Origin of the sequence: Brucella intermedia LMG 3301, from assembly GCF_000182645.1 — a bacterium.
GTDB lineage: Bacteria > Pseudomonadota > Alphaproteobacteria > Rhizobiales > Rhizobiaceae > Brucella > Brucella intermedia.
The window spans coordinates 229,416-460,101 of the sequence record NZ_ACQA01000001.1; the positions used below are offsets into that span (position 1 = coordinate 229,416).

The window sequence follows — 230,686 nt, forward strand, 5'->3', positions numbered from 1 at the left end:
ATTGAAGCGGCGCTCGACGCAGCGCATGCCGCCAAGGATGCCTGGGGCAAGACGAGCGCGGCTGAACGCGCGCTCATCCTCAATCGCATCGCCGACCGGATTGAGGAAAACCTGCCCGCGCTGGCGGCTGCCGAAACGTGGGACAACGGCAAGCCGATCCGTGAAACCACCAATGCCGACCTGCCGCTGGCTATCGACCATTTCCGCTATTTCGCAGGCGTCATTCGCGCCCAGGAAGGCGGCATTTCGGAAATCGATCACGACACGGTCGCCTATCATTTTCATGAACCGCTCGGCGTCGTCGGCCAGATCATTCCCTGGAACTTCCCGATCCTCATGGCGACGTGGAAACTTGCGCCCGCCCTTGCGGCAGGCAACTGCGTCGTTCTGAAACCGGCCGAGCAGACCCCGGCATCGATCCTGGTGCTTATGGAGCTGATCGGCGATCTGTTGCCGCCCGGTGTCGTCAATGTCGTCAACGGCTTCGGCCTTGAGGCAGGCAAGCCGCTCGCATCGAGCCCGCGCATCGCCAAGATCGCCTTCACCGGCGAAACGACGACCGGACGCCTGATCATGCAATATGCCAGCCAGAACCTCATTCCGGTTACGCTGGAACTGGGCGGCAAGTCGCCGAATATCTTCTTCAAGGATGTTGCCGCGGAAGATGACGATTTCCTCGACAAGGCCATCGAAGGCTTCGTGATGTTCGCGCTCAATCAGGGCGAAGTCTGCACCTGTCCGAGCCGCGCGCTTGTTCATGAATCGATCTACGACAGGTTCATGGAAAAAGCGCTGAAGCGCGTGGAGGCCATCGTGCAGGGCGACCCGCTCGATCCGGCCACGATGATCGGTGCGCAGGCATCCAGCGAGCAGCTGGAAAAAATCCTGAGCTATCTCGATATCGGCCGTCAGGAAGGCGCCGAAGTGCTGACCGGCGGCGAGCGCAATATTCTGCCGGGCGATCTCGCCGGTGGCTATTACGTCAAGCCTACGGTGTTCAAGGGCAACAACAAGATGCGCATCTTCCAGGAGGAAATCTTCGGTCCGGTCGTGTCCGTCGCTACCTTCAAGGACGATGCCGAAGCGCTATCGATTGCCAACGATACGCTTTACGGCCTCGGCGCCGGCATATGGACCCGCGACGGGACCCGCGCCTATCGCTTCGGACGGGCCATTCAGGCTGGCCGTGTGTGGACCAACTGCTACCATGCCTATCCGGCCCATGCGGCATTCGGCGGTTACAAGCAGTCGGGTATCGGTCGCGAAAACCATCTGAAGATGCTCGATCATTATCAGAACACCAAGAACATGCTTGTGAGCTACAGCCCGAAGAAGCTGGGCTTCTTCTAGAACTCCCGGCAGACGCAATGCGGAGAAATCGTCTTCGCATTGCGTTCAATCAAGGGTCGGGATCGCTCTTCATGCCAGTATTGCGTCGACTTTAACGATTCCCAATACCCTCCCAAGGGGCCTGGGCGGAAACGCCCGGGCGACCTTTTGTCCATGACTGCGAATTTTCACATTTCTTCCGTCCCCCAGGAAGCCAGCTCAGTTCGACAACGAAGGAGAAACTTCATGGCAAAGACAATGAAAGCCGCCGTGGTGCGCGCATTCGGAAAGCCCCTGACGATTGAAGAAGTGCCGGTACCCGAACCCGGCCCCGGCCAGATACAGGTGGCCATTCAGGCGTCGGGGGTTTGCCATACCGATCTGCACGCAGCCGAGGGTGATTGGCCGGTCAAGCCCAATCCCCCGTTCATTCCGGGCCATGAGGGCGTCGGTTACGTCTCTGCCGTGGGTAGCGGCGTCAAACATGTGAAGGAAGGTGACCGGGTCGGCGTTCCCTGGCTCTACACCGCATGCGGGCATTGCCGCCATTGCCTGGGCGGCTGGGAAACGCTCTGCGAAGCACAGGAGAATACGGGCTATTCGGTCAATGGCGGCTTTGCCGAATATGTGATTGCCGATCCCAATTTCGTCGGCCATTTGCCGAAGAGTATCGATTTCAACGAAATCGCGCCGGTCCTGTGTGCGGGCGTAACGGTCTACAAGGGCCTCAAGGTTACAGATACGAAGCCCGGCGACTGGGTTGTCATCTCCGGCGTTGGCGGACTGGGCCATATGGCGGTGCAATATGCCAAGGCCATGGGGCTCAATGTTGCTGCTGTCGATATCGACGACAAAAAGCTCGATCTTGCGCGCAGGCTCGGCGCAACTGTAACCGTCAACGCCAAGACGCATAACGATCCGGCGGCCTATATCAAGAAGGAAACCGATGGCGGCGCGCAGGGCGTGCTGGTTACGGCGGTTTCGCCGATCGCCTTCGAACAGGCGCTGGGCATGGTGTCGCGCGGCGGCACGGTCTCGCTGAACGGCCTGCCGCCCGGCGACTTCCCGCTTTCCATCTTCAATATGGTGCTGAACGGCGTTACAGTGCGCGGATCGATTGTCGGCACCCGGCTCGATCTGCAGGAGTCGCTCGATTTTGCCGGTGATGGCAAGGTGCGAGCCACCATCCGCACCGAAAAGCTGGAGGATATCAACTCCATCTTTGACGATATGCGGCAGGGCAATATCGAAGGCCGCGTGGTCATGGACCTCACGCAATAATGCCCCGTGCCGCATCGAAGATGCGGTAGAATGCACATCCGGGCGGGCATTGCACAAGTGCCCGCTCGTCTTCCCGGGAGGAGGATATGGCGGAGAAACACCCCGATACGGACCACGGACAGGTGAGCGCCACACCGGCCGCACTTGATCTCATCTGGCAATTGCAGGCCGAATATGGGCCGATCATGTTTCACCAGTCGGGTGGTTGTTGCGATGGGTCATCGCCGATGTGCTATCCACAAGGCGAATTCATCGTGGGCGACACGGACGTGAAACTCGGAGAAATCGGTGGTGCCCCGGTCTATATCAGCGGTCCGCAATATGAGGCCTGGAAACATACCGAACTCATCATCGATGTCGTTCCCGGACGCGGAGGCATGTTTTCCCTCGACAATGGCCGCGAGGTTCGCTTTCTGACGCGATCGCGGGTCTGCTCAATTCCCTGATTTCTCTTTTCGTTTTGCGGCGAAGCGGTTAGAGCATTTCCAGCAAAAGTGCGAAGCGGTTTTGCGTCGGATAATGCGTGAAAACAGAAGGATAGATCGGAGAGGGAGGGAGACGATCCGATATGGCCGCAGCAGGAAAACGAGCAACCATTCATGATGTGGCACGCCTTGCCGGCGTGTCGATCAAGACAGTTTCACGCGTCTATAATGACGAACCGAATGTGCGCGAGGCCATCCGCGAAAAGGTCCGGCAGGCGGGAAGCGAGTTGCGATACCGCCCCAATGCCGCCGCCCGCAACCTTGTCGAACGCCGGTCTCACCTGATCGGTCTTTTCTTCGAAAATCCCAGCGCCAGCTACGTCACCGAATTGCAGATGGGTGCGCTGGAGCGGCTGCGCGACACACGATACCGCCTGCTGATCTTTCCCGTCGAAAATCGGGATGATATTCGCGGCGCGCTGATCGAAACGGCGCATGCCTCCGGCCTCGACGGCATCATCGTGACGCCGCCCATGTCGGACGATCCTGAAATCCTGGCCGAGCTGACGGCATCGGCGATGCCGTTTGCGCGGGTCGCGGGCGATGTGAATGTCCATCCGACCGACAGCGTCACGATTGATGACGGGGCTGCCGCCTTCGATCTCATGGAATATCTTCTGAAACTCGGCCATCGCCGGATCGCCATCGTCATTGGCGATCCAACCCATCGTTCGGCTGAACTGCGCCTGGCGGGCTATCGGCGCGCGCTGGAGCAAGCGGGGATCGAGCGTAACCCGGATTACGAGGTGCAGGGCGGTTTCAGTTTCGCAAGCGGCCTTGCTGCCGGAGAGAAACTGCTTTCGCTCGATGAGCCGCCGACGGCGGTGTTTGCGTCAAACGACGATATGGCGGCTGCCGTCATGCAGATCGCCTATGACCATAATGTTGCGATACCCGACCAGCTGACGGTGGTCGGCTTCGATGACAGCGCTATCGCCAGCATGGTCTCGCCGCAGATCACCACTGTCCGCCAGCCGATTTTCGAGATGACGCGCGACGCGGCGGACATGCTCTTGAAACAGATCGAAACCGGCCATTTGTCGGCTTCGCGACAGATTGATTATAAACTCGTCATCCGCCAGTCGTCCGGCAAGGCGCCGGTATAGACCAGTCTAACTCTGTTCGGGATGCGAGGGGAAGAAGCGCTCGCGGGCAAAATTGCTGCCGAAGATCATGTCATATTGCAGCATCTGATAATCGCGCAGCAGCGGCGGGAAGGGCGGCCGTTGTTGCCAGCCCTCTTCGGCATTCTCCGACCGGTCAAACACTGCATGATTGTCAACGACCCGGTAGCGCTCGTGCAACTGGCGCAGGAAGCCGGTGTAATAGGGGTGCTGCATCCCGGCCATGTCCAGAATGTGCAGCGGCAGGAAGGCGGGGCTGATCGTGCCCGATCCCCGTTCGGCCCCACGCTTGTTTGACCAGAGAACCAGCGGGGTTTCGTGCTGCAGCATCATGTCTTCGGCAGATGCGGTGCGGCTTGCAACCCGGTTTGCCATGAAGCCGGTCTCGACATAGACGGGGCCGAGTGGCGGCAGATGGTCGCCGAAGAAGACGAGAATGGTTTCGCGGTCACGCTTGGATGCCCACTCCATCAGCCTTGCAAGGCTTGCATCGGCATCCATCGCCCCTTGCGAATAGGAACGGATCGACTGGCGGGTATGCTCGCTGGCGTCGGTCTGCACCTCGAGTTTGGAATCCGGATAGCGGTTGGCCTCATATGGGCCATGTCCCTGAAGAGAAACGGCGAAGAAGAAGAACGGCGCATTCATGGAATCGGCTTCGCGGATGATTTCCTCGGTCAAGGCAGCGTCGGACGCCAGCGCACCGCGCTTTTCCAGCGGCGGCATGTTTTCCTCTGACATGAACCGGTCGAAGCCCATGCTTTCATAGACGGGACCACGGTTCCAGAACCATTGGCGATAGGGATGGATGGCCCGCGTGGCGTAACCCTGATCCTTGAAAAAGCTTGCAAGCGAGGGAAGCGGGCGACGGATATATTGCTGGTACGGAATGCTGCCCGAAGGCAGGAACGCCTTGGAAAAGCCGGTCAGAGCCTCGAACTCGACATTGGCGGTCATCCCGCCGAATTCCGGCGAGAAGACATGGCCGGACTGTTCCGCACGCACTGTCGGGATCGGATCGGCGCTGAAGGCCACGCCGGGAAGGCGCGTCGGATCCCAGAAGGATTCGCTCATTACCATGATGACATCCGGCTTGCTGCTGTCGAATGCGGCAGGGATGAGCTGCGCGGGCGGTTCGATGGCGGCAATCGCCTCCGGGGAATAGCCCTCCGGCGCGAAGACGGTTGCCATCGGCACATTCAGGATGAAAGCCATGGTGAAGCCGTTATGCGCGTAATTTTCCTTCTGGTCCCACATGATGGGCAGAATGCGCAGACGGTCACGGGCCAGCGAAAAACTCGCATAATCAGAAATGACCGCGAACCAGGCGAGCAGCGGCAGCGCGAAGGCAAGACGCAGCATCCGCCCCTTCCACGGAATCGGATCGAAACGCCGCCACCAGAACAGCGTCACGGTGAACATCAAGGCTGCCGAGGCGATGAGCAGCAGGGCTATGCCCACCGCGCTCCATGGCCGGTCGCGCACCAGCAGCGGCAGAAGATCCACGATCTGACGGGCATAGAGAAAATCGCTCGGATAGAGCGGATCGCCGAGATAAAGGCTTTTTTCACGGGCGGTCGTGGCGGCAATCAGCGCCAGCGGCCCGACGACGATGAAGCCATAATGGATGCGCCCGAAAATGGCGTCGCTTGCGGTGAGCACGACGACGAAAAGCGCCACGGTCGTCCATGCGGGCTTGTGCGGTGTGCGGAAGAACTGCATCGTATCGGCGAACGAGCCGCGCACGATCCATTCGATGGCGAAAACCAGCAGGGTCGAAAGCACCATGGAAGCAAGCGCAATGGCGGCCAGGCGCAGCGGCCAGGCAATACGGGCAGGCCCGAAAATCGCGGCATCGCTCCAGCGACGCGCTGCGGTATTTTCCATCACACCCGGCATGTTTTTACTCACCAACTCCCAGACTTCACAAAAATCCTGTCACATTTCTGTCATGGAAATGTCAACTCACGTTTGGGGCACGCTTGGGCCGCGAGTGATACGCACCGTGATCTGAACGGATGATGAATGGCGCATGTCTCCCGAAAGCGGAAAACGGTTTCGGGTCGAAGACATGTGAAAAAACAAACAGATAGGGAATATGAAATGAAGACAGGGGCCGGAATCATCCGGCCCTGTCGGTGGCGACATGGGAGACTGGATTACGAAAAGACGTCTTCCAGCCCCTTGGTCAGTTCCAGCGCCTGACGCTCGAACAGGCGGCGGTAGATGCCGTCCGGCTTGCGGATAAGCGCATCATGGTCGCCTTCTTCGAGGATATTGCCCTTGTCGAAGACCAGCAGCCGGTCAAGCGCCCGCACCGTCGAAAGCCGGTGTGCGATGACAAGCGTCGTGCGGCCCACCATCAGCCGTTCCATCGCCTGCTGGATCAGCACCTCCGATTCCGAATCGAGGCTCGACGTTGCCTCGTCCAGAATGAGGATCGGTGCATTTGCCAGAAACGCACGGGCAATGGCGACACGCTGGCGCTCACCGCCCGAAAGCTTCACACCGCGTTCACCGACAAGCGTTGCATAGCCTTTCGGCAGGCGGCTGATGAAGTCGTGCGCGCTCGCAAGCTTCGCAGCTTCCTCGATCTCGGCCTGCGTCGCACCGGGGCGGGCATAGGCGATGTTCTCGGCCAGCGTCCGGTGAAACAGGATCGGCTCCTGCTGCACGATGGCGATCTGCGATCGGAGCGATGCCTGTGTGACATCGGCGATGTTCTGCCCGTCAATGCGGATAGCGCCGCCGCTGACATCGTAAAGCCGCTGGATCAGCTTGACGAAAGTCGTCTTGCCCGAACCCGAATGACCGACCAGACCGACGCGCTCGCCAGCCTCGATCTTGACCGAGAAGTCGCGATAGAGGGCAGATTCGTGATTGCCATAATGGAAGGTGACGTGATTGAAAGTGATCTCGCCATTTCCAATTTTGATGGCCGGAGCACCCGGCTTGTCGGCAATACCGTAAGGCTGCGCCTCGATATCGACCAGTTCCTCCATGTCGTTGACCGAACGCTGCAGGTTGCGGATATGCATGCCCACATCGCGCAGATAGCCCTGCAACATGAAGAAGGCGGTCAGGACGAAGGTGATATCGCCCGCCGTTGCCTTGCCCTGGCTCCACAGATAGAGCGCAAAGGCAATGACGACGCCGCGCATCACCAGCAGGTTCGCACCCTGTATGAAGCCGTTCAGCGTACCGATCAGCCATGTGCGGCGTGTGCGGCCGCGCCACTTGGTGACGACCTTGGCAAGACGCATATCTTCGCGGCTTTCCGCACCGAACGCCTTCACAACCGCATTGCACGAAATGGCATCGGCCAAAGCGCCGCCCATGCGCGTGTCCCAGCTATTGGCAAGCGTTGCCGCAGGGGCGACGAAGCCGAGCGAGATCACGATGGTGCAGACGATGAACAGCACCGAACCGATGGCGACCAGCAGGCCCATCAGCGGCCAGTACCACGATAGAAGTGCGACCGAGCCGAGCAGCATCAGGACCGATGGCAACAGGGCCACGATCAGCGTATCGTTGAGCAGGTCGAGCGCCCACATGGCCCGCGAGACCTTGCGCACGGTCGATCCGGCAAAGGCATTGGCATGCCAGTCGGTCGAGAACCGCTGCAGCCTGCGGAACGAGCTGGCTGCCATGTCGCTCATGATCTTCAAGGTGAAGTCTGTGATGACATAGAAGGTCAGCTGGCGCGTGATCAGCGCCAATGCACCCAGCGCAAGCAGGACGATCAGCGCATGAATGGCCGCATCCCATGCGCCGTCATTGCCCAATGAAAGCGCGTCGACCAGCCGCCCGGAATAGAGCGGGGTCAGAACATCTGCGGCTGTTGCGAGCAGCATGCCGATTATCATCAGCGTCAGCCGCACGGGCTGACTTCGCCAGTGGCTGAAAGTGTAGCCGAGGACGTTGCGAAATGCAGGTCCCCGGAAATTGATGCGAAACCGAGTCATATCTACAATACCAGGCCGCGTTCGGGCGGATTCTGGTTCCTTTAAAAGCATTTTCAGCAAAAGTTCGAAGCGGTTCGGCGTCGGACGATGCGTGAAAACAAAGACAAAACAAGCAGCCGGTGACGGCTGCGGCAAATCTGGAAGTTTTGGAATGTGCCCTTTTAGGGAGGGCGTTCAGGCCTCAGCCTGCATCGCGGGCCAAGGACTTAAAGCTTGGAAGCGCCCGCGCGAACACTGGGCACCATCGGGAATGGGTAATAGACACGCATCTCATACCTCTTGCCAGTGTTGCGGATAGGTGCACAATAAATGAGCAAAAATATTTGCCAAGGCGGAAAATGACAATTTTTCCAACTGGTCATTGACTGTGACAAATTTGCAAGGCGGGCCTTTCAAGGCCCTGGCCCGGGGTTTATTTTCACTTTTTGCGTTACAGGACGGCTCCGGTCTTGCAATTCCGCCGCTCATGAGTGAAGGGTCGTTCTGAGATATATCAGAGCCGTGCGGCGCACAGGGAGAGTTCATGACGGTACATCAAAATCTGATCGCGGGCGAATGGGTCGGCGGCGACGGGATCGCCAACATCAATCCTTCGGACACCAATGATGTCGTTGGAACCTACGCGCGCGCAACGGCTGAAGACACCAAGGCGGCCATTGCCGCCGCGAAAGCCGCTTTCCCGGCATGGTCGCGCTCCGGCATTCTGGAGCGCCATGCGATCCTGCGCAAAACCGCAGACGAGATCCTGGCGCGCAAGGACGAGCTTGGCCGTCTCCTGTCGCGTGAGGAAGGCAAGACGCTGGCCGAGGGCATCGGCGAAACCATCCGCGCCAGCCAGATTTTCGATTTCTTCGCGGGCGAAGCCCTGCGTCTGGCAGGCGAAGTTCTGCCTTCTGCGCGGCCGGGCATCGGCGTCGAAATCACCCGCGAACCTGTCGGCGTCGTCGGCATCATCACGCCGTGGAATTTCCCGATCGCCATTCCGGCATGGAAGATTGCGCCGGCGCTCTGCTATGGCAACACGATCGTCTTCAAGCCGGCTGATCTCGTGCCGGGCTGCTCCTGGGCGATTGTCGATATCCTGCATCGCGCCGGTCTTCCAAAGGGCGTGCTCAATCTCGTCATGGGCAAGGGTTCCGTGGTCGGCCAGACTATTCTGGACAGCGCTGACGTCAATGCCGTCACCTTCACCGGTTCCACCGGCACGGGCAAGCGCGTTGCGGCTGCATCCATCGAGCACAATCGTCGCTTCCAGCTCGAAATGGGCGGCAAGAACCCGGTCGTGGTTCTCGATGACGCCGATCTGAATGTGGCTGTGGAATCGGTCGTGAATTCCGCCTTCTTCTCTACCGGCCAGCGCTGCACGGCTTCCTCGCGCATCATCGTGACGGAAGGCATCCACGACAAGTTCGTTGCCGCCGCCATTGAAAAGCTGAAGACCGTCGTGGTCGACAATGCGCTGAAGCAGGGCACCCATATCGGCCCGGTGGTCGATGAAAGCCAGCTCAAGCAGGACATGGACTATATCGAGATCGGCCGCAAGGAAGGCGCGAAGCTTGCCTTTGGCGGCGAGCGCCTCAACCGCGAAACGCCGGGCTTCTATCTCCAGCCCGCGCTGTTCACGGAAGCCACCAACCAGATGCGCATCAGCCGCGAGGAAATCTTCGGCCCGGTCGCTTCCGTCATCCGCGTCAAGGATTATGAAGAAGCGCTTGCCACTGCCAACGATACGAATTTCGGCCTGTCGTCGGGCATCTGCACGACGAGCCTGAAGCACGCCACGCATTTCAAGCGCAATTCGGAAGCGGGCATGGTGATGGTCAATCTGCCGACCGCGGGCGTCGATTTCCATGTGCCGTTCGGGGGGCGCAAGGGTTCGAGCTACGGTCCGCGCGAGCAGGGCCGCTATGCCGCCGAGTTCTACACGACGGTGAAGACGGCCTACACGCTGGCCTGATGGCAGTTTGAACAAAAATGAAAACCGGCGGTTCCCCGCCGGTTTTTTTATGCGGCTTTTCGCGGCCAGACGGCAAGCTTGCGGGCGAAATGCGACACCGTGCCGTGCAGCAGCATGGTGAAAGCCGCCAGAACGAACAGGCAGGCGAACATCAGGTCGACCTTGGCCCGTCCATTGGCGAGCAGCATCAGATAGCCGAGCCCCTTGGATGCCCCGACCCATTCGCCCACCACGGCGCCGATGGGGGCATAGACCGCAGCGAGGCTCAGGCCCGACGCCAGCGAAGGAAAGGCGGAGGGGATGCGGATGCGAAACAGGATTGCCATGCGCCCGGCCCCCAGGATTTCCGCCGCGTCGATCAGGCTGCTGTCAGTGCGTCGCATGCCGTCGAAGAAGGTCGAAACGACGGGGAAGAAGATCATCAGCACCGTGACAGCGATCTTCGACGCAGGGCCATAGCCGAGCCACAAGGTCAGAATGGGGGCGAGCGCGAAGATCGGGATCGCCTGGCTGAACACCATGGCGGGCATGACGAGGCGCTGCGCCAGCGGCGACATCATCAGGCAGATGGCGGTTGCAATGCCGACCGCACTGCCAAGGGCAAGACCGCCCAGCACTTCGCCGATGGTGGCGGCGGCGTTTTCTGCAATCAGCCCGGCATTGGCGATCAGCGCCTGCACCACATCCAGCGGACCCGGCAGGATGAAGCGCGGCATCTGGCCGATGCTCACCACCGCCTGCCAGATGGCGAGCGCCACCGCTGCCGACAGCAGACCATCGGCAGCGCGTTTCATTCGGCTTCGGTTCGAGAGCGCTTCGGTCACTATCCGGCCTTCAACCCCATCGACCAGAACTCCGCTTCGAGCCTGCTTGCGGTGGCAAATATCTGGCAGAGCCTTGGCCAGCGCGGGCTTTTCTCGAAGTCATCCCCGATGCGATCTCGTGCGGCCTGATCGAACAGCTTGCCGACCGTGTGGCACATGTCCTGATAATCAGGCCCCGCATAGGTATCGATCCACTCCTGATAGGGCGTGCCGGGGCGGGCCGTCACAGCGAGATTGAGACCGATCTCGCCATAGCCATGCGCGCAGGGCACAAGCGCGGTCAGCAGGTCGAGGAAATCGCCCGCCTGTCCGCAATCGAGCACATAGCGCGTATAGGCGAGGTTTTCCGGCTCTTCCTTCGTGGCGTAAAGCGCATCCTCACTGATGCCTTCGCGGCCGCAGATGCCGACATGCAGCGGCAGCTCCGTCACCGTCAGCCGATGCATGATCTGGGCGCAGAGCCGGGTTTCCTGCAATGTATTCGCCTTGACCACACCGAGCGCGAAGGCGCGGGCATAGTGATGCAGATAGACATAATCCTGACGCAGATAATGCAGGAAAGCCGCCTTGGGTAACGTGCCATCGCCCAAACCCCGCACGAATTCGTGCTCGATATAGGGCTTCCAGTCGCCAAGCGTCGCGGCGCGCAGGCGCGTGAACAGTTCGGATGAATAATGCGGCTGCGGCTGGCTCATGACTTGCTCCCTTCGGCATTGACGTCGATGGCGAATTTTTCGACCGGCAGGATGGAAGGCACCAGATTGTGCTCCTTGAGATAAGCCTCATAGCGGCGCCAGCGGCCGGTATCGAGGCTGGCAGGTGCGCGTGAAAAGCGCGCGACGGTGTCTTTCCAGGCGCGCTGGTTCAATTCGTCCTTGAGTTCGGTGCTGTAGGACGAGAACAGCTCGAAACCCTTGTCCGGGTGATTGACGATATATTGCGCGGCCTTCTCGGTGGCCGACAGGAAGCGGGAAATCTTGTCCTTTTCCGCCGCGTCGAGCCTGGTCGTGGCTGCGACATAAACCAGCTCGTCATAAACCGGCACGCCTTCTTCCTCGACGAAGAAGCATTTGCCCGGTACGCCTTCGACGGCCATCTGGTTCAGTTCGACATTGCGATAGGCACCCATCACCGCATCGACCTGCTTCGACATCAGCGACGGCGCAAGCGAGAAATTCACATTGATGAGCTCGACGTCGGAAAGCTTCACGCCATGCTGTCCGAGAATGGTGCCAAGGAGCGTTTCCTCCACGCCCGCGACCGAATAACCGATCTTCTTGCCCTTGAGATCGGCAATGGAATTCACCGAGCCGTCGTCGCGGGCCATCAGGCAGTTGAGCGGCGAGTCGATCAATGTGCCGACACGGACAAGCGGCAGACCCTCATGGACCTGAAGATGCACCTGCTGCTGATACGAGACGGCGAGATCGGCCTGTCCCGCCGCGACCATCTTGGTCGGTGTCGAGGCATCGGCAGGGGCGACGATTTCCACGTCCAGCCCCGCATCCTTGAAGTAGCCGAGCTTGTCGGCAACGATGATCGGGCCATGATCGGGGTTCACATACCAGTCGAGAATGAGCTTCAGCTTGTCGTCAGCGTGAGCCGAAGTGGCAGCGGTGAGGGCGAGGCCGAACAGGGCGGCAAAGGCAGTCTTTTTCATAGGGTTTGCTCCAGAGCATGGCCTGCATAAGCGCGCGTGGTTTCGATCCACTGGCGCAGGCGGCTTTCAGGGTCGGCATTGAGTGTGATGTCGGTGACGACGGAAACGATGTCGGCGCCTGCTTCGAAAACGCCCGGCGCGCGCTCCACGCTCATACCGCCGATGCCCACCAGCGGAATGTCGCCGATGCGCGCCTTCCATTGCCCGATACGAGGCAGTCCCTGCTCGTGCCATTTCATCTTTTTCAGGATGGTCGGATAGACGGGGCCGAGCGCGATATAGTCGGGCTTAACCGACAAGGCGCGGTCCAGCTCCGCCTCGTCATGACTTGAAACGCCGAGCTTCAGGCCACCGGCGCGAATGGCATCGAGATCGGCATCGTCGAGGTCTTCTTGGCCCAGATGGATGAAGTCGCAGCCTTCCTCCAGCGCCAGTTTCCAATAGTCGTTGACGACAAGCTGGCAGTCATGCGCAAGGCATATCTCCCGGGCGGCGCGGATTTCACCGCGCAGTTCCGGCTCGCTCTTGTCCTTGATGCGCAACTGCACCAGCCTGACGCCGAGCGGCACCATGCGCTCCAGCCAGCTCGCGCTGTCGAAGATCGGGTAGAACGGATCGAGGGCCATTACAAAAATGCCTTTCCGAGAAGAGGGGTGGATGGTGCGGCCATGTCGCGGGCTTCGATGGCATCCGCCTCGAAGGCGAGCCGACCGGCTTCGACGGCAAGCGCGAAACCGCGTGCCATGGCGACGGGATCGCCAGCCTTGGCGACGGCGGTGTTGATGAGCACGGCGTCGAAGCCCAGCTCCATCGCCGCCGCCGCATGGGATGGCACGCCGATGCCTGCGTCGACGACAAGCGGAATGTCGGGGAAATGCGCCCGCATGGTTTTGAGCGCATAAGGATTGTTCAGGCCACGACCCGAGCCGATGGGCGCGCCCCACGGCATCAGCACTTTGCAACCGGCTTCGAGAAGCTTTTCCGCGACGACCAGATCGTCATTCATATAGGGAAAGACCTCAAAGCCGTCGTCGCAGAGAATGCGCGCTGCTTCGACCAGACCGAACGGGTCCGGCTGCAATGTGTCGTGGTCGCCGATGACTTCCAGCTTGATCCAGTTGGTGCCGAAGATTTCCCGCGCCATCTTGGCAGTAGTCACCGCTTCGCGGGCCGTGTGACAGCCCGCCGTGTTCGGCAGAACAGCCACGCCCAGTTCGCGGATCAGCGCCCAGAAATCCTGTCCGGCGCGGGCCTCGCCGCTTTCGCGGCGCAGCGAGACGGTGACGATACCGCTTTGCGAGGCGCGCACCGCATCGGCCAATATGGCCGGTGACGGATATTGCGCCGTGCCGAGCAGCAGGCGGCTTTCAAACGTCCTGCCATAAAATTCCAGCATCTCAGCCTCCCTGCATCGGGGGCCAGAACTTCGATGCGGTCGCCAGCCGACAGGATCGCAGTTGCGCGTTCGTCACTGGCCACGAATTCGCCGTTGAGCGCCGTTGCGACAACCGCTTCATCCAGTTCGATTTCGATGAGCAGGGCCGCCAGATTGGCGGCTGTCGTGGTGACGACTTCACCGTTCAGCACGATTGTCATGCATAGTCCTCCACAAATTCGGGCCTGGTTTCGGGTGCGGTCGCAGCGGCGACCGCCATGCGCGCCATCGCCGGCGAGAGCAGGAAGCCGTGGCGGTAAAGCCCGTTGACATAGATGGTTTTGCCGCGCCGTCTGACGCGGGGCAGGTTGTCGGGAAAGGCCGGGCGCGCATCGACCCCGGTTTCGAGAATTTCCGCCTCGCCGAAGGCCGGATGCAGGGCGTAAGCCGCGCTCAGGAGTTCGAGCGTGGAGCGCACGCTGATCCCGGACCGCTCGCCGCTTTCGATCATGGTCGCGCCGATCATGTGCACGCCGTCGCCGCGCGGCACGATGTAAAGCGGAATGCGCGGGTGCAGGAGCCGCACGGGCCGCGAAAGATTGATGTCGCGGGATCGGACAACCAGCATTTCCCCCTTGACGCCGCGGAGGTCCGGCAGCGCATCCCGTGCGGCAAGACCCCGAGCATCGACCACGATATCCGCGTCGATTGTCCCTGCGTCCGCTTCCGTGCCGAGATGGAAGACCACGCCCTTTGCTTGCAGGTTTCCGGCCAGTTCGACCAGTGTCCTGCGCGGATCGAGATGGCCCTCGCGTGCGAAGAAAAGCCCCTGCCGGAAACGTCCGGCCAGATCGGGTTCCAGCGCATCGATGTGTGCTTGATCGATTGTGTCGAAGGCTTCCGTCCGGCGGGCGAAGCGACGCAACTCGCTGGTATCGCGCGTGTGCGACAGGACGAGCGTGCCTTCACGCTTGACGCCGGATACGTGCTTTTCCCACCAGCCAAGTGCTTCCTGCCCAAGCCGCACGACGGGTTCTTCGGCGCTTTCGCCCTCGCACCATGGCGCCAGCATGCCGCCCGCAAGCCACGAACAGCAATCGGCGCCGATCTGCGGGCTGCGGGCAATCACCGTGACGGCATGGCCCTGGTCGGTGAATTCGGCGGCGGTGGCAAGACCAGCCACACCCGCTCCGATAATGGTGACGCGCATCAGGCAATCTCCTCGGTCCGGGTTTTCCAGAGGCCGTGGAAGTGATGCACCGGCCCGTGGCCATGTCCGATCTTCAGGCTGTCGGCGGCGCGGATTGCGGCTTGCAGATAGGCATGCGCGCTCAGCACCGCCTTTTCCAGCGGCAGGTTCCGGGCCAGTTCTGCGGCAATGGCCGAAGAGAGCGTGCAGCCTGTGCCATGGGTATTGGCGGTCAGGATACGCAGTGCTTCGACACGGAGCGTCGGCTGGTCGCGGCGAACCAGCAGATCGACGCAGGTTTCGCCTTCCGCATGTCCGCCCTTCATCAAGACGGCCTTTGCGCCAAGTTCCAGCAGCGCGCGCCCCTGCACCTCAGCTTCGGCATCGTCGCGCGCCACACCGGCGTCGAGCAGGCAGGCTGCTTCGGGCCGGTTGGGTGTCAGCAGGGTGGCGAGCGGCACCAGCCTCTCGCGCAGCAATGCAATGGCGTTTTCACTCAGGAGCGCGGCGCCCGACTTTGCCACCATGACCGGATCGAGAACGATGGGGCCGGAAAAATGCGCGAGGCCGCGCGCGATGGCCTCGATGGTTTCGGGCACGGAGACCATGCCGATCTTCACCGCAGCCACGTCGAGATCGCTGAAAACGGCGTCGATCTGTCCGGCGACGATGGCAGGGGGGATGTCGTGCACGGCGCTGACCGTGCGGGTGTTCTGCACGGTCACGGCGGCGATGACGCTTGCGCCATAGACGCCAAGTGCGGAAAATGTCTTGAGGTCGGCCTGAATGCCAGCGCCGCCGCTGCTGTCGGAACCGGCGATCGTGACGCATATCGGCACGGATCGCGACGGGTCGCTCGTTGATTTGGTTCGGGAGAAACTGTGCTGTTGGTCCATCATGTCGTCTCTCATTCCGAACGGAAGATGAGACGTCATGAACCTGGTCGGAGCCGAGACTCCATTTGGGGTGTTACCCCGTCCGCGACGCGCCAAACTCCGTTCCCTACGCAGGTATTACCCGGATCAGGTTCAATGGGTTGGCGCGAGAACGCACCTCTCAGCCTTTTGTGTCGCAATACCGGACGGAAAACCGCTTGGCACTTTTCCTGATACTGCTTCGAAGGCACCCCAACGAATTTTGCGCCTATAGGCATAGGCCGGAAGTTGAAGACGGTCAAGCGATGGAAAAAGTCTGATTTTAAAGAAATTCCTTAAATCGACCCCCAATTTGTATATGGTTTATTAAAATTCTCGGCTTTAATCTATGCTCGGGGTGCATCTGAATCGGGTTGCTCATAGTGCTAACAAACGAGACGGTCCGCTCGTGGAGTGGAGCCGTATAATCCTGTAGGATCAGTAGGATGAGGGGAATGCGATGAGGAAGCGGGGGGGCGCTTCGGCTTCGGCGGAAGGTACGATGGCGCGCACGTCCGAACAGGACTTCCGCATCCTTTTTACGACGCATCCGACACCCATGTGGGTTTATGACCCGGAAACGCTGCGTTTCATCGTGATGAATGACGCCGCATACCGGCTTTATGGTTATACAGCCGACGAAATCCCGGCCATGACCGTGCTCGATATTCGCCCGCAAACCGAGCGGGACCGGATGCTTGCCGCCATTCGTGATCGCAGCGACCTTGAGCGCCCGGAGCGCTGGCAGCATCTGCGCGCCAATGGTGAAACCATCGATGTTCTGACTTACGGACGCCAGGTGCTGTTCGACGGCAAGGAAGCCATTCTCGCCATCGTTCAGGACAGGACGGAAGTGACGGAGGCCAATCGTCAGGCAAGTCACGCGCAGACCTTGCTGGACAGCCTCGTCAACAACTTGCCGCTTGGCGTGTTCGTCAAGGACATGCAGGATAATGGTCGTTACGTGCTCTTCAATCAGGCGGCATCCGTGGCGAGCGGACAGCCGATAGAAGAAGCCCTCGGCGCTACCGACCTCGATCTTTTCCCAAAGCGCGAGGCAGCCGTCATTCTCGAGCAGGACCGCATGGCGATGCGGCGCCGGGACGTGCTGAGCGTCGAACGCAAGGTGGAGCGCAAGGACGGAACCTCGCGCACGATGCGGATCATAAGATGCTCCATTCCGCCGGTCGAAGGCGATGAGCCCCGCTATTTGATCGGCCTTCTCGAGGATGTGACCGAGCGGCGCGAAATCGAGGAGCGCATGGCGCATATCGCCATGCATGACAGCCTGACCGGCCTGCCGAACCGGGCCTATTTCGCCCATCACGTCGAGAGCCTGCTGAAGAAGGGCGGCGATTCCGAGCCTTTCGCATTGTTCTATCTCGACATCGATCATTTCAAGAACATCAACGACAGTATCGGCCATCAGGCGGGCGACCAGCTTTTGCAGGAAGTCGCGCGTCGGCTGAAACAGATTACGACCCCGGACGAATTCATCGCGCGGCTGGGCGGCGATGAGTTTGCAATCGTCTATCGCAGCGGCACGCTGGGGCAGATCGCGATGTTTGCCGACCGCGTGCTTTCGGCTTTTCAGGACTCGTTCAAACTGGTCGGCAATTCGGAATTTGTGACGTGCAGCATGGGTATTTCCCAGGCACCGCTGCATGGCGATAATCCCGATGCGTTGATGCGCAACGCCGATCTGGCACTTTACGCGTCAAAATCCGGTGGACGCCGCACATTCCGTTTTTATCAGCATTCCCTGCGTCTGGCGGCCGAGAAGCGTCACGTCATGACCGGGGAGCTTCGGCAGGCATTGCTTGATGAACAGTTCGAGCTTCACTACCAGCCGATCTTCAACCTTGAAAGCGGCAGGATTTCCGGCTTCGAGGCGCTGATCCGCTGGCGTCATCCCGAGCGCGGCATGGTTTCTCCGGCCGAGTTCATTCCCCTGGCGGAAGAAACCGGGCTGATCGGGCCGATTGGCGACTGGGTTTTGAGGGCGGCCTGCCGGGAAGCTGTCCTCTGGCCGGAAGACATCAAGGTTTCCGTCAATCTCTCGCCGGTCCAGTTCAGCCAGACGACGCTCCTGCAATCGGTTACCGATGCGCTTGAAGCGGCGCGGCTTTCGCCAGACAGGCTCGAGCTTGAAATCACGGAATCGGTCTTCCTCTCGAACAGCAAGAACAATATCGAGCTGCTGTTCGAGCTTCGGCGGCTGGGTGTCCGTATTGCGATGGATGATTTCGGAACCGGCTATTCGTCGCTCAGCTATCTGCGTTCCTTCCCGTTCGACAAGATCAAGATCGACCGCAGTTTCGTTTCGGGCATAGAGGTCGATACGCGTGACCTCGCCATCATTCAGGCCGTGGCGACGCTTGGCGCCGGTTTCAATATTGTCACCACGGCAGAAGGCGTTGAAACCGCGCAGCAGCTTGAACGTTTGAAGTCGGAACGGTTTGGCGAGGTTCAGGGTTTCCTCACCGGTCGGCCAATGCCTGCGGGCGACGTGCATTCCTTTATCCAGAATCGCAGCAATGCCGGGCTGGGGCTGGTCGCGGCGCATAATACCTTGCCGATCTAGCACTGCAGTTGAAAACTCGTCAGGCCATGGCGAAAAGAGTGATTTTTGAGCACCGGAGCGGAGCGTACTTAAGGGTACGTGAGCACCGGAGCGCAAAAAAATGCTCTTTGCAGCCCGGCATCATGAGGAACGCAACTGTAGTGCTCGAGCCGTCTCCCGAAACGGCGGGGAGCCGCATTCGCGACAAACGCAATATCCAAATCGAACTTGTGTCGAAAAGGGCTTGACCTTCCAACGGTGGGAAGGCCTATTTAAGGAGCAACTCTCGAATTATGCCCTTCCCGGGCGGTGAAAGGGATTGCCATGAACAAGCCTGTAAATCACGAAACCATCAGCTTTCCTGTCCCTGTCGAAGGGATGAGTTGCGCTTCATGCGTGTCGTCCGTGGAAAAAGCTGTCGCCAAGGTTCCTGGCGTCGACAAGGTGTCCGTCAATCTCGCAACTGAACGCGCCGACGTGACTTTCAAGGGCGCGCCGGATTTGCCGTCGGTGATCGATGCCATTCGCAAGGCGGGCTATGAAGTGCCCGCCGCCAGCATCGATCTGGCCATCGAGGGCATGAGCTGCGCGTCCTGCGTGAGCAAGGTCGAAAAGGCTTTGAACGGCGTGCCGGGTGTGACCCGCGCCAGCGTCAACCTTGCAACGGAGCGGGCGCATGTCGATCTGGCCGGGCAGGTGTCGGTCGGTGAGCTTGTCAAGGCCGTTGAAGCTGCCGGCTATGAGGCGCGGTCGCTTGATGACGGGCAGGGCAGTGACAAACAGGAAACTCAGTCCGAAAAGCGGGATGCGGAAGCGGCAGAGCTGAAGAAAAGCGTCATCCTTGCCGCCCTTCTGACATTGCCCGTCTTCGTGCTGGAAATGGGGTCGCATCTCATCCCGGCGGTTCATATGTTCGTCATGGACCGCATCGGCATGCAGAACAGCTGGTATCTGCAACTCGTGCTCACGACGCTGGTCCTGTTTGGCCCCGGTTTGCGCTTTTTCAGGAAGGGCATCCCGACGCTCCTGCGCGGCACGCCGGACATGAATTCGCTCGTGGTGGTGGGTACGCTCGCAGCCTGGGGCTTCTCCGTCGTCGCGACCTTTTTCCCGGCGGTGCTGCCTGAAGGCACGGTAAACGTCTATTTTGAAGCCGCCGCCGTCATCGTCACGCTGATCCTGATCGGACGTTTTCTGGAAGCGCGCGCCAAGGGGCGCACCAGTGCGGCTATCAGCCGGCTAGTGGGCTTGCAGGCGAAGTCGGCGCGTGTCGTGCGTGATGGCGAAACGGTCGATGTGCCGCTCGAAGATGTTCGCGCAGGCGATGTCGTACAGGTTCGCCCCGGCGAGAAAGTGCCGGTCGATGGCGAAGTGATCGAAGGTTCGTCCTATGTCGATGAATCGATGATCACCGGCGAGCCCGTACCCGTCGCCAAGGAAAAAGGCGCGGAAGTGGTCGGCGGCACGATCAATAAGACCGGCGCCTTCACCTTCCGCGCCACCAAGGTTGGCCGCGACATGGTGATTTCGCAAATCATCCGCATGGTCGAGGACGCGCAGGCCGACAAGCTGCCCATTCAGGCCATGGTCGACAAGGTGACGGGCTGGTTCGTCCCCGCGGTTATGGCCGCCGCCGCCCTGACCTTCGCGCTGTGGCTGGCGATTGGCGGCACGGGCATGCTCGGTTACGCGCTGGTGAACGCCATTGCGGTTCTCATCATTGCCTGCCCGTGCGCCATGGGCCTTGCCACGCCGACATCGATCATGGTCGGCACCGGTCGTGCGGCTGAGTTCGGCGTCCTGTTCCGCCGTGGTGATGCATTGCAGACCTTGCGCGACGCTTCCGTAATCGCCGTCGACAAGACCGGCACGCTGACGCAAGGGAAACCCGCACTCGCGCATTTCGCAACGGTCGAGGGCTTCGACAGGGACGAGCTTCTGGCGCTTGTGGCAGCGGTGGAAGCCCGCTCCGAACACCCGATTGCCGATGCGATTGTGGAAGCAGCGAAGGCGAAGGGATTGAAGCTCGCGGACGTATCGGCTTTTGAAGCAGTCCCCGGTTTCGGCTTGAAGGCGCAGGTTTCCGGCCATGAGGTGGCGATTGGCGCCGACCGTTACATGGCGAAGCTTGGGGCTGATGTTGCTGCCTTTGCCGATGATGCGAAGCGCCTCGGCGATGAAGGGCAGTCTCCGCTCTATGCGGCCGTTGACGGCAAGCTGGCGGGCGATCCTCACCGTCGCCGACCCGATGAAGGAAACCACGCCAGCGGCGATTGCCGCCCTTCACGAGCAGGGACTGAAGGTCGCCATGATCACCGGCGACAATCGCCGCACGGCTGAGGCCATCGCCAAACGTCTGGGTATCGATGAAGTGGTTGCGGAAGTGCTGCCGGACGGCAAGGTCGAGGCGCTGAAACGCCTTTCGGCGGGCGGCAAGCGGATCGCCTTTGTCGGTGACGGCATCAACGACGCGCCCGCACTCGCCGCTGCCGATGTCGGTATTGCCATTGGCACCGGAACGGATATCGCGATTGAAAGTGCTGACGTGGTGCTGATGTCGGGGGATCTGCGCGGCGTGGTCAATGCCATCGCCATATCGAAGGCGACGATCCGCAATATCGGCGAGAACCTGTTCTGGGCCTTCGCCTATAACGTCGCCCTGATCCCCGTCGCGGCGGGTGTGCTCTATCCCTTCACCGGCACGCTGTTGTCGCCGGTTCTGGCGGCAGGCGCCATGGCTTTCTCGAGCATTTTTGTCCTGAGCAACGCCTTGCGGCTCAAGGCCTTCAAAAGCCCGATAGAGGCGTGAACAAGAAAGGCGCGGTGTTGACCGCGCCTTTCGATTTCAGTGGGTTCCTACGGCCTTGCCATAAGTCCGCACGACATTGCGGACGGCTTCCACCATCAGTGCATGCGGCGTTGCTTCCACCTGTCCCGAAGCGACAGCCGGATAGAGCGTGCCGAGATATTGGCTGATCAGCGTTTCCGGTATCTTGCGACCTTCCAGACGCTTCAAAAGCGCATCCACGGCAGCCGTCGCCACCGGATGCGGCCAGTAATAGCGGATGCGGTCGCTATAGGAAAAATGGCGTTGCAGCCGCAGTTCTTCCGCGTCCCCGTGGTAATATTTTTCCCAGTTCTTCGGCTCGGCCAGAAGCAGCGCTTCCATCTTGCCGCGCAGGGTTTCTTCTTCCGGCAGCTTGTCGAGGAAGGCCGCAATCTGGTCGAGGCCATAGAGCGCCTCGCGCAGCGCGAAAGTCAGGCCGGGACCGACTTTCAAAATGGCGAAACCATCGTGAACCAGATCGGAAAGCGCTTCCACCGGCTGATAATCGGTCGAGTGCGCTTCGAACACGAATTGCGGCATTTCGCCGAGAACGCCGCTCAGCGCCGTCGCCTTCTCGCTGTTGTAAAACACGACATTCTCGTTGCCGAACTCCACGCCGGGCTGCACCACGACGCCGATGGCGCGGGCAAAGGCATCGTCCAGTCCGAGTGCTGCGAAAGCCTTGCGGTGAATGGCGACGGTTTCGACCGCCGCGTCCGGCCTGGTCAGTTCCAGCTCTTCGATTTCTTCCATCGCGCCGCCGGGGATCGGCACTTCGGTGCCGATGATGTAGACCGGCAGATCGTAGCCGGCTTCACGGGCGGCAGTTTCCGAAACTTTTGCAAGACGCGCCGCGCGCTCGGCGGTCACGGCATCGGGCAGGGCGACCGGCTCGCCCGCGCAGCCCATCGACGTGTCGAGATGGATCTTGGTGAAGCCCGCGCGCACGAAAGCGTCGATCATCACGTCCGACTTCGCAAGGGCTTCCTCGGCGGGCAGGTGCTTCCACGGGTTGGGACCAAGATGGTCGCCGCCCAGAATAAGCCGCCTGGTGTCGAAGCCGACGCGGGCTGCGATTTCTTCCACAAAACGGCGGAAGTCGGCAGGCGTCATGCCGGTATAGCCGCCATCCTGATTGACCTGATTGCAGGTGGCCTCGATCAGCACATCCGTGCCGGTCGCCACGCCTTCGAGCAGGGCTGCTTCGATCACCAGAGGATGCGCAGAGCAGATCGACGTGATGCCGCCACGAACCCCGCTGGCGTAACGTGCGGGAAGTGCGCTAAGAACTTTCGTGCTGCTCATGCTGGAACTCCGTATTTCTGAAGGAAGGCATCGATTTCAGCCATGGTCGAGGTGCCCTCCATCGGCCCCTTGACGCCAACGGCGCGCGCGCCGGGTGGCATTGGCGATGACGAGAGCGTCCTTCGGTGCCATGTCGCGCAGCCAGCAGGTGACGAATGCCGCGCCAAAACTGTCGCCCGCGCCGGTCGGGTCGATTTCATCGACCTTGAAAGCGGGCGCGAAAACTTCGCCGGACCGGTCGAAATAGCTGGCGCCTTCCGCGCCGCGCTTGATGACGACGGCCTTGATGCCGCGCGCCAGCAGTTCTTCCACGGCGGCCTTTTCCTCGGTCGCCCTGGTGAAGAGGAAGATTTCCGGGCCGCTCGGCATGAACAGGTCGGTATTCTCCAGCGCATGGGCCAATGCCTGACGCATGCCCGGCAATTCCAGCATTTCCTTGCGGATATTCGGGTCGAAGGACACGGTGCCGCCCTTCGCCTTGATGCGGATCGTCGCCTCGTGGATCGCCGAGACAATGCCTTCGGAGAAGAGCGCCGAACCCATGATATGCAGGTGATCGGCGGTCTCGATCAGCCTTTCGGCTTCCGGTGTCAGGCCGATGGCGCTGCATGCGCTGTGCTTGATATTGAAGATGAAATCGCGATTGCCGTCCGGGCGATAGCGCACGAAGGCGCTGCCGGTCGCCGCTGTCGGATGCACGCCGATGGCCGAAACATCCACGCCGTCTCTTTGCAGGCGTTCGACATTGAGCGCGCCGAAATCGTCATTGCCGACCGCGCTGACCATGCCGCATGGCTGGCCCATCCGGGCGGCCTGATCGATGAAGATCGCGGGCGCGCCGGAAGCGAACGGGCCGATCAATGGGATGGCGGACTTGAAGCCGTTGCCGGTTTCCACGGCCATGATTTCGACGACGATCTCGCCGATGGTGATGATCTTCTTCATATGGGGCACCGCGATTACGTGCGCATGGATTTCGAGCGCACGTCGAGCCAGACGGCGACCAGAATGACCACGCCCTTGACGATGAGCTGATAGAAATAGGGCACGGACAGCATGTTCATGCCGTTGTTGATGACGCCGATGATGAGCGCGCCAAGAATGGTTCCGACCATGGTGCCGACGCCGCCGGCAAGCGAGGTGCCGCCAAGCACGACCGCGGCAATGGCGTCGAGTTCATAACCCATGCCCGCATTGGTCTGCGCCGAGGACAGGCGCGACGAAAGCAGGATGCCGCTGATCGCCGCCATGACGCCGGAAAGCATGAAGACGATGATCTTGATGCGGTCGACGCGGATACCGGAATAGATCGCCGCTTCCTTGTTGCCGCCCGACAGATAGATGCGGCGACCGAAGACCGTCTTCGACAGGAGGATATAGTTGAAGATGAACAGGACGCCGACGATCCAGATGATGATCGGCAGGCCGAGCCAGCTTTCCGAACCGATGGCAAGCCATGCATCATTGTCGATGATTTCGGGCGCGCCATTGGTCGGCAGGCTGACCATGCCGCGATAGATGCCCATGGTCGCGACCGTGACGATGAAGGATGGCAGCATCAGCTTTGCCGAAAGCACACCGTTCAGCCCGCCCATGATGGCGCCCGCCGCAAGGGTGAAAACGACCGTCGGCACGAAGCCGAAGCCCATGGCGAAGGCCTGTGCCGCCACCATGCCGGATACGGCGATGATCGAACCGATGGAAAGATCGATTTCACCGAGCAGGATCACATAGGTCATGCCATAGGCGGCGACGGCGATCACCGCCACCTGCTGCATGATGTTCATGAAGTTGTTGAAGGCGAGAAAGCGCGGATTGAGCACCGCGAAGACCACGCAGAGCACGGCCAGCGAGATGATGATGCCGCCATATTGGCGCACCAGCGGGGAGCTGAAAAGCGAACGGCGGACTTCGGCGTCCACGGCTTTCTTCTGAATATCTGCGTTGCTCATTGATGCATTCCTGCTGCGTAGCTCATGACGGTTTCCGGCGTAAGGCCATCGGCATCGACGATGGCGGCGACATGCTTGTTGTGCATGACGGCCACGCGGTCGCTGAGGCCCAGCACTTCCGGCAGTTCGGAGGAAACCATCAGGATCGCCGCGCCATTGGCGGCAAGTTCACGGATGATGCGGTAGATTTCGAATTTCGCGCCGACATCGACGCCGCGTGTCGGCTCATCGAGAATGAGAATGCGCGGCTTTGTCTGGAGCCATTTTGCCAGCACGATCTTCTGCTGGTTGCCGCCGCTGAGCGATCCGGCAACCGTATCCAGCGAAGCTGTCTTGATGGCAAGCCGCAGCACTTCCGCCCTGGCGGCAGAACGCTCCGCACTGGAACGCATGAGCCCGAACGGGCCTGCCAGCTGGCCGAGCCCGACCATGTTGATGTTGCGTTCCACGCTGTGCGGAAGAACGAGGCCTTCTTCCTTGCGGTTTTCGGTCACGAAAGCAATGCCGTTGCGAATGGCGTCGGACGGCGAGGAGAGGGCGACCGGCTTTCCGTCGAGGCGGATTTCACCCGTTGGCCGCAGCATCCCGAACAGCGCCTTCATGACGTCCGAACGGCCGGAGCCGACCAGTCCGAAAAGGCCCAGAACCTCACCGGGCTTCACACCGATGGAAACATCGTGAAACTTGCCCGCGACCGAAAGGTTCTTCGTTTCAAGGATTGGCGCCACGCTTGCCGATGGTCTTGGCGCGACGCGCGGCGGATAGATGTCGTTCATCTCACGGCCGACCATCAGGGCGATCAGCCGCTCGATGGTGGTCTCGCTCTTTTCGGTGGTCGTTACATATTCGCCGTCGCGCACGACAGTAATATCGTCGGAAAGCCGCATGATTTCTTCCATGCGGTGCGAGATGTAGATGACGGCGGTGCCGCGTGCTTTCAGGCGCTCGATGATCGAGAACAGGATTTCCGCTTCGCTGTCGGAAAGCGACGAGGTCGGCTCGTCCAGAATGACGACGTCTACGGGCTGGCTGAGGCCCTTGGCGATTTCAACGAGCTGGCGCTGGGCAATCGACAGGTCGCCGACCTTCGCGCGCGCATCCACCGGCAGGCCAAGCTCTTCGATCAGCTTTTCGGCGGCGGCGTTCAGCTCGCGCTCCCGGATGAAGCCGAAGCGGCTCGGCTCGTGATTGGCGAAGATGTTTTCGGCGACGCTGAGATTGCGCGACAGGCTCAGTTCCTGAAAGACGATGGCAATGCCGTTTGCGCGGGCATCGCGCGGGTCTTTCGGCGCATAGGATGCACCTTTGAGATGTATCGTTCCCGAAGTCGGCTTGAACACGCCGGCGAGGATCTTCATCAGCGTGGATTTGCCGGCGCCGTTCTCACCGAGCAACGTATGGACGCGGCCGCGACGCACGGTCAGGTTCATGCGCTTCAGCGCGACCACCGGGCCGAAGGATTTTGCCACATCGCGAATCTCGAGAACGGTGTCCGAAACGGCTTTTCGTTCGGATTTGGCGGCTGTCACAGTATCTGTCACTCTTGGGGCCTCCATTCTCCGTTGTCAGTCTATCGGCGGGACTTCGCTCGAACGAAATCCGCGATCAAAAGGGATGCGGCGGCGGCAGGCGCGTGGTGTTCGCCGGGCCGCCGCACGCAGAATGGAAACAGCGACTGGGAGGAGCGTCGCTGTTTCACGCGGTGTTACCTGGTTTCGCCGTCCTTGGTGACGACACCCGGAACGATCGGCTGCTTGGCCGGAACTTCCTCACCCTTGATGACCTTGGCAGCGGTTTCAACCGCAACCTTGCCCATCTGGTCGGGATACTGGGCAATGACGCCAACCATGACCGGGTCGTTCTTCACGGCGTTGCGGGCTTCTTCCATGCCGTCGAAGCCGATGACCTTGACCTGGCTTTCAAGCTTGGCCGACTTCACCGCCGAGGCAGCGGCCAGTGCGGCGTCGTCGCCGAAGCCGAAGATGCCGACGATATCCGGGTTGGCCTGCAGGATGTTCTGTGCAGCCGAAAGGGCTTCCGGACGGGTGATGCCCGGCTGGATCGCAACGATCTTGATGTCCGGATATTTGGCGATGCCCTTCTTGAAGCCTTCGATGCGATCGACGACCGACTGGACCGTCGGGTAATCGATAACGGCGACATTGCCCTTTTCACCGATGGACTTCGCCATCAGTTCGGCGGCCTTCTCGCCGCCTGCGAAATTGTCCGTGCCGACGAAGGAGGTCACATCGACATTGTTGGCCGGAACATCGACGGTAATGACCTTGATGCCTGCCTTCTGGGCCTTGTTGATGGCCGAGCGAACGCCCTTGCTGTCAACCGGCGAGATGACGATGACGTCGACGCCCTTGGTGATGAAATCTTCCACATCGGCGAGCTGCTTGCTCAGGTCCTGATTGGCGATGGCGATTTCCAGCGGCACATTCTCTGCCTGCGCTTCCTTCTTCATCGCGTCTGCGAGCGAGATGTAGAACGGATGCTGCTGGGTGAGAAGCGATGCGCCGATGCCTTCGGCAGATGCAGCGCCTGCCATCATGGCCAGGGCTACGCCGGAAAAGAGAATACGGCTGAGCGATTTGCGAAACATGATTTCCTCCGAATGACCGGCGCTCGCCGGGGCGTCCTTCTGTAGGGACATGAACAAGGGTTTTTCCTGCAGGTTCATCAGTCGTCGCCAACTTCAAACCTCCCGAAGGGCAGGGCCTCCAGCTCAAGAAGAGCTTCCCTAGACATGATAGAGCTTGTTCAACGTGTCAATATAAAATTTTTCACGTGTAAAAATTATAACGATTGAATTTGAACGTCATCAGCGCGGATGAGCCGCCGCCGGAACAGGAAAGCGTGGATCGCCGAAGGACCGCTCGCCGAAATTTGTTGCGTCTCAACGGAAAAAAATTTACGCATGGAAACAAATTGGATGGCGCCGTAAAATCGCTATGATACCCCGAGGGGAAAAGCAGGGCATGACCGAACAGAAGATCAGGACGATGGAAGAGTTCGCAGCCGCAAGCGGATTGTCCCGTCCCACGGTCTCGAAATATTTCGACAATCCCGAAAGCGTAAAGCCCTCGACGCGCCTTCGTATCGAAAAGGCGCTGAAGGATTACAACTATCAGCCCAACATCTTCGCGGTCAGCCTCAACCGCAAGAAGCCGAAGAACATCGGCGTCATCGTCCCCCATATTTCCGATCCGTTCTATGCGGAAATCATCCGCCAGATCGAAATGCGCTGCCTGGCGGAAGGCTACTGGCCGATCGTTCTGTCGTCGCATGGCGAGAGAAAACTCGAGGCGCGGGCGATGCGCACGCTCATGTCTCTCAAGATCGCGGGCGTTCTGATGGCTCCGCTCGGTTTCGAGACGGATGCGAAGCTGCTTTCCAGCCTGTCGGATTCGACGCCCGCGGTTTTTCTCGACAGCCGTATCGGCGACGATCAGCCCTTTGTCGGCACCGATAATCGCCAGAGCATCGGCAACATTACCGAATATCTCTATCGAACGGGCGAACATCCCTGCTTCCTCGAAATGCCGGCGGTAAACCAGAACGCGCTGGAACGGCGGTCGGCCTATATCGAAACCATGGAGAGGCTGGGCGTTGAGCCGATCGTGCTTCCCATCACGGCCAAGAACTGGAATTTCGAGGAACTGGGCTATCAGGAAGCAGGCCGGATTCTGGATCGCGGCGGGTTTCCGACGCGAACCGTTCTATGCGCCAATGACCGTCTGGCCTTCGGCGTCATTTCCGCAGCATTCGAACGGCGGCGGCATGTCGGGCGCGAAGAAGGCTGCGATCTTCGGGTCGCCGGTCACGACGACCATCCTCTCAGCCGCTTCACCTGTCCGCCGCTGACGACGGTCGCGCAGGACTACCGGCAAATCGCGCAACTGGGTCTCGACATGCTTTTCTCGCGGATCAATGCGCAGGAAAGCGGGGCGGCAGTCGAGAAGGAAATCCGTCGCCTGGACAGCCACCTCATCATGCGCGGCTCTGCCTGATATCTCGAAAAAGACGCCTAAAAGACACAGGTCGCACATTTTCGCCATTCCTTCGCCACAATTGCCGGGCGAAAAAATGCATGTTGTGTGCTGTTTTGCGCCTTTTGAGTGCGTAAACCCCCTTTGCCGCCACTTTGCCTTAATCACGGACGGCGCTCATTTGTCCTGATCGCGCCTCCTGATCGGACAATGGAAAGATACACCTGCCGCTCTGGATTTTTTCCATGTTCGCCTATGTGGATAGGCACGCAGTAGGGAGTTGTCCGGCAGACCGAATGCTGCGAGACTTGCAGCCATATCTGGCCATATCAGGAATGCCTCGAAATTGGTGAGCGGTTGGTCCGCACGGTTTTCCCGCATCGGCGACGGAACGCCGATTGTACTGGAAGGGGGTAATATCTTGCTTATCTGGTTAACTTCTCTCGTACTTCTTTTGATCGGGTTTTCGCTCGGAGCAGGCGGTATCTGGCTCGCCCTGCTGGGCGGCAGCTGGTATTACATACTTTCGGCGATCGGCTTTCTGCTGACCGCCGTTCTGCTTTCGCGGCGTAGCGGCGCCGCACTATGGGTTTACGCTCTCGTCATTCTCGGATCGCTTGGCTGGGCCGTTTATGAAGTCGGCTTCGACTGGTGGCAGCTCGGCGCACGCGGCGGCGTCATCGTGCTGCTGGGATTCTGGTTGCTGACGCCATGGATCAGGAGGCCCTTGAACAAGGGTGCAGGCGACAGCGGCCTGCCGCTGGCCGTGGCATCGGTGATCGCAATCCTGGTTGCCGGTTATGCGATAACGCAGGATACCTACAATATCGCAGGCGACCTGCCGACCGAAAAAGTGGCTGCGACGCCCGACCTCGGCGGCAACGTGCCCGATGGCGAATGGCATCAATACGGTCGAACGCCTTACGGCCAGCGCTATTCGCCGCTGACGCAGGTAACGCCGGAGAACGTCGCCAAACTCCAGGTTGCCTGGCAGTACCAGACCGGCGACGTCAAGCAGCCGCAGGACGTGGGCGAAACGACCTATCAGGTCACGCCGCTCAAGATTGGCGATTCGCTCTATCTGTGCACCCCGCATAACTGGGCTATTGCGCTGGATGCGGCGACGGGCAAGGAAAAGTGGAAGTTCGACCCGAAGGTCGGCTTCAATACGGACCGCCAGCACCAGACCTGCCGCGGCGTCAGCTACTGGAAGGATGCAACGGCAACGGCAGGCGCGAAATGCGCCGAGCGCGTCTATCTGCCGACGTCCGATGCAAGATTGATTGCGCTGGATACGGCAACCGGGGAAATCTGCACGGATTTCGCCAATGGCGGGACGCTCGATCTCAGCCATGGCATGAAATATAATCCGGCAGGCTATTATTACTCCACCTCGCCCCCGGTCGTTGTCGGGGACAAGATCATCGTCGGCGGCGCCGTCAATGACAATTACTCGACGCAGGAACAGTCGGGCGTCATTCGTGCCTTCGATATCCGCACCGGGCAACTGTTGTGGAACTGGGATTCCGGCAATCCGGATGTGACCACGCCGCTCCCCGAAGGCGAGCACTATACGACGAACTCTCCGAACAGCTGGTCCGTTTCGAGTGTGGATGAAAAGCTCGGACTGGTCTTTGTTCCGCTCGGCAACAAGGTGCCGGACCAGCTTGGCATGGACCGCAGCGAGAATGTGGAGAAGTATTCCTCCTCCATCGTTGCGCTCGACGTGAACACCGGACAGGTTCGCTGGGTGCGCCAGACGGTCCACCATGATCTGTGGGACATGGACGTTCCGGCCCAGCCGGTCCTGCTGGATATCAACGGGGTCCCGGCGCTGGTCGGCCCGACCAAGCAGGGCGATCTCTACGTTCTTGATCGGCGCACCGGCGAACCGATCATTCCGGTCAGGGAGATCCCGGCGCCGACAGGCGCTATACCGGAAGACCATACGGCTCCCACGCAGCCGATCTCCGATCTGACTTTCAGCCCGCCGCCCTTGCGCGAAAGCGACATGTGGGGCGTGACGATGTTCGATCAGCTCGCCTGCCGCATCAAGTTCCACCAGCTGTTTTATGAAGGCCGCTACACGCCGCCTTCCTTGCGGGGAACGATTGTCTATCCGGGCAATTTCGGTGTGTTCAATTGGGGTAGCGTGGCGGTCGATCCGGTCCGGCAGGTGATGTTCGGCATGCCGACCTATCTCGCCTTCACCTCGCGTCTGGTTCCGCGCGCCGATATTCCGCCGAAAGGACAGGATGAAAAGGGAAGCGAGCAGGGCCTGAACCGCAATGATGGCGCGCCCTATGGCGTGTTCATGGGGCCGTTCCTCGGTCCGCTCGGCATTCCCTGCCAGACCCCGCCATGGGGCTATGTGGCCGGGGTGGACCTGCGCACCGGCAAGATTGCCTACAAGCATCGCAACGGGACGATCCGCGACATGTCGCCGGTTCCGCTTCCGTTGAAGGTGGGCGTTCCGGGTATTGGCGGTCCGATGATCACCGCTGGCGGCGTCGTCTTCCTGGGCGCGGCAGTGGACGACTATCTGCGCGCCTATGACCTGACTTCCGGCAAGCAGCTCTGGGAGGCCCGGCTTCCGGCTGGCGGCCAGTCGACCCCGATGACCTATACGGTCGGCGACCAGCAGTTCGTCCTGATGGTGGCGGGCGGGCATGGTTCGGTCGGAACCAAACCGGGCGATTATGTAATCGCCTATACGCTGCCGAAGAGCTGAGGCAGCGATATGAATGAAAAACGCCGGGAGCAATCCCGGCGTTTTCATTTGATGATCTCAGATCTTGCCGTGCAGCAATTCGCCCTTGCGCGGGGCCGGACGTTTGCGGCCCTCGGCACTGTTTTCGGCAAGCTGGTGGATGATCGGGCAATCGGGACGGTTGTCGCCGTGGCAGTTCTTGGCGAGGTAGCGCAGCGTATCGGCCATTTCCTGCAACTGGCGCATCTTGGCTTCGAGCTCCTCGACATGGCCAAGCGCCACCTTCTTCACGTCAGCCGATGCGCGGTTGCGGTCACGCCAGAGCGCCAGCAGTTCCTTGATCTGCTCAACCTGAAAACCGAGATCGCGGCTGCGGCGGATGAAGCGCAGGGTTTCGACATCTTTCTGCGTATAGACGCGGTAACCCGAACCGGTCCGCTCGGCGGCTTCGATGAGCCCGATTGTTTCATAATGGCGGATCATCTTCGCCGATATGCCAGATGCTGCAGCTGCCTGCCCGATGTTCATCCCGTTCCTCGCTGGCTGGTTCCAGCCAAGGATATAGGAATGCAGAGGCATCTTTCAAAGAGCGGTTCCGGTTCGTCCGGTACGTTTCAGGAGATAATGCTCAATTGCCTGAAACCCATCGAAGATGAGTATGGCAAGTGCGGCCACGACGAGCCCGCCCTGCAAAACGAAGGCGAGATTGTTGGAAATAAGCCCGGCAATGATGACTTCGCCAAGGGTTCTGGCAGCGACCGTGGACCCGATGGTGGCAGTGGCAAGGCTGATCACGGCGGAAAGCCTGATGCCCGCCAGAATGACCGGCATGGCCAGCGGAACCTCGATTTTCACAAGCCTTTGGGCGCTGGTCATCCCCATGCCGCGCGCGGCTTCGACAACCGGCGATGGCAAGGTGGTCAGCCCTGTCAGCGTGTTTTCAAAGATCGGAAGCAGGCCATAGAGGAAGAGGGCGATCAGGGTCGGCTTGTCCCCGAAACCGAAGATGGGAACGGCCAGCGCCAGCACCGCGACCGGAGGAAAAGTCTGCCCTATGTTCACGAGGCTGCGTGAAAGCGGCAGAAACTCCGCGCCGTGCTTTCTGGTCACGAAGATCGCCATCGAGACGGCCACGAGAGCCGCGGCCAGTGTTGCGAGCGCCACGAGGCCCAGATGCTGCAAGGTCAATGTCACGAAGCTGGCGCGATCATAGATGGCTGGCACGCCTTCATCGACGAGCGGGCGAAACAGCGGCTCGAACAGCCGGGGCCGCGCCAGGAACAGGAGCAGGATGCCCAGAAGCACGAGGCGCGGGACAATGGACACGAGCAATCTCATGCCGGACGCTCTGCCTGATGCAGAAGCCTGTCGAGCGTGACCCGGCCGAGCGGGCGTCCTTCCGCGTCGAGAACGGGAAGCGCCTTGCGCCCGGACCACAGGAGTGCGGCAAGCGCATCGCGTTGCGATGCCGTTACCGGCAGGGTTTCACCGCTTGCATCACCCGGCTGTAGCACGGTTTTCAGGTCCATCAGCGAAAGGAGACGGAAGGGCCGTTCGCCCGTACCGACAAGACGCTCGACGAAATCGGTTGCCGGACGAGCAAGGATTTCCGCCGGTGGACCATATTGCAGCAGTTTTCCATCATCCATGACGGCGATCCGGTCGCCCAGCGAGATCGCTTCCTCCATGTCGTGCGTGACAAGGATTATGGTCGTGCCGAGCCGCTTCTGGATCGCCTTCAGGTCTTCCTGCGCCTTGGCCCGGATAACCGGATCGAGTGCCCCGAACGGCTCGTCCATGAGAAGGATGTTCGGCCCGGCGGCAAGCGCCCGCGCCACGCCGACGCGCTGCTGTTGCCCTCCGGAAAGTTCGTGCGGATAGCGGTCGCGATAGTCGGCAGCCTCCAGCTGGAAAAGGTCCAGCAATTCATCGACGCGCCTGTCGATGCGCTGTTTGTCCCATCCGAGCAGCAGCGGAACCGTTGCAATATTCTCCGCCACGGTGCGGTGCGGAAAAAGCCCGTTCTGCTGGATGACATAGCCGATCCGCCGCCGCAGGACATGGCCGGGTTCGTCCATGATGCTGCGGCCATCGATGCGGATTTCTCCATCGGTCGGCTCGACCAGACGATTGACCATCCGCAGCAAGGTGGTTTTGCCCGATCCCGACGTTCCGACAATGGCGGCGATGCTGTGCGGCTCGATGGTGAAGCTTACGGCGTCGACCGCTGCGCGCCCGTTATAGCGCTTCGTGATATGGTCGAACTCGATCATAGGGAGCTGCCTTTCTCCGTGATTTCTATCGCGGCATCGAGGATGACGGCGGCTGCAAAGGCGAGAAGAACGGTCGGCAGGGCGCCCAACAGGACGAGGTCCATCGCCGTCTGGCCGATCCCTTGAAAGACGAAAGTTCCGAAGCCGCCGCCGCCGATCAGCGCCGCGATGGTCGTCAGGCCGATATTCTGCACCATGACGATGCGTATGCCGGTGAGGATAACGGGAAATGCCAGCGGAAACTCGGTCTTGAAGAGGCGTTGCAGGCGAGTCATGCCCATGCCGCGCGCGGCATCCGTCACCGGCTCCGGCACCTGCGCCAGCCCTGCCACGGTGTTGGCCACGATTGGCAGCAGCGAATAGAGAAAAAGCGCGACGAATGCCGGTGCCGCGCCGATGCCACGGATGCCGAGGGCGCCGACCCATGGAAACTGGGTGGCGACCCAGCTCAGCGGCGCAATCAGGATGCCGAACAGCGCCATCGACGGAATGGTCTGCACGATATTGAGGCTGTTCAGCACGAAAGCGCGCAGTTTCGGCACACGATGGCAGACAAGTCCGAGCGGAATGCCGACGACCGTTGCTGCGAGGAGCGACCCCAATGCCAGCGCTATGTGCCGTTGTGCTTCATTCCAGAAGCTGTCCGCCCGGCCTTGATATTCCTTCATGAAGGAGATGCTGTCCCACAGGCCCGACGAAAGCAGAAGCGCCAGAAGCAGACCTGCAACGACCAGCAGTCCCACACGCAGGAACGGACCGGCCCGCAGCCGGACCAGCCCATCGGCGACATAAAGGGCGCTGGCAAAAAACAATAGCCAGAAGCCGGAAGCCGGAGAAACGCGTGCGTAATTGTTTCCTTCGGGCGAGAGATATGTCGCGGCAAGCCCGATCGCCGCCAGCACCGTCGCAAGGCAGAACAGAGCCGCCACGAGCCGCAGCCAGTTGTTGCTGCGAATCAGCCCGATCAGCAGCCCTCCCGCCACGATAGCGGCAAGCGCCAGCGCCAGTTCGGTCGGCAGGGCGTCGAAAACATGGCGCGGCTCGCCCTGAACGATGCGGTTTGCCCGAAAGTTCGCAAAAGGCAGGAGCAAACCCGACAAGCCGATGGCCGCAATGACCAGTCCGAGCTTGTCGATATGGGCAAGCAAGCCCTTCGTGCCATTTGCCCGGATCGTCTCATGTGCTGCACTCATGCCCGGCAAATACCCGCGCCTATTTCAGAAAGCCGTTGGTCTTGAGAAATTCCTCCGCGACCGCCTTTGCCGGTTCACCGCCGAGTTGCACGCGACCGTTGAGTTCCTGAAGGGTCGTGAGATCGAGCTTTGCGAAAACCGGCTTCAGCAGCTCCTCGATTTTCGGGTTTTTCTTCAAAACCTCTTCCCGGATGATCGGCGCGGGCTGATAGACCGGCTGCACATGCTTGTCGTCCTCGAGCACGACAAGCCCGGACGGCGCGATACCGCCATCGGTGCCATAGACCATGGCCGCATTGGCGCCGTTGGTCTGGTTGGCGGCGGCGGCGATGGTCGCGGCCGTGTCGCCGCCTGAAAGCGTGATCAGCTGGTCGGGTTTCAGGGTGAAGCTGTAGGCGGTCTGGAAGGCTGGCAGGGCGGCCGCCGAATTCACGAATTCAGACGATGCGGCCAGAATGACCTTTCCGCCGCCTGAAATGTATTTTCCGAATTCGCTCAGGTTCGTAAGCTTGTTTTCGTCGGCGACGTCCTTGCGCACCGCAATGCCCCAGGTGTTGTTTGCGGGCGAGGGGGCGAGCCAGACAATCTTGTTGGCGTCGTAATCTAGCTTCTTCGCAGTCTCGAACGCCTTGGCGGCATCTTTCCACAGCGGGTCGTCCGCCTTGTTGAAGAAAAAGGCCGCATTGCCCGTATATTCGGGATAAATGTCGATTTCGCCTGCGGTGATCGCCTTGCGCACCACGGGCGTGGCGCCAAGCTGGATGCGATCCGTGGTCTGGATGCCGTTTGCGTTGAGAACGGCCAGAATGATGTTGCCGAGAACGCCGCCTTCCGTGTCGATCTTGGAAGAGACGACCACTTGTGCATGCGCGACGCTGGAAAACTGGATTGCGCCCGCAAGGAGGGCAAGTGCGACGGCACTTCCCTTGAATAGATTTCCGTACGACATGCTTTTCATCCCATCGCGCTGGTTTTTCCTCGTGAAGGTAAACTATAGCGCGAGCGGGAAAAGGAAACCGTCGTTCGACACCCCTCCTGACAGCAGGCTGGCAGGAGGGGTGATGTCAGGGAGCTCGATCAGCCGATGAAATCGCTTTGCGTGCCATGCGCTTCGATGGCCTGTGCAAGGCGCTGCAGCGCGTGGACATAGGCTGCCGAGCGAACCGTCACATTGTGCTGTTTGGCATGGTTCCAGATGGCGCGGCCTTCGCGTTCCATGATGGTTTTCAGGCGCTCATGGATTTCTTCAAGCGTCCAGTAATAGCCCTGGCGGTTCTGCACCCATTCGAAATAGGAAACCGTCACGCCACCGGCATTGGCGAGAATATCCGGCAGAACGACGACGCCGTTTTCTCCCAGTATCCTGTCGGCTTCCGGCGTCACGGGGCCGTTGGCAAGCTCGACGATCAGCCTGGCCTTGATGGATGCCGCATTGTCCGCATGGATCATGTTTTCCATGGCGCTCGGCACCAGAACATCGCATTCGGCTGCAAGCAGCTCATCGGCGGAGATGGCTTCGTGGCCGTTCTTGCCAGCGGTGGAAACGACCGACTTGCCCTGTTCCTTGGCCTGCATCAGCAGGTCGAGATCAAGGCCGTCGGCGCAGTAGACGGCGCCGGACGAATCCGAAACGGCAACGATCTTGTGCCCGTCGCCTGCCATCAGCTTGGCGATGAACTGTCCGGCATTGCCGAAACCCTGAACGGTGACGCGAAGCTGCGAGGCAAGGCCCAGATCCTGCGCCAGGTGGCGCACGAGATAGAAGCCGCCGCGCGCCGTCGCATCGTTGCGGCCGAGCGAACCGCCGAGCGCCAGCGGCTTGCCGGTGATGACGGCGGGCGAAGACTGCCCGACGATCTGGGAATATTCGTCGGCCATCCAGCCCATGATCATGGAATTGGTGTAGACGTCGGGTGCCGGAATATCGCGGTCCGGGCCGATAATGCCGGAGAAAGCCTGGATATAGGCGCGCGAAAGACGCTCAAGCTCAGCCTTGGAAAGCTGGCGCGGATCAACCTGGATGGCGCCCTTGCCGCCGCCATAGGGAAGGTTCATGACCGCGCATTTGAACGTCATCCAGAAGGCCAGCGTCTCGACTTCTTCGGCGGTGGATTCCGGATGGTAGCGAATGCCGCCCTTGGTCGGTCCGCGCGTGTCGTCGTAGCGGCAGCGCCACGCAAGAAAGGATTTGCGCGAACCATCGTCCATGCGAATCATCAGTCGCACTTTCATGGTCTCACGTGCATATTTCAGCTTCTCGATGACATCCGCATCGATGTTGATGTGGCTTGCCGCCTCGTCCAGACGAACGAGTGCGCTTTCGAGTAGATTCTCCTTAGTCACGGAATCACCTTTCTTGCGTTTCTTTTATTTTGGACGCGATTTTACGAAAGAATGCGTAGACCTTTGCGCAACAAAAGAAAAGGAAAAAGGACAATAATGTTGTCCTATTTTACAGGGGCCATTTTTGAAACTGCTTTACCGTTCCGTTGCAGGCGCGGGCAGGCTCGCCGGCGTCGGACGGGATGTCGCGAAATGGTGGCCATGTCGTATTTGTGGCGTCTTTTGACGCAAGCCTGCTGTCGGGTTTGAAACGGAAACAATAGAAATATCATCAAAGGCTTCGCATGTGCCGGAAGGGCGCTTGCGGCCGCGAAACTGGTGGTTGTCTATGTCCCGTTTTTCTGCAGCTTCGATTATTAAAAATGCGCTGTCCGGCAACAAGAACTGGAAGCCGCAATGGCCCAATGCCGAACCCAAGGCCGAATATGACGTGATAATCGTCGGCGCGGGCGGGCATGGCCTGGGTGCCGCCTATTATCTGGCCAAGGAGCACGGCATCACCAATGTCGCCGTCATCGAAAAGGGCTGGCTCGGCGGCGGCAATACGGGCCGCAACACCACCATCATCCGCTCCAACTATCTCTATGACGAGAGCGCGCATCTTTACGAACATGCGATGAAGCTGTGGGAGGGTCTGAGCCAGGACCTCAACTACAACGTCATGTTCTCGCAGCGCGGCGTCATGATGCTGGCGCATACGGTGCATGACGTACAGAGCTTCAAGCGTCATATCCATGCCAACCGCCTCAACGGCATCGACAATGAATGGCTGACCAAGGAGCAGGCGAAGGAATATTGCCCGCCGCTCGATATTTCCCCCAATGCGCGTTATCCGGTTGTGGGCGCCACCTTGCAGCGGCGCGGCGGCGTGGCACGCCACGATGCGGTCGCCTGGGGCTATGCGCGCGGGGCGACCGAGCGCGGCGTCGATATCATCCAGAACTGCCCTGTCACGGCCATCCGCCGCGATGCTTCGGGCCGCGTCACCGGCGTCGATACGCCACGCGGCTTCATCAAGGCGAAGAAAGTGGCGGTATCGGCTGCGGGCAGCACGTCGATTGTCATGGATACGGCAGGCGTTCGCATGCCGCTTGAAAGCTTCCCGCTGCAGGCGCTGGTGTCCGAGCCGGTCAAGCCGATCTTCCCCTGCGTGGTCATGTCCAACACGGTCCATGCCTATATCAGCCAGTCCGACAAGGGCGAACTGGTGATCGGTTCCGGCACCGATCAGTATGTGTCCTACAGCCAGCGCGGCGGCCTGCCGCTGATCGAGCATACGCTTGCGGCCATCTGCGAAGTCTTCCCGATCTTCACCCGCATGCGGATGCTGCGCAAATGGGGCGGCATCGTCGATGTCACGCCGGATCGCTCCCCGATCATCGGCAAGACGCCGGTGCCGGGCCTTTATGTCAATTGCGGCTGGGGCACGGGCGGCTTCAAGGCGACGCCGGGTTCGGCGCATGTCTTCGCGCATACGATTGCCCGCGATGAGCCGCACTGGATCAACGCACCCTTCACGCTTGAACGCTTCACCACCGGTCGCCTGATCGACGAAGCGGCTGCTGCCGCCGTCGCGCACTAAGGGAGGTATGATATGCTTTTAATCCGTTGCCCTTATTGCGAGATGGAACGTCCGGAACTGGAATTTGCCTATGCAGGCGAAGCGCATATTGCGCGCCCTGCCGACCCATCGACGCTTTCCGACGACGAATGGCGCGATTTCCTGTTCACGCGCTCCAATCCCCGCGGCACCCATTTTGAACGCTGGCGGCATATCAATGGCTGCGGCCGCTTCTTCAATGCGGTGCGCGACACGGTGAGCGACAAGTTCGCGATGACCTACAAGGCCGGTGAACCCCGTCCTGCTTTGGCAGAAACTCCGGTTGCGGAGACGAAATAATGACCGATATGCGCATTCATAACAAAGGCCGCGTCAACAAGGCCAAGGCCGTCCGGTTCACCTTCAACGGCAAGTCCTATTCCGGCTTCGAGGGCGATACGCTGGCTTCCGCCATGCTTGCCAATGGCGAGCATCTGGCCGGTCGTTCGTTCAAATATCACCGCCCGCGCGGCATTCTTTCCGCCGGTTCCGAAGAGCCGAATGCGCTGATGGGCGTTTCACGCGGGCCGGGCCGCTTCGAGCCGAACACCCGCGCAACGGTGCTGGAACTCTATGACGGCCTCAAGGCCGAAACCCAGAACCACTGGCCGTCGCTGAAGCACGATGTGGGCGCGATCAACGACGCCTTCTACATGTTCTTCTCGGCAGGCTTTTACTACAAGACCTTCATGTGGCCGAAGAGTTTCTGGAACAAGGTCTATGAGCCATTCATCCGTGGCGCGGCCGGTCTTGGCAAATCGCCTTCCGAGCCCGATCCCGACACCTATGCCAGCCGCTATGCCTTCTGCGATGTGTTGATCGCCGGTGGCGGGCCTGCCGGTCTTGCTGCCGCGCTGGAGGCCGCGAAAAGCGGCGCCAAGGTAATCATCTGCGACGAGCAGGCGGAATTTGGCGGCTCGCTTCTGTCGGAACCGGAGCCTGTCATCAATGGCCGCGCAAGCTGGGACTGGCTCAGCGAAACCATTGCCGCGCTCAAGGGCAATCCGAATGTCACGCTTCTGCCGCGCACTACGGCCATCGGCTATTACCACCAGAACATGGTCGGCCTTTGCGAGCGCCTGACCGATCATCAGGCCAGACCCGCTTCCAACGCGCCGCGTGAACGCATGTGGCGGGTGCGCGCTAGCCAAGTCGTGCTGGCGCAGGGTTCCATCGAAAAACCGCTGGTCTTTGCCGGCAATGACCGCCCGGGTGTGATGCTGGCATCCGCCGCACGCACCTATCTCAACCGCTATGGCGTCAAGGTCGGCAATCAGGCCGTCGTCGTCACCTCGCATGACAGCGCCTGGCTTGCGGCCTTCGATCTCGCGGTCGCAGGCGTCAAGGTTCCGGCCATCATCGATGTGCGTTCAAGCGTTGCCGACAGCCTCGTCAACCGCGCGAAGATGCTCGGCATCGAGACGCTGACCGGCTGGACGGTGACGGATACCGGCGGACGCCACCGCGTGTCGTCCGTGCGCGTCAATCCGGTTTCCAATGGCTCTGTCGGCGCTGCGCGCACGATTGCCTGCGACGTGCTGCTGATGTCCGGCGGCTGGAATCCGAGCGTGCATCTGTTCTCGCACACGAAAGGCTCGCTGGTCTGGGACGACGCACGGCAGATCTATCTGCCGGGCAAGCCGACCGAGGAAAGCCGCTGTGCCGGTGCGGGCAATGGCAATTTCGATCTGGCTGCCGCATTGCGTGAGGGTGCGGAAGCGGGTGCCGCGGCAGCCAGCGATGCCGGGCACAAGGCCAAGCCATCAGACTATGCTGTGGCCGGTGATTTCATCTGCGACGGCGTAAGCTGTCGCGAACTGCCGACCGATCGCGATCCGGGCAAGGCCAAGGCTTTCATCGATTTCCAGAACGATGTGACCGCCAAGGATATTCGTCTGGCCGTGCGCGAGGGCTTCCACTCCATCGAGCACGTCAAGCGCTATACCACCAACGGCATGGCGACCGATCAGGGCAAGACGTCCAACATCAACGGTCTGGCCGTTGCAGCCGATGCGCTCAAGCGCCCGACGCCGCAGGTGGGTCTCACCACCTTCCGTCCGCCCTATACGCCGACGACCTTTGGCGCCTTCTGCGGTTATAATCGCGGCAAACTGTTCGACGTGACGCGCAAGACGCCAATCGATAGCTGGGCCGAACAGCATGGCGCGGCTTTCGAGCCGGTGTCGCTGTGGCGGCGCGCATGGTATTTCCCGAAAACCGGCGAAGACATGCATCAGGCCGTGGCGCGTGAATGCAGGGCGACCCGCCAGTCGCTCGGCATGTTCGATGCCTCCACGCTCGGCAAGATCGAAGTTGTCGGCCCGGATGCAGCCGAATTCATGAACCGCATGTACACCAATCCATGGACGAAGCTTGGTGTCGGGCGCTGCCGCTATGGCCTGCTGCTCGGCGAAGATGGCTTCATCCGCGATGATGGTGTCGTCGGTCGCCTGACGCAGGATCGCTTCCATGTGACCACCACGACCGGCGGTGCCGCGCGTGTTCTCAACATGATGGAAGATTATCTCCAGACCGAATGGCCGGAGCTGAAAGTCTCATTGACCTCGACCACCGAGCAATGGGCCGTGGTCGCGATCAATGGCCCCAATGCGCGCAAGCTCATCGAGCCGATGGTCGAAGGGCTGGATATTTCCGACGAAGCCTTCCCGCATATGTCGGTTGCGGAATGCAAATTCCTCGGCGTGCCTGCGCGTCTGTTCCGCATGAGCTTCACCGGCGAACTGGGTTACGAAATCAACGTTCCCGCGCGCTATGGCCTGTCACTGTGGAAGGCGCTTTATGAGGCCGGCCAGCAATATGACATCACGCCTTACGGCACCGAAACCATGCACGTCCTGCGCGCCGAAAAGGGCTATATCATTGTCGGTCAGGACACGGATGGCACGGTGACGCCGGATGATGCCAGCCTTGGCTGGGCGATTGGCAAGCAGAAGCCGGATTTCGTCGGCAAGCGTTCGCTCACCCGTCCGGACATGCTGAAATCGGATCGCAAGCATCTCGTGGGGCTGCTCACCAATGATCCGAAGCTGGTGCTGGAAGAAGGCGCGCAGATTGTCGCCGACCCAAAACAGCCGTTGCCGATGACCATGCTTGGCCATGTCACCTCGTCCTATTGGAGCGAGACGCTCGGGCGGTCCATCGCCATGGCGTTGGTGTCGGGCGGCAAGGCTCGCATGGGTGAAACGCTTTATATGCCGATGCCGGATGGCAGCGTGCATGAGGCCACTGTATCGGGCATGGTCTTCTATGACCCCGAAGGCACAAGGCTTAATGGATAAGGATTGAACCATGCTCGTTGAAACCAAACCTTATTCGAACCGCAAGGTCGTCATTCCCGGTCGTCTGGAAATCCACGCGGCGGACGATGCTGCCCGTTTCGTCCTGCGCATCGGCCCGGCAAAGCTGGCCCTGGCTGAAAAGGCGCTGGGCGCAGAAATCCCGGCGAAGATCGGCGATCTTGCCCGCACGGATGATATTGCCGTTGCCTGCATCGGACCGGATGAATGGTATATCTGGGCTGATGAAGCCAAGGGTGCTGCCATCACGCAGGCTTTCGCCGGGCTTTATGAAACAGAGCCGCACAGCCTGACGGAAGTGAGCCATCGCGAAACCGGCATCGACATTACCGGCCCGCAGGCTGAATGGCTCCTCAATGCCGCGTCTCCGCTCAATCTGGCTGAAATGCAGGCACCGGGCGCTGCGCGCACCATCTTCGACCGGGCCCAGATCATCCTGCTGAAATGGGATGCGGATCATTACCGCATCGAAGTGTGGAACTCATTCGCCGATCATGTGTGGACCTTGCTGGAACTGGCCAGCAACGAGGTCGAACTCGCAATCTGATCGAAAAGACGCCGCCCCACCGGGCGGCGTTTTTGCCTTGAGGGCTTGATGCGACATCTCCTTCCCTCATCCTGAGGAGCCGTTGAAAACGGCGTCTCGAAGGGCTGAGGGAAAATGCGCCGGTATCCGCCTCTGTCCTTTAAAGCTTCCAGAGACGGATTGCATTCCCGGACAACAGGCGCGTTTTTTCGTCGTTGCTGCATCCTTCAAGAAGCGCATGGGTTGTCGCCACCCATGTGGAAAGCCCGGCGTCGGCATTGGTTGCCAATGTGCAGACGGGCCAGTCGCTGCCCCACACCACACGGTCCCAGCCGAATGACCGGATGACATGTTCGACATAGGGCCGCACCGTATCGACGGTCCAGTTTTCCGGGTCCGCATAGGCCACCACGCCGGAAATCTTCGCCGTCACATTGTCGCGCTGCGAAATCTCGCTGATGCCCTTCTGCCAGCTTTCCAGTGCTCCCGACTTTATATCCGGCACGCCGCAGTGATCGAGCACGAATTGCACCCCGGGCGCGAGGTCGGCCAGTGCCAGCACCTTGTCGATCTGGTGGGGAAGGGTGCAAAGATCGAAGGTCAGGCCGGTGCCTTCGAGCCGCTTGATATTCTCGCGGAAAAGCGCGCCCTCGGAAACATCGTCCGGCACGACATGCAACACGCGGCGAAAGCCTTTGACGAAGGGATTGCTGCGCTGGCGTTCCAGATATTCGGCAAAGCCTGGCTCTTCCGGGCGGCAGGAGGCGATTGCGCCCTTGATGAAATCACCCGATCGTCTGGAAATCTCCTGAATATGATCCGTTTCAGCCTGAATGGCATCGGCTGCCACATCCACTTCCATATGCAGCGCCGCCTCGATGCCGCAGCGCTCTGCCTGCTTCCGATAGGTCTCGAACAGGAAGTCGCGATTGAGGGCCGGAACGCCGTCGAGCCATGGATAGTTCAGCGCGCTTTTGTCGATCAGATGCAGATGGGTATCGATAATCATGAAAACGTCCTCCTCCCGTATAGTTTCAAAAAAGAAGAGAGTTTTCAAATAAGAATTGACGGTCTCCCGCTTTCGGAATGCGTTCTACTCAGTGGCTCCGATATCGGAGCCCACCAGTTTCGACAGATCCTGAACAGTCTTTTGCAGCAGGCCGATGGTCTGTGTGATGTCGGGGGCTGAAGCCGAGTTGACGAGCGTCACATAGGGGCAGGTCAGCGAGGCTATGCAGGTGCCGTCCGGGCCGAGGATGGGCGCCGAGAGATTATAGACGCCTGCCACCTGGGCGCTCGGCATCATTTCATAACCGCGTTCGCGTATCTGGTCGAGCCGGTCGTAGAAGTCTTGATCGAGCTTTACACTTTCAACGTCCTTTGCATATTCGGCAATCATCATCTTGCGTTCTTCGGGAGAACGGAAGGCGAGAAGCACATGGCCGGACCCGGTGTCGAACAGGCTGATATGTGAGCCGACGCGGATCGAAATGCCCCAGTAATCCGGGGCTTCCTGCTGCGCTATGACAACGACCGACCCGCGGTCGAACACCGCAAGCTGGTTGGCCTGTCGCGAGCGGTCCGCGAGTTCACGCATGAAGGGCGTGGCAAAGGAAGCCAGTCTGCGCACCGGTGCATGAAGGTGTGCAAGACCGAACAGCTTGAGGGTCAGTGAATAGCGGTCGCCTTCAAGCTTGGTCACATAACCGCGCTTCACCAGCCGGTCCAGCATCCGGTAGAATTCATTGGGGCTGCGGTCGAGGTGTTTGGCAATCTCTGCCTGTGTCAGCCCACCATCCACGCTCGCAAGCAGTTCCAGAATATCCAGGCCCTTGTCCAGCGCCGGGGCGCGATAGCGATCCTCTGTTTCCAAGTGAACTCCCCTTGTGAATATCATTCTTCATATACGAAGGACCGCGGATTCGAAAGGTGCAAACAGGCAGAGAAAGCCTTGACCGGATTTGCATAATATGTTTGCATATAAATAAATGATTTACAATTGGGGGCGAGTTGAGGAGCGCCGCCGGGAGGCCAGGGTGCAAGGTGAGTTTCGAGGCGTGCTGCCGGGCGGGAGCCGTCCGGTTGGTGCGGAGCGTGGAATAGCGCGCTGCTACGGATCGCATCTGCGATCTTGCCCACGGCACCCCGATCCTTGCAAGCGGCGTCGGCGACACGGCGATGCTCATCAACCCGGTTGCTTTTTCCCATGGTTATGATCGTCTGCGGTTCATATCGGAAATACGCTTAATCAGCGGGACGACCACATCCTGCTTGTCGAACGGAAGGCTTGGAAATGACGATACGTTTTGATGGAAAGACCGCGCTGGTGACAGCCGCAGCGCAAGGGATCGGCCGTGCAAGCGCACTGGCCTTTGCGGAGGCGGGCGCGAAGGTCTACGCGACCGACATCAATACCGATGCTCTCAAGGAGATCGAAGGCGTCAGCGGCATCATCACCCGCAAGCTCAACGTGCTTGACGATGAGCAGGTCAAGGCGCTCGTCGCCGAAATCGGGCAGGTGGATATCCTGTTCAACTGCGCTGGTGTCGTCCATGGCGGCTCGATCCTCGAAATGAAGGACGAAGACCTCGATTTTGCGGTCAATCTCAACATCCGTTCGATGATCCGCACCATCCGCGCCGTGCTGCCGGGCATGCTGGAACGCAAGGACGGCGCCATCGTCAACATGGCCTCGGTCGCTTCCAGTGTGAAGGGCGTGCCGAACCGCTTTGCCTATGGCGTCACCAAGGCCGCAGTTATCGGCCTGACGAAGGCCGTCGCCGCCGATTATGTTGCCAGGGGCATCCGCTGCAACGCCATTTGCCCCGGTACGGTGGAAAGCCCGTCCCTGCAGGACCGCTTGCGCGCGCAGGGCGATTATGAGGAGCAGCGCGCAGCCTTCATCGCCCGCCAGCCGATCGGCCGCATTGGCCAGCCGGAAGAAATCGCCGATCTCGCCGTTTATCTCGCCGGTGCGACCTACACCACCGGCCAGGCCTACAACATTGACGGAGGCTGGACGATCTAGGGCGGTCGATATTCAAGCTCTGGCGGTCTGCAAATGGCGCAGCCAGAGCTCGACCACCCTGACGCCCTCTCTTTCATCCCCTCAAAGGAGTAAACTCATGAAATTTCTTCGTTACGGTGAAGCCGGTCAGGAAAAGCCGGGCATTCTCGATGCCGATGGCGCGATCCGCGATCTCTCCGCCCATGTAGGCGACCTCTCCGGCGCGGCGCTTGCCCCGGATACACTGGCAAAGCTCGGCGCGATCGACGTCAATTCGCTGCCGAAGGTCGAAGGCAATCCGCGCCTTGGTCCTTGTGTTGCAGGCACCGGCAAGTTCATCTGCATCGGCCTCAACTATTCCGATCACGCCGCCGAAACCGGCGCGGCGGTCCCGCCGGAACCGATCATCTTCATGAAGGCAACGTCCGCCATCGTCGGCCCGAATGACGATCTCGTCATCCCGCGCGGTTCGGAAAAGACCGACTGGGAAGTCGAACTTGGCATCGTCATCGGCAAGACCGCGAAATATGTCTCGGAAGAAGACGCCCTCGACTACGTGGCTGGCTATTGCACCATCCATGATGTGTCGGAACGCGCCTTCCAGATCAAGCGTCAGGGCCAGTGGACGAAGGGCAAGTCCTGCGACACGTTCGGCCCGACCGGCCCGTGGCTCGTGACGAAGGATGAGATCGAAGACCCGGAAAACCTCGGCATGTGGCTCAAGGTCAATGGCGAGACCATGCAGAACGGTTCGTCGAAGACGATGATCTACGGCATTCGCCACCTCGTTTCCTACCTGTCGCAGTTCATGTCCTTGCAGCCGGGCGATATCATCTCCACCGGCACGCCTCCCGGCGTCGGCATGGGCATGAAGCCGCCTCGCTATCTCAAGGCTGGCGACGTCGTGGAACTCGGCATCGAAGGCCTCGGCAGCCAGAAGCAGAACGTGCGCGCCGACACCTAGGCTTTGTTTGAGCATGGTCCCGAACCGGCTTTGCTGTTTCGGGACCACGCCCTGATCACGGATAAATCATGACCAAAATCACTGATCTGCGCGTCTTCGATCTGCGTTTCCCGACTTCCCAAAGTCTGGACGGTTCCGACGCGATGAACCCGGACCCGGATTACTCCGCGGCCTATGTCATTCTCGATACGGATGACGAGGCGCTGAAGGGACACGGCCTCACCTTCACCATCGGTCGCGGCAACGATATCTGCTGCCAGGCGATTCTCGCCATGCGGCATCTGGTGGTCGGCGCCTCGCTGGAGGATTTCCGGGCTGCGCCTGGAAAATTCTGGCGCTACCTGACCGGTGACAGCCAGTTGCGCTGGATCGGCCCGGACAAGGGCGCCATGCATCTTGCTACCGGCGCTGTCGTCAACGCCTTCTGGGATCTGGCTGCGAAGCAGTCGGGAAAGCCTGTATGGCGGCTTGTTGCCGACATGTCGCCGGAGGAAATCGCCGATATCGTCGATTACCGCTACCTCACCGATGCGCTGACGCGTGACGAGGCTGTCGAAATCCTGCGCAAGGCCGAAGCTGGCAAGGCCGGGCGCATCGCCACGCTCGAAGCGGAAGGCTATGCCTGTTACACGACCTCGGCTGGCTGGCTCGGCTATGACGACGACAAGCTGCGCCGTCTGTGTCAGGAAGCCATCGATGAGGGCTTCAACCACGTCAAGATGAAGGTCGGCCGCGATCTGGAGGACGATATTCGCCGCCTCACCATCGCGCGCGAAGTGATCGGCCCGGACCGTTACCTGATGATCGACGCCAATCAGGTGTGGGAAGTCGATCAGGCAATCGAGTGGGTGAACAAGCTGGCCTTCTCCAAGCCGTTCTTCATCGAGGAACCGACCAGCCCGGACGATGTTGCAGGCCACCGCAAGATTCGCGAAGCCATTGGCGACGTGAAGGTTGCGACTGGCGAAATGTGCCAGAACCGCATCATGTTCAAGCAGTTCATCGCGGAAGGCGCCATCGACATCGTCCAGATCGATTCGTGCCGCATGGGTGGCCTGAACGAAGTTCTGGCGGTGTTGCTGATTGCCGCCAAGTTTGGCAAGCCGGTCTGGCCGCATGCGGGCGGCGTCGGCTTGTGCGAATATGTGCAGCACCTGTCGATGATCGACTATGTGGCCGTTTCAGGCACCAAGGAAGGCCGCGTGATCGAATATGTCGATCATCTGCACGAACACTTCATCGATCCGTGCGTCATCAGGAACGCGGCCTATATGCCGCCGTCGCTGCCGGGCTTCTCCATCGAGATGAAGCCGCAGTCGATTGCGGACTATACGTTCAGGGGCTGAGATCGGTTTCTGCACCGGAAACAAAGGCCGCGCTGAAAAGCGCGGCCTTTCTGCTTATAGGAAGCGGATCATCAGCGCGCCGGTCAGCAGCAAAACGGCACCGGCGACGCGTCCGGCGGTGATTTCACGCACGGCAACGCCCATGAAGCCGATACGGTCGGCGGCAAGCCCGGCCATCAACTGTCCGGCGACCGCCAGACCCATCACGGCGGCAGCGCCGATGCGTGGCGTCAGCAGTACCGATGCGGTCACATAGATACAGCCAAGCGCACCGCCAGCCACGAACAGCCAGCCCGCAGGCACGTTGAAGGCCGGCATTGCGCCGGTCGCGCGCGCGGTAATCCCGGCAATGATCGCGAGGATCACAGCACCGGAAAGAAACGAAATCGCGGCAGCCGTTACCGGCGACCCCAGACCCCGAGCCAATGCTGCATTGATGGGGGCCTGAATAGCAATACAGGCACCTGAAAGGATGCCGAACAATGTCCAGAGCATGGAAATTTCCTTATATGGAGAACCGGCTGAAACTTGGCACTACAGTTGCATTCTTCGGGATGCAGGACTGCAAAGAGCAATTTGCATTCGCATAATCCTGAAAAGCCTGCAACTTTTCGGGACTATGCGAAGCTTCTGGTGTGCGAAAATCACACTTTTCGCCACGGCGTGACGACTTTGCAACCGTGGTGTCAAGCGGCGCGTTTATCCGTTGCTGTGACAGACAGGTGCAGGCCAAGGGCCTTCATGACGCCGAGCAAGGTCGATAGTTTTGGATCGCCGTTCTCGCTCAGGGAGCGGTAAAGGGCTTCACGGGTAATTCCGGCTTCTTTAGCGACAGTTGTCATGCCGATGGAACGGGCTACGTCACCAAGAGCATGCGCAATAAGGGAAGGGTCGCCATCTTCAAAGGCCGCTTCCAGATAGGCAACACGCTCTTCCGGCGTCTTGAGGTGATCAAGAACATCAAAACGGGTGGTTTCAAGGACCATTCTAAATCTCCTTCGCCATTTGTTTTGCCAGCGCGATATCCCGGCCCTGTGATGACTTGTCGCCGCCACACAGCAGAACAACAATAGTTGATCCCATGGATACGAAATAACCCGATAGCCGGGGCCGTATGTAATGCGCATTTCGCTCACGCCTTCGCCGACAGATTTCACATCGCCAATCGGGTCAATATAAACGTGATTTGTAGGTTACATGACGCACGGCAGCTATCGCCTGTCAACGTGTTGCACCGAATGTTGCATGGACAATGTTGCAACCCATATTCCGGGCAAATATGAGCCTTGATCCGGAATAGCTCTTTAAATTTATTTGATTTTGGAGTGGTGCCCGGAGGCGGATTCGAACCACCGACACGCGGATTTTCAATCCGCTGCTCTACCAACTGAGCTATCCGGGCATCCGTAACAAGCGATCTGCTTGTTCTGGGCGGTGTTGGTTCCCGCCGGAAGTGGGTGGGTTATAGCATTAAATTTCGCGCTGTCCAGCACCGTATCGCAATTTTTATCAGCTTTTCTCACATCTTTGTTAAATAACTGATTTTATTGGCGGAAGCTGATTTGAAAGAGGCTAGTTGCCTTCTTCTTCCTCTTCATCGATCGGCTTTCCCGGCAGCACATAGCTGCCGGACAGCCAGCGATTGAGGTCGATGCTTTTGCACCGGGGCGAACAGAAGGGATAGGATTCGCGCGTGGAAGGTTTTCCGCATTCCGGGCAGGGGCGCGTCGGACGCAATGGCGTCACGCGTGCGCCTGCTGCTGCCGATATGTCCTTCTTGTCACTCATGTCTGCTCTCAGACTTTCCCGCTGCCCCAGTTGGCGTAAACCGGATAATCGACATCGTTCAGCAGGCTTACGGTTTCCTGCAGCGGCAATCCCACCACGTTCGTATAGGACCCGACCAGCTTCACCACGAAGCTGCCTGCCAGTCCCTGGATGGCGTAGCCGCCCGCTTTCCCGCGCCATTCGCCGGATGAAAGATAGGCATCCATCTGCTGGCGGGAGAGCCGTTCGAAGCGAAGCCGCGTTTCCACCAGTGTGTGGCGCAGATTTCCGTTTGGCAAGACAAGGCTCACGCCGGTGAATACCTTGTGCGTGCGCCCGGAAAGCAGGCGCAGGCATTCTCTCGCCTCGTCGGCAATCTCGGTCTTGGGGAGAATGCGCCGGCCAACGGCCACGACCGTATCGGCGGCAAGAATGAAGGCATGTGCGAAATTCGCATCGTCCTTCAACAATTCCTGTGCCTTGCGCGCCTTTTCCCGCGACAGACGTCGCGCCAGCGAGCGCGGGTGTTCCGCGCGCTGCGGCGTTTCATCTATATCGGCCGGATAAATATGGTCCGGTTCGATGCCTGCCTGCCCCAGAAGCTCGATCCTGCGTGGAGAACCGGAGGCTAGAACCAGCTTGTGTTGCGCGCTCATCGACTAGACATTTCCTGGAACGGATTGCTTACTTGAAGCGGTAGGTGATGCGGCCCTTGGTCAGGTCGTAAGGGGTCATTTCAACCAGCACCTTGTCACCGGCCAGAACGCGGATGCGATTCTTGCGCATGCGGCCAGCCGTATGGGCGATGATTTCGTGTTCGTTCTCGAGCTTCACCCGGAACATAGCATTGGGCAGCAGTTCCGTAACAACACCCGGAAATTCTAGGACTTCTTCTTTCGCCATGCGATACCTGTTTCTTTCTTCGATAAAATGCGCTCTTGAGCGGGCTTTAGAACGCCGTGCGTCTCTGGGACGCACAAAGGACGCTCTGATTTATTGAATCTACGCATCGTGCTTTCCGAAATCGATTCCGATTTTCGGGCCGATGCGGTAGGTCGGAATTTGCGCGGAACCTATATGATTAGGCGGCATTTGTGAACAACGGAATTCGGCGAACTTATTGCTCGTCAAAACGGTGCATGATCTGGCGTTTCAGACGGTCACGCACATCGCGATAGGCCGCCATGATCTGGCTTCTGCTGCCCGTTACCAATGTCGGGTCCGGCGTCGGCCAATATTCCACATCGACCGAGAAACCGCGCATCCGTTCCAGCACGGTGTGGTGGGCAAGCGGCGTCAGCGTTACGATCAGATCGAAATAACCATCCGCCAGTTCTTCGAGGCCACGTGGCTGCCGATTGTCGAGCGACAGGCCTTCTTCCTGAAGGACTGCATCGACAAACGGATCGCGCTCGCCCCGCTTCACGCCTGCGGATGCTACATAAATATTGGGGGGAAGGGCCTGTCTTGCAAGTAATTCCGCGATGGGCGAGCGAATTGAATTCTTGCCGCAGACGAAAAGCAGAGACTTGGGCAGGCGTGGTTTATGATCTTCATTGCCGTCGACGCTGGATTTTCGGGGAGGGACATCAGTGATGACCATCAGTGATCAGCCCCTCCAGTGCAGGACGCAGACAAGGGTGAAAAGCCGCCGCGCCGTGTTGAAGTCAACCTCGATCTTGCCCTTCAGCCGCGCCTGGAGCGTTTGCGACCCCTCATTGTGCAGGCCGCGCCGCCCCATGTCGATTGCCTCGATCTTGCTTGGCGTCGCCGAGCGGATCGCCTGGTAATAGCTTTCGCAAATCATGAAATAGTCCCGCACCACGCGGCGCAAGGGCGTGAGCGAGAGAATATGGGTTGCGACGTCCTCGCCGGTTTCCCGTGCGATGGCGAAAATCAGCCGTGATTCCATCAGCGAGAGCTTCAGGCGGTAAGGTCCGCCCGTATCGTCCCCGATCGGGTGGAAGGAGTTTTCCTCGATGAGATCGAAGATGGCCACCGCGCGTTCATGCTCGACGTCAGGCGTCGAACGCCCGATGGATTCATCGAGCTCGACGTCAATAAGGCGGGCATTTGGAACACCGGCAGTCATGTCACCTCATAGGTTCAACCGGATGGCGACGGACTGTGCGTGGGCGTCGAGGCCTTCGGCGCGGGCAATTTCGATTGCCGCAGGCCCGAGTACACGCAGCTGATCGGGGCCGAGTTTGAGAAGCGACGTGCGTTTCATGTAATCGAGAACCGAAAGTCCGGACGAAAAACGCGCCGAGCGCGCCGTCGGCAGAACGTGGTTGCAGCCGCCGACATAATCGCCGATCACTTCCGGCGTATACCCGCCGATGAAGATCGATCCAGCATTGCGGATCTTTGGCAGCAAGGCTTCCGGGTCGGCGGTGGCGATTTCCAGATGCTCGGCTGCAATGCGATTGGCAAGCGGAATGGCCGCTTCAAAATCCTCGACCAGAATGACGGCCCCGAAATCGCGCCAGCTCGCGGCTGCGGTTTGCGCGCGCGGCAGGTTGCGGAGCTGGCGTTCGACAGCCTCCTCCACCGCTATCGCCAGCGCTTCATCATTGGTCATGAGGATCGACTGCGCGGCAGTATCGTGCTCTGCCTGGGCAAGCAGGTCAGCGGCGATCCAGTCGGGATTGTTGTCCTTGTCGGCAATGACCAGAACTTCCGATGGGCCTGCGATCATGTCGATGCCGACCGTGCCGAAGACGATGCGCTTGGCGGCAGCAACATAGGCGTTGCCGGGGCCGACGATCTTCGCCACCGGCTTGATTGTTTCGGTGCCATAGGCAAGGGCCGCGATAGCCTGCGCCCCGCCGACGCGGTAGATTTCGGAAACGCCAGCCAGACGTGCGGCCACCAGCACCAGTGGATTGAGAATGCCATCGGGCGCCGGGACGACCATGACGATGCGTTCCACACCCGCTACCTTGGCAGGAACGGCATTCATCAGGACGGAACTGGGATAGCTTGCCGTGCCGCCCGGAACATAAAGCCCCACGGCCTCGATGGCGGTCCAGCGCGAGCCAAGCTCGACGCCCAGCGCATCGGTGTAACGGTCATCCTTCGGCAATTGCCGCGCATGATGCTTCTCGATGCGTTCATGGGCAAGTTTCAGCGCCTCGATTGTCGAGGCGGGTGCGGTCTCGAAAGCCGCATCGACTTCGGCTTCGGTTACCGCAATGCCGATTTTATCAAGATCGATCCGGTCGAAACGGCGGGAATAATCGATGAGCGCGCTGTCGCCTTCGCGGCGCACGCGGTCGACGATTTCCCGTGCTGCCCGGTCCACATCTTCGGATGCTTCGCGCTTGCTTGCCAGAAATGTCGCGAAATTATTCTCGAAATCGGGATCGGTTTGTCTGAGCGTCTTGACCACGCTTCTGTTCCTTCAAATCTGCCAAATCTGCTTGCCAGCCAAATCTGCTCGCCAGACCGGCGTCCGGCTGACGAAAGACGGTCTCGTGTGACCTTCTTTCAGACGTTATGGCGAGGAAGCGATTCTGTTTCCCATGCCGCGCCAAGGTCCGTCATTTGCGCCTCAATGCATTCCACTTCAAGACGGATAGCCGCATTTGCCGAAAAAGTCAGTTCTATTGTTCCGGCAGGTGTTTCACCGGCGGTGAACTGAACGGCCATCAGGGAAAGCACCTCATCCGGCTTCTGGCGGTCTATCCCGGTTGCCCGGGCGGCAATCACCCGGTTGAAGTGCAGGGCGGCGCGGCGGCGCTGATATTGCGGCTTGCGCAGGAACCGCGGCTTGCTTTCTTCCCAGACGAAACGGTTCGCCGTCAGGATGAAGCGCTTTTCATTGGCGAGATATTGAAGGTCGGATACTTTCAAAACCGCGTCCTGAAGATGAGCCGACAGGACCTGCAAATCCTCCTCATCCAGCGCCACGAGCTTCAGCATATCCATACTCCAACACCACTTTCCCGTTATCGGTTAATAACTGTTCCCGGCGGCGGGGAAATCAACCACCCGCCTGATTGTTGATCAACCTGGCCCAATATCAGCCTGGCCAATTATCAACTTGGCATGCCGAAACAAAAAAATCGACAGGCTTTTCAAGCCTGTCGCTGTTCATTGGCTTCTTAAAGAGGAATCAGAAAAGAGCGGAGCAATGAAAGTCGCTCCGCTCGGCCCTATTAACCACTGATGCGTTCCACCAACGCGCCGCAGCGGGACAGTTTTTCTTCCAGCCGCTCGAAGCCGCGATCCAAGTGATAGACGCGGTTGACCATGGTTTCGCCCTCGGCGGCGAGGCCCGCGATCACCAGGGAAACCGATGCGCGCAGGTCCGTCGCCATCACCTGTGCGCCTTTCAGGCGCTCCACGCCTTCGACGGTTGCCGTCTGGCCGGACAGGGAGATCTTTGCGCCGAGACGCGCCAGTTCCTGCACGTGCATGAAGCGATTTTCAAAAATGGTTTCCGTGATGCGCGAAGTGCCCTTCGCCTTGGTCATCAGGCCCATGAACTGCGCCTGCAGGTCGGTCGGGAAACCGGGGAAGGGGTCGGTGGTGACGTCGACCGGCTGGATGCCATGGCCGTTGCGCACCACGCGCAGGCCGCTATTCGTCTCGGTGATCTCGGCACCCGCCTGACGCAGCGTGTCCAGAGCCGACGACAGCAGGCTTTCCTGCGCGCCTTCCAGAAGCACGTCGCCGCCGGTCATCGCAACGGCCATCGCATAGGTGCCGGTCTCGATACGGTCGGGAATGACGCGAACGCGCGCGCCCGAAAGGCTGGTCACGCCTTCCACCTGGATGGTGCTGGTGCCCGCACCGGTAATTTTTGCGCCCATTGCGTTGAGGCAGTCGGCAAGATTGACAACTTCCGGCTCGCGGGCCGCATTTTCGATGATGGTCTCTCCCTTGGCGAGGGCCGCTGCCATCAGCATGACATGGGTCGCGCCGACAGACACTTTCGGGAAGCTGTAGCGGGCGCCGACAAGGCCACCCTTCGGCGCGCGCGCCTTGGCGTATCCGTTTTCGATGTCGATTTGCGCTCCCAGTGCCTGAAGCGATTCCAGCAGCAGGTCCACGGGGCGGGTTCCGATGGCGCAACCGCCCGGCAGCGAGACGGTTGCCTCGCCGGTGCGCGCCAGAAGCGGCCCGATGACCCAGAAGCTGGCGCGCATCTTCGACACAAGCTCATAAGGCGCGGTCGTGTCGACGATATTGCGGGCGGTGAAGTGAATGGTGCGCGAATAGGCGCCGTTCTGGTGCTCGCGACGCCCATTCACCGAATAGTCCACGCCGTGGTTGCTCAGGATGCGTATCAACTGCTCGACATCGGCCAGATGCGGCACGTTTTCGAGCGTCAGCGTATCGTCGGTCAGAAGCGAGGCGATCATCAAGGGCAGGGCGGCGTTCTTGGCGCCGGAGATTGGAATGATGCCGTTGAGCTTGTTACCGCCGACGATTTTGATGCGATCCATGCTGTGTCACCTTCTGGGCCGATACCTTGCCCGATAAATTTGCACCAAATCCAGCGGCCATTACGGCGCGGAGGCGTTGCGTGATGAAATTACGAGTCTTGCGGCCAAATTACGTCAAATACGAATCACAAAAGGACGATATCGCTGCGAAGAACAGAAATGAGCTTTTACCGCAGAGCCTCCCTATCTTCAAGAAAGGCTTTGTCGTCGTGATTCTCAGTCGGTGTCGTCGCTGGCAGCGGTGATGCCGTCGTTTCGTTCATCGGCTTCGCCTGCGCGCCGGGATCTCAATTGCGCTTTGCGGCGCATGAGATTCGCGCGCAGTTCCTCGGCCCGGCGCTTTTTGCGCTGGTCGGATTGGATTTGTTTCTCTTTGTTGGTGGTCGTATCGCTCATGACGGTCTTCTACTACGGGAAAAAGGGCCGGAAAAGCGGGTTTCAGATGCGTGTTCGGCAGATTTCCACATTATGTGAAAAGAAATGCAATTGCTTGCTTGCGATTTGCGTAATGATGTGGCAGAAGTCCGCCGCACTCAAGAGATTGCTGCGGTAGCTCAGTGGTAGAGCACTCCCTTGGTAAGGGAGAGGTCGAGAGTTCAATCCTCTCTCGCAGCACCATTTCCTCCTGATATTCAACGCAAATTTGGCTTCACCCTTTGTTGGGCAGGAGAGCAGATGCGCATCGGTGTGCACCCATCCCGCATTGCATAGTCGGCTGGATCAGCTACGCAACCAGCACCGCCTGTTCACATTCTTTGCAAGGCGCTCCGCATTTGCAGCTTTTAATGAGGTCGGCCCAGTTCACGCCGACCCCGCTTCAGCGGGGCCCTCGTTCCGCGGCAGGCTTTTACGTGCCGCCTTCCTTGTTTTTCTTCTTCTTGCCCTCATCATAATGAAATTTGATGGCAAAGAACATGGCCACGCCCAACACGATGACCTTGAATGCCATCAAGCCTATAGGGATCCATTCCATTTAACCGCATTCCCGAGCTGCTATTTTCCGTGACTGGCACTAGCACATCGCGGTTCGATGAACAGATCATATTTGGTTGATCTCGCTGACGTTTGGAAAAGCGCTGTGTCGTGCAAATGGGATATTCGTTCAGGCGGACGCAGTCTTGCCATGCCGCCTTTCTTTCGCAGCCGCTCTTTTCGATGTATACTGCCTGCCTGATCGTCAGGCTTCACGCGGATTATCCGCTGATCATGTGAAAGCCGGAAATTGCGTGCAGGCCTGTCCTGACCGCCGCCCTTGCCGTCAGGACTGCCTAACCCGCAGGAGGAGCGTCATGGCACAGTTTCATGTAATTGCAGGTCGGGACCAGACTGCCTTTTATCCGGAAGTCAAGCGCATCCAGATGGCGGATGTATTCGATGCCCTGCGTTTGGGTTTCGACGACTTCTGGGCGAAGCCATCGCATTACGTTTTTCTTTGTCTCATATATCCGCTGGCCGGGTTGTTCATCACCTATTGGAGCACGAACGCAAATGCGCTGCCGCTCCTGTTCCCCCTCATGTCCGGCTTCGCTTTGATCGGGCCGGTTGCCGCCTTGCCGCTTTATGAAATGAGCAGGCGCCGCGAGGAGAAAATGGACACGAGCTGGAGGCGCGCTTTCGATGTCAGCCGCTCCCCGGCATTGCCGTCGATCGTGGCCGTCGGCTCCTTCCTTTTCGCCATCTTCATTGCGTGGCTGTTGGTGGCTCAAAATCTCTATGTTCATTATTTCGGCCCCATGCCGCCCGAGAGCTTCTCGATGTTGATCAATCAGGTGTCATCGACGGAAGAGGGACGCAGTCTTATTTTCGCCGGTTGTGGCATTGGTTTCCTTTTTGCAATCGTCGTCCTGTGCTTGACGATCGTCACCTTTCCAATGCTGCTCGATCAGGATTGCGGGGCTGCGGCGGCTATCGCGACATCATTGCGCGTCGTCTGGCGCAATCCCCTGGAAGCGCTGCTTTGGGCGGCAATTGTAACCGCTATGCTTGTCGTGGGCTTCGCCACCATGTTTGCCGGACTGGCCGTGGTGCTGCCCATCCTTGGACATGCGACCTGGCACCTCTATCGAAAGACGGTTGGGCAGCCGGCGTTGGCGCGCATGGGATGATCGGGACGGATCGGAGAGCCGACAACCAAAAGTAACCTGTCGTGGAACTCCGAAATACGATTGGGCTGGACAAACGGATATTTGCAGTGGCCAATATAAGAGACGGCATTGGTAACACTTCATAGTTCCCAATAGTGTTGTGCCGTTTTGGCGTCGCGCCCGTGGCGCCGCATTACTTCTTGTTTTGAGCTTGAGAGGCAAACAAATGTTTCGTGCCACTGCCATTATTCGTGCGGATGAGGTGATCGATGCTGTGCCTGCTGGCCACGCCGTTCTTGAACGCGATGAGCGCCATCTGCGGCGCAAAGCCATTGCTCTGGAAGGCGGCGAGAAGGTGCTTGTCGATTTCGCGGAGCCGGTTGTGCTGGGTCACGGAGACAGGCTTGTTCTGGATGACGGGCGCGAAATTGAAATCCGCGCTGCAAGCGAGGAACTCTACGAAATCCGCGGGCGCGACCCGCTTCACATAGCCGAACTCGCCTGGCATATCGGCAACCGGCATCTGGCGGCACAGATCGAGAATGATCGTATCTTCATTCTTCGCGACCATGTCATCAAGGCGATGCTCGAGGGGCTTGGCGCCAAGGTGACGGATGTAACGGCAATTTTCAGTCCGCTGCGCGGTGCATATGCGGGCGGCCATTCGCATCATGACCACGGACATCATCATGGCCATCACGACCATGACCATGACCACGAACATCATCACCATCACCACGACTGATATTTACTGGCATTAGCGACATCATGGCCATGAAACACGAACCCCAACATTCGAGGCTTTTTCGCACATGACTCAGAAAAACGGACCCTTGCGCATCGGCATTGGCGGGCCGGTGGGATCGGGAAAGACGACGCTGACCGAAAAGCTCTGCAAGGCGATGCGCGATAAATATTCGGTCGCCGTGATTACCAACGATATCTACACGCAGGAGGACGCCCTTATTCTGGCTCGTTCCCAGGCCTTGCCCGAGGAACGGATCATGGGCGTCGAGACGGGCGGATGCCCGCACACGGCGATCCGCGAGGACGCCTCCATCAATCTGCAGGCAATTGCCGAAATGAACCGGCGGATTCCGGATCTGGATATCGTCTTCATCGAATCTGGCGGCGACAATCTGGCGGCCACGTTCTCGCCCGATCTGGCGGACCTGACGCTTTATGTTATCTCGGTTTGCCAGGGCGAGGAAATTCCGCGCAAGGGCGGACCGGGCATCACGCGGTCGGATTTCCTGGTGATCAACAAGAGCGATCTTGCCCCGCATGTGCACGTTGATCTCGATGTCATGCAGGGGGATGCGGCGCGGATGCGCGGCGCGCGACCGTTCGGTTTCACCGATCTCCATCGCGGCAAGGGCGTCCCGGAGATTATCGACTTCATCGTCGAGAATGGCGGGCTGGAGCTGCGTTGAGCGCAGCTCGTTACGGGATCATGTCTTAAGCTGGCTTGCAGCATCGCGATCTCGGCATTGACTGCTGTGATCACGTCAACCCTGAGCCACATCGCTCACGGCTGGCCTGTAACCGAAATCGAAGGGCCTTATGCCTTGGAACTTCAAATCTAACGCCATCGGCTGACCGCTTACGAAGCACCGGAGATTTTACCACTTCACTCTGAATCCGAGTGTGCCTTTGTAGGAGTAACTGTCGCCGAAGTCGGCGAGGCTGGTATTGATAGCGCCCTCGCCATAGACCGAGTATTTGTCGCTGTTCCAGTTATAGCTACCACCAAGCCCGATACCGCCCCACAGCCGCTCGTTCTGATTGGCAAAAGTGGTTCCCGAAACATCCACTTTCGTTCCTTCGAGGAATTCATAATAGAGGTTTGCGATACCGTAGACCTGCGCTCTGTCGATCAGACCATTGGCATTATACCAGGAGTTTTGATGTTCAACGGCAAGGCCGAGACGGCCTTGGAGGCTTTCGCCACGGTCAAGACTGATACGGGCCCCGAAAACATCGTTGAAGCTGTCGAAATCAACTTTCGAATAGGTCAACTGTGCCTGTGGTGTGATCGACCAGTTTTGATCAAGCGTTACACGTTGGCCGGTTTCACCTGAGATCGCAAAACCAAAGCCATTATTGCTATCGGCCAGACTGAGGCCGTCCAGACCAGCCGTGAATTCGCTGTCATTGGCACTGAGATCGCTATCATACCAAGTCAGCTGTGCCTGACCGTCCACGTAAAAGCCGTTATCGCCATACCAGGTCAGCGTGCCGCCAAATCCATAACCATCTGTGGAGACTTCATCGTCCCCGAAGATTGAATAGGTCTTGGCCTTGCCGTGCGTATAGTGAACCGTAAACCCGCCGATCAGCTTTCCAGCGCCGTTTTCCAGCAGCATACCGTCCAGGCCCGCTTGCAGCTTGAATATGTTGTAGTCGTAGTTTTCTCCAGATGTTGAAAACTTGGGATCGATCTTGCTGTGCGCCCCTTCGATGCGTCCCCAGATGCCTCTGCCCTCAATCAGGTTGCCGGCTTCAGATGCAGGGGCATAGGGCGCGCCCGCTGGGTCTGCGCCTTCGGACAGCATCACATTGCCTGCGTTGCTCCAATAACGGTTGCCTGTCCGCTGTTGCAGCGTCGGCAGACTGTTCAAGCCGAGCAGAAACTGCGGATAGGTCTCATAGAGACTAACGCCCGGCTGATAAATCGGTTGATTGGGTTCATCCGGGTCGACTGGAATGTCTGGATCGACCGGGTCCGTCGGAATGCGGTTAGACCGCAAATACCAATTGCCATCACCCGGCTGTGAGGTGCTGCCTTGGAAGAGACGATAAGCATAGGCGCCGCCCACAACGGCCTGTTGGCCATTAAATACATAATCGCCCGCAAGAGAAAATGCATTTGGGTCTGATGTGCCGCCAACTGTAACGATTTGAATCCCTTCGATTGTATCGTCACCGTTCCCGTTAATGTTTTTGACTTTAACGGTCGTATTTCCTGATGTATCGCCAAGGATTGCTAGTTTATCGGTCAGCGAGCTGTCATTGCCGAGTACGGTATCGAGCGAAAGAATTCCGCCCTGTCCTGTATAATTACCGGCGATGGTCAAAGTACCGATAGAACTTGCGAGCCCCTGACTGCCCCCCGGCGTCTGTCCCGGAGCAACCGTGCCTGTATTAAGAGTCGAGCCAACAACCCCGGTGCCTTCCAGCGTGCCGCCGGCCAGAATATTGGCTGTTGCTGTCGATATGTCGCCATTTATCTGCAAGATACCCGTGTTAGGAAGCAAGGTGCCGGTGAAGCTCAGCTGGTTTTCGTTCAAAATGGTACGGCCAGCCGCAGCTTCAATGGTTCCATCGCCCACTATTGCCAGCGTCGACGGCCTTGACGGGCCATCAAGATACTGCGCGTCGAACTGATCGAAGATATAATTATCAGAGGTATGGTTGAACCGGATCAATCCGGTCCCCTCGCCAAACTCCACCGTCTGCGCCATCAAACGACCGGGGGCGACCGCAGCTCCTCCCACAGAGCCACCGATACTCAATGTACCATTTCCTGTCGTCTCGCCGCCCAATATCAGTGTACCGTTTGATACGTGGTCAACCAGACTATAGAGCTGCTTGTAAACCCCGCCGCTGTCATCCGTCTCCGCGAGGAAAGTCGCCGTGCCAATACGAACCTCGCCGTTGTCGGCAATAGTCAACTCACCGGTTCCGCTTTGCCCCACTCGCAACGCACCGGTATCAGTCGATGTAGTCGAATTATTCCAGGGCGAAAGATAGTCTTGTAATATGCCAGACTGGTACCATACCGAGTTCGTACCGGACACTGTAATGGAGCCTGTTCCTCCGTTGATGCCTACATTTGTGTCGAGAGCGGATCTGTCAACGTAATTCTGGTAGATGACGCCTATCTGATAGTCGGTATAACTGTGAACCTTGCCGCCAGAGAGGATGTTGACGCTACCAACGCTATTTTGACCATTGCCAATAACAAGGCCTTGCCCGAAGAACGCCATGGGCACATCATTGCGCGTTGCAGCCGCCGAGCCATCCAACGTGATTGCGCCTGTACCTCCGTCAAACCCTACGGTAGCCTTACCCTTGGTCAAGGTATTGATGTTACTACTGTTATAATTGACACCGGGGTCGCCTAACTTGCCCCCTGCGAGGATATTCACTGCGCCGTTGCTTCCAGCACCATCCCCAACGATAAATTCACCGCGATCATAGGTTGTGAAAGCCGCCCCGTCCAGATTCAATGTACCTGCGCCGCCATCGACGCCGATATATAGCCCTCCGAAAAGTGAAGAGCTAACAAAAACTGGTGCACAACCCTGGCAGGACGTGTCGAGCCACAACGGACCTTCCGGAGGAACGCCAGTATCTTTACCGGTGCCAACGAGATTGACTTCTCCGATGCTGCCCGTCCCTTTGCCAATACTAATCGCGTTTGCACCCAAGGTCGTGACTATAGGTCCTTCAAGAGAAAGGGTTAGTGTGCCACGTCCACCATTTGCACCAACCTCTAATTCATTGCCAGTATTGAGATAGGTACTGCTCGTTGGAGATTCAGCATTTGGAAGAACATTGATCGTCACAGATCCGGTTTGACCAGCAATCGTGCCGATACGATCAGCTAAATTCGAATTATAGCCCACCGGCGAACCGAGATCGATCGTCCCAACGGCATTACCATTATTCACTGTCGAACCAGAACCCTGTGGTCCGTTGTTGTCGTCCCAGTTAAAGGGGTCGAAAAAATCGTCGCTTACAGCGCCTGTCCAGTCGTTCGCCTGGACTATAGAGGGAGTGGCGATGCAAATGGCAGTCGCGGCTACAGACGCCATAAAGAAACGAGAAGATCGTTTCAGTTGGCCAATAAAATGGGTCTTCCCTACCGACAAAGTCCCCTCCCGGAATACGAATCGATGCAACGACATATTTTCTGCGGAGTAGACGCTGTTGATCGAAATCCGTTTGATTTCGATCAATGAATGCCAATAAAAAGTTGGTATATTATCGTATATAAGTTATATTGAAGATAACTGGAGTTGGTGGCAGTGTCTATACAAAAAAAATTGCCCTAGCGATCGTATCATGTCGAATTTGGAGCCTGAACGCACAGTGAGGTCGGGGGATTCGATAGTATTCAAAGCGCCGGTTGTTTTGTCTGCAGAGGCACACCGGACTTTTGGTTATGTGCCAGAATCAGGAAGCAATACTATCCAGTTACCTCTCTTCGTCCCTATTGCCTCGTTCGAATTCTTCAAAATTGCCAGTTGTTATCCGATCTTGTTTTTTAATGATGAAGACGTCTTTCCGGTTGCCATCACAGCTCCGATCAGCAAAGATGGTGCAATTTATGGCAAACACCCGACCGATGTTGCGCCTTACTTGCCCAGTATCTTGCAACTCTATCCGTTCATTCTGGAGAAACTTCCAGATCGCGATGCAGGGGTGCTCGTCTTCGACGAGAAGAGCGGACGGGTCGTCCCCTTGAGTGAAAACAGGAGTGCCGCGGCATTATTCGATGGTGCTGGCACGCCGACCGAAACATTGCATCGGATCGCCTCTTCTGCAGCACAGGTTTACGACGGTCGCAGGCGGGCAGCGTCTTTTGCCCTCGCGTTGAAAACAGCCGGCCTTCTGACACCGAGCGCACTGGAGTTCAACGAAATCAGACCCAAAGATTCCAAGCAACGCCGGTTCTATATGATCAATGAGCCAGCGTACAGAGCTTTACCGAAAGACACGGTCGATGCCTGGTTTGTAAGGGGTTGGCTGGATCTGGCCACCCTTGTTATTGCCACTCAACATAACTGGTTGAATTATCTCCATCGTCCTGTTTCACCCGCCGACACAACGGTGAGCTAAACATGGTTACGATCACTATTCCTCCCCAAGCAATTGTCATCCCGCTACCGAAGGAAGATGAGGTATTTCATAGTTCCAATTCTATCCGTCCAGAGATCTATATTGAGAGCGGAGATTATTACGTTCGTAGTCTTCGGGATTCAGATGTCACCGAAGATCTCGTCTCCTGGTTCAATCGCAGAGATATGCTGCGCGGACTGAACCTCAATGAACTTAATTTCACGCTAGCGAGCTTCAGAAATTTTATTGTCAGGTTTGATAATTTCCATAACTACATTCTGGGTATTTTCGACCACGACGACGATAACCTGGTGGGCTTTTACACCATCGACGTCAATCGCAACCACAAGATAGGTAGCCTGACCACCGGTATCGGCGATCAAAAACAACGTGGCAAGCAGACATTATGGGCCACAATCGACGATATTCTCGATCATTTTTATGCCGAACGAGACATAGAAAAATTCACTGCGCGTATTCTGGCGCGCAACTACGCAATGCTGTTTAATTTCAAAAACAACTCACGATTTGTACTAGAGGCTCACTTGAAGCAGGAATGTCTGGCGCCGAATGGTGAACGCCTGGACCTTCTGGTCTTTGCTTCATTCAAAAACGCACCATCGACACGCGCCTTCATTCCTCGGAAAACGAATGGGACATCAACAGTATGACCGGTCAAACGCAGCAGCTATCGCATGAAGATAACTTGGTCGTTGAGGCAAAGAACATTCTGGCTGGATGCTTGTTCATACCCGCTGAGACAATTCCCGATAGTGCGGATATCGGATCACTGGGCGAACTCGATAGTTTGACTTTCGAGCTAATTGTTCTCGAAATCGAAAAGCACATCGGTCGCCAAGTCGATCCTATAGCTCTGCTGGAGATGCAGTCTGTAGCTGATTTGGCCGAATTGCTACGCAAAGAAAAAGCATGAGCCTGTCCTCTCAGATATGCGGCTATCTCTATGAGCTGGCTCGTGAGCGGAACGGAGAGAATATCACCACCGAATTTAACGGCGTAAATGTCTTGATTGTTCAACGACTAGAGGATGCCGACCACATCTTGAGGCTAAACGCCAACAATTATCGCAAGAACATGGCGTGGTTTCGCCAGGCACTAGGCGCTTCGCGTTTTTCGGAAGATGGATACGCTTGGGAAATCCGTCGTCAACTGACACAGAGCTATTTCAACCGCTTCGATCGTGAAAACACCTTCAGGCTTTCAACCGACTATGCGGAAAAAGCAATTCAGGAACTGGTGGTCCACAGCCAGAATGAAGCTAGCATTGATGAGAGCGCCTTGCGACGGATGACCGCGAGTGTCCTCATCGATAATTTTTTCGGCATCAAGCTTGACGACACAGGCATCGATTTGGCGGTTCTGGCAGAACTGATGGCCATTGGTTCTGATTATTCCTTCGTACCAGAAGGCAAGACGAGCACGCTTTATCGAGACAGATTGGGGGGGCTGCCCGCTTTGCGCCGCGAGATATTGCGCCAGCTCGGCTATTTTCGGTCGTCTGACGTGCCTCGTGCACCCCTCTTGGAAGGTTTGCTTGAAGCGGATCGGCGCGGGAAGGACCGCGTGGTGCTCGAGCATGAGTTGATGACCTTTATGGCAGCTGGAGCAGAAACGTCTGCTGCGACTATGGGTTGGGCATGCTATTTACTTGCCCTATATCCCGAAGTTCAGGAGGCTCTCCGCGCAGCGGCGCGCGCTTTCTGGCACGGCGATCATACAGATTGGCAAACTCTCTCGAAATTGAAGCCCCTGTCGCGGTTCATTTCTGAAGCCTTGCGGCTTTATCCGCCGACCCCCATTGTTGCACGCTATGCCATTGATACCGATAAACTGGGAACGACGCACGTGAGTCCCGGACAGAACATCATGGTGTCGTTCATTGGCGTTCAACTGGACCGACGCTTTCGAGCGGATCCCTGGACCTTGGATATGGACGATCTTTCTGCCAAGAAAGTCACGGGCGAAACCATGGCTTTCAGCATCGGACCTCGTATTTGCGGGGGTAAACAATTTGCGTTGCTGGAGCTGATGACCTTCCTCAGCGTATTTTTGAACTGCGCTCGATTTGAACTCACTTCCAACAAGCCCCCAAGCTATTTCTGGAAATCGCAGATGCTGCGCGATGGCGGACAGCCAGTGCGTGTTGTGGAGCTGAATTGATGGTGGAGGGAACGATATTCAAAGGGCAGAGATGGCTGATCACTGGTGCGAGTAGCGGCATCGGGCTGGAGGTTACGAAGCTGCTGCTGCAACACGGTGCCAAAGTGGCGGCAATTGTCCGCAATCCACAAAAAATCAACGCATTACACCAGGAATATCCAAAAGCGCTGGCGCTCCTTCAGCTTGACCTCTCTGAGACATCTAAAGTCGCAGGGTGCGTCCAATCAGCGATCAACTCTATGGGTCGGATTGACACTGCCTTGAGCACTGCAGGCTACGCTCTAGTTGGTGCGGCTGAAGAACTCGGCGAACATGCCATCACAAAGCAGATCAACGTAAATCTCGTCGCACCTATTTTCTTAGCAAAAGCAATTCTGCCGCATTTTAGAGAGCTGAAGACGGGTCGCTTTCTTCAACTGTCCAGCGAAGGTGGTCAGATGGCCTATCCTGCCGCTGCTATCTACCACGCCAGCAAGTGGGGATTGGAAGGGTTCTTCGAAGCACTTTCAATGGAGGTGAAAGGCCTTGGCATTGCAGTGACACTCATTGAGCCTGGCCGTATCCAGACAGAGTTCGACAATAACGCTGTCGTTGTGGAACCCCAGAGCGAAGACTATCGAAGCAGTGCCGTAGGCACTTATTTCAAGCTGCTCTCCATGGGACGATTTCCCATGATCGGCGACCCAAGGAAAGTGGCAGAAGCTATTCTTGATCTTAGCCAGCAAGAGGACCCACCGTTACGACTTGTCCTTGGCAGCGACAGCTACAAAAACATAAACAGGGCCTTGAAAAAGCGGCTTTCAAAAGTGGAACAACAAAAAGACACGAGTTCCCAAACCGACCGATGAAAGCGGATTCTCGTTAGTTGAAGCACAAAAGATTGTAGAGGACTAGGCTGGCAGAGCGTTGAATTCGAAATGATCAGATGTGGTAACGTCCAGCTTGAATGCGATTAGAAGAACCGACACGGATGATAAGTTCACTGGTTTTTCATGCCAATAATTCCATCAAATCGAACGTTTCAAAAGCTTGCTGTTTATTGCGACGCGGTACAGAAATACACCCCGTAAATAAGGTGGAGCAAATTACAATATGCGGATTAGCACGTGAAGCTGACCTCTCTCCCTACCCAAAACCACCATCTATCGCAGCGTGTTGCAGAATTCTCCTCTATCACGCAAGCCTTGGATTATGCCGCAAGCGGCGAGACAGGTGTTTGCTTTTATGATCAACGCGGCGATCTTACCGCCACTCTGACATATCGCGATCTACGAGAGCGAGCAATCTCGACCGGGGCTAAGCTTCGATCGTCTGGCTTGAATAGAGGGGATGCAGTCGCAATTATCGGCGAGACTGCGGCAGAATTTTTATACCTGTTCTATGGTTGCCAATATGCGGGACTTGTCGCCTGCCCCTTGCCTTATGCAATCTATCCCGGCGGCAAGACAAGCTATGTCAACAAGCTGGCTGCGTTTATACGCGGGGGAAATGCAAAGCTGGTCTGTCTGCCCGATGCGTTGAAGGAGCTATCAACAGATCTCCTACAAATGACTGGCGTACAAACGGTCCATTACAGGCAATTGGATGCCGTTCAAGGAGACATACCGCCGGAGCCGCTTGGGCTGGATGAACCAGCCTATATCCAATTCTCATCTGGCTCAACAGCGGAGCCAAAAGGCATCCGCATTTCACAGGAAGCAGTGTGTCATAATGTTAAAGGGATATTGCGTGAGTGTATAGAAATCACTTCCGACGACCGGGCCTTCTCATGGCTCCCATTTTATCATGATATGGGTCTGGTCGGCTTTTCGATCGCGCCGTTATTTTCTCAAACGACCGTGGACTATATTGCGCCCACAACATTTGCCAGACGCCCAGTACTATGGTTGCAACTCGTGTCGCAAAATAGGTCCACAATCACCTACGCCCCGGTATTCGGCTACAAGCTTGCTGCAAAACGTCTCAAGTCGTCGGACTGCGATATCGACCTCTCTTCTCTTCGGATTTCAGGTGTCGGAGGAGATATGATTAATGTTCAGGAACTATACGATTTCGCCCACGCAACTGCGAGGTTTGGCTTCCAAGCGAAATCGTTCACGCCGAGTTACGGGCTTGCAGAATCCACGCTTCTCGTCAGTTTTCGTCACGGTCTGGGTGAAGTGACAGTCCATCGTAAAAGACTGGAGGAAAATCATGTTGTGTACAGTCAACTAGGAAAACCGGATGTTCGTTCGTTGGCTATATGCGGCAGGCCTTTGAACGGTCACCAGATTATAGTTTGCGATACCAACGGGTCCCCCGTGCCAGAGCATCGGATTGGTCACATTTGCATCCGGGGTCCCAGCCTTATGTCGGGCTATTGCGACGAGTCACTTCAGCCGATGAAAAGAATTGTAGATGCCAATTTTTTTGATACTGGCGATGCAGGATTCATTCGGGACGGTGAACTGGTTGTCACCGGTCGTTTCAAGGAAATGATCGTAGTCAACGGCCGCAACATCTGGCCGCAAGATGTTGAACGGGCCGTAAAAGCAGTTTCAGAACTGCAAAATGCGCATGCGGCCGCTTTTGCTGTGGATGAGGACAACTCAGAGGTCGTTGTCGTTTTAGTAGAGTGCGGGGAAATTCACCGTGAAGACACCGACGCGTTAAAACTGCGGACTGCCGCCGCGGTCAATTCCAGTATTGGCGTAACACCTCACGTAGAACTGGTCCGTGCTGGCAGCCTGCCTTTTACATCTTCCGGTAAACTGAGTCGATCCGGGGCTCGCAAGGCATATATCGCCCGATTACTTTCCTATGTATAAAGCAGGCATAGCGAATAACTTCGTAAGCGGTCGGCCGATGGCGTTAGTGAACCGCACCGGGTTTGCCGGAGGCTCCAACTCGCGAGAAAGTGGAGTCGATATGAGCAAGACGACTAACAAATTTTCACCTGAAGTCCGTGACCGGACCATCCATATGGTTTGGGAGCACGAGGCCGAGCATCCTCCGCCTGCCGAAGCCGAAGAACGTTACTATGCCATGCTGAACGCGCCAGCCATGGCCGCATAACTTCAACCAAACCGCCTCCGGCAAACCCGGCGCGGTTCAGCCGACATTCCGTTCCCGCCCCAAATCGTCATTTGGCGGAACAAGATGATCAGTAAGATTCGTGCGACGACGGAAGTACTCGGGTTAAACGAAAGGGCGAAGCTACATGCGCTTGGCGAAACTTTAGGACCCGGCTGCGAGCTCTGTTTGGGCCCCCAGTAGGAATCGAAAAGTCCGCACTCACATTATAAGGCAACTTTATTCAATATCGCTCGACACTTTGGACCGTTCTCTCACGAGATCAATTGGCTAATCTCTGTCCAAAAGGCTAAATCAAGTGTCAATTGACAACTAGGAAGAGAATGGCGCACCCGAAAGGATTCGAACCTCTGACCCCCAGATTCGTAGTCTGGTGCTCTATCCAGCTGAGCTACGGGTGCTTGCCTGTGTGCCGCTCGCTGCGGCGATGGGCGGTTGATAATCGGACAAATCGCTAAATGCAAGCGTCTTCTTAGAAAAAAATGTGGTTCTGTGAAGATTTCTTGTCAGGTCTCGCATTTCCGGGCTTTTCGGCCGGAGCCGGTGCAACGGCAGATTGTCTAGGCGTTCTCTTCGGTGCGCTGGTTGCTGCGGTCTTCGCGGCGCATCTGCAAATCAGGGATGCGAATCTCGAAATGCGCGCCAACCGGGCGGTCCTCGCGAAGCTCGATTGTGCCCCCATGCGCGCGAACCAGTTCCTGCGCAATGGCAAGCCCGAGGCCGGTGCCGTCGCTGCGCGTCGAGCCCCGGAAGGCCGTGAAAAGATTGTCGCGCGCCTTTTGCGGCAGGCCGGGGCCGGTGTCCTCGACGCCGATGATCGTCGTCGTCCCGATTCTCCCCGCCGAAATCGTTAGTCGCTTGACCGTCGCGACATCAGTCGTCTGGTCACGCTCCATGGCCTGAACGGAATTTCGGCAGAGATTGCTCAGGACCCGGAACAACTGCTCCGAATCGACATTCAGCTCAAAATCTTCCGGAACGAGATTCTCGAACTCGATGCTGCTTTCGGAGCTGGGACTCAAGGTTTCCTGCACGTCTGCGATGATGGTGTGCAGCAGGACGCGGCGCGGGCGTGGCGGCGCTTCCTGCGAGCGGCCATAGGCCATCACGCTTTCGGAATAGCTGATCGCACGGCTGAGCGTGCGAATGAGCTTGGGGGCGAACCGCTGCACCATCGGGTCTTCGGTATCGGCAAGCCGGTCCGACATCAGCTGCGCCGAAGCCAGGATATTGCGCATGTCGTGGTTGATCTTGGAAACGGCGAGGCCGAGATCGGCCAGGTGCTTCTGTTCCTTCAGCGTTCGCTGGAGGTCACTTTGAATATGGGATATCTGGCGCTGGGCGATGCCAAATTCGTCCTTGCGATTTTCCGGAACGAGAATGAGCGCGGGATTGTCGGGAGACGATGCGAAGTCGATCATGTTGCGATGCATGATGCGCACCGGCCGCAACAGCATTTCATGGATGATCAGGTAGATCAGGCTTGCCGCTATCACGGAAATGATGAGGGATATGAAAGTGACGTTGCGCGCATAGACGAGCATGGCGTGGCGAAGCGGCGCATCGGAGGTGACAATTTCGATGACACGGTCCGGCGAACCGGAGGATGAAACCGAGCCGAAAATTCGCAGCGTTCTCTCCCCGCCATTGAACAAGGTGCCGAATGCATCCCAAATGGCAGCCGCTTCGCTGATATTGTTCAGATCGATGACCTGATCGATCTTGCCGGGAACCTCCGACATGGCGAGCAGGCGCGACGCCCCGGCTTCACGCATGGCGATCGCCTTGGTGCCGGTGGCCAGAAGCACCTTGTCCTGGATTTCGCGCGGCACATCCATGTTGCCGCTGGCTGCCAGCACTTCGCTGACGGCGCCGACCGTATCGAGCCGGGAACTCATCCAGCGCACACGCATATTGGCCACGGACGGGACGAAGATCAGAACTTCGGTGATCAGCACTGCGAGCGCGGTCAGCAGCAGGAGCTTGCTTGAAAGCCGGTTGCGCCAGGGCAGTCTTGTAAACTGGGTTGGAGAGAGCCGCTCGACGGTCGCAGTCCGAGAGGCCGCTTCGGGGGAAAGCGCGCCCGTTTCCGTGGTCTTTTCAACAACCGCCATAGCCTGCTTCCAATTCAAGGCGAACCGGCCCAATTGCCGCGGTGCCTAAACCGGTCTGCCGTCGAAACGCAATTCATAAAGGTAGCCTCCTATATATGGAGCCGGCCGATAAATCCAACAGCCTTTGTTCAATCGGTTAAAAACGCCCCCGGTTCCGCGCTCTTCATGCGCAGCATTACCGAAATTTAACTCGACGGTGCGAGGCCTCTATGCAAAATCGTAGCCGGAAAAATCCGTATTTCTTCTGGTCCTGCCCGGGGAATGCGTGATTTGCGCAATGTGAAGGCAATCATCATTCTGATACTATTTGCTGGCATTTTCCGCGCCCGACATAATGGTTTCGAATACGAGGTCCGTCAGGGCGACGGTACACCTCGCCGGAGAGCTGAATGAAATCCTGGAAGCAGATTGCCTTGTGCCTGCTCATCGCCGCGGCCGCCGTCGGTGGCTGGTATGCATATAAGAACAAGTCCGATGTGGTGAAGGCCGCCGCAACGGGCGAAGCGCCCAGAAACGGGGGCGGACGGTCTGCGCCGCTGGTCGTCGTGGAAGCGGCGGGCGAAGAGACCATCAACAACCGGTTGACGGCTATCGGCTCGGCGCGGGCTCTCAGCACCGTTTCGATAACCCCATATTCCAGCGGCTACATGACGAAGCTTTACGTCAAGGCTGGCGACATGGTGAAGGAAGGCGATCCGGTCGCAGAACTTGATGCCGAGACGGAGAAGATCGCCGTCGCCAAGGCGGAAACCGCATTGAAGGATGCGCAGACGACCCGCCAGCGCATCGCAAAATTGCGGGCGACGAACACGGCAACGGAAGTTCAGGTGGTCGAAACGGAACTGGCGGTCGCCAATGCGCAGCTTGCCTTGCAGGACGCGCAGCTCGCCCTGAGCCGCCGCACGGTCCGTGCGCCGATTTCCGGCATCGTCGGCATCCTGCCCGTCAATGTGGGCAATTACATCACCGCACAGACGTCCATCGGCCGCATCGATGACCGGTCGAAAGTGCTGATCGATATCTGGGTGCCGGAACGGTTCGCACCGCAGATCAAGGTCGGCCAGCCCTTGACGGCGGAATCGACCGCTTTTCCCGGCGAGACCTATAGCGGTGAAATCAATGCCGTGGACAACATGCTGGATGAAGCCAGCCGCACGCTGCACGTCCGCGCAGAAGTCCCCAACACGCAGGATCGCTTGCGCGCCGGCATGTCGTTTTCCGTCACCATTCTTTTCCCGGGCGACCGCTATCCCTCGGTCGATCCGCTGGCCATCCAGTGGGGCGCCGACGGTTCCTATGTCTGGCGCGTCGAGGACGGCGTAGCCCGCAAGATCGACGCGCGTATCGTTCAGCGCAATTCAACAAATATCCTCATCGACGGTCCGGTGAAGCAGGGCGACCTGATCGTCACGCAGGGCGTCCAGACCGTGCGGGACGACGCGCCCGTACGCGTGAAGGACGAGCAGGGTACGGCACTGGCGGACCCGGCCTCGGCAAAGCGGACCGCAGGATGAGGACGACAACGTGACCGGTCACAATTCCTCATCCGACAAAGGCGGATCGACGGCGCTGTTCATCCGCCGTCCCGTCTTTGCATTCGTTATCAATGTTCTGATCGTTGTTGCGGGTCTGGCGGCTTTCACGGGCGTCGATATCCGCGAACTGCCGGACGTCGACCGGCCCGTCGTGACGATCAGCACGGATTTCAAGGGCGCGTCCGCTGAAACCATCGACCGCCAGTTGACGCAGGTCCTTGAAAACGCGGTGGCGCGCGTCTCCGGCGTGAAATCCATTTCCTCCACATCGTCTTTTGAGCGAAGCCGCGTCACGGTGGAGTTCAATGACGGCGTGGACCTCAATGTCGCCGCCGCCGACATGCGGGATGCGATCTCCCGCGTTGCCAATGACGTGCCGGAAGAGGCGGACCCGTCCCGCATCATCAAGGCGGACTCCAATGCCGATGCGGTGATGCGTCTGGCGGTTACGTCCGACACCATGTCCGTCGACGACATGACGGTGCTGGTCGAAGACCAGATACAGGATATCCTGTCCGCCGTTCCAGGCGTTGCCGACGTCCAGATCAACGGTGACCGCGACAAGATCTTCCGCATCGATATCAATCAGGCGCGCCTTGCAAGCTATGGCCTGACCATTGCCGATATAACCAAGGCGCTTTCCTCCATGGGGCTGGACGCCCCTGCCGGTTCGCTGCGCAGCGCCGATCAGTCCATTGTGGTTCGCGCCACGGCCAATCTGGAAAAGCCGGAAGATTTCGAAAACGTCTATATCAGCGGACGCACGCAGATTCGCGATGTCGCGACCGTCACGCTGGGACCCGATATCGAAAGTTCCGCCGTTCGCTCCAACGGCAAGACGGCAATCGGTCTCGGCATCGTCCGTCAGGCGCAGTCGAATACGCTCGACATTTCGGAAGGCATTCGCGCAGCGGTCGCCAATCTGCAGAAGACCTTGCCTGCGGGCGTCAATATTGCCGTCACCAGTGACGACGCGAACTTCATCAATGGCGCTATCCATGAGGTGGAAATCGCGCTGATCGCGTCGGTGATCATCGTCGTGGCAATTATCTTCATGTTCCTGTGGGATATACGCGCGACGCTCATTCCGGCGTTGTCCATGCCCGTCGCCCTCATAGGCACGATCGCGGCCATCTATCTGGCAGGGTTCTCCGTCAATATCCTCACCCTGCTGGCGCTGGTGCTGGCGACGGGTCTCGTGGTCGATGACGCCATCGTGGTGCTGGAAAATGTGGTCCGGCGGCGCAATCAGGGCATGGGGCCACGCGCCGCTGCCGTGCTCGGCACGCAGGAAGTCTTCTTTGCCGTCATCGCCACCACGCTCACGCTGGCGGCGGTCTTCGTGCCGATCTCATTCCTGCCGGGGCAGGCGGGCGGTCTGTTCCGCGAATTCGGCTTCGTTCTGGCGATTGCGGTGCTTCTGTCTTCCGTGGTGGCGCTGACGCTTTGCCCGATGCTCGCCTCCCGCTTTCTCAAAGAAGGCAATGGCGAGGATGGCGGTCATGGCCCGCTTTTCCTGCGCCGGATCGGTGGTGGACTTGCTGCGTTTTACAAGAAGACGCTGCATCTCTGCCTGTCGGCGCCGTTCGTGGTTGTGCTCGTCGCCCTGCTTTTCGCAGGTGCATCCTTTGTCGGCTATGGCCTGATCCGTCAGGAACTGACACCGTCGGAAGATCGTGCCGTCGCGTTGCTGCGCATCAACGGGCCGCAAGGCATCAGCGTGGAGTTCCTTCAGTCGCAACTCGACCGGATCGAGGAAGCGATCCAGCCGCTGCGCGACAGTGGTGAAATCACCACCACCTATGCCATTGCTGGTTCCGGCGGATCGGCCAATAACGGCTTCGTCGTCCTGACGCTGGCACCGTGGAAGGAACGCGCGCGCAGCCAGCAGGAGATCATGGCTGACATTACCCAGCGCATCAAAGGCATAACGGCGGTGCGCATATTCACCACCCAGCCCAACAGCCTTGGTATTCGCGGTGCGGGCAACGGCTTGCAGTTCGCCATTGTGGGCAGCGACTATGCCAAGCTGCAGCCTGCAGCGCAGGCGGTTGTCGCAGCGCTTGAAAAGGACCCGCGCTTCGTGCAGCCGCGCCTTTCCGTGGAACCGACCCAGCCGCAATTGTCCGTCGAGATCAATCGCGAGCGGGCCTCGGATCTGGGTATCGACATCACCGGGCTCGCCAATGCCGTGCAATCCGTGCTGGACGGCCGCAAGATAGGATCGGTCTATGTCGGGGATCGCAGTTTCGATGTGAAACTCGTCGCCACCACAAATCCGATCAACGATCCAACCGATCTTGAAAACATTTTCATGAAGACGACGGACGGCCGTTATGTGCCTATGTCGTCCATCGCTTCGGTTGTCGAGAAGGCGGTTCCACCGCAGCTTGATCGCGAGACGCGCCAGCGTTCGGTCTCGATCACGACAAACCTGCGCGACGATTTCGCCCTGGGCGACGCCTACAAGGCCGCGCAGGAGATCGCAGCGCCGCTGTTGCCGCCGGGCAGCCACATCATTCCGCTGGCCGAAGCTTCCACACTCAGCGAAACGTCGAGCGGGCTCGCCATGGTGTTCGGCTTTGCCATCATCATCATTCTTCTGGTGCTGGCGGCACAGTTTGAAAGCTTTGTCAGCGCCCTGATTGTGATGGCCACCGTTCCGCTGGGGCTGGGCTGCGCCGTTTTCGCTATGCTGCTTACCGGCACCAGCCTGAACGTCTATAGCCAGATCGGGCTTGTGCTTCTGGTCGGCATCATGGCCAAGAACGGTATCCTGATCGTCGAGTTTGCGGATCAGTTGCGTGACAAGGGCTTGAGCGTTCGCGAGGCAATCGAGGAAGCATCCAATATTCGTCTCCGTCCCGTCTGCATGACCATGATCTGCGCGGTTCTGGGCGGCGTGCCCCTGATTTTGGCGAGCGGTGCCGGGGCGGAAGCCCGCGTGGCTCTGGGCTGGGTCATTGTCGGCGGCCTTGGTCTTGCAACCATCGCGACGCTCTACGTGACGCCGGTCGCCTATCTGCTGCTTGGACGCTTCACGCAGCCCAAGGCAGAGGAAGAAGCGCGGCTTGAACGGGAACTCAACCAGGCGCTCAAGGGAAAGCCGCAAAGAGGCGGGGCGGCTGAACCGGCGGAATAGGCTTGAGCACGTCCCCAAAGGTGGAAGCCGGCGGGATCAGGTTGCGAAAACGCAAATCAAAAACAGAAAACCGGCCCTAAAGGCCGGTTTTCTTTTCTCATTTCAGAGCATGATCCAATCAGAATGAAAGGCGCTCCGAACGCGAGCGATCACTTCTTCATGGCGTCGGTGATCTTCGCGGTCCACGCGCCTTCCGGTTTCTTGGTGATGACCGGATCGGAACCGCCGCCGAGCAGGGTTTCCACGGTGCGGTCGGCAGCCGCTACGTCGAGAGTGCCATCGGAACCATCGACCAGCTTGCCGATTTCCTTGACCATACGCTCCTGGACTTTTTTGGTCTGCGCGCCGGAAGCATCATTGTCGAGCACGATATCGGCGGCTTCCCCCGGATTTTCGGAGGCATATTTCCAGCCCTTCATCGAGGCGCGGACAAAGCGGGCCAGCTTGTCGACCATCGCCGGATCGTCGAGGCTCTTTTCCAGCACGTAAAGCCCGTCTTCCAGTGTCGCGACACCCTGTTCTTCATAAGGGAAGACGACAAGCTGGTCGGCTGGAATGCCCGCATCGATCACCTGCCAGTATTCATTATAGGTCATGGTGGAAATGCAGTCGGCCTGCTTCTGGATCAGCGGGTCAACATTGAAGCCCTGCTTCAGCACCGTCACGCCGTCCTTGCCGCCCTCGGTCGGGATTTTCAGATGGCTCATCCATGACAGGAATGGATATTCATTCCCGCCAAACCAGACGCCAAGGGTGCGGCCCCGAAAATCTTCCGGCTTGGTGATGTTGGTGTCCTTGCGGCAGGTCAGCATCATGCCGGACTTCTTGAAGGGCTGGGCGATGTTGACGAGCGGGACGCCTTTTTCGCGGGTCGCAAGCGCCGAAGGCATCCAGTCGACCACGACATCTGCGCCGCCGCCGGCAATCACCTGCGGCGGAGCGACGTCCGGCCCGCCCGGCTTGATATCGACGTCGAGATTTTCTTCCTCGTAGAAGCCCTTGTCCTTGGCCACATAGTAGCCGGCGAACTGCCCCTGCGTCACCCATTTGAGCTGCAAGGTCAGCTTGTCGGCAGCCATTGCCGAACTGCTCATAAGAGCGAGCGCCAGCCCCGCAGTCCCAAGGCATAAAGAAATTGCCTTTTTCATTTCCGTTCTCCTCTGGTTCTTTTTATCAGGCGTATTCCGAAAACCGGTTTCCCCTTTTCTGAATGCGCTTTGGTCTGCCTTATGTTTGCAGATGCCAAATATTCGGGCTTAGGTCCTCCTGTATGAAGGGTGCCAGAATGTCAGTCTGCGCTCGATCAGCGCGATCAGCCCGTAAGAGAGCGACCCGGCAAGCGCGGCGACGAAGATTTCAGCCCAGACCATGTCCACATTCATGCGCCCGATTTCCGCCGAGATGCGGAAGCCCATGCCGACGATCGGGGTGCCGAAAAATTCCGCCACGATCGCGCCGATCAGCGCCAGGGTGGAATTGATCTTGAGAGCGTTGAATATGAAGGGCATGGCCGCGGGCAGGCGCAGCTTGAACAATGTCTGCCAGTAGCTCGAGCCGTAGGTTTCCATCATGTCCCGTTCCATCGCCCCGGCACTGGCAAGCCCCGCGACCGTGTTCACCAGCATCGGGAAGAAGGTCATGATGATGACGACCGCTGCCTTTGACTGCCAGTCGAAACCGAACCACATCACCATGATCGGCGCGACACCGACGATGGGAAGCGCTGCGGCCAGATTGCCGAGCGGAAGCAGCCCTTTGCGCAGGAACGGAATCCGGTCCGCGATGATGGCGGTGATGAAACCAAGGCCGCACCCGGCGACATAGCCGATGATGACGGCCTTGAGGAAAGTCTGCCTGAAATCCGCCCAGAGGATCGGTACGGACGCGGCGATGCGCGCCCAGATAGCCGAAGGTGCAGGCAGGAGAACCTGCGGGATGGCAAAGAGCCGGACCGTTACTTCCCAGAGCAGCAGCATCGCGATGCCGAACAGCGCTGGCACGGCGATATCCAGCATCTTCTGGCCTACGGGATTGCGGGTCTTCAGGCTTGCCACCCAACCCACGAGCAGCCAGGAACCGGCAATGAGCGCCATGACGGAAAGAATGCCTGTCATCATGCTGCTGCCCTTTCCGGCTTCGCGCCCATGCGCCGGTTCACGAGCTGCGCTGCGATGCCGATCAGCGCAACCAGCACGGCGGCCATCAGGGCAGCGGCAACGAGGGCAGCCCATATCTGCACGGTCTGGCCGTAATAAGAACCTGCAAGCAGCCGCGCACCCAGTCCCGCAACCGCGCCGGTCGGCAACTCACCCACGATGGCGCCGACGAGGCTGATGGCGACGGCGATCTGCATCGACGTGAAAAGAAACGGCATGGCCGCAGGCCAGCGCAGCTTCCAGAACACCTGCGATCTCGATGCATTATAGGTGCGCATAAGGTCGAGATGCATCACGTCGGGCGATCTCAGCCCCTTCACCATGCCGACAGCCACCGGGAAGAAGGAAAGATAGGTCGAGATGATGGCTTTGGGCAGCAGGCCGGATATGCCGACTGCATTCAGCACCACGATGATCATTGGCGCGATGGCGAGGATCGGGATCGTCTGTGAGGTGATGATCCACGGCATCAGGCTCTTGTCGAGCGTGCGGGAATGGACAATGCCGACAGCAAGGAGGACGCCTAGCGCCGACCCCAGCACGAAACCCAGCAAGGTGGAGGATAATGTCACCCATCCGTGATAGACGAGGCTGCGCTTGGAGCTGGGCTTGACCCCGAAGACGGTCTTCCAGATTTCCTCGGCCACCTGATGCGGCGCGGGCAGGACCGGTCGCTCCTGATGCATCGTATTGGCGACGAGCGTTGAGAAGGTGATTTCCGCCCCCGCGCGGGTAGCCTGATCCCGTTCGAACGGCGCATTGAGCACAATCGCCAGCCCATACCAGAGCGCAATGATCACGGCGAGTATGGTCGTCACCGGAATGAATCTGTCGCGCAGAAAACCTTTCATGGGCGATCTCCGGCACAATGCGGTTGAGGCGCGCGCTCACTCATGAATATGCCCCAGACGCAGACCTTCACGGACCCGGTGGGCAATTTTCAGGAATGCTTCCGATTCCCTGATTTCCAGCGGTCTGTCGGGGCCAAGGTCGCAATCGATGATTTCATGTATTCGGCCCGGGCGCGGGCTCATGACGACGATCTTGGTCGAGAGAAACACCGCTTCCGGAATCGAATGCGTGACGAAAATCACGGTCTTGCGCGTCGCGGCCCATAGCTTGAGAAGCTGTTCGTTGAGGTGATCGCGCACGATTTCGTCGAGCGCGCCGAAAGGCTCGTCCATCAGCAGCATGTCGGGATCGAAGGAGAGGGCGCGTGCGATCGATGCGCGCTGTTGCATGCCGCCGGAAAGCTGCCACGGATATTTCTTGCCGAAGCCTGAGAGATTGACGAGCGCGAGGTTCTTTTCGATCCTCTCGCGCCTTTCGGCCCTGGAGAAGCCCATGATCTCCAGCGGCAGGCTGATATTGTCTTCGATGGTGCGCCACGGAAACAGGGCTGCCGCCTGAAACACATAACCATAGGACCGGTCGAGGCGGGCCTGTTCCGGTGTTTTCCCGTTCACGGTCACGGACCCGGAGGTCGGCTGTTCGAGATCGGCGACGACACGCATCAACGTCGTCTTGCCGCATCCCGAAGGGCCGATGAAGGAAACGAACTCGCCGCGCCTGACGGCGAGATCGATATTCGACAGCGCATGGACCGGCCCGTCATTCGTCTCGAAGACGAGCGACAGGTCCTTGATGTCGATCACGGTCTGCGCATTTGCCTCGCCCCCCTTCGGGGCCATGCTGTCATTCAAACTCATGCGCGGTTCCCGAAGCTGGACGATGGCCATGTGTCAGACCCCTATCGGCATATGTTCGGCGCTGCGCTCCACCTTGCGCGGCGCAACGATTTCCTTCCATTGCGACAGCGCCCGATTGACGGCGCCATTCGGCTCGCGCTCGATGAAGCGTCCGTCGCCGGGTTCCGCCGTGACGTTACCCTTGTCGAAAGCAACCCGCCCGCGGGAAAGCGTCATCTTCGGCAGGCCCTTGAGTTCAAAGCCCTCGAACACGTTGTAATCGATGGAGGAGTGCTGGGTCTTTGCAGAAACCTTCCGGGTGGCCTCCGGGTCCCAGATGACAAGATCGGCATCCGCACCCGGCAGCACGGCGCCTTTCTGCGGATAGATGTTCAATATCTTGGCGATGTTGGTCGATGTGACGGCCACGAATTCGTTTGGCGTCAGGCGCCCGGTACGCACGCCGCGCGACCACAGCACCGGCATGCGTTCTTCCAGCCCACCCGTCCCGTTTGGAATCTTGGTGAAATTGCCGATGCCGTAGCGCTTCTGCTCGGTGGTGAAAGCGCAATGGTCAGTCGCAACGCATTGCAGGCTTCCTGCCGCAAGGCCAGCCCAAAGACTGTCCTGATTGACCTTGTCACGGAACGGCGGCGACATGACGCGGCGGGCCGCATAGTCCCAGTCCCGGTTGTGATATTCGCTTTCATCGAGCGTCAGATGCTGGATCAGGGGCTCGCCGAAAACGCGCATTCCCTTCTGGCGCGCACGGCGGATCGCCTCATGGCTTTGTTCGCAGGACACATGCACGACATAGAGCGGCACGCCTGCCTGATCGGCAATCATGATGGCGCGGTTGGTGGCTTCGCCTTCGACTTCCGGCGGGCGGGAATAGGCATGCGCCTCCGGCCCGTCATTGCCTTCGGCCATCAGCTTCGCCTGCAATTGCGCGACAATGTCGCCGTTTTCGGCATGAACGAGCGGCATGGCGCCAAGTTCCGCGCAGCGCTGGAAAGAAGCGAACATCTCGTCATCGTTCACCATCAGCGCGCCCTTGTAGGCCATGAAATGCTTGAAGGTGTTGATGCCGCGCTTCACCACTTCGGCCATTTCGTTGAAGGTTCGCTCGTTCCAGCCGGTGATGGCCATGTGGAACGAATAGTCGGTGCGCGCCTTGCCTGCTTTCTGGAACCATTCCTGCAACGCTTCCAGCAGATTGCCCTCCGAGCCGGGCAGGACGAAATCGACCACCATCGTGGTGCCGCCCGCAAGCGCGGCTGCGGTGCCGGTATCGAAATCGTCGGAGGAATAGGTGCCCATGAAAGGCATCTGCAAATGGGTGTGCGGGTCGATGCCGCCGGGCATGATATAGCAGCCGGATGCATCGATCACTTCATCGCCGGAGAGATTGTCGCCGACGGCAACGATCTTCTCGCCTTCGATGAGAACATCGGCTTTAAAGGTGCGGTCAGCCGTGATGACGGTTCCGCCTTTGATGACCTTTGCCATTGTTCGTCGTTCCCCTTTTGGTTTTGTTGCGAACAGTAGCAGTATCGGAGAGGCCCGAAATCAACTCACAATTTCAGCGGTCTCCAATACTGCATGCAGAAGCACGTCGGTTCCCGCCGACGCCCATTCTTTCGAAATGTCCTCGTCTTCGTTATGGCTGAGGCCATCGACGCAAGGGCACATGACCATGGCGGTCGGTGCCACGCGATTGACCCAGCAGGCATCATGGCCTGCGCCCGAAACGATATTGCGGTGGCTGTAGCCAAGCCGTTCCGCCGCATTGCGGATAGCCTCCACGCAGCCATTGTCGAATGTCACGGGATCGAAATGCCCCGCCACTTCGATCTCGATGCCGATGCCCAGTTCCGCCGCGATCTCCGGCGCTTCCTTTTCAAAACGCGCTTTCATGTCGTCCAGCACGGCCTGGTTGGGCGAGCGGAAATCGACGGTGAAAACGATCTGGCCGGGGAGCACATTGCGCGAATTGGGCGATACGTCGATATGGCCGACGCCCCCCACCGCGTCCGGCTGGTGCGACATGGCGATCTCGTTGACGAGCTGCAGCATGCGGCCAAGGCCGAGGCTTGCATTCTTGCGCATCTTCATCGGCGTGGAGCCGGTATGCGCTTCCTTGCCGGTCAATGTTACTTGCAGCCACCACAGCCCCTGGCCATGGGTGACGACGCCGATATCCTTGTGTTCGGCTTCGAGGATCGGCCCCTGTTCGATATGAAGCTCGAACATCGCATGGATCTTGCGGCTGCCGACCGGTTCATCGCCTTTCCAGCCGATGCGCTCCAGCTCATCGCCGAATTTCTTGCCCTTGGCGTCGGTGCGCTGGTAGGCCCAGTCCTGTTCGTGCACACCGGCAAAAACACCGGACGAGAGCATGGCGGGCGCAAAGCGCGTGCCTTCCTCATTCGTCCAGTTGACGACGACGATGGGCCGTTTCGTCTTGATGTTCATATCGTTGAGCGTGCGCATGACTTCGAGCCCGCCGAGCACGCCCAGCACGCCGTCGAACTTGCCGCCAGTCGGCTGTGTGTCCAGATGGCTGCCCATATAAACGGGATCGGCATCGGCATCTTCGCCGGGACGCAGGAAGAACATGTTCCCCATCGTGTCGACGCCCATCGAAAGCCCGGATTTTTCGCACCAGCTCTGAAACAGCTTTCGGCCTTCGCCATCTTCATCGGTCAGGGTCTGGCGATTGTTGCCACCGCGCACACCGGGACCGATCCGGGCCATGTCCATCAGACTGTCCCAAAGACGATCGCCATTGACTCTAAGATTGCTGGTGAGCACCATGCGCTCTGCCTCCGCATTATGTATGGGCGTTCAAATCCGGGCCATTATATTTCTGGCCCACATTCACCCGCCAATATATGTTCCCGTGACCCGGCTCTTTGGCCACAATATTCTTGCCTTGCGCAAAAACTTGACTAGTTGGTCAAATTGCAGGCTAGAAGAGCCTTTGAACATGGTCAAGCGCTTTTGAAAAATTCTATGCTGCTGAAAGGTGTCAAATGGCCACAGCTCCTTCAGACTCACGCACCGAGGCGGTCGAAAACGACAGGACGTCGAACGACAGGTCGGAAGGCGCGACGCGCATTCAGGGCATAAATCGCAGGCTTATCCTTGATGCAGCGCTGGAGGTTTTTTCTGCTTACGGCTTTCGTGGCTCGACGGTCGACCAGATCGCCGAGAAGGCGGGCATGTCGAAACCAAACCTGCTTTATTATTTCCCGCGCAAGCAGAATATTTATGTGACAGTGCTGGAAGACACGCTGGCGAGCTGGCTGGAGCCTTTCGAGCACATCGACCCGGACGGCGATCCGCTGGAGGAATTGCGGCGCTACATCCGGCTGAAGCTCGAAATGTCGGCGAAGAAACCGGAGGCTTCGCGCCTCTTTGCCAATGAGATATTGCACGGCGCACCGGCGATTTCCGATTTTCTGAAGGGGCATCTGAAGCAGCTGGTCGATGAAAAGGCGGCGGTCATCCATCGATGGATTGCGGAAAAGCGCCTGGCTCCGGTGGACCCGTACCATCTGATTTTCACCATATGGGCGGTAACGCAGCACTATTCGGATTTTTCCGTTCAGGTCGCAGCGGTTCTTGGCCGCCGTTCGGAAGAAGCCGGATTTTATGACGAAACGGCCCGGGCGGTGAGTGCCATCATTCTTGACGGCATTCGCCCGCGAGACGAAAGTCCGCCCTCATGAAGACGATTCGAATTTCAGCAGCCATCGTCCGCGATGAGGCGGGCCGTTTCCTTCTCGTGCGCAAGCGCGGCAGCGAGATTTTCTTCCAGCCCGGCGGCAAGATCGACGCAGGCGAGCAGCCTGAAATCGCGCTCATCCGCGAGATCGAGGAAGAGCTTGGCATTCTCATTGACGAGAGCCAGTTGCGTTATGCTGCAAAAATGGCAGCGCCTGCCGCCAATGAGGCCGATGCGACGGTCGAGGCGGAACTGTTTCACCTGACTTTGAAAGACGGTCAGGTTCCGGTTGCTTCCAGCGAGATCGAGGAGCTTCTGTGGAACCCCCCGGGCGACACGACGCGCCCAGTCGCCCTGTTGTCGCAGAGCATCCAGGCGCGCTTCGCCACGGATTACTGAACCGCTCGCGACTCCACCCGGTTTCCGTCGCCATCGAAAAGGTGGAGGTGCTGAGCCGGAAAGCTCACCTGAATTGAGCCCTGCATGTGCAGCGCATCGCGGTCCAGCGTGAAAATCTTGAACGGCAATCCATGCAGGCCGAGATGCAGGATGATGCCGAAACCGGTCGGCTCCACCAGATCGACATCGGCAGGAAGGCCCGCGGACTTCTCGATATGGACATGCTCGGGACGAATGCCAAGCGTCGCTTTGGCGCCGTCCCTGAGGTTCAAGGGCTGCGGCAATGCGATGAGCGTGCCGTCCTTGAGTTTCAGACGCGGACCGCCATCCTGTTCGAGATAGGTCACATCGAGAAAGTTCATGGCCGGTGAGCCGATGAAGCCCGCCACGAAGAGATTGGCCGGACGGTCGTAAAGCTCCAGCGGGGAGCCAACCTGCTGCACCACACCACCATGCATGGCGACGATGCGGTCGGCCAGTGTCATGGCTTCGATCTGGTCATGTGTCACATAGATGGACGTGGCTTTCAGTTCACCGTGCAGCTTCTTGATTTCAGCGCGCATCTGCTCGCGCAGTCGAGCATCGAGATTGGAGAGCGGTTCGTCGAAGAGGAAGGCCTTGGGCTGGCGCACGATGGCGCGGCCCATGGCGACACGCTGACGCTGGCCACCGGAAAGCGCCTTCGGACGGCGTTCCAGCAAAGGCTCAAGGCCAAGCTTGGCGGCGGTCGAGTGGATGGCGCTGGCGATCTTCTCCTTTGGCGTTTTGCGCAGCCGCATGCTGTAGCTCATATTGTCGGCCACACTCATATGCGGATAGAGCGCATAGGACTGGAACACCATCGCGATGTCGCGATCCTTTGGGGCCAGTTCATTGACGCGCTTCCCGCTGATCTGCACCTGACCCGAGGTGATGTCTTCAAGCCCGGCGATCATGCGCAGAAGCGTGGACTTGCCACAGCCTGACGGGCCGACCAGCACGATGAATTCGCCATCTTTGATCTCAAGGTCAACGCCGTGCAGAACAGCATGTTCGCCATAGCTTTTGCGGACAGACTGAATATCGATGGAAGCCATAGGGAAAAATCCTTTCAGCCTTTTACCGCGCCAGCCGTGAGGCCCTGCACGAGATATCGTTGAATGAGGAAGAAGAAGACGCAGGCCGGGATGAGCGCGAGCACGCCTGCTGCCATCATCTGTCCGAAATCGACCGAGAACTTTGAGACGAAGCTCAACAGCCCGACCGGGAACGTGGCGGAATCATTGCCGGAAATCAGCATCAGCGCGAACAGAAGCTCGCTCCACGCAGCGGTGAAGACAAAGCCGAGCGTCGCGGCAATGCCGGGCAGGGTCAGCGGCAGGATGATCTGGCGGAAGGCCATGAACTGCGTTGCGCCGTCGATCTTCGCGGCTTCTTCCAGATCCTTTGGAATGCCATCGAAAAACGACTGCATCAGGAAGGTGGCGAAGGGCACGTTGAAGGCCGAGTAGACGATGACGAGGCCGAGCAGGCTGTTGGTAAGGCCGAGCGGCGCCATGATCTTGTAGATTGGCGCAATCAGCATCACGAGCGGAAACATCTGCGTCAGCAGCATCAGCGCCACGATCCAGTATTTGGCGCGGAAGTTGAACCGCGACAGCGCATAGCCGGAAAGCGATGCCAGCAGCGTGACGATGATGGCGGTCGATCCGGACACGATCAGGCTGTTGCGGAAGAACAGCGGAAATGAACTGTTGTTCAATACATGGCTGAAGTGGTCGAACGTCATGCGCGATGGCCAGAGCCGCACGCCCTCGCTGTAAAGCAGATCATTGGGCGTGACGGATACCTTCACCAGCCAGAAGATCGGAAACAGTGCAAACAGGACGAACAGGAGAATGGCAATGCGATGCGCGCCGGCAAGGTAGATTTTACGGTTGGGCATGGCTCAATCCTTGTTCAGAAGCGTCTGGCGCAACAGCACGATGAGCATCGAATAGACCATCAGCAGGACAAGCAGGACCATCGCGATGGCCGAGGCGTAACCGAAATCGAGCCGCTTGAAGGCCTGCGTGAAGATGTAGCTTGCAACGATCTGCGTCCGGTCGGCAGGGCCGCCGCCTGTCATCACGACGATCAGGTCGGCGCTGTTGGCGATCCAGACAGTGCGCAGCAGAATGGTGATGGCCATGGTCGGCGCAAGGTAAGGAAGCGTGATCGACAGAAAACGCTGCACGGGGCCTGCGCCATCGATCGCCGCCGCTTCATAAAGATCGCGCGGAATGGCCTGCAAGGCGGCCAGCATGGTGATGGCGAAGAACGGAATGCCCCACCACACACCTGCGGTGATGATGCCCCACATGGCAAGATTGGGATCGGACAGGATATTGTTTGGCGCGCTCAGGATGCCGATTGCATGCAGCCAGTGCGGCAGCGGGCCGATAACCGGATTGAACAGCCAGGCCCAGTTGAGGCCGGTGAGAAATGTCGGGACCGCCCATGGCAGGAAGATCAGCGCCTGTGCCAGTCCACGCCCCGCAAATGGCTTGTCGAGCAGCAGGGCCAGAATAAGTCCGAACACGAATTGCAGCAGCACCGAGCAGCCGGTCCACCAGAGCGTGTTCTTCAGGGAACGATAGAAGGCCTGATCGGTCGCAAGTTCGCGGAAATGATCAAGCCCCACGAAGCCGCCCGAAAACGGGTTGAGCAACTGAATGTCGCGAAAGGCATAGGAGACGCCGAGGATCAGCGGAACCAGCATGATGGCGCCGATGAGAATGAGCGCAGGGGCGCTGTAGAGATAGGGTTCGGAGGCGTGCGCAAGCCGCTGCAAAAAGCTGCGCTGGTCCTGCCTTGGCACTTCGTTGCGCACCGGGGCCTTTATGGAAGCGGTGTCGGTCATCATTTTTCCCTTCGCGGGGATTGCATGAAGAGGATGGGCAGGCGCGAAAACTCCGCGCCTGCCAATCGTTCGTGGTGCTATTGCTTGGCGAGGTGCTTCTGCTGCGCCTTGGTCAGATATTCTGCCCACTGGTCGGCCAACTGGTCCGGGGTGATGTCGCCGAGTAGCGCTTCCTGCGAGGTCTTGATGACGAGCGAATCCTTGAAGAAGGCAAATTCTTCCAGATAGGTCGGCATCACGGTCGGAACGACGTTCTTGTCGGCCAGTTCATCGAACCAGCCTTTGAACTGCTCGCCGCTGTAGAACGGATCGTTCTGGGCCGATTTGAGAACCGGCAACGCGCCGGTCCGCTTGTTCCACTCGATGTTGCCTTCCGGCCCTTCGAGCATCGAGATCAGCTTCCAGGAAAGATCCTTGTTCTTGCTCGCGCTCATCATCGACCAGCCGGCAAAGCCGATGGTCGGGAAGGTCTTGCCGTCCGGGCCCTTCGGCATGATGGCGACGCCGAAATCTTCCGGCTTCATGCGTTCGGCAATGGCGATCAGCGCATCCGGGTCCTGATTGAGGAAGGCGCAGGTGCCGCTGTAGAAACCGGCCACGGTTTCATTGAAGCCCCAGTTGACGCTGTCCTTCGGTGCAAGGCCGTTCTTGTAGAGATCGACCATCCAGGCGATGCCCTTTTTCCAGCCTTCGCTGTTCATGGTCGAGGTGCCGTCTTCATTGAAGAACTTGTTGTTGCCCGCCATGGAAGCGGCAAAGATCACCCAGCCATTCAGCCCACCGGGACCACCGCGCATGCAATAGCCGGATTTGCCAGGAAGGGCTGCGATCTTCCTGGAGGCCTCGACAAATTCATCCAGCGTCTTCGGCGGTTCGGATACGCCTGCCTCGCTCAGCAGCTTCTTGTTGTAGAACATCGCGTTCAGATAGAAGCCGTAAGGCAGCGTATAGGCTGTGTTGTTGACGCTGCGGCCAAGCTCAAGCGCGCGCTCGGTCAGGTCGGATGTGGTTTCCCATTTTTCGAGATAAGGCTCGAGATTCTCCAGCATGCCGTTATTGCCATAGAGCGAGACCCAGGTGTCCGGCATTTCCATGACGTCGGGGATTTCGCCCGCCGAAACCATGGTGGCGAATTTCTGGAAGGATTCGCCCCATGGCAGCGAAATGATTTCCACCTTGGTGCCCGGATTGGCCGCCTCGAACTTGGCGACGATGGATTCAAGCGTCTTTGTGCGCTCGGGACTGGTGATGACTTCAACAAGCTTCAAGGTGGTATCGGCAAGCGCCGTACCGCTCAAAAGCATGGTTGCGAATGCGGCTGCTATTAGTTTTTTCATTGCAGTTCCCCTTATTGCTCCTCACTGTTTTATTCACACGGCCGATGCTGCGAGCGCTCCTTCAATATCCCGCCACAGCGCTTCCGTTCCTTCCAGTCCGACATGCAGGCGCACGGAGCGCGGATCGATGCCGAACGTATGCGCCGAATTGGGCTGCGCCTTCTGCTGCAGCACGACTTCACCCGGCACGATCAGGCTTTCATGTCCACCCCAGCTCACGCCGAGCTTGAACAGATCGAGATGATTGCAGAATTCGCGAATGTTCACGCCTTCGCGGAAGATGACCGAGAACAGACCGGACGTGCCAGTGAGGCCCGCAGGCAAGCGGTTGGCAAGGGCGGGATGGCACACGGTTTCAACCACATCCAGCGCCTGAAGCCGCTTTGCGATTTCCAGCGCCGATGCCTCATGCGCCTTCATGCGGGTCGGCAAGGTGCGCATGCCACGCACCAGAAGCCAGGCATCAAAGGGCGAAAGCTTGCCGCCGAGATATGGATAGGTTTCCGCGCGGATCGCGTTGATAAGCACTTTCGAGCCGGTCACGACGCCGGCCACGACATCGCTATGGCCGCCAAGATATTTCGATGCCGAATGCACGACGAGATCGACGCCCAGCGACAGCGGACGCTGGAAGATCGGGCTGGCCCAGCTGTTGTCGATGATGGTCAGAACGCCATGCTGCCGGGCGATCTGGGCGAGGGCCCCGACATCATGGGCTTCCATGATCCAGCTTGTCGGGCTCTCCATGTAGAAGAGCTTTGCGCCGGGCAGGGCCTTTGCAACCGCCTCTTCGTCGCGGCCATCGACATAGTCGACCTGCACCTGCATGCGTTTCAGGATAGTGCCGAAAAGCCGGAACGCATCCGGATAGACATGGCGCACGGCGACAATGCGGTCGCCTGGCTTGACGAAGGCCAGCACGCTTGAAGAGATCGCCGCCATACCGCTGGCAAAGCCGAGCGCATCTTCGCCGCCTTCAAGTTTTGCCAGCATTTCTTCAAATGCGCGCACGGTCGGGTTGAGGCCGCGCGTGTAGATGGGCCGAACCTTTTCGCCCCGATAGGAGGCGACCATGTCGTCATAGCTTGGGAAGGTGAAAAGCGAAGTCTGCACGATGGGCGGAACCACGGCGTCGAAAGCATTGCCTTCATCATGGGCGACTGTAAGCGCTGCGAAATCCAGCGGGTCCATCCCGTCAGTCATTTGGACATTTCCTTGATGTCTTCCTCGACAATGTCGAGGATTTTGAGTGTTTCCTGCCGCGCGGTTTCAGGGTCCTGAGCCACGATGGCGTTGAAGAGGGTGCGGTGGAACGGAAAGGTCCGCCGCGCGAAGTCTACCCGCTCGAACGGATGATCCCAGAAACGCAGGAAGGCTTCGCGCATCTGTTCGAGCAATTGCCTGAAAAGCGGGTTGTGGGTCGCGTCGTAAATGGCGAGATGGAACGCCAGATCCTCGGGTCCGGACGTGCCTTCCGCGATGTGAACGCGCTCCATCTCATCGAGATTGCGCTCGATGACCACGAGGTCCTCAGCCGTGCGTTTGCGGGCAGCGACCATGCTGGCCTCGGCTTCGATGCCACGGCGCACTTCAAGCGATTGCAGCAATGCATCGCGCAACTGCGCAGGATCGAATGAAAGCGGCATATGGATGGTTGCAGCCGAAATCGGCTTGAGCAGATAGGTGCCGCTACCCTTGCGGGCTTCGATCACCCCGAGGGCCTGAAAGTGGCGGATTGCTTCACGAATGGTGGAGCGGCCGACAGCGAGCGCCGTCATCAGTTCGCGTTCTGCGGGAAGGCGGTCTCCGGCCTGCAGCTGCGCGGTCGCAATGTAATTGGCGAGTGCGTCCGTCACCTGCCGGGCGCGATCCATCGGCGGTAGCGGCGCGATCTGCAACAGCCTGCGATCTTTCATTCTGCCTCCATTTTCCGGACTGCCCCAGACATTCGCAGCGCAATCCGTCCAGACCCGTTCCCTTATTGGTTTTAAAATTGGTCTGACATCATAGTAATATCGGCAGGAAATTTGCGGCTGTCAAGGATGGTTTATTCGCAAGTGAATAGACTGTTCGCATGCGCATGCTTTTCCGATTGCGCTTCGACAAGCTTGCTCCTATCAATCGCTGGAAGAGGCAGCGCATCCCAAAAAGTGCGAAGCGGTTTTTGGATAAGATGCGGTGAAAGAGGAAGCGCATCCCAAAAAGTGCGAAGCGGTTTTTGGATAAGATGCGGTGAAAGAGGAAGCGCATCCCAAAAAGTGCGAGCGGTTTTTGGATCACGAGGCGCTGAACAAGGAGTGCGGCGTTCGTCGCCGTTGTTGAGGAGATATCCATGCATTTGAAGGCATCCGAAAAGCGAACGCTTGGCCGTACCGGTTTGACTGTGACGGCGCTTGGTCTGGGAACTGCACCTCTGGGTGGGCTTTATGCGCCCGTTTCCCGCTCTGACGCCGACGCTTTGCTGGAAGCCGGTTGGAATAGCGGCATCCGTTATTATGACAGTGCGCCGATGTATGGCTATGGCCGCAGCGAGCACATTCTCGGCGATATGCTGCGTGAAAAGAGCGAGCGCGCCGTTGTTTCAACCAAGGTCGGGCGCCTAATGGCCAACGAGCGTGCGGGCCGCACATTGCCGCCTGCGCTGCCGAAAAATCCGTTCGATTCCGGCTGGCACAATGGCCTCAATTTTCGTGAGGTCTTTGATTACAGCTATGATGGCATCATGCGGAGCTTCGATGACAGCCAGCAGCGTCTCGGCTTTCCTGAAATCGATCTGCTCTATGTCCATGATATTGGCCGTGTGACCCACGGCGACCGGCAAGAAATCCACTGGAACGCGCTTACCAAGGGCGGCGGTTTCCGCGCGCTCACCGAATTGCGCGAGGCGGGAAATATCAAGGGCTTCGGTCTTGGTGTAAACGAATGGCAGATCATTCGCGATGCGCTTGAAGAGGCTGATCTCGACTGCTCGCTTTTGGCTGGCCGCTATTCGCTGCTCGATCAGGTGTCCGAAAAGGAATTCCTGCCATTGGCGCAGAAGCGGGGCATGGCTCTGGTGATTGCCGGTGTGTTCAATTCCGGTATTCTCGCGGCACCGCGTGGCGGCGAACAGAAGTTCGACTATGCCGATGCCCCTGCCGAAATCATCGCGCGCACCAATCGCCTGCACGATATTTGCGACGAGTATCATGTACCGCTCGCCGCCGCCGCCATGCAGTTCCCGATGAGACATGAGGCCGTCAGCTCCATTCTGATCGGTGTCCGCTCGCCGGAACAGATCAGGCAGAACGTGGTCTGGTTCGAGCAGTCGATCCCCGAGGAATTCTGGACGACGCTTCGCTCGGAAGGTCTCATTTCGTAATCATGACATCCAGAATTCTCTGTGTCGGTGCCCTTACCATGGACACCATCTTGCGCCTTGATGCGCTTCCTCATGCGGCAGGCAAATATCTGCCGCGCGAGGCCGTCGAAATAGCAGCCGGCATGGCTTCGAGCGCAGCCGCGGCGATTGCCCGGCTTGGCGGCGATGTGGCGCTCTGGGCTTCTGCGGGGATTGATCCCGTTGGGGATCGTGCCGTCGCGGAGCTTCAGGCCGAAGGCATCGACTGTGCCTATATCCGGCGGCTGGAAGACGCCCGCACCGCATTTTCGTCAATCCTCGTTGATGCGAGCGGCGAACGCATCATCGTGCCTTTCTATGATCGCAGGCTTGCAAGCCCGTCCGACGTGGTGCCGCCCATTGCAGCGGGAGCCTATGCCGCCGTGATGACCGATGTCCGCTGGCCATGGGCTGCTGAGACCGCGCTGCGTGCCGCGCGCGATGCCGGTATTCCGGCCATACTGGACGCGGATACCGCGCCCGTCGAATTGCTCGAAACGCTGCTGCCGCTTGCAACCCATATCGTTGCATCGGAACCCGCTGCAATCAGCGTCGCGGGCACGACGGATTTGCGTGAATGTGTCCGCATTTTAGCTAATCGCCATGATGTGTTCACAGCGGTCACCGCCGGAGCGGAAGGCTGCTATTGGAGCGAAGGCGCGGGCAAACCGGTTTCTCACGTGCCCGGTTTCAAGGTCGATGCAGTGGATACGCTGGCCGCAGGCGACGTGTTCCATGGCGCTTTTGCATGGGGTCTGGTGGAAGGCAAACCGATGACCGACATCATTCGCTTTGCCAATGCGGCTGCGGCGATCAAATGCGCGCGCTTCGGCGGGCGGGCCGGTTCGCCGCGCCCACAGGAAGTGCTTTCCTTCATCGAAACCGGGATTGTTCCAACCCGATAAGTTGACCGTCTTCAGACGTCGCCCCTCGTCTTCGAGACGCTGTTTTTCAACAGCTCCTCAGGATGAGGAAGGAGATGTCAGCGCGCTGAACTGGCTCGCGTTTCAGGTAATTTGCTTTCTCTCCCATCCTCCGAAAATCATGCAATTACGCACTGAACCCGAATTGACTCTTTACTAACATGTTAGTATGTGCCAGCTTAAAGTTCAAATTTGGGAGGAGCCAGTCTTGGCACATAATCATTCCGGGCAGGAGCGTTTCGGTCTCTCTGCAGCGCTCACCACGCCATTCGACGCAGATGGCAAGATCGATGTCAGCCGTGCGCTGAAGCATGCACGCGCGCGGCTCGATAATGGCTGCTCGAGCGTGACCCTGTTTGGCACCACCGGCGAAGGGGCGTCGATTGCCGATGCCGAGCGCGCCGCTCTTCTGGATGCATTTGTGGTAGGCGGTCTTCCGGCCTCCAGCATGGTCGTGGGCGTGATGGAAAATTCGGTTGCCGACGCTGTCCTCCAGGCTGGCGACGCGCTGCGCCGCGGCTGCAAGGCCATTCTCCTCGCACCGCCTTCCTATTTCAAGAACCTCTCCGATGAGGGCCTGTTCAACTGGTTCTCGTCCGTCGTCAAAGGTTTGGGTGAAGATGCGCGCGGCATCATTCTCTACAATATCCCGTCGGTTACAGCGGTCGAGCTTTCGGTCGATCTCATCAGCCGCCTGCGTGCAGCTTTTGGTGACATCATCATTGGCGTGAAGGATTCTTCCGGCAATTGGGCCTATACCGAAAAACTGCTAGCTGCGCATAAGGACATCGCGATCCTGATCGGCGACGAGCGCGACCTTGCAGCCGGTGTGCGCCTTGGCGGGCAGGGCGCGATTTCCGGCATGGCCAATCTGTTCCCCGACCGTCTTCTGCGCATGATCAATGACGGACAGGACGATGCCGAACTGGTGGCCGCAGTACAGCAATTGCTGAACTATCCGGTAACGCCAGCGGTCAAGGCCATGGTGGCGCGCCATACGGGTGACAAGGAATGGCGGCGTGTGCGTGCGCCCCTGATTTCACTCAATGATGCGGACTGCGATGCAATTGGTAGTGTATTCGACCGTTTGCATATGGCAAAAGCGGCCTGAAGGCGGCATAAGCCTGAAAGGATAGAGGGGGAACGGATTTGGCGGAAGATCACAACGAACCGGTAAAATTGCGGGACAAGGCTTATCAGAGCTTCACCCAGCATTTGCTGGCGCGTGATTTTCATCCGGGCCAGTTCGTTTCGCAGCGCCAGCTCGTCACCATGACGGGCTTGCCGCTGGGCGCTATCCGCGAGCTTATCCCGCGCCTTGAAGCGGAAGGCCTTATCAAGACCGTGCCGCAGCGCGGGCTTCAGATCGCGCATATCGATCTCAATCTGATCCGCGAAGCGTTCCAGTTCCGCCTCTTTATCGAGAAGGAGTCGGTAGCGATTTTCTGCCAATCAGCGTCCGACGAATTGCTGCGCGCATTGCGTGCGGAACATGAGGAAACTCTGGAACGCGCGATGGCGGAAGGTGAAACACCGGAACTGGAGGCGCGGGCGCAGACTATCGACTGGAGCCTGCACGATACGATTGTCGGCTCGCTCGATAATGAAATCATCTGGCGCGCCTATCAGACCAACACGATCAAGATGCGCCTGATCAATCAGGAACGTTTCCGCATCACCGGTCGCGTCATTCCGGTCATGCAGGAGCATCTGGCCGTCCTCGCTGCAATCGAAACACGCGATCCGCAGACAGCCATGGATGCCATTGCCGTTCACATCAACAATGCACGGAAACTGGCTTTGCAGATTTAACGACCAGAGCCCGGGCAAGAGGAGTTGCCGGGCCGACGGAAATTTGGGGAGGAGCATGCAATGAATCTATTACGTCCAACACGTCGCCAGTTCCTGGCGGGCTCGGCGGCAATCGCTGCATCGGGCATGACGGGCATCAGCCCGTCTTTCGCCCAGTCGAAAGTCGACTGGAAGAAGTTTGCCGGTACCACGCTGGAAGTGAACCTCATCAAGAGCCCGCGCGGTGAAATCCTTCAGAAATACCAGAAGGAATTCGAGGAGCTGACCGGCATCAAGGTGCATTCCGAACAGATGCCCGAACAGCAGCAGCGCCAGAAGGCGGTGATCGAGCTGACGTCCGGTCGCCCGAGCTTCGACGTCATCCATATCAGCTATCACGTCCAGAAGCGCCAGTTCGAAAAGGGCGGCTGGCTTGCCGACCTGAACCCGTTCCTGAAGGATCCGACGCTGACGGATGCATCGCTCACGGAAGATGATTTCGCAAGTGCCGGTCTGACCTTCGCCAAGGACGCCAATGGCCGTTTCGGCGCGCTGCCATTCTCGGTCGATTACTGGATCATCTACTGGAACAAGGAACTCTTTGCCGCCAAGGGCATCGAATTTCCGAAGACCTTCGAAGAGCTGGTCGCCGCCGCCGAAGCGCTCACCGATCCATCGACCAACACCTATGGTTTCGTCGCGCGCGGCATGAAGAATGCCAATGCGCCGGTCTATACCAGCCTCCTGCTCGGCTATGGCAAGCAGTCGGTTGACGCCGATGGCAACCTCCAGACGGATTCGGCTGAAGGCATCGAAGCCGCAAAGCTCTATCAGCGCCTGATGACCAAATCGGCACCTCCCGGCGTTGCGGGCTTCAACTGGGCAGAATGCCAGTCGAACTTCCTGCAGGGTCGCGTCGGCATGTGGCTTGACGGTATCGGTTTTGCCCCGCCGCTCGAAGACCCGAACAAGTCGCGCGTCGTCGGCAAGGTCGGCTATGGCGTCATGCCGGCAGGCCCGAATGCGCAGGCAGCACCGACGACCGGCGACGGCATCGGCGTGACCGAAGCCTCCAAGAACAAGGAAGCCGCATATCTCTACTGCCAGTGGGCCATTTCCAAGGAAATGGGCGCTCGCCTGTTGCAGTCGGGGTCGGGGGTTCCGTTCCGCAAGTCGGTCATCGATGATGAAGCCGTGCGCAAGGGCGTCACCATGCCGGAAGGCTGGGTGGAAGCCCTGTCGAAGTCAGCCCCGATCAGCCAGCTCTGCCTGCCGGTCATCGTGCCTGTCACGGAATTCCGCGACATTATCGGTGTTGGCCTCACCAATCTGCTGAACGGCGCCGACGCGGAAGCTGAAATGAAACGCGCGACGGAAGAATTCCGTCCGGTCCTCGCACGGAGCGAAGGGAAATGACATCTGCCGCCCCGACAGGAGCAAAAACGGGAGTTGCTGCGGCAGCTTCCCCCACCAAGACTGGCAAGAGCCGCTTGCGGCCAAGCTACTGGCCGTTTGTTCTTCCAGCCTTGATCACCGTCGGGGCGGTGATCGTCTTCCCATGGGTGTTTACGCTCTGGATGAGTACCAACCAGTGGCAACTGGGCGGCGAGCAGAGCTTTGTCGGCTTCGACAATTATCTGCGTCTTGCCGCCGATATGCGCTTCTGGGAATCCATGTGGCATACCGTTGTCTATACGGTTCTGTCGGTCGTGGCTCCGATGGTCCTGGGCACGATCGCAGCGCTGGTCTTTGACAGCAAGCTGCCGATGCGCGGGCTCCTGCGCGGCATCTTCGTCATGCCGATGATGGCCACACCGGTTGCCGTCGCTCTGGTCTGGACGATGATGTATCACCCGCAGCTCGGCGTTCTGAACTATCTTCTGTCGCTGGTCGGCATTCCGCCCCAGGAGTGGATATTCAACCAGAACACGGTCATCCCCTCGCTGGTGGCTGTTGAAACTTGGCAGTGGACGCCGCTTGTCATGCTGATCGTGCTCGGTGGCCTTGCTTCCATGCCGCGCGATCCCTTTGAAAGCGCGGAAATCGATGGCGCCAATGGCTGGCAGAAATTCCGCTACATCACCCTTCCGATGATCCTGCCCTTCATCATGGTGGCTGTCATCATCCGCTCGATCGATGCGCTGAAAAGCTTCGACATCATCTATGCGATGACGCAGGGCGGTCCGGGAACCGCGTCGGAAACCATCAATATCTATCTCTATAATGTGGCGTTCTCCTATTACGACATAGGCTATGCATCGGCGATTGCCGTGGTGTTCTTCATTGTCATTATTGCCATGTCGCTGGTCCTTCTGGCTCTTCGTCAGCGGACCAAGTGGAACGCCTGAGGACCGACCATGGCACGCAAATCAATTCTTTCGAAGCTTGGCACGGCACTTCTGGTCTTCATCATCGTGTCGCCTGCGATCTTCTTCTTCGTGTGGATGCTGTCGCTTTCGCTGAAATATGAAATCGACAATGGCGCTTATCCGCCGATCCTGATCCCGGAGCGTTTCGCCTGGTCGAACTATACCGAGATTTTCGCGGCGAACGACTTTCTGCTCTATTTCTGGAACAGCCTTATTGTGACCGGCATGGCGACCTTGCTTGCGCTGCTGGTCGGTGTTCCGGCGGGATATGGCATTGCGCGGCTCAAGGCGCATAAATCGGCGATCGTCATCATGATTGCCCGCATGACGCCGGGCCTGTCCTACCTGATCCCGCTGTTCCTTCTGTTCCAGACGCTCGGTCTGCTCGGCACGCTCTGGCCGCAGATCATCATCCATCTGGTCGTCACCGTTCCAATCGTGATCTGGATCATGATCGGCTATTTCGAGACGACACCGATGGAACTGGAAGAAGCAGCCATTATCGACGGTGCTTCCTCGTGGCAGGTGTTCATGAAAGTCGCCCTGCCGATTGCCAAGCCCGGCATCGTGGTTTCGCTCATCCTGGCGGTGATCTTCTCGTGGAACAATTTCGTCTTCGGCATCGTGCTCGCAAGCCGCGAGACACGTACCCTGCCGGTCGCGGTTTATAACATGCTGTCCTTTGAACAGGTCAGCTGGGGTCCGCTTGCAGCCGCCGCCCTCGTGGTCACATTGCCGGTCCTGCTGCTAACCGTTTTCGCACAGCGCCAGATCGTTGCAGGTCTGACCGCAGGCGCCGTCAAATAAGAGTCGAGGTTCAAGATGGCATCTGTATCCATCCGAAATGCAATCAAGAAATATGGCAATGTCGGCGTGTTGCATGGCGTGTCAGTGGACATTCAGGACGGTGAATTCGTCGTGCTGGTCGGCCCGTCGGGCTGCGGAAAATCGACGCTTCTGCGCATGATCGCAGGGCTTGAGGAAATCAGCGACGGCGAAATCGCCATCGGTCCGCGCGTCGTCAACGACCTGCGCGCCAAGGAACGCGATATCGCCATGGTGTTCCAGAATTATGCGCTCTATCCGCATATGACGGTGGCCGACAATATGGGCTTCGCGCTCATGCTGAAGAATGCACCGAAGGAAGAACGCGACAGCCGTGTGGCGCGCGCCGCTGAAATCCTCGGGCTCAACAAGCTGCTCGACCGTTTTCCGCGCCAGCTTTCCGGCGGCCAGCGCCAGCGCGTGGCCATGGGCCGTGCGATTGTTCGCGACCCGCAAGTGTTCCTGTTCGATGAGCCGCTGTCCAATCTCGATGCTAAACTTCGCGTGCAGATGCGCGGTGAAATCAAGGGCCTGCATCAGCGCCTGAAGACCACCACGATCTACGTGACCCACGATCAGATCGAAGCGATGACCATGGCGGACAAGATCGTCGTCATGCGCGATGGTCTGGTGGAGCAGATCGGCGCACCGCTCGATCTTTATGACCGTCCGGCCAATCTGTTTGTCGCGGGCTTCATAGGGTCTCCATCGATGAACTTCGTCAACGGCAAGATCGAGGAAGGCTCGTTTGTGGCCGATGGCGGCTTCCGTATGCCGCTTCCTGAAGGCGATTATGCAAGCCTTTCGGGCAAGGCCGTTTATGGCATGCGCCCCGAGCATATGAAGATCGCCGATAAGGGCGTGCCGGTCACGGTCGAAATCGTCGAGCCGACCGGCTCGGAAATCATGGTGATGGGCAAGCTCGGCGACCAGCCGGTTACCTGCCTGTTCCGCGAGCGGCTGACGGTGCGCCCCGGCGATGTGCTGACCATTGCCATCGACCCGGCCACGAGCCATGTGTTCGAGCCTGAAAAGGGAATGCGCGTCAGCAGCTAAAAACCAAATATCAAAATGAAAACGCCGGGCTTTTGCCCGGCGTTTTGTTTTATTCCGCAGCCTCTTTCACCGCCATCGGGTTATTGGGATGGGTCGTCCAGTTGGCATATTGCGCCGGGATCGGCGCCTTGGTGCGCGGATCGAAACCGCCGATCTGCTCCATCGTGATGCAGTCCTCGACCGGGCAGACATTGACGCAAAGATTGCAGCCAACGCATTCCTCGTCGATCACCTCAAAGTGGCGCGCGCCATTGACCAGATTGGTGATTGCCTGGTGCGAGGTGTCCTCGCAGGCAATATGGCAACGCCCGCATTTGATGCAGAGATCCTGATTGATCCGCGCCTTGGTGACGTAGTTGAGGTTGAGATATTGCCAGTCGCTGACGTGGCCAACGGCCATGCCGCGGAAATCATCCAGAGACTGATAACCCTTGCTGTCCATCCAGTCGGAAAGACCGTCGATCATTTCCTGAACGACCTTGAAACCATAGGTCATCGCAGCCGTGCAGACCTGCACCGTGCCGCAGCCGAGCGCGATGAATTCTGCCGCATCGCGCCAGGTGGTGATGCCGCCGATGCCTGAAATCGGCAGACCGCGCGTTTCAGGATCGCGTGCGATTTCCGCCACCATATTGAGCGCAATCGGCTTGACCGCAGGGCCGCAATAGCCGCCGTGGCTGCCGCGACCATCAATGGACGGGACCGGCGACATGCTGTCCAGATCGACCGACACGATGGAATTGATCGTGTTGATCAGCGACACCGCATCGGTCCCCGCCGCATGGGCGCCACGAGCAGGCTTGCGAATATCGGTGATGTTCGGCGTCAGCTTGGTGATCACCGGCATCCGGCTATACTGCTTGCACCATTTGACGACCATGGCGACATATTCCGGCACCTGGCCGACAGCCGCACCCATGCCGCGTTCGCTCATGCCGTGCGGACAGCCGAAGTTCAGCTCGATGCCGTCAGCGCCGGTTTCTTCCACCAGAGGCAGGATGGCCTTCCATGCTTCTTCCTCGCATGGCACCATGATCGAAGCGATCAATGCGCGGTCGGGCCAGCGCATCTTCACTTCCTTCATTTCACGCAGATTGACTTCGAGCGGCCTGTCGGTAATCAGCTCGATATTGTTAAGACCGAGCAGGCGCCGGTCGGCACCATGGATCGCGCCATAGCGCGGCCCATTGACATTGACCACCGGTGGGCCTTCCGCGCCAAGCGTCTTCCAGACCACGCCGCCCCAGCCAGCCTTGAACGCGCGCTCGACATTATAGGCTTTGTCGGTCGGCGGGGCAGAAGCCAGCCAGAAGGGATTGGGAGACTTGATGCCGAGGAAATTCGTTGAAAGATCAGCCATTTTCTATCTCCTCAGCCCTGTTCCTGGCTCAGATGAACGCCGCGGTCCCGCACAGCCGATGCCGGGGCATGGAGCGCGCCTCCTGAAAGCACTGCATCGGCAAAGCCTTCGATTGCCTGGGGGCGTTTGATCAGCGTTGCATGGATCGATTCAGCGGCGACCTTGCCATCTTCCACCGATGCGACGGTCAGGTCCTTGCCGCCTGCGACGCAATCACCGCCTGCCCATATGCCCTCGACCGACGTGCGACGTTCGTCGTCCACGCTGATCCGTCCCCTGGATAGCCCGATGCCCGAACCCGCCAGCGGTTCCGGTTCGAACTTCTGGCCGATAGCCTTGAAGACCTGATCGGCTTCAAGAATGAGATATTCCCCGGTGCCGGAAAGCCTGCCGTCTTCGATAGCGGTATATTCAAACACCACGGCATTGACAGTGCCGTCTTCGTTCCGTTCAAGCGCGTGGGGTTGCAGCCAGTGGCGGATGACCACGCCGTGAATCTGTGCCAGTTCCTGTTCATAGGCGCTGGCATTCATGTTCTCCTGACCGCGGCGATAGACGATGGTTACGTTTTCAGCACCGAGCTTCTTGGTCTGGATCGCTACGTCCACTGCGGTCATGCCACCGCCGATGACCACCACGTTGCGGCCGACGGGCAGGGATGACAGGTCTTTTGCCTGGCGCAGATTGGCGATGTAGTCGACCGCATCGATAACGTTTGGCGCGTCTTCGCCCAAAAGGCCCAGATCATTGACGCCCGGCATGCCCATTCCGAGGAAGACCGCGTCATAGCCGGCTTTCAGCGCCTCGATAGTGATGTCCTGACCGAGCGTCTGGTTATATTCGACATTGATCGCACCGATCTTGAGCACGAATTCGAGTTCGCGCTGTGCGAAATTATTGACCGTCTTGTAGGCCGCGATACCATATTCGTTGAGGCCGCCGCCTTTGGGCCGGGCTTCGAAGATGGTCACCTTATGGCCATGCATGGCAAGGCGATGGGCAGCGGAGATACCTGCCGGACCCGCGCCAACCACGGCAATGTGCTTGTCGGTTTCAGGCGCGCGCTTGAATGGATGATTGCCGGTTTCCATCAGAACGTCGGTGGCATAGCGCTGCAATTCACCGATCTTGACCGGCTTGCCTTCCGAAATTTCGCGAACGCACACTTCTTCGCAGAGTGTTTCTGTCGGGCAAACGCGTGCACACATGCCGCCCAGAATGTTTTCCGAAAGGATGGTCTTCGCAGCCCCAACCGGATTGCCCGCATTGATCTGTCGAATGAACATCGGAATATCGATGCCCGTCGGGCAGGCATTCATGCACGGAGCGTCGTAGCAGAAATAGCAGCGATCGGACTCAACCAGGGCTTCGTGCTTGGTAAGCGGTGGATGCAGATCGTCGAAAACATGCGCATAGTCGGCCTTGTCAAGCCTCGCCCCACGGATGTCAGGCCCGTTTGCGTGTCCCGGATTATCAATTGCATCAATAGGCGAATTCTCTGCTGATCTCATCGACCGCATCTCCCATTTTTGCTTGTTCAGGCGCGGGTTCCCTTTGCGCGCCGCAACTATGTACCGGGCTGCGATCTTTGCCGCCGCATGATGCCCGTTAAGGACAGGATGACAGATTTTCTCGGAAGGTCAAATTTTTTATCATCTGGTCAATTTATGGAAATGGGCGCGTTCATGAAGAAGGCCCGGCTTTGGAAGCACGGGCCTTCAAATGTTCAGCAGAACTGCGGGATCACAACGGATCGGACTTGAGGCCGTTTCTTGCCTCTATCGCGCTTGTCGGCTCAGGGAGAATTTCCGTCTCCTTGGGAAGTGCAGGGCGGGAGCTTAGCACCAGGGCGCAACCACTGATAATGACGGCGGCACCGACGAACTGGATCAGGGAAAGCTGCTCCTTCAGGAAGACGGCGCCTACCAGAACCGCGATGACCGTCACGACGAACTCGACGCTGATGGCCTTCGTCGGCCCGACACTTCCGACCAGCTTGAAATAGAGCACATAGGTGAGGGCGCTCATCACGCAGGCCGAGATGAGCAGATATCCAAAATCAGCCAACCCCGGCAGGGCTGGCACAGGCACAGCGAAGATGAGCGGCAAGGAGAGGATGCCGCCAAAAACGAATGCGCCGATGGTGGTTTCCCACGAACCGGTGCCGGAAAGGCGGCGGCTGGCATAGTTGCTGCCGAAAGCTGCGGAAAAGCAGGAGAAAAGTACGGCGACACAGCCCATGATGAAGGCGGGCGTGACGGCAACAGCCGGGAAACCAACCAAGAGCACGATGCCGGTAACGCCAAGCAGCAGCCCGACAAGCCCGCGCGACGTAATGCGCTCAAGCCCCCAGAGCTGGCTGATGATCATCGAGAAGAGCGGAATGGAGGCCACGCAGATCGCGGCCATCGCCGTTCCGATCAGCGGGGTCCCATAAGAAAGGCCGATCAGCTGGCCCCGCAACCGTGGTTGCGCCAACCACGGCAAAAGGTTTCCAGCCAGCATGAAAATCCAGCCTGCGGCCGGAGAGTTTCGCAATTGCAAAGAGCGTTCCGGCCGCAATGAAGGAGCGGAAAGCCACCGCGCCGACCCAGCCAAAGGCTTCTACGACGCGCAAGACCACGAGGAATGATAATCCCCATGCTACGGAAAGAAAAACATAGGTCGCGATATCTCTGGGTTTCATGCCAGCGGACTTTCAGGAAGTATTCGAAACTTTGAATACTTGGTTGCTAAGGAAGATCGTTACAGCTTTACAAGAGTGAAGCCTGATCAGGTCGTTTTTGCGGCGGCGTTGGACGCCGCTTCTGCGATATTGGCGAAGAAGCGGTCTGCGATCTTGCGTGCGACCGAACCGAGCAGTTTCGTGCCTATCTGCGCTACCTTGCCGCCCGCATCGCCACGTATGGCATAGGACAGAATAGTATCCTCGCCATCTTCATCCAGGCGCACGTCGGTCGCCCCATGCGCAAACCCGGCTATGGAACCTTCACCGTGGCCGGAGATCGTATAGGAGATCGGCGGTTTCATATTCGACAATTCCAGAATCCCGTGAAAGCGGACCTTCAGGATTCCGAAACTCACCTTGAGCGCAGCCCGTATTTCCGTGTCCGAAATTCGCTCGATATCTTCACAGCCCGGAATGCAGGATTTCAGCGTCTCAATGTCGTTCAGCGCATCCCAGACTGCTTGTCTGGGTGCCGCTATCCGCTCTTCTCCAGTCAGGTCCATGGTTCACTCCTGGATGGATCACCCTAAATTGATCAATATGGTGTATATGACACCCTGTCCAAATTGGAAGTTCGGTAATTTAGTTGCCGCAAATCCTCTCTAAAGCGCTTAATGTCCGCAATTAAATCGATTTGATTCGGGAGTAGCATCATGGCAAGAGACGCGACGAAGCTTGAAGCAACGGTCGCAAAGCTGAAAAAGCATTGGGCAGATTCGGCTCCGCAGGACATGCGGGCAGCGTTCAAATCGGACCCGGGTCGGTTCGAGCGGTATTCGTTGTCCCTGGATGACCTTCTGTTCGACTGGTCGAAATGCCGGGTCAACGACGAAACGATCGGGCTCCTCAAGGAGCTGGCCGGTGCTGCCGATGTTGAAGGCCGTCGCGCGGCGATGTTTGCAGGCGAGCATATCAACAATACCGAGGATCGTGCCGTTCTCCACGTCGCGCTGCGCGATACTTCCTCGAAGGAAGTGCTCGTCGACGGACACAATGTCCTGCCGGACGTGAAGGAAGTGCTGGACCGTATGGCGGCATTTTCGGATGGCATCCGGTCGGGCGCTATCAAGGGCGCAACCGGCAAGAAGATCACCGATATAGTCAATATCGGCATTGGCGGCTCCGATCTCGGTCCCGTCATGGCGACGCTCGCGCTTTCTCCCTATCATGATGGCCCGCGCGCGCATTTCGTCTCCAATATCGACGGCGCTCATATTGCCGATACGCTCGGCATCCTTGATCCCGCGACGACGCTCGTCATTATCGCTTCCAAGACGTTCACGACCATCGAAACCATGACCAATGCGCAGACCGCGCGCAAATGGATAGCCGATGCGCTTGGCGAAGCAGCCGTGGGGGCCCATTTCGCGGCAGTCTCGACGGCGCTGGACAAGGTAGCCGCCTTTGGCATAGCCGAAGATCGAGTTTTCGGTTTCTGGGACTGGGTCGGCGGACGATATTCGGTGTGGTCGGCCATCGGCCTGCCGGTCATGATCGCGATTGGACCGGACAACTTCCGCAAGTTTCTGGCAGGCGCACATTCGATGGATGTGCATTTCCGCGATGCGCCGCTGGAAAAGAACCTGCCCATGTGGCTGGGCCTCATCGGCTACTGGCACCGTGCCATCTGCGGCTATGGCAGCCGTGCGATCATTCCCTACGATCAGCGTCTGGCCCGCCTGCCTGCCTATCTGCAGCAGCTGGATATGGAATCGAATGGCAAGAGCGTCACGGTCGATGGGACGCCGGTTTCCGGCCCGACCGGCCCGGTCGTATGGGGCGAGCCCGGTACCAACGGCCAGCACGCCTTCTTCCAGCTTCTGCATCAGGGTACCGACACCATCCCGCTTGAATTCATCGTTGCGGCGAAGGGTCATGAAAAGCACCTTGACCACCAGCATGAAATGCTGCTCGCAAACTGCCTTGCGCAGTCGGAAGCCTTGATGAAGGGCCGCACGCTGGACGAAGCGCGGGCGCAGTTGAAGGCGAAGAACCTTGCCGAAAGCGAAGTGGAACGCATTGCGCCGCATCGCGTCTTCTCGGGCAACCGTCCTTCGTTGACGCTGGTTCACGACAAGCTTGACCCGTTCGCTTTCGGGCGTCTGGTCGCGCTCTATGAGCATCGTGTTTTCGTCGAGGCGCAGATTTTCGGCATCAACGCTTTCGATCAATGGGGCGTCGAGCTTGGCAAGGAACTTGCCACCGAACTCTTGCCGGTTGTCTCGGGCGAGCAAACCAGCGATGGTCGCGACGCTTCCACGCAAGGGCTTGTCGCCCATCTGCATGCGCGAAGGAAAGCTTGACGGCATTCTCTGCACAATTAGAAATGAAAGAGAGCCGGGTTTGTAATCCGGCTCTCTTCATGAGGAATAGAATGGGACATGAAATGAAAACCGAGATTGTGAAATTTGCCGGCGATGTACCGGGAAATGCCATCGAGTTGCGCGTGCTGCGCTTTGCCGGCAAGGACAGCGATGCGCCTTCCGCCTATTTGCAATCGTCGCTTCACGGTGCCGAACTTCCGGGGCAGGCGGCTCTTCATTTCCTGGTTCCGATGTTGAAGAAAGCGGCCGAGGAAGGGCGCGTTCTCGGCAATATCACCGTTGTTCCGCAGGCAAATCCGATCGGCTCCAACCAGTGGCAGGCCCATCAGCATCTCGGTCGCTTCGAAACCTTTTCGCTGACCAATTTCAACCGCGCCTTCCCGCTGCTGCCGGATTTCAATACGTCTGAACTGCCGGAGCCGGATGCGCCGATCTCACTGGCACAGCGCCTGAAGGCGACGCTTTTGAAGCTGGCTCTGCCGAACGACATCGTTCTCGATCTGCATTGCGACGATGAGAGCGAAAACTACGTCTACATCGCTGAAGAATTTGCCGAGGACATGAAAGATCTGGCCATTGCGCTCAATTCGACGGCGATCCTCGCATGGGATACGACCGCCGACGCAGCTTTTGAGGAAGCCTGCGCGCATCCTGTCCTGCAATTGCCAGCGGACAAGCGCAACATGAAGCGCCGCGCGGTGACGACAGTCGAATTTCGCGGCTTGAGCGATGTTTACCCCGATATGGGCAAGGGCGACGCCGAGGGCTTGTATAAATTCCTCGTACATCGCGGTGTCGTTCGCGACGACAATGTGAAGCTTGAAACCGAATATAAGGGGCTTGTCACGCCGCTCTCGCATGTCGAGATGCTGCGGGCGCCGGAGGGCGGCATGGTGCTCTATCATGTAGCGCCCGGCGACGAAGTCAAAGCAGGCGCGAAGCTCGTGACGGTGGTTACGAAACCGGGTGAACCTGAAGGCGACATTACGCTCACGGCACCGCAGGACGGGCGCATTTTGACGCGTCGTTCGCTGCGCTATGTGCGCCGTGGCGATGATCTTCTCAAATTGCTGGGGGTGAAGCCTTCTGCCGTCAAGAAGCGTGCCGGTGCGCTTGAAGCATGAGCGAAAAGCTTTCCGAAGAACGCATCAGATCAATCCGTGCCGTCCTCTTCGACAAGGACGGTACCTTGATCGACTTTGACCGGACCTGGTTTTCAATCTCCTGGCAGCTTGCGCAGCGGGCTGCAAAGGGGGACGACCTGCGGGCCCGCGCATTGCTCGATGCCGGGGGCTATGACTGGCTGACCGAGCGTTTCCGGGCCAATTCAGTCATCGCGGCCGGTACGGTCGAAGACATTGTTTCGCTTTGGCACCCTGATGTGGTGTCCGAGCAATCGCGCGAGCTTATCGAAGAATATGACGCTTACTGCGTCACCGAAGGCGCACGTTCTGCTGTGGCCGTAGAAGCTTTGCATGAAACGCTCGAAACGCTTCGCACCATGGGTTTCCGGCTTGGCATTGCTACTAACGATTCCGAGGCTGGCGCGCACGCCACGGCCAAAGCGCTGGGTATCGACGGTTTTTTCGACGTCGTGATCGGCTACAACACGGCGGCGCGTCCAAAACCCTATCCCGATCCCCTGCTTTATTTTGCAGAAAAGCTGGGGCTTGCTCCGCATGAGATTGCCATGGTCGGCGACAATCTTCACGACCTGGAGACAGCCCACGCAGCCGGTGCGGGACTGGCAGTCGGCGTTCTATCGGGCAACAGTCCTCGCGAAGCATTGGAACCCCACGCCGATATCGTGCTGGATAGCGTGGCCGGCCTGCCCGAATTGCTGAAACGTTAAGTCGACGCTTCCATTCAACGGATTGAATGGAAGCGTCACCACAATTCATTCTTGCTGCTCTTGCGGCGGAATTGGCATGGAGTAGCATGGCAGGACGTTTAACGTTCGCGGCGAGCTATACCCATGATTCTGATCGGCCAGTATGATTCTCCTTTTGTGCGGCGTGTCGCTATCGCCATGCGGCTTTACGGCCTGCCATTTGAACACAAACCATGGTCGACGTTCGGTGATCGTGACAGGCTTGCGGAATTCAATCCGCTGAGCCGCGTGCCGACGCTTGTACTGGATGATGGCGAGGTCGCGATCGAAAGCGCGGCGATACTCGACTATCTCGATGAGATCGCCGACGGCAAACCTCCGTTGATCGCGCCAAAAGGTGCCGAGCGTCGTCAGGCATTGAAGATATGCGCGCTTTCTACCGGTCTTGCCGATAAAGCCGTAAGCCTGCTCTATGAAGGTTTGCTGCGAAGCGAAAAATCAAATGTTTGGGTAGAGCGTTGCGAAACACAGATCGCCCGGGTGCTGGATGTGCTGGAGAACGATTTTTCAGAACGAAAATCACCATATTGGTTCGGAGATGATATCGGGCATGCCGATATTGCTGCGACCTGTGCACTGCGCTTTCTTCGTGAAGCCCATCCACATCTCTTCGATGAGCAGAAATACCCCTCATTGGCTGGTCTGGCCGCTCGATGCGAAGCGCTGGCACCGTTTCAGGAGATCGTGCAGCCCTTGGCGCCACCCTCTGCCTGATGCTGTCTGAAACAAATGCGGCCGGATGAAAGTCCGGCCACATTTGTTTTCAAGTTTTACCGTTCTCAGTCACGAAGTTCGCGGCGCAAGATCTTGCCGACATTGCTTTTCGGCAGGCTTTCGCGGAACTCGACTTCGCGCGGGCGCTTGTAATTGGTAAGGCGCTCGGCGCAATAGGCTTTGACTTCGTCTTCAGTGAGGTTGAGATCGCTGCGCACGACGAACAGTTTCACGACTTCGCCGGAATGTTCGTTCGGTATGCCAATGGCAGCCGATTCCACGATGCCGGGATGACCTGCGGCCACTTCCTCGATTTCGTTCGGATAAACATTGAAGCCGGAAACAAGGATCATGTCCTTCTTGCGGTCGACGATTTTGGTATAGCCCCGCTCGTCCATGAAACCCATGTCGCCGGTCCGGAAAAATCCGTCGGGCATGATTGCGCGCTTGGTTTCGTCCGGGCGGTTCCAGTATCCCGTCATCACCTGTGGTCCGCGCACGCAGATTTCGCCGACCTCACCGAGAGCGAGGTCGTTTCCATCATCATCGCGGATCGCAACATCGGTTGACGGCATCGGCAGGCCGATGGTTCCTGAGAACTCGGTTGCATCCAGCGCGTTGGCGCAGGCGACGGGCGAAGTCTCGGAAAGACCATATCCTTCGGTGATGTGACAACCGGTCATTTTCTGCCAGCGTTCGGCCACAGGACGTTGTACAGCCATTCCGCCGCCGAGAGTGAGAATAAGAGGTTTGAAATCCAGGGTCTGGAAATCTGGATTATTCATGAGGCCATTGAAAAGAGTGTTGAGGCCCGGGAAGATATGGAACGGGGATTTCCTCAGTTCCTTGACGAAGCCAGCAATATCGCGCGGATTGGGAATGAGGATATTTCGCGCACCAAGCTTGATGCCGATCATGGCATTCACAGTAAGCGCGAAGATGTGATAGAGCGGCAGCGCACACACGAAATTCAGCGCCTTCGGCTTGCCCTTGTTGCGGAAGGCAACCTCCATCCAGGTATGCATCTGCTCCACATTCGCAAGGATGTTGCTATGGGTCAGCATCGCGCCTTTCGAGATGCCGGTCGTGCCTCCGGTATATTGCAGGAAGGCGAGGTCGGAACCCTGTACCGGAACCGGGTTGAAGGATAGGGCGCGACCCTGAGCCAATGCGTCCTTGAAACGGACATGCCCCGGAATGGTCCATGCCGGCACCATTTTCTTCACGCGGCGCACGACCAGATTGATGATGTGGCCCTTGAACCCATGCATGTCGCCCATGGACGCGACGATTATGTTGGGAACGTTGATCGAATTGAGGGTCTTTTCAACCGTCGATGCAAAATTTTCCAAAACTATCAATGCTTTGGCGCCGGAGTCCTTCAACTGATGTTCCAGTTCACGCGGCGTATATAGCGGATTGACGTTCACGACGACGAAACCTGCGCGGAGAATAGCCGTGAAGGCAATCGGATAATGCAGGATATTTGGCATCATCACCGCAACGCGGTCGCCCTTCACGAGACCGCGCGACTGGAGAAAAGCAGCCAGCGCACGCGAATATTCATCGAGTTCCTTGTAGGACAGATCCTTGCCCATGCAGGTGAAGGCCGGGCTGGAGGCGAATTGCCGGCAAGATGCCAGAATCATATCGCCGATGGAAGTCGCCGTGCTCAGATCGATCTCGTGCGGAACGCCAGCCGGATATGATTTGAACCAGATCTTTTCCTGCGTCGGCGCGCCATTGGCTGGCGATCCCGCGGTCATGGATTCAACTACGGATGCACTTTGCCCAGTCGTCTTTTTCGCCATTTCTTCTCCCCGGATCGCTCCGTCCTAAATTGGGCCGCATGTGCGCCCGCCGTCTCCCAAGCCATCCGCCCCCCGGAAGGCTTCCTCATTGGTAAATGTGGTCGAGTTTTAATTTCTTCGCAAGAGTTACATTGACGTAAGCGTAAATTATAAAAGAGTCGAGCGTCTCTCCCAATTTTGCGGTTTGACAATCACGATTGGTTGAAACCGGCCATCGTGAAAATAGCCTGTCCGGCGGGGCAGGCATATCGAAATCGGGCCCGACAACTATGTTTGATGAGCTTCGAATGCCGGATTTCTAAGAGATTGAACGAGTATCGAGATTGCCCTGCCGCCATAGGTGACAAGATCATAGTTCCGGTCGCCTCGCAACCATTCGTTGAGAAGGCCGCTTAGAAGGGACAGCAGGATCGGTGCCGCCGTGTCTGCGGTCCATTCCTTTGAAAGCTCCCCGCGTCTTGCAGCCACGTCCAGCAATCCTGCGAACAGGGAGAGGACGTTGGCGCGCGCTTCGCGAAGGCGATCTTCAAGCGGGGCCATTTCGCCGACGAATTCGCATCGCTGGTTGATAATGATGAAAATGTTCTGCTGACGCTCGTTGTTCGAGAAAAGCTGCAGCGCCTGAATGATCGACTGCTCGAGCACATGCATCGGATTGGGGTGGTTGACGGCCGCAGCCTGCAGCATGATTTCTTCTTGCGGAAACCGGACATTGCCGATGATGGTGCGAAGAATCTCCACCTTGTCGCGGAAGTGGAAATAAATCGCACCCCGCGTCACTCCGGCATGACAGGCAATTTCCATCAGTGTAGATTGGTTGACACCACGCTCGAGGAAAACCTGCTCGGCAGCCACCAGAATGGCTTCCCGGGTTTCGGCTGCCTCGGCTTTCGTTCTTCGCATGATTTCTCTCGGGTGAATGCAGTCTGATGGCTTAGTTCGCCACTTGAATCCGGGTAACTCATTCGTGATCTGTAATATTGAGCGATTGACTATAACACGGTAGATCGTATTTACAAACACTCGTGTATGTTAAATTGGCAGCACCGCGCGACAGCAAGGGCACTCCCACCATGACTTTGAACCGTTCCATTCGGCTTTTTGCGGCAGGGGCCGCTTTTCTTGTCTTTGCGGGGCAACCCGTTCTGGCGCAGGCACCCCGGCGGCGCAACGCCGCCACCGCCACAGGTATCTGTTACCGTGGTCGAGCCGCATGATGTACCTGTCACCTACGAATATGCGGCGCGTATCAGTGCCTATCGCGACGTTCAGGTGCGTGCGCGTGTCGGCGGGATATTGCTTCACCGCAATTTCATCGAAGGCACGGAAGTCAAGGCTGGCGACGTGCTGTTCGAAATAGACCCGGCACCTTACCAGGCGGAGCTTGAAAAGGCTCAGGCACAGGTGGCACAGGCCGAGGCGCAGTATCAGCAATCCATCCGCGACGCGGAGCGCGCAGAACAGCTGGTCCAGCAGAAGGTGCAGAGCACTGCCGTTCGTGATTCGGCTTTCGCGACGCGCGACCTGAACAAGGCGTCTGTCGCCGCAGCCAAGGCGCAGCTGCGCACGGCTGAACTCAATCTGAGCTATACCAAGGTGACGGCGCCCATCAGCGGCATCACCAGCCTCGAACAGGTCAATGAGGGCAGCCTTATCGGTACGGATGCGTCTTCCAGCCTTCTGACCTCGATTACCCAGCTCGACCCGGTCTATGTGAACTTCTCCTTCACGGACACGGAAGCCGCTGAAATCGACCGTTTGCGCGCCGAGCGCGGTGCGACGGGCGAAGATGCCGACCGTCTCAAGATCAAGGTTCTGTTCGGGGACGGGCAGGCTTATGACCACGAAGGAACGATCGATTTCACCTCTTCGTCGCTCGATACGGAAACGGGTACGCTCGGTGCCCGCGCGGTCGTCGAGAATCCCAAGCGTCGCCTGATCCCGGGTCAGTTCGTTCGCGCTGTCATTCTTGGCATCCAGGTCAAGGATGCGATCACCATCCCGAAGGCCGCATTGCTTCAGGGGCCGCAAACGCAGTTCGTTTACGTGGTCAACAAGGACAATATCGTCGAAGTCCGGCCGATTACCGTTGCTCGCGAACTGAGCGACGCCTGGCTGGTTTCCGAAGGTCTCAACGCAGGTGACCGCGTCATTAGCGAAGGGCTTATCAAGGCAGCCCCGGGCAAGCCCGTTAATCCGGTCGACGCAGCTACCGAAGCAGGCAACAGCACATCGCCGGACAAGGCGGGTGCCGAAGCTGGCAAAGAACAGGCGGCAGGCAAGCAATGAACAGATTTTTCGTCGACCGCCCCGTTTTCGCGGCGGTCATCTCCATTGTGCTCGTGCTGGCAGGCCTGATCTGTATCCGGATTCTGCCGATTGCACAGTATCCCGAACTGACGCCGCCGCAGGTCGTCGTCAGCGCGACCTATCCCGGCGCCAGCGCCGAAACGGTCGCGCAGACCGTTGCCGCGCCGTTGGAACAGCAGATCAACGGCGTCGAGAACATGCTCTATATGCAGTCCTCGAGCCTTGGCAGCGGCACGATGCAGCTGACCGTGACCTTTGCTCTGGGCACCGACCCGGATCAGGCCACGATCAACGTCAACAACCGCGTGCAGCGTGCGACTTCCTCGCTTCCGCAGGAAGTGCAGCGTCTTGGCGTCACGGTGGACAAGCGTTCCACCACAATTCTGGGCATGGTCGCCATGTTCTCCGACAGCGATCGCTACGATCGCACCTATGTCGGCAACTATGCGCTTCTCAATGTGGTTGACGATCTCAAGCGTCTTCAGGGCGTTGGCGACGTGCAGCTTCTCGGCAACATCGATTATTCGATGCGTATCTGGCTGCGTCCCGACAAGCTGGCGCAGTATAACCTGACGCCGAGCGATGTCTCGACCGCTATTCAGGAACAGAACGCGCAGTTTGCAGCAGGCCGCTTCGGCGATCAGCCTGACCCGCAAGCCGGGCCGTTCACCTATACCGCGACCACGCAGGGACGCCTTCCGGACGCCGCGGCATTCGAGAACATTATCCTTCGTTCGAGCCCCAATGCGGCTACGCTCCGTCTCAAGGACGTTGCGCGTGTCGAACTCGGCACGGAAAGCTATCTCGTCGACAGTAATCTGAACGGCACCTCGGCCGTCCCGATTGCAATCTATCTGCAGCCGGGCGCGAACGCGCTCAACACGATGGAACTCATTCAGAACCGTATGGATGAGCTGAAGGCAAGCTTCCCGGCGGGTATCGATTATTCGATCCCGTTCGATACGACGAAGTTCATCAAGGTTTCCATCGAGGAAGTGATTCACACCTTCATCGAGGCGATCATTCTCGTCGTGCTGGTGGTGTTCATCTTCCTGCAGAACTGGCGGGCGACACTTATCCCGATCATCGCGGTGCCGATCTCGATTATCGGTACTTTCGCGGGCATGTATGTGCTGGGCTTCTCCATCAATCTCCTGACGCTCTTCGGTCTCGTGCTGGCAATCGGCATCGTGGTCGACGACGCCATCGTGGTGCTGGAAAACGTCGAACGTATCATGACGACGGAAAAACTGTCGCCGCGCAAGGCCGCCATCAAGGCCATGGGCGAAGTGACGGGGCCGGTGATTGCGATTGTCCTTGTGCTGTGTGCGGTGTTCATTCCGGTCGCCTTCATGGGCGGTCTGGTTGGCGAAATGTACAAGCAGTTCGCCGTGACCATCGCGATTTCGGTGACGCTGTCGGGTCTCGTGGCCTTGACACTGACACCGGCGCTTTGCGCGCTTATCCTGAAGCCGGGTCATCATGAGCCGATGCTGCCGTTCCGCATCTTCAACCGCTTCTTCGAGCGGGTGACGGACGGCTATTCGCGCGGCGTTCGCTTCTTCCTGAAGCGCGCTGCAATCGGGCTGGTCATTTTTGCGGGCCTTCTTGGCGCCACCTACTATCTTTTCGAAAGGGTGCCGGGATCGCTGTTGCCAGATGAGGATCAGGGCTTCCTGTTCAGCGTTGCAGTGCTTCCCCCGGCGGCCTCTCTGGAACGTACAACGGCGGTTCTCGATCAGGCGAGTGCGAATATCCGGAAAAACCCTGCTGTGGAGAGCGTCTTCGCGGTATCCGGCTTCGACCTTCTGTCGGGCGGTCTGAAAACCAGTGCCGGCACGATGTTCATTATGCTCAAGGACTGGAAGGAACGCACGACGCCTGAAACCGATGCGCGCAATCTTCCCGGTGCCATCATGGGGATGAATGCGGGGATCAAGGACGGTCTTGTTCTTGCGTTCAACCCGCCTCCGATCATGGGTCTCAGCACGACGGGCGGCTTTGAACTCTATGTTCAGGATCGCACGGGCGGCGGTGTGGATTCGCTGACGCGGGCGACCAAGCTCATCACCGAGGCTGCAGTCAAGCGGCCGGAGTTGCAGGGTGTGCGCACGACGTTCGATCCGAACGTTCCGCAGTATGACATCCAGCTTGATCGCGAAAAGGCGAAGGCCATGGGTGTGCCGATCAACTCGGTATTCACTGCAATGCAGGCAACCTTCGGCAGCCTCTACGTCAACGACTTTACGCTGTTTGGCCGTAACTATCAGGTCAACTTGCAGTCGGAAGCCGAGTTCCGTCGTGATCCGAGCGATCTCAAGCATGTCTTCGTCCGTGCCAATTCCGGCAGCATGATCCCGCTCGATGCTCTCGTGACCGTCAAGCGTATTGTCGGCCCTGATCAGCTCGAACGCTTCAATGCCTTCAACGCGGCGAAGATCACCGGTAATCCGGCGCCGGGCTTCACCTCCGGCGACGCGATCAAGGCGATGCAGGAAGTGGCTGCGGAGGTTCTCCCGCAGGGCTATCAGATTGCATGGACCGGCTCGGCCTATCAGGAAGTGACCACCAGCGGCACGGGCACGCAGGCCATGATCTTCGGCCTTGTCATGGTGTTCCTGATCCTTGCTGCGCAGTACGAACGCTGGAGCCTGCCGCTTGCCGTCATAACAGCGGTGCCTTTCGCAATCTTCGGCGCGTTGCTGGCAACCGATCTGCGCGGGCTGACCAATGACGTCTACTTCCAGATTGGTCTGGTGACGCTCATAGGTCTGGCGGCGAAGAACGCGATTCTGATCGTGGAGTTCGCTGTGCTCGAACGAGAGACCGGCAAGTCCGCCATCGAGGCGGCGGCGTCGGCGGCTCGTCTGCGCTTCCGTCCGATCGTGATGACCTCGCTCGCCTTTATTCTGGGCGTGGTGCCGCTCGCGATCAGCACGGGTGCCGGTTCGGCAAGCCGTCACTCCATCGGTACGGGCGTTATCGGCGGCATGCTGGCGGCAACGTTCATCGCCACCTTCTTCATTCCGATGTTCTATAGTCTGATTGCTCGGAAGCCTCCGAAGAGGCCGGAAGATGAAGACGTGAACGAAACGATCAGCCCCAACCCGCAGGCTGATAATCAGGTCTAGAGCATTTCCAGCAAAAGTGTGAAACGGTTTTGCGTTGGATAATGCGATAAAACAAATAGTTAGAGCGGTTCTGGCGGTTCTGTTAAAACGGGAACCGCTCTAGCCCGCTTCAAGCTGCAAACAAAAGCCCCGCCGAAAGGCGGGGCTTTTTGCATCCTGTACCCGCACTGCTGCCAGGGCGGAAAATGGTTGGTGACCGGTCTTCGGACGAAGACTGCCCGGCTCTAGAGCATTTCCAGCAAAAGTGTGAAGCGGTTTTGCGTTGGATAATGCGATAAAACAAATAGTTAGAGCGGTTCCGGCGATTCTGTTAGAACAGGAACCGCTCTAGAAAAGCGATGCGATACTTTGAACGATTGCCCAGCCTAGGAACGTCGCCGGCACGCTGAGTGCTGCGAGCATGATGCCCAGAAACACGTAGGCGGCTTCATTCGGCGAGCGTTTTGTTTGTTCCGGAGTCTTGTGCCATTGAGCAGGTACGCCATCGAACATTGTATATATCCTCCTTCTCCCTCGCTTTGATTATTGATCGGAGTCGGATTTGTTCAAGTCAAAATAAATGGATGTATTTATCGTCTCGATTGTGCTAAAAGCGGCGCAACTTATCCTGATTTGTCTATTGTTATGTCGCTATAAAGACGCGTTTTCCGTGCTATTTATTTGATGGAAAACAATTTTACTTTTATACTGTAAGTATCGATATATCGGAAATTTCAAAAATATCTGAAAATTGGGTTGGCAGAAGTATTCTCCTGCGTCAAAATGGCACGCAATGGGTGGGCGAATTCAACGACCCGTCCGTCCGATATCCGGATCAGTAAAAGCTGTTCGGGAAATAGCGCAGGTAAAGCTCCGTCAGCGTGCCCTTCTGCTGCAAGGCTTGCAGTGCATTATCGAAGGCGCTGACAAGGGAAGCGTTTTTCTGGACAACGGCAATGCTGAGCCCGGTGCCAAGATACTGGGGTGCCAGATAGGGACCGGCTGCGAAGGCGCAGCATGCATGGCCCTCGGGACTGTTAAGCCATACGGAAAGCGACATGCCATCGTGAAAGACGGTGCCGATCTTGCCGCTCCTGAGATCGGAGAGCATGCTCGGTTCATCAGGGTAAGGTTTTGCGACTGCGTCGGGAAAATAGCTTTTCAACAATTGTTCATGGGCGGTACCTGCAATGACGCCGACGTCCTTGCCCTTCGTGGCCGTCACCGGATCATCGTTAAAGGCGCCGGCATTGGTCGTCGCAAAACGCGCAGGTAGCCGCATATAGGACCGTGAATAGGCAAATTGTTCCCGGTTTGCTTCGGTAGGCTTCCATCCCGCCAGTATGGCTTCAGCCTGTCCGCTGAGCAGGCGCTCTTCCAGCTCATTCCATGGGACAGCTTCGATCTGACATAGGTCGTCGACGCCCAATTGACGGCAAAGGGCCTTGGCAAGGTCGATATTATAGCCGGAAAGCTGCCCCCGATCGCCGAGCATATTGAACGGTGGAAAGTCCACGGTTGTAATGAACCTCAACCGTGTGAGCGCTTGCAGGGACGGCAAGGGCAGGCGCTCCCTCTGGTTGATAAAGGACGGAGCCTGGGGCTCTGCGTCGGAAGCCTGAGCGCTATGAATACCACATGCGGATGCCAGCGCGATCAGCAGTCTTGGAAGGTGGCGTTTCATGACCCGTCTCTGCTCTCTTTTCTATAATTTCGCGTTAACCGCACGATCGATTGCCTCTCCAATATTCACTAAAAGTGCCAGGAAAATAAAGGTTGCAATTCTTTTTGAGTATATTACGTTCCGATTGTAATTTTTCTGAAATAATTAACTAATAAAGCGTTCGGTAAAATTACTATATTAGTATATATCTAAAATACAAATCACAAATATTCAGTAGTGCGGGGGTGCTATGAGTAGTGTATCGACTGCGTTCGATCTGGAGATATGCAGCGCCATATCAGCCAGACTGGAACAATGCGGCGTAGCGAGAGAGGCGTTGCTTGGGGCATATAGTGCTGCTGCTCGCCACGGAACGTCGTTTTGCGTGGAGCTGGTTCAGCGGGGTGAAGTTGCGGAGTCGGTCCTTTATGCAGCTATCGCTGATCTTTTGACATTGGAGTTCACAAACGAAGCCTTGCCGTCCCGTATTTTCGTATCGGGCGAAGAAAAGCCGTCGGCCTTCATCGATGTGGGGCAGGTTATGGTGCTCGGCGCAGATGGAAGCAGCTATCTCTATATAGCGCCTTCGGAAAATCGCATCCGAACGCTTCGGGACTATGTGCTTGCGACACCGAAGTTGAAGAACCGGATACGGATTTGCACGCCGACGCTCCTGAAACAGGTCATGCGGCAGCGGCATCAAAAGGATCTGATCGCCAGAGCCTATGAAATGACACCGCAATCGCTGTCCGCCTCGCGCGTTCTCGATACGCCGCAGGCATTTATCATCGCCATGGCGGTTTACGCGCTTTTCGCCTGCATGTTCAATTGGCCCGCGACCACTCTCCTTGTTCTCCATGTAGCGCTGTCATTATTCTTCTTCGGCTGCGTGATGATCCGTCTGTTCGCAGCGGTTGCCGGACGGCGGCTGAAGTTTCTGGAGATCAGGAAAAGCAGGCCGCGCGATCTGCCGATCTATTCCGTGCTGGTCCCGCTATATCGGGAACAGGAGGTTATAGGCCAGCTTGTAACGAGCTTGAAACGCCTGAACTGGCCGGCCAGCAAGCTCGATATCAAGCTTGTCTGCGAGAAGGACGATTTCGATACGATCGCCGCGATACGTCGTGTGGGGCTGCCATCGAATTTTGAACTGGTTCTCGTGCCGTCCGGCGGGCCCAAGACGAAACCGAAGGCGTTGAATTATGCATTGCAGTTTGCCCGAGGGGAGATCGTCGCGGTCTTCGATGCCGAGGACCGGCCTCACCCTGACCAGTTGCTTGAAGCATGGCAGACCTTTCAGGTCGAAGGCGACAAGCTGGCCTGCGTGCAGGCGCCGCTCATCATCGGGAATTTTCGCCACAATCTGCTGACGCGAATGTTCGCCTTTGAATATGCAGCACTTTTCCGCGGGCTGCTGCCTTGGCTGGCTTCCCGGGGGCACGTTATTCCCCTCGGAGGAACCTCCAATCATTTTCGGCGGTCCTGTCTGGAGGAGGTTGGCGGCTGGGACGCCTACAACGTCACGGAAGATGCCGATCTCGGCGTGAGGCTTGCTCGTTTCGGGTACCGTATCGGTGTCATCACCCGTGGCACGATTGAAGATGCGCCCGTAAACTATGACGTCTGGCGCAAGCAGCGGACACGCTGGCTCAAGGGCTGGATGCAGACATGGCTCGTCCATGGACGCCAGCCGCACAATACCTGGCGCGAGCTTGGCTGGTTCAGGTATTCCGTCAATCAGGTCTATACCCTGGGAATAATAGGTTCGGCGCTTCTGCATCCTCTGATGCTCGCCATGTTCGCCTTCCTGCTCATCGGAATGCTGTTCGGGCCGCTGACGACACACAGTATCTGGCTGTTGGGGATCGATGTGACGAACATTCTGCTGGCCTATCTGAGTTTCTACCTTCTGGGGGCAAGAACGATGGAACCAACGGAACTGGGAGGGTATGCGTACCTGTTCTCGATCCCGGTATATTGGGTGCTGATCTCAATTGCGGCCTGGCGCGCGCTATGGCAGCTGGTGCATGTGCCGCATCTTTGGGAAAAGACACCGCACCAGCCAAGCCTGTTTTACATCTCCACCGATGACGAGGTGAGGAATGTGGAGCCGCGTCCGATGATTGATTGATCCTCGGCCCCGATGGCCTGAAGGTCTCTTCCCTCATAGGGCAGTGTCAAAAGGATGCGCCGGATTGCTGCCAGTCTGGCGCGTCTCTTGTCATTCGAACGGATGATGGTCCAGGGCGCGTAGCCCGTATCCGTCCTTTCGAGCATGGTGTGCAATGCGTCGGAATAATCATTCCAGCGAGAAATGCCGGCCACGTCCATCGGCGAGAACTTCCAGTTCTTGAGAGGGCTGTGGCGCCGCTCGTGAAAGCGCTTGAGCTGCATTTCCTGGCCGATATCCAGCCAGAATTTGAAAAGATGGATGCCATCCGTCACGATCATGCGCTCGAAATCGGGCGTTTCGGTCAGGAAGGTTTCGAGCTGCGCCGGGGTGCAGAACCCCATGACGCGTTCCACGCCCGCCCGATTGTACCATGAACGATCAAACGTGACGAACTCGCCAGCCGTTGGGAAATGCGCGACGTAACGCTGGAAATACCATTGGCCCTGTTCCGTTTCGGTTGGCTTGGGCAAGGCGACGTTACGCGCGGTTCTGGGGTTCATGAACTCGCGGATTGTAAAGATGGTTCCGCCCTTGCCGGCAGCGTCCCGGCCTTCAAAGACGCTGATGACACGCCCCCCAGTATCCTGAAGCCAATATTGAAGTTTGACGAGTTCGATCTGAAGCCGCTCCAGCGTTTCCTCATATTCTTCCGACTTCATCTTCGACGGATAGGGATATCCGCCTGAGCGCAACGCATTGTCGTCGATCCATTTCGGCAGCTTCGGATCGTTTATGTCGAACGTCCGCGTCTCGCCTCCAATTTTGAGCTTGATTGGCTTGTCGCCTGATTTTGCCTCGTCTTTTTTGTCTTTCTTTTTGTTAGCTGTCTTCGAACTGTCACCCACGGCAATTCCCTTTCGTTTATATCAAGGCATGATATGGGCTGTTTGGAAGCTACGTAAAGGACGTCCGGACATTTCCGGATAAAACATGATTCCGAAAAGCGGGAACCGGTTTTCGGGTGAAAACATGCTTGAACTAAAGTTTAGAGCGGGATCATCGCGCTCTAAGATCGATGCCACAACCGCAGAGGAAGCAGCATGAGCGAGGCAGGCAATCACACCGGTCCAGAACCTGAAGCGGAGAAGTCGATTTTCGAACCGCTTCTTCGGGTCAAGGGTGTCGTGATCGCCAGCATGGTTCTCGCCGTCTGCGTGCTGGCTCTCGATCTTCCCTTCTGGTTTCGCGCTGGTCTGCTGGCCCTGGTCGTGCTCGGCGCCGTCTGGCTCGCAAGCGAAGTTGCAAGCAGTGAGCCGGATGAAGTGCCGATAAAGAATATAGCGCCCAACGAAATGGCGGGAGTGTCCGGCGAGCGCCTGGCAGACCTTCTGACCGATCCAATGGTTGTCTTCGATCATGGCGGCACGGTGTTGTTCACCAATTCAGCGGCTATCGAAGCATTTCAGTCTCTGAAGACGGGCACAGCGCTCTATCTGCGGTTTCGGGCACCGGAAATGCACGCACTGATTCAAGGGGTAATCGCCGATGGCGAAGCACGCAGCATAGAATATTTCGAGCGCGTCCCGATCGATCGCTGGTTCAAGGCCATGGTCAAGGCGTTGCCGGGCAAGGACGGCAGACCCGAACTTTTTGTCCTGCTGTTTCGCGACCAAAGCGAAACACGGCGCATCGACCGCATGCGCTCGGATTTCATCGCGAATGCGAGCCACGAGTTGCGCACGCCGCTCGCTTCGCTGCGCGGATTTATCGAAACGCTGCAGGGGCCAGCGCGAAATGACGCGGCTGCCCGTGATCGCTTTCTGGATATAATGCAGAAACAGGCCGAACGCATGTCGCGCCTGATCGATGATCTATTGTCTTTGTCGCGGCTGGAAATGCGGGCCCATCTGACCGTCAATGAATGCGTCGACATGACTTCCATTCTCAATCACGTTGCCGACACGCTGGCGCCGCTGGCCGCAGGCCTCGATATCAATATCGAGCGGGTATTGCCGGATCATCCTGTCATGGTCACCGGGGCGCGTGACGAGCTTATCCAGGTTTTTCAGAATCTCGTGGAGAATGCCTGCAAATATGGACAGGCTGGCAAGCGCGTCATCGTCAAACTGGATGAAGACGATAGCGGCAGTTCTCCGGAGGTCGTGGCGTCCATTCAAGATTTTGGTCCGGGTATCGCGGCCGAGCATCTGCCGCGCCTGACGGAACGGTTCTATCGGATCGACGTGGAAACGAGCCGGGCTCAGAAGGGCACAGGTCTTGGCCTTGCCATCGTCAAACATATTCTCGCCCGTCACCGCGGACGTCTGGTCGTTCGCTCACAACTGGGCGAAGGCTCGACATTTACCGTACGGCTGCCGAAACGTGCGGCATAGATCGTCCTAGCCGAACTTGCGCAAGAGCCTCCATTTCAACGGGCGCAGCTTGGCGTAGAGGGAGGTCTCTCTCAGTCTTTCCATGCAACGGGCGAGGCTAAGCGAAATGCGCCCACGTAAAGTGACCGGACGAATATAATCACGCAGAGGTGTCGTTCGGTCGCATATGCCGGACTTCCATGGCTCGTCGCCAAAGCCCAGATCGAACATGGTGTAACCGTCAGCCTTGAGCGCAGATAACAGGCGCAATATCAGCAGTTTTCCGGGTGAAAACTTGCTCCAGACGCCGTTCTCGAACGTTATGATCATTGCGCAATAATGGCCATTGCGGACGACGCTCCACAGTGTAGCCAATATGGTTTCACCCACGACCAGCGCGGACAGGTGCAGGGCGCCATGTCGGGCGAGTTGCTCTGTCGCTTCTTCAAAAAAGCGTCGTTTTTCAGGATGTGCATCGAAACCGGGAACCATGGTCTCTTCAAAACGCCGCTGTTTCTGGCGGAACATGGCATCCAGAACAGCCCGGCGCTCAGCTTCGGTCTGCGCTATAAGAAACCGGGCCCCTTCCAGCTTCTGAAAGGCTCGGTCACGTTTTTTGATATTGCCGATACCCTGTATGGATTGTTCTATCTCCGCGATCGGACGCACCAGTGACATCGTGTGCGTGGATGCACCGGAAACGCGGTCCGTTACCGACCATAAAGGATTGATAAGACCCTCGACACGTTCCGGCATTTTGCAAAGCGCAACGACATCGTGAGAGGGAACCGATGCAAGCACAGCTGCGAGGACCCGCATTGCGGCATCATGCGAAAGCTGTGTTGCGGCCGGAAAGACGATAGGGGCATTGTAATCGCTTACGCCCTCATCGATAAATGAAAGGACCCGGGAACCGCAGATGCGTGTGATAGAGAGCGGCAGAAAAAGAAGCGGTGTACCGTCAGTCTGGCGAACTTCGGTCAAGCAGAGCTGTACGCCGGGTTCTTGCCCATAGCTCGCTTCCCATGCCCGGATAAAGGATTTGGACTGAAAGACAAAAAATGCGCAGCCGGTTTTGTCATCGGCGTCCGGCCAATCTATGGATAGCTGTTCCGTGTTGCTGAAAACCCGGATGTCAAAATCTATGGTCAACATAAAAGGCTTTCAGTATTCCGAGCGCACCGAATCTCATTTTATAGTTGAAGTGTTTATTGGATTTGAAACCAAAAAAAACTATGAAGTTCTGGCTAGTTTGGTCCCGATCCCAAATTGCTTCGCGCGTGCTTTTTCACAAATAGGGCAACGATGTCTGTTTCGATTATCATCAAAACCTTGAACGAGGAAAAGCGCATCGCCGAGGCTGTTGAAAGCGCCCTGAAAGCCTTGCCCGGCGGAAAAGTCGAAGTGATCGTAGCCGACAGCGGCTCCACCGACCGCACGATCGAGATCGCACGGGCCTATCCGATCAGGATTGTGCAGATCGAACCCCCGGCGCAGGCCAGTTGCGGCCTCGGCCCGCAGCTGGGTTTTCAGTATTCGACCCAGCCTTTTATCTGCCTGATCGATGGCGACATGATAATTGAGCCGGATTTTCTGCCGGCTGCCCTTGCTTATCTCGACAGTCACCCCGATGCTGGTGGCGTGACCGGCCATGTCGTGGATCAGGTTCTGGAAAGTCTGGAATTCCAGCGCCGTTCAAAACGACATTCGCCCGAAGCACGGGCAGGCGATATCGACCGGATGAACGGCGGCGGACTTTACAGGCGCAGCGCCATCGAGCAGGCCGGATATTTCTCGGATCGCAATCTGCATGGTCACGAAGAGTTCGATGCCGGTGTTCGCCTGCGAAGCCATGGGTGGAAACTCCATCGTCTAGACCGCCCGTTCGTGCAGCATTTCGGCTATACGATGAATGCCTACAAACTCCTGGTCCGTCGCTGGAAGAGCAAATACCTGCGTGGCACCGGCGAAGTTTTGCGTGCTGCGATGGGGCAGCCGCATCAAAAAAATCTGTTTCGCGAACTGCCGGAATTGCGCCTCTGGGGCGCGGTCTATCTCTGGTGGCTGGCGATTGTGGCCGCTCTGTTTTTCGTGCCGGGATGGCTTCCCGCAATTGTTGTGGCGGCCCTCATTGCCGCGGCGCCGTTCGTGGCAATGTGTGTCCGAACGCGTAGTATCGAGCTTGGTGTCTACGCGGTGGTTGCATGGATATTCCATGCAGCAGCACTGCCCCTTGGCTTTTTTCAGCCACGCCGTAAACCGACCGACTGGATTGAGAGCAAGGTTATACGGGAGCCCTGATGGACATTCGGCGACTGGCCTTATCCGCCTTGTTTATCGGCCTCGCAGTGTCCGGCGCCGGTGCTGAAGAATGGCTTCCGGTCAAAGAAAACAATCTCGAAATCTCCGCCGGGAGCCCTCTCGATTTTTCGGGATTTCTGACCAATACGCCGATCAAAGAAAAAAATCGACTGATCGCAAATTCCTATGGGCATTTCGCTCAGGCTGACAAGCCGGCCGAGGCGCTCCGGCTGCAATGTGCGTCAATTGCCTGGGGGCCGCCGTCGTCGGGGGCGGTGGATCATGCCTTCATCGATCGATATGTGCGGCAGCTTCGTCTGCACGGTTACAATATAGCCCGGTTTTACTTCGTCGATGCCGATCTGATGCTCGGACAGGCGCGGGATTTCGACTTCCGCCCTGAAGCCCTTGACCGGATGCGCTATTTGATGGCTGCGCTCAAGCGCGAAGGCATCTACTGGATTATCGACGGACTGACGTCCGAAAGCGGCGCCCTGGGCGGCAAGGACATCGATCGCTGGGGCGTGGACGGCAATCTGAAGCGCCGGATCTATGTGGACGATGCGGCATTTGATCATTGGCTGCGTTTTCAGAAAGAAGTCTTCGCGACGGTCAATCCTTATACAGGACTTGCACCTTTGCACGACCCCGCGCTCGCGCTGATCGTTCCTTTCAACGAAAATGGTATCGAGTTTACGAGCTTTGTGCATGAGCACGCTGACGGGACAACATTCTGGACAGGCTATCGTCCTGCATTCAATGCTTTTCTGAAAAAACGATATGCGGATACCCGTGCCTTGTCGCGAGCCTGGGGCGGTTTGGCCTCCGGCGAAAATCTTGAACAGCAAACTGTCCAGTTGCCGGAAAGCCGGAGCGGCGGCGGCGGACGATTGCGGGATTTTCAGGCTTTTCTGGTCGAGAGAGAACGGTTGTTGACCCAACGTCTGGAGCAGGCATTCCGCGATCTTGGTTATCGCGGCCTCGTCGCTCCCTATAACAACTGGTTCACGGTCCAGACGGCTCTTTCGCGGCAGAACCAGCAGGCGGTCGTCGCCAATACCTACCACGACTGGATCGGAACCCTGAACCCGGGTACCGAAATCAAGGATACGAGTTCGATTGCCGACGCCGCTTCCTACGTCGGTGAAATCGCTGCCGGACGCTGGCTCGGACGGCCTTTTCTCGCAACAGAATACGAGCACCTGTTCTGGAACCGTTATCGCTATGAAGCCGGAATAGTGATGCCAGCCTATGCCGCTTTGCAGGGCTGGGATGGTATCTGCCGCCATGGTCAGGGGCCGCTGACACTTGCATTCGACGAGGCGGCTCCATTCCGTCAGCGCATCATCCCCTATACCTTCGCTGTAGATCCCGTCGCTCGTGCCGGTGAGACACTGGCATCGCTGCTGTTTCGCAGGGGCGACGTCGAAACGGCAGCTTTCAATGTGCCGTTCATGATGCAGGGAGAGACGAGTCTTGGTGAATCGCTTGAGTTTCGAGAACCGGCGCGACTGAAGCCGTTGGCGCTTGTCGGAGGGATCGGTTTGGCGACGAAAGAGCAGGCCTGGCCGCAGGGACTACAAAACTCGGTTGCGGTGGACTATCGGAACGTATCGCTCGACAACGTGTTGCAGCGTTTGAAGGGCGCAGAACTTCTGCCGCGGGAGAATGCCACTGATCCGTCGCAAGGCTTGTTTGAAAGCGCTACAGGCCAGATCATGCTCGACCGCAACAGGCAGCGGATGCAGGTTGTTACACCTGAGACCGAGGCCATTGCCTTTGCCGAGTTGAGAGATCCTGTGACATTAAGTGAGTTGTCCATCGGTAATGCGGAGGCGAGGGGGGTGTTTGCCGTTTCGGCAATTGATGGAAAGGTGCTGAAGGACAGCGAAAAGCTGCTTGTCATTTTCGCCAGCGATGCACGGAATTCCGATATGCGTTTCCGTGACAAGGCAGAGAAGGTAATTGAAGACTGGGGACGTCTGCCGGTCACTTTGCTGCGCAATCGCGTGGATGTGAACCTGGCGGGAAATACGATGTCATGGACGCTCTCGCCGGTTGGCCTTGATGGCAAGGTCCACGAACGAATAGCCGCCGGGTCTGGCCCGATCGCTTTCCGTTTGGATAATGGTGCGGGCAAAGCCGGACCGACGACTTTCTTCCTTCTGGAAAGGAAGCTTGCTGTTCAATAGAAATCCGTCGACAACCTGCTCCAGCTTTCGCCGGCAAGTCCGCCAATAAAGATATCATTGCGCTGGATCGCGCCTAGTATGTCCTCGTTTGCGGTGACCACACAGACATTGGCTTTGAGACGAAAGAACATGATGGATTGCTGCGAGAGCGCATTGAGATAGCGCGGATCGATGCGGCCTTGGGCCGCGATATGTCCTTCCTCCTGCAGATGGAGCAACATCGCTTCGACAGCATGTTTTTCCGCCCCGGCTTTTGCAACGACATTCAGAACTTCCGCCATGCCATTGGGACGGCTGTAGTAGCAGAAGAGGGCGCTCGGACCCCCGGATTGTTCGCTGATCTTGCAGAACCGCAAGATACCGGCCGCCTGGTTCCCCGCCGCCATGTCCAGCAGCCAGTTGATGTCGTTTTCCGTCCAGTCCGGATGTGCGCAATAGCCTTGCAGGAAACCGGAGATGAGCGAGACGGCCTCGTCCTTCGCTATTTCCGTCACATTCGCTTGCGACTTGGGGGCCTTCTTGATTGGCGGAAGGGGAAAAAGGGGATTGAGCATTTTGCCAAGCGAGCTTGTCCCGCGCCCTCCGAGGATTGGACGCCGTTCGGCGACGTAATTGGCCACGTAGCTGGCGGCCTGAAACACCCGTGTCCATCCCAGACCATGTGCGCTGAGAACAATTCCGCCGATTGCTTCGGAATGCCGGAGACTTACGGGAGCTGCACTGTCGGTGAAATTGAATAACTTTTCGCTCGGACGCAGGGTAAGGGTCAGCTCGGCGGCGCCGCGCGGGGAGACCTCCGGCTTCATCATGAAAGCGCAAACCAACCGCCCCATGACACTTTTCCCATTGACCTTGTAAGGGATGGGCAAGACCGAGAGTGCGCTGTCGATCTCACCGCGCTCGTCCTCGTGCACAACACTGCCAATCGCAGGGTCGTAATAGGGGTTCTCGAAGAAAAATCGCTGAAAATACTGATCGAAAGTTTCGTTACATGACTTCGAATGTGGACGAAAAACACGCTGAAACAGGGTTCGGATCGCCGGGATATCATCAATCTTCATTGCGCGAACGCGCCGCGATTTGACGTCGTTTGCCGAGGTCGAGATATCCGCCATCTAAGCCCCCACTGTTGAAACCGCTTTCTTCTCTTCTGCGTCACGACTCCGACGAACGAGGTAGATAACACATCCCCATGATGCCAGCACAATACTGATTTCAATTGCGTAAATGGCGGCGAAAGTTCCCGTGATCGGCGCGTACCACGTTGCCAGTGCCAGGAGCGGCGCGCCGAGAATATTGCCTGTGTTGAGGACGGCCGTGCGATAGCTGTGCTGGCTGGCGGCACCCAGAAGATCGACCGCTATCGACCACAGGGCAACAAACACGGTGATCCAGCAAAGCGTGCGGCAGAACGAAACGAGCGTGTCATACTCACTGCCAAACAGATAGGGCAGATAGGGCGCGATGATAAACACGGCCAGCGACGTCAATATGCCGATTGCAAACGCGGCCCCAAGCAGGCGCATCGTGATCGGCAGGGCATGATGGATGCCGTTTGCGCTGGCGCGCGCCAGATGAGGATAGACCAGACGGTTCATCGCCTCGACGGTCAAGGTGCTGCTGTCGATGATACGACGTGTGACGCCGTAACTGCCGACGACGCTTGGCGGCATCAATGTGCCGAGGAGCAGCAGGTCTGCATTCTGGCGCACAGCCTTGAAGATGAATTGCGAAGCAAACATCACGCCTAGCCGTATTTCGTCGCGCACGATCATATATTGCGGCCGTCCGAGCCTGCGCAGAAACAGTGCGTAGACCACGGCGACCAGTACATGGGCTCCAAACTGCCAATAGGCCCACCCGACGACAGTGGAGACACCGAATAGAAGGCAGGCGATTGCTGCCGCAATGGTTCGGGCAATGGCGAAGCCGACGACGGAGAGATTGGCGGATACGAAGTCGGTATGTGCGATATAAATCTGCTCGACCAGCAGGATGAGGCGCATAAGCACGATGTTGGTGACGAGCAGCAGGAAAAGCCCGAACAGGTTTCCTGTAAATTCGGGAGAGTTGTAAAGCCAGAGCGGCAATATGATCATTCCGGCGGCGACGAGGACAATGCCGGTAATCGCGATGAGAATGAGATTGTGGCCGAGCATCGCGGGGTAGATCGTCCGGTCCTGCGCGACGCGACGCACGAGGCATTCTGCTCCGCCCAGGCCACAGATGAACGTAGCGATATTGGTTATGGCCATTACGGTTACGAACAGGCCAAACTCGTGAGAACCAAGATACCGCGCCAACAGGGCAAATGTAAAAAGCTGTGCGATGTTTGCTGCAAAAAGGCTGCCGCTAGAAGCTGCGTAGGACAGTAATGTCGACCAATGGCGTTTCAAATTTTCATACCGAATTTTCGGGCCGGTCCGGACCGTAGTGAAGCGGAGTGCTTTTTGTTGAATTTCTGATGGTGCAGCATATGCTCCGTTTTCTCTTAATCCTGAAAAACACAAGGTGCCAAGCACGTCGACGGAAATTTGTCGCAAACTGCAAGACTAAATGATCCTCATGGGCATTTTGGTGACACCATTGCGGATGATTGCCTTTCATTAACCGAATTTTTTAATCTTTAAGTCTAAGGAAAACAGTGGCGCCATGTTCGCGCTGTCGAGTGAACTTTAGGGGCAACTAATGTATACGTTGCGTGACCTCGCTTCGAAAGCACGGGTAACGGAGGCCGCTGGTGAAAATCCGGTCCCCGTAGATGAGCGGTTGCGCGCAGCCCGGCGCGAAACGCATATCATCCGCGAAGAAGAGAAGACCACCGAAACAATTGCGCCCGCTCACAACGGGCTGATGTTGCCTGAAATCGACCTGTTTGACGCGCTGGCCTGGATGCGTGCCCGGTGGATTTTGATAGCGGCGCTCGCGATCATCGGTGGCCTGGCGGGCCTTGCTTACGGCATGACGGCAAAGCCCCGATATACAGCCTATACGGATTTGCTGGTGCCCCCATCCGGTCTTCAGTTGCTGCCCAATGACGTCTATGCCCAGAGCCTTCAGGCTGACAGCCAGATTCTCGACATTGAAAGCAAGATGCGCATCCTGACTTCCGGCAACGTGCTCCGGCGGGTCGTAACGGATTTGAAACTGAATGAAGACGAGGAGTTCGTCCCGCCTCCGCCAGCCTTCGATCTGCGGGCCATGCTTGGCCTCAGCAAGCCTGCAGGTCCGAAGGACGATACGCTGGCTGCGGTGCGCGCCCTGTCGCAGCGCATTACCGTTACGCGGCCTGAACGATCCTATCTGGTCACGATTGCCGTCTGGACGGATAATCCGGAAAAATCGGTGAAGGTTGCGGATTCTCTCGCAAACGCCTTTCAGGAAGAAGTCGCCCAGGCGGATGCCGATGGGGCGGGGCGGGCGGCTGCGGCCCTATCCGAACGTCTGGCTTCGCTGCAAAAGGCCGCGACAGAAGCGGAAGAGAAAGTTGCCGCGTTTCGCAGGGCGCACGGCTTGCAGACCGCCGGCGGCGAACTTGTCAGCACCCAGTCCATGACGCAGATCAATTCCAAGCTGGTTGACGCCAAGGCGCGAGTTGCCGACGCAAGCACGCGCTACGAGGAATTGACGAGGGACACCGGCAGCGCTGTCAGTCCTGCAAGTACATTGCAGTCGCCTACGATGACGAACCTGCGCGGACAATATGCATCGCTGAAACAGCGTTACGACGCTCTCGCGATGACCTATGGGCCACGGTATCCCGAATTGATAAATACGGAGCGGCAGCTTGCCGGTCTGGAGCAGCAAATGGCGCAGGAACGGGCGCGCATCCTGCAATCCGCGAAGGTTGATCTGGATCAGGCAAATGCCGTTGTCGCATTGCTCAACGCTCAGGCTGCTTCGGCCCGTTCAGCGGTTGCGCTTGACAATGATGCGCAAGTCCAGCTTTCGGACCTCGAACGTGACATGGCCGCGAAAGTGTCGATCTACAACACCTTTCTGACCCGTTCATCGGAGACGAGCCAGCGCCAGCAACTGGATGCGACCAATATACGGATCATTTCGACGGCCATTCCGCCGATCGGTCGGAGCTGGCCTCCGAAGACGCTGGTGCTCGGTGCGGGAGGCGGTATTGCCGGAATGGGGCTTGGTGTGGTGCTGGCGCTCGGCCTCGGCTATCTTGGAGCGTGGCGCAGAAATCGGGAAGGTACGATCTGACCTTGGCTGAGCTGTCGGTTCATTACCGTGAGGAGATACAGCCGCGAGTCTCGTCAGCTGTCGGAGCTGGCCTTTTTCTGTGCATGTTCCTGTTTATGTGGATAGGCACCAATCCCTATCCCGACATTGGTGCCGTGACCGGTGTGACAGCCAAAGCCGCCGACTCCAGTTCTTTCAACCAGCTTGTCACTCTCTTCTTGACGGGCGGCTTTCTGATCTGCGGATTGAACAGCTCCATGCGCAGTGTCATCATGCAGCCGCGCATTCTGATGGGGCTCCTTTTCTTCTGGCTTCTCCTGACGGCTTTGCTGTCGGCCCACCCCATGATCGCCAGCAAGAAAGTCGTTCTGTCTATCCTGACCGCCTTGAACGCGAGCATCTTTCTTATGTTGCCGCAGTCCGAACGCCAGATGGCGCGGTTGCTGGCAATCGGCTCACTGATAACGCTGGCATTTGCCTATTTCGGCGTAATTTTCATGCCGCAGCGCGCTATTCATCAGGGCACTGAAGTCCTTGAGCCCATGCTGGCTGGCGCCTGGCGCGGTCACTATCCGCACAAGAATGCTGCCGCCGCATCTTTGGTGCTGATGAGTTTTCTGGGGCTTTACATCCGGAAACGCGGTTTGCCGATAACAGGTCTGGTGATTGTCGCTCTTTGCGTTTTTTTCGTGTTGCATACAGGCGGCAAGACATCGACGGCCATGTTGCCTTTTATCGTGGTGATGTCGCTGGTGTTCGTGCGGTGGAAATGGACGCGTGTTTTCATTGCGGTCGGTGGGATCGCGGCCTTTAACATTGTTGCCGTAGGGGCCGCTGTCTTCGATCCACTGCGCGAGCTTGTGGAAAGCTTGGGAGTTGACGCCAGTTTTACAAACCGTTCTGATATCTGGAAACTTGCATTCTCTGCGATCTCGGCCAAGCCGATTTTCGGCTACGGTCTGGACTCGTTTTGGAAAACGCCCGAAATGGTCTATGCAGGCGGCGGCGGTGCAAGCTGGGCGGTTGCCGCCTTCAATGCGCATAATTCATTCCTCGATATGATGATCAATGCTGGCATTATTGGTCTGATTCTGACACTCATCTGGATAATGATTTTGCCGCTTCGATATATTAGGGAAGCGGAAAGCACAGACAACGACCCTATATTAACGCTGCTTTACATTCGCCTTTGGCTTTACGGATTATATATGTCTTGTATGGAAAGTACGTTCTTTCAGAACGGTGGGGCACTATGGTTCTGTATCATGGTTGCTGTCTTCGGATTGCGCTTGCAGGCTAAGGCAAGGCTTGTCTGAAACAGCTTGGGGAGCTGGGGCAATGGCGGAAATGGATAGTCTCGAGAGGGCGCGCAGACGTCTGGAATGGTACGCCATTCGGCTGAACGACAGCATCAGTCGCCGGTTTCCTTTGCGCCCGTTCTGCTTGCCAGCCAACGAACGGATCATCACTTTCACGTTCGACGATGTACCCGACACGGCGGAAAGCGCCGGAGCTGCGATCCTTGACAAGCACGGCGTCCATGGCACTTTTTATATTGCCGGCAGCATGGTGGGCACGAAAGAGCGCGAGAGGAACCTGATCACGCAGGAAGGGTGCCGGAAGCTGGTTGAACGCGGACACGAGCTGGGTTGCCATACCTACAACCATCTCAAGGTCCCTTATTTCGGCGCGGGGGAAATAGCAGCTGACCTGGACCGCAACACGGCCTATCTCGATGCGTTCGAGCCCAATCGTGGCATGCCACGCAATTTCGCTTATCCTTATTGCGCATCTTCCATGATGACACGGCGGCTATTTGCTGACCGTTACGCGACCTGTCGCGGCGGTGGCAATCGTATCAATCGCGGCATGATCGATCTTGCCTTTTTGCAGGCAGTGGAAATAAGACAGCCAGACGACGGGGCTGCACGCCAGACCCGCTGGATCGATGATCTTAGTGCCAATCCTGGCTGGCTCGTCTTTTATTCGCATGATATCAGCGATACGCCGACTGAATTCGGGTGCAGACCTGAGACCTTCGAGCGCCTCGTATCCCATGCGGTGAAAAGCGGGGCGACCATTCTTTCTGTCCGCGAGGCGGTGGCACGGCTTGAAGCGCATCCCGAAAGACGTGAAACGGTTTTCGGATAAGATGCGCATCAAAAGACAAACTGCTGAGACGCGCCGATTTGTTCAATCAAATCGAAACGCTCTAGCGCGCAACGAGGTGCTGTTTGACGCATGTGAATGATACGGCCCATCGTCTGCTGGCGATTAATAACTATTTTTATCGGCGTGGCGGCGCCGAAACTGTTTTTCTCGACCACATCAAACTGTTTTCTGAGATCGGCTGGCAAACCGCACCGTTTGCCATGCAGCATCCGGATAATTTTCCCTCCGACTGGTCTTCCTATTTTGTTTCCGAAATCGAGTATGGCCGGGAAAGCAGCCCGTTCACCAAAGTCGTGCAGGCGGGCAAGATCATCTATTCATGGGAGGCGCGGGACCGGATCAAGGCATTGATCGAGCACTTTCGCCCCAACGTCGCGCATGCGCATAATATCTATCATCATCTATCGCCGTCGATTTTTCCGGTTTTGAAAGAGGCTGGAATTCCGACGGTCATGACGGCGCACGACCTGAAACTTGCCTGTCCAGCCTATAAGATGCTGTCCCACAACCAGATCTGCGAGCGCTGCAAGGGCGGACGCATCTATAATGTAGCGCTCCACAAATGCATCAAGGATTCCACGGCGCTGAGCGGACTGGTTTTCGTCGAGACGGCGATCCATCGCATGCTTGGCCTTTATCGCAATACGCTTGACCGTATCGTTGTGCCGAGCCGTTTCTATATTGCAAAGCTCGCCGAATGGGGATGGCCGGAAGAAAAGCTGGTCTATATCCCCAACTTCGCCCACACGGACGACCTGAAGCCCTATGCGGATGAGGGCGATTATTTCGCCTATGTCGGACGGCTGGCGCCGGAAAAGGGGATTGGTACTCTCATTCGCTCTGCGGCTCTTGCTGGACAGAAACTTGTCATTGCGGGCACGGGGCCGGAAGAACAATCCTTGAAGGTGCTCGCGGCTGAGGCGGGCGGAGATGTCACCTTTGCAGGCTATGTCTCGGGCGAAAGGTTGCATCAGCTTATCGGCGAGGCGAAAGCGCTCGTTCTGCCGTCTGAATGGTATGAGAACGCGCCGATCAGTATTCTAGAAGCCTACGCACTCGGGGTGCCAGTGATCGGCGCCGACATTGGCGGAATTCCCGAAATGATTATCGAGGGCGAGACCGGGATGGTTTCGCGTACGGGCGATATCGACGATCTCGCCCGCGTCCTGCGCGATTTTGCGCGGTTGACCCCGCAGGCGCGGCGCAAGATGGGAGAAGCAGGCCGCATGTGGGCCGGACATGAATTCTCGCCAGAGGCGTACAGAAACCGGACGCTGGAACTCTATGCCGGGTTGGGAGCGTTTTGATGGTGCGAAGCGATAAAAGACCTCGCGTCATGATGCTGGGCCTGCGCGGTGTCCCCAATGTGCAGGGGGGCGTGGAAAAACACGTCGAAGAGCTCGCCCGGCTCTATGTGACAAAGGGCTGGGATGTCGAGGTGATCGGACGCCGTCCTTATCTTGAGAAAAAGCAGCCTTATGTCTGGGAGGGCGTAGAGGTGACGCCAAGCTGGGCGCCGACCTCCATGAAGTTCGAGGCAATTGTGCATACGGTGCTGGGGGTGCTGCGGGCAGGTTTCACTCGCCCGGATGTCCTGCACATCCATGCGATCGGTCCGGCTCTTGCGGTTCCGCTGGCACGTCTGTTCGGTCTGCGCACGGTCGTGACCCATCATGGTTTTGACTACAATCGGCAAAAGTGGGGACGGCTTGCACGCGCAATGCTGAAGCTTGGCGAATGGTGCGGGATGCGTTTTGCAAATGCGCGCATCGCGGTGTCCAACGATATCGCAAAAACCATGCAGCAGCATTATCATGTGCCGATCACTTTCATTCCCAATGGGGTCACGCTTCGTCCGGCCTGCCAAGACACGACGTGGCTGGAAAAGCACGGCCTTGATCCCAAACGCTACATTGCTCTGGTGGCGCGGATCGTTCCGGAAAAACGTCAGCTTGATCTTATTGAAGCCTTTGCAAAACTTGCCGATCCTTCCTTGAAACTGGCCCTGATCGGATCAGCGGAATATACGGCTGAATATGCCGGAACCGTTCGTGAAAGGGCTGCCGCTGTGCCCGGCGTTGTGCTGACGGGCGCGCTTCAGGGGGAGGAACTGTCGGCCCTGTTCAGTCAGGCTGCACTATTCGTCCTGCCTTCCAGCCATGAGGGGATGCCGATCGCGCTCCTCGAAGCCATGGGATACGGCTTGAACGTGCTCGCAAGCGATATCACTGCAAATGTGGAAGTCGGACTTTCGAAAGATAGCTACTTTCCACTGGGCGATGTGGATGCGTTGAAGGATGCGCTGCGGCGGAAAATCGATCAACCTCTGACAAGCGAGCAGTCGCAGGAAATGATCGACTGGATCGCACGGGACTATAGCTGGAGCGGAATCGCTGATCGCACGCTGAGGGTCTATGAGGAAGGAATAAGGGAATAGGAAGTAGGGGGATATGGGATGTTCCCAAAGCCGCCCCGTGCTGCAACCAGCAACTTATCCGCGTTTCCCTGCCCGACGATAATCATATCGCATATGTGCTTTTTTAGTTCGGGCATTGCGGAAATGCTGAAATAGAAAAAGGGAGCTGCCGAACACGTTCGGCACACTCCCTTATTCCCTTACTTTCCTTAAATCAGCGTGCCCGGCGACGCTCTGCGGTCGGCTGAAAAGCCAGACGCGAATGGTAGCTGCAATATGGGCTCGATTCACCGGATTCATGGCCGCAGAAATGGAAGTCTTCGTTCAGCGGGTCGCCGATCGGCCACTTGCAGGTGCGTTCGCTCAACTGCAACAGCGAGAGCCTGCGGGAAATAGGCACCACCACGTCCGAAGCGGGCTTGACCACTGTTTCCGCAACAACGTCCACGGCATAGTCCACCTGGAGGGCCGTCGCGCCGACCGTCTTGGTCACCGTCGCCGTGCGCATCGTCGTGGTATGGACGCCGGTTGAATGTTGTGCTGCAGGACGTGGCGCTGCGGCAACCGTATTGACTTTCTTGCTGCGCGGAGCAGCGGTCGTGGTCTTGCCACGGCCCGAAAGCTTCAAACGGTGCACTTTGCCGATCACTGCATTGCGGCTGACGCCGCCAAGCTGCGCTGCGATCTGGCTCGCGCTCAAGCCCTCGCTCCACAGTTTCTTCAGTAGTTCGACGCGTTCGTCTGTCCAGTTCATCGCCCTGGGCTCCAATCATTTTCGTTATCCGGAATCCGGCAGTGTTCTCGGATCGCTCCGAGCAAAAACACCATATCTATCCGGGTGACTAGGTCCGCCGCACGAAATGTAGCTTTAATCTCTAAAAAGAAACTACAATATCCAACGACTCCATGACAAGGGATAGCCTTGTCAGGCGGATTCCATTTTTACGGTTTTCCCCAACTTGGGTGCCAAAGACGGTTTTTATTTGATCCGCCCCGAAATTTTGCACGCAATTGCTTCAGAACTGAAAACCCGGATTGTTTCAGGATGGAACATCGCGGACTTGCGGAAATAGGCAACGTCGTCTGGCGACCTCAGCCAGGGAAAGGCCATTCACTATATAGTATGGGTGTTCACGTAAAGCCACCTTCGATGTCCGAGTGCGGCAAGAGCGCGAAAATGCATGAACTCATGTCGAAAGATGGCCCTCAAACCTCGCTTGCTTTGATTGACATTTTTTCTGTGAACGCCAATATACGCGCGAGATAAATATGCCGCCCAGAGGGCGGTTTTTTATTTCTACCGAAGGCTCAGGCTAGGAAGCGTGGGTCTGAGCCCATTCCTCTCATGCCTCCTCGTAGTTTCGTGACGGCTTGGAATGGGGTGTTGGGCGCTCGTCGAAAGGTGGGAACCGTTTCGGGTGCCTGAGGACTGTTTATGGGAAAACACAGCTTTGCCGGCGCAGCCGGGCAAACTGCTAATATGGGCTTTGGAGGCCTGATGCTATGACCGACGCTACGACCGTGCAACCGCTTTACGACACCTATAATCGTGCGGCTCTGCGCTTCGAGCGAGGTGAGGGCATCTGGCTTATTACCGAAAGCGGTGAACGTTATCTCGATTTCGCGGCGGGCATTGCTGTGAACTCGCTTGGTCATTCGCATCCGCATCTGGTGGAAACGCTGAAGGCGCAGGCTGACAAGCTCTGGCATCTGTCCAACGTTTACGAAATTCCGGCGCAGGAAAAGCTGGGGCGGCGTCTTGTCGAAAGCACTTTCGCCGACAAGGTCTTTTTCACCAATTCCGGCGCTGAAGCACTCGAGTGCGCGATCAAGACCGCACGCCGCTATCATTATGTGAGCGGTCATCCGGAACGCTTCCGCATTGTGACTTTTGAGGGTGCTTTCCACGGCCGCACGCTGGCCACAATTGCCGCGGGCGGTCAGGCCAAGTATCTGGAAGGTTTCGGCCCGAAGGTCGATGGTTTCGATCAGGTGCCGTTCGGCGATGAGGCGGCATTGCGCGCAGCCATCACCGACGAGACCGCCGGTATCCTGCTTGAACCCGTTCAGGGCGAAGGCGGTCTGCGCGGTTTCCCGGAAGAATTCATGCGCATGCTGCGCCAGATCTGCGATGAGAAAGGCCTTCTGCTGATCCTTGACGAAGTGCAGACCGGCGTCGGTCGCACCGGCAAGCTGTTCGCGCATGAATGGGCCGGTATCAAGCCGGACATCATGGCGGTCGCCAAAGGTATCGGCGGCGGCTTCCCGATGGGCGCCTGCCTCGCAACTGCCGAAGCTGCCAAAGGCATGACGGCGGGTGTTCACGGCACGACGTATGGCGGCAACCCGCTGGCCATGGCTGTCGGCAATGCGGTTCTTGATGTTGTTCTGGCCGATGGCTTCCTCGAAAATGTCCAGGCTACCGCTCTGGTCATGAAACAGGGGCTCGCCTCCATCATCGACCGCTACCCGGACGTCGTTTCGGAAGTGCGTGGTCGTGGCCTGTTGATCGGTATCAAGTGCGTCGTGCCGAATACCAGTCTCATTCAGGCTCTCCGTGACGAGCATTTCTTGAGCGTCGGGGCCGGAGACAATGTCGTCCGTCTGCTTCCGCCGCTGATCACGACGCCCGAAGAAGCGCGCGAAGCATTGAAGCGCATCGAAATGGCGGTCGAACGGCTCGCAACTGCAAATCCGACCAGTAAGACAGCGTGATATCATGGCTAACGATAACGGGATCAAACACTTTATCGACCTCTCCGCTGTGCCTGCATCGGAGCTTCGTGCGATCATGGAAGACGCCAAGGCACGCAAGGCGCGCCTCAAGGCTGGAGAAATGGAGAAGCCATTCGCAGGCAAGGTGCTTGCGATGATCTTTGAAAAGCCCTCCACCCGCACGCGCGTGTCCTTCGATGTCGGCATGCGCCAGCTGGGCGGCGAGACAATCATGCTGACCGGCTCGGAAATGCAGCTCGGACGCAGCGAAACCATCGCCGACACGGCGAAGGTCCTGTCGCGCTATGTCGATGCGATCATGATCCGCACCACATCACATGACCGGATGCTCGAACTTGCCGAATATGCGACCGTTCCGGTCATCAATGCACTGACGGATGACACGCACCCTTGTCAAATCATGGCCGACGTTCTTACATATGAGGAACATCGCGGCCCGATCAAAGGCAAGACCTTTGCCTGGATGGGGGACGGCAACAACGTCCTCCACTCGCTGGTCGAAGCTGCGGCGCGTTTTGATTTCAACGTCAATATCGCAACGCCGGAAGGCAGCGAACCCAAGTCGCAATATGTCGATTGGGCGAAGGCGAACGGCGCGAACATCATGTCCACCACCGATCCGGAACGGGCGGCGAGCGGTGCGGATTGCATCGTGACCGACACGTGGGTTTCGATGGGGCAGGAAGATCATGCTCGCGGCCACAACGTTTTCATGCCCTATCAGGTCAATGCGCGACTGATGGAAAAAGCTGATCCGAAGGCGCTTTTCATGCACTGCCTGCCCGCCCATCGCGGCGAGGAAGTGACGGATGAAGTGATCGATGGACCGCAATCGGTCGTATTCGACGAAGCGGAAAACAGGCTCCATGCCCAGAAAGCCATTCTGGCGTGGTGCCTTCAAGGCCGCGGTTTGGGAGCATAATTTGGCTGACAAGACCAGCAACGAGCATATCGAAGTCGAGAACATCCACGTCAATCTGGGCGATTTCGACTTCGCAGGCGATGACGCGGTCGTGCCCTTCCAGGTGGAGGGGCTCGACGTGCGCGGTCGCGCGGTTCAGCTCGGCCCGAGCATCGACGGCATTCTGAAACGCCATAACTATCCCGAAGAAGTGGCCCGTCTGCTGGGGGAAGCAACGGTTCTGACCGTATTGCTCGGCACCTCGCTCAAATTCGAAGGCAAGTTTATCTTCCAGACGCAGTCCGACGGCCCCGTCGACATGCTGGTGGTCGATTTCCGCACGCCGCGTTCAGTCCGTGCCTATGCGCGTTTCGACGCGGAGCGCCTGAAGGAAGCGGTTGCCGCAAACAAGACGAAGCCGGAGGAACTGCTGGGACGGGGAACGCTGGCCTTCACAGTCGACCAAGGTGCTTACACCCAGCGCTATCAAGGCATCGTCGCGCTGGATGGTTCGACGCTGGAAGAAATCGCTACGACCTATTTCCGTCAGTCGGAACAGATTCCAACCGACCTCAAACTGAGTGTCGCCAAGCTTGTCGAGCGTGGTGCCGACGGGAAACCTGTCGAACAGTGGCGGGCTGGCGGGCTGATTATTCAATTCCTGCCGGAATCCGAATTGCGCGCGCGCATCCCCGACTTGCCGGGTGGCGACGAGGACGGAGCCGAGGCCGCCTTCCATCCGGAAGATGACGCGTGGGACGAGGCTCGCTCGCTGGTGGGTACGATTGAAAGTTCGGAACTGACCGACCCGCAAGTTGGCTCGGAACGGCTGCTTTACCGGCTGTTCCATGAACGCGGTGTGCGTGTGTTCGAATCTGTGCCTGTGCTGGACGAATGCTCGTGCTCGCGAGAGAAAATTTCCGGCGTGCTGTCAGGCTTCACGGCCGAGGAAATTGCAGAAAGCGCGGAAAACGGAAAGATTTCTGTAACTTGCGAATTTTGCTCGAAAATCTATTCGTTTGATCCGGCAGAGTTCGGGAACTGATGCGTAGATAAATTAGTAGGAATTTATCCCCGTGTTCGGGCAGGCTTTTATTCTCCACCAGTCAATTGTGGAGATACGATATGCCCGACATTTGGATACCGGTTACCCAGCAAAATCTTGAGATCGAGGCTGGCAGTCCGCTCGATTTTTCGACGTTTCTATCAAATCCGCCGATTGACGAGGAGCGACGGCTCATCGTCAATTCGGACGGTCACATCGCCTTGCAGAGCAATCCGGCCGTTCCATATCGGCTGCTGTGTGGAGCCATTGCAACTATTCCCGACCATGTGACAGCGGACAGGATGGCCGTTCAGTTGCGTCGTCATGGATATAATTGCGCACGGTTCCATTTTCTCGACATCGCTTTGATGGAGGGGCAGCTTCAGGATTTCGAATACCGACAGGATATTCTTGATCGGTTCCGCTACTACATGGCCGCGTTGAAACAGAACGGCATATACTGGATCGTCGATGGCCTCACATCGAATGCTGGCGCGTTGGGCGGCGTAACGGACCGCTGGGGAACGGAAGGCCGACTGAAACTCAAGACGCATGTTGAAAATGCGGCTTTCGGCCATTGGCTGCGCTTTCAGGTCGATATCTTCGGGACGGTCAATCCCTATACCGGGCTTGTGCCTTTCGAAGACCCGGCGATGGCGATGGTCGTGCCGTTCAATGAGAATGGATTGGTGTTCAACTCGTGGGTCTTCGCCAACGGCGACCTCCAGGCGTTGGCGGAATTGAAGCCGCCGTTCAATGCTTGGCTGGAGGAGCAATATGGTACTACGGCTGTCTTGCAGGCTGCCTGGGGCGGCGAGTTGCTGGGTAGCGAGCAAATTGAAAACGCCACAGTTGCCCTGCCTTCAAACCGCTATGCGGCGTCCAAACGGCTGCGCGATTTTGCAAGTTTCTGCGTGTCGGTTGAAACCGAGACTGCGAAGAAAATGGGCGACTGCATCCGTGCGATGGGCTTCAGGGGTATCATAGCACCCTATAATAACGGATATGGCATCCAGACCACGCTCACACGCCGCAATCAACAGGTGGTGGCGATGAATACCTATCATGATCCGAACGACAATATGACGGGGCCGATATTCCAGACCAGTTCGTTTGACGGCGCGGTGGCGTACGTCCGCAATGCGGCTGCTACACGTCTGGCAGCAAAGCCATTTGTAATGACGGAGTATGATCATGTTTTCTGGAACAGGCATCGCTACGAGGCGGGGCTTGCAATGCCGGCTTATGCCGCTCTGCAGGACTGGGATATTCTGTGCCGGCATAGCAATGGAGCACTTGTCCTTGGCTATGGCGGCAGCGATTTTAACGAACAGTATATCCGTCCTTACCGCACGGCACTTGATCCCGTTGCCCGTGCCGGCGAAACCCTGTCGGCGCTGCTCTTCCGCCGCGGAGACGTTGCGAAAGCGTTGCATCGTGTGGTGGCGCAGATACAGGATATCGGAAATCTGGCGAGGCTGGACATGCAGGAACCGGATGCCGTGACGATCATGTCGCTAATGTCTCGTTTCGCACAAGGCGATGCTCCGTTCGCACCGGACGCTGTGACGGTCGGTTCCCCTCGCCAGATTAGCACCCGTGCGGACGCCATCGCATTCCTGCGCAGCCATGGAGTTCTGGCTGCGACAAATCCAAGCGATGCAGCATCGGGGATATATGTCAGCGATACCGGAGAGATCAGGCTTGATAGTGCGGCCAAACAGATGCGGGTTGTCACGCAGCATACGGAAGCACTTGCATTCTCATCCATCACCCAGCCGGTACAACTCGGGCAGCTCTGGGTCGGTTCGGCTTCCGGTGCGGGCATGCTGTCTGTTTCTTCGCTCGATGGCCAGACGGTAGCGGACAGCAGCAAGCTATTGCTGATCTTCGCCACGGATGCACGTAATACCGACATGGTCTTCGCCGACAACGAAGAAAAGACTGTCAGTAGCTTCGGCACCTTGCCGGTGCAGATCAAGGTTGGGCATGTCTGGTTCAAGATGCCGATCAACACCGCCTGGCGCTTATCCCCGGTCGGACTGGATGGCGCGGTGCAGCCTCCGGCGATAACGGGTGACGGAACGGATGGACTCAATGTCGAGCTTTGGAACAATGTTTCTGTTCTGGCGAACCCACCGGGACCAACGACTTATTTTGTGATCGAACGCGTTTAAAAACTTTCCCACCGGGCGCCGGATTGCGCGCCCTGTTGAAAATCGAGCGCGCTTTTTCGGGAGCGGCGGCGCGAAAAGGCAAAGACAGAGTTGTACTCTGTTCGTCATCTGCCTTCGCAAAATGCTGGGCTATCTTCAATTCAAGGTGCGTCGCAGGTCCGGCATGTCAAGCGAGAAGGCGGGGATATCGACTTCGAACATGCTGCCACCATTACCCTGCATCTGATACCGTCCGACCATGACACCGGATGTGGTGGTTAACGGGCAGCCCGAGGAATATTGAAATGAATCGCCGGGCTCAAGTGTCGGCTGTTCGCCAACCACACCCGCGCCGCGCACCTCTTCGACGTGTCCGTTTGCGTCGGTAATCTGCCAGTAACGCGAGCGAAGTTGTACGGTTTCCGTCGAATTGTTGGCGATCGTTATACGATAACCCCAGACATAACGGTTTTCGTCGGGGTCCGACTGATCTTCCAGATAGAAAGGCTCGACAGAAACCTCGATCCCCCGCGTTACCGCTCTATACATGCGCACCGCCCTACATTCACATCGGCCCTGGCACCCTGCAATCCGGATCGCAATGATGCTGTCTCCTCAACGGTTCGTCGTTCGGTTTACGGACGCCGCTTTTCGCCCCTCCTATCGCTAAAGTTGCGGGAGGGTCAACAATGTGGGGCAGAAAATACGATGCAATTGCCGAAATCTCCGGCAATTGCATCGTTTACGCCTCCGTTTGCAGCCTAAATGCCACAATGTGGGAAGCAGCTGTTCAGCGAGCGACCTTCAACGCTGCTTCCACGTCTTCCACAAGGTCGTCCGTATCTTCAAGGCCGAGCGATATCCGAAGCAGGCCGTCCGAGATACCCAGTTCAGCCTTGGCCTCGTCGGTAAGGTTCTTGTGCGTCGTGGTTGCCGGGTGGGTAATAAGGCTTTTCGCGTCGCCCAGATTGTTGGAGATGCTGAAGACCTGCAAGGCGTTCTGGAACTTGAACGCTGCCTCTTTGCCGCCTTCCAGCTCCAGGGCGATGAGGGTTGAACCACCGGTCATCTGCTTGGCGATGATGTCGGCCTGCGGATGGTCCGCCCGACCCGGATAGATCACGCGCTTCACGCCCTGCTTGCCTGCGAGGAAGTCGGCAACTGCTGCCGCCGACAGCGTCTGCTGGCGTACACGCACGGACAGTGTTTCAAGGCCTTTCAGCATGATCCATGCGTTGAATGGGCTAAGGCCCGGACCCGTGTGACGGAAATAATCCTGCAGGGTATTTTCAATCCACTCGCGGTCGGAGAGGACCACGCCGCCAAGGCAGCGCCCCTGACCGTCAATGTGCTTTGTCGCAGAATAAACGACGATATGCGCGCCGAGCTCCAGCGGCTTCTGGAATAGCGGGGTTGCGAAAACATTGTCGACGATCAGCTTGGCGCCTGCTTCGTTGGCGACCTGCGCAACGGCAGCAATGTCGATGATTTCGAGCGTCGGGTTGGACGGGCTTTCAAGGAACATCACCTTGGTGTTCGGGCGAACAGCCGCTTTCCAGTTTTCGATGTTGGAACCATCGATGATCGAGATTTCGACGCCGTATTTCGGCAAGATCGTCTCGACGATGTAGCGACAGGAGCCGAAGACGGCGCGAGCCGAAATCACGTGATCCCCGGCCTGCACCTGACAAAGAATGGCAGCCGCGACCGCAGCCATGCCGGAGGCGGTGGCGCGTGCTTCTTCGGCGCCTTCCAGCGCGCACATGCGCTTTTCAAACATGTCGGTGGTCGGGTTGGCGTAACGCGAATAGATGAAACCCGGGTCCTCGCCCTTGAACCGCGCTTCGGCGGCTTCGGCATTGGGATAAAGGAAGCCCTGCGTCAGAAACATCGCTTCCGACATTTCGGCAAATCCAGAGCGAAGCGATCCGGCATGCACGAGTTCGGTTGCAGGGCGAAATTTGCGGGTATTCTCAGTCGTCATTTTTCCAACCTGTCGAAAAGCTGGTCGGCCGGGGCAGGATGTCGAGCCTCGGCGGCCAATAAAAAACCGGCCTTGCGAAAACGCAAAAGGCCGGTAACGAACCGCGGCCTTTTTTAGCGAATTCTTTAACGTGGCTGCAAGCCGGCCGGCCAAATCACCACGGAACAGTTTTCCATTATGCCTGTTGCGCGGAGCCGTCAATGCCGAAACCAACGCATTTCTCGAAAAGCGCATCCGGGGCGCCATGAAAATACTCTGATTCCTGCGGAAAACCCGGTTTCTAGCGGCTGGAAGGGTTGGCATTGAGGTCCTGAGCGGTCAATGGTCTTTGTCAAGCAATGCCTAGAGCATGCCTTCCGAAATCGGGAACCGGTTTCGGGAGATATGCGTGAAAACAAGAGATTAAAGCATGTCGCTTGATTACGACAAAGTACGACATGCTTTAGGCTACGGAGTATCGGGTCGATGACGCAGAAAGATGCTGGAATTCTGGCGGACGCGGATATTTCCGCGCTGTTTGAAAGCGGTTTGCTGGCGTCGCCGCGCGCCCTTGATCCCGACCAGATACAGCCCGCGAGCCTTGACCTGAGGCTCGGCGCAAAAGCCTATCGTGTTCGCGCTTCCTTCATGCCGGGACCCGGGACGCCGGTCATCGAAAAGCTGGAACGGTTAAAACTGCACGAGATCGACCTGACGGCGGGAGCCGTTCTGGAAACGGGCTGCGTTTACATCGTTCCGCTTCTCGAAAGCCTGACGCTGTCGCCCGATCTTTCCGCGTCGGCAAATCCGAAAAGTTCAACGGGCCGCCTCGATATCTTCACCCGCGTCATCGCCGACGGGGCGCAGGAATTCGATAAGGTGCCCGCCGGATACAACGGCCCGCTCTATCTGGAAGTCAGCCCACGCACATTTCCTATTGTCGTGCGTACAGGATCGCGCCTGTCGCAGATACGCTTCCGCAAGGGACGTGCCCAGCTTGACGAGGCGGAGCTTGCTGCATTGCACAAGGCCGAAACGCTGGTCGCAGCGGAAATGCCGAACATCTCCGGCGGTGGCATTGCGCTGTCGGTTGATCTTTCAGGTGGTCCTGACCGGCTGATTGGCTATCGCGGCAAGCACCATACGGCTGTGGTGGATGTGGACAAGCGTGCGGCGCACGACATCCTTGATTTCTGGGAGCCGATCTATGATCGGGGTTCGCGCGAACTCGTGCTTGATCCGGATGAATTCTATATTCTCGTTTCGCGCGAGGCAGTGCATGTCCCGCCGCTTTATGCCGCTGAAATGACGCCCTTCGACCCGCTGGTGGGCGAATTCCGCGTCCATTATGCAGGCTTTTTCGATCCGGGCTTCGGGCACAGCGCTGCGGGCGGAACCGGAAGTCGCGCCGTTCTGGAAGTCCGCAGCCACGAGGTTCCATTCATTCTGGAACATGGGCAGATCGTCGGGCGGCTGGTTTACGAACATATGCTGCATCGCCCATCTGCACTTTATGGCGTCGATCTCGGCTCCAACTATCAGGCGCAGCAGTTGAAGCTTTCCAAGCATTTTCGTTGACTATAATAGCCTCCTCCAAGCAAATATAAATCTGGTGGAGGAGCAAGGTCGACGTGACGAACGGAACTGAACGGGATCGGGACAAGAAGCTTCAAGCCGCAACAGATGCCCCGCAACGCAGGCTGTCGGTGGGCATTGTTGCTTTGCCCGGTTTTACGCTGAGTGCACTCAGCCTTTTCCTCGATCCCTTCCGCCTTGCCGCCGATGATCGCGACAAGAGCCGTCAGATACGCTGCGCGTGGAAAATATGCACGCTATCAGGAGATCCTGTCACCTCCAGTTCCGGCATGGTGATCGAGCCGACCGCTCCCATAGGCGAACTCGACGATTGTGATTATGTGGCAGTCGTCGGCGGATTGCTTGCGCAATACCGGCCCAGACAGCAGGCGCTGGTCGATCTCATCAAGCGTGCGGACCGGCGCGGCAAGACAGTGGTGGGCCTTTGCACGGCTGCCTTTCTGCTGGCGGAAGCAGACCTTTTGCCGGACCGCAATTGCTGCGTCAGCTGGTTCCATCGCGACGATTTTCTGGAGCTTTTCGACGGATATACAGCCGATACGACGAGCCTGTTCCATCGTAGCGGAAGACACTTCACCTGTGCGGGCGGGCTTGGCACGGCGTCATTGGCGCTGTCCATCATACAGAACGAGATTTCGGAGGAACTGGCGCGCAAGAGTGCGTCCATCCTCATGATCCCTTATGAGCTTGTGCGTTCCGAACAACCGGCGCTGAGCTTCAACGGCGTGCGGTCGCCGATGATCCGCAAGGCAATCCGCATTTTCGAGGAAACGCTGGAAGACCCGGTGCCTATGATTGACGTGGCGCGCCGATTGGGAATTTCCGTCCGCCAGATGGAGCGTGGGTTCAAGCTTGCCCTTGAGCGGACGGCGTTCGAGGTCCGCGAAGAGCTGCGGGTTAAGAAGGCCAAGGAACTCTTGTCGGAAACAAGCTTGTCACTGTTGGAAGTGGCTGTTGCAAGCGGCTTTACCGATACGCGCAGCATGAACCGGTCGTTCTCGCGCCAAAAGCAGAAAGCCCCGCGCGAGTACCGCAAGCAGCGCTGAGCGAGGGCAGAACTTGCGCAGGCTGTACGGAGAGCCTATTTCTTGCGCGAAGAATCTGTCGCTTTAAACCATGATTCCGAAAAGTGGTAACCGGTTTTCGGAATCATGCTCAAACAAAAGCTTAGAGCGGGATGACGTTTCAACTTAAGAGCATCCATTCTAACCAATAACCACACAGGAGATTTGCATGTCGGATGGTGTAAACCGTTTTCTTGGCGATACCCCGGCCCGCGTTCTGATCAAGCTGGTGCTGATTTCGCTGGTGGTTGGCGTGGTCATGAGCGCATTTCACTGGACGCCCTACGACATCTTGTATGGCATCCGCGATTTCTTCCTCCGCCTTTGGAATATGGGCTTTTCGGCAATTGCAGGCTTTGTCGATTATCTCATTCTTGGCGCTGCAGTCGTCATTCCTGCCTTTATTTTGCTCCGTATCCTCAGCTACCGGAAATGAAATCAATTCGGTAACTGGGTAGCTCAGACAGGCATGCAGCAAAAACAAGGTTTAACACTCAACCGGCGGGGCTTTCTGATCCTTGCCGGGGGCGCGCTGGCGATGTCGGCAATGCCGTGGAAGGCGGCATGGGGGGCAGGTGACGACGATCCCACCGCTATTTTCAACGCTATTCGAAAGGCAAACGGACTGCCTTTGATGGCGACGGATTCCAAGCTGGAGCAAGCCGCGCTTTACCAGGCCAGGCGGATGGCGGGTTATGGAAAGATCGGCCATAGCGTCGGTTGGGGCAATGGTTTCGTGGCGCGTCTGCGGCAGGCAGGTATCCGCGGTCCGGCGGCAGAGAATGTCGCATCGGGACAGCGCAGTACACAGGCCGTCTTCGATGCCTGGATGAAATCGCCCGGCCATCGCAAGAACATGCTCGATCCGACCTTCGAGCATTATGGTCTCGCCTGGGCAACACCCGAAAACAAGCCAACTTATATATATTGGGCCATGATGCTCGGACTTTGATCCCTCATTCTCCTGACAGCCGGTTGTCAGGAACTGCGACAATGCGGTGGCCGAATTATCTGTAGTTTCGATTGATTCCAGAGTAGATCGTTTTGATCTGAGGGGAATATTCGGGACAAGCATCATGGATCAGTCGCTGCAGCGTGGTGGCGTAACAAGGCCGTTCGAAGTAACACACAGGATGGTGATGTTGATCGCCATTCCCATGACGCTTGCTGCGATCACCACGCCGCTTCTCGGACTTGTCGATATGGGCGTTGTCGGCCAGATGGGACAGGCCGAGCTGATCGGCGGTCTGGCGATTGGCGCGCTGGTCTTCGATTTCCTGCTGTCGATATTCAATTTCCTGCGTTCCGGCACGACCGGACTGGTTGCACAGGCCATGGGTGCGGAAGACGCGGTGGAAGAGCAGGCGATCTTCTGGCGGGCAATCATCATCGCGGTCATTGCCGGCAGCCTGATGATACTGTGCCTGCCGATCATCATCGGCGTCTCGTCCACCTTCATGCATCCGACGTCGGCAACGCAGGAAGCAATGGCGACCTATGTGTCGATCCGCATGTTGTCCGCGCCGGTTGCGCTCATCAACTATTCAATCCTCGGACTGGTTCTCGGACGTGGACAGGGTATTGTCGGCCTCGGTCTTCAGGTGCTCCTCAACGGCATCAATATCGTGCTCTGCATTATCCTCGGGCTGGAGTGGGGCTGGGGCGTTACTGGCGTTGCCTGGGCGACCGTGACCGGCGAAACGGTTGCCGCTCTCGTCGGCATGTTCATCGTGCTGCGCCATTTCCGAAAGGATGCGTCACTGCGTCCGGACCGGGCGCGGATATTCCAGAAGCAAGGAATCCTGCGCATGTTCGCGGTCAATCGCGACATCATGATCCGCTCCTTCCTGCTTCTCACGGCCTTCGCGTTCTTCACGCGGGCAGGGTCCGATCTCGGCCCGGTCACACTGGCGGCCAATGCCGTCTTGATGAACTTCTTCCTCATCGCCGGTTTCTTCCTGGACGGCATGGCGGCAGCCGCCGAACAGATCGTCGGACGGTCTATTGGCGCGCGCTACAGTCCTGCGTTCGTGCGCGGTGCCAAGCTCACTTTCGTCTGGGGGCTGGTCATGGCCAGCCTCATCGCCTTTTTCCTGCTGGTGTTTGGCGATGCGATCATCGGGCTGCTGTCCAAGGCGGAAGACGTTCACGCTGAAGCCTTGAAATACCTGCCCTGGGCCGCGCTGACAGGTATGACGGGACTGCTGGCCTTCCATATGGACGGGGTTTACATCGGCGCCACATGGTCGCGCGACATGCGCAACATGATGTTCCTGTCGCTCGGCTTTTTTCTCGCAGTTCTTTATGCGGCAAAGCCCGTGATGGGCAATCACGGGCTTTGGCTGGCTCTCAACCTGTTTCTGTCAATTCGCGGAGTTTTGCTTCTGGCGATCCTGCCGCGACGTTATCGTACAGAATTCATTATGTGACCCGGCTCTCAGGCGGGCAGCTCACGCTTGGCCCAGTCGCTGCTGTCCCGGTCGCGCAGTGCGGCGATGTTGGCAACGCCCTCGCGTTTCACTGCCGCCGACAGGCCACGCACGATTTCGGCGGGCAGGTTCGGTCCGCGATAGATGAGGCCTGTATAAAGCTGGACCAGATCGGCACCGGCCTTGATCTTTGTCAGCGCCGTTTCAGCGCTATCCACGCCGCCGACGCCGATCAACGGCATGTCGGGGCCGACCCGCTCGCGCATCTTGGCAAGGATGATGGTGGAGCGCTCGAAAAGCGGTACGCCGGAAAGCCCGCCTGTTTCATCGCGGTTGTCCGCGCTTTTCAATCCGGCGCGTGAAAGCGTCGTGTTGGATATGATGATGCCATCGAGCTTCTGTTCGGTTGCCTCGGCAGCGATGTCGTCCAGTTCTTCATCGGCCAGATCGGGGGCGATCTTCAGAAAAACCGGACGCTTCAGCGTGCACATCTTGCCTTCTTCGTTGCGCGCTTCCAGCACGCGGCTCAACAGTTCACGCAGACTGTCGCGGGCCTGAAGGTTGCGCAGTCCCGGCGTGTTGGGCGAAGAAATATTGACGGTGAAGTAGCGCGCCAGCTGATAGAAGCGACGGATACCGGCAACATAATCGGCAATGCGGTCTTCGGCATCCTTGTTGGCGCCTATATTGACGCCCACGATACCGCTCTTGCCAGCGCGTTGCGACAGGCGCTTAAACGCAGCATCATGGCCTTCATTGTTGAAGCCCAGCCGATTGATAACGGCCCTGTCATCCACGAGCCGGAAAATGCGCGGACGCGGATTGCCGCTTTGCGGGCGCGGCGTGATGGTGCCGATTTCCGTGAAGCCGAAACCGAGCTTCAACAGGGCGTCCGGCACTTCGGCATTCTTGTCGTAGCCCGCTGCCATGCCGAGCGGATTTGGAAACTGCAATCCCGCAACCTTGACGGAAAGCGCCGGATCGTTCGGCGCACCGCAGGTCACGAGACCTGTCTTCAGGCCAGCGATGGAAAGACCATGTGCCTGTTCTGCATCGAAGGCGAAAAGGGCGCGTCGCCCGAGAGTTTCAAAAAGCCCGCTCATTAACTTTCCAGCTCCGGAAAAATGTGAAGACCATCGTCGCCCAACGGCAGGGGTTCAACCTTCAAAACGGCTGCAAGCGGCAGTGTGCCGTAGAGATGAGGAAAAAGGGCCCCGCCGCGTGAAACTTCAAACTTCAATGCCGCGCCGAGCGCAGAAGCATTCACACTGATCAGAAGCAGATCCCGCTGGCCCGCAAAATGTTTAGCTGCCGTTTCCCGCACCTGTGTTCCAGTAGAGAAATGGATATAGCCGTCCGCAATATCAACTGGAGCCCCGGTAAAATTACCAGCCTGTTCTGCCTGCGCCCAAAGCCCGCGCGGAGCGATCTTATAGATGATCTCATTGGTCATGGGTGCTCTCTAGACCGAATTTCTTCGGAAATCAAAGTCCCGCATGTTCGATTTTCGTCGTAAACGTCCCATATGATGGGGACACCTCAAAGAGAAGCTGAAGGGAATAGCCTTATGTTGAACAGAAAGACATTGATGGTCCGCAATCTGGCTGCTGTTGCTGTTCTTGGTTCAGCACTTGCCCCGGCCAATGCGCTGGCGCAGGAAAACGGACGTTATCGGCTGGAAGGGACGGAAAACGGCTATGTCCGTCTGGACACCCGAACCGGCGCGATCTCGACCTGCGTGGAGCAGCAGGGACAACTCGTGTGCAAGATGGCGACCGAAGATCGTGAGGCTTATGAGAACGACATTGCCAGCCTGCAGGATCGCGTGAAGAAGCTTGAGGACAAGGTCTCCGCTCTTGAAGGGAAAGGCGGAAGTACTGCTTCGGGCTTGCCGACGGAGCAGGAGTTTGAGCAATCCATGAGCTATATGGAACGGTTCATGCGGCGCTTTATGGATATAGCGAAAAGTTTCGACAGCGAGCCGGAAAAACCGGACAACGGAACCCTTCCGGGCGGGCGGACCTGACAGCAAGGAAAAAGGCGCCGCACGGCGCCTTTTCATTGAGCATTTCCAGCAAATGTGGGTGCGTTTCGCCCTATTGCGCGAAACGCTTTGTCGCCTCTATCAATTCGTGGGTGATACCGGGTTCCGTAACGGCGTGTCCGGCGTCCTCGACGATTTTGAGATCGGCTTCAGGCCACATCTTCTTCAACTGCCAGGCATTGATGAACGGCGTGCAGACATCATAGCGGCCGTGCACGATCACACCGGGAATATGCCGGATGCGGTCGACGTTCCGTAGAAGCTGGTCGTCGGAATCGAGGAAGCCACGGTTCTGGAAATAGTGGCATTCGATACGCGCAAAAGCGATGGCGTACTGGTCTTCACCGAAGGCATCGACACGCGCCGGATCGGGCAGAAGCGAAATGATCGAGCCTTCCCAGCGCGCCCAGCGTCGAGCCGCTTCAAGCTGCACCTGCGGGTTGCGATCGGTGAGGCGCTTGTAATAGGCAGCGATCATATCGCCGCGCTCTGCTTCCGGTATATGCTCCTGATAAGCCTCGAAGTGATCAGGGAAGAGAATGCTTGCGCCGTTGGAATAGGTCCAGTCGACTTCGAAACGGCGAACCATGAAGATACCGCGCAGGACAAGTTCTGCAACGCGATCCGGATGGGATTGCGCATAGGCAAGGCCGAGGGTCGCTCCCCATGAGCCGCCGAACACCTGCCACTTGTCGATGCCGAGATGCGCGCGAATATGCTCCATGTCCGCCACAAGATCCCAGGTCGTGTTTTCGCGCAATTCCGCATGCGGGGTGGAACGGCCGCATCCGCGCTGGTCGAACAGGATTATGCGATAGCGCTCCGGGTCATGCAGGCGACGCATCGTCGGCGTGATTCCACCGCCGGGGCCGCCATGGATCATGATGACCGGCTTGCCGTCCGGGTTGCCGCATTGCTCGACGTGGATTCGATGCAGCGAAGAGACCTGCAGCATCTCTTCCTTGAACGGTTGGATTTCGGGATAAAGCGTATTGCGCGTCATGAAATGCCTTTTGGTCCCCCCATTTCGCTGGTCGGGCCGCTCTTATGTTACTTTCAGCGCATAACCTAACATACAATGCGGCCAGATGGCGGCAATGAGTAATGCGAAAAGGGATTAGCAACGTGAATTTTGGTTGCCCGAGCCAAAAAACGGCATAAAACGGAGTGATTGGCTGATTGGCCTGCACCGCGAGGGGAGGAGACCTGAAACAATGGCGCGCGAGGCACATGCATTTTATCATCGCTGACGATCATCCGCTTTTCCGGGGGGCATTGAGACAGGTCCTTTCCGGACAGTCGCAAAGCGTGGAAATCATCGAAGTTGGCGATTTCGACGCCGTAAAGAAACTGGTCGGCGAGCGAGAGGATATCGACCTTCTGCTGTTGGATCTGACGATGCCGGGCGGTACTGGGCTTTCCGGTCTGGTGACGTTGAAGGCCTTGCAGCCCGCACTTCCAATCATCATCGTTTCGGCAACCGACGATGCGGCGACGATCCGTCATGCGGTCGAGCTCGGTGCTTCGGGGTTCATATCGAAATCCGCCAGCATGGAAACCATTGGCGAGGCCATGAGCACTGTTCTGGCTGGCGATATCTGGACACCCGCCGACATTGAACTGGATCATGCGCACGACCCGGAAATCGAGGCGCTCATCGCGCGGTTGCGCACATTGACGCCGCAGCAGACGCGCGTGCTGACCATGTTGGCGGAGGGGCTGTTGAACAAGCAGATCGCCTATGAGCTTGGCGTGTCGGAAGCCACGGTCAAGGCGCATGTTTCAGCAGTGCTGCAGAAACTCGGGGTCGACAGCCGCACACAGGCGGTCATTCTCCTGTCGCGCATCGGCAATGATGCGCTAAACACGGATTAGAGCACGTCTCCCGAAACTGGGAGACAATCGGATAGAGCATTTGCGAGGCGCCTTTAAACAGGAAATGTTCCGGACAGTCCGTTACTGAGCGGCATTCTGCGCCGATGCATTGTCCTGCCTCGCATGATGAAAATGCGATAGCAGCGAACGGAGCGCCGCGGGACGAAGCGGCTTGTGCAAGACAGTGACGTTTTCATCCTCAGCGCGTTGGCGCACTTCCTTGGAGCGATCGGCTGTCAGGAGGATGGCCGGTATTTCGGTCTGGAACGTTTCGCGGGCAAAACCGATCATATCGAGGCCGTTTTCGTTCAGCAGATGATAGTCCGCGACGATCACATCCGGCGGGCGGGAATGGTCGGTGCAGTACGATTTCAGCGCAGTTCCGCTGCGCAGTGTCGTAACCTGGCACCCCCATCCGCGAAGCAGCGTTTCCATTCCCGACAGGATGCTGGCGTCATTGTCGATGCAGAGAACATCGAGCCCCGTCAGTTCCAGCGCCCGTTGCAGCCCGCGACGGTTCTTCACTTCGTCAGCGGGCACCTTTTCCTGCGAGACAGGAATGCGCAGGGTGAACATCGTCCCCTTGCCGGGCGTTGAAGCCAGCGCGAGCGGCAGCGACAAGAGCCTGGCGATGCGGTCAACGATGGAAAGGCCAAGGCCAAGGCCTTCCGCTTCCCGCATTCCTTCATCGAGCCGGGTAAACTCGCGGAAGACGAGTTTCAGCTTTTGCGGAGGAATGCCGATTCCGGTATCGAGCACCTGCAACTCCACAAAGGAACCGCGGCGGCGGACGCCGAGCAAGATACCGCCCCTGCGGCTATACTTGATTGAATTGGAGACGAGGTTCTGGATCAGGCGCCGCAGCATGTTGCGATCCGTCTTGACGACGATGCTTGACGGGACAACGCGCAGTTTCAGCCCCTTGGCGGCTGCAAGCGGTGTGAAGTCGGTTGCAATCTGGCTCATCAGCTTGTCGAGACGAAACACCGAGAGTTCGGGTTTGAGTGATCCGGTGTCCAGCCGTGAAATATCCAGGACCATACCGAGAATGGCTTCCACGGCTTCCAGTGAGGAGTCGATATTGCGTGCGAATTCGCTGGTTTCGGAACGCCCCAGTCTTTCGGCAAGCGCGGTACTGTACAGTCTTGCCGCGTTAAGCGGTTGCAGAATGTCGTGCCCGGCAGCCGCAAGAAATCGCGTCTTCCCCTGATTGGCTTCTTCCGCCGCGGCTTGCGCCTTGGCAAGCTGCTGGTTGACGCGGGTCAGTTCCGCCGTGCGATCCGCCACGCGCTGCTCCAGCATCTCAGCCGCCTTCTGGCGCGTGACATCCGCTTCAACCGCCGCCGTGATATCGGTATATGTCGCGACGATGCCCCCATCAGGCATGGGATTGGACTGGATTTCCAGCACCTTGCCGGTGGATTTCATATTGATGCGCCATGGACGGCGCACAGCCGCGAGCGAGCGTATGGCGCTGTTCTGGCCGGTGAAAGATATGTCGCCGCGACGATGCAGCTGTTCCACGATTTCGGAAACGGGTATCCCGACCTGCATCACCTCATCGGGAAGATCGAAAAGCTTGCGGAACTGCCGGTTCCAGCAGGTGAGCCTCAAGTCCTTGTCGAAAACCGTGATGCCTTGTTCCATCTGGTCGAGCGCGGTTTGCAGCAGGTCGCGGTTTTGCTGCAAGGCCGTTGAAGCATCGTCCAGGAGTTGTCGCGCATCGCGGCCGGACGCATCGCCCTTTTGCAACAGCAGTGACAGGACAAGGCGCGCCGATGCAGAGCCGACTGCCGTACCAAGCAGTTGCTCCGCATGGCGGATCAAAGGCGTATCGACGGTCATGCCGGGATCAAGCCGCCGCTGTTCCCTTCCTTCAAAACGAAGGAAAGCGCGCTCCACGCGTTCGGCGCCGAGATAACGCGCCATGGTGGCTTTCAGTTCGGCGACGGTGACAGTCGTGCGAAAGCGCTTCAGGGTCGGTGTGCCGATCACATAACGCGGCAGGAAGATGCTGGCCTGAATGCGTTCCAGCGGCGTCGAGGCGCGCGAGAGGGAACCAAGAACGTAGAACAGCGTATTGGCCGCAAGGCTCCACACCACGCCGTTGGTCAGGGGAAGAGCATTGGTTCCGAAAAGCGCTTCCGGGCGCAATGCGGTAAAGCCGAGAAAACCATCGCGCAAAATGGCGGCATTTTCCGGCGCCATGGTGGGTAGCAGCAAAGTGTAGGCCCAGACCAGAAAGCCGGTCGAAAGACCCAGCATGGCACCGCGTCCGTTGGCATTGCGCCAGAACAGCCCGCCAATGAAGGCAGGCACGAATTGGGCAATCGCAGCAAAGGAAACGAAGCCGATCGAAGCCAGGTGGATATTGTTGGAGGTGAAGCGATAATAGGCAAACGCCAGCGCCAGAATGCCAATAATGGTGAGGCGGCGGGTGTTCAGAATGATTTTGGTCAGGTCGCGCTGTTCTGCTGCCTGTTGCTTGGCCAGCCGCCGTATGAAAAGCGGCAGCACCAGATGATTGGAGATCATGATCGAAAGCGCGACGCAGGCGACGATGACCATCGCGGTTGCCGCCGACAACCCGCCGAGAAAGGCCACGAGGGCAAGCCAGTGAGCACCAGCAGCCAGCGGCAGAGCCAGAACATACAGGTCTCCGCTGACATTGCCTCCGAGTGTCATCACGCCGATCAGCGCGATGGGAAACACGAAGATATTGATGAGCACCAGATAAACCGGGAAGAGCCACGAGGCGGTTCGCAGTTCCTTTTCACTCCGGCTTTCCACCACGGTTACATGGAATTGGCGCGGCAGCATGATGATGGCCGCGGCGCTGAGTGCGCTTTGCACGATCCATGTGCCGATGGACGTTTGATAGTGAAACGCTTCCAGCGCCTCCGGCGACTGGGATATCTGGTTGATCAGTTGCGACGGAGCGCCAAACAGGAAGAAAGTGCAGGCAAAACCGACGGTTAGGAAGGCGCACAGCTTGATGACCGATTCCAGGGCCACCGCCAGAATGAGGCCGTTCTGGTGCTCGGTGGCGTCGGTATGGCGCGTGCCGAAGAGAATCGCAAAGACAGCAAGCACAGCGGCGACGGGCAGGGAAATATCGCCGAATATGAATACTGACGGATCGACGGCCGATCCGTAATGTTCCATGACGAGGCCGACACTCCCGGAAACGGCTTTGAGCTGGAGCGCGATGTAGGGAATCGAGCCAACGGCTGCGATGCAGGTCGCAAGTGACGCGACACCAAAGCTTTTGCCGTAGCGGGCAGCGAGAAAATCGGCGATCGATGTGATGTGTTCGGATTTCGCCAGTCGAACGATATGCCGCAGCAAACGGTTGCCGAGCGTGAAGACGAGAATGGGGCCGATATAGATGCCGAGAAATTCAAGTCCGCGCTGCGCCGACAAGCCGACAGAGCCAAAAAACGTCCAGGATGTGCAGTAGACGGCCAGGCTGAGCGCGTAGATATATGGGCGCGGGGCACTGTTCCAGCGCGACGTGCGCCGGTCGCCGATGCTGGCTACCGCAAAGAGCAGCAGCAGATACAAAAAGGCGGCGCCAATAATACCCCAGCCCTGCATAGCCGGCTTGTTCCCTCACTCCTCGATCACGAATGACGCAAGCACTTTCAGTGCGCTCGCGCAAGATTATTGATCGAAAACGGTGCGTTTCTGCCGCTTTATCTTTTCTTTGGTAATTTTCGTCTACAAACTGACAGTGTGATCCTGAAAGTGCAGGGCCCTTTTCAGGACTGCGTTTGAAATGACAAAGCGCTTTCGGTTCCACTTGTGGAAAACGGCTTTGCCATCCACTGCCAGTTTTTCTGGTGCCCAGGTTGATTTGACGAACGCCACCGCGGCAGGACGGCCCAAGCGGTCCGCGTTCGTGAGGGAGACAGCAATGCTCAAGGAATTCAAGGAATTCGCCCTGAAGGGCAATATGGTCGATCTGGCCATCGGTGTTATCATCGGCGGGGCGTTCGGCGGCCTCGTCAACTCCATCGTCAATGACATCATCATGCCGATCATCGGTCTTATCACCGGCGGTATCGACTTTTCGAACATGTTCATACAGCTGGCAGGTGAACCCAAGACCACGCTGGCAGCTGCCCGTGACGCCGGTGCGACCATCGCCTACGGCAACTTCATCACTCTTCTCATCAATTTCCTTATCATCGCGTGGGTATTGTTCCTGGTGGTGAAAGCGATGAACCGCATGAAGAAGAAGGAAGAAGCAAAGCCGGAACCGGAAGCACCCCGCGAAGAGGTTCTGCTGACCGAAATCCGCGATCTTCTGGCAAAGCAGAAAGCCTGATTGACCAGGAACTGATGGATGAAACGGGGCCTTTTGGCCCCGTTTCCTTTGATCCATAAATGCGTTTGATCAGACCATCACAAAAAGCCGCGTGATTTCGCTACCGGGCCTTGATAAGCACGAAGTCAAAATCCAGATCCAACGCGGGGAAATCATGACGCTCATCGCCAATCTTCGTCGGGAAGCAGCCCAGTCACCGGAAAGCGGGATTGTGGCGGTCGCCAATCATGGGCGCGGACGCGAAGGACTTATTCCGCTGTGGGTAGGCGAGGGCGATCTTTCTACACCGGATTTCATTCGTGCCGCGGCCCAGAAAGGCATTTCTGACGGAGAGACCTTCTATACCTGGCAGGCAGGCATACCGGAGTTGCGGGAAGCGCTGGCTCGCTATCATGCGCGGCATTTTCCACTGGCTCTAAAGCCCGAGAATTTCTATGTCACCGGTTCGGGTATGCATGCCATCGAAATGGCGCTGACAGCAACCGTTGGAGCAGGTGAAGAAGCGATCTATCTCTCCCCGGCCTGGCCCAATTTTGTCGGTGCGGCTGGTCTTGCTGGCGTCACGCCGGTCCCGGTCGAACTGGAATTCGGGGACAACGGCTGGATGCTTGATCCGGAGAAGATTGCAGCCGCCATCACGCCCCGCACAAAGGCCCTATTCGTCAATACCCCATCCAATCCTACCGGCTGGACGGCGGATCGGGAAACTTTGCAATTCATTCTTGATCTGGCGCGCAAACAGGGCCTCTGGATCATTGCGGACGAGATTTATACCCACTTCTATTATGGCGGCGGTCGTGCTCCCTCCTTCATGGATATTATGGAGCCGGATGACCGCATCATCTTTGTCAATTCCTTCTCCAAAAACTGGGCGATGACGGGCTGGCGTATTGGTTGGATGACTGTGCATCCGTCGCTGGGGCCGGTTATTGAAAACCTGATCCAGTATTCGAATTCGGGCGTTGCGCAATTCATGCAGCGTGGTGCCGTTACGGCTCTCGATGAGGGCGACGCCTTCATTTCGATGCAGGTTGAGCGCGCCCGTTCCACGCGCGATAGCCTGTGCGCCGCGCTATTGGCGACAGGCAAGGTTCGCCTCACTCCTCCACAGGGTGCATTTTATCTGTTCTTCGGCGTGGACGGCGTCGAGGATTCGGTCAAGGCAGCTATCGACATGGTGGACAATGCCAATGTTGGCCTGGCGCCAGGCAGCGCATTTGGCCTTGGTGGCGAAGGGTTCTTCCGCCTTTGCTTCTGCCGCGACCCAGAACAGGTGGAAGAGGCCGCAAGGCGGCTTGTGCACTGGATCGAAAAGCGTTGAACTCATCGCTTCCCGGGTGAAGGGCGGGGGCTGCGGCCTGCCGCCACCTTCATCAGACGCTGGAAGGTCGGGCACTCCATATGGCTTTTAGCGGGACAGGTCGCTGCGTGCCGCAGCCCATCTCGAAGTGCCGCAAGATGGGCGATTGTACGGTCGAGATCATCCGCCTTCGCAGACAGGGTTTCGCGACTGATCGAAACCTGGCCGTCGGGGCCGAACATGCCCGCAATGTCATCGAGCGAAAAACCAGCCGCCTGTCCGAGGGCGATCAGGGATAGCTTGGTCACGACGCTGGGATCAAAAACGCGGCGCAAACCCCGTCGGCTGTGTGAGGCGATCAGCCCCCTTTCTTCATAGTATCGCAGTGTTGATGCGGGAATGCCTGTCACTTTCGCAACTTCCGCAATGTCCATATCTTTCATATTGACCTCAAGTCGGCTTTAACTTGTATGGTCCGCCTTTTCAATGATCCACGCAAGTGGAAAGGAAAGGTAAATGCTTGTTTTGCAGATCGTTTTCATTGGAGTGGGAGCGACACTCATAACGGATATCTGGACGATGGCGAGAGCGCGGCTGTTCGGCGTTGCTAGCCTGGATTATGGGCTGGTGGGACGCTGGTTCGGTCATATGCTGGAAGGGCGCTTCGTGCACGAGCGGATCACCGCCAGCCCGCCGGTTCGAGGAGAGAAACTTCTTGGCTGGGGTGTTCATTACGCCATCGGCGTGCTGTTTGCGGCTGGTCTGGTTGCTGCTGGCGGGCTTGAGTGGATGGCATCGCCGAAGCTCCTGCCAGCGTTAGCCTTCGGATTGTTGACCGTTGCTGCTCCATTCCTTGTCATGCAGCCCGGCATGGGGGCGGGGATCGCCGCACGAAAGACGCCAAAGCCCTGGGCCGCCCGGGGATGGAGTATAGTGACGCATCTGTGGTTCGGAGCGGGGCTCTATCTTGCGGCTCTCGCGGCCACGCTCATCTTCTGAGACAGCAAAAAGGCCGGTTGAACCGGCCTTTTATTCCAATGATCCTGCTTGTCAGCCGCCGGCCTTGGAGACCATCAGCGGAATGATCCGCTCGGAACTGGCGGGCTGTGAGACAGTGGGTTCGGCGTAGGGGATGCCGAGCGTGTTCCACACTTCCAGAAGTGCATCCTTGAGGCCGTCAATCAAGGCGTCATCATGCAGGGGCGACGGCGTGATGCGCAATCTTTCGGTGCCGCGCGGAACGGTCGGATAGTTGATCGGCTGGATATAGATGTCATGCACTTCAAGCAGGCGGTCGCTGGCCTTTTTGCAAAGCTCGGGATCGCCGACCAGAATGGGCACGATGTGGGTTTCCGACGACATGACGGGCAAACCGGCGGCAGAAAGTACATCCTTGGCGCGCCGCGCCTGACGCTGCTGGCCGTCGCGCTCCACCTGCGAGGTCTTAAGGTGCCGGATCGCAGCCGTCGCGGCTGCAGCGACTGCCGGGGGCAGGGAAGTGGTGAAGATGAAGCCCGGTGCGTAGGAGCGCACCGCATCGACAATCGCACGCGAGCCGGTAATGTAACCGCCGAGCGCGCCGAAAGCCTTGGCAAGCGTGCCCTCGATAATATCGATGCGATGTGCAAGGCCATCGCGTTCGGTAATGCCGCCGCCGCGTGCACCATACATGCCGACCGCATGAACTTCATCGATATAGGTCATGGCATTATATTTATCGGCCAGATCGGCGATCTTCTCGATCGGCGCGATATCGCCGTCCATGGAATAGACGGATTCGAACACGATCAGCTTTGCGCGCGCAGGATCGGCAGCCTTCAGCAGCTGTTCCAGATGCTCGACGTCATTGTGACGGAAAATCTTCTTCTCCGCACCCGAGCGGCGCACGCCCTCGATCATCGAAGCATGGTTCAACTCGTCAGAAAGGATAAGACAGTTCGGCAGCAATCGGGCAATCGTGGAAATCGAGGCTTCGTTGGAGACAAAGCCCGATGTGAAAACGAGTCCGGCTTCCTTGCCGTGCAAATCAGCGAGTTCGTTTTCCAGTTCGACGAGCGGGTGGTTATTGCCGGAAATATTGCGCGTTCCGCCGGAACCTGAGCCAGCATTACCTGCTGTGTCGCACATAGCCTTGATGACATCGGCATGGTGGCCCATGCCAAGATAGTCATTCGAACACCAGACGGTGATTTCGCGGGCAGTGCCATTGTTGCGCCAGATAGCTCGGGGGAAACGTCCGACAATACGTTCAAGATCTGCAAAAACGCGGTAACGCTTCTCGGCGTGCAACTGGTCGATCGCTTCTTCGAAAAAACGGCGATAGTCCATAATGCGCTCCTTAGTCTGTGCCCTAACTAGCGCTTTTGGCACTTGCCGTCCATGGCGCATTGATGGGCAATTTGCCACGTTTGAATGAAGCAGCATTGATTGAAATCAAGCAAGTAGGCTCGACACTGGCAATAATGACAACCATTGTCATCACGAACCATATCGGAATATCGCGCAGAGTGATTGGTTTCGACGTAGAGTTGCTTGAATAAGCAGCCAAAAATCGCCAGCTGTTTCCAGCATCCAACACAAAACGCGGCATTTGCATGAAATCAACGCGCTCGGCGATGAACTATCCAGCCTCAAACACTGGCGATTGGAACGCCTATTGGGGCGCTTCCCCGATGCGACATTTGCGATTGCTATGGCGTCATGTGCAGCTTTCGGTTCCAAACCGAAAAAACAAGGCAAATCTTATCGCCACAGCTGGAAGCTTCCAGACTTTGAAGCCCGATGATCTGCCGCTCGTTTGCGTGGTGCGCAATGCAGCAGCCTACATCAAATCCTTTTTGCGCTATTATCGCGAGATGGGTGTTACGCGCTTCATCGTCGTTGACGACCGGTCGGACGATGGTACGGCCGAAATATTATCCAGCGCCCCTGATGTGGATCTGTACTCCTCGAGCATCCGTTATGCAGAGGCCGACCGCGGCCGTGCCTGGCGCGATGCTTTGTTCAATCTTTATGGGCGCGGACGCTGGTATCTGTCTGTCGATGCCGATGAGTTCTTCGTGTTTCCGAGAATGGAGCAGCGGAATATCCGCTCGTTTATCGAGGAACTGGAGCAGAATGGAATTCGCCGATGCCTGGCGCCGATGATCGATATGTATCCCGGCGGTTTGCTGCGCGAAGGGGTTTTTGTCGATGATGGGACCAGATATCCATTCGAGGTGTCCTCACATTTCGATGGCGACGGCTATACGGTGACGCCGGAAAAGTTTGGCGTAGCTGTGCGCGGTGGACCGCGTCTGCGCCTGTTCGGACGCAGCATGCGCCTTTCAAAATTCCCGCTGATTTGGGTCGACGGAAAAACGGATTATCGCCGAGGCAGCATTCACGGGCCCGGACCGTGTTTCCGTAATTTTCTACCCGCTACCGGGGCTCTTCTCCATTATCGGTTTTCATCGCTCTCGGTCAGCGAATTCAAACGTATCGCCTCGGAAAAGAGCCACGCGGGCGGGGCCGAGCATTACAGGGCAATCGTTGAAAACGAGCGTTTTTCGGATGACCTGTCACTCGTTTACGAAGGCTCGTTGCAATACACAGGCCCTGCCGGTCTCGTTGAACGTGGCTTCATGGCCGATTTGCGAGATATAAAGCCGGCGGCGGGACCGAAGTGCCGCATTAGCACGTAAAGGTCTTACGCAGGAACTGAAGCAACATATCATTGCGCCTGATCGTAAGGCGTGGAATGCCGAACGGATCGTCAGTTGGTCTTGCGCGGCGTTTTTCCGTCGTCGTCGCGTTTGTATAACCTGCCGCTTCGACGATCTTGCGTGTCGCTGCGTTTTCTCCACCGTAAGGATAGGCGAAAGACGTGACTTCGCTGCCGAGCACGTCCTCGATCCTTGTCCGTGATTGGTGAATCTGCGCTATGGCGTCCTTTTCGCTCGCGTCCGGAAGGAAGATATGGTCGAGCGTATGCGAACCAACTTCATGCCCGAGCGTTGCCCATTCTCGCAATTCCGCAACGCTCATGCAGGTGGCGCGCGCGACGCCGATCTTCTGATCCCAAAGATTGAAACCGCCAATCTGGTTGGCGACGAAATAGTTTGTGGCGGTGAAGCCGAACTCCTGCAACACGGGCAGGGCGTTGCGGAAGACGTTCTCGAAACCATCGTCAAAGGTGATGACAGCAACTTTGCCCTGTTTCTTGCCGTAGATGTAGGGCAGTGCGTCCCGCACCGACAGGCCGCGATAACCCAGCCTTTTCAGCCACGCCATCTGCTGGCGAAAGCGATCCGGATGAACGATCATGCTGCGATAGGGGGCGCGGTGCGTCGGCGGCACGTCTATCTGGTGATAAAGAAGAATCGGAACGGGCACGAGAACCTCAAACAGCTGCGCGCGAGCGCGATTTTATCTTCCAGCGATAGAGCGGGCGCAAGATTTCACGCTTCAGCTTGTCTGGCAGGGAACGCGATTTCTGGATCGTACTGCCGCCCAGCTGCACGGATATTTCTTTCACGCCGCCCGGAAGGACGGACAGTGGTTTCAGCCCGGTTACCCAGTTCATTTGCGCGGTGGTGTCGACAGGGCGGTCGAAGACTTCGGTTGCCGAGAGCAGCCGTTGCGCGGCTTCCCGCCCGACAAGCTGCGCCACCATGCCGAGGCCGACCGGCACCGGCTCGATGATGCGTACCCCTTCCGTCGTCAGCACCACCCGGCCGCTTTCCCGCTCGCGAAAGGGAAAGCGGATAAAACTGTGGGCTTTGAGAAGCTGGCATGAGGCGGAATAGGCTGCGGCAAATTCCGGCGTCAGTTCCACATCATCTTCCAGCACCAGGCCTGCGTCCAACCCTTGATCGACAATAGCCTGCCAGGCCTTCCGGTGCGAAAGGAAACAGGCAATTTCATTAGTGCTGAGTTGAAATGGATAGCGGGGCTTGTGTGCCGACCGCCGATAGACACGGCTGATCGTTTGCGCATCGAGCGTGCGGCCGTCGACAGCGTTGACGACGTCTGTTTCAATCGGCAGCTTTCGAATAAGCGCTTCGACCTGGGGCTGGCGGTCGGTGGCGCGCTCCAGATGGATGATGAAAGCCTTGACGGCCCTCTGCGGGCCGTCACTCGCGGTAATGTCAGGACGCGTTTCGTTCATGGTCCCTATTTACCTTGGAACACATGGAAAAGCTCCAGGAATTTTGCAGATCAGACAGGCTGCCAGCCTGGTTCGACACGATCGGCTTCCGCCCGCCACAGATCCGCGTAGTCGACGTTCTGCCAGTCCTTGAACCACGGCCCGCCGCGCGTGTAATGGACGACTTTCGGCAGTCCGGTTTCCGGCTTCTCGTTCCAGCCTTCAAGCCAGTTGTAATCCGTCGGCAATGCACCGATTTCATCGTCAGCAGCCCACTGCATACGGTGCAGATAGGCCCCGCTTTCGCGGTTGACCAGTTCGGGCGTCAGCTTGCGCGTCGAAGGATGCTCGCAGTTGAACAGCATGCAGGAAGACCAGTTCTTGCGCGGATAGCTGGTCTGCACCTTGCCATCCATCTTCACGCTGTCTTTGGGCTGATAATCATGCTGAACGCAATAAACGGCTTTCGAAGGATCGTTATAGGATTGAAGGCCAGCAATATCGCCGAGGAAAAGGAAGTCGCAATCGCAAAAAAGTGCCCAGCCCTTATAGCCCGCAAGCCATGGCGTGAAAAAACGCGAATAGGTAAACTCAGTCGACGCCAGCGGGTCGACTTCTCGCGTGTAGGCTCCCTGTTCCACAAGATCCTGCAGCTTGATCGGCACGATTTCCAACGGAATAGAAGAATGTTTCAACGCCGATGCTTTGGCGACGTCGTATGCGATGGGCTCGCGAGAATCCCACCCGATGAAAATGCGCAACGGTTCACTCATTCATATGCTCCTTTAAAGCGATTGCCTCGTGATCGTTCTCACGCCTTCTGCCGAAAATTATAGGTATGTGCAGCGTCATTGAATAAGGCTGATACGCCCGGACTTTACCTTTTGCTCAACCCAGCTGCGCTCATCCCCCCAGGTGTGACGTTTCCATCCTTCCCAGGTGAAGCCGCAGATTTTCACGTCCCAGCTTTCCTGCGGGCACTTTTCGAGCATGTACCAGATGCCAAAAAAACCAGTACTTGGAAAGACTTTGCTTATGTTCTCTTCGGTTACGCCCAGCTCTTTGCACCCGGCCAGATAGAACTGGGGCGGCATGATCCGGATTTCCTTGCCGGCAGAACCGACAACCTCAATGGTCTGCATGGTCCAGTCACCGCGCCGTCCCTTGAGACGGGAAAGGAAATTCGGGCGGGGGTGGTATTTGCGGATGATGCTGGGATGATAGGCCAGCATCACTTCCTTGGCCGCCTTGAAGGTCGGTGTCTGTACGAAGCCGGGATCGCGCAGACGCCGCTGCATGGGCTTGCTGGAGGTTGCCAGCATCAGGAGATCCGTCCGGGTGCCACTCATGCCGATTGATTGTTTGGGTTCATTGAAACGGACAACAAAATCCGCTGCATCCACTTCGGCAGAAAGATCGCGCGGCAAAGGCGCGTTGCCGACGATGATCAAGGTCTTTTTCATGCACTCCAACTCAAAATAGAACGAACCACGGCCGACTGTGAAATAGCGGGCATCTCTAAAACCAGAATTACATAATGAATGCGATATTTGGAGACTATTTCTCGGAAGAAATTGAAATCCGGTGGAAATGCTGGGATTTCGCTGCGATCACGGCTGCCATGCAGGAAATGCACTTCTCAAACGGCACAGGAAGGCGGAAGCTCACACTCGGGAGGAAGATAAAAAAAGGGGATACCACAATGAATCTTCGTACCCACTTCCATCGCTGGATGCAATATCGCGAAAACGTTCGCGAACTCAGCGGCTGCACAGACCGCGAGCTTTCCGATCTGGGGCTTTCCCGTACAGATATTCATCGCGTTGCTCGCGAAGCCGCTTTCGCGTGAACAAGTCAGGGTCGTTGTTCTTTTGGAAACGCGACCCTGAACCGATCCGCAGGAAACCTCCAAAACCTACACATCGCCCGGTTTCTTGAAACGGATGTGAATGTTGTCGCTTGCGAGGTCGAAGCCAGCATAGTTACGCTGAAAGGCAATGAGCGCATCGTTGACGCCCTTTGAATAATCGTCTTCCTGCACGTCGATATGGTGCCGGTAAAGTATCCTGTCGTCCTTATAGAATATAACCTGACCTTCCATCATAGCCTCCTTCTGATGACGCGCAGAGCAGAAATCCGTCGGCGGTTTCAGGCGTCATGCGCTTTGAAACGGGTGGGTAGAGCAATATTCTACACACGGGCCTATGGCTGAAGTGGTGCCGAAGGCACTTATCCAGTCGGTATGTCTATTTGAGATAGGCGATATGACGGGTGTTTCAAGATGATGCAGCGCCGGTTCGGGCTTTGCTGAGCTCGAGCCATGCACGAGCCGCGTGAGACAGGAATGCACCTTTCCGCCAGATCAACGCCAGATGCCAGCTCACGTCCGCGCCTTTGATCTTGTGAATGCGCACGCCGGGGTGATGCCGCTGTTCCGCGATCATTTTCGGCAGAAAGCCGATCCCCATGCCCGCTGCCACCAGTTCCACGATGAAGTCGATCTGGCTGGAACGGACCGCCACGTTCGGAGAGAACCCATGCGAACGACATGCATCGAGGATGATATGATTGAGGGCAAAGCCGCTCTCGAAAAGAATGAAAGGCAGGCTGGCGATATCGCGCAGCGAAACGCCGTCGTCCTGCGCCTTCGCGTGATCGGCGGGGAGCAGCGCCACAACCGGTTCGCATCGCACATCCTGCCATTCGAAACTGTCTCCAACCGGCAGAAGCGAAGCCGCGAGTTCCACATCGCCCGCCAGCAGCAGTTCCTCCAGCCTTCTGCTGCCGTGCTCGACCAGTTGAATGTCGATCTGCGGATAAAGCTTCGTATAGGCTGCGAAAACGGGCGCAAAAAGCACGCTGGAGCCAATGGGCGGCAGCCCGAGCCTCAGGAGGCCGCGCTTGAGGCCGCGCAATTCATTGAGTTCGGCCAACATGTCGTCCTTTTCCGCCAGCATCGCGAGCGCGCGACGGAAGACGATCTCGCCCGCCGCAGTGAGCCGCGAGGGCGAAACTTCACGATCAAGCAGGACCAGTCCCAATTCGTCTTCAAGCTGCCTGACCGCTTTGCTGACGGTCGATTGGGTCGCGTTGATAGCTTTTGCGGCAGCGGAAAAGCCGCCCTGCCGCACCACTTCGACAAAAGCCTGAAAGCTGCGCAAATTCATGAGCCATTCTATTACGGAATAGCTGCAATGAAATCAATTCATTTCTAGAATAGCGCCTCCCAGCCTATATTCATCGATGAAAATGCCTCGGTTCCTATTGGAAAGCACATGAACGCCCACAGCCTCCTGATCCGGTTTCGTTACGCATTGCATCACAGCCGCCTGATGCAGATTGCGACGCTGGTTGGCTTCTGGCTGGCGGGTGAGTTCTTCGTTCGCCTGGTCGGCCTCCCGCTTCCTGGTGGCATTGTCGGCATGGCGCTGGTGCTGGCTCTCCTTCTGAGCGGGCGCATCAGCCTCTTCAGCATGAAGCGCGGGGCGGAGTGGTTCCTCGCGGAGATGCTGCTCTTTTTCGTTCCTGCGGTTCTTGCGGTCCTCGAGCATCAGGAATTGATAGGCCTGCTCGGCCTCAAGATCATGGCCGTGATTTTGCTGGGCACATTGACGGTGATGAGCGTCACCGCATTGACGGTGGACCTCTGCTACCGGTGGAGCCTGCGTTATGTCGCTAAGTAACCCGCTTGTAGCGACGCTTTTCTGGTCCGCCGCAACGATCCTGCTTTATCTCGCCGCCAAGCGCGTCTATCGCCGTTTTCCCCTGTGGTGGCTGACGCCGCTGGCCGTCACCCCCCTGTTGCTGATGGCGCTCGTTATCGGGCTCAACCAGAACTATCGCGGGTATTTCAGCGCCACCCACTGGCTGGTCGCGCTGTTGGGACCTGCAACCGTTGCCTTTGCAATCCCGATCTATCAGCAGCGTGCCACGATCCGCCGCTATTGGCCGGTGCTTCTGGCAGGGGTGGTGGTGGGAAGTTCGTCGGCAATGGCTTCCGCATGGGGGCTGGCACATCTGTTGGGACTCAACGAAGCTATCAGCCTCAGCCTGATGCCCCGCTCGATGAGTACGCCATTTGCGATGACGGTTTCCGGCGACATTGGCGGCACGCCGGATCTGACTGCCATCTTTGTGGTGCTCACCGGCGTGTTTGGCGCGGCGATGGGCGAAGTTATGCTCAACTGGCTGCCCATCCGCTCGGCGCTGGCACGCGGAGCCCTTTTCGGCATGGGCGCCCACGGCGCCGGTGTCGCGAAGGCGCATCAGATCGGCAGTGAGGAAGGTTCCATTGCCGGGCTGGTCATGGTGCTTGTAGGACTGGTGAATGTGCTGGCCGCGCCTCTGATCGCTCACTTTCTATAAACGCCCGGAAACCGGTGTCTTATGTGCGTGGGCACTTTCATGAAAACAATTGGTTAGAGTGGTTTTGAACGGACCTGTGAAAACAGAACCGCTCCAGGGGCCTTGCCTTTTTCTTGAGCGTCAACGTCTTTGCATAACTGATATGCATTAATGGTCGTTGCTGCTGAGGGAGGTGCCGGGTAAACATCTCTTCATCGAGTTCACTCCTCCTCCCAGAACTCGATAAGGAATACGGCACTCCTCCTCCCAAGCCGTATTCAAGATCAGGCCGCGCATCCTCCTCCCGCGCGGCCTTTTTCTTTTTCAGCTTCCCCTATTTGTTCTGATGCGTTGACAATGCGTAACCGCGCAAGCCCATAGGCAAGCCGCGGCCTCTACTCTATTTCTGGTCCAGGTTCTGAAATTGGGAAGAAGCGTCCATGACAAGCGGCATCCACCACATCACCCTCATCACCAGAAAAGTGCAGGCGAACGTCGATTTCTACGTCGGCTTTCTGGGGCTGCGCATCGTCAAGCAGACAGGTGGATTCGAGGATGCCGAGCAGCTCCACCTGTTCTACGGGGATCGTACCGGCACACCCGGATCGCTGGTCACGTTTCTGGTTTGGGAGGATGGCTCCCGGGGGCGCGTCGGTCACGGACAGGTTGGCGAGATTGCACTGGCTATAGATCGAACTGCCATCGGTTTCTGGCTGGAACGCGCGCTGCGCTATCATGTGCCGTCCGAAGGGCCGGTGCAGGAATTCGGCGAACCGGTCTTGCGCCTGCGCGATCCTGACGGAGTGATCGTGAAGCTGGTCGGCTGCGATCTTGCGGCCAATGATGCCTGGGAAAGCGAGGGCATACCGGCCGCTTTCGCGGTCAGGCGCTTGCGGGCCGCGACCGTCCTGTCCGAAACCCCGGAGCAGACTGCCCGTTTCATCGAGCGTCATTTCGGTTTCCGATCCGTGGCGAAAGAAGGCACGATAGAGCGTCTCTTGTCGGATTCGGGCGACGCCATCGATGTGCGCGACGCAGGCGGCTTCTGGCCGGGCATTCCGGGTACGGGCATCGCCGACCATGTTGCTTTTCGTGCCGCTGACGCGGGTGAAGTGGAAAGGGCGAAGAAGGAGCTTTCAAAGCTCAATTCCAGTGCCGTCAATGTGCACGACCGCAAATATTTCACTTCGCTCTATGTGCGCGAACCGGCCGGAACGCTGTTCGAATTTGCAACCGATGCGCCGGGCTTCACGATAGACGAGCCGGTTGAAGAACTGGGGAAATTTCTGTTCGTGCCGCCGGGCAATGAGGAAAAGGCGGATGCGATCCGGGTACGGATGCCGCAATTCGCTCTGCCGGGCGAGGAGCGAGTGATCTACCGCGACCTGCCTTTCATTCACCGGATACACCAGCCGGAAGATGCCGATGGCAGCACGCTGGTGCTCCTGCACGGCACTGGCGGAAACGAAAATGACCTGATGCCCTTCGCCCGTAAGGTGGCGCCGCGCGCAACCCTTCTAGGCGTGCGTGGACGCAGCACGGAAGAGGGTATCCAGCGCTGGTTCCGCCGCTTTGACCTCAAGCGGTTCGATCAGGCCGACATCCGGTTTGAAGCCGAAGCATTCCAGGCTTTCGTGGAGGGAGCCGTTGCTGCCTATGGCATCGATCCGGGCCGGACGGCATTCATCGGGAACTCCAACGGCGCCAATCTGCTGGCCGCATTCATGCGCCTGCATCCGCACGTGGTTCGCACGGCGATCCTTCTGCGCGGGCAGGAAGTTCTGGAAGAACAGCCCGAAGGGGCGGATTTGTCCGATGCTTCGGTGCTTCTGATGAAAGGTGCTTCCGATCCTTTTGGCGACGAGGCCGGAACGCTGGAAAAAGTCCTGCGAGAAGATGGAGCGGCGCTTGCCGTCAGCACGGTTGCAGCGGGCCATGCGCTCATCGATGAAGATATCCGCATCGCAAGCGACTGGCTTCGAGACAAGATATAAGTAAAAGGGCTGCGGAGAGTTCCGCAGCCCTTTTTATATTAATCAAGCGGTTTCAGGTTTCGCTCGATAGCTTCACGCTTTCCTTCAAGGAAAGGCGGAAGCGACAGGCTTTCGCCAAGGCTTTCCAGTGGTTCGTCAACCGCGAAGCCGGGGCCGTCCGTGGCGATTTCAAACAGGATGCCGTTCGGCTCGCGGAAGTAGAGTGAGCGGAAATAATAGCGCTCCACCTCGCCGCTTGACGGCATGCGAACGGACCGCAGGCGCTCGACCCATTCCTGCATGCTTTCCTGATCCGGTGTGCGAAATGCGACGTGATGTACGGCGCCTGCACCCTGCCACGCGGTCGGCAGATTCGGCTGTACGGCCACATGCAACTCCGCAGCGGGGCCGCCCGATCCCATTGAGAAGACATGGACATGGCCTTCGCCATCGGGTGAAGCATAGTCGCCGGTCTGACGCATGTTCATCACCTTTTCCAGGATGATCTGGGTCGGCGCCAATTCGGGAACGCTGAGCGTGATCGGACCGAGCCCCCTGATCTGCCTTTCCACGGGAACCGGGCTTCGTGCCCAGCTATGCGCTTCACCCGCGCCGCCGTCATCGGTCAGGCGCAGCCGCTGTCCCTCGCGGTCTTCGAAGTCGAGAACGGCCCGTCCCGCAGCTTCGAAAATGTCGCTCGTCTGGACGCCCTTCTCAGTCAGATGCTTTCGCCACCATTCAAGACTTTCGACCCCGTTCACGCGCAAGCCGGTGCGGGCGACGCTATTGGTGCCGCGCTGTTCGCGCTGTACCGGCCAGTCGAAAAAGGTGATGTCGGTACCGGGCGAAGCCAGTCCGTCCGCATAGAACAGGTGATAGGCGCTGGTGTCGTCCTGGTTGACGGTCTTCTTGACGAGCCGAAGCCCGAGCGTGTCGGTGTAGAAGCGCCGGTTGCCGGGCGCATCGGCGGTAATGGCTGTCAGATGGTGCAGCCCTGTCAGTTCCAATGCCATATGTGTGCCTCCTTCAGAAACGGAGTTGCTGTTGGCGGATATATCGGGCAGGGCTGATCGCGGGGAAAGTATCAGCTGTTGAACAGTGTGTAACCCATAAGCCGCAACCGCCGGTCTTTCGACAACGGTGGATAATTGGGGGCTTGGCAGAAGGTCTCACGTAAAGAATATGTTAACCTTCTAAATTCGGGTGTAAGAGCCCTGCTGGCGTAGTGTTAGGGAGTATGGTTTTGCGGCGCATTTTTTCTTGGTCTGCCCCTGCGTTGCTTGTTCTAGTATCTCTGCTCACCGGTTGCGCCAGCCGCCCTGAAGGTGTGCTCGTTCCAATCGGCGATACTGCCTCTCCCGGCACGACGAAGGTCAACCTCGTCGTCGCGACTACCCGCCGCCCGTCCGATAACCCGGGCATTCTTTTCTCCGGCGAGCGCGACAAACTCGTATCGCTCAATGAGATCGTCGTATCCATTCCCCCGGAGAAAAACCGCAAGGCGGGTGAAGTGCAGTGGCCGAAGAAGCTGCCGCCCAATCCGCAGAAGGATTTCACCACCGTCAGCGTGACGCCGGTCAAGACGGACGTGGAAATGGCGGGTTGGGTTCGTCCGCACCTGACCAAGAGCCGCCGTGTGATGGTGTTCGTGCACGGTTTCAACAATACGTTTGAGGATTCCGTCTATCGCTTCGCGCAGATCGTGCATGATTCGGGCGCCGATGTAGCACCGGTCATTTTCACCTGGCCGTCGCGCGCCAGCGTGTTCGATTATAATTACGACAAGGAAAGCACCAACTATTCCCGCGATGCGCTGGAGCAGATTCTGCGAGCCATCGTGCGCGAGCCCGAGGTCAAGGATATCACGGTCATGGCCCATTCCATGGGCAGCTGGCTGACGGTCGAGGCCCTGCGGCAGATGGCTATTCGCGACGGTCGTGTGAATGCCAAGATCACGGATGTCATTCTGGCCTCACCCGATCTCGACGTTGATGTGTTCTCGAAGCAGTTTCTTGCCATGGGCAAGCAGCATCCCCGTTTCACATTGTTCACCTCGCGAGACGACAAGGCGCTTGCATTGTCGCGGCGCATTTCGGGCAATATCGACCGTCTGGGTCAGATAGACCCGTCGATCGAGCCCTATCGTTCCGAACTGGAAAGATCGGGCATTACCGTCATCGATCTGACGCAGCTGAAGGCGGGAGACCGTCTCAACCATGGCAAGTTTGCCGCGAGCCCGGAAGTCGTGCAACTGATCGGCAAGCGTCTCGTCGCGGGCCAGACCATCACGGATTCGCAGGTCGGTCTCGGCGATCGTCTGGGTGCAGTCGCGATAGGGACGGCGCAGGGTGTCGGGACGGCGGCTTCGCTGGTGGTCACTGCGCCGATTGCGGTGTTTGATCCCAATACGCGCAAAACCTATGACGAGCAGATTGATCGTTTCGGTCGTGCTGTCGGCAATACGGTTGGCGCGGTGACGATTCCGACGCAGTGAGGTATTCGGGAAGGCATTTGCCTCGGCAGTTGTCATATTTAAGCTGACGCTGTAGGACTCGCGGCCAATAAATTTCGGTCGCGAGGAGGACCTCATGCAGATCATCCGCACCATCGAGGAGTTGCGTCAGGCTCTGGCGCCCGCAAGGCGGGCTGGAAAACGCATCGGCTTTGTGCCGACCATGGGCTATCTCCACAAAGGCCATCTTGAACTGGTGCATCGATCCAGGGCGGAAAACGATGTGACTGTCGTGTCCATCTTCGTCAATCCGTTGCAGTTCGGCGCAAATGAAGACCTCGACAAATATCCTCGGGATCTGGAGCGCGACGCAACTCTGCTGCGCGGGGGCCAGTGTCGACTATCTTTTCGCGCCAGCGGTCAGCGACATGTATCCGCGTCCCATGCAGACCGTGGTGGATGTACCCGCGCTCGGCAACCAGATGGAAGGCGAGGCGCGTCCCGGCCACTTCGCCGGTGTCGCGACGGTGGTCAGCAAGCTCTTCAATATCGTCGGCCCGGATACTGCTTATTTCGGCGAGAAGGACTTTCAGCAACTCGTCATCATCCGCCGCATGGTGGAAGACATGGCCATTCCGGTGCGTGTCGTCGGCGTCGAGACCGTGCGTGAGGATGACGGCCTCGCCTGTTCGTCGCGCAATGTCTATCTGACGCCAGAACAGCGCGCAGCCGCCGTCATCGTGCCGAAAGCGCTCGATGAGGCTGAACGCCTCTATCGCTCCGGCATGGATGATCCTGATGCGCTGGAAGCCGCAATTCGCGCCTTCATCGCTACCGAGCCGCTGGCAACGTCCGAAGTAGTCGCGTTGCGCGACCCTGAAACCCTGGAGCGCCTGACAGCTGTACAGGGGCGCCCGGTTCTCATTGCGCTGTTCGTTCGTCTTGCCGCGACCCGGCTTCTCGATAACCGCGTCATCGCACATGTCGCGCAGGAAAGGGCAGCCTGAAATGAGCGCACCCGTCAAACAGAAGCGGCTGACGCCTAAATCCATCCACGCCATGAAGGGCGAACGCCCCATCGTCAGCCTGACCGCCTATACGACGCCGATTGCGCGGCTGCTCGATCCGCATTGCGACCTGCTGCTGGTCGGCGACTCGCTCGGCATGGTGCTCTACGGCATGGATTCCACTCTTGCCGTAACGCTCGACATGATGATCGCCCATGGGCAGGCGGTGATGCGCGGGGTGGAAAAGGCCTGCGTTATCGTCGATATGCCGTTCGGTTCCTATCAGGAATCGAAGGAACAGGCGTTCCGTAATGCTGCGCGCGTCATGCAGGAAACCGGCTGCGACGGCGTAAAGCTCGAAGGCGGCGAGGAGATGGCGGAAACGGTTGCTTTCCTCGTCAAGCGTGGCATTCCCGTGTTCGGCCATGTCGGTCTGATGCCACAGCAGGTCAACACGGTCGGCGGCTTCCGCTCGCTCGGACGCGGCGATGAAGAGGCCGATCAAATCCGCCGCGATGCACAGGCCATTGCCGATGCGGGCGCTTTTGCGCTGGTGATCGAAGGCACGGTGGAGCCGCTGGCGCGTGAGATCACCGCATCGCTTGCCATCCCGACGGTCGGCATCGGGGCATCTGCTGCCTGCGATGGACAAATATTGGTTTCAGACGACATGCTGGGGCTTTTTCAGGATTTCACGCCGCGCTTCGTGAAGCGTTTTGCGCATCTGGCGCCAGAGGTGTCCGATGCGGCCAAAGCCTATGCCGAGGAGGTGCGGGCGCGCGCTTTTCCGGGGCCGGAACATGTTTTCGGAGCAGGGAACAAGGCTTAAGCGCTGAAAGCTGTGGCCGGTAACGCGCAGCGCCTTGTATTCGTTGCTCAATCACGTTCAATGCCGGAAGTGTTTTCTGGAGCGGCCGTGACTGACGATATTGCCCATACCGAATTGATAGCCGTGCTGGCAGCTGTTACCGGCGAACAGCCGCGCGTCATGACCGTGCGGGGAGGGCAGGCCCTGCCATCCGGTCCGTTCGAGAGCGAGCACCGCTCTTTGCAAGCAGGCCTGCGCGCCTGGGTGCAGTCGGAAACCGCACATCCGGTCGGATATCTGGAGCAGCTCTACACCTTTGCAGACCGGGACCGACATGCACAGGGCGAGCGTATCATCTCAATCAGCTATCTGGGCCTGGTACGTGAAAGCGACGCCGCTGCGGGGCAGGCGGGATGGCGCGGCTGGTATGATTATCTGCCGTGGGAAGATCACCGCCAGGGCGAACCGCCCATCATGGAACACCTCAACAACGCGCTGCTCGTCTGGGCCTACCGGGCAGAAACGCCCGAACTGACGGCGCAGCGCATGCGGCGGATCGCCTTCACCTTCGGCTTTGAGAGCGGAGATTGGAGCGGGCGCTGGAATGAAGACCTTGTGCTGCAACGCTATGAGCTGCTGTTCGAGGCCGGTCTGGTGGCCGAGGCCGGTATGCAGGAAGACGAGAACGGTCGCTCCATGTTTGCCGATCATCGTCGCATCCTTGCCACGGCGATTGCGCGGCTGCGCGCCAAGATCAAATATCGCCCGGTGGTATTCGAGCTGATGCCGGAAAGTTTCACCCTGCTGCAATTGCAGCGCACCGTCGAAGCGCTGGCGGGTCTGCGCCTGCACAAGCAGAATTTCCGCCGCCTGATCGAACAGCAGGATCTGGTCGAAGAGACCGGCGAAAGCCACAGCGAAACCGGCGGACGCCCGGCAAAGCTCTTCCGTTTCCGCTACTCGATTGTCGAGGAACGCGCCCTTTCCGAGCGTCATCTGGCCGGAGCTAAGCTGCCAATCTCCCGCGATTGACAATATACTCGAATCGAGTATAAGGTTGCGATTATGAAATGCTCACATTGAGTATAATGGAAATGCGTAAGTGACCTTGGAGGCCACCGTGAACGATCATGTTTCCGTTTCGCAACTTTATGACCGGGTGGCCAGGGTGTTGCCAAAGGCGGAGTGGCTCGGCTTCGAGAACGATGTCGCGGCCATTCTCGAGCTGAAGAAAAAGCGCAATGCCGTCATCCTCGCGCATAATTACCAGACGCCGGAAATCTTCCACTGCGTGGCCGACATTGTCGGCGACAGTCTGGCGCTGGCACGCAAGGCGGCTGAAGTCGATGCCGATGTGATCGTGCTGGCGGGGGTGCATTTCATGGCCGAAACGGCCAAGCTGCTCAATCCCGGCAAGACAGTGCTGATCCCCGATATGGGCGCAGGCTGTTCGCTGGCCGACAGCATCACGCCGCAAGACGTGGCGCTTTTGCGCGAGGCGCATCCGGGCGTGCCGATCATCACCTATGTCAACACATCGGCTGCCGTGAAGGCAGCGTCCGACATTTGCTGTACCTCCGGCAATGCCAAAAAGGTGGTGGAATCGCTCGGCGTGCCGCGTGTGCTGATGATTCCTGACGAGTTTCTGGCGCAGAATGTGGCCCGCGAAACCAATGTCGAAATTCTCGCCTGGCATGGCCATTGCGAGGTGCATGAGCGTTTCACCCCGGACGATATTCGTGAACTGCGCGAAAGCCATCCCGGCGTCATGGTTCTGGCGCATCCGGAATGCCCGCCGGAAGTGGTGGAGGCAGCCGATTTTGCCGGTTCCACGGCAGTCATGTCGGACTATGTCGGTCAGAAGAAGCCGCAGCGCGTGGTGCTTTTGACCGAATGCTCGATGAGCGACAATGTCGCCGTTGATCACCCGGAGGTCGAGTTCATCCGCCCCTGCAATCTTTGTCCGCATATGAAGCGGATCACCCTCGCCAATATCCGCGATGCATTGGAAAACAATCGTCATGAAGTGGTGGTCGACGCCGCTTTGATGGAACCGGCCCGGCGCGCCGTCGAACGGATGCTGGCAATATGATCAACGCCCGGACGGCTCCGGTTCTCATCGTCGGCAGTGGACTTGCCGGGCTGATGACCGCGCTGACGCTATCACCCCAGCCGGTCCTGCTGGTGACAGCGGGAAGCCTTGGCCTGTCCGGTTCCAGCACTTTGGCGCAGGGCGGGATCGCTGCGGGTATCGGGGCGGACGACAGTGCGGCGCTGCATCTGGCCGACACGATTGCAGCAGGCGACGGCCTGTGCAATGCGGCGGTTGCTGCGGAAATCATAGCAGCAGGCGCGGACGTCATTGCTGCTCTGGAAGCCCATGGCGTGCGCTTCGACCGGAAGGCCGACGGTTCGTTCTCCCTTGGTCTGGAAGCCGCGCACAGTCGCCATCGTATCGTCCATGTCGATGGCGATGCGACGGGCGCTGGCATCATGCGCGCTTTGATCGCGAAGGTTCTGGCAACGCCCTCGATAACCGTCATGGAAAACACCCGCGCCCTGCGGCTCATCAAGCAGGATGGCCGTGTGGTCGGTGCCTGCCTGGAGAATGTTGGACCGGTTGCCGCGCGCGGCGTGGTTCTGGCGACCGGTGGTATCGGCGGGCTTTATAAAGCAACCACAACACCGCTTGGCAATCTGGGGCGGGGGGCTGCTTTGGCGGCCCGTGCGGGCGCAGTGCTTGCCGATATGGAGTTTGTGCAATTTCACCCCACGGCACTTGCCGTCTCTGCACCGCGTCTGCCGCTGGTCAGCGAAGCGGTGCGCGGCGAAGGTGCTGAACTCATCAATGATCGCGGTGAGCGGTTCATGGCCGACATTCCGGGCCGCGAGCTGGCCCCGCGAGATGTCGTTGCCCGTGCCATTGGCAGCGAGATCGGCCAAGGTCGAAAGGTTTTCCTCGATGCGCGGGCGGCTCTGGGGGCAGGTTTTGCAACCCGCTTCCCGGGTATCGATGCGCTTTGCAGGCAGCATGGCATCGACCCTTCGCGCGACGCCATTCCGGTGCGGCCCGCCACCCATTACCACATGGGGCGGCATCAAGACCGACGCTGACGGGCGCAGCACGATACCCGGCCTGTGGGCTGTTGGTGAAGCTGCCTGCACCGGCCTGCATGGCGCGAACCGGCTTGCCAGCAATTCTTTGCTCGAAGCTGCGGCAATGGGGCTGCGCGCCGCTCACGCCCTTGTGGATGACGAAGTGATCGGTGCTCGCCAAATCGCGCCTGTTAGCCTGCCCGGAGATACCGATCCCGAACCGGTACGGCGCGTCGTTTCCAGTCATCTAGGCCTGCTGCGCGATGAAAAAGGTTTGCGCGTGGCGGTCACCACCCTTCTTCCGCTCGCTGAGTCAGACGATGCCGCCGCGGTGGCGCTGGTCGCTGCGGTAGCGGCCTATGAACGGTGCGAGTCGCGCGGCAGCCATGCCCGCATCGATCATCCGCAAAAGGATGCAGTCGCCAGACGCCGTTTTCACACATTCGAGACGGCGTTCGCGCAGGCTCGCGAGATCATTGGTCCAAATCGAATTTCCAGGATAGCTTCATGAACCTGCCGCACCTGTCTCCGCTTGTTGTCGAACCGCTGGTGCGCACCGGGCTTCTGGAAGATCTGGGACTTGCCGGCGATATCACCAGCAATGCCGTCGTACCGGAGGATCACCGCTCGGCCATGCTGTTCAGCTTGCGCCAGCCGGGTGTCATCGCCGGGCTGGATGTGGCTGAAATGGCGTTTCGTCTGGTCGATCCGGACGTCACATTCGAGCGCTTGACCCGGGATGGCCAGTTTCTTGAAAAAGGGAGCGACATTGCCCGCGTTTCCGGCAGTTCGCGGTCGATCCTGGCGGGTGAGCGAACGGCGCTCAATTTTCTCGGTCACCTGTCCGGTATCGCCACGGCAACCGCCAATCTGGTGAAGGCGGTCGCGGGAACCAGGGCTTCTATTGTCTGCACGCGCAAGACGACGCCGGGGCTGCGTGCCTTGCAGAAATATGCGGTCAGGGCAGGCGGGGGAATGAATCATCGCTTCGCGCTCTATGATGCGGTGCTCATCAAGGACAACCACATCGCAGTCGCGGGCGGCGTGCGCGAAGCCATCGAGCGCGCCAAGGCCGGTGCCGGCCATATGGTCAAGATCGAGGTTGAAGTTGACACGCTTCAACAGCTTGATGAAGCAATGGCGGTGGGTGTGGACGCAGTTCTGCTCGACAATATGTCACCGGACCAGTTGCGCGAGGCTGTATCGATCATCGATGGCCGCGCCATTTCGGAAGCTTCGGGCGGCATCACACCGGAAACGGTCGCTGCTGTTGCCGCAAGCGGAGTTGATCTGATTTCGGTCGGCTGGACGACGCACAGCGCGCCAAACCTCGATATCGGGCTCGATTTTGAATTGAATGGCTGAGGCGATAGCCCGCAATCATCCCGAATATCGGACCTGTTCGCTGCAAAACCCGACACATGGTGCCGGGGTGGGCTGCGGTTTGGTCCGCGCCCGGCGCCTTCCAAATTCGCGCAACAAACTCCCTTCAAAACATGATTGTAATATTCATATTTTCGTGTCACAAATTCACTGACTGATAGTCAGTCATGAGTCGTGCGGCGGTTCGGACACCTGCTTGTGTGCGTGCGGGTCGCCGGATCGTCGTCACGGCTCGCAGCGGCAACATTGCTGCGAAATTCAGGAATATCGATCAGGAGGGAGTGTAATGCTTCACCATACGGAAAACTGGCCCTACGTGGTCACCCTGTCGAAGGGCGCATCGACCATGGAGGAGACGCGTGAATTTTTTGATGCCTGGAACCGCTGGCTTGATGAAGGAAAGCCCTTTGTCACGATCCGCCGGTTTCTGGACGAGGATGCTCTCACGCATCCGGAAGGATCGGCGCGTGAAGTCAAGCAATGGTTTCAGCGCAATGCACAGCGCATTCGCGAACAGGTGCTGGGGATGGTGAATATCGTGCCCGAATCTGTGTATGAACAGGCAAGCCGCATGGACGCTGAAAAGCTGTTCCGTGTTCCGGCTGGCACCTTCTCCAATGTCGAGGCAGCGCTGCACTGGCTGGAAGACCGGGTCGTTCGACCAAACAGTCTTGTTTTTGACAGGGCGGCAATCCGGGGTAGATTGGCGGCATCCTGAAGTTCCGGAGATCGCTTTGCCGCCGACCGCCACCAAGCCCAAGCCCCGCACCAAGCCCGCTGAAATACGTCGCGATGAGCTGATGGCTGCAGCCGAGGCCCTCTTCCTCGAAAAGGGCTTCGCGGCGACGAGCGTGGATGAAATTGTCCGCCTTGCCGATGTGGCCAAAGGTACGTTCTATCTGCATTTTCGCAGCAAGGACGACATCCTGATCGCCTTGCGGGAGCGATTTATCGACGGGTTCTGCGAGGGGCTGGAGCGTCAGCTGGGCCAGTATCCGGCCGATGACTGGCCCGGAAAGCTGGTAGCGTGGGCCGAGACGGGCATTGCCGGCTATCTGGACAATTACAGGATACACGACATGGTGTTCCATGATTTTCATCCGCCCCTGCGGCGCATGAAGCAGGAAAATCCGGCAATCGTCCGGCTCGATGCGTTGTTGACCGACGGCAATTCCGCAGGTGCATGGAAAATCTCCAATCCGCGTTTGACGGCTGTGCTCCTTTTCAACGCGCTGCACGGTGCGGTCGATGAAATCATCTCCAAGCCCGATATGATGGATCGAACGGAAATGGTCGCGGGCGTTAAGGCGTTTTTCTTGCAGGCGGTACGGGCTTAGAGCATCCTGTTTTTTTGTTTTCCCCAAGCCCGTTCCAGTTTTCGGCAGACACGCCCCAGAGATCGGGCAAAGAAAAAGGGAGGCTGATGCCTCCCTCCATTAACAGTCCAGTCCGTTTCGGCAGGCTTATTTCTCCACGAACGCCTTCTCGATGACGTAGTGTCCGGCTTCGCTCTGGCTGCCTTCCTTGAAACCGCGCTCTTCAAGTATCTGCTTTGTTTCGGCCAGCATTTCCGGGCTGCCGCAGAGCATCATGCGGTCGTCGTCATGATTAAACTCTGGCAGGCCAACATCGGTGAACAGCTGTCCTGAACGAATGAGGTCGGTCAGGCGGCCACGATTCTTGTAGGGCTCACGCGTGACGGTCGGATAGTAGATGAGCTGCTTCTTGACCATTTCGCCAAGGAATTCATCCTGCGGCAGTTCGTTGGAAATGAAATCCGTATAGGCGAGTTCCGCGACCTGACGCACGCCATGAACAAGAATGATCTTTTCGAAACGTTCATAGGCTTCCAGATCGCGAATGATCGACAGGAACGGCGCAAGACCGGTGCCGGTCGAGAGCAGCCACAGATTCTTGCCCGGCTTCAGATTGTCATAGAGCAGCGTGCCGACCGGCTTCTTGGACAGGATGATCTGGTCGCCAACCTTCAGATGCTGCAGCTTGGAGGTCAGCGGACCGTTCGGCACCTTGATCGAAAAGAATTCCAGCCCGTCTTCGTAAAGGCTCGAGGCAATCGAATAGGCGCGCGTGAGCGGCTTGCCGTTTACTTCCAGCCCCATCATGATGAACTGGCCGCTCTGGAAGCGAAAGCCGGGGTCGCGCGTGGTGCGGAAGGAAAACAGCGTATCGGTCCAGTGATGGATGTCGGTGACGGTTTCCTGATTGAAGTTGCTGCTCATTTTCGGAACTGTCTCTGTCTTGCTCCTGCACCGCTTGGGAGGACGGCGCCCGTGGATGGATCGGTCGTTTTGGTCATTGCCGCATTTTGCCCGCAGTCACGCAGCTCCGTGGAGTCTGCATTTCCTGCAGGCAAAACGCCTTGATCGCAATCAATGTAAGCGCGTCATGCTGCCTTCAGGGTGGCTTCCGCGAATTCGTAATTGGCCAGCTTGTCGAGGAAATTCGTTACATAGTCAGGCCGACGATTACGGAAATCGAGATAATAGCTATGCTCCCAGACATCAAGTCCTAATAGCGCTTTGCCTTCGCCGGTTGCCAGCGGATTGGAGCCGTTCGGCGTCTTGGTGACCTTGAGCTTGCCGTCATCGGCCAGAACCAGCCATGCCCACCCCGAACCGAACTGGCCGACGGCTGCGGTCTTGAAGGCTTCCTTGAACTGGTCGACACCGCCGAAATCTTCCGTGATTTTCTTTTCCAGCGCGCCGGGAAGGCGGCCACCGGAAGCAGACAGGTTCTGCCAGAACAGATTGTGGTTCCAGTGCTGGCCGGCATTGTTGAACACCGGGGCCAGATCGGCCTTGTCCTTGGCAAGGAGAATGATTTCTTCGAGCGACTTGCCCTTGAGCGCATCGTTCTTTTCAACGAATCCGTTGAGGGCAGTCACATAAGCCTGATGATGCTTGCCATGATGCAGCTCAAGCGTTTCCGTACCCATTCCCACGCCCTCGAGCGCGTTGGTTGCATAGGGAAGCGGGGGCAAGGTGAAGCTCATTTCAAAACTCCTTGTTACGTACGCCGTCGCGGTCCGGACCGTCAGGTCCGTCAATCTGTTGCTGGACGCCGGTTGAGTACCGTCATTTGATAACTATCTTGCTAAAGTGGGGTAGATAGCTTATTTAACAAGATAATTCTTCTTTAAATAGAAAATCGTCAATATGTCAAGGAATGACTTTCTAAATACAGACGCTTCGCTAGCACGTTCTCCCGCCGAGCGCGTAATGCTCACGCTTAAGATGCGAGGCGCGCAGACGGCAGCTGCGATCGGCGAGCATCTGGGAACGACCGGCGAAGCGGTCCGCCAACAACTGGTGCGACTGGCTGAGGAAGGTCTGGTCGCTCCCCATTCCGTGTCGCAGGGCGTTGGCCGTCCCTCTCAATTCTGGGACCTGACCGAGACCGGCAACAGGCGCTTCCCCGATACACATGCCGATTTGACGGTCCAGCTTCTCCATTCCGTTCGCAGTATTCTCGGTGAGGACGCGCTGGACACGCTGATCGCCCATCGCGAATCCGAGACCCGCCGTCAGTATCAGGCGCGCCTGAAAGATCTGCCGCTCGGCGAGCGGGTGCTGGAACTTGCCGCGATCCGCTCGGCGGAAGGTTACATGGCCGATGCCGAAAAGCAGGAGGATGGCTCCTGGCTCTTCATCGAAAATCACTGCCCGATCTGCGCTGCTGCGGACGCCTGCCAGGGCTTTTGCCGTGCGGAGCTTCAGGTATTCAGGGCCGTGCTTGGCCCTGATGTTTCTGTAAACCGAACCGAACATATTCTGGCCGGTGCGCGGCGCTGCGCCTACGTTATTTCGCCCGCCGCCTGATAATTCTCAGCATTGGGCCGTTTGCGGCTGTCTTGCGCTGCGGACGAGAGCGAGCGCCGACACGAACGCCAGTGCGGACAGAATGGCGAAGCCGGAAAAGAGCCAGAGCGCGGCATGTGCGGTGCCTGCAAAGCCGCCGGGATTGGTGAGGCCAGCCATATTGGCAACCATTCCGGCAAGTGCTGCGCCAAGGGCGGTTGTGAAAAGCTGCACCATGGTCACGGAGGCGGATGCAAGGTTCTGATCTTCTGCGTCCGCGCGCTTGAAAATGCCGGTGAGCAGGTGCGGCCATGTCAGCCCTACGCCGAAACCGATGACTGCGAGCGCGATGCAGATCGGCAGCAGATCGTACCAATGACCTTCGCTTCCGGCCGGAATGAGGACGGCCAGCGTGACCATCCCGGCTACGCCCATGACGGGGGCGGCGAGAATAACGCGGTCGGTGCGCCCGGCGGCAATCCCCGACGACCCGATCGAGCCGAGTGTCCAGCTGCCGCCCATGATTGCTGCCAGATATCCAGCGACAAGTGGCGACTGGTTATGCAGCACCTGAAAGAACAGCGGTACGAAGACTTCGGAACTGGTAACGGACGCGCTGAGGAAGGCGAGCGTCAGATAAAGCGCGCCGAGTTTCCGGATACTGAAAGACCCTTTCGGAAGAATGCGGCGGCTGGCCTTCTTTTCGACGGCTGCGAGGAGAAGCAGCAAGACAATCGCGAGCGCGACGCCGCCGGCATTCAGCGCCAGTTCCGACGAAATGCTTCCGGCGGAAACGGCAAGGACGGCAGCGGTCAGAAGAATGAGCTGTGGCCATGCCAGCCGGTCATTGCTGGCAGCGGAACCGGATTCGCGGGGCAGAACCGTCATGGCCATGATGGTGAACACGGCGATCACGGGCGCAAGCGACCAGAAGGCAGCGCGCCACATGCCGAGTTCCGCAAAAACGCCGCCAATCGCCGGACCGACAAGCGTGGCAACGCCCCACATGCCGGAAACGAGGCCGATGGCGCGGGGCCATAGAGATTCATCAAAGACGATGCGGATCATTGAATATGACAGGGCGAGCATCATGCCGCCGCCAAGACCCTGAATGGCGCGCCCCGCCAGCATGACGGGCATGGAGGGCGCGAGGCCGCAAGTCAGGGTTCCCGCAGCAAAGATGCACGCTGCGACCAGATAGGCGCTGCGCGGGCCTGCACGCGAGAGCAGGCGCGGCACAAGGGCGGAGCCGAGAATGGATGCGGTCACGAACAGCGCCGTGTTCCACGCGTAATAATCCATGCCGCCAATGTCGGCGACCACTGTCGGGAGGATGGTTGTGGCAATAAACACGTTGATGGCGTGAAGCGCCACGCCGCCGACGAGCGTCAGCGATACGATAGCGTTCCTGCCTGCGAACAGGTCTCCCCAACCGGCGGTCGGCTTGTGATCCTGCATCCGATTTTCCTTTGGCTGTCATTGCGTGGGCGAATGCCTAATGAAGTCGCCCTGAACATGGAAACAACGGCTACGCTCGTGTTCGTAATTTGTCAAGCAAAGGCTTGTTTAATTAACTTTACGATACTCACCAATCGTAGCGGGCCATCCAGTTGTATAAAAGCCAGTGGCACCGGCAAAGACTTTCAACCAAAACGGCGGAGCGGGTAGAGCGGGAAGGGAAGGGGTTCAAATCCTGATAAAAAGCTCTATATGAGACGCGAGCCCTGAAGGCAGGGAAGTAATCCGCGATGGCTTATGGGGAAATTTTCCCGATAATGCTGTGGCGGATTTGTGTTTCTGTCACAAGCTTCCTATAAGCCTTCAAATAATTTGGGAAACCGCCTGATGTTTCCTCAACTTGGCAGACCAGACTTGCTGGCGAGGCCAGATTTTCCCATTGAATGACCCGGAACGCCCATGATCCAGACGCCCTACTACCTGATCGACAAGACCAAGCTGAAGCGCAACATGGAAAAGGTTGCCTATGTGCGCGAGAAATCCGGCGCCAAGGCACTGCTCGCGCTGAAATGCTTCGCCACCTGGTCGGTGTTTGATCTGATGAGCGAATATATGGACGGCACCACTTCGTCTTCGCTCAATGAAGTGCGTCTTGGCCATGAAAGATTCGGCGGTGAAACCCATGCCTATAGCGTGGCCTATGCCGATAACGAGATCGATGAGGTCATCAGCCACGCCGACAAGATCATCTTCAATTCGATTGGCCAGCTCGAACGCTTTGCTGACAAGGCGTCGGGCATCAAGCGCGGGCTGCGCCTCAATCCGGGCATCTCGTCTTCGAGCTTCGATCTTGCCGATCCGGCACGTCCGTTCAGTCGTCTTGGCGAATGGGATGTGGCGAAGGTTGAAAAGGTCATGGATCGCGTGACAGGCTTCATGATCCATAACAATTGCGAAAATTCTGACTTTGGTCTTTTCGACCGGATGCTGACCGACATCGAACAAAAGTTCGGCTCGCTTCTCAACCGTGTCGAATGGGTGAGCCTTGGCGGCGGCATCCACTTCACCGGCGATGATTATCCGGTCGATGAGTTCTGCGCACGACTGAAGGCGTTTTCGGAAAAGTTCGGCATTCAGGTCTATCTGGAGCCGGGCGAAGCCTCGATCACCAAGACCACGACGCTGGAAGTGACGGTGCTCGACACGCTGTTCAATGGCAAGAACCTTGCCATCGTCGATAGCTCCATCGAGGCGCATATGCTCGATCTGCTGATCTATCGCGAAAAGGCGAAGATGGCGCCGAACAATGGCGAGCACAGCTACATGGTTTGCGGCAAGTCCTGCCTCGCCGGCGATATTTTCGGCGAGTTCACTTTCGACAAGCCGCTTGCCATCGGCGACCGCCTCTCATTCGAGGATGCGGCCGGTTATACCATGGTCAAGAAGAACTGGTTTAATGGCGTGAAAATGCCAGCCATTGCCGTGCGTGAACTGGACGGCACGGTCAGAGTTGTCCGCGAATTTGATTACGCGGATTTTGAAGGGTCGCTTTCGTAAAAGATCCTGTTGCGGCTTCACGCTGCAACGAACTCATGTGTTCCGAATGAGAAGGCAATCGGGACGGGAAATACAAGCATTTCCAGCAAAAGTGCGAAGCGGTTTTGCGTAGGATAATGCGTCAGTTAACTACAAAGACGCGGGAAACCGCTGGAAGAGGAAGCATCGACAGAAAATGAAGAAGAACGTTCTCATTATCGGCGCCGGGGGCGTGGCACAGGTTGTTGCACATAAATGTGCGCAAAACTCTGACATATTGGGCGATATCCATATTGCGTCCCGCACGGTTGAGAAATGCCGCAAGATTATCGATAGCGTGCATGAAAAGAAGAGCCTCAAGACGGAGGTGAAGCTGGAAGCGCATGCGCTGGACGCAATGGATGTGGAGGCCACCAAGGCCCTGATCCGGAAGACGGGCGTTCAGATCGTCATCAATGTCGGCTCGGCCTTCCTCAATATGTCGGTTCTTCGCGCCTGTATCGATACGGGCGTGGCTTACATGGACACCGCAATCCATGAAGACCCGAAGAAGATCTGCGAGACCCCGCCATGGTATGGCAATTACGAATGGAAGCATCTCAAGGAATGCGAAGAGAAGGGCATTACCGCCATTCTCGGCATTGGCTTCGATCCGGGCGTGGTCAATGCCTATGCGCGTCTGGCTGCCGACGACTATCTCGATGAAGTCAAATCCATCGATATCGTCGACATCAATGCCGGTTCACATGGCCGCTGGTTTTCGACCAATTTCGACCCGGAAATCAATTTCCGTGAGTTCACCGGCACGGTCTATTCCTGGCAGAACGGTGCCTGGCAGTCGAACAAGATGTTCGAAGTCGGCCACACCTTCGACCTGCCGGTCGTCGGTCCGAGCAAGGCCTATATGACCGGCCACGATGAAGTGCACTCGCTGTCGAAGAACTATCCTAACGCCGACGTGCGTTTCTGGATGGGCTTCGGCGATCACTATATCAACGTCTTCACGGTGCTGAACAATCTGGGCCTCCTGTCCGAACAGCCGGTCAAGACCGCCGAAGGTCTGGAAGTCGTGCCGCTCAAGGTAGTGAAGGCTGTGCTGCCCGATCCATCATCGCTGGCCCCGGACTATACCGGCAAGACCTGCATTGGCGATTTCGTCAAGGGCACCAAGGACGGCAAGGAGAAGGAAGTCTTCATCTATAACGTTGCCGACCACAAGGACGCCTATAACGAAGTGGGTTCGCAGGGCATTTCCTACACCGCTGGCGTTCCGCCAGTTGCAGCCGCAATCCTTATCGCTTCGGGCGAATGGGACGTGAAGAAGATGGTCAATGTGGAAGAGCTTGATCCAAAGCCATTCCTCCACATCCTGAACCAGATCGGCCTGCCATCCCGCATCAAGGATGAAGACGGCGACCGCGCGCTCGACTTCGCATAAGCATGCGGTCCGGATGAATAAAGAAAACCCCGCTTCGGCGGGGTTTTTATTTTCTCGATCCTCATCCTGAGGAGGCCCGCAGGGCCGTCTCGAAGGATCGCCCTTCGAGGCTGCGCTTCGCTCCGCACCTCAGGGTGAGGGGTGTGGCGCTCGATAAAGAGGTCAGAAGAGCGCCGGTAAAGAAGGTGCGCGGGGTGATTGAGATTCTGGTGATGACGAGACGAAAATGGTGCTTCTCGAGAACCGGAGCGGAATGTACTTTAGAGCGCATCCCGAAAAGTGTGAAACGGTTTTCGGGAAAGATGCGCGTGAAAACAAAGAATTAGAGCGCCGACTGATCCAATCAGATCGGAACGCGCTCTAGGGTACATGAGCACCGGAAGCGAAGAGAAGCGCCATTTGCAGACCGTCAGTGCCTGAACCTCAGTCGCCACGCGGCCAGGTATCCGACAGCCGGTATCCACCGGGAAACGGATCGCTCGGATCGAGCATGAGCTGCGAGGTTCCTGTCACCCATGCGCGACCGGAAATAATGGGGCTGATGGCTGGCTTGCCACCAAGCTCAAGCGTCTTGTCGAGCCGACAATGAAACTCCGTACCCAGCACGGACTTGCCGATGAATTTCTCACCGACCTTCATTTGTCCCTTGGCGTGCAGCACGGCCATGCGCGCCGAGCAGCCCGTTCCGGTCGGGGAACGGTCGAGCTTGGCCGGGCGGATCGCAACGGTGTTCACGCCCGTCAGCACGTCGCCCTCCCGTGCTACCGGCTCGGTGATCTGGCAGAAGGAAATGTGGTTCCAGTCTTTTTCCGGGTGGCGGAAGCCCAGTTGTTCATTGGCAGCCTTGGTGATCCTGACGCCAATCTCGGCCAGTTCCCGCGCCTGGCCTGGCTCGATCTTCATGCCGATATGCGCCGCATCCACAATGACGAAACTGTCGCCGCCATAGGCGGTATCGACAGTGATCGTGCCCAGTCCTTCCACTTCCAACGATGCATCTAGTCGGTCGGCGAAAGATGGAACATTGCGCACGCTGATGCGCTCGGCCTTGCCATTGCGGCACTCCGCTTCCACCTCGATAAGCCCACCTGGCGCTTCCAGCACCATTCGCGTCACCGGCTCCTCCATCGGGATGATGCCGCTGTCCAAAAGCACGGTCGAGACACAGATCGAGTTCGAACCGGACATCGGCGGCGTATCCGCAGGTTCCATGATGATGAAGCCCATCTGAGCGCGAGGATCTTTCGGCGGCACCAGCAGATTGACGTGGCGAAACACCCCGCCGCGCGGTTCGTTGAGCACGAAATTGCGCAAGGTCTCGTCGCTGGCAATGAAGCGCGATTGTTCCCATACCGTTGCACCCGGAGGCGGGGCCACACCGCCGACGATGACATCGCCGACTTCGCCCTCCGCATGACAGCCGACAATATGGATGACTTTGGTGCTGCGCATGACGCCTCCTGCGATTAATGCAATCATTCCTATCGGTTAGGCCATAAGCGTCAATCCTTTATCGGACAGGCAATGACGCTTTCGCGTCAGAATGAGGATTTGATTCCTCCATGTGTCCAGAGACGAAAAATCCATTTCGAGACGTGTTGCTTCTTTGAGCAAGTCTGATATCCATGTTGCTCTAATTTTGTGCAAATCGATGCGCAGCCCGCTTGGCTCCGGATCAGTTTCTGGAACATACACAACGTTCCCAATAGAAATTGAGCAACCCGAAAAGTTGGGGCGAAGTCGCTCTTGCAGCGACAAACGCCCTTAGCCGGCATGGGACGGTCGATGATCGTATTTCCGCGCCTCTTCTCAGATTGACATGGTCTCTGATGTTCCGGGGCGTGGCCTCATTCAAATGGAACATCCGGCGGGTTGACGGCCCCGGATGCTTCGGGGAGCGGACTATGGACAGGACAAACAATGCGGGCTTTGAGCAGCCCCATGAATCCGGCACGCAACGCTGGGGCAGGGAGATGGTCGCGGCGCTGACACTCGGCTGGCCGCTGATCTTCACCAATCTTTCGCAGGCCGCGCTGACGGCGACCGATGTCATCTTTATCGGCCGTCTCGGAGCGGACACGCTCGCCTCGGCTTTGCTGGCGACGAGCTTCTATCATACGCTGATGATCTTCTCGATGGGGCTTGTCTCGGCGGTGATGCCTATGATCGCCATTGCGCTTGGCAAGAACCGCCATTCGGTGCGTGATGTGCGCCGCACCGTTCGTCAGGGTTTCTGGACCGCAATCATGATCGCGGTCCCGGTCTGGGTCGTGCTCTGGCATTGCGAGGAAATTTTCCTGTTTCTCGGCCAGCGTCCGGACATCGCCGCCCGCTCGACGGATTTCATGCACACGCTGCAATGGGCGCTGTTGCCTTATCTGGGCTATATCGTGCTGCGCTCATTTTTTGCGGCGATGGAAAAGCCGATGTGGACGCTGCTCATTGCAGCCCTTGCGATCGGTTTCAACGCGCTTGCCGGCTGGACGCTGATTTTCGGCCATTTCGGCTTCCCGCGCATGGAATTGCATGGCGCCGGTATCGCCACCACGGCATCAAGCACGATGATGTTCCTCGGACTTGCCTTCATCACCCTGCGCCATCGCCGTTTCCGCCGCTATCACCTGTTCGGCCGTTTCTGGCGTCCCGACTGGGCGCGCCTGCTTGAACTGTGGCGTATCGGCATTCCAATGGCGCTCACTTTCGTGTTCGAGACCTCCATCTTCTATGCCGCGGTGGTCATGATGGGCCGCATCGGCCCGACGGCCATGGCGGCTCACGCCGTGGCGATCCAGATCGCATCGCTCAGTTTCATGGTGCCGCTCGGTTTCGGACAGGTGGCAACCGTGCGTGTGGGCCGTGCTTATGGCGCCGGCCACCCCAAGGCGATTGCCTATGCGGGCTGGAGTGCCTACGCGCTCGGTGTGGGCTTCATGGCGGTGATGGGGCTGCTTATGGTGCTCATCCCTCGCTTGTTCATCGGCGTCTTCCTTGATCTGCACGACCCGCAGAACCTGCCGGTGATGGAACTGGCCGTGACTTTCTTGGCGCTGGCCGCACTCTTCCAGATCGTTGACGGCGCACAAGCCGTTGCAGCAGGCATGTTGCGCGGCCTGCGGGATACCCGCGTGCCGATGTTCCTGGCTCTGTTTGGCTATTGGGGCGTGGGCTTGCCGCTCGGCGCATTGCTTGCGTTCAAGTTCGAGCTTGGCGGTGTCGGTATCTGGCTCGGTCTTGCCGCGGGTCTCGGCATTGTGGCAGTGTTAATGACACTGCGATGGCGCAGGCATCTTGCACATGTTTCGGCTCACCCTGCCTGAGCGCTCCAATAAAAAAGCCATACGCCCGGCGGGCGTATGGCTTTGACGATCTGATCCTGCGACTTACTTCGTCAGCGCAATGATGCGGTCGAGTGCAGCGCCGAAGCCTTTCAGCGAAACCTTGAAGGCAACCGGCTGGCTTGGGCTCAGGGCTGTCGTGGTGACGTTGATATTGGTGCCGGCCTTGAGGGCGGCAACCTGCTTGGCGTCGAAGCTTACTGGAGCCAGGCAACCCTGCGGCAGGCAGGTGGAGAAAGCGAGATTCGGTGCGGCTGCGTCATCGATCTTGAGGGCCGCGCCCTTGGCGAGATCAAGGCCGAACGGCATCAGCAGGACGCCTTCAACCTTGCCCGCGACATTGCGCAGTTCCGCCGTCAGAACGCGCTGGCCGGTCTGCGTGCTGCTCTGCTCCTGACGCATCACGCAGATGCTGGTGTCTTTCTGGTTCTGACAGGAAACAGTCCAGTCCTCATAGGTTTCCTGCAGATTGCTGGCGCCGCCCGGAAGCGGGGCAGCAAAGGACGAAGCGCCTGAAATGGTTGCGAGCGTGAATGCAAGACCGATTACACGATAGATTTTCATAAATAGATTCTCTCTGAAATGAATGGCTCCCGGAGCCGTATACTCCGAGACAGTGTTCAAGAAAATGATATTGAGCATAAAATATTCGCCTCATCAACTGCGATCGTTGTTTGTATTTTAGTTATATAAATAGCTATCAATATATTGCTTCTTGTGCGGTTGCGTCTCTTCCGGCGCGAGGTTTTTCCCCGCGCCCCTTTTCCTCGCAAGGCGGGAACTTTAAAGTCATCGGCTGAAAGGTCGGCCTGGGGTGCCGGGAGGAGAGAACGTGACGCTACGCTACCAGATCGTTGCACTGGCGATTGTGCCGCTCATCGTGGCCATATTGACGGTCACGGCCTTTATTACCTGGCAATCGGCCAATCTGGTGCAGAGCAGCATCGCCACTTTCGAGAAGAATATGCTGAAAGCCAAGGAGACCGAGCTTCTCAATCTCACCAATCTGGCCCTTTCCTCCATACAGCAGATTTACGACGAGGCCGGTCCCGACGATACCGCGGCCATGGAAAAGGTGCGCGAGATACTGACCTCGCTCGATTATGGTCGCGACGGTTATTTCTTCGTCTATGATTATGACGGCAATAATGTCGTTCATCCGCGCCAGACCTTCCGCCCGGGCCACAACTGGCTCGACCTCGTCGATCCGGACGGGGATCGCGTCATCGCCAATCTGATCGGCAAGGCCAAGGAGGGTGGCGGGCTGCACCAGTATAAGTGGGAAAAGCCGTCGAGCGGCGAAATGGCCGACAAGCTTTCCTTCGCGGTCGGTCTGGATAAATGGAAATGGATGCTGGGAACGGGTGTCTATCTCGATGACGTCTATGTGCAGACTGCCGCCGCTAATGCGGATTTTCGCGCCAATATCCGCACGACCTTCCTCATCGTCAGCCTGATCGCCGTTCCGGCTGTGATGCTCGTCTTCGCGACCTGCATGCTGCTCAACCTGCGTGAGCGGCGCATGGCGGATACCAAGCTGAAGGAACTGGCGCAGCGCATCATCGATACGCAGGAGGAGGAACGGGCGCGACTGGCGCGGGAGCTTCACGACGGCATTTCCCAAAATCTCGTCGGCGTCCGCTACGCCATCGACCTTGCGAGCCGTCAGGTGAGAATGGGCAGCGGGGGTGCGCCGCTTGCAATCGAAAAGGCATCGGACGCGCTCAACGGCGCAATCAAGGAAGTGCGGCGGCTTTCGCATGATCTGCGTCCGCGCATTCTGGACGATCTTGGCCTGACCGTCGCGCTCAAGGCCCTGTGTGAGCATTTCTCTGAACGGACCGGCATTGAAACCCGACTGGAAGCGAGCGGGTTGAGCGAGACGCTGAAGCCGGAGGCAAGCACTGCGCTTTATCGTGTCGTGCAGGAGGCGCTCACCAATGTGGAGCGTCATTCCGGCGCGAGCCGCGTGAACATCCGTCTCTGGGAAGCCGGTGGCAAGGTGACGATGACGGTTGCCGATGATGGTAATGGTTTCACCGCGCGTGATTTGAAGGACCCGCTTTCCGGACTTGGCCTGCGAAATATGCAGGAACGGATGGCACATTTCGGCGGGGTGCTCTTGGTTGAAACCAGTGCAGATGGTACGCAACTGACCGCGCGCCTGCCGCAGTCGGCAACAGAAAGAAAGCGGGAACCGGAAGTCGCATGACGAATGAATGCAAGATTCGCGTATTGCTCGTGGACAACCACCCGCTGGTGCTGGACGGTTTGCGGGCTGTACTCGAAACCTATGACGATATCGATGTGGCTGGCGCGGCTTCCAATGCGCGGGCCGCTCTCGAACTGGCGCTTGCCGTCAACCCCGATGTAGTCCTGATGGATATCAATATGCCACTTCTCAACGGTATCGACGCCATCGAACTGTTCAAGAAGCAGTTTCCCGGCATCCGTATCCTCATGCTGTCCATGCACGACAGCCGCGAATATATCTCGACCTCGATCATGCGTGGGGCTTCGGGATATGTCTTGAAGGACGTGTCCACGGCAGAAATCGTGGCCGCCATTCATGCGGTCGCGTCAGGCGGAACCTATTTCTCGTCCGGCGTTTCGGAAGCGCTGCTCGACAGCGGCGAGAGGAAGTCGGAAGGTTTGTCCGTTCGCGAAAACGACGTGCTGGTGCTGGTGGCCGAAGGCGGAAGCAATCGCGAGATTGCAATCAGGCTCGGCATTTCGGAAGCAACCGTTGAAACCCACCGCAAGAACATCAAGAAGAAGCTTGGAATTGCCAGCACGGCGGGGCTTACGCGCTACGCCATAGAAAACCGGTTGCGCCTGTCTTCGCCATAACCGGCATCGGCCACTGACTGCTGATTTCGCCTTACCCACTAATGGGTAGTCCTTTGTTCCTTAGAACATTCGTCCGCTTGCGAGGCGGATTCGCCGGTCCTATCATCCGCCCCAAAACCGCTTGAGGAGGCGGAACAGAAGGGGAGGAGCGATGTCAGTCTTGCTGGCGTTGTCGCGCGCTATCGACGCGGCCAATAATATCATCGGAAAATCCGTATCGTGGCTCATACTGGTGGCCGTGCTCATCAGTGCCATCAACGCGGTTTCGCGCAAGCTGTTCAATGTCAGTTCGAATGCATGGCTGGAAGCGCAATGGTATCTGTTCTCGGCGGTCTTCCTGATCGCAGCCGGATATACGCTCTTGCACAGCGAGCATGTGAAGGTCGATCTTCTTTACAGCCGCTATTCGCGACGGACACAGCTTCTGGTCGAAATTTTCGGTACGATCTTTTTCCTCCTGCCTTTCTGCCTCATCACGATTTACCTCTCCTGGCCCATCGTGGAAGCAAAGATCGCCAGCGGCGAGACTTCCAACAATACCGGGGGGCTGGTTCTCTGGCCGGTCTGGGTGCTGATCCCCATCGGCTTCGGCCTGCTTGCATTGCAGGGAATCTCCGAACTCATCAAGCGCATCGCAATCCTTCAAGGGCGCATACCGGACACGGTCGCCATTGAAGATGCGGAAGCCCAGGCGCTCTGAGGGGAACGGACATGATTGCTTTTATTGCGGAAAATCTCGCCCCGCTGATGTTCCTGTCGCTGGTGGTCGTGCTTTTGCTCGGCTATCCGGTTGCCTTCGCGCTGGCTTTCGTCGGTTTCGCCTTCGGTTTCGTCGGCATCGAAATGGGCCTGCTGCCGGTCAATCTGTTCGGGGCCATACCGGACCGCATCTTCGGGCAGATGTCGAACGAGACATTGCTTGCCATTCCCTTCTTCACCTTCATGGGGCTGATACTGGAGCGAAGCGGCATGGCGGAAGAACTGCTCGATACCATCGGGCAGCTTTTCGGTCCGGTGCGCGGCGGTCTCGCCTTTGCCGTTATCGTCGTTGGCGCGCTTCTGGCGGCAACGACCGGCGTGGTTGCCGCCTCGGTCATTTCCATGGGGCTGATTTCGCTCCCGATCATGCTGCGCTACGGCTATGATCGCAAAGTGGCGAGCGGCACGATTGCCGCCTCCGGCACGCTGGCACAGATCATTCCGCCAAGCCTCGTTCTGATCGTTCTGGCCGATCAGTTGGGCCGTTCGGTCGGCGATATGTACAAGGGCGCGCTGGTCCCCGGCCTGCTGCTCGTCGGCTTCTACTGCGCCTTCATCATCGGCATGGCTATCTTGCGGCCCGATTCGGTGCCCGCGCTGCCGCCGCAGGCCCGCACCCTGAAAGGCTGGAGGCTGCTGCAGCGTGTGGTGATCTCGCTCGTCCCGCCGCTGGTGCTGATCTTCCTGGTGCTGGGAACGATCTTCATCGGTGTTGCAACGCCAACGGAAGGCGGCGCCATGGGCGCGGTCGGCGCGCTCTTTCTGGCCATCATCAACCGCCGCCTCAACATGACGATGCTGAAATCGGCGCTTTATGCCACGGCGAAACTGTCTTCCTTCGTCATTTTCATTCTGCTCGGCGCCCGCGTGTTTTCGCTCACCTTCTATGGCGTCAACGGACACATATGGGTCGAGCATCTGATGACGTCCATTCCCGGCGGCGAGATCGGCTTCCTGATTGTCGCTAACATACTGGTGTTCTTCCTGGCCTTCTTCCTCGATTATTTCGAGCTGGCCTTCATCATCATCCCGCTTCTGGCGCCAGTCGCCGACAGCCTCGGCATCGACCTGGTCTGGTTCGGCGTCATGCTGGCGGTCAACATGCAGACATCGTTCATGCATCCGCCGTTCGGCTTCTCGCTCTTCTATCTGCGTTCGGTAGCGCCATCGCGTCCCTACAAGGATAAGGTAACGGGTGCGACCATCCAGCCGGTGACGTCAGGTCAGATCTATATGGGATCGATCCCGTTCCTCTTAATCCAGCTTGTCATGGTCGGCATCATCATCGCCTTCCCGGGCATCGTGACCCACTACAAGAGCGGCCATCCGCAGGCCGATCCTGCGTCAATCCAGATCAATGTGCCGATGCCCGATGCTGGCGGCGGCAATCCGTTCGGCGCGGCTCCGCCGCCTTTTGGAGCGCCCGCGCCATCGAACGAACCCTTGCCCGCACCGTCATTCGGCTCGCCGCAGCCGAGCTTCGGGCAGGACAAGGACCAACAGCAAAAGCCTGCTCAATGAGGGGAAACGAGCATTGAGCAGGCCCAATAAAACCAGAACAATCTTTGGAGGAGACACATGAAACAGGATTTGAGCCGTCGTACATTTCTGACCAAGGGTGCAGCAATCGGCGCTGCCGCCGCAACGAGCGGAGCCGCACTCGCAACTCCTGCAATCGCGCAGGAATTGCCGACGCTGCGCTGGCGTCTGACTTCGGGCTTTCCGAACAATCTGGATACCATCTATGGCGGCGCGGTCTTCATGGCGAATGCCGTGTCGAAGATGACCGACGGCAAGTTCCAGATTCAGGTCTTCCAGGCTGGTGAAATCGTGCCGGGCCCGCAGGCCATCGATGCGGTTCAGGCCAATACCGTCGAAATGGCGCATACCTGCGGCTATTACTTCACCGGCAAGAACCCGGCCTTTGCCATCGGCACGGCCATCCCCTTCGGCATGAATACGCGCCTGCAGAACGCATGGCTCTATCACGGCGGCGGCAACGAGCTTTATAATGCCTTCCTCGCCGATTACGGCATCGTTGGCATTGTCGGGGGCAACACCGCCGCGCAGATGGGCGGCTGGTACCGCAAGGAAATCAAGAGCCTTGAGGATCTCAAGGGCCTGAAGATGCGCATCGCCGGTGTTGCCGGTGAGGTCATGTCGCGGCTCGGCGTCGTTCCGCAGCAGCTTCCGGGCGGCGACATCTATCCGTCGCTGGAGCGTGGCACGATCGACGCCGCCGAATGGGTCGGCCCCTATGACGACGAGAAGCTCGGCTTTTACCAGATCGCGCCTTACTATTATTACCCGGCCTTCTGGGAAGGTGGTGCTTCGGTGCACTTCTTCATCAACAAGCAGCAATATGAAAGCCTGCCTGAGGCCTACAAGGTTGCGCTCAATACGGCTGCCGAAGCCGCGACCCAGAATATGATCGCGCTTTACGACGTGAAAAACACCGCTGCGATCCGATCGCTGGTGTCCAAGGGCGTAAAGCTTCAGCCATTGCCGCGTGACGTTCTGGATGCTGCCTACAAGGTCGCCTTCGAACTCTACGCGGAATACAACGAAAAGAATCCGGCATGGGCGAAGATCTATCCGTCGTGGAAGAAATTCCGTGACGAAGGTTTCGAATGGTTCCGCGTCGCTGAATATACCTATGACAGCTATGTCTATGCGCAGCAGGCGGCAGGCAAGTAGCCGCTGACGGAGGTGGGCGCCGATCCAGTCGACCGGATCGAAGCGCGCGCCAGATGCAGATGCTTGTAAACGGGGCCTTCGGGCCCCGTTTGTTTTGATGTGTAAGAAAATATAGAAATAGTTCGATAAAAATTGTTAGCTTGAATATATTGGAAATATTAATTGAGATATAAATTCTGAGTTATATAATGCTTATAAGTAAAGCAGTTAATAATTAGTGCTAAAATTGACACATATGCTTTCATAAAACAGTTTTATTATAAAATTGGAATTGATGATTTTGAATAATTCATTCTATCACGTCTCGTCTGAAAAATTCTGGAGATAGTGAAATGAAAATCAAGAGCTTGTTGTTCGGCTCGACTGCGGCGCTGGTTGCAACCACCGGGGCATATGCTGCGGATGCTATTGTAACGCCCGAGCCCGAGTCCGTTGAATATGTTCGCGTTTGTGATGCCTATGGTGCGGGATATTTCTACATTCCGGGTACCGAAACCTGCCTGCGCATCTCCGGTTATGTTCGTTACGACGTCACTGGCGGCAACAATGTCTACGGTCGCGGTTTTGTCGATGGTAACAAGGCCGATACGCGCCGGGATACCTGGGATAACAAGGCTCGCTTCACGCTGGACATGACGACCGTTTCGGAAACCGAACTGGGCACTTTGAAGACCTTTGCTGAAACCCGTTACGATTGGGGCAATGGTGTTGAGGGTTCGTCCGGTTCGCTGCGCTACGCCTATATCCAGCTGGGCGGCCTGCGTGTCGGTCTTGATGAATCGGCCTTTGTTACCTTTCCGGGCTATCTCGGCAATGTCATCAACGATGACGTGATCCTCGCGGGCGGCTATCGCACGAACCTGATCAGCTATACCTTCACCGGCGGCAACGGTTTCTCCGCCATTGTGTCGCTCGAACAGGGCAACAATGACGATACGGACGGCAAATACGGCTTCAACGGCGTCATCAAGGATTACACGCCGCATGTCGTCGGTGGCCTGAAGTATGAAGCTGGCTGGGGCAAGATCGCGGGTGTCGCCGCCTATGATGCGCGCAACGAAGAGTGGGCAGGCAAGGTCCGCGCTGATGTGAACATTACGGACCGTTTCTCGATCTGGGCGATGGGCGGTTACAAGTCCAACAAGGACGAATACATCACGCAGACCGATGGAAATGGCAATGTGCTCGGTTCCGTCCGTGCAATCAGCAGCTTCTACGGCACCTGGGGTGGTGACTGGGCAGTCTGGGGCGGAGCGGCATTCAAGGTTACCGACAAGGCGATCTTCAATGCGCAGGCAGCCTATGATGGCAGCAAGACTTTCGCAGCCACTGCCAACGTAGCCTATGAAATGGTTCCGGGCTTCACGGTTACGCCGGAAGTTTCCTATACCAAGTGGCAGGACGACAAGTCCTACCTCAAGGGCAAGGACGCGTGGCAGGGCATGGTTCGCTTCCAGCGCTCGTTCTAACGCATTTCCAGCAAACTGCGGCGCGGTTTGCGTAGGATATGCGAATGTTGATCCGGGAGGTTCGTCCTGGCCTCCCGGGTCTCTTCTTAAGCCCGATTATCCGTTCAGTTGGTGTAACGGAGATGAATTCATTTAAGTTTTGTTGCTATAGTATTTTATCGATTTGAATGAATATTATTGAAATGCAAGATGCATGCGGGAGATCGATGCATCGGTTTAACAAAATTGTAATTTGAATTTTTATATTCTTGTCCTATGTTTAAGGAACCATTCGATAGCGTAGAAGGACTGCGCTGTTTTCAAGTCTGATCTCCAGTCGGAAGAATGGTACGGCGAGCTTCGGCTCGCCGTTTTTATTTGCATTCCAACCAAGGAAAAGGCCGGGACATGACCGGCCTTCGGTCGATATGCAAGTGGTGGATATGCTGGTCGCCTATCGCGAAAGCTTCATGTGCCGGTTGACGTCCTTGTAGAGCAGGTAGCGGAACTTGCCGGGGCCGCCTGCATAACAGGCCTGCGGGCAGAAGGCGCGCAGCCACATGAAATCGCCGGCCTCCACTTCCACCCAGTCCTGATTGAGCCGATAGACGGCTTTTCCTTCCAGCACGTAAAGCCCGTGCTCCATGACATGGGTTTCGGCAAACGGAATGACCCCGCCCGGCTCGAACGTAACGATGGTTACATGCATGTCGTGGCGCAGGTCGTTCGGATCGACAAAGCGCGTCGTTGCCCAGGCTCCATTGGTGTCTGGCATGGGGTGAGGCGCGATATCCTTTTCGTTGAGAAATAGCGGTTCCGGAACGTCGAGGCCATCGACATATTCATAAGCCTTGCGCACCCAATGGAAGCGGGCCGTAGCTGCGCCGCTATTGCGCAACGTCCAGCCGCTCTTCGGCGGCAGATAGGCGTAGCCACCCTCGGTCAGCGTATGGGACTTGCCCGCCACCGTGACCGTGATCTCACCTTCGACCACGAACAGTACGCCTTCCGCGCCCTCATCCAGTTCGGCGCGATCGCTGCCGCCGCCCGGCTGCACTTCCATGATATATTGCGAGAAAGTCTCGGCAAAGCCGGAAAGGGGCCGCGCAATCACCCAGAGCCGCGTCTTGTCCCAGAAGGGCAGGAAGCTTGTCACGATGTCGCTGAATGTTCCCTTGGGAATGATCGCATAGGCTTCGGTGAACATGGCGCGATCGGTGAGGAGCTGCGTCTGCGGCGGCAGGCCGCCCGTCGGTGCATAATAGGTGCGATTGTTCTTGTCGTTGCCCATGTGGGGAATTCCTTATGTGAGAAGCTGGATCCACGACGCATCAGAAGGTCAGCCGTGAAATCGTAAAATAAAAGCGCCCGGAAGCGAACCTCCGGGCGGCGGGGATCAGTAAAGCGCTTCGGGCAGAATATCCTTGAGGCGCAGCAGGGCGATGCGTTCCACCTGAGCGCAGGCGGTTTCAAATTCCGTATCACGATCATTGGAAACGCGGCGCTGGAAAGCGTCGAGGATTTCCTTTTTGTTGCGCCCCCTCACGGCGATGATGAAGGGAAAGCCGAACTTCGCGGTATAGGCATCGTTCAGTTCGGTGAAGGACTGCTTTTCCGCGTCCGTCAGCGCGTCGAGACCGGCGCCAGCCTGTTCGGCGGTCGATTCCGCGGTCAGGCGTTTTGCCTGTGCCAGCTTGCCGGCAAGGTCAGGGTGCGCTTTGAGCACGGCCAGCCGTTCCTCCGGCGAGGCGGCGCGGAACACCCTGGTCATGGCTGCGGCGAGACCCGAAGCGGTGTCTTCCTCCACGGTGAGGCCCGCATCGTAGGCACGTTCCGCGATCCAGGGCGAATGTTCGAAAATGCTGCCATAGCGCGCGACGAATGCGTTTTTCTCAGCGCTGGAAGGCACGACGTCCGCAACGGCCGGCTTGTAGTTTTCATGCCAGTGACGGGCGATATCGACGCGCTTGGCGACCCAGACCTTGTCATGGCTCTGCACGTAGTCGAGGAAGCGTTCCAGCGCGGCCACGCGGCCCGGACGCCCGACAAGGCGGCAATGCAGGCCGATGGACATCATCTTCGGCGCGCCTTCGGCACCTTCGCGATAGAGCACGTCAAACGTGTCTTTCAGATAGGTGAAGAACTGGTCGCCGGAATTGAAACCCTGCGGCGTGGCAAAGCGCATGTCATTGGCGTCCAGCGTATAGGGTACGATCAGGTGCGGCCCCTTCGGCCCCTGCACCCAGTAGGGCAGTTCATCGGCATAGGAATCGGCGGAATAGAGGAACCCGCCTTCTTCCATCACCAGTTTCAGCGTGTTGTCCGACGGCTTGCCCTGATAGATGCCGAGCGGGCGCGAACCGGTGATTTCCGTATGAAGGCGCACGGCTTCGCGGATGTGCTCGCGCTCGATCTCTTCGGGAACGTCCTTATATTCCCACCAGCGCAGTCCATGGCTGGCGATTTCCCAATCCGCTTCCTTCATGGCGGCGACGGCTTCGGGGTTCCTCGCCATGGCAAGCGTCACGCCATAGACGGTTACGGGCATGTTGCGGCGGGTGAAGGCGCGCCACAGGCGCCAGAAGCCGGAACGGGCGCCATATTCGTAGATCGATTCCATATTGAGGTTGCGCTGGCCCTGCCAGGCTTGAGCGCCGACAATCTCGGAAAGCAGGCATTCGGACGCCGGATCGCCGTCAAGAACGCAGCATTCGCCGCCTTCCTCGTAATTGACGACGAACTGCACGGCGATGTTCGCCCCTCCCGGCCAGCGCGGATCTGGTGTGTTGCGTCCATAGCCGACGAGATTGCGCGGATATTTCATTGCGGGTCTTCCCTCGTATTCGTTCGTTTTACCCATGATAATAAAGATTTATCGCTATTATTCCCCTTCAAAAATTTGAAAGACATCCAACGATAACCATCTTTCCCAATGCGCAGGATCGCGAAATACTGAATGCTGGGAACATGGTGTGGTTGCGGCCCCACAGCCGATGCCGATATCGGGCCGAAATAAACCACCGGAAATCAAAAGCTTGTAAGTTCTTCAGTCGGGACGGCAGGAGAATCGAAGAGCGGCAGGAGTGCAAATGGGTCAGGAAAAGAGCGGTGATGGCCGGTTGACGACGCATGTCCTCGACACGGTAAGCGGCAAGCCGGCAGCAAATCTGCGCATCGAATTGCGCCGCATCGAGAATCAGCAGGCAGAACCCATCCGTGAAATTCGCACCAATGACGATGGCCGCTGCAATGAGCCGCTGCTGTCGGGGGGCAACTTGCGGGCCGGTTCCTACGAGCTTCTGTTTCATGTCGGCGAATATTTCGGCAAGACTGACGATGCCGTACCGTTCCTTGACGTCGTTCCTTTGCGCTTTGGCATTTCAGACGAAAAAGCGCATTATCATGTACCGCTTCTCGTTTCGCCCTTTTCCTATTCCACCTATCGCGGGAGCTAAGCGCCATGAACCAGTCTGTGCACCAGTCTGTGCGACACACGATCCGCTTTCTTCTGAACGGTGAAAAGATCGAACTCGACCGTGTTTCGCCGACCGAAACGCTGCTCGACTATCTGCGGCTGTCCGCCAAGCTGCGCGGCACCAAGGAAGGCTGCGGCGAAGGCGATTGCGGTGCGTGCACGGTGCTGGTCGGCAAGATTTCCGACGGCAAGCTGGTTTATGAGAGCGTCAATGCCTGCATCCGTTTCATGGGTTCGCTGGATGGTTGTCATGTGGTGACGATCGAACATCTGCGCGGAGCGGATGGCGGCCTGCATCCCGTGCAGAAGGCCATGATCGAATTTCACGGCTCGCAGTGCGGTTTCTGCACGCCGGGCTTTGTCATGTCGCTCTACGCCTTGTGGATGCGCGAACCGAAGCCTGCCGATGCCGAGATTGAAAAGGCATTGCAGGGCAATCTTTGCCGTTGCACCGGCTATGAGGCGATCATGCGCGCCGCGCGTGCCATTTCCGATTATGGCACGGCAACGGAAGATCCGCTCGCAGCCGAACGCGCGCTCGTGCTGGAACAACTGGCGGCGATGCGCGATGGCGTGCGGGTAGAAGTGGGCGAAGGCAGGGACCGGTTGATCGTGCCTGCCGATCTCGACGATTTTGCCACCATTCTGGCGGCGGAACCGAAGGCGACCATAGTCGCCGGTTCCACCGATGTGGGCCTTTGGGTCACCAAGATGATGCGCGACATTTCTCCGGTCGTCTTCATCGGCCATCTGGATGAACTGCGTTCCATGCGCGAGGAAAATGGTGTCATCACCATCGGCGCGGGCGTCACCTACACGGAAGCCTTCGGCTTCCTCGCCAGACGCATTCCCCAGCTCGGCCAGCTCATCAACCGCATCGGCGGCGAACAGGTGCGCAATATGGGTACTATCGGCGGCAATATCGCCAATGGTTCGCCGATTGGCGACACGCCGCCGCCGCTGATCGCACTTGGTGCAAAGCTCACCTTGCGCAAAGGGGCGGAGCGACGCACCATACCTCTGGAAGAGTTCTTCATCGCCTATGGCAAACAGGACCGCGGGGCTGGCGAATTCGTCGAGGCCGTGCATGTGCCGGTGCCGGCGGAAAACAGCCATTTTGCCATTTACAAAGTGTCGAAGCGTTTTGAGGAAGACATTACCGCGACGCTCGGCGCTTTCCATCTGACGCTCGATGCGGCAGGCAATGTGGCGACCGTTCGTATCGCCTATGGCGGCATGGCGGCAACGCCGAAGCGAGCAAGCGCGGTGGAGGCAGCACTGACGGCCAGGCCCTGGACAGAGGCGAGCGTTGAAGCGGCGCTGGAAGCCTATTCGCAAGATTATACGCCCTTGAGCGATATGCGCGCGACTGCCGAGTACCGGCTGCTCGCGGCGCGCAATCTGTTGCGGCGTTTCTTCGCCGAAACGGAAGGCAGTTACACGCCGCTGCGCGCGGCGGAAATCGCCGCGGCGTGAGGAGGCAATCATGAACAAGCATCCTGCAAACGCACTGAAAGCGGCCCGTATCGTCGGTGGTGTGGCGACCGACCAGAAGCACGATTCCGCGCACAAGCATGTCACGGGAACGGCTGTCTATATCGACGATATACCGGAGCCCGAAGGCACGCTGCACATCGGTCTCGGGTTTTCTTCCGTCGCACATGGTACTTTCAAGTCGATCGATTTGTCGGCGGTTCGCGCCGCTCCCGGCGTGATCGACGTGCTGACCTACAAGGACGTGCCCGGCGAGAACGATGTTTCGCCGTCAGGCATGCATGACGATCCGATCTTCGCCGTCGACAAGGTCGAGTTTCACGGCCAGCCGATCTTTGCGGTTATCGCCAAAACCCGCGATCAGGCGCGCCGCGCCGCACGTCTGGCGAAAATCGACTATGAGGAAGCAGCGGGCATCTATTCCATCGATGGGCTGGATGGTCTGAAGGACCGGCTTGTCACCACGCCGCTGACGTTGAAGCGCGGCGATGCGCGCGCGGCCATCGATGCCGCACCGCATCGCATCAAGAACCGCATGTATCTCGGCGGGCAGGATCACTTCTATCTTGAAGGGCAGGTTTCGCTGGCTATCCCCGGCGAGGATGAGGACGTCACCGTCTATTGCTCCACGCAGGGACCGAGCGAAACCCAACATCTGGTCGCCCATGCGCTGGGCGTTCCGAGCCATTCCGTGACGGTGGAAGTGCGCCGCATGGGCGGTGGCTTCGGCGGCAAGGAAACGCAGGCCAACCAGTGGGCGGCGATTGCAGCCATCGCGGCCAAGAAGCACAAGCGTGCCATGAAGATCAGGCTCGACCGCGACGAGGACATGACCTCGACCGGCAAGCGCCACGGCTTCGTCATCGACTATGAAGTCGGCTTCGACGATGAAGGCAATATTCTGGGCATCGATTATCTGTTTGCCCTCAATGCCGGGTTCTCGGCTGACCTTTCCGGTCCGGTCGGCGACCGCGCCTTGTTCCACTGTGACAATGCCTATTTCTTTCCGGCAGTTCATGCGCAGTCGGCGCCGCTTTACACGAACACCGTGTCGAACACGGCGTTTCGCGGCTTCGGCGGCCCGCAGGGCATGGTCGGTGCGGAACGTGTGATCGATGAAGTGGCTTTCGCTGTCGGCAAGGACCCGCTGGAAATCCGCAAGCGCAATTTCTACGATGAAATGGGTAAAGACGGCACGCGCAACGTCACGCCCTATCACCAGAAGGTGGAGGATTGCATTATCCAGCGTATCGTTGCGGAACTGGAGGAAAGCTCCGATTACGCAAGGCGCCGCGAAGCGATCCGCGAATTCAACGCCAAGAGCCGCTATGTCAAACGCGGCATCGCACTGACCCCGGTGAAATTCGGCATTTCCTTCACCAAGACGGAGTCCAATCAGGCTGGCGCTCTGGTGCATGTGTATAATGACGGTTCGGTGCATATGAACCATGGCGGCACGGAAATGGGGCAGGGGCTCCATATGAAGGTGGCGCAGGTCGTGGCCGAGGAATTCCAGATCGACATCGACCGGGTGAAGATCACCGCGACGACGACCGCCAAGGTGCCGAACACCGCGCCGACGGCGGCTTCTTCCGGGGCCGATCTCAACGGTATGGCCGCACAGGATGCTGCCCGCCAGATCAAGAAGCGCCTGATCCATTTTGCGGCCCAGCAATATCAGGTGCCGGAAGACCAGATCGTCTTTCTTCCCAACCGCGTTCGCGTCGGCAATCAGGAAATCAGCTTCAACGATCTCGTCAAGCAGGCCTTTATCGGTCGCGTACAGCTTTCGGCGGCAGGTCACTACAAGACGCCGAAAATCCATTGGGACCGGGCCAAGGGTCGCGGTCATGCTTTCTACTACTATGCTTACGGAGCAGCCTGTTCCGAAGTTTCCGTCGACACTCTGACTGGCGAATATGTGGTGGAGCGCACCGATATTCTGCATGATACCGGGCGTTCCCTGAACCGCGCCATCGATATCGGTCAGGTTGAAGGCGGCTTCGTGCAGGGCATGGGCTGGCTGACGACCGAGGAACTTGTGTGGGACGACAAGGGGCGGCTTCGCACCCATGCGCCATCCACCTACAAGATTCCGCTGGCTTCCGACCGGCCCAAGATATTCAACGTGGCGCTGACCGACTGGTCGGAGGCCTATGAGCCGACGATCCATCGCTCCAAGGCTGTCGGCGAGCCGCCGCTGCCGCTGGGTCTGTCGGTGCTACACGCTCTGGCCGATGCTGTCGCCAGCGTGGCGGATTACAAGGTCTGCCCGCGTCTTGACGCGCCAGCAACACCGGAACGCGTGCTGATGGCCATCGAGCGGCTCCGCAAGCAAAAGGGCTAGAAAAATGCCGGGCGCACGTGACGATATCCGGGCTTTTCTCAACCGGCGTCCCGATAGCGTGCTGGTGGAAGTCACCGATGTGAAAGGTTCCGCGCCCCGCGATGCGGGGGCGTGGATGCTGGTTGCCCGCGATATGATCTTTCGGACCATCGGGGGCGGTCAGCTGGAATATATGGCTATCGACCATGCCCGGAAAATCTTGGCTGGCGGCAGGGACACACCCATGGACGTCCCACTCGGCCCGGAAATCGGCCAATGCTGCGGCGGACGGGTGGGCCTGAGCTTCAAACGTGTCAATCGCGGGCTCACCGACGAGCTTGTCAGCAAGGTCGATGCCGAAATAGCCACGCGCCCGCATGTCTATGTCTTCGGCGCGGGCCATGTCGGCGATGCGCTGGCAAATGCACTTTCGTTCACGCCCGTCCGGGTCGTTCTCGTGGATACGCGGGAAGCCGAGCTGATGGCCTGCGATGTGCCGGGCGTCGAGACCTGTCTGTCGGCGATGCCCGAGCAGGTGGTGCGTTCCGCCCCTCCGGGCAGCGCCTTCATCGTCCTCACCCACGACCATGCGCTGGATTTTCTCATCGTTACCGAGGCTTTGCAGCGGCGTGATGCCGTCTATGTCGGCATGATCGGCTCGAAGACCAAGAAGGCCACTTTCAAGAATTGGTTGAAGCGCGAAATGGGCAGCGACAATCTTTTTGAAAATCTCGTCTGTCCGGTCGGCGGAGCCGTCGTGAAGGACAAGAGGCCGGAAGTCATCGCAGCATTGGTCGCTGCCGAAGTTCTGACAGCAGTTCTGACCTCCGCACGTATCTCGCAGCCCGCCTGATCGGGCGTTTTTTTGGCGTTCCCGAGGCGGCAAAGAAGTATAGAGCGGTTTCAGCCGCTCTATGCCAAAGCCTCGCGGATCAGTCGCTGGCACCGTTCCGTCATGAAATCGATGATGAGACGAACCTTCGGATCCTGAAAGCGTTTGTGTGGATAGATCGCAGCTAGCTGGATCGGCGCGGGTGGGGTGTTTTCGAGGATGGGAACCAGTCGTCCGTCGCGTATATATTCCTTCACTTCAAACAGCGGCTTGTTGATGATGCCCCGCCCGCCGAGCGCCCATTGCGTCAATACGTCGCCGTCATCGGAGTCATATGGCCCGGTGACCTCAAATTTGCGCAGGCCTTCCGGCGTTTGCAGGGACCAGTAATATTCCTTCGAGCCCGGAAAACGCAGCAGAAGACAGTCATGCTTGTCGCCCAGCAACTCGTCCGGTGACTGCGGAACCCCGTGTTTCTCAAGATATGCGGGTGCCGCGCAGATCACGCGTTCGCAATTCATGATGCCGCGCATGCGCAGGTTGGAATTTTCCAAGACACCGAGCTTGAAAGCCACATCGACGCCTTCGCTCATGATGTCCACTTCATGATCGGAGAGGCGGAGCCGCACTTCGATGTCGGGATATTTGTCGTGAAACTCCGGGATTCCGGATGCGATCAGCCGTCTGCCGAAGCCAAGCGGCGCGGTGATGCGAATCGATCCCTTCGGATTTTTCGCCAGTTCCGCCACGGCCGCTTCCGCCTCATCCACGGCTTCGAGGATTTTCAATGCACCGTCATAGAATACGCGGCCATGTTCGGTCGGCGTGAGCTTGCGCGTAGTCCGATTGAAGAGCCTCACTCCCAGGTGCTTCTCCAACTCCTTGATTCGATTGCTTGCAACTGCCGGCGATGCGCGCTGATCGCGGCCCGCCGCGGATAGATTTCCCAATTCGACAACGCGCACAAAAACGCGCAGATTATCAAGATATGACATACGTCCCCTCCACGATTGTCTAGATTTTTTTGAAAGTGCTGGTCGTGATGTGACGTTCCCTGAACCTGATTCCTTTGGCACATAATGCAACAACGAACAATGGGCTAAGAATTGGCTCAAGAAACGGGATAAGAAATGGGAGTCCCTGATGTATGATTTCGCCGTAGCCTGGGACTGGCTGGGCTTCGCAGCGCGGTGGCTGCACGTGATTACCGCGATTGCGTGGATCGGCTCGTCCTTTTACTTCATCGCGCTCGATCTTGGCTTGCGCCAGCGCCCCGGCCTGCCGGAAGGTGCGCACGGCGAGGAATGGCAGGTCCACGGTGGCGGCTTCTACCACATCCAGAAATATCTGGTTGCGCCCGCCGAAATGCCGGAACACCTGACCTGGTTCAAATGGGAATCCTACGCCACCTGGCTGTCGGGCTTCACGCTGCTCTGCATCGTCTACTATGCGGGTGCCGATCTCTACCTGATCGATCCGAACGTCCTCGACGTCTCGCGTCCGGTCGCCATCGGCATTTCGATTGCCTCGCTGGCCTTCGGCTGGATCGCCTACAACACGATCTGCAAGCTGATGCTCGGCAAGAGCGATACGCTCCTGATGGTCATTCTCTACTGTATTCTGGTCGTGGTGGCCTGGGGCTATACGCACCTGTTCACGGGACGCGCTGCCTTCCTGCATCTGGGTGCCTTCACGGCGACGATCATGTCGGCCAATGTGTTCATGATCATCATCCCGAACCAGAAGATCGTGGTGGCGGATCTGATCGCTGGCCGCAAGCCCGACCCGAAATACGGCAAGATCGCCAAGCAGCGTTCGACCCACAACAACTATCTGACGCTGCCGGTTCTGTTCCTGATGCTGTCGAACCACTATCCGCTGGCTTTCGGGACGCAGTTCAACTGGATAATCGCCTCGCTGGTGTTCCTGATGGGCGTCACGATCCGCCACTGGTTCAACACGCAGCATGCCCGCAAGGGCAGCCCGACCTGGACCTGGCTGGTAACGGTCATCCTGTTCATCGTCATCATCTGGCTCTCGACTGTGCCGAAGGTGCTGACCGGCGAGCCGGAAGAACAGAAAATCTCGGCCTTGCAGCAGTCCTTCATCTCGGACCCGCACTTTGGAAAAGTGCGGGATACCGTTCTGGGGCGCTGCGCCATGTGTCACGCCAAGGAGCCGGGCTGGGAAGGCATCATCGCGCCGCCGAAGGGCGTCGTGCTCGACACAGACCGGGATATCGCGGCCCATGCGCGTGAAATCTATTTGCAGGCAGGCCGTTCGCATGCCATGCCGCCCGCCAACGTTACCGGCGTGAGCGAGGAAGAACGCCAGCTTCTTGCCTCCTGGTACCAGTCCGCCACGCAAGGCTCGAAATAAGGGACCAAGACCACAATGACCAAGCTTCTGATCCGCGGCCGCGTGCTGACCTTTCGTGACGAGCCGCAGAGTCTCGATGACAATGCCGCCTACCGCTATATCGAAGACGGCGCCGTTCTGGTCGAAGATGGCCGTATCCTTCGTCTTGGCGATTATGCTGAAGTCAGTAGCGAGGCAGGCAGCGACATAAAAGTCGCCGACCATCGCCCGCACCTGATCCTGCCCGGCTTCATCGATACGCATATCCATTACCCACAGACGCAGGTCGTCGCTTCCTATGCAGCCAATCTTCTGGAATGGCTCAACACCTATACCTTCGTGGCCGAGCAGAAATTCGCCGACGAGCAGCATGCCGAATTCATCGCGGAGCGCTTTCTGGACGAGCTGATCCGCCACGGCACCACCACGGCGGTCGCCTATTGCTCCGTGCATCCGCAGAGCGTGGATGCCTATTTCCGCGCCTCGCAGCATCGCAACATGCGTATGCTCGGCGGCAAGGTGATGATGGACCGCAATGCGCCGCCCGCCCTCTGCGACACTGCACAGTCGGGTTATGACGACACAAAGGCGCTGATCGCGCGCTGGCAGGGCAAGGGCCGCCTCGATTACGTGATCACGCCGCGCTTTGCCATCACCTCCACGCCGGAGCAGCTCGAAGCAAGCCAGGCGCTTGTCCGTGAGCACCCCGGCAGCTACATCCAGACGCATTTGTCGGAAAACCACGACGAAATCACCTTCACCAAGTCGCTTTACCCGGATGCGCCCGACTATCTTGGCATATACGAGCATTACGGCCTTCTGGGAAACAAGACCCTGCTCGGCCATTCCATCCATCTGGAAGACCGCGAAGTGCGCGTCATGGCGGAAACCGGCTCGATTGCCGTCTTCTGCCCGACCTCCAACCTGTTCCTCGGCTCGGGCCTCTTCGACCGCGACCGCCTGAAAGCATCGGGGCGTGCGCATGTCGGTGGCGACCGATGTCGGCGGCGGCACGAGCTTCTCGATGCTGCGTACCATGGATGAAGGCTACAAGGTCCAGCAACTGCGTGGAAACCGCCTGAACCCGTTCCAGTCCTTTTACATGATGACGCTCGGCAACGCCCGCGCGCTCTCCATGGAAGACAGGATCGGTACGCTCGACGAGGGAACGGAAGCCGATATCGTGGTGCTGGATTCGTCCGCCACATCGCCGATGCGGCTTCGCATGGCGGCTGGCGCGACGCTGGAGCAGGAGCTGTTCCTGTTGCAGACATTGGGCGATGACCGCGCCATTGTCGAAACCTATGTGGCCGGCAAGCCGCTCAAGGCTGAACTATAAAGCGTCATCGCTGCGCTTCTCCCTCATCTTGAGGTGCGGAGCGAAGCGAAGCCTCGAAGGACGAGGGCACGCGCTGTGCGTTTTCCCTCAGCCCTTCGAGACGCTCCCCTTAGACAAGCTCAAGAAAGCTCCTCAGGATGAGGGAAAAGAGCGGCGTGGCAATAGAGAGTTCAGCCCAAAATAATCGTACTCAGAGCTCTTCCGGGCGTTTGCCGCCCATGGCGCGCGTCAGCTCATCGGCGGTGGAGCGGATGAGCGGCCCGAACTCCTCCAGTTTCTTTTTCGGCAGGCGCACGGCAGGGCCGGAAACGGAAATGCCGGCAATCGCCTCGCCATATTCATTGAAAATCGGCGCGGCGATGCAGCACATGCCGAGCGTATGTTCTTCATCGTCGACAGACCATCCGCGCGTCCGCGTCGCCTGAATGTCTTTCAATAGCGCGGGCAGGCTGTCGAGCGTGCGCTGTGTAAAGTGTTCGAGCGCGCGTCCGGACAGGGCATGCGCGATTTCCTTGTCCGACCAGGTGGACAATATGGCCTTGCCGATGCCGGACGCATGGATAGGCCCGCGCCGTCCGGGCCGGAAAAAGGCGCGCATCGGCGCATGGCTTTCAATCTGCGAAATGAACACGACATCGCCGCCGTCCTCGACGCCGATATTGGCGGTCTCGCCGCTCGTTTCCATCAATGTCTTCAGATAGGGGCGCGCCAGAATACCGAGCTTGCGGAACCGGCGAAAGGCATTGCCGATCTCGAAAGCCTTGACGCCGATGGTCCAGTCGCCGCTTTCCAGATCGTGGGAAACCATTCCATGATTGGCCAGCGACGACAGCAGGCGGTGCACGGTGGAAGGCGCCATGCCGCTCGCATCGGCAAGGTCGGTCAATGTCGAGCCGTCATTCTCTGCGATCAATGCCAGCAGCTTCAGGCTTCGATCGAGAACCTGCACAGACGAGGGCGCTCCGTTTTCCGCCGCCTTGCGGCCCCGCTTTACCTTCGCCTGTTCCATCACCGTCTCCGAATCCCGCCTAAACTCAGGAATTATCACTATCGCATCCATTGCTACTCGGAAAGACGCAGCCAGATTATCTCCGTTCCGTTGAAAATCTTTATTTCCATATAGTGATATGCATTTCCATTTTTTGATAATAGCATTGGTAAATGGATTAGAGTTCCATAGGAGGAATGGCCATGGCCAGAATGCGTGCAGTCGATGCAGCCGTGCTTGTGCTGGAGAGAGAAGGGACCAATTGTGCTTTCGGTGTACCGGGCGCAGCGATCAATCCGTTTTATTCGGCGATGAAGGCGCGCGGCTCGATCCGCCATATACTGGCACGTCATGTCGAAGGCGCTTCGCATATGGCCGAGGGCTATACCCGTGCAAAGCATGGCAATATCGGCCTGTGCATCGGCACCTCCGGCCCGGCCGGAACAGATATGATTACAGGTCTCTATTCGGCTTCCGCCGATTCGATCCCGATCCTCTGCATCACCGGTCAGGCGCCGCGCGCACGTCTCGACAAGGAAGACTTTCAGGCCGTCGATATCGCCAAGATCGCAGCCCCCGTCACCAAATGGGCGGTCACGGTCATGGAACCGGCTTTGGTGCCTTATGTCTTCCAGAAGGCGTTCCACATCATGAAGTCGGGCCGTCCCGGTCCGGTCCTCATCGACCTGCCGATCGATGTCCAGCTTGCCGAAATCGAGTTCGACATCGACACTTACCAGCCGATGGAAGCCTATAAGCCAGCCGCCACGCGGGCGCAGGCCGAAAAGGCGCTCGCCATGCTGAACGAGGCGGAACGTCCGCTGATCGTGGCCGGGGGTGGCATCATCAACGCCGATGCGTCCGACCTTTTGGTCGAATTCGCCGAAATCACCGGCATTCCGGTCATCCCGACCCTGATGGGCTGGGGTGTCATCCCTGACGACCATCGCCTGATGGCGGGCATGTGCGGTCTCCAGACCTCGCACCGCTACGGCAACGCCAATCTGCTGGCCTCCGATGTCGTCATCGGCATCGGCAACCGCTGGGCGAACCGTCATACCGGCAATGTCGACACCTACAGGAAGGACCGCAAGTTCATTCATATCGATATTGAGCCGACCCAGATCGGCCGTGTATTCGCGCCGGATTTCGGTATCGTTTCGGATGCGGGCAAGGCGCTGAAGCTGCTGCTGGACGTCGCGACCGAATGGAAGTCGGCAGGCAAGCTGCGCGACTGGTCGGGCTGGGCCAAGGAGTGCCAGGAGCGCAAGCGCACCATGCTGCGCAAGACACATTTCGACCAGACGCCGCTGAAGCCGCAGCGTGTCTATGAAGAGATGAACAAGGCTTTCGGTCGCGATACCTGCTATGTGACGACTATCGGCCTCAGCCAGATCGCCGGTGCGCAGTTCCTGCATGTCTATCGCCCGCGCAACTGGATCAATTGCGGTCAGGCCGGTCCGCTTGGCTGGACACTGCCCGCAGCGCTCGGTGTCCGTGCCGCCGATCCCGACCGTCCGATCGTGGCGCTTTCCGGCGACTATGATTTCCAGTTCCTGATCGAGGAACTGGCGGTCGGCGCACAGCACAAGCTGCCCTACATTCATGTGGTCGTGAACAATTCCTATCTCGGCCTCATCCGTCAGGCGCAGCGCGGCTTCAACATGGATTTCGAGGTCAGTCTTGCCTTCGACAACATCAATGCCGGTGGCGATGCGGAAAAGGGCTATGGCGTCGATCACGTGGCGGTTGCCGAGGGCCTTGGCTGCAAGGCGATCCGGGTTCGCAGCCCCAACCAGTTTGCCGAAAGTTTTGAACAGGCAAAAGCGCTGATGGCAGAGCATCAGGTGCCGGTGGTCCTGGAATTCATCCTCGAACGCGTTACCAATATTTCCATGGGTATCGACATCGATCAGGTTGTCGAATTCGAGGAGCTGGCCGAACGCGGCGAAGATGCACCGACCGCTATCGCAGCACTTTTGGATTAACGTGTTGCCGATTTAATGCTTCGTATCTCCCTCATCCTGAGGTGCGGAGCGCAGCGAAGCATCATCCTGAGCCCGTCGAAGGGTCGAGGACGAGGGCAGGCACGATGCATTTCCCTCGCCCTTCGAGACGCCTCCCTTCGACAAGCTCGGGAGGGCTCCTCAGGATGAGGGAAAAGAACAACGTGGAAGGTAATTCGAGGAAAATTGTGAAACGGCTTTTTTCCGGAATTGCGCAAACAGAGAATTACAAGGAGGCGAAAATGCCGAGATTTGCAGCCAATCTCACAATGCTTTTCAACGAAGTACCCTTCATGGACCGCTTCGCATTGGCGGCAAAGGCCGGGTTCACCGGGGTGGAATATCTCTTTCCCTACGAGTTCAACCGGCACGAGCTGAAGGCGGCGCTGACCAGACATAATCTGGCGCAGGTCCTGCATAACCTGCCTGCGGGCAACTGGGCTGGGGGAGAGCGCGGCATTGCGGTTCTGCCGGATCGGGTCGATGATTTCCGTCGCGGCGTGGCCGATGCCATCGATTATGCCACCACGCTCAACTGTTCGCAGGTCAATTGTCTTTCGGGCATTGCCCCGCAAGGTGTCGATCCGGATGTTCTGCGCGCCACTTTCGTCAGCAATCTGCGTTTGGCCGCGAAGGAACTGGGCAAGCACGGCATCCGCCTGCTGATCGAGCCGATCAATCACTACGACATTCCCGGCTTCTACCTCAACACGGTGGAGCAGGCGGTTTCGATCATCGATGAAGTGGGCAGCAACAACCTGTTCATCCAGTATGACCTTTACCACCAGCAGCGCACACGCGGCGAACTGGTCGCGACCTATGAACGTTACAAGCCGCTCATTGCCCATATCCAGCTTGCCGACAATCCGGGCCGCAATGAGCCGGGGACCGGCGAGATCAATTATCCGAACGTGTTCGAAGCGCTGAAAAACGCCGGATACAAGGGCTGGATCGGCTGCGAATACAAGCCGAAGACCACCACCGAGGAAGGTCTCAGCTGGTTCAAACACCATGAAGCCGAACGGCTGACTGCATAATTTCGATTAGGGAGTATACGACATGGCCAAGATAGGCTTCATCGGACTGGGGATCATGGGCACGCCGATGGCGCGTCATCTGCAGGATGCCGGACATCAGATCGTCACCTCGAGGTTCAATCCTCCGCCGCGTCAGGAACTGATCGATAACGGTCTGCAAATCGTGGATACGCCGAAGGCCGTCGCGGAAGAATGCGATACGGTTATTCTCATGCTGCCAGATACGCCGCAGGTGGCCGAAGTCATCTTCGGGGAAGGCGGCGCAATCGGGGGGCTCGGCAAAGGCAAGCTGCTCATCGACATGAGCTCGATCTCGCCCATCGAGACGAAGGAATTCGCAAAGAAGGTCCGTGCAACGGGCGCCGAATATGTCGATGCGCCGGTTTCGGGCGGCGAGGTCGGCGCGAAGAACGCCAGCCTCTCCATCATGGCAGGCGGTTCGCAGGAATCGTTCGACCGTGCGCTGCCGCTTCTGAAGCTCATGGGCAAGAACATCACCCTCGTCGGCGATTGCGGCGACGGCCAGACGACCAAGGTTGCAAACCAGATCATTGTCGCGCTCAATATCGAAGCCGTGGCCGAAGCACTGGTCTTCGCTTCCAAGGCAGGCGCGGACCCGGCAAAGGTGCGCGAAGCCCTGATGGGTGGCTTTGCATCGTCCCGCATTCTCGAAGTGCACGGCGAACGCATGATCAAGCGCACCTTCGATCCGGGCTTCCGTATTTCCCTGCACCAGAAGGATTTGAACCTCGCACTGCAAGGCGCGAAGGCACTCGGCGTTTCGTTGCCGAACACGGCCACGGCGCAGGAGCTGTTCAACTCCTGCGCGGCGCATGGCGATGACGGTCTCGACCATTCGGGTCTGGTACGTGCTCTTGAGAGGATGGCGAACCACGACGTAGCTTGACGTCTCAGGCGAACTCTCTGGAGGGAGAGGGCGGAGCTGGCTGCTTGGAGGAGGTAGCCGGCTCCATTGATTTTAGATCTCGGGCGGGGAATAGTGCCGCCGTTAACACGCGCTCATCGGGAAACTCATGTCTGCCATCACCGATCCCAAGAAGTTTCTGACCAGCCTGTTCGACGCAGCCGTTGCGGCTGCCGATCCAGAACTGGTGATCCGCGCCAATCTTCCGGCCAGGCCGAAGGGACGCACGATTGTCATCGGTGCGGGCAAGGGATCGGCGCAGATGGCGGCGGCTTTCGAGCGCGCCTGGGCTGAAAAACACGACGTCCCGCTGGAGGGCGTGGTGGTCACGCGCTATGGCTATGGCACACCTTGCCAGCGTATCGAGATCATCGAGGCCGCGCATCCGGTTCCCGACGAGGCGGGACTTCAAGCCTCGAAGCGGCTGTTCGATGCCGTGTCCGGTCTCACGGAAGACGATCTCGTGGTGGCGCTTGTCTCGGGCGGCGGATCGGCGCTGCTGCCGTCGCCGCCGGAAGGTCTGACGTTGCAAGATGAGATCGCCGTCAACAAGGCATTGCTCGCTTCCGGCGCGCCTATTTCGGCGATGAATGCCATCCGCAAGCACCTGTCGACGATCAAGGGCGGCAGGCTCGCCGCCGCCGCGCATCCGGCAAAGGTGTTCTCGCTGGTCGTTTCGGATATTCCCGGCGACAACCCGGCCTTCGTCGCTTCCGGCCCGACCGTGCCGGACGCAACAAGCCGCGACGAGGCCTTGAAGATCATCGAACGCTACAGGCTCGAACTGCCACAGGCAGCGCTTGATCACATCAGGAGCGAAGCCGCCCATGCGCCGAAACCGGACGACAAGGTTTTCGCTCGAAACGAGGTGCGGGTGATTGCTTCCGCTGCCGTCTCGCTGGATGCGGCGGTCAAGGAAGCCCGGCGTCATGGCGTCGAAGCGGTGATCCTGTCCGATTCAATGGAAGGTGAGGCGCGGGAAGTGGCACATGTTCATGCAGCGATTGCCCGCGAAGTGGCCGACCGCGACCGCCCGTTCAAGAAACCCGTGGTCATTCTGTCGGGCGGCGAAACGACCGTCACCATTCGCGGCAAGGGTGGCCCAGGAGGTGGCAAAGGTGGGCGCAACAGCGAGTTCCTGCTGTCATTCGCGCTCGATATCGATGGCTATGACAACATCCATGCGCTCGCCGCCGACACGGACGGCATTGACGGCTCGGAAGACAATGCCGGAGCCTTTGCCGATGGTTCTACGGTTTCACGCCTGCAAAAGGCGGGCGAGGATGGCGCTGCGCGTCTCGCCAACAACGACGCATGGACGGCATTCGACGCCATCGATGATCTGTTCGTGCCGGGGCCAACCGGCACGAACGTCAATGATTTGCGGGCTATTTTGATAACGGACTAGTTTCGTCGTCCAGCAGGATGCGGTTTGCCGCGCCGTCGAGATCCTCATACTGGCCGTTTTTCAACGACCAGAGAAAGGCGACGAGGCCGAGCAGGCCCAGAAACAGCGCGGTGGGAATGAGAAAGATAAGTCCGCTCATTTGTGCGCTTCCTTGATGACGGCAACAGCCGCGATGGTCTTCTGCGTCTGCTGCTTTTGTTTTCCGGCGCGTAACCGCAATGCGTTGCTCACGACCACGACGGACGACAGCGACATCGAAAGCGCTGCCACCAGCGGGGTGACATAGCCGAAAATCGCGATCGGCACGGCTATGATATTATAGCCGATGGAAAGCGCAAAGTTCTGGCTGATCAACCGGCCCGCTTCCTTCGAGACGGCGAAGGCAAGCGGCACTGCCGACAGGCTTTCACGCAGGAAGACGAAATCGGCTGCATTGCGGCCAATATCGGCTGCCGTCGCCGGGGCCATGGAAACATGGGCCGCGACGAGGGCGGGCGCATCGTTCAACCCATCGCCAACCATCAGCACCTTGCTGCCTTCGGCTGACAGTTTCTGCACAAGTTCCGACTTGTCGGCTGGCAGCACTTCCGCCCGGAAGTCATTGACGCCGAGATAACCGGCAAGCCTCTCGACGGCAGGCAGGCGGTCGCCGGAAATGATGCCAAGCTTCAGCCCGTTGCGCTTCAGTGTGGCGATGGCTCCCGCAGCGTCCTCGCGCGGGCTGTCTTCAAAGCGGAAGGTTTCAACCAGCTTGCCATCGATGGAAAGACAGGTCTCGGGGCCATCGGCATGAACCATCGTGGCGCTATCGTCCGCCCAGTCGCGCTTGCCAAGCCGATAGAGGGAACCGTTCAGTTCGGCTTCGATGCCTGCGCCCGGCACTTCCTCGATGCGGGTAAAGGCGGTCATCGGCTTTGCGCCCGAGAACAGCGCCAGCGCCCGCGACAGCGGATGGCGCGAATAAAGCGACAACTCTGCTGCAATCTCCAGATTATGGGGATCGATGGCGTCGACATCGATCAGCCTCGGCTGACCGAGCGTCAAAGTGCCGGTCTTGTCGAAAATGGCGGTGTCCACCTCGGCCATCCGCTCCATGGCGGAGCCGTCCTTGATCATGATGCCGTTTTCGAACAGGCGGCGCGCCGCAACCACCTGCACAATCGGCACCGCAAGGGCGAGCGCGCAAGGGCAGGTGATGATGAGGGTGCAGATCGCGATATAGATCGAGCGATACCAGTCGCCGCCGGTGTAGAACATCCAGCCGACGAAGGCGAGGAAGGCGATGGTGTGGACCATCGGCACATAGAGCTCGGAAGCGCGGTCGGCAAGACGACGGTAATAGGCGCGTCCGCCTTCTGCGACATCCATCAGCCGCACCATTTCAGCGAGGAAGGAATCCTTGGCTTCCGCCGTCGCGCGAATGATTAGCGGCGTGGAAAGGTTAAGCGTGCCGGCGCGAATCTCGGAGCCCGGACCGACAGGCACGGCATCGCTTTCGCCCGATGCAATGGCGCAATCGAGTTCCGAACGGCCTTCTTCCACCTTGGCATCAACGGGTACGCGCTCGCCTGCTGCAAGGATGATGCGCATGCCGGGGCGGATTTCGTTGACCGGCAGGTAATTGCGTTCGTTATCATCGCCGATCACCACCGCACCGCGAGAGCCAAGCTGCGCCAGACCTCGGACGGCGGAACGGGCGCGGGCGCGCATCATGTAGTCGAGCGTACGGCCGATCAGCAGGAAGAACAGCAAGGTCACCGATGCATCGAAATAGGCGTGCTGGCCGTGATGCAGGGTTTCATAGACACTCATGCCAAAGGCCAGCGTGATGGCAAGCGCAATCGGCACATCCATGTTGACGCGCCGCGCACGCAGCGCATTCCATGCGGAAACATAGAAAATCCGGCCCGAATAGATCAGCGTCGGCAGGGCGATGAGGCCGGAAATCCAGTGGAACATATCGCGTGTCGCCGCATCCGCCCCCGACCAGACCGCGACCGACAAGAGCATCACATTGCTGGAAGCAAACGCCGCGACGCCAAGCGCGATCAGAAGCCGCGTGAAGGTCGGGTCTTTCTCCTGCGCCATGTCAAAGATATGCGCTTCGTAACCGAGCCTGCGAAGCGGATCGACCACATCGGGCGGCGTCTCGCCATCCTTCCAGCGCACGGTCACGCGGCGGGCCGTCAGGTTGACGCGGACATAGGCAACCCCTGTGATCTTGCCGAGCGTCTCTTCGATATTCTTGATGCACAGGCCGCAATGAACGCCGGGAACCGACAGGTCGAGCTGGCGAAAACCATCTCCCAGCGCACGGCTTGCGACCTGCATTTCATCTGCGGAGACGGCCTGAACGACGGTCGCTATCTGTGCATTCTCGACGCAGCAGCTCATAGCATTCTCCCATCCTTCACCAGAACGCGGATGATATGGCGATAAGGGTCTTCAAGACCCGCATCTGCATTCACTTCCATGATCCACGCGCCCTCGCCAAGTTCCAGCGGTGCGGTCAGAATTCCGGGCTCGCCGACGCTCAGCGTGACCTTGGTATCGTTCACGTCACCGACCGGACGCTTGAACTCCACCGTACCGCCGGTCATGACGACGGCCTTTCCTTCATGGTCGGCGAGCCGCCAAGTGAAGATGCCGTTCTCATACGCCGGCTTCGACTGCCAGTTCAGCGCGGCCTGTTCCTTGCCGGTCTGGGCCTTGTCATTGAATTCCTGGCTGGCGACATAGGTGTTCTGCACCACCAGCCCGCTCCAGCTATGGATCGCGTTATAGGCCATGGTCAGGTTGACCGCGATGATGACGCCGAAGAAAGCGACCATGATGCCCAGCATGTGCCAGCCGGTGAACGTGCCTGCGGTTTTCGACTTGATCGACATTATCTGCCCTCCGGTGCCATGAAAGTTGCCTTGTAACGTGCGTGTTCCGCGCCGTCCGCGTCACGCACTTCGATTTCATAGTCGTGGCGATGTTCGGTAATCGCATCATGCGGCATGGTGACGAACACGCGCAATGTCTTCAGGCGGTCCGGCTCCACCGGCACATCGTAATTCCCGTTCGCATCCGCGGTTTCATCCTGAACGGTCAGCGTTGCGCCCGGCAGGCCCTTGATGGAAAGGCGGAAGGTGCGCGGCGTCGGGATCATGTTGAGCAGCTTGACCGTGTAACCGTTGCGGATCGAGCCGTCCGACAGAAGCACATATTGCGGGTTGCGGTCATGCAGCACGTTGATGCCGATGCGCTGGCGCGTCGACAGCGAGATGACGAGCGTCAGGCCGATCAGCGCCCATACGGCGAAGTAGAACATGCTGCGCGGACGCAGCACCTTCTTCCATGACAGGTTCTGCACCTTGTCCGAGAAGCTGTTGGGCGCCTTGTAGACGCGGGCGGGATCGATCGGCGCCGTGCCATTATTGGTCGCGAGCGCCATGTTGGCGTTGTAATCGGCCAGCGTCGCATAGGAGATGAGGCCGCGCGGCTTGTCGATCTTGTCCATGACCGTATTGCAGGCATCGATGCACAGCGCGCAGGTGATGCATTCGAGCTGCTGCCCGTCGCGAATGTCGATACCCATCGGGCAGGCGGCCACGCAGGCATTGCAATCCACGCAATCGCCCACGGTTTCACCAGCGGCAATCGCCTTCTTGGAATGGCGGGAGCGCGGCTCGCCGCGCCAGTCATTATAGGTGACGGTGAGCGAATTTTCGTCCAGCATTGCGGCCTGAATTCGCGGCCACGGGCACATATAGGTGCAGACCTGCTCGCGCATCAGCCCGCCGAAAACATAGGTGGTGGCGGTAAGGATGGCGACGGTGAAATAGGCGACAGGCGCTGCCTGACCGGTCACGAGATCCATGAGCAGTTGCGGCGCGTCGGCGAAATAGAAAATCCATGCGCCGCCGGTCAGCACGCCGATCAGCAACCAGATGGAATGTTTGCTCACGCGCTTCCACAGCTTGTCAAAGGTCCATGGCGCCTTGTCGAGCTTCATGCGCGCATTACGGTCGCCTTCGATGGCGCGTTCGACGACGAGATAAAGATCGACCCAGACGGTCTGCGGGCAGGTATAACCGCACCAGGCGCGACCGGCGACGGAGGTCACGAGAAACAGACCAAGGCCCGCCATGATGAGCAGGCCCGCGACGTAGTAGAATTCCTGCGGCCAGATTTCGATGAAGAAGAAATAGAAGCGCCGATTGGCAAGATCGATCAGGACCGCCTGATCCGGTGCATAGGGGCCGCGATCCCAGCGCAGCCATGGCGTCAGATAGTAGATGCCGAGCGTAATGAGCATGACAATCCACTTGAAGCGCCGGAACTCGCCCTGCACGCGCTTCGGAAAAATCTTCACCCGTGCCGCATAAAGCGATTGGCGGGTTTTGGGGGAGTTGACTGCCTGAACGTCAATGCGTTCGACATCGTCTGACATTTTTTTGCTCCTGCCGCACTGGGCCTTCGGCAAGCTCAGAGGCTAAAGGGGGAGTAGGGGAATAGGGGAGTAAGGGAGTATGAGAAGAGGGAGTGTCGTTTCGGACGTTCACAACCAAAACATACTCCCCTATTCCCCTACTGCCTTACTCCCGTCTCTTCATTCACCGCCGCCCAACGAGTGGACGAAGATGGCAAGCTGCTTGACGGTTGCGTCTCCGAGGCGTGTTTCCCATGCGGGCATGATGCCGTGCTTGGGATGCGCAACCTGACGCACGATGGCGTCCTCGCCGGAGCCGTAGAACCAGATGGCGTCCGTCAGGTCCGGTGCGCCGAACTCGCGCAGACCCTTGGCATCCGCGCCATGGCAGACGGCGCAGTTCTCTGCGAAAACCTTCTTGCCTTCCGGCACCATGGCGGGGTTGTGCGGCGTGCCGGAGAGGCTCACCACATAGGCGGCGACATCGCGGATCTGCTGCGGTTCCAGAACGTCGACAAAGGCGGGCATTTCGGAAATGCGGGTGTCGGCATCGTCCGTGGAGCGCACGCCATGACGGATGGTCGTCAGGATGTCGTCGATCGAACCGCCCCACAGCCAGTCGTCATCATTGAGGTTGGGATAGCCGGGCGCACCTTGCGCGCCGGAGCCGTGGCACTGCACGCAATTGACGCGGAAGGCGGCAGCGCCACCGGCAATCGCATATTGGCGCAGATTTTCATCCGCCAGAATCTCGTGGACGTCCTTGGCCTTGATCTGGTCGATGATGCCCTGCCGCTCGCTGTCGACGCGGGCGGTTTCTTCCCAGAAAGCGCCGCGGCTCGACCACCCGAGCATGCCGCCGGTGGAACTTGAGATCAGCGGCCATGCCGGATAGGCGATCACATAGGCAAGCGCCCAGAAGATCGTCGCGTAGAATGTCCACAGCCACCAGCGGGGCATAGGATTGTCCAGTTCCTTGATGCCGTCCCATTCGTGGCCGGTGGTCGCTACGCCGGTTACTTCGTCGATTTGCTTGTCAGTCATTTGCGTCATCCTTGAAAGGAATGTCCTTCGCGTGGTCGGCTATCTGTTTGCTGCCTGGCCGGAAGGCGTAGAGAACGACGAAGAGAAAAAAGAGCGCCATGCCGAGCAGACCCCAGCTATCGGCGAAAGTGCGCATGGTGTTGTAATCCATCGCTAAATCTCCGCTTTATCTCGCTTTGGGGGACTGGTCGTAGGTCGAGAAATCGACGAGCGTTCCGAGCATCTGGAGATAGGCGATGAGCGCGTCCATCTCCGAGATCATCTGCGGATTGCCGTCGAAATCGCCGACCTTGGCCTTGGGATAGCGTGCCTCGACGCCGGTTGTGTCGGCATCCGGCGTGGCCTGTGCCTTCAGATCGTCAAGCGCGTTGTCGATCATTTCCTGGCTGTAGGGTACGCCGACCGCCGCATTGGCTTTCAGATTGGCCGCAATGTTGGAAGCCTCCAGCGGACGGTCCTTCAGGAATGCATAGCTTGGCATGACCGATTCCGGCACCACGTCGCGCGGACGGACAAGGTGCTGCACGTGCCACTCGTTCGAATAGCGGCCGCCGACGCGGGCGAGGTCAGGCCCCGTGCGCTTGGAGCCCCACTGGAACGAATGGTCGTACATGGATTCCGCAGCCAGGCTGTAATGGCCGTAACGTTCCACTTCATCGCGGAACGGGCGGATCATCTGGCTGTGGCAGAGATAGCAGCCCTCACGCACATAGACGTCGCGGCCCGCGAGTTCCAGCGGCGAGTAGGGGCGCATGCCTTCCACCTTCTCGATGGTGTTCTCGAGATAGAAGAGCGGTGCGATTTCAACGATGCCGCCGACCGTCACCACGGCGAGCGATGCGATCAGCAGCAGCGTTGCGTTTTTCTCCAGCTTGGAGTGGTTCTTTAGTATCGACATAAATCACACGCTCCTTATTCGGCAGGCTGCATGGTCGCACCGGCTACAGTCCGGGTGCCGCCCATCGGGGCTTCGTTGCGCAGATTGCCGCGAATGGTCTGATAGACGTTCCAGGCCATCACGAAGCCACCGGCGAGGTAGAGCACGCCGCCAAGCGTACGGATGACGTAGTATGGGAACATGGCGAGCACGGTTTCCGCGAAGGAATAGACGAGGAAGCCCTGATCGTCGTATTCGCGCCACATCAGGCCCTGCTGGATACCGGCAACCCACATGGCAGCCGCGTAGAGAACGATGCCGAGCGTCGCCAGCCAGAAGTGCCAGTTGACCATGCGGATCGAATAGAGCCGCTGGCGGTTCCACAGCTTCGGTGCGAGATAATAGACGGCGGCAAACGAGATCATGCCGTTCCAGCCAAGCGCGCCCGCGTGAACGTGACCGATGGTCCAGTCCGTATAGTGCGACAGCGAGTTGACGGCCTTGATCGACAGCATCGGGCCTTCAAAGGTCGCCATGCCGTAGAAGGCGATGGCGGCAACCATCAGGCGGATGATCGGATCGGTGCGGACCTTGTCCCATGCGCCCGAAAGCGTCATCAGGCCGTTGATCATGCCACCCCAGGACGGCATCCACAGCATGATGGAGAAGACCATGCCGAGCGTCTGCGCCCAGTCGGGAACGGCGGTGTAGTGCAGATGGTGCGGCCCGGCCCAGATATAGAGGAAGATGATCGACCAGAAGTGCACGATCGACAGGCGGTAGGAATAGATCGGACGCTCTGCCTGCTTCGGCACGAAATAATACATCATGGCCAGAAACGGCACGGTCAGGAAGAAGGCGACGGCGTTGTGCCCATACCACCACTGCGTCACCGCATCCTGCACGCCCGCGAAGGCGGAATAGCTTTTCACGCCGAGGAACGAGACAGGGATCGCCAGGTTGTTGACGATATGCAGCATGGCGATGGTGATGATGAAGGACAGGTAGAACCAGTTCGCCACATAGATATGCGGCTCCTTGCGTTTCAGGATCGTGCCGAGGAAGACGACCAGATAGGCGACCCAGACGATGGTCAGCCAGATGTCGACATACCATTCCGGTTCCGCATATTCACGGCTCTGCGTGATGCCGAGCAGATAGCCGGTCGCGGCCATCACGATGAAAAGCTGGTAGCCCCAGAACACGAACCATGCCAGATCGCCGCCGATGAGGCGGGCGCGGCAGGTACGCTGCACGACATAGAAGGACGATGCAATCAGCGCATTGCCGCCGAACGCGAAAATCACCGCAGATGTGTGCAGCGGGCGCAGGCGGCCGAAGTTCAGATAGGGTTCCAGATTGAGATCGGGAAAGGCGAGCTGCGCGGCGATGACGACGCCGACCAGAAAACCGGTCACGCCCCAGAAAACCGTTGCGATGACGCCGTAGCGGATCGGGCCGTCCATATAGGCGGACTGGTCGACCTTTTTGGGCGTCAGGCCGTAATTGGCATTCCGCATCAGAAGAATGGTGAAGATGGCCAGTGTAGCGAACAGAATCCACATATGGGTTCTGAACAGCTCATCATGGGAAAATCCGGCCAAAAGCACAGCAAAAAGTGCCCCCAGACCGGAAAGGACTGTTCCAGCGGCGTAGTTCATGAAATCCCCTCGCAGCGCATGACAAGAGCCGCCTCGGATGAGGCAGCAATAGCGATAGGTTCGCTATCTGCGCTCGGGGAGCAGGTGTCATTGATCTAAATCAAAGACACGGGCTCAAACGCCTGAAAGCAGGGGAATGAGCCTTGTTCGATGCGCGCCGTGGTTCCGTTTCAGATGGCCGTCATCCGACGATGGTGCCCGGCACGATGATCGACGCGCTTAAGCCCCCTTGCGGGCGGTTTTGCAGCTGCAATTCCCCGCCCATACGCTCCACCGCCATTTTCACGATGGGAAGCCCAAGGCCGCTGCCGGTTTCATTGCGATTAGCGCCGCGGAAGAAGCGCTCGGTCACGTGCGGCATTTCGCTTTCGGGAATGCCGGGCCCGTCATCCTCGACGACCAGCTTGAGCTTGTCGGCTGCGGCTTCAAGGCGGCAGCGCACGGTGCCGTTGCCGGGCGAGTGGTTGACGGCGTTTTCGATCAGGTTGCGCGCGGCAAGCGTGAAGAGGTGCGGGAAGGGCATCTGTACCAGCGGCATGTTGCCCGGCAGTTCGATGGAAACGCCGCGCTGCGCCGCAAGCATCCGCATGTCGGTCGACACCGCAACAAGAAGCTGGCACGCCGGTTCGCATGCCGGTGCTTCAATGTCGTCTCCGGTTTCGAGTGCGGCGAGGTCGAGAAGCTGATTGGTGAGACGGGTGGTGCGGTCGACGCCCGCCGCGATCTGGCGCACCGCATTGGCGCGCATTGTTTCGTCCTTTGCGCTTTCGGCAATCTGCGCCTGCGTCTTCAATCCGGCGAGCGGCGTCTTCAGTTCATGCGCGGCAAAGATCGCGAAATTGCGCTCGCGCTCGCGCGCCTCGTCGACGCGTTGGAAAAGCCCGTTCAGCGCGGTGACGGCAGGCGCAATCTCCTTGGGCAGGTTGTGTTCGGGCAGGGGCCGCAAATCCTGCGCCTGGCGCTTTGAAAGCACGGATGCAAGACGGCTCAGAGGATCGAGACCGCGCCTTACGCACAACCAGATCATGAGCGCCAGAACGGGCAGCATCAACAGCGCGGGCAGCACAAGCCCGGTCACGACATTCTGCACCAGCCTTTCGCGAACGCTCAGGCTGTCGCCGACCATGACGCGCAGGCCGAGCTGGGTATTTTCCACCGCGAACACGCGCCAGCGGTCGCCCGCAACTTCCGTATCCGAAAAGCCGTTCGCGATATTGGTGAGCCGCACGCCGGGCGCACTTTCGGAACGTCCCACAAGCTTGCCGTCGAGAGCCCATATCTGGCAGAAAAGCTGCCGGTCATAGAGCGGAAAATCAGGCATCGGCTTCAACGACAATTGTCCGCCATCTCCATCCGGGCCAACCGCGACCCGATGGTCCGTCAGAAGCGAGTTGACCATCCGCGCGGCTTCCATCAGGCGCGCATCGAGCACCTTTTCAAGCTGTGACTGGGTGCTGATATGGATCCACACGACCGCGAAAAGCCAGACGACGCAGGTGACGCCGATCAGGATGCCGGTGAGACGGCTGCGAATGGAATTCATGTCCTTGCTCCCGCCAGCCGGTAACCGACCCCGCGCACGGTTTCGATATAATCGGAGCCAAGCTTGGAGCGCAGGTGGTGGATATGCACTTCCACCGCGTTGCTCTCCACTTCCTCCTGCCAGCCGTAAAGCGCTTCCTCCAGCGAGGATTTGGAGAAGGTGGCGGCGGGCCGCTCCATCAAGGTGCGCAGGATCGAGAATTCGCGCCGGGTCAGCCGCACGGGTTCGCCATGGAAGCGCACCGACATCTCCGCCGGGTCCAGTTCCACGCCGCGCCATTCAAGCAGGGCATTGGCGCGTCCTGCGCCGCGCCGGGCGACGGCGCGCACGCGGGCCGCAAGCTCATGCAGGTCGAAGGGTTTGCCGACATAATCGTCCGCACCGGCATCGAGCCCCGCAATGCGCTCGGGCACCTGATCGCGCGCGGTCAGCAGCAGAACCGGCGTCTCGTCGCGTCCACGCCGCATGGATTTCAGAATATCGAGGCCCGAGCCATCGGGCAGCATCAGGTCGAGCACCACCGCGTTATAGTTCTGCGCGGCAAGCGCTGCTTCCGCGTCGCAGCAGGTCGACACGGCATCCACGGTGAAACCGGCAAGCCCAAGCCCTACAGTCAGTCCGTCGAGAAGGATCGTGTCGTCTTCCACCACGAGTATGCGCATGAGTTCCTGTTTCTGCCTTTATTGATGTTTAACCCCGCACGGGCTTTTCCCTGCGCCAGCTTAAGGCTGCCTTAAGGTGGCGGGGACATTCGCCATTTGCAACATGATCAATTTGTCCGAATCGAATTATGCGGAAAATCGTAATGCGTCTCCTTGCGGGCCTCGCCAGCTTGTTCATCGGTTTGCTCCTCGCACTCGCCCCGGCCTCGGCGGCAAACCCGCTGCCGGTCGATCAGGCATTCCGCCTGAGCGTATTGAAGGACACGGATGGCCGGCTGGTACTCAACTGGCAGATCGCGGACGGTTATTATCTTTATCGCGACCATATAGCGGCGAAGAACGGGCAGGGAAATCCGCTAGCCGTCGACACGCAGCCCGGACAGCCCAAGGACGACCCGAATTTTGGGCGGCTTGAAGTCTATTACACCCACGCCACGGCAAGCGTGAAGGCGGGTACAGAGCCGCTGGAACTCACCTATCAGGGCTGTCAGGAAGATGGCATTTGCTACCGCCCGGAAACCAGGACGGTCGATCCGGTCACGCTCGCAGTTTCGAGCGAGAAGGGCCAAAAGGCCAAGCTGCTGGCGCAGACGCCGACCTTCACACCGGCTGCGGGTGCCAGCCGCTCCGCAAAAGGCGGCATTTGCCCTTGCACCCGAAAAGGGCATGGTCGAGGGGCTGCTGGATCGCGGCGGCGCCGGGCTGGTGATCGCGGCATTTCTGGCTTTCGGCGTGCTGCTTGCTTTCACCCCTTGCGTCTTTCCCATCTACCCCATCCTTGCCGGAACGCTGGCGCGTGAAGGGGAGAAGCTGACCGCAAAACGCGGCTTCGTGCTTTCCGCCACCTATGTCGTCAGCCTGGCGCTGGGTTTTGCCGTAGTCGGCGCAATCGCAGGCTGGTCGGGACAGAACCTGCAGATGGTGCTGCAATCGAAATGGACAGCACTCGTGCTGGCAGGATTATTCGTGCTGCTGGCGCTCTCCATGTTCGGCCTCTTCCAGATACAGCTTCCCAATTCATGGGTCAGCGCGATTTCGTCGCGGACTGGTCCCCATGGCCAGCAGCGGGCAGGCTCCAAGCGGTCGGCCGCCATTCTCGGCTTTTCGTCCGTGCTGATCGTCGGCCCTTGCGTTACGGCGCCGCTTGCAGGCGCGCTTATCTATATCGCGCAGACCGCCAATGTCGCGCTTGGCGCTTCCGCGCTCTTTGCGCTCGGCATCGGCAAGGGATTGCCGCTTATTGCCTTCGCCACGCTTGGCGGGGGTACGCTTCCGCGTGCAGGCGCATGGATGGAAACGGTAAAGCAGATTTTCGGCTTCGGTTTTCTGGCGACCGCGATCTTCATGGCGGCTCCCCTTCTGCCGCCGGGTGTCGATATGGTGCTGTGGGCGCTCCTGCTTTTCGGGGCCGCAAGTTTCGCATTCCTCAAAATTCCGGGACGCAGCGTCGTCGCCCGCACCATAGGCACGGCGGCATTCGTCTACGGCGTCATTTTGATGCTCGGCGTGGCGTCGGGCGGAAAAGACCCGTTGCAACCGCTGGCCGCATTCGGTAACCGTGGCGGCAACCAGAATCTGGCCGCGCTGCAATTTGCGCCGGTCGAGACTGTTTCTTCCCTTCAGGAGAAACTTGGCGAGGCGCGCGGCGACAAGCCGACGCTTGTCTATTTCACGGCGGACTGGTGCGTAAGCTGTTCCACCGTGGAGCGCCGGGTTTTGCCCGACGCTGGCGTGAAGAAGGCGCTGGAAGGTTACCAGCTTGTCAAGGCGGATATTTCCGAGCTTACAGCGGGCAATGCCGACCTGATGGCAAAGCTCGGCGTGGCCGGGCCGCCGACGATGATCTTCTTCAATCGCATCAGCAAGGAACCGGAGGGAACCAGACTGGTGGGCGATGTCACGACCGCCTCCATCGAACGTTCGGTCGGTCTTGTGAGCGCTGACTAGAGCATTTCCAGCAAAAGTGCGAAGCGGTTTTGCGTTGGATAATGCGTAAAGACAAAGAGATAGAGCATTTCCAATAGTTCTGGAGAATGCTCCGGCAACAAAGGATGTAAGGATTTCAAGATGGCCCGGGGGCAAGAGAATTGACTGTATCGATTGACAAACAGAACGCGCGGAAATCACTGCTGCGGATGGCCGCGGTTGTCTGCCTGCCTTTTGTTGCCGCGGCATGCACGACCGCATCTGCGGAGCGGCCCATCGCCGTCACCATGCCGCAGCCGGTGGCCTTCAGGCCCGAGCCTGTTGCAGCCGAACCCGTGAGGCAGCCTGCGCCGGAAATGCAGACGGCGAAGAGTGAATATGAGACCATGTATGGCGCGGTGAACGACCGCGGCAATCTCATTCCCGCACTTGATGTCAGTAAGATCGCGGATCGCAATCTGCGTCGGGAAGTCGACTATGCCACGAACGAGCCGGTGGGCACGATCGTGGTTGATCCCTATGCGCGCTATCTCTATCTCGTGCAGCCGGGCGGCAAGGCAATCCGTTATTCGGTGGGGGTCGGTCGCGCTGGTCTGACTTTCTCAGGCGATGCCAAGGTTGCCTACAAGTCGCAATGGCCGCGCTGGACGCCGACTGCCAACATGATCAAGCGCAATCCGGAGCATTACGCAAAATACGCCAATGGTCTGGAGGGTGGCATCCGCAACCCGCTCGGTGCCCGTGCGCTCTATCTCTATCGCGATGGCAAGGACACGCTTTACCGCATTCACGGCACCAACGAGCCATGGTCCGTCGGCAAGGCTGCGTCGTCCGGCTGCATCCGCCTCTACAATCAGGACATACTCGATCTCTACAAGCGCGCCAGCGCCGGTGCGCGTGTCGTGGTGTTGGATAAATCCCAGTCTGAAGCAAAGTCGGGCAAAGGAGCAAGCTCATGATGAATCGTCGTCAGATACTGGCCGCAACGGCGGCGGGCGCCGCAACGATCGCGATTTCGGGTGGCGAGAGCCTCGCCCAGCGCGTTCCGACGGTTGCGGAAGTACTCTACGACAAGGAAATCCCGGTTCTGGGCAATCCTAACGGCAATGTCACCATTGTCGAATATTTCGACTACCAGTGCCCTTACTGCAAGAAGGGGCATGCCGAACTGATGCGCGTGGTCAGGAATGACGGCAATGTCCGCCTTGTCATGAAGGACTGGATCATCTTCGGCGACACGTCCGCCTATGCCGCGCGCCTCGTTCTGGCGGCGGAAAAATCCGGCAACTATGTAAAGGCGATGGAAGCGTTGATGGCGACGCCCGGTCGCCTTACGCCGGAACAGGTGGATGCGGCGCTGAAAAAGGGCGGACTCGATCCGGCGAAGCTCAATGCGGCCTATAAGGCTGATTCCAAGCGCATCAATGCCGTTCTTGAGCGCAATATGGATCAGGGCGAAGCCTTCAATTTCGGTGGCACGCCTTCCTTCGTCATCGGCACCAAGCTCTATGGCGGAGTGATGAAGGAGCCGGAGCTGATCGAGGCGATCAAGGAAGCGCGAAAGTCTTGAACGGATACCGATGATGAAAGGGCGGAGTTGAAAGCTCCGCCCTTTCTCGTTCAAAACGGATAATGCTGCGGGCCTTCGATGGTGATCCAGCGCAGGTCGGTAAATTCGTTGATGACGGCCTTTCCGCCGAAACGGCCATAGCCGGAAGATTTCACGCCGCCGAAGGGCATCTGCGCTTCGTCTGCGACCGTCGGGCCATTGATGTGGCAGATGCCGGTCGCAAGCTTTTTCGAAAGCGCCAGCGCCCGTTTCACATCCTGGCTGAAGATCGCGGATGAAAGGCCATATTCGGTGTCGTTGGCCACACGGATCGCCTCATCGGCATCCCTGACGCGGATGATGGGTTTCACCGGCCCGAAGGATTCCTGCGTATAAATGTTCATGTCGGGCGTCACGTGATCGATGATCGTCGCCTCGACGATGGAGCCTTCGCGCTTGCCGCCCGCCAGAACCTTGCCGCCTTTCGACACGGCATCCTGGATGAGCGCATCCATGCGCTCGGCGGATTTGAGATCGACCAGCGAACCGAGCACGACATTGCCGCGCGGATCACCGGCGGGAAGGGATTTTGCCTTGGCGGCAAGTTTTTGCGCAAAGGCATCCGCCACCTTCTCATGCACGATAAAGCGTTCCGTGGACATGCAGATCTGGCCCTGATTCATGAAAGCGCCAAAAGCTGCCGCATCGACCGCCTGATCGAGATCGGCATCCTCCAGCACGATGAAGGGCGCCTTGCCCCCCAGTTCCAGCAGCACGGGCTTGAGATGCTCTGCGGCCTGTTTGGCGATGATCTTGCCGACATGGGTGGAGCCGGTGAAGTTGATGCGGCGGATGGACGGATGGGCAACAAGGGCGGCGACGATTTCCGGCGCGTCCTCGGGCGCATTGGAAATCACATTGACCACACCGGCGGGGAAGCCAGCATCGTTGAGTGTCTTGACGATCAGGTGATGAACGCCGGGGCAGGATTCGGACGACCGCAGGATAACCGTGTTGCCGCAGGCGAGGGCGGCTGCAACGGCGCGCACGCCCAGAATGACCGGCGCATTCCAGGGCGCCATGCCAAGCACCACGCCAACCGGCTGGCGCACTGCCATGGAAACGATGCCGGGCTTGTCCGAAGGGATGATCTCGCCGGTGATCTGCGTGGTGAGCGCTGCGGCTTCGCGCAGCACACCGGCGCCGAGGTGGACATTGAAGCCCGACCAAGGCGCGGTTGCGCCGGTTTCTTCAAGCATGAGGCGGATGAATTCATCGGCGCGGCTTTCCATCAGGTCAGCCGCCTTGTTCAGCAGTGCGCGACGCTCGCCCGGCCCGGTTTCCGACCAGCTTTCAAAGGCTTTCGCGGCAGATTTCGCAACCGCATCGACATCGGCAAGGCTGGCCGCCGGCGCTGTGGTGGCGACCTTTCCGGTGACGGGGTCCTTGCGGTCGAATGTCTTGCCGGAAGCGGATGGTGTTTCCTTGCCATCGGTGATGAAGCCGATTGTCGTCATGGTCTTCTCCCTGTTTACCTTTCATATCATGGTATAAAAGCTGGAAGCTTGCATGTTCCTTATTTGTGAACAGACTGTGCAACGGCGCCGTTTCGAATTTGAAAGCAAGCAGCGGAGTGTAGTTTCGACGCGGTGGCATTAGCCTTCCTTCATGCTCATATTGAAGGAATACGGACATGAACCTGATGACCATGAAGACCCACGACCCCGATGAAAGCCGCTGGCAGAAGGTGCTCGACCGCGACAAGGCGTCGGACGGGGCATTTGTCTATGCTGTGCGCACCACCGGCGTCTATTGCCGACCGTCCTGCCCGTCGCGGCGAGGAAAGCGCGAGAACGTGCAGTTCTTCGACGGTTGCGAGGACGCCGAACGCGCCGGGTTCCGGCCATGCATGCGCTGCAAGCCGCATCTGTCCGAAACGCTCGCGACGCAGAACAGCACCCGCTATGCCGAGATGGTGGCCTCTGCCTGCCGTTTCATCGAAACGGCGGAAGAAGTGCCATCGCTCGAAGAAATAGCGGCTTCAGTAAAGGCAAGCCCGGCCCATTTCCATCGCATATTCAAGGAGTTCACGGGACTGACCCCGAAAGCCTATGCGGATGCGCATCGCGCGCGGAAGATGCGGGCGGCGCTGGATGCGCCGGAAATCCGCGTAACCGACGCCATCTATGATGCCGGTTACAATTCCAGCAGCCGCTTCTATGAGGCTTCGGATGGAATTTTGGGAATGACTCCAAAGGCTTACAAGCAGGGCGGCAAGAATGCCGATATCCGTTTTGCCGTCGGCCAGTCGACGCTGGGTGCAGTGCTGGTGGCGGCAAGCGACAAGGGGCGTCTGCGCCATTTTGATGGGCGACGACCCGGAAGAACTGATCCGTGACCTGGAAAAGCGTTTTCCGCAGGCC

Annotated in this window: 196 protein-coding genes, 3 tRNA genes, 11 pseudogenes and 2 riboswitches (2 of these 212 only partly in view); of the genes and pseudogenes, 108 read left to right on the forward strand and 102 right to left on the reverse strand. The window is 58.2% G+C overall.

The window, feature by feature from the left end; genetic code table 11:
* The 4 genes from adh to OINT_RS01065 form a co-directional block, all read left to right on the forward strand.
* On the forward strand, positions 1-1,350 hold the 3' portion of the coding sequence (gene adh / locus OINT_RS01050; protein ID WP_006465928.1) for an aldehyde dehydrogenase. 168 nt of this gene lie to the left of the window's left edge; the window shows 1,350 of its 1,518 coding nt (coding positions 169-1,518); its start codon lies beyond the left edge, outside the window; its stop codon occupies positions 1,348-1,350.
* Between the two features lie 225 nt (positions 1,351-1,575).
* Positions 1,576-2,610: an alcohol dehydrogenase AdhP gene (gene adhP, locus OINT_RS01055; protein WP_006470820.1), complete on the forward strand. Its 1,035-nt coding sequence runs from the start codon at positions 1,576-1,578 to the stop codon at positions 2,608-2,610.
* 86 nt (positions 2,611-2,696) lie between these two features.
* Entirely contained in the window at positions 2,697-3,056 is a 360-nt protein-coding gene (locus OINT_RS01060) for a DUF779 domain-containing protein (protein ID WP_006465930.1), read from the forward strand.
* A gap of 122 nt (positions 3,057-3,178) precedes the next feature.
* A complete protein-coding gene (locus OINT_RS01065; protein ID WP_006465932.1) occupies positions 3,179-4,201 on the forward strand; it encodes a LacI family DNA-binding transcriptional regulator in 1,023 nt (340 codons plus the stop codon).
* A gap of 6 nt (positions 4,202-4,207) precedes the next feature.
* On the opposite strand, the gene OINT_RS01070 is transcribed toward OINT_RS01065, so the two are convergent.
* Positions 4,208-6,118, reverse strand: a complete 1,911-nt coding sequence (locus OINT_RS01070) for an LTA synthase family protein (protein ID WP_006470819.1) — start codon at positions 6,116-6,118, stop codon at positions 4,208-4,210.
* Between the two features lie 260 nt (positions 6,119-6,378).
* The gene (locus OINT_RS01075; RefSeq protein WP_172491093.1) at positions 6,379-8,184 is read right to left on the reverse strand and encodes an ABC transporter ATP-binding protein; all 1,806 of its coding nucleotides are present in this window, start codon (positions 8,182-8,184) and stop codon (positions 6,379-6,381) included.
* A gap of 523 nt (positions 8,185-8,707) precedes the next feature.
* Here OINT_RS01075 and OINT_RS01080 point away from each other — a divergent pair.
* Positions 8,708-10,141, forward strand: a complete 1,434-nt coding sequence (locus OINT_RS01080) for an aldehyde dehydrogenase family protein (protein ID WP_006465935.1) — start codon at positions 8,708-8,710, stop codon at positions 10,139-10,141.
* 47 nt (positions 10,142-10,188) lie between these two features.
* Here OINT_RS01080 and OINT_RS01085 read toward each other — a convergent pair whose 3' ends face one another.
* The 8 genes and pseudogenes from OINT_RS01085 to thiD form a co-directional block, all read right to left on the reverse strand.
* Positions 10,189-10,935: an ABC transporter permease gene (locus OINT_RS01085; protein ID WP_268869087.1), complete on the reverse strand. Its 747-nt coding sequence runs from the start codon at positions 10,933-10,935 to the stop codon at positions 10,189-10,191.
* Between the two features lie 29 nt (positions 10,936-10,964).
* Positions 10,965-11,660, reverse strand: a complete 696-nt coding sequence (gene tenA / locus OINT_RS01090; protein WP_006465937.1) for a thiaminase II — start codon at positions 11,658-11,660, stop codon at positions 10,965-10,967.
* Positions 11,657-12,625, reverse strand: a complete 969-nt coding sequence (locus OINT_RS01095) for an ABC transporter substrate-binding protein (RefSeq protein WP_006470818.1) — start codon at positions 12,623-12,625, stop codon at positions 11,657-11,659. Before OINT_RS01095 ends, tenA begins: the two co-directional genes overlap by 4 nt.
* Positions 12,622-13,251 (reverse strand): thiamine phosphate synthase, encoded by a 630-nt coding sequence (locus OINT_RS01100; protein ID WP_006465940.1) that lies wholly within the window; start codon positions 13,249-13,251, stop codon positions 12,622-12,624. Before OINT_RS01100 ends, OINT_RS01095 begins: the two co-directional genes overlap by 4 nt.
* On the reverse strand, positions 13,251-14,021 hold the full coding sequence (locus OINT_RS01105) for a thiazole synthase (RefSeq protein WP_006465941.1): 771 nt from the start codon (positions 14,019-14,021) through the stop codon (positions 13,251-13,253). Before OINT_RS01105 ends, OINT_RS01100 begins: the two co-directional genes overlap by 1 nt.
* 8 nt (positions 14,022-14,029) lie before the next feature.
* Positions 14,030-14,221, reverse strand: a pseudogene (gene thiS, locus OINT_RS22680) (sulfur carrier protein ThiS); the annotation flags it as partial.
* Positions 14,218-15,210, reverse strand: coding sequence for a glycine oxidase ThiO (gene thiO / locus OINT_RS01110; RefSeq protein ID WP_006465942.1), 993 nt, complete (start codon positions 15,208-15,210; stop codon positions 14,218-14,220). The pseudogene thiS and the gene thiO, both read right to left, overlap by 4 nt.
* A complete protein-coding gene (thiD, locus tag OINT_RS01115) occupies positions 15,210-16,085 on the reverse strand; it encodes a bifunctional hydroxymethylpyrimidine kinase/phosphomethylpyrimidine kinase (RefSeq protein WP_006470816.1) in 876 nt (291 codons plus the stop codon). The genes thiO and thiD overlap by 1 nt, the downstream gene beginning before the upstream one ends.
* Before the next feature lie 86 nt (positions 16,086-16,171).
* Positions 16,172-16,329, reverse strand: a riboswitch (TPP riboswitch).
* Between the two features lie 234 nt (positions 16,330-16,563).
* Here thiD and OINT_RS01120 point away from each other — a divergent pair.
* Positions 16,564-18,687, forward strand: coding sequence for a putative bifunctional diguanylate cyclase/phosphodiesterase (locus OINT_RS01120; protein ID WP_006465944.1), 2,124 nt, complete (start codon positions 16,564-16,566; stop codon positions 18,685-18,687).
* Positions 18,688-18,990: 303 nt separating this feature from the next.
* Positions 18,991-21,475 (forward strand): annotated as a pseudogene (locus OINT_RS01130) (heavy metal translocating P-type ATPase).
* A gap of 36 nt (positions 21,476-21,511) precedes the next feature.
* On the opposite strand, the gene OINT_RS01135 reads toward OINT_RS01130, so the two are convergent.
* The 5 genes and pseudogenes from OINT_RS01135 to OINT_RS01155 form a co-directional block, all read right to left on the reverse strand.
* On the reverse strand, positions 21,512-22,798 hold the full coding sequence (locus OINT_RS01135) for a D-tagatose-bisphosphate aldolase, class II, non-catalytic subunit (protein WP_006465945.1): 1,287 nt from the start codon (positions 22,796-22,798) through the stop codon (positions 21,512-21,514).
* A pseudogene (locus OINT_RS01140) lies at positions 22,795-23,743 on the reverse strand (tagatose kinase). The gene OINT_RS01135 and the pseudogene OINT_RS01140 overlap by 4 nt, the downstream one beginning before the upstream one ends.
* A 14-nt stretch (positions 23,744-23,757) precedes the next feature.
* Positions 23,758-24,750 (reverse strand): ABC transporter permease, encoded by a 993-nt coding sequence (locus OINT_RS01145; RefSeq protein ID WP_006465947.1) that lies wholly within the window; start codon positions 24,748-24,750, stop codon positions 23,758-23,760.
* Positions 24,747-26,306, reverse strand: coding sequence for a sugar ABC transporter ATP-binding protein (locus tag OINT_RS01150; RefSeq protein ID WP_006465948.1), 1,560 nt, complete (start codon positions 26,304-26,306; stop codon positions 24,747-24,749). Before OINT_RS01150 ends, OINT_RS01145 begins: the two co-directional genes overlap by 4 nt.
* A gap of 149 nt (positions 26,307-26,455) precedes the next feature.
* Positions 26,456-27,358: a substrate-binding domain-containing protein gene (locus tag OINT_RS01155; RefSeq protein WP_006470811.1), complete on the reverse strand. Its 903-nt coding sequence runs from the start codon at positions 27,356-27,358 to the stop codon at positions 26,456-26,458.
* 376 nt (positions 27,359-27,734) lie between these two features.
* Here OINT_RS01155 and OINT_RS01160 point away from each other — a divergent pair, with 376 nt between their 5' ends.
* Positions 27,735-28,766, forward strand: coding sequence for a LacI family DNA-binding transcriptional regulator (locus OINT_RS01160; protein ID WP_006470810.1), 1,032 nt, complete (start codon positions 27,735-27,737; stop codon positions 28,764-28,766).
* Between the two features lie 400 nt (positions 28,767-29,166).
* On the forward strand, positions 29,167-31,476 hold the full coding sequence (locus OINT_RS01165) for a glucose/quinate/shikimate family membrane-bound PQQ-dependent dehydrogenase (protein WP_025089725.1): 2,310 nt from the start codon (positions 29,167-29,169) through the stop codon (positions 31,474-31,476).
* 57 nt (positions 31,477-31,533) lie between these two features.
* On the opposite strand, the gene cueR is transcribed toward OINT_RS01165, so the two are convergent.
* The 6 genes from cueR to OINT_RS01195 all read right to left on the reverse strand — a co-directional run bounded on the left by cueR (position 31,534) and on the right by OINT_RS01195 (position 37,264).
* Positions 31,534-31,983: a Cu(I)-responsive transcriptional regulator gene (gene cueR, locus OINT_RS01170; RefSeq protein WP_006470808.1), complete on the reverse strand. Its 450-nt coding sequence runs from the start codon at positions 31,981-31,983 to the stop codon at positions 31,534-31,536.
* 54 nt (positions 31,984-32,037) lie between these two features.
* Complete coding sequence (locus tag OINT_RS01175) at positions 32,038-32,793, reverse strand: ABC transporter permease (protein ID WP_006465953.1); 756 nt, start codon at positions 32,791-32,793, stop codon at positions 32,038-32,040.
* Positions 32,790-33,728 carry an ABC transporter ATP-binding protein gene (locus OINT_RS01180; protein WP_006465954.1) on the reverse strand — a complete coding sequence of 313 codons (939 nt, stop codon included), beginning with the start codon at positions 33,726-33,728 and terminating at the stop codon, positions 32,790-32,792. The genes OINT_RS01175 and OINT_RS01180 overlap by 4 nt, the downstream gene beginning before the upstream one ends.
* The gene (locus OINT_RS01185) at positions 33,725-34,921 is read right to left on the reverse strand and encodes an ABC transporter permease (protein WP_006470807.1); all 1,197 of its coding nucleotides are present in this window, start codon (positions 34,919-34,921) and stop codon (positions 33,725-33,727) included. The genes OINT_RS01180 and OINT_RS01185 overlap by 4 nt, the downstream gene beginning before the upstream one ends.
* A gap of 19 nt (positions 34,922-34,940) precedes the next feature.
* Positions 34,941-35,870: a glycine betaine ABC transporter substrate-binding protein OsmF gene (osmF, locus tag OINT_RS01190; RefSeq protein WP_025089723.1), complete on the reverse strand. Its 930-nt coding sequence runs from the start codon at positions 35,868-35,870 to the stop codon at positions 34,941-34,943.
* 128 nt (positions 35,871-35,998) lie between these two features.
* Positions 35,999-37,264, reverse strand: a complete 1,266-nt coding sequence (locus OINT_RS01195) for a Glu/Leu/Phe/Val family dehydrogenase (RefSeq protein WP_006465957.1) — start codon at positions 37,262-37,264, stop codon at positions 35,999-36,001.
* A 328-nt stretch (positions 37,265-37,592) separates the two neighbouring features.
* Here OINT_RS01195 and OINT_RS01200 point away from each other — a divergent pair, with 328 nt between their 5' ends.
* Genes OINT_RS01200 through OINT_RS01215 form a run of 4 tightly spaced genes read left to right on the forward strand, consistent with a single transcriptional unit; the run spans position 37,593 to position 42,728 of the window.
* Complete coding sequence (locus OINT_RS01200) at positions 37,593-38,846, forward strand: sarcosine oxidase subunit beta family protein (protein WP_006465958.1); 1,254 nt, start codon at positions 37,593-37,595, stop codon at positions 38,844-38,846.
* A gap of 12 nt (positions 38,847-38,858) precedes the next feature.
* Positions 38,859-39,164, forward strand: coding sequence for a sarcosine oxidase subunit delta (locus tag OINT_RS01205; protein ID WP_006465959.1), 306 nt, complete (start codon positions 38,859-38,861; stop codon positions 39,162-39,164).
* Entirely contained in the window at positions 39,164-42,163 is a 3,000-nt protein-coding gene (locus OINT_RS01210) for a sarcosine oxidase subunit alpha (protein ID WP_006465960.1), read from the forward strand. The genes OINT_RS01205 and OINT_RS01210 overlap by 1 nt, the downstream gene beginning before the upstream one ends.
* A gap of 10 nt (positions 42,164-42,173) precedes the next feature.
* A complete protein-coding gene (locus OINT_RS01215) occupies positions 42,174-42,728 on the forward strand; it encodes a sarcosine oxidase subunit gamma (RefSeq protein ID WP_006465961.1) in 555 nt (184 codons plus the stop codon).
* Positions 42,729-42,867: 139 nt separating this feature from the next.
* Here OINT_RS01215 and OINT_RS01220 read toward each other — a convergent pair whose 3' ends face one another.
* Positions 42,868-43,716, reverse strand: coding sequence for an amidohydrolase family protein (locus OINT_RS01220; RefSeq protein WP_006470805.1), 849 nt, complete (start codon positions 43,714-43,716; stop codon positions 42,868-42,870).
* 84 nt (positions 43,717-43,800) lie between these two features.
* Entirely contained in the window at positions 43,801-44,604 is an 804-nt protein-coding gene (locus OINT_RS01225; RefSeq protein ID WP_006465964.1) for an IclR family transcriptional regulator, read from the reverse strand.
* 233 nt (positions 44,605-44,837) lie between these two features.
* On the opposite strand from OINT_RS01225, the pseudogene OINT_RS24005 reads away from it, so the two are divergent.
* The 4 genes and pseudogenes from OINT_RS24005 to OINT_RS01240 all read left to right on the forward strand — a co-directional run.
* Positions 44,838-44,954 (forward strand): annotated as a pseudogene (locus OINT_RS24005) (dehydratase); the annotation flags it as partial.
* A 46-nt stretch (positions 44,955-45,000) separates the two neighbouring features.
* The gene (locus OINT_RS01230; RefSeq protein WP_006470803.1) at positions 45,001-45,735 is read left to right on the forward strand and encodes an SDR family oxidoreductase; all 735 of its coding nucleotides are present in this window, start codon (positions 45,001-45,003) and stop codon (positions 45,733-45,735) included.
* A 97-nt stretch (positions 45,736-45,832) separates the two neighbouring features.
* Positions 45,833-46,678 (forward strand): fumarylacetoacetate hydrolase family protein, encoded by an 846-nt coding sequence (locus tag OINT_RS01235; RefSeq protein WP_006470802.1) that lies wholly within the window; start codon positions 45,833-45,835, stop codon positions 46,676-46,678.
* Positions 46,679-46,746: 68 nt separating this feature from the next.
* Complete coding sequence (locus OINT_RS01240) at positions 46,747-48,024, forward strand: L-fuconate dehydratase (protein ID WP_006465967.1); 1,278 nt, start codon at positions 46,747-46,749, stop codon at positions 48,022-48,024.
* Positions 48,025-48,078: 54 nt separating this feature from the next.
* Here OINT_RS01240 and OINT_RS01245 read toward each other — a convergent pair whose 3' ends face one another.
* The 13 genes and pseudogenes from OINT_RS01245 to OINT_RS01300 all read right to left on the reverse strand — a co-directional run bounded on the left by OINT_RS01245 (position 48,079) and on the right by OINT_RS01300 (position 55,640).
* On the reverse strand, positions 48,079-48,519 hold the full coding sequence (locus OINT_RS01245) for a DMT family transporter (protein WP_006465968.1): 441 nt from the start codon (positions 48,517-48,519) through the stop codon (positions 48,079-48,081).
* A 191-nt stretch (positions 48,520-48,710) separates the two neighbouring features.
* Positions 48,711-49,010 (reverse strand): addiction module antidote protein, encoded by a 300-nt coding sequence (locus tag OINT_RS01250; RefSeq protein WP_006470801.1) that lies wholly within the window; start codon positions 49,008-49,010, stop codon positions 48,711-48,713.
* A gap of 1 nt (position 49,011) precedes the next feature.
* Positions 49,012-49,187: pseudogene (locus tag OINT_RS24010) on the reverse strand (type II toxin-antitoxin system RelE/ParE family toxin); the annotation flags it as partial.
* 163 nt (positions 49,188-49,350) lie between these two features.
* Positions 49,351-49,426 (reverse strand) — tRNA-Phe (locus tag OINT_RS01255).
* Between the two features lie 170 nt (positions 49,427-49,596).
* Positions 49,597-49,812, reverse strand: a complete 216-nt coding sequence (gene yacG / locus OINT_RS01260; protein WP_006465970.1) for a DNA gyrase inhibitor YacG — start codon at positions 49,810-49,812, stop codon at positions 49,597-49,599.
* Positions 49,813-49,820: 8 nt separating this feature from the next.
* The gene (locus OINT_RS01265) at positions 49,821-50,447 is read right to left on the reverse strand and encodes a Maf-like protein (RefSeq protein WP_006465971.1); all 627 of its coding nucleotides are present in this window, start codon (positions 50,445-50,447) and stop codon (positions 49,821-49,823) included.
* Positions 50,448-50,475: 28 nt separating this feature from the next.
* The gene (gene infA / locus OINT_RS01270; protein ID WP_002965531.1) at positions 50,476-50,694 is read right to left on the reverse strand and encodes a translation initiation factor IF-1; all 219 of its coding nucleotides are present in this window, start codon (positions 50,692-50,694) and stop codon (positions 50,476-50,478) included.
* A 214-nt stretch (positions 50,695-50,908) separates the two neighbouring features.
* Positions 50,909-51,394: an arsenate-mycothiol transferase ArsC gene (locus tag OINT_RS01275; protein WP_006465973.1), complete on the reverse strand. Its 486-nt coding sequence runs from the start codon at positions 51,392-51,394 to the stop codon at positions 50,909-50,911.
* Positions 51,395-51,400: 6 nt separating this feature from the next.
* Positions 51,401-51,883, reverse strand: coding sequence for a UPF0262 family protein (locus OINT_RS01280; protein WP_006465974.1), 483 nt, complete (start codon positions 51,881-51,883; stop codon positions 51,401-51,403).
* Between the two features lie 6 nt (positions 51,884-51,889).
* On the reverse strand, positions 51,890-53,182 hold the full coding sequence (gene hisD / locus OINT_RS01285) for a histidinol dehydrogenase (RefSeq protein WP_006465975.1): 1,293 nt from the start codon (positions 53,180-53,182) through the stop codon (positions 51,890-51,892).
* 98 nt (positions 53,183-53,280) lie between these two features.
* The gene (locus tag OINT_RS01290; RefSeq protein ID WP_006465976.1) at positions 53,281-53,721 is read right to left on the reverse strand and encodes a DUF2948 family protein; all 441 of its coding nucleotides are present in this window, start codon (positions 53,719-53,721) and stop codon (positions 53,281-53,283) included.
* A gap of 230 nt (positions 53,722-53,951) precedes the next feature.
* A complete protein-coding gene (murA, locus tag OINT_RS01295) occupies positions 53,952-55,244 on the reverse strand; it encodes a UDP-N-acetylglucosamine 1-carboxyvinyltransferase (RefSeq protein WP_006465977.1) in 1,293 nt (430 codons plus the stop codon).
* Positions 55,245-55,460: 216 nt separating this feature from the next.
* Positions 55,461-55,640, reverse strand: coding sequence for a hypothetical protein (locus tag OINT_RS01300; RefSeq protein WP_006465978.1), 180 nt, complete (start codon positions 55,638-55,640; stop codon positions 55,461-55,463).
* A gap of 147 nt (positions 55,641-55,787) precedes the next feature.
* On the opposite strand from OINT_RS01300, the gene OINT_RS01305 reads away from it, so the two are divergent.
* Positions 55,788-55,862, forward strand: a tRNA-Thr gene (locus OINT_RS01305).
* Between the two features lie 229 nt (positions 55,863-56,091).
* Here OINT_RS01305 and OINT_RS24270 read toward each other — a convergent pair.
* A complete protein-coding gene (locus tag OINT_RS24270; RefSeq protein ID WP_006465979.1) occupies positions 56,092-56,217 on the reverse strand; it encodes a hypothetical protein in 126 nt (41 codons plus the stop codon).
* 316 nt (positions 56,218-56,533) lie between these two features.
* On the opposite strand from OINT_RS24270, the gene OINT_RS01310 reads away from it, so the two are divergent.
* From OINT_RS01310 to ureG, 3 genes are all read left to right on the forward strand, one after another.
* Entirely contained in the window at positions 56,534-57,349 is an 816-nt protein-coding gene (locus tag OINT_RS01310; protein ID WP_006471103.1) for a DUF2189 domain-containing protein, read from the forward strand.
* A gap of 205 nt (positions 57,350-57,554) precedes the next feature.
* Entirely contained in the window at positions 57,555-58,073 is a 519-nt protein-coding gene (gene ureE, locus OINT_RS01315; RefSeq protein WP_006471102.1) for an urease accessory protein UreE, read from the forward strand.
* Positions 58,074-58,140: 67 nt separating this feature from the next.
* On the forward strand, positions 58,141-58,761 hold the full coding sequence (ureG, locus tag OINT_RS01320) for an urease accessory protein UreG (protein ID WP_006465982.1): 621 nt from the start codon (positions 58,141-58,143) through the stop codon (positions 58,759-58,761).
* A gap of 189 nt (positions 58,762-58,950) precedes the next feature.
* Here ureG and OINT_RS01325 read toward each other — a convergent pair whose 3' ends face one another.
* On the reverse strand, positions 58,951-62,292 hold the full coding sequence (locus OINT_RS01325; protein WP_006465983.1) for an autotransporter family protein: 3,342 nt from the start codon (positions 62,290-62,292) through the stop codon (positions 58,951-58,953).
* A 106-nt stretch (positions 62,293-62,398) separates the two neighbouring features.
* On the opposite strand from OINT_RS01325, the gene OINT_RS01330 reads away from it, so the two are divergent.
* The 7 genes from OINT_RS01330 (at position 62,399) to OINT_RS23735 (ending at position 68,410) form a co-directional block, all read left to right on the forward strand.
* Complete coding sequence (locus OINT_RS01330) at positions 62,399-63,175, forward strand: SapC family protein (RefSeq protein ID WP_006471100.1); 777 nt, start codon at positions 62,399-62,401, stop codon at positions 63,173-63,175.
* Positions 63,176-63,177: 2 nt separating this feature from the next.
* On the forward strand, positions 63,178-63,846 hold the full coding sequence (locus OINT_RS01335) for a GNAT family N-acetyltransferase (RefSeq protein WP_006471099.1): 669 nt from the start codon (positions 63,178-63,180) through the stop codon (positions 63,844-63,846).
* Positions 63,843-64,109, forward strand: a complete 267-nt coding sequence (locus OINT_RS01340; protein WP_006471098.1) for an acyl carrier protein — start codon at positions 63,843-63,845, stop codon at positions 64,107-64,109. The genes OINT_RS01335 and OINT_RS01340 overlap by 4 nt, the downstream gene beginning before the upstream one ends.
* Entirely contained in the window at positions 64,106-65,356 is a 1,251-nt protein-coding gene (locus OINT_RS01345) for a cytochrome P450 (RefSeq protein WP_039852255.1), read from the forward strand. Before OINT_RS01340 ends, OINT_RS01345 begins: the two co-directional genes overlap by 4 nt.
* Positions 65,356-66,204 carry an SDR family oxidoreductase gene (locus OINT_RS01350; RefSeq protein WP_006471095.1) on the forward strand — a complete coding sequence of 283 codons (849 nt, stop codon included), beginning with the start codon at positions 65,356-65,358 and terminating at the stop codon, positions 66,202-66,204. The genes OINT_RS01345 and OINT_RS01350 overlap by 1 nt, the downstream gene beginning before the upstream one ends.
* A 258-nt stretch (positions 66,205-66,462) precedes the next feature.
* Positions 66,463-68,163 (forward strand): fatty acyl-AMP ligase, encoded by a 1,701-nt coding sequence (locus OINT_RS01355; protein WP_006471094.1) that lies wholly within the window; start codon positions 66,463-66,465, stop codon positions 68,161-68,163.
* 100 nt (positions 68,164-68,263) lie between these two features.
* On the forward strand, positions 68,264-68,410 hold the full coding sequence (locus OINT_RS23735; RefSeq protein WP_006471093.1) for a hypothetical protein: 147 nt from the start codon (positions 68,264-68,266) through the stop codon (positions 68,408-68,410).
* 342 nt (positions 68,411-68,752) lie between these two features.
* Here OINT_RS23735 and OINT_RS01360 read toward each other — a convergent pair.
* A tRNA-Arg gene (locus OINT_RS01360) sits at positions 68,753-68,829 on the reverse strand.
* Between the two features lie 159 nt (positions 68,830-68,988).
* The gene (locus OINT_RS01365; RefSeq protein ID WP_006471092.1) at positions 68,989-70,542 is read right to left on the reverse strand and encodes a sensor histidine kinase; all 1,554 of its coding nucleotides are present in this window, start codon (positions 70,540-70,542) and stop codon (positions 68,989-68,991) included.
* 389 nt (positions 70,543-70,931) lie between these two features.
* Between OINT_RS01365 and OINT_RS01370 the strand changes: the two genes are divergently transcribed.
* On the forward strand, positions 70,932-72,056 hold the full coding sequence (locus OINT_RS01370) for an efflux RND transporter periplasmic adaptor subunit (RefSeq protein WP_006465985.1): 1,125 nt from the start codon (positions 70,932-70,934) through the stop codon (positions 72,054-72,056).
* A gap of 10 nt (positions 72,057-72,066) precedes the next feature.
* Positions 72,067-75,219 (forward strand): efflux RND transporter permease subunit, encoded by a 3,153-nt coding sequence (locus OINT_RS01375; RefSeq protein ID WP_006465986.1) that lies wholly within the window; start codon positions 72,067-72,069, stop codon positions 75,217-75,219.
* A 149-nt stretch (positions 75,220-75,368) separates the two neighbouring features.
* On the opposite strand, the gene OINT_RS01380 is transcribed toward OINT_RS01375, so the two are convergent.
* From OINT_RS01380 to OINT_RS01405, 6 genes are all read right to left on the reverse strand, one after another.
* Positions 75,369-76,367, reverse strand: coding sequence for an ABC transporter substrate-binding protein (locus OINT_RS01380; RefSeq protein ID WP_006465987.1), 999 nt, complete (start codon positions 76,365-76,367; stop codon positions 75,369-75,371).
* A gap of 108 nt (positions 76,368-76,475) precedes the next feature.
* Positions 76,476-77,336, reverse strand: coding sequence for an ABC transporter permease (locus OINT_RS01385; RefSeq protein WP_006465988.1), 861 nt, complete (start codon positions 77,334-77,336; stop codon positions 76,476-76,478).
* On the reverse strand, positions 77,333-78,226 hold the full coding sequence (locus OINT_RS01390) for an ABC transporter permease (protein WP_006471085.1): 894 nt from the start codon (positions 78,224-78,226) through the stop codon (positions 77,333-77,335). Before OINT_RS01390 ends, OINT_RS01385 begins: the two co-directional genes overlap by 4 nt.
* 36 nt (positions 78,227-78,262) lie before the next feature.
* Complete coding sequence (locus OINT_RS01395; RefSeq protein WP_036564903.1) at positions 78,263-79,066, reverse strand: ABC transporter ATP-binding protein; 804 nt, start codon at positions 79,064-79,066, stop codon at positions 78,263-78,265.
* Between the two features lie 51 nt (positions 79,067-79,117).
* Positions 79,118-80,572 (reverse strand): dihydropyrimidinase, encoded by a 1,455-nt coding sequence (hydA, locus tag OINT_RS01400; protein ID WP_006465994.1) that lies wholly within the window; start codon positions 80,570-80,572, stop codon positions 79,118-79,120.
* 60 nt (positions 80,573-80,632) lie between these two features.
* Complete coding sequence (locus tag OINT_RS01405) at positions 80,633-81,880, reverse strand: Zn-dependent hydrolase (RefSeq protein WP_006465995.1); 1,248 nt, start codon at positions 81,878-81,880, stop codon at positions 80,633-80,635.
* Positions 81,881-82,098: 218 nt separating this feature from the next.
* On the opposite strand from OINT_RS01405, the gene rutR reads away from it, so the two are divergent.
* Both rutR and OINT_RS01415 read left to right on the forward strand, forming a co-directional pair.
* Positions 82,099-82,797, forward strand: coding sequence for an HTH-type transcriptional regulator RutR (rutR, locus tag OINT_RS01410; RefSeq protein ID WP_006465996.1), 699 nt, complete (start codon positions 82,099-82,101; stop codon positions 82,795-82,797).
* Entirely contained in the window at positions 82,794-83,192 is a 399-nt protein-coding gene (locus OINT_RS01415) for an NUDIX hydrolase (protein ID WP_006465997.1), read from the forward strand. The genes rutR and OINT_RS01415 overlap by 4 nt, the downstream gene beginning before the upstream one ends.
* On the opposite strand, the gene OINT_RS01420 is transcribed toward OINT_RS01415, so the two are convergent.
* The 7 genes from OINT_RS01420 to OINT_RS01450 form a co-directional block, all read right to left on the reverse strand.
* Complete coding sequence (locus tag OINT_RS01420) at positions 83,186-84,268, reverse strand: ABC transporter ATP-binding protein (protein ID WP_006465998.1); 1,083 nt, start codon at positions 84,266-84,268, stop codon at positions 83,186-83,188. The genes OINT_RS01415 and OINT_RS01420 overlap by 7 nt on opposite strands.
* 14 nt (positions 84,269-84,282) lie before the next feature.
* Entirely contained in the window at positions 84,283-85,116 is an 834-nt protein-coding gene (locus tag OINT_RS01425) for a carbohydrate ABC transporter permease (RefSeq protein WP_006465999.1), read from the reverse strand.
* A gap of 3 nt (positions 85,117-85,119) precedes the next feature.
* Positions 85,120-86,073 (reverse strand): carbohydrate ABC transporter permease, encoded by a 954-nt coding sequence (locus tag OINT_RS01430; protein ID WP_021586294.1) that lies wholly within the window; start codon positions 86,071-86,073, stop codon positions 85,120-85,122.
* Between the two features lie 77 nt (positions 86,074-86,150).
* Positions 86,151-87,410, reverse strand: a complete 1,260-nt coding sequence (locus OINT_RS01435; RefSeq protein WP_006466001.1) for an ABC transporter substrate-binding protein — start codon at positions 87,408-87,410, stop codon at positions 86,151-86,153.
* Between the two features lie 33 nt (positions 87,411-87,443).
* A complete protein-coding gene (locus OINT_RS01440; RefSeq protein ID WP_006466002.1) occupies positions 87,444-88,613 on the reverse strand; it encodes a PLP-dependent transferase in 1,170 nt (389 codons plus the stop codon).
* Positions 88,610-89,326 (reverse strand): FadR/GntR family transcriptional regulator, encoded by a 717-nt coding sequence (locus OINT_RS01445; protein ID WP_006466003.1) that lies wholly within the window; start codon positions 89,324-89,326, stop codon positions 88,610-88,612. Before OINT_RS01445 ends, OINT_RS01440 begins: the two co-directional genes overlap by 4 nt.
* 88 nt (positions 89,327-89,414) lie before the next feature.
* Positions 89,415-89,744 carry a hypothetical protein gene (locus OINT_RS01450; protein ID WP_006466004.1) on the reverse strand — a complete coding sequence of 110 codons (330 nt, stop codon included), beginning with the start codon at positions 89,742-89,744 and terminating at the stop codon, positions 89,415-89,417.
* Here OINT_RS01450 and OINT_RS01455 point away from each other — a divergent pair.
* The 8 genes from OINT_RS01455 (at position 89,743) to OINT_RS01490 (ending at position 97,753) form a co-directional block, all read left to right on the forward strand.
* A complete protein-coding gene (locus tag OINT_RS01455) occupies positions 89,743-90,771 on the forward strand; it encodes an aldo/keto reductase (protein ID WP_006466005.1) in 1,029 nt (342 codons plus the stop codon). The genes OINT_RS01450 and OINT_RS01455 overlap by 2 nt on opposite strands.
* 2 nt (positions 90,772-90,773) lie before the next feature.
* Positions 90,774-91,694, forward strand: a complete 921-nt coding sequence (locus OINT_RS01460) for a PfkB family carbohydrate kinase (protein ID WP_006466006.1) — start codon at positions 90,774-90,776, stop codon at positions 91,692-91,694.
* 226 nt (positions 91,695-91,920) lie between these two features.
* Entirely contained in the window at positions 91,921-92,823 is a 903-nt protein-coding gene (locus OINT_RS01465) for a dihydrodipicolinate synthase family protein (protein ID WP_006471081.1), read from the forward strand.
* Positions 92,824-92,861: 38 nt separating this feature from the next.
* Positions 92,862-93,524, forward strand: a complete 663-nt coding sequence (locus OINT_RS01470; protein ID WP_006466008.1) for a GntR family transcriptional regulator — start codon at positions 92,862-92,864, stop codon at positions 93,522-93,524.
* A gap of 60 nt (positions 93,525-93,584) precedes the next feature.
* Positions 93,585-94,919, forward strand: coding sequence for an ABC transporter substrate-binding protein (locus tag OINT_RS01475; protein WP_006471080.1), 1,335 nt, complete (start codon positions 93,585-93,587; stop codon positions 94,917-94,919).
* Positions 94,916-95,851: a carbohydrate ABC transporter permease gene (locus OINT_RS01480; RefSeq protein WP_006466010.1), complete on the forward strand. Its 936-nt coding sequence runs from the start codon at positions 94,916-94,918 to the stop codon at positions 95,849-95,851. The genes OINT_RS01475 and OINT_RS01480 overlap by 4 nt, the downstream gene beginning before the upstream one ends.
* 9 nt (positions 95,852-95,860) lie before the next feature.
* Positions 95,861-96,679: a carbohydrate ABC transporter permease gene (locus tag OINT_RS01485; protein WP_006466011.1), complete on the forward strand. Its 819-nt coding sequence runs from the start codon at positions 95,861-95,863 to the stop codon at positions 96,677-96,679.
* 15 nt (positions 96,680-96,694) lie between these two features.
* Positions 96,695-97,753 (forward strand): ABC transporter ATP-binding protein, encoded by a 1,059-nt coding sequence (locus OINT_RS01490; protein ID WP_006466012.1) that lies wholly within the window; start codon positions 96,695-96,697, stop codon positions 97,751-97,753.
* A 49-nt stretch (positions 97,754-97,802) separates the two neighbouring features.
* Here OINT_RS01490 and preA read toward each other — a convergent pair whose 3' ends face one another.
* The 4 genes and pseudogenes from preA to OINT_RS01510 form a co-directional block, all read right to left on the reverse strand.
* Complete coding sequence (preA, locus tag OINT_RS01495; protein WP_006466013.1) at positions 97,803-99,113, reverse strand: NAD-dependent dihydropyrimidine dehydrogenase subunit PreA; 1,311 nt, start codon at positions 99,111-99,113, stop codon at positions 97,803-97,805.
* An 11-nt stretch (positions 99,114-99,124) separates the two neighbouring features.
* On the reverse strand, positions 99,125-100,633 hold the full coding sequence (locus tag OINT_RS01500; protein ID WP_006466014.1) for an NAD(P)-dependent oxidoreductase: 1,509 nt from the start codon (positions 100,631-100,633) through the stop codon (positions 99,125-99,127).
* A 223-nt stretch (positions 100,634-100,856) separates the two neighbouring features.
* Positions 100,857-101,799, reverse strand: a pseudogene (locus OINT_RS01505) (DMT family transporter).
* Positions 101,800-101,885: 86 nt separating this feature from the next.
* Positions 101,886-102,344 carry an SRPBCC family protein gene (locus OINT_RS01510; protein WP_006466016.1) on the reverse strand — a complete coding sequence of 153 codons (459 nt, stop codon included), beginning with the start codon at positions 102,342-102,344 and terminating at the stop codon, positions 101,886-101,888.
* A gap of 150 nt (positions 102,345-102,494) precedes the next feature.
* On the opposite strand from OINT_RS01510, the gene pgi reads away from it, so the two are divergent.
* From pgi to OINT_RS01530, 4 genes are all read left to right on the forward strand, one after another.
* The gene (pgi, locus tag OINT_RS01515) at positions 102,495-104,144 is read left to right on the forward strand and encodes a glucose-6-phosphate isomerase (RefSeq protein WP_006466017.1); all 1,650 of its coding nucleotides are present in this window, start codon (positions 102,495-102,497) and stop codon (positions 104,142-104,144) included.
* Between the two features lie 83 nt (positions 104,145-104,227).
* Positions 104,228-105,289 (forward strand): succinylglutamate desuccinylase/aspartoacylase family protein, encoded by a 1,062-nt coding sequence (locus OINT_RS01520; RefSeq protein ID WP_006471076.1) that lies wholly within the window; start codon positions 104,228-104,230, stop codon positions 105,287-105,289.
* Positions 105,286-106,017 carry an HAD family hydrolase gene (locus tag OINT_RS01525; protein ID WP_006466019.1) on the forward strand — a complete coding sequence of 244 codons (732 nt, stop codon included), beginning with the start codon at positions 105,286-105,288 and terminating at the stop codon, positions 106,015-106,017. Before OINT_RS01520 ends, OINT_RS01525 begins: the two co-directional genes overlap by 4 nt.
* Positions 106,018-106,140: 123 nt before the next feature.
* Positions 106,141-106,770, forward strand: a complete 630-nt coding sequence (locus OINT_RS01530; RefSeq protein ID WP_006466020.1) for a glutathione S-transferase family protein — start codon at positions 106,141-106,143, stop codon at positions 106,768-106,770.
* Positions 106,771-106,835: 65 nt separating this feature from the next.
* Here the strand turns inward: OINT_RS01530 and OINT_RS01535 are convergent, their stop codons facing one another.
* Positions 106,836-108,581, reverse strand: coding sequence for a long-chain fatty acid--CoA ligase (locus OINT_RS01535; RefSeq protein WP_006466021.1), 1,746 nt, complete (start codon positions 108,579-108,581; stop codon positions 106,836-106,838).
* A gap of 267 nt (positions 108,582-108,848) precedes the next feature.
* Positions 108,849-109,484: a TetR family transcriptional regulator gene (locus OINT_RS01540; protein WP_006471075.1), complete on the reverse strand. Its 636-nt coding sequence runs from the start codon at positions 109,482-109,484 to the stop codon at positions 108,849-108,851.
* A 170-nt stretch (positions 109,485-109,654) separates the two neighbouring features.
* On the opposite strand from OINT_RS01540, the pseudogene OINT_RS01545 reads away from it, so the two are divergent.
* Both OINT_RS01545 and bepE read left to right on the forward strand, forming a co-directional pair.
* Positions 109,655-110,870: pseudogene (locus OINT_RS01545) on the forward strand (efflux RND transporter periplasmic adaptor subunit).
* Positions 110,867-114,022 (forward strand): multidrug efflux RND transporter permease subunit BepE, encoded by a 3,156-nt coding sequence (gene bepE / locus OINT_RS01550; protein ID WP_006466024.1) that lies wholly within the window; start codon positions 110,867-110,869, stop codon positions 114,020-114,022. The pseudogene OINT_RS01545 and the gene bepE overlap by 4 nt, the downstream one beginning before the upstream one ends.
* A gap of 327 nt (positions 114,023-114,349) precedes the next feature.
* On the opposite strand, the gene OINT_RS23740 is transcribed toward bepE, so the two are convergent.
* Together OINT_RS23740 and OINT_RS01555 are read right to left on the reverse strand one after the other, a co-directional pair.
* The gene (locus OINT_RS23740) at positions 114,350-114,514 is read right to left on the reverse strand and encodes a hypothetical protein (protein WP_006466025.1); all 165 of its coding nucleotides are present in this window, start codon (positions 114,512-114,514) and stop codon (positions 114,350-114,352) included.
* A 322-nt stretch (positions 114,515-114,836) separates the two neighbouring features.
* A complete protein-coding gene (locus tag OINT_RS01555) occupies positions 114,837-115,685 on the reverse strand; it encodes a transporter substrate-binding domain-containing protein (protein WP_006466026.1) in 849 nt (282 codons plus the stop codon).
* A gap of 229 nt (positions 115,686-115,914) precedes the next feature.
* Here OINT_RS01555 and OINT_RS01560 point away from each other — a divergent pair, with 229 nt between their 5' ends.
* Entirely contained in the window at positions 115,915-117,795 is a 1,881-nt protein-coding gene (locus tag OINT_RS01560; RefSeq protein ID WP_006466027.1) for a glycosyltransferase family 2 protein, read from the forward strand.
* Here the strand turns inward: OINT_RS01560 and ppk2 are convergent.
* Positions 117,738-118,682 (reverse strand): polyphosphate kinase 2, encoded by a 945-nt coding sequence (gene ppk2, locus OINT_RS01565; protein ID WP_006466028.1) that lies wholly within the window; start codon positions 118,680-118,682, stop codon positions 117,738-117,740. The two genes, OINT_RS01560 and ppk2, sit on opposite strands and share 58 nt — an antisense overlap.
* 195 nt (positions 118,683-118,877) lie before the next feature.
* Between ppk2 and OINT_RS01570 the strand changes: the two genes are divergently transcribed.
* Positions 118,878-120,170, forward strand: coding sequence for an ATP-binding protein (locus OINT_RS01570; RefSeq protein ID WP_006466029.1), 1,293 nt, complete (start codon positions 118,878-118,880; stop codon positions 120,168-120,170).
* A 6-nt stretch (positions 120,171-120,176) separates the two neighbouring features.
* Here the strand turns inward: OINT_RS01570 and OINT_RS01575 are convergent, their stop codons facing one another.
* Entirely contained in the window at positions 120,177-121,133 is a 957-nt protein-coding gene (locus tag OINT_RS01575; RefSeq protein WP_230349466.1) for a GNAT family N-acetyltransferase, read from the reverse strand.
* 321 nt (positions 121,134-121,454) lie between these two features.
* On the opposite strand from OINT_RS01575, the gene OINT_RS01580 reads away from it, so the two are divergent.
* Positions 121,455-122,450: a glycosyltransferase family 2 protein gene (locus OINT_RS01580; protein ID WP_006471071.1), complete on the forward strand. Its 996-nt coding sequence runs from the start codon at positions 121,455-121,457 to the stop codon at positions 122,448-122,450.
* Positions 122,450-124,642 carry a hypothetical protein gene (locus OINT_RS01585; protein ID WP_006466032.1) on the forward strand — a complete coding sequence of 731 codons (2,193 nt, stop codon included), beginning with the start codon at positions 122,450-122,452 and terminating at the stop codon, positions 124,640-124,642. The genes OINT_RS01580 and OINT_RS01585 overlap by 1 nt, the downstream gene beginning before the upstream one ends.
* On the opposite strand, the gene OINT_RS01590 is transcribed toward OINT_RS01585, so the two are convergent.
* Both OINT_RS01590 and OINT_RS01595 read right to left on the reverse strand, forming a co-directional pair.
* Positions 124,636-125,757, reverse strand: coding sequence for a hypothetical protein (locus OINT_RS01590; protein WP_006466034.1), 1,122 nt, complete (start codon positions 125,755-125,757; stop codon positions 124,636-124,638). The genes OINT_RS01585 and OINT_RS01590 overlap by 7 nt on opposite strands.
* Positions 125,758-127,038: a lipopolysaccharide biosynthesis protein gene (locus OINT_RS01595; RefSeq protein WP_036564897.1), complete on the reverse strand. Its 1,281-nt coding sequence runs from the start codon at positions 127,036-127,038 to the stop codon at positions 125,758-125,760. It abuts the gene before it with no gap.
* 292 nt (positions 127,039-127,330) lie between these two features.
* Between OINT_RS01595 and OINT_RS01600 the strand changes: the two genes are divergently transcribed.
* Genes OINT_RS01600 through OINT_RS01610 form a run of 3 tightly spaced genes read left to right on the forward strand, consistent with a single transcriptional unit; the run spans position 127,331 to position 130,990 of the window.
* Complete coding sequence (locus tag OINT_RS01600; protein WP_006471069.1) at positions 127,331-128,860, forward strand: GumC family protein; 1,530 nt, start codon at positions 127,331-127,333, stop codon at positions 128,858-128,860.
* 2 nt (positions 128,861-128,862) lie between these two features.
* Positions 128,863-130,155 carry an O-antigen ligase family protein gene (locus tag OINT_RS01605; protein WP_230349465.1) on the forward strand — a complete coding sequence of 431 codons (1,293 nt, stop codon included), beginning with the start codon at positions 128,863-128,865 and terminating at the stop codon, positions 130,153-130,155.
* Between the two features lie 22 nt (positions 130,156-130,177).
* Positions 130,178-130,990, forward strand: coding sequence for a polysaccharide deacetylase family protein (locus tag OINT_RS01610; RefSeq protein ID WP_006471067.1), 813 nt, complete (start codon positions 130,178-130,180; stop codon positions 130,988-130,990).
* 8 nt (positions 130,991-130,998) lie between these two features.
* Here OINT_RS01610 and OINT_RS24015 read toward each other — a convergent pair whose 3' ends face one another.
* On the reverse strand, positions 130,999-131,220 hold the full coding sequence (locus OINT_RS24015) for a hypothetical protein (RefSeq protein ID WP_230350371.1): 222 nt from the start codon (positions 131,218-131,220) through the stop codon (positions 130,999-131,001).
* Here OINT_RS24015 and OINT_RS01615 point away from each other — a divergent pair.
* A complete protein-coding gene (locus OINT_RS01615; protein WP_230350313.1) occupies positions 131,113-132,318 on the forward strand; it encodes a glycosyltransferase family 4 protein in 1,206 nt (401 codons plus the stop codon). The two genes, OINT_RS24015 and OINT_RS01615, sit on opposite strands and share 108 nt — an antisense overlap.
* The gene (locus OINT_RS01620) at positions 132,318-133,448 is read left to right on the forward strand and encodes a glycosyltransferase family 4 protein (RefSeq protein WP_006471066.1); all 1,131 of its coding nucleotides are present in this window, start codon (positions 132,318-132,320) and stop codon (positions 133,446-133,448) included. The genes OINT_RS01615 and OINT_RS01620 overlap by 1 nt, the downstream gene beginning before the upstream one ends.
* A gap of 193 nt (positions 133,449-133,641) precedes the next feature.
* Here the strand turns inward: OINT_RS01620 and OINT_RS01625 are convergent, their stop codons facing one another.
* Entirely contained in the window at positions 133,642-134,181 is a 540-nt protein-coding gene (locus tag OINT_RS01625; protein WP_006471065.1) for a GcrA family cell cycle regulator, read from the reverse strand.
* A gap of 749 nt (positions 134,182-134,930) precedes the next feature.
* Between OINT_RS01625 and OINT_RS01630 the strand changes: the two genes are divergently transcribed.
* The 4 genes from OINT_RS01630 (at position 134,931) to OINT_RS01645 (ending at position 140,286) form a co-directional block, all read left to right on the forward strand.
* On the forward strand, positions 134,931-136,142 hold the full coding sequence (locus OINT_RS01630; protein ID WP_006466045.1) for an aspartate aminotransferase family protein: 1,212 nt from the start codon (positions 134,931-134,933) through the stop codon (positions 136,140-136,142).
* 4 nt (positions 136,143-136,146) lie between these two features.
* Positions 136,147-137,085 carry an ornithine carbamoyltransferase gene (gene argF / locus OINT_RS01635; RefSeq protein ID WP_006466046.1) on the forward strand — a complete coding sequence of 313 codons (939 nt, stop codon included), beginning with the start codon at positions 136,147-136,149 and terminating at the stop codon, positions 137,083-137,085.
* A gap of 1 nt (position 137,086) precedes the next feature.
* Positions 137,087-138,109 carry an Hsp33 family molecular chaperone gene (locus tag OINT_RS01640; RefSeq protein WP_006471063.1) on the forward strand — a complete coding sequence of 341 codons (1,023 nt, stop codon included), beginning with the start codon at positions 137,087-137,089 and terminating at the stop codon, positions 138,107-138,109.
* Between the two features lie 80 nt (positions 138,110-138,189).
* Positions 138,190-140,286, forward strand: a complete 2,097-nt coding sequence (locus OINT_RS01645; protein WP_006471062.1) for a hypothetical protein — start codon at positions 138,190-138,192, stop codon at positions 140,284-140,286.
* 135 nt (positions 140,287-140,421) lie between these two features.
* On the opposite strand, the gene apaG is transcribed toward OINT_RS01645, so the two are convergent.
* Positions 140,422-140,814: a Co2+/Mg2+ efflux protein ApaG gene (gene apaG / locus OINT_RS01650; RefSeq protein WP_006471061.1), complete on the reverse strand. Its 393-nt coding sequence runs from the start codon at positions 140,812-140,814 to the stop codon at positions 140,422-140,424.
* 241 nt (positions 140,815-141,055) lie between these two features.
* Positions 141,056-142,249 carry an O-succinylhomoserine sulfhydrylase gene (locus OINT_RS01655; RefSeq protein WP_006471060.1) on the reverse strand — a complete coding sequence of 398 codons (1,194 nt, stop codon included), beginning with the start codon at positions 142,247-142,249 and terminating at the stop codon, positions 141,056-141,058.
* Between the two features lie 91 nt (positions 142,250-142,340).
* A riboswitch (SAM riboswitch) is annotated at positions 142,341-142,420 on the reverse strand.
* 294 nt (positions 142,421-142,714) lie between these two features.
* On the opposite strand from OINT_RS01655, the gene OINT_RS01660 reads away from it, so the two are divergent.
* The 5 genes from OINT_RS01660 to OINT_RS01680 all read left to right on the forward strand — a co-directional run bounded on the left by OINT_RS01660 (position 142,715) and on the right by OINT_RS01680 (position 147,317).
* Positions 142,715-143,806: a 2'-deoxycytidine 5'-triphosphate deaminase gene (locus OINT_RS01660; protein ID WP_006466050.1), complete on the forward strand. Its 1,092-nt coding sequence runs from the start codon at positions 142,715-142,717 to the stop codon at positions 143,804-143,806.
* Positions 143,807-143,859: 53 nt separating this feature from the next.
* Positions 143,860-144,870: a GlxA family transcriptional regulator gene (locus tag OINT_RS01665; protein ID WP_006466051.1), complete on the forward strand. Its 1,011-nt coding sequence runs from the start codon at positions 143,860-143,862 to the stop codon at positions 144,868-144,870.
* A 187-nt stretch (positions 144,871-145,057) separates the two neighbouring features.
* Positions 145,058-145,324, forward strand: a complete 267-nt coding sequence (locus tag OINT_RS01670) for a DUF6460 domain-containing protein (protein WP_006466052.1) — start codon at positions 145,058-145,060, stop codon at positions 145,322-145,324.
* A 33-nt stretch (positions 145,325-145,357) separates the two neighbouring features.
* A complete protein-coding gene (locus tag OINT_RS01675) occupies positions 145,358-145,840 on the forward strand; it encodes a CAP domain-containing protein (protein WP_006466053.1) in 483 nt (160 codons plus the stop codon).
* A gap of 124 nt (positions 145,841-145,964) precedes the next feature.
* Positions 145,965-147,317, forward strand: a complete 1,353-nt coding sequence (locus OINT_RS01680; protein WP_036564893.1) for an MATE family efflux transporter — start codon at positions 145,965-145,967, stop codon at positions 147,315-147,317.
* 8 nt (positions 147,318-147,325) lie between these two features.
* Here the strand turns inward: OINT_RS01680 and OINT_RS01685 are convergent, their stop codons facing one another.
* Positions 147,326-148,420 carry a quinone-dependent dihydroorotate dehydrogenase gene (locus OINT_RS01685; RefSeq protein WP_006466055.1) on the reverse strand — a complete coding sequence of 365 codons (1,095 nt, stop codon included), beginning with the start codon at positions 148,418-148,420 and terminating at the stop codon, positions 147,326-147,328.
* Positions 148,420-148,770, reverse strand: coding sequence for a DUF952 domain-containing protein (locus tag OINT_RS01690; RefSeq protein ID WP_006466056.1), 351 nt, complete (start codon positions 148,768-148,770; stop codon positions 148,420-148,422). Before OINT_RS01690 ends, OINT_RS01685 begins: the two co-directional genes overlap by 1 nt.
* 114 nt (positions 148,771-148,884) lie before the next feature.
* Between OINT_RS01690 and OINT_RS01695 the strand changes: the two genes are divergently transcribed.
* Positions 148,885-149,343 carry a hypothetical protein gene (locus tag OINT_RS01695; RefSeq protein WP_036564891.1) on the forward strand — a complete coding sequence of 153 codons (459 nt, stop codon included), beginning with the start codon at positions 148,885-148,887 and terminating at the stop codon, positions 149,341-149,343.
* 70 nt (positions 149,344-149,413) lie between these two features.
* Here the strand turns inward: OINT_RS01695 and pip are convergent, their stop codons facing one another.
* Positions 149,414-150,364, reverse strand: coding sequence for a prolyl aminopeptidase (pip, locus tag OINT_RS01700; protein ID WP_006466059.1), 951 nt, complete (start codon positions 150,362-150,364; stop codon positions 149,414-149,416).
* A 227-nt stretch (positions 150,365-150,591) separates the two neighbouring features.
* Here pip and OINT_RS01705 point away from each other — a divergent pair, with 227 nt between their 5' ends.
* Positions 150,592-151,236: a response regulator transcription factor gene (locus OINT_RS01705; RefSeq protein ID WP_006471057.1), complete on the forward strand. Its 645-nt coding sequence runs from the start codon at positions 150,592-150,594 to the stop codon at positions 151,234-151,236.
* An 81-nt stretch (positions 151,237-151,317) separates the two neighbouring features.
* Here the strand turns inward: OINT_RS01705 and OINT_RS01710 are convergent, their stop codons facing one another.
* Positions 151,318-154,833 carry a PAS domain-containing hybrid sensor histidine kinase/response regulator gene (locus OINT_RS01710; protein WP_006466062.1) on the reverse strand — a complete coding sequence of 1,172 codons (3,516 nt, stop codon included), beginning with the start codon at positions 154,831-154,833 and terminating at the stop codon, positions 151,318-151,320.
* Positions 154,834-155,152: 319 nt separating this feature from the next.
* On the opposite strand from OINT_RS01710, the gene mscL reads away from it, so the two are divergent.
* Both mscL and OINT_RS01725 read left to right on the forward strand, forming a co-directional pair.
* Entirely contained in the window at positions 155,153-155,566 is a 414-nt protein-coding gene (mscL, locus tag OINT_RS01720) for a large conductance mechanosensitive channel protein MscL (protein ID WP_006471056.1), read from the forward strand.
* Positions 155,567-155,720: 154 nt separating this feature from the next.
* Positions 155,721-156,887 (forward strand): pyridoxal phosphate-dependent aminotransferase, encoded by a 1,167-nt coding sequence (locus OINT_RS01725; protein ID WP_021586244.1) that lies wholly within the window; start codon positions 155,721-155,723, stop codon positions 156,885-156,887.
* Between the two features lie 2 nt (positions 156,888-156,889).
* Here the strand turns inward: OINT_RS01725 and OINT_RS01730 are convergent, their stop codons facing one another.
* A complete protein-coding gene (locus OINT_RS01730; RefSeq protein ID WP_006466065.1) occupies positions 156,890-157,309 on the reverse strand; it encodes a helix-turn-helix domain-containing protein in 420 nt (139 codons plus the stop codon).
* Between the two features lie 73 nt (positions 157,310-157,382).
* Between OINT_RS01730 and OINT_RS01735 the strand changes: the two genes are divergently transcribed.
* Positions 157,383-157,865: a DUF2938 domain-containing protein gene (locus OINT_RS01735; RefSeq protein WP_006471054.1), complete on the forward strand. Its 483-nt coding sequence runs from the start codon at positions 157,383-157,385 to the stop codon at positions 157,863-157,865.
* 51 nt (positions 157,866-157,916) lie between these two features.
* On the opposite strand, the gene hemA is transcribed toward OINT_RS01735, so the two are convergent.
* Positions 157,917-159,194, reverse strand: coding sequence for a 5-aminolevulinate synthase (gene hemA / locus OINT_RS01740; protein WP_006471053.1), 1,278 nt, complete (start codon positions 159,192-159,194; stop codon positions 157,917-157,919).
* A 266-nt stretch (positions 159,195-159,460) separates the two neighbouring features.
* On the opposite strand from hemA, the gene OINT_RS01745 reads away from it, so the two are divergent.
* Positions 159,461-160,549, forward strand: coding sequence for a glycosyltransferase family 2 protein (locus OINT_RS01745; RefSeq protein WP_006466067.1), 1,089 nt, complete (start codon positions 159,461-159,463; stop codon positions 160,547-160,549).
* Here OINT_RS01745 and OINT_RS01750 read toward each other — a convergent pair.
* The 4 genes from OINT_RS01750 to OINT_RS01765 all read right to left on the reverse strand — a co-directional run bounded on the left by OINT_RS01750 (position 160,539) and on the right by OINT_RS01765 (position 163,457).
* Entirely contained in the window at positions 160,539-161,240 is a 702-nt protein-coding gene (locus OINT_RS01750; RefSeq protein WP_006466068.1) for a polysaccharide deacetylase family protein, read from the reverse strand. The genes OINT_RS01745 and OINT_RS01750 overlap by 11 nt on opposite strands.
* Before the next feature lie 7 nt (positions 161,241-161,247).
* The gene (locus tag OINT_RS01755) at positions 161,248-162,015 is read right to left on the reverse strand and encodes a glycosyltransferase family 25 protein (RefSeq protein WP_006466069.1); all 768 of its coding nucleotides are present in this window, start codon (positions 162,013-162,015) and stop codon (positions 161,248-161,250) included.
* A gap of 50 nt (positions 162,016-162,065) precedes the next feature.
* On the reverse strand, positions 162,066-162,767 hold the full coding sequence (locus OINT_RS01760; RefSeq protein ID WP_006466070.1) for a hypothetical protein: 702 nt from the start codon (positions 162,765-162,767) through the stop codon (positions 162,066-162,068).
* 75 nt (positions 162,768-162,842) lie between these two features.
* Positions 162,843-163,457 (reverse strand): glycosyltransferase family 29 protein, encoded by a 615-nt coding sequence (locus OINT_RS01765; protein WP_006471050.1) that lies wholly within the window; start codon positions 163,455-163,457, stop codon positions 162,843-162,845.
* A 239-nt stretch (positions 163,458-163,696) separates the two neighbouring features.
* On the opposite strand from OINT_RS01765, the gene OINT_RS23745 reads away from it, so the two are divergent.
* Positions 163,697-163,843, forward strand: coding sequence for a DUF1127 domain-containing protein (locus OINT_RS23745; RefSeq protein WP_022568352.1), 147 nt, complete (start codon positions 163,697-163,699; stop codon positions 163,841-163,843).
* Positions 163,844-163,909: 66 nt separating this feature from the next.
* On the opposite strand, the gene OINT_RS01775 is transcribed toward OINT_RS23745, so the two are convergent.
* Positions 163,910-164,095, reverse strand: a complete 186-nt coding sequence (locus tag OINT_RS01775; RefSeq protein WP_021586234.1) for a hypothetical protein — start codon at positions 164,093-164,095, stop codon at positions 163,910-163,912.
* A gap of 175 nt (positions 164,096-164,270) precedes the next feature.
* Positions 164,271-165,161, reverse strand: a complete 891-nt coding sequence (locus tag OINT_RS01780; RefSeq protein WP_006466074.1) for a LysR family transcriptional regulator — start codon at positions 165,159-165,161, stop codon at positions 164,271-164,273.
* A gap of 108 nt (positions 165,162-165,269) precedes the next feature.
* Between OINT_RS01780 and OINT_RS01785 the strand changes: the two genes are divergently transcribed.
* From OINT_RS01785 to OINT_RS01795, 3 genes are all read left to right on the forward strand, one after another.
* Entirely contained in the window at positions 165,270-165,677 is a 408-nt protein-coding gene (locus OINT_RS01785) for a CidA/LrgA family protein (RefSeq protein WP_006466075.1), read from the forward strand.
* Positions 165,664-166,359, forward strand: coding sequence for an LrgB family protein (locus OINT_RS01790; RefSeq protein ID WP_006466076.1), 696 nt, complete (start codon positions 165,664-165,666; stop codon positions 166,357-166,359). The genes OINT_RS01785 and OINT_RS01790 overlap by 14 nt, the downstream gene beginning before the upstream one ends.
* A gap of 419 nt (positions 166,360-166,778) precedes the next feature.
* Positions 166,779-168,332: a VOC family protein gene (locus tag OINT_RS01795; protein WP_006466077.1), complete on the forward strand. Its 1,554-nt coding sequence runs from the start codon at positions 166,779-166,781 to the stop codon at positions 168,330-168,332.
* Between the two features lie 38 nt (positions 168,333-168,370).
* Here OINT_RS01795 and OINT_RS01800 read toward each other — a convergent pair whose 3' ends face one another.
* On the reverse strand, positions 168,371-169,324 hold the full coding sequence (locus OINT_RS01800) for a ring-cleaving dioxygenase (protein ID WP_006466078.1): 954 nt from the start codon (positions 169,322-169,324) through the stop codon (positions 168,371-168,373).
* A gap of 224 nt (positions 169,325-169,548) precedes the next feature.
* On the opposite strand from OINT_RS01800, the gene OINT_RS01805 reads away from it, so the two are divergent.
* The 9 genes and pseudogenes from OINT_RS01805 (at position 169,549) to OINT_RS01845 (ending at position 178,394) form a co-directional block, all read left to right on the forward strand.
* The gene (locus OINT_RS01805; RefSeq protein ID WP_036564886.1) at positions 169,549-170,805 is read left to right on the forward strand and encodes an alpha/beta hydrolase; all 1,257 of its coding nucleotides are present in this window, start codon (positions 169,549-169,551) and stop codon (positions 170,803-170,805) included.
* A 94-nt stretch (positions 170,806-170,899) separates the two neighbouring features.
* A pseudogene (gene panC, locus OINT_RS01810) lies at positions 170,900-171,770 on the forward strand (pantoate--beta-alanine ligase).
* A 1-nt stretch (position 171,771) separates the two neighbouring features.
* Positions 171,772-172,599 (forward strand): 3-methyl-2-oxobutanoate hydroxymethyltransferase, encoded by an 828-nt coding sequence (gene panB, locus OINT_RS01815; RefSeq protein ID WP_006466081.1) that lies wholly within the window; start codon positions 171,772-171,774, stop codon positions 172,597-172,599.
* Between the two features lie 60 nt (positions 172,600-172,659).
* Positions 172,660-173,610, forward strand: a complete 951-nt coding sequence (locus OINT_RS01820) for an NUDIX hydrolase (protein ID WP_025089709.1) — start codon at positions 172,660-172,662, stop codon at positions 173,608-173,610.
* Between the two features lie 88 nt (positions 173,611-173,698).
* On the forward strand, positions 173,699-174,670 hold the full coding sequence (gene nadA, locus OINT_RS01825; RefSeq protein WP_006471047.1) for a quinolinate synthase NadA: 972 nt from the start codon (positions 173,699-173,701) through the stop codon (positions 174,668-174,670).
* A pseudogene (locus tag OINT_RS01830) lies at positions 174,667-176,185 on the forward strand (L-aspartate oxidase). The gene nadA and the pseudogene OINT_RS01830 overlap by 4 nt, the downstream one beginning before the upstream one ends.
* On the forward strand, positions 176,182-177,039 hold the full coding sequence (gene nadC / locus OINT_RS01835) for a carboxylating nicotinate-nucleotide diphosphorylase (protein WP_006466086.1): 858 nt from the start codon (positions 176,182-176,184) through the stop codon (positions 177,037-177,039). Before OINT_RS01830 ends, nadC begins: the two are co-directional and overlap by 4 nt.
* A gap of 304 nt (positions 177,040-177,343) precedes the next feature.
* Complete coding sequence (locus OINT_RS01840; RefSeq protein WP_006471045.1) at positions 177,344-177,775, forward strand: hypothetical protein; 432 nt, start codon at positions 177,344-177,346, stop codon at positions 177,773-177,775.
* Positions 177,776-177,791: 16 nt separating this feature from the next.
* Positions 177,792-178,394: a TetR/AcrR family transcriptional regulator gene (locus OINT_RS01845; protein ID WP_006471044.1), complete on the forward strand. Its 603-nt coding sequence runs from the start codon at positions 177,792-177,794 to the stop codon at positions 178,392-178,394.
* Between the two features lie 126 nt (positions 178,395-178,520).
* Here OINT_RS01845 and OINT_RS01850 read toward each other — a convergent pair whose 3' ends face one another.
* Together OINT_RS01850 and OINT_RS01855 are read right to left on the reverse strand one after the other, a co-directional pair.
* A complete protein-coding gene (locus tag OINT_RS01850; protein WP_006466088.1) occupies positions 178,521-179,297 on the reverse strand; it encodes a ferredoxin--NADP reductase in 777 nt (258 codons plus the stop codon).
* A gap of 164 nt (positions 179,298-179,461) precedes the next feature.
* On the reverse strand, positions 179,462-180,070 hold the full coding sequence (locus OINT_RS01855; RefSeq protein WP_006471043.1) for a superoxide dismutase: 609 nt from the start codon (positions 180,068-180,070) through the stop codon (positions 179,462-179,464).
* 226 nt (positions 180,071-180,296) lie between these two features.
* Between OINT_RS01855 and OINT_RS01860 the strand changes: the two genes are divergently transcribed.
* Entirely contained in the window at positions 180,297-180,896 is a 600-nt protein-coding gene (locus OINT_RS01860; RefSeq protein ID WP_006471042.1) for a helix-turn-helix transcriptional regulator, read from the forward strand.
* A 6-nt stretch (positions 180,897-180,902) separates the two neighbouring features.
* Here OINT_RS01860 and OINT_RS01865 read toward each other — a convergent pair whose 3' ends face one another.
* Positions 180,903-182,333 (reverse strand): MFS transporter, encoded by a 1,431-nt coding sequence (locus OINT_RS01865; protein WP_006466091.1) that lies wholly within the window; start codon positions 182,331-182,333, stop codon positions 180,903-180,905.
* A 459-nt stretch (positions 182,334-182,792) separates the two neighbouring features.
* On the opposite strand from OINT_RS01865, the gene nspC reads away from it, so the two are divergent.
* Both nspC and OINT_RS01875 read left to right on the forward strand, forming a co-directional pair.
* Positions 182,793-183,890 (forward strand): carboxynorspermidine decarboxylase, encoded by a 1,098-nt coding sequence (nspC, locus tag OINT_RS01870; RefSeq protein ID WP_006466092.1) that lies wholly within the window; start codon positions 182,793-182,795, stop codon positions 183,888-183,890.
* 175 nt (positions 183,891-184,065) lie between these two features.
* A complete protein-coding gene (locus OINT_RS01875) occupies positions 184,066-185,307 on the forward strand; it encodes a saccharopine dehydrogenase family protein (protein ID WP_006466094.1) in 1,242 nt (413 codons plus the stop codon).
* A 423-nt stretch (positions 185,308-185,730) separates the two neighbouring features.
* Here the strand turns inward: OINT_RS01875 and OINT_RS01880 are convergent, their stop codons facing one another.
* Positions 185,731-186,759 (reverse strand): trans-3-hydroxy-L-proline dehydratase, encoded by a 1,029-nt coding sequence (locus tag OINT_RS01880; protein ID WP_006471041.1) that lies wholly within the window; start codon positions 186,757-186,759, stop codon positions 185,731-185,733.
* Positions 186,760-187,211: 452 nt separating this feature from the next.
* Between OINT_RS01880 and OINT_RS01885 the strand changes: the two genes are divergently transcribed.
* Positions 187,212-188,624, forward strand: a complete 1,413-nt coding sequence (locus OINT_RS01885; protein ID WP_006471040.1) for an MATE family efflux transporter — start codon at positions 187,212-187,214, stop codon at positions 188,622-188,624.
* Between the two features lie 63 nt (positions 188,625-188,687).
* Here OINT_RS01885 and OINT_RS01890 read toward each other — a convergent pair whose 3' ends face one another.
* Complete coding sequence (locus tag OINT_RS01890; protein WP_006471039.1) at positions 188,688-189,206, reverse strand: invasion associated locus B family protein; 519 nt, start codon at positions 189,204-189,206, stop codon at positions 188,688-188,690.
* A 268-nt stretch (positions 189,207-189,474) separates the two neighbouring features.
* Between OINT_RS01890 and mctS the strand changes: the two genes are divergently transcribed.
* The 6 genes from mctS (at position 189,475) to OINT_RS01920 (ending at position 196,417) form a co-directional block, all read left to right on the forward strand.
* Entirely contained in the window at positions 189,475-190,854 is a 1,380-nt protein-coding gene (gene mctS, locus OINT_RS01895; protein ID WP_006471038.1) for a two-component system sensor histidine kinase MctS, read from the forward strand.
* Entirely contained in the window at positions 190,851-191,492 is a 642-nt protein-coding gene (gene mctR, locus OINT_RS01900; RefSeq protein WP_006466099.1) for a two-component system response regulator MctR, read from the forward strand. The genes mctS and mctR overlap by 4 nt, the downstream gene beginning before the upstream one ends.
* A gap of 151 nt (positions 191,493-191,643) precedes the next feature.
* Positions 191,644-192,192, forward strand: a complete 549-nt coding sequence (locus OINT_RS01905) for a TRAP transporter small permease subunit (protein ID WP_006466100.1) — start codon at positions 191,644-191,646, stop codon at positions 192,190-192,192.
* Between the two features lie 11 nt (positions 192,193-192,203).
* The gene (locus OINT_RS01910; RefSeq protein ID WP_006466101.1) at positions 192,204-193,772 is read left to right on the forward strand and encodes a TRAP transporter large permease; all 1,569 of its coding nucleotides are present in this window, start codon (positions 192,204-192,206) and stop codon (positions 193,770-193,772) included.
* A 57-nt stretch (positions 193,773-193,829) separates the two neighbouring features.
* Complete coding sequence (locus OINT_RS01915; RefSeq protein ID WP_006466102.1) at positions 193,830-194,948, forward strand: TRAP transporter substrate-binding protein; 1,119 nt, start codon at positions 193,830-193,832, stop codon at positions 194,946-194,948.
* Positions 194,949-195,280: 332 nt separating this feature from the next.
* Positions 195,281-196,417 (forward strand): porin, encoded by a 1,137-nt coding sequence (locus OINT_RS01920; protein WP_006466103.1) that lies wholly within the window; start codon positions 195,281-195,283, stop codon positions 196,415-196,417.
* Between the two features lie 433 nt (positions 196,418-196,850).
* On the opposite strand, the gene OINT_RS01925 is transcribed toward OINT_RS01920, so the two are convergent.
* A complete protein-coding gene (locus tag OINT_RS01925; protein ID WP_006466104.1) occupies positions 196,851-197,687 on the reverse strand; it encodes a bifunctional allantoicase/(S)-ureidoglycine aminohydrolase in 837 nt (278 codons plus the stop codon).
* A gap of 105 nt (positions 197,688-197,792) precedes the next feature.
* A complete protein-coding gene (puuE, locus tag OINT_RS01930) occupies positions 197,793-199,220 on the reverse strand; it encodes an allantoinase PuuE (protein WP_006471037.1) in 1,428 nt (475 codons plus the stop codon).
* A gap of 265 nt (positions 199,221-199,485) precedes the next feature.
* Here puuE and uraH point away from each other — a divergent pair, with 265 nt between their 5' ends.
* From uraH to xdhC, 4 genes are read left to right on the forward strand one after another with little or no spacing between them, the layout of a single operon-like run.
* Positions 199,486-199,851 carry a hydroxyisourate hydrolase gene (gene uraH, locus OINT_RS01935; protein ID WP_006471036.1) on the forward strand — a complete coding sequence of 122 codons (366 nt, stop codon included), beginning with the start codon at positions 199,486-199,488 and terminating at the stop codon, positions 199,849-199,851.
* A 17-nt stretch (positions 199,852-199,868) separates the two neighbouring features.
* The gene (gene xdhA / locus OINT_RS01940) at positions 199,869-201,347 is read left to right on the forward strand and encodes a xanthine dehydrogenase small subunit (RefSeq protein WP_172491106.1); all 1,479 of its coding nucleotides are present in this window, start codon (positions 199,869-199,871) and stop codon (positions 201,345-201,347) included.
* 10 nt (positions 201,348-201,357) lie between these two features.
* Positions 201,358-203,712 (forward strand): xanthine dehydrogenase molybdopterin binding subunit, encoded by a 2,355-nt coding sequence (gene xdhB / locus OINT_RS01945; protein WP_006466108.1) that lies wholly within the window; start codon positions 201,358-201,360, stop codon positions 203,710-203,712.
* A gap of 4 nt (positions 203,713-203,716) precedes the next feature.
* Complete coding sequence (gene xdhC / locus OINT_RS01950; protein ID WP_006466109.1) at positions 203,717-204,544, forward strand: xanthine dehydrogenase accessory protein XdhC; 828 nt, start codon at positions 203,717-203,719, stop codon at positions 204,542-204,544.
* 59 nt (positions 204,545-204,603) lie between these two features.
* Here xdhC and OINT_RS01955 read toward each other — a convergent pair whose 3' ends face one another.
* On the reverse strand, positions 204,604-205,518 hold the full coding sequence (locus OINT_RS01955; RefSeq protein ID WP_006471035.1) for a LysR family transcriptional regulator: 915 nt from the start codon (positions 205,516-205,518) through the stop codon (positions 204,604-204,606).
* Between the two features lie 148 nt (positions 205,519-205,666).
* Here OINT_RS01955 and OINT_RS01960 point away from each other — a divergent pair, with 148 nt between their 5' ends.
* Entirely contained in the window at positions 205,667-206,902 is a 1,236-nt protein-coding gene (locus tag OINT_RS01960) for a urate hydroxylase PuuD (RefSeq protein WP_006466111.1), read from the forward strand.
* A 15-nt stretch (positions 206,903-206,917) separates the two neighbouring features.
* Positions 206,918-208,220 (forward strand): annotated as a pseudogene (gene guaD / locus OINT_RS01965) (guanine deaminase).
* 190 nt (positions 208,221-208,410) lie between these two features.
* On the opposite strand, the gene OINT_RS01970 reads toward guaD, so the two are convergent.
* Positions 208,411-209,229, reverse strand: a complete 819-nt coding sequence (locus OINT_RS01970; RefSeq protein ID WP_006471033.1) for an IclR family transcriptional regulator — start codon at positions 209,227-209,229, stop codon at positions 208,411-208,413.
* Between the two features lie 182 nt (positions 209,230-209,411).
* Between OINT_RS01970 and gcl the strand changes: the two genes are divergently transcribed.
* The 4 genes from gcl to OINT_RS01990 all read left to right on the forward strand — a co-directional run bounded on the left by gcl (position 209,412) and on the right by OINT_RS01990 (position 214,584).
* Complete coding sequence (gene gcl / locus OINT_RS01975; RefSeq protein WP_006471032.1) at positions 209,412-211,196, forward strand: glyoxylate carboligase; 1,785 nt, start codon at positions 209,412-209,414, stop codon at positions 211,194-211,196.
* 260 nt (positions 211,197-211,456) lie between these two features.
* A complete protein-coding gene (hyi, locus tag OINT_RS01980) occupies positions 211,457-212,251 on the forward strand; it encodes a hydroxypyruvate isomerase (protein WP_025089703.1) in 795 nt (264 codons plus the stop codon).
* A gap of 22 nt (positions 212,252-212,273) precedes the next feature.
* Positions 212,274-213,158: a 2-hydroxy-3-oxopropionate reductase gene (locus OINT_RS01985; RefSeq protein WP_006466115.1), complete on the forward strand. Its 885-nt coding sequence runs from the start codon at positions 212,274-212,276 to the stop codon at positions 213,156-213,158.
* A 127-nt stretch (positions 213,159-213,285) separates the two neighbouring features.
* Positions 213,286-214,584 (forward strand): glycerate kinase type-2 family protein, encoded by a 1,299-nt coding sequence (locus OINT_RS01990; protein ID WP_006466116.1) that lies wholly within the window; start codon positions 213,286-213,288, stop codon positions 214,582-214,584.
* Here the strand turns inward: OINT_RS01990 and ccoS are convergent.
* From ccoS to OINT_RS02040, 10 genes are all read right to left on the reverse strand, one after another.
* Positions 214,565-214,723, reverse strand: a complete 159-nt coding sequence (ccoS, locus tag OINT_RS01995; RefSeq protein ID WP_006466117.1) for a cbb3-type cytochrome oxidase assembly protein CcoS — start codon at positions 214,721-214,723, stop codon at positions 214,565-214,567. The two genes, OINT_RS01990 and ccoS, sit on opposite strands and share 20 nt — an antisense overlap.
* Entirely contained in the window at positions 214,720-216,978 is a 2,259-nt protein-coding gene (locus OINT_RS02000; RefSeq protein ID WP_006466118.1) for a cation-translocating P-type ATPase, read from the reverse strand. Before OINT_RS02000 ends, ccoS begins: the two co-directional genes overlap by 4 nt.
* The gene (locus OINT_RS02005) at positions 216,975-217,472 is read right to left on the reverse strand and encodes a FixH family protein (protein WP_006466119.1); all 498 of its coding nucleotides are present in this window, start codon (positions 217,470-217,472) and stop codon (positions 216,975-216,977) included. The genes OINT_RS02000 and OINT_RS02005 overlap by 4 nt, the downstream gene beginning before the upstream one ends.
* Positions 217,472-219,022 (reverse strand): cytochrome c oxidase accessory protein CcoG, encoded by a 1,551-nt coding sequence (gene ccoG / locus OINT_RS02010; RefSeq protein ID WP_006471029.1) that lies wholly within the window; start codon positions 219,020-219,022, stop codon positions 217,472-217,474. The genes OINT_RS02005 and ccoG overlap by 1 nt, the downstream gene beginning before the upstream one ends.
* 159 nt (positions 219,023-219,181) lie before the next feature.
* Positions 219,182-220,045: a cytochrome-c oxidase, cbb3-type subunit III gene (gene ccoP / locus OINT_RS02015; RefSeq protein ID WP_006466121.1), complete on the reverse strand. Its 864-nt coding sequence runs from the start codon at positions 220,043-220,045 to the stop codon at positions 219,182-219,184.
* Positions 220,038-220,196: a CcoQ/FixQ family Cbb3-type cytochrome c oxidase assembly chaperone gene (locus tag OINT_RS02020; protein WP_006466122.1), complete on the reverse strand. Its 159-nt coding sequence runs from the start codon at positions 220,194-220,196 to the stop codon at positions 220,038-220,040. The genes ccoP and OINT_RS02020 overlap by 8 nt, the downstream gene beginning before the upstream one ends.
* Before the next feature lie 15 nt (positions 220,197-220,211).
* Positions 220,212-220,943, reverse strand: a complete 732-nt coding sequence (gene ccoO, locus OINT_RS02025; RefSeq protein WP_006466123.1) for a cytochrome-c oxidase, cbb3-type subunit II — start codon at positions 220,941-220,943, stop codon at positions 220,212-220,214.
* A 14-nt stretch (positions 220,944-220,957) separates the two neighbouring features.
* Positions 220,958-222,583 (reverse strand): cytochrome-c oxidase, cbb3-type subunit I, encoded by a 1,626-nt coding sequence (gene ccoN / locus OINT_RS02030; RefSeq protein WP_006466124.1) that lies wholly within the window; start codon positions 222,581-222,583, stop codon positions 220,958-220,960.
* Between the two features lie 181 nt (positions 222,584-222,764).
* Positions 222,765-224,126, reverse strand: coding sequence for an ATP-binding protein (locus OINT_RS02035; protein ID WP_006466125.1), 1,362 nt, complete (start codon positions 224,124-224,126; stop codon positions 222,765-222,767).
* On the reverse strand, positions 224,123-224,788 hold the full coding sequence (locus OINT_RS02040) for a response regulator (RefSeq protein ID WP_006466126.1): 666 nt from the start codon (positions 224,786-224,788) through the stop codon (positions 224,123-224,125). The genes OINT_RS02035 and OINT_RS02040 overlap by 4 nt, the downstream gene beginning before the upstream one ends.
* 143 nt (positions 224,789-224,931) lie before the next feature.
* On the opposite strand from OINT_RS02040, the gene OINT_RS24020 reads away from it, so the two are divergent.
* From OINT_RS24020 to OINT_RS02060, 4 genes are all read left to right on the forward strand, one after another.
* Positions 224,932-225,588: a protein-disulfide reductase DsbD N-terminal domain-containing protein gene (locus OINT_RS24020; RefSeq protein ID WP_235691651.1), complete on the forward strand. Its 657-nt coding sequence runs from the start codon at positions 224,932-224,934 to the stop codon at positions 225,586-225,588.
* Positions 225,521-226,735, forward strand: coding sequence for a protein-disulfide reductase DsbD (gene dsbD, locus OINT_RS02050; RefSeq protein WP_235691664.1), 1,215 nt, complete (start codon positions 225,521-225,523; stop codon positions 226,733-226,735). The genes OINT_RS24020 and dsbD overlap by 68 nt, the downstream gene beginning before the upstream one ends.
* A gap of 188 nt (positions 226,736-226,923) precedes the next feature.
* Positions 226,924-227,673: a L,D-transpeptidase gene (locus OINT_RS02055; protein WP_039852276.1), complete on the forward strand. Its 750-nt coding sequence runs from the start codon at positions 226,924-226,926 to the stop codon at positions 227,671-227,673.
* Positions 227,670-228,284: a DsbA family protein gene (locus tag OINT_RS02060; RefSeq protein WP_006466131.1), complete on the forward strand. Its 615-nt coding sequence runs from the start codon at positions 227,670-227,672 to the stop codon at positions 228,282-228,284. Before OINT_RS02055 ends, OINT_RS02060 begins: the two co-directional genes overlap by 4 nt.
* Positions 228,285-228,334: 50 nt before the next feature.
* Here the strand turns inward: OINT_RS02060 and OINT_RS02065 are convergent, their stop codons facing one another.
* Positions 228,335-229,780, reverse strand: coding sequence for an aldehyde dehydrogenase (locus OINT_RS02065; RefSeq protein WP_006466132.1), 1,446 nt, complete (start codon positions 229,778-229,780; stop codon positions 228,335-228,337).
* A 176-nt stretch (positions 229,781-229,956) separates the two neighbouring features.
* On the opposite strand from OINT_RS02065, the pseudogene ada reads away from it, so the two are divergent.
* A pseudogene (gene ada / locus OINT_RS02070) lies at positions 229,957-230,686 on the forward strand (bifunctional DNA-binding transcriptional regulator/O6-methylguanine-DNA methyltransferase Ada) (it continues 357 nt past the right edge of the window).

Bases quoted from the DNA above. Each gene is read 5' to 3' on its own strand.
- rutR (WP_006465996.1), top strand. From the start codon at position 82,099: ATGGCCACAGCTCCTTCAGACTCACGCACCGAGGCGGTCGAAAACGAC.
- OINT_RS01365 (WP_006471092.1), bottom strand. From the start codon at position 70,542: ATGGCGGTTGTTGAAAAGACCACGGAAACGGGCGCGCTTTCCCCCGAA.
- OINT_RS01875 (WP_006466094.1), top strand. From the start codon at position 184,066: ATGAAGAAGAACGTTCTCATTATCGGCGCCGGGGGCGTGGCACAGGTT.
- pgi (WP_006466017.1), top strand. From the start codon at position 102,495: ATGGCAAGAGACGCGACGAAGCTTGAAGCAACGGTCGCAAAGCTGAAA.
- OINT_RS01580 (WP_006471071.1), top strand. From the start codon at position 121,455: ATGTCTGTTTCGATTATCATCAAAACCTTGAACGAGGAAAAGCGCATC.
- OINT_RS01910 (WP_006466101.1), top strand. From the start codon at position 192,204: ATGATTGCTTTTATTGCGGAAAATCTCGCCCCGCTGATGTTCCTGTCG.
- OINT_RS01060 (WP_006465930.1), top strand. From the start codon at position 2,697: ATGGCGGAGAAACACCCCGATACGGACCACGGACAGGTGAGCGCCACA.
- OINT_RS01230 (WP_006470803.1), top strand. From the start codon at position 45,001: ATGACGATACGTTTTGATGGAAAGACCGCGCTGGTGACAGCCGCAGCG.
- xdhB (WP_006466108.1), top strand. From the start codon at position 201,358: ATGAACAAGCATCCTGCAAACGCACTGAAAGCGGCCCGTATCGTCGGT.
- OINT_RS01280 (WP_006465974.1), bottom strand. From the start codon at position 51,883: ATGACTGCCGGTGTTCCAAATGCCCGCCTTATTGACGTCGAGCTCGAT.
- OINT_RS01570 (WP_006466029.1), top strand. From the start codon at position 118,878: ATGAGCGAGGCAGGCAATCACACCGGTCCAGAACCTGAAGCGGAGAAG.
- OINT_RS01730 (WP_006466065.1), bottom strand. From the start codon at position 157,309: ATGAAAGATATGGACATTGCGGAAGTTGCGAAAGTGACAGGCATTCCC.
- OINT_RS01535 (WP_006466021.1), bottom strand. From the start codon at position 108,581: ATGGCGAAAAAGACGACTGGGCAAAGTGCATCCGTAGTTGAATCCATG.
- OINT_RS01755 (WP_006466069.1), bottom strand. From the start codon at position 162,015: ATGAACGAAACGCGTCCTGACATTACCGCGAGTGACGGCCCGCAGAGG.
- OINT_RS01235 (WP_006470802.1), top strand. From the start codon at position 45,833: ATGAAATTTCTTCGTTACGGTGAAGCCGGTCAGGAAAAGCCGGGCATT.
- OINT_RS02000 (WP_006466118.1), bottom strand. From the start codon at position 216,978: ATGAGCTGCTGCGTCGAGAATGCACAGATAGCGACCGTCGTTCAGGCC.
- OINT_RS01155 (WP_006470811.1), bottom strand. From the start codon at position 27,358: ATGTTTCGCAAATCGCTCAGCCGTATTCTCTTTTCCGGCGTAGCCCTG.
- OINT_RS01805 (WP_036564886.1), top strand. From the start codon at position 169,549: ATGGTTTTGCGGCGCATTTTTTCTTGGTCTGCCCCTGCGTTGCTTGTT.
- OINT_RS01065 (WP_006465932.1), top strand. From the start codon at position 3,179: ATGGCCGCAGCAGGAAAACGAGCAACCATTCATGATGTGGCACGCCTT.
- OINT_RS01960 (WP_006466111.1), top strand. From the start codon at position 205,667: ATGTATGATTTCGCCGTAGCCTGGGACTGGCTGGGCTTCGCAGCGCGG.
- OINT_RS01415 (WP_006465997.1), top strand. From the start codon at position 82,794: ATGAAGACGATTCGAATTTCAGCAGCCATCGTCCGCGATGAGGCGGGC.
- OINT_RS01350 (WP_006471095.1), top strand. From the start codon at position 65,356: ATGGTGGAGGGAACGATATTCAAAGGGCAGAGATGGCTGATCACTGGT.
- OINT_RS01105 (WP_006465941.1), bottom strand. From the start codon at position 14,021: ATGCTGGAATTTTATGGCAGGACGTTTGAAAGCCGCCTGCTGCTCGGC.
- infA (WP_002965531.1), bottom strand. From the start codon at position 50,694: ATGGCGAAAGAAGAAGTCCTAGAATTTCCGGGTGTTGTTACGGAACTG.
- OINT_RS01430 (WP_021586294.1), bottom strand. From the start codon at position 86,073: ATGACCGACACCGCTTCCATAAAGGCCCCGGTGCGCAACGAAGTGCCA.
- OINT_RS01970 (WP_006471033.1), bottom strand. From the start codon at position 209,229: ATGGAACAGGCGAAGGTAAAGCGGGGCCGCAAGGCGGCGGAAAACGGA.
- panB (WP_006466081.1), top strand. From the start codon at position 171,772: ATGAGCGCACCCGTCAAACAGAAGCGGCTGACGCCTAAATCCATCCAC.
- hydA (WP_006465994.1), bottom strand. From the start codon at position 80,572: ATGGCAAAGGTCATCAAAGGCGGAACCGTCATCACGGCTGACCGCACC.
- gcl (WP_006471032.1), top strand. From the start codon at position 209,412: ATGGCCAGAATGCGTGCAGTCGATGCAGCCGTGCTTGTGCTGGAGAGA.
- OINT_RS01695 (WP_036564891.1), top strand. From the start codon at position 148,885: ATGTTGAACAGAAAGACATTGATGGTCCGCAATCTGGCTGCTGTTGCT.
- OINT_RS01245 (WP_006465968.1), bottom strand. From the start codon at position 48,519: ATGCTCTGGACATTGTTCGGCATCCTTTCAGGTGCCTGTATTGCTATT.
- OINT_RS01735 (WP_006471054.1), top strand. From the start codon at position 157,383: ATGCTTGTTTTGCAGATCGTTTTCATTGGAGTGGGAGCGACACTCATA.
- OINT_RS01425 (WP_006465999.1), bottom strand. From the start codon at position 85,116: ATGCCCAACCGTAAAATCTACCTTGCCGGCGCGCATCGCATTGCCATT.
- OINT_RS01525 (WP_006466019.1), top strand. From the start codon at position 105,286: ATGAGCGAAAAGCTTTCCGAAGAACGCATCAGATCAATCCGTGCCGTC.
- OINT_RS01785 (WP_006466075.1), top strand. From the start codon at position 165,270: ATGAACGCCCACAGCCTCCTGATCCGGTTTCGTTACGCATTGCATCAC.
- OINT_RS01680 (WP_036564893.1), top strand. From the start codon at position 145,965: ATGGATCAGTCGCTGCAGCGTGGTGGCGTAACAAGGCCGTTCGAAGTA.
- OINT_RS01850 (WP_006466088.1), bottom strand. From the start codon at position 179,297: ATGAGCAGCAACTTCAATCAGGAAACCGTCACCGACATCCATCACTGG.
- OINT_RS01865 (WP_006466091.1), bottom strand. From the start codon at position 182,333: ATGCAGGATCACAAGCCGACCGCCGGTTGGGGAGACCTGTTCGCAGGC.
- hyi (WP_025089703.1), top strand. From the start codon at position 211,457: ATGCCGAGATTTGCAGCCAATCTCACAATGCTTTTCAACGAAGTACCC.
- OINT_RS01420 (WP_006465998.1), bottom strand. From the start codon at position 84,268: ATGGCTTCCATCGATATTCAGTCTGTCCGCAAAAGCTATGGCGAACAT.
- OINT_RS01220 (WP_006470805.1), bottom strand. From the start codon at position 43,716: ATGATTATCGATACCCATCTGCATCTGATCGACAAAAGCGCGCTGAAC.
- OINT_RS01390 (WP_006471085.1), bottom strand. From the start codon at position 78,226: ATGAAAGGTTTTCTGCGCGACAGATTCATTCCGGTGACGACCATACTC.
- OINT_RS01205 (WP_006465959.1), top strand. From the start codon at position 38,859: ATGCTTTTAATCCGTTGCCCTTATTGCGAGATGGAACGTCCGGAACTG.
- osmF (WP_025089723.1), bottom strand. From the start codon at position 35,870: ATGTCGTACGGAAATCTATTCAAGGGAAGTGCCGTCGCACTTGCCCTC.
- OINT_RS01250 (WP_006470801.1), bottom strand. From the start codon at position 49,010: ATGGTCCTTGAAACCACCCGTTTTGATGTTCTTGATCACCTCAAGACG.
- OINT_RS02020 (WP_006466122.1), bottom strand. From the start codon at position 220,196: ATGGATTACAACACCATGCGCACTTTCGCCGATAGCTGGGGTCTGCTC.
- ureG (WP_006465982.1), top strand. From the start codon at position 58,141: ATGACTCAGAAAAACGGACCCTTGCGCATCGGCATTGGCGGGCCGGTG.
- adhP (WP_006470820.1), top strand. From the start codon at position 1,576: ATGGCAAAGACAATGAAAGCCGCCGTGGTGCGCGCATTCGGAAAGCCC.
- OINT_RS23745 (WP_022568352.1), top strand. From the start codon at position 163,697: ATGAATCTTCGTACCCACTTCCATCGCTGGATGCAATATCGCGAAAAC.
- murA (WP_006465977.1), bottom strand. From the start codon at position 55,244: ATGGATCGCATCAAAATCGTCGGCGGTAACAAGCTCAACGGCATCATT.
- OINT_RS01725 (WP_021586244.1), top strand. From the start codon at position 155,721: ATGACGCTCATCGCCAATCTTCGTCGGGAAGCAGCCCAGTCACCGGAA.
- OINT_RS01655 (WP_006471060.1), bottom strand. From the start codon at position 142,249: ATGACGACTGAGAATACCCGCAAATTTCGCCCTGCAACCGAACTCGTG.
- uraH (WP_006471036.1), top strand. From the start codon at position 199,486: ATGGGTCAGGAAAAGAGCGGTGATGGCCGGTTGACGACGCATGTCCTC.
- OINT_RS01385 (WP_006465988.1), bottom strand. From the start codon at position 77,336: ATGATGACAGGCATTCTTTCCGTCATGGCGCTCATTGCCGGTTCCTGG.
- OINT_RS01440 (WP_006466002.1), bottom strand. From the start codon at position 88,613: ATGACTGACGGGATGGACCCGCTGGATTTCGCAGCGCTTACAGTCGCC.
- OINT_RS01070 (WP_006470819.1), bottom strand. From the start codon at position 6,118: ATGCCGGGTGTGATGGAAAATACCGCAGCGCGTCGCTGGAGCGATGCC.
- OINT_RS01860 (WP_006471042.1), top strand. From the start codon at position 180,297: ATGCTCACGCTTAAGATGCGAGGCGCGCAGACGGCAGCTGCGATCGGC.
- OINT_RS01290 (WP_006465976.1), bottom strand. From the start codon at position 53,721: ATGGATATGCTGAAGCTCGTGGCGCTGGATGAGGAGGATTTGCAGGTC.
- pip (WP_006466059.1), bottom strand. From the start codon at position 150,364: ATGACGCGCAATACGCTTTATCCCGAAATCCAACCGTTCAAGGAAGAG.
- OINT_RS01990 (WP_006466116.1), top strand. From the start codon at position 213,286: ATGTCTGCCATCACCGATCCCAAGAAGTTTCTGACCAGCCTGTTCGAC.
- OINT_RS01790 (WP_006466076.1), top strand. From the start codon at position 165,664: ATGTCGCTAAGTAACCCGCTTGTAGCGACGCTTTTCTGGTCCGCCGCA.
- OINT_RS01855 (WP_006471043.1), bottom strand. From the start codon at position 180,070: ATGAGCTTCACCTTGCCCCCGCTTCCCTATGCAACCAACGCGCTCGAG.
- OINT_RS01775 (WP_021586234.1), bottom strand. From the start codon at position 164,095: ATGGAAGGTCAGGTTATATTCTATAAGGACGACAGGATACTTTACCGG.
- OINT_RS01620 (WP_006471066.1), top strand. From the start codon at position 132,318: ATGGTGCGAAGCGATAAAAGACCTCGCGTCATGATGCTGGGCCTGCGC.
- OINT_RS01380 (WP_006465987.1), bottom strand. From the start codon at position 76,367: ATGAAAAAGGCAATTTCTTTATGCCTTGGGACTGCGGGGCTGGCGCTC.
- OINT_RS01520 (WP_006471076.1), top strand. From the start codon at position 104,228: ATGAAAACCGAGATTGTGAAATTTGCCGGCGATGTACCGGGAAATGCC.
- OINT_RS01095 (WP_006470818.1), bottom strand. From the start codon at position 12,625: ATGAAAAAGACTGCCTTTGCCGCCCTGTTCGGCCTCGCCCTCACCGCT.
- OINT_RS01265 (WP_006465971.1), bottom strand. From the start codon at position 50,447: ATGAGCGCGCAACACAAGCTGGTTCTAGCCTCCGGTTCTCCACGCAGG.
- OINT_RS01500 (WP_006466014.1), bottom strand. From the start codon at position 100,633: ATGCGGTCGATGAGATCAGCAGAGAATTCGCCTATTGATGCAATTGAT.
- OINT_RS01915 (WP_006466102.1), top strand. From the start codon at position 193,830: ATGAAACAGGATTTGAGCCGTCGTACATTTCTGACCAAGGGTGCAGCA.
- OINT_RS01445 (WP_006466003.1), bottom strand. From the start codon at position 89,326: ATGAAAGATCGCAGGCTGTTGCAGATCGCGCCGCTACCGCCGATGGAT.
- OINT_RS01880 (WP_006471041.1), bottom strand. From the start codon at position 186,759: ATGCGCAGCACCAAAGTCATCCATATTGTCGGCTGTCATGCGGAGGGC.
- OINT_RS01890 (WP_006471039.1), bottom strand. From the start codon at position 189,206: ATGAAAATCTATCGTGTAATCGGTCTTGCATTCACGCTCGCAACCATT.
- OINT_RS01085 (WP_268869087.1), bottom strand. From the start codon at position 10,935: ATGAAACGCGCTGCCGATGGTCTGCTGTCGGCAGCGGTGGCGCTCGCC.
- OINT_RS01745 (WP_006466067.1), top strand. From the start codon at position 159,461: ATGAAATCAACGCGCTCGGCGATGAACTATCCAGCCTCAAACACTGGC.
- OINT_RS01795 (WP_006466077.1), top strand. From the start codon at position 166,779: ATGACAAGCGGCATCCACCACATCACCCTCATCACCAGAAAAGTGCAG.
- OINT_RS01435 (WP_006466001.1), bottom strand. From the start codon at position 87,410: ATGAAAAAACTAATAGCAGCCGCATTCGCAACCATGCTTTTGAGCGGT.
- OINT_RS01215 (WP_006465961.1), top strand. From the start codon at position 42,174: ATGCTCGTTGAAACCAAACCTTATTCGAACCGCAAGGTCGTCATTCCC.
- OINT_RS01625 (WP_006471065.1), bottom strand. From the start codon at position 134,181: ATGAACTGGACAGACGAACGCGTCGAACTACTGAAGAAACTGTGGAGC.
- OINT_RS01395 (WP_036564903.1), bottom strand. From the start codon at position 79,066: ATGGCCCCGAAGGGGGGCGAGGCAAATGCGCAGACCGTGATCGACATC.
- OINT_RS01145 (WP_006465947.1), bottom strand. From the start codon at position 24,750: ATGAGCAACGCAGATATTCAGAAGAAAGCCGTGGACGCCGAAGTCCGC.
- OINT_RS01240 (WP_006465967.1), top strand. From the start codon at position 46,747: ATGACCAAAATCACTGATCTGCGCGTCTTCGATCTGCGTTTCCCGACT.
- OINT_RS01345 (WP_039852255.1), top strand. From the start codon at position 64,106: ATGAGCCTGTCCTCTCAGATATGCGGCTATCTCTATGAGCTGGCTCGT.
- OINT_RS01225 (WP_006465964.1), bottom strand. From the start codon at position 44,604: ATGATATTCACAAGGGGAGTTCACTTGGAAACAGAGGATCGCTATCGC.
- OINT_RS01955 (WP_006471035.1), bottom strand. From the start codon at position 205,518: ATGTCATATCTTGATAATCTGCGCGTTTTTGTGCGCGTTGTCGAATTG.
- OINT_RS01985 (WP_006466115.1), top strand. From the start codon at position 212,274: ATGGCCAAGATAGGCTTCATCGGACTGGGGATCATGGGCACGCCGATG.
- OINT_RS01510 (WP_006466016.1), bottom strand. From the start codon at position 102,344: ATGGACCTGACTGGAGAAGAGCGGATAGCGGCACCCAGACAAGCAGTC.
- OINT_RS01765 (WP_006471050.1), bottom strand. From the start codon at position 163,457: ATGAAAAAGACCTTGATCATCGTCGGCAACGCGCCTTTGCCGCGCGAT.
- nspC (WP_006466092.1), top strand. From the start codon at position 182,793: ATGATCCAGACGCCCTACTACCTGATCGACAAGACCAAGCTGAAGCGC.
- OINT_RS01780 (WP_006466074.1), bottom strand. From the start codon at position 165,161: ATGAATTTGCGCAGCTTTCAGGCTTTTGTCGAAGTGGTGCGGCAGGGC.
- OINT_RS24015 (WP_230350371.1), bottom strand. From the start codon at position 131,220: ATGCTGCATGGCAAACGGTGCGGTTTGCCAGCCGATCTCAGAAAACAG.
- hemA (WP_006471053.1), bottom strand. From the start codon at position 159,194: ATGGACTATCGCCGTTTTTTCGAAGAAGCGATCGACCAGTTGCACGCC.
- OINT_RS01555 (WP_006466026.1), bottom strand. From the start codon at position 115,685: ATGAAACGCCACCTTCCAAGACTGCTGATCGCGCTGGCATCCGCATGT.
- OINT_RS01330 (WP_006471100.1), top strand. From the start codon at position 62,399: ATGTCGAATTTGGAGCCTGAACGCACAGTGAGGTCGGGGGATTCGATA.
- OINT_RS02005 (WP_006466119.1), bottom strand. From the start codon at position 217,472: ATGTCGATCAAGTCGAAAACCGCAGGCACGTTCACCGGCTGGCACATG.
- OINT_RS01585 (WP_006466032.1), top strand. From the start codon at position 122,450: ATGGACATTCGGCGACTGGCCTTATCCGCCTTGTTTATCGGCCTCGCA.
- OINT_RS01175 (WP_006465953.1), bottom strand. From the start codon at position 32,793: ATGAGATTGCTCGTGTCCATTGTCCCGCGCCTCGTGCTTCTGGGCATC.
- OINT_RS01405 (WP_006465995.1), bottom strand. From the start codon at position 81,880: ATGGTGCTCACCAGCAATCTTAGAGTCAATGGCGATCGTCTTTGGGAC.
- thiO (WP_006465942.1), bottom strand. From the start codon at position 15,210: ATGCGCGTCACCATTATCGGAGCGGGTGTGGCTGGTCTTGCCACCGCC.
- ccoS (WP_006466117.1), bottom strand. From the start codon at position 214,723: ATGAGCGGACTTATCTTTCTCATTCCCACCGCGCTGTTTCTGGGCCTG.
- OINT_RS01885 (WP_006471040.1), top strand. From the start codon at position 187,212: ATGGACAGGACAAACAATGCGGGCTTTGAGCAGCCCCATGAATCCGGC.
- ccoO (WP_006466123.1), bottom strand. From the start codon at position 220,943: ATGTCGATACTAAAGAACCACTCCAAGCTGGAGAAAAACGCAACGCTG.
- OINT_RS01310 (WP_006471103.1), top strand. From the start codon at position 56,534: ATGGCACAGTTTCATGTAATTGCAGGTCGGGACCAGACTGCCTTTTAT.
- OINT_RS02060 (WP_006466131.1), top strand. From the start codon at position 227,670: ATGATGAATCGTCGTCAGATACTGGCCGCAACGGCGGCGGGCGCCGCA.
- puuE (WP_006471037.1), bottom strand. From the start codon at position 199,220: ATGAAATATCCGCGCAATCTCGTCGGCTATGGACGCAACACACCAGAT.
- OINT_RS01370 (WP_006465985.1), top strand. From the start codon at position 70,932: ATGAAATCCTGGAAGCAGATTGCCTTGTGCCTGCTCATCGCCGCGGCC.
- OINT_RS01590 (WP_006466034.1), bottom strand. From the start codon at position 125,757: ATGGCGGATATCTCGACCTCGGCAAACGACGTCAAATCGCGGCGCGTT.
- OINT_RS01210 (WP_006465960.1), top strand. From the start codon at position 39,164: ATGACCGATATGCGCATTCATAACAAAGGCCGCGTCAACAAGGCCAAG.
- OINT_RS01460 (WP_006466006.1), top strand. From the start codon at position 90,774: ATGACATCCAGAATTCTCTGTGTCGGTGCCCTTACCATGGACACCATC.
- OINT_RS01800 (WP_006466078.1), bottom strand. From the start codon at position 169,324: ATGGCATTGGAACTGACAGGGCTGCACCATCTGACAGCCATTACCGCC.
- OINT_RS01160 (WP_006470810.1), top strand. From the start codon at position 27,735: ATGACCGAACAGAAGATCAGGACGATGGAAGAGTTCGCAGCCGCAAGC.
- OINT_RS01690 (WP_006466056.1), bottom strand. From the start codon at position 148,770: ATGACCAATGAGATCATCTATAAGATCGCTCCGCGCGGGCTTTGGGCG.
- nadC (WP_006466086.1), top strand. From the start codon at position 176,182: ATGAACCTGCCGCACCTGTCTCCGCTTGTTGTCGAACCGCTGGTGCGC.
- OINT_RS23735 (WP_006471093.1), top strand. From the start codon at position 68,264: ATGAGCAAGACGACTAACAAATTTTCACCTGAAGTCCGTGACCGGACC.
- yacG (WP_006465970.1), bottom strand. From the start codon at position 49,812: ATGAGTGACAAGAAGGACATATCGGCAGCAGCAGGCGCACGCGTGACG.
- OINT_RS24270 (WP_006465979.1), bottom strand. From the start codon at position 56,217: ATGGAATGGATCCCTATAGGCTTGATGGCATTCAAGGTCATCGTGTTG.
- apaG (WP_006471061.1), bottom strand. From the start codon at position 140,814: ATGTATAGAGCGGTAACGCGGGGGATCGAGGTTTCTGTCGAGCCTTTC.
- OINT_RS01185 (WP_006470807.1), bottom strand. From the start codon at position 34,921: ATGAGTGCAGCACATGAGACGATCCGGGCAAATGGCACGAAGGGCTTG.
- OINT_RS02040 (WP_006466126.1), bottom strand. From the start codon at position 224,788: ATGCGCATACTCGTGGTGGAAGACGACACGATCCTTCTCGACGGACTG.
- thiD (WP_006470816.1), bottom strand. From the start codon at position 16,085: ATGGACCAACAGCACAGTTTCTCCCGAACCAAATCAACGAGCGACCCG.
- argF (WP_006466046.1), top strand. From the start codon at position 136,147: ATGGCTAACGATAACGGGATCAAACACTTTATCGACCTCTCCGCTGTG.
- mscL (WP_006471056.1), top strand. From the start codon at position 155,153: ATGCTCAAGGAATTCAAGGAATTCGCCCTGAAGGGCAATATGGTCGAT.
- OINT_RS01490 (WP_006466012.1), top strand. From the start codon at position 96,695: ATGGCATCTGTATCCATCCGAAATGCAATCAAGAAATATGGCAATGTC.
- OINT_RS01455 (WP_006466005.1), top strand. From the start codon at position 89,743: ATGCATTTGAAGGCATCCGAAAAGCGAACGCTTGGCCGTACCGGTTTG.
- OINT_RS01450 (WP_006466004.1), bottom strand. From the start codon at position 89,744: ATGGATATCTCCTCAACAACGGCGACGAACGCCGCACTCCTTGTTCAG.
- OINT_RS01760 (WP_006466070.1), bottom strand. From the start codon at position 162,767: ATGAGTGAACCGTTGCGCATTTTCATCGGGTGGGATTCTCGCGAGCCC.
- OINT_RS01905 (WP_006466100.1), top strand. From the start codon at position 191,644: ATGTCAGTCTTGCTGGCGTTGTCGCGCGCTATCGACGCGGCCAATAAT.
- ureE (WP_006471102.1), top strand. From the start codon at position 57,555: ATGTTTCGTGCCACTGCCATTATTCGTGCGGATGAGGTGATCGATGCT.
- mctR (WP_006466099.1), top strand. From the start codon at position 190,851: ATGACGAATGAATGCAAGATTCGCGTATTGCTCGTGGACAACCACCCG.
- OINT_RS01840 (WP_006471045.1), top strand. From the start codon at position 177,344: ATGCTTCACCATACGGAAAACTGGCCCTACGTGGTCACCCTGTCGAAG.
- OINT_RS01485 (WP_006466011.1), top strand. From the start codon at position 95,861: ATGGCACGCAAATCAATTCTTTCGAAGCTTGGCACGGCACTTCTGGTC.
- OINT_RS01150 (WP_006465948.1), bottom strand. From the start codon at position 26,306: ATGGAGGCCCCAAGAGTGACAGATACTGTGACAGCCGCCAAATCCGAA.
- OINT_RS01610 (WP_006471067.1), top strand. From the start codon at position 130,178: ATGGCGGAAATGGATAGTCTCGAGAGGGCGCGCAGACGTCTGGAATGG.
- OINT_RS02055 (WP_039852276.1), top strand. From the start codon at position 226,924: ATGGCCGCGGTTGTCTGCCTGCCTTTTGTTGCCGCGGCATGCACGACC.
- bepE (WP_006466024.1), top strand. From the start codon at position 110,867: ATGAACAGATTTTTCGTCGACCGCCCCGTTTTCGCGGCGGTCATCTCC.
- OINT_RS23740 (WP_006466025.1), bottom strand. From the start codon at position 114,514: ATGTTCGATGGCGTACCTGCTCAATGGCACAAGACTCCGGAACAAACA.
- OINT_RS01705 (WP_006471057.1), top strand. From the start codon at position 150,592: ATGCATTTTATCATCGCTGACGATCATCCGCTTTTCCGGGGGGCATTG.
- OINT_RS01100 (WP_006465940.1), bottom strand. From the start codon at position 13,251: ATGGCCCTCGATCCGTTCTACCCGATCTTCGACAGCGCGAGCTGGCTG.
- OINT_RS01335 (WP_006471099.1), top strand. From the start codon at position 63,178: ATGGTTACGATCACTATTCCTCCCCAAGCAATTGTCATCCCGCTACCG.
- OINT_RS01685 (WP_006466055.1), bottom strand. From the start codon at position 148,420: ATGAGCGGGCTTTTTGAAACTCTCGGGCGACGCGCCCTTTTCGCCTTC.
- preA (WP_006466013.1), bottom strand. From the start codon at position 99,113: ATGGCTGATCTTTCAACGAATTTCCTCGGCATCAAGTCTCCCAATCCC.
- OINT_RS01075 (WP_172491093.1), bottom strand. From the start codon at position 8,184: ATGACTCGGTTTCGCATCAATTTCCGGGGACCTGCATTTCGCAACGTC.
- OINT_RS01080 (WP_006465935.1), top strand. From the start codon at position 8,708: ATGACGGTACATCAAAATCTGATCGCGGGCGAATGGGTCGGCGGCGAC.
- OINT_RS02035 (WP_006466125.1), bottom strand. From the start codon at position 224,126: ATGAATTCCATTCGCAGCCGTCTCACCGGCATCCTGATCGGCGTCACC.
- OINT_RS01340 (WP_006471098.1), top strand. From the start codon at position 63,843: ATGACCGGTCAAACGCAGCAGCTATCGCATGAAGATAACTTGGTCGTT.
- OINT_RS01600 (WP_006471069.1), top strand. From the start codon at position 127,331: ATGTATACGTTGCGTGACCTCGCTTCGAAAGCACGGGTAACGGAGGCC.
- OINT_RS01475 (WP_006471080.1), top strand. From the start codon at position 93,585: ATGAATCTATTACGTCCAACACGTCGCCAGTTCCTGGCGGGCTCGGCG.
- OINT_RS01660 (WP_006466050.1), top strand. From the start codon at position 142,715: ATGACGCAGAAAGATGCTGGAATTCTGGCGGACGCGGATATTTCCGCG.
- OINT_RS01200 (WP_006465958.1), top strand. From the start codon at position 37,593: ATGTCCCGTTTTTCTGCAGCTTCGATTATTAAAAATGCGCTGTCCGGC.
- OINT_RS01275 (WP_006465973.1), bottom strand. From the start codon at position 51,394: ATGGTCATCACTGATGTCCCTCCCCGAAAATCCAGCGTCGACGGCAAT.
- ccoG (WP_006471029.1), bottom strand. From the start codon at position 219,022: ATGTCAGACGATGTCGAACGCATTGACGTTCAGGCAGTCAACTCCCCC.
- OINT_RS01560 (WP_006466027.1), top strand. From the start codon at position 115,915: ATGAGTAGTGTATCGACTGCGTTCGATCTGGAGATATGCAGCGCCATA.
- OINT_RS01925 (WP_006466104.1), bottom strand. From the start codon at position 197,687: ATGGGCAACGACAAGAACAATCGCACCTATTATGCACCGACGGGCGGC.
- OINT_RS01180 (WP_006465954.1), bottom strand. From the start codon at position 33,728: ATGATCGAGTTCGACCATATCACGAAGCGCTATAACGGGCGCGCAGCG.
- OINT_RS01645 (WP_006471062.1), top strand. From the start codon at position 138,190: ATGCCCGACATTTGGATACCGGTTACCCAGCAAAATCTTGAGATCGAG.
- OINT_RS01820 (WP_025089709.1), top strand. From the start codon at position 172,660: ATGCCGGAAGTGTTTTCTGGAGCGGCCGTGACTGACGATATTGCCCAT.
- OINT_RS24020 (WP_235691651.1), top strand. From the start codon at position 224,932: ATGCGTCTCCTTGCGGGCCTCGCCAGCTTGTTCATCGGTTTGCTCCTC.
- OINT_RS01120 (WP_006465944.1), top strand. From the start codon at position 16,564: ATGAGGAAGCGGGGGGGCGCTTCGGCTTCGGCGGAAGGTACGATGGCG.
- xdhC (WP_006466109.1), top strand. From the start codon at position 203,717: ATGCCGGGCGCACGTGACGATATCCGGGCTTTTCTCAACCGGCGTCCC.
- OINT_RS01630 (WP_006466045.1), top strand. From the start codon at position 134,931: ATGACCGACGCTACGACCGTGCAACCGCTTTACGACACCTATAATCGT.
- OINT_RS01675 (WP_006466053.1), top strand. From the start codon at position 145,358: ATGCAGCAAAAACAAGGTTTAACACTCAACCGGCGGGGCTTTCTGATC.
- ccoN (WP_006466124.1), bottom strand. From the start codon at position 222,583: ATGAACTACGCCGCTGGAACAGTCCTTTCCGGTCTGGGGGCACTTTTT.
- OINT_RS01480 (WP_006466010.1), top strand. From the start codon at position 94,916: ATGACATCTGCCGCCCCGACAGGAGCAAAAACGGGAGTTGCTGCGGCA.
- tenA (WP_006465937.1), bottom strand. From the start codon at position 11,660: ATGAGCCAGCCGCAGCCGCATTATTCATCCGAACTGTTCACGCGCCTG.
- OINT_RS01540 (WP_006471075.1), bottom strand. From the start codon at position 109,484: ATGCGAAGAACGAAAGCCGAGGCAGCCGAAACCCGGGAAGCCATTCTG.
- OINT_RS02065 (WP_006466132.1), bottom strand. From the start codon at position 229,780: ATGACGACAATCGGCTTCATCACCGATGGCAAGGAAACACCATCCGCT.
- OINT_RS01670 (WP_006466052.1), top strand. From the start codon at position 145,058: ATGTCGGATGGTGTAAACCGTTTTCTTGGCGATACCCCGGCCCGCGTT.
- OINT_RS01530 (WP_006466020.1), top strand. From the start codon at position 106,141: ATGATTCTGATCGGCCAGTATGATTCTCCTTTTGTGCGGCGTGTCGCT.
- OINT_RS01710 (WP_006466062.1), bottom strand. From the start codon at position 154,833: ATGCAGGGCTGGGGTATTATTGGCGCCGCCTTTTTGTATCTGCTGCTG.
- OINT_RS01135 (WP_006465945.1), bottom strand. From the start codon at position 22,798: ATGAGCAGCACGAAAGTTCTTAGCGCACTTCCCGCACGTTACGCCAGC.
- cueR (WP_006470808.1), bottom strand. From the start codon at position 31,983: ATGAACATCGGGCAGGCAGCTGCAGCATCTGGCATATCGGCGAAGATG.
- OINT_RS01300 (WP_006465978.1), bottom strand. From the start codon at position 55,640: ATGAGCGATACGACCACCAACAAAGAGAAACAAATCCAATCCGACCAG.
- ccoP (WP_006466121.1), bottom strand. From the start codon at position 220,045: ATGACTGACAAGCAAATCGACGAAGTAACCGGCGTAGCGACCACCGGC.
- OINT_RS01920 (WP_006466103.1), top strand. From the start codon at position 195,281: ATGAAAATCAAGAGCTTGTTGTTCGGCTCGACTGCGGCGCTGGTTGCA.